209 protein-coding genes and 3 pseudogenes (1 of these 212 only partly in view) are annotated in these 225810 nt (G+C 70.5%); 99 read left to right on the plus strand and 113 right to left on the minus strand.

Annotated elements, in window-relative coordinates; translation table 11 throughout:
- Positions 1–5: 5 nt before the first annotated feature.
- The 4 genes and pseudogenes from IG08_RS0101865 to IG08_RS56630 form a co-directional block, all read right to left on the minus strand.
- A pseudogene (locus IG08_RS0101865) lies at positions 6–452 on the minus strand (DUF4232 domain-containing protein); the annotation flags it as partial.
- Positions 453–827: 375 nt separating this feature from the next.
- Positions 828–1133 carry a DUF6247 family protein gene (locus IG08_RS0101870; protein WP_030595309.1) on the minus strand — a complete coding sequence of 102 codons (306 nt, stop codon included), beginning with the start codon at positions 1131–1133 and terminating at the stop codon, positions 828–830.
- 25 nt (positions 1134–1158) lie between these two features.
- Complete coding sequence (locus IG08_RS0101875; protein WP_030595312.1) at positions 1159–1998, minus strand: DNA-binding protein; 840 nt, start codon at positions 1996–1998, stop codon at positions 1159–1161.
- Between the two features lie 361 nt (positions 1999–2359).
- On the minus strand, positions 2360–2500 hold the full coding sequence (locus tag IG08_RS56630; protein ID WP_234342783.1) for a hypothetical protein: 141 nt from the start codon (positions 2498–2500) through the stop codon (positions 2360–2362).
- Positions 2501–2622: 122 nt separating this feature from the next.
- Between IG08_RS56630 and IG08_RS0101880 the strand changes: the two genes are divergently transcribed.
- Positions 2623–3435 carry a helix-turn-helix domain-containing protein gene (locus IG08_RS0101880; RefSeq protein ID WP_030595316.1) on the plus strand — a complete coding sequence of 271 codons (813 nt, stop codon included), beginning with the start codon at positions 2623–2625 and terminating at the stop codon, positions 3433–3435.
- Positions 3432–3620, plus strand: coding sequence for a DUF397 domain-containing protein (locus IG08_RS0101885; RefSeq protein ID WP_030595319.1), 189 nt, complete (start codon positions 3432–3434; stop codon positions 3618–3620). The genes IG08_RS0101880 and IG08_RS0101885 overlap by 4 nt, the downstream gene beginning before the upstream one ends.
- On the opposite strand, the gene IG08_RS53840 is transcribed toward IG08_RS0101885, so the two are convergent.
- Positions 3608–6982, minus strand: coding sequence for an ATP-binding protein (locus IG08_RS53840; protein WP_063757743.1), 3375 nt, complete (start codon positions 6980–6982; stop codon positions 3608–3610). The two genes, IG08_RS0101885 and IG08_RS53840, sit on opposite strands and share 13 nt — an antisense overlap.
- A gap of 127 nt (positions 6983–7109) precedes the next feature.
- Here IG08_RS53840 and IG08_RS0101895 point away from each other — a divergent pair, with 127 nt between their 5' ends.
- From IG08_RS0101895 to IG08_RS0101910, 4 genes are all read left to right on the plus strand, one after another.
- On the plus strand, positions 7110–7571 hold the full coding sequence (locus IG08_RS0101895) for a hypothetical protein (RefSeq protein ID WP_030595325.1): 462 nt from the start codon (positions 7110–7112) through the stop codon (positions 7569–7571).
- A complete protein-coding gene (locus IG08_RS0101900) occupies positions 7568–7921 on the plus strand; it encodes a hypothetical protein (protein ID WP_030595328.1) in 354 nt (117 codons plus the stop codon). Before IG08_RS0101895 ends, IG08_RS0101900 begins: the two co-directional genes overlap by 4 nt.
- A gap of 72 nt (positions 7922–7993) precedes the next feature.
- Positions 7994–8272, plus strand: coding sequence for a DUF6959 family protein (locus IG08_RS0101905; protein WP_052424445.1), 279 nt, complete (start codon positions 7994–7996; stop codon positions 8270–8272).
- A gap of 473 nt (positions 8273–8745) precedes the next feature.
- Positions 8746–9252 carry a DUF2165 domain-containing protein gene (locus IG08_RS0101910; protein ID WP_030595334.1) on the plus strand — a complete coding sequence of 169 codons (507 nt, stop codon included), beginning with the start codon at positions 8746–8748 and terminating at the stop codon, positions 9250–9252.
- Here IG08_RS0101910 and IG08_RS0101915 read toward each other — a convergent pair.
- The 3 genes from IG08_RS0101915 to IG08_RS0101925 all read right to left on the minus strand — a co-directional run bounded on the left by IG08_RS0101915 (position 9245) and on the right by IG08_RS0101925 (position 13446).
- Positions 9245–9814, minus strand: a complete 570-nt coding sequence (locus tag IG08_RS0101915; protein ID WP_030595336.1) for a L,D-transpeptidase — start codon at positions 9812–9814, stop codon at positions 9245–9247. The genes IG08_RS0101910 and IG08_RS0101915 overlap by 8 nt on opposite strands.
- 83 nt (positions 9815–9897) lie before the next feature.
- Positions 9898–12510, minus strand: coding sequence for a bifunctional FO biosynthesis protein CofGH (locus IG08_RS0101920; protein WP_030595338.1), 2613 nt, complete (start codon positions 12508–12510; stop codon positions 9898–9900).
- A gap of 69 nt (positions 12511–12579) precedes the next feature.
- Entirely contained in the window at positions 12580–13446 is an 867-nt protein-coding gene (locus tag IG08_RS0101925; RefSeq protein ID WP_030595340.1) for an LLM class F420-dependent oxidoreductase, read from the minus strand.
- 28 nt (positions 13447–13474) lie between these two features.
- On the opposite strand from IG08_RS0101925, the gene IG08_RS0101930 reads away from it, so the two are divergent.
- Positions 13475–14989, plus strand: a complete 1515-nt coding sequence (locus IG08_RS0101930; protein WP_030595342.1) for a CehA/McbA family metallohydrolase — start codon at positions 13475–13477, stop codon at positions 14987–14989.
- 86 nt (positions 14990–15075) lie between these two features.
- Here the strand turns inward: IG08_RS0101930 and IG08_RS0101935 are convergent, their stop codons facing one another.
- Together IG08_RS0101935 and IG08_RS0101940 are read right to left on the minus strand one after the other, a co-directional pair.
- Positions 15076–15987, minus strand: a complete 912-nt coding sequence (locus IG08_RS0101935; RefSeq protein ID WP_234342784.1) for a phosphotransferase family protein — start codon at positions 15985–15987, stop codon at positions 15076–15078.
- A gap of 205 nt (positions 15988–16192) precedes the next feature.
- Entirely contained in the window at positions 16193–17416 is a 1224-nt protein-coding gene (locus IG08_RS0101940; RefSeq protein WP_030595348.1) for an RNA-guided endonuclease InsQ/TnpB family protein, read from the minus strand.
- A gap of 55 nt (positions 17417–17471) precedes the next feature.
- Between IG08_RS0101940 and tnpA (IG08_RS0101945) the strand changes: the two genes are divergently transcribed.
- The 4 genes from tnpA (IG08_RS0101945) (at position 17472) to IG08_RS53845 (ending at position 19967) form a co-directional block, all read left to right on the plus strand.
- Positions 17472–17900, plus strand: coding sequence for an IS200/IS605 family transposase (gene tnpA / locus IG08_RS0101945; RefSeq protein WP_078655404.1), 429 nt, complete (start codon positions 17472–17474; stop codon positions 17898–17900).
- A gap of 198 nt (positions 17901–18098) precedes the next feature.
- A complete protein-coding gene (locus IG08_RS0101950) occupies positions 18099–18383 on the plus strand; it encodes a helix-turn-helix domain-containing protein (protein WP_030595354.1) in 285 nt (94 codons plus the stop codon).
- Between the two features lie 10 nt (positions 18384–18393).
- A complete protein-coding gene (locus IG08_RS0101955) occupies positions 18394–18579 on the plus strand; it encodes a DUF397 domain-containing protein (protein WP_030595356.1) in 186 nt (61 codons plus the stop codon).
- A gap of 278 nt (positions 18580–18857) precedes the next feature.
- A complete protein-coding gene (locus tag IG08_RS53845) occupies positions 18858–19967 on the plus strand; it encodes a CapA family protein (RefSeq protein WP_158812170.1) in 1110 nt (369 codons plus the stop codon).
- Between the two features lie 7 nt (positions 19968–19974).
- Here the strand turns inward: IG08_RS53845 and IG08_RS55620 are convergent, their stop codons facing one another.
- On the minus strand, positions 19975–20997 hold the full coding sequence (locus IG08_RS55620) for a hypothetical protein (protein ID WP_043452978.1): 1023 nt from the start codon (positions 20995–20997) through the stop codon (positions 19975–19977).
- Between the two features lies 1 nt (position 20998).
- Positions 20999–21844, minus strand: a complete 846-nt coding sequence (locus IG08_RS0101970) for an endonuclease/exonuclease/phosphatase family protein (RefSeq protein WP_030595366.1) — start codon at positions 21842–21844, stop codon at positions 20999–21001.
- Positions 21845–21954: 110 nt separating this feature from the next.
- On the opposite strand from IG08_RS0101970, the gene IG08_RS0101975 reads away from it, so the two are divergent.
- Entirely contained in the window at positions 21955–22347 is a 393-nt protein-coding gene (locus IG08_RS0101975; protein WP_030595368.1) for a nitroreductase/quinone reductase family protein, read from the plus strand.
- A 100-nt stretch (positions 22348–22447) separates the two neighbouring features.
- Here the strand turns inward: IG08_RS0101975 and IG08_RS0101980 are convergent, their stop codons facing one another.
- The 7 genes from IG08_RS0101980 to IG08_RS0102010 form a co-directional block, all read right to left on the minus strand.
- On the minus strand, positions 22448–22990 hold the full coding sequence (locus tag IG08_RS0101980; protein ID WP_030595371.1) for a DUF3455 domain-containing protein: 543 nt from the start codon (positions 22988–22990) through the stop codon (positions 22448–22450).
- Positions 22991–23123: 133 nt separating this feature from the next.
- Complete coding sequence (locus IG08_RS0101985; RefSeq protein ID WP_030595374.1) at positions 23124–24575, minus strand: aldehyde dehydrogenase family protein; 1452 nt, start codon at positions 24573–24575, stop codon at positions 23124–23126.
- The gene (locus IG08_RS0101990) at positions 24572–26305 is read right to left on the minus strand and encodes an N-acyl-D-amino-acid deacylase family protein (protein ID WP_030595377.1); all 1734 of its coding nucleotides are present in this window, start codon (positions 26303–26305) and stop codon (positions 24572–24574) included. Before IG08_RS0101990 ends, IG08_RS0101985 begins: the two co-directional genes overlap by 4 nt.
- A gap of 96 nt (positions 26306–26401) precedes the next feature.
- Positions 26402–27520: an LLM class flavin-dependent oxidoreductase gene (locus IG08_RS0101995; protein ID WP_078655405.1), complete on the minus strand. Its 1119-nt coding sequence runs from the start codon at positions 27518–27520 to the stop codon at positions 26402–26404.
- Positions 27521–27631: 111 nt separating this feature from the next.
- Positions 27632–28402 (minus strand): SDR family NAD(P)-dependent oxidoreductase, encoded by a 771-nt coding sequence (locus IG08_RS0102000; RefSeq protein ID WP_030595383.1) that lies wholly within the window; start codon positions 28400–28402, stop codon positions 27632–27634.
- A 12-nt stretch (positions 28403–28414) separates the two neighbouring features.
- Positions 28415–29329, minus strand: a complete 915-nt coding sequence (locus IG08_RS0102005) for an LLM class F420-dependent oxidoreductase (protein WP_030595385.1) — start codon at positions 29327–29329, stop codon at positions 28415–28417.
- Positions 29326–30570: an amidohydrolase family protein gene (locus tag IG08_RS0102010; protein WP_030595387.1), complete on the minus strand. Its 1245-nt coding sequence runs from the start codon at positions 30568–30570 to the stop codon at positions 29326–29328. Before IG08_RS0102010 ends, IG08_RS0102005 begins: the two co-directional genes overlap by 4 nt.
- Before the next feature lie 220 nt (positions 30571–30790).
- Here IG08_RS0102010 and afsR point away from each other — a divergent pair, with 220 nt between their 5' ends.
- Positions 30791–33772: an SARP-family global regulator AfsR gene (gene afsR / locus IG08_RS0102015; protein ID WP_030595389.1), complete on the plus strand. Its 2982-nt coding sequence runs from the start codon at positions 30791–30793 to the stop codon at positions 33770–33772.
- Positions 33773–33991: 219 nt separating this feature from the next.
- Positions 33992–34165, plus strand: coding sequence for a hypothetical protein (locus tag IG08_RS60560; protein ID WP_199820797.1), 174 nt, complete (start codon positions 33992–33994; stop codon positions 34163–34165).
- 155 nt (positions 34166–34320) lie between these two features.
- Here IG08_RS60560 and IG08_RS53850 read toward each other — a convergent pair whose 3' ends face one another.
- Positions 34321–34911 (minus strand): ATP-binding protein, encoded by a 591-nt coding sequence (locus tag IG08_RS53850; RefSeq protein ID WP_043452980.1) that lies wholly within the window; start codon positions 34909–34911, stop codon positions 34321–34323.
- A gap of 119 nt (positions 34912–35030) precedes the next feature.
- Between IG08_RS53850 and IG08_RS0102035 the strand changes: the two genes are divergently transcribed.
- The 3 genes from IG08_RS0102035 to IG08_RS0102045 all read left to right on the plus strand — a co-directional run bounded on the left by IG08_RS0102035 (position 35031) and on the right by IG08_RS0102045 (position 37095).
- Positions 35031–35882, plus strand: a complete 852-nt coding sequence (locus IG08_RS0102035; protein ID WP_030595396.1) for a helix-turn-helix domain-containing protein — start codon at positions 35031–35033, stop codon at positions 35880–35882.
- Positions 35863–36066, plus strand: coding sequence for a DUF397 domain-containing protein (locus tag IG08_RS0102040; RefSeq protein WP_030595399.1), 204 nt, complete (start codon positions 35863–35865; stop codon positions 36064–36066). Before IG08_RS0102035 ends, IG08_RS0102040 begins: the two co-directional genes overlap by 20 nt.
- Before the next feature lie 282 nt (positions 36067–36348).
- The gene (locus IG08_RS0102045) at positions 36349–37095 is read left to right on the plus strand and encodes a hypothetical protein (protein WP_234342785.1); all 747 of its coding nucleotides are present in this window, start codon (positions 36349–36351) and stop codon (positions 37093–37095) included.
- Positions 37096–37436: 341 nt separating this feature from the next.
- Here IG08_RS0102045 and IG08_RS0102050 read toward each other — a convergent pair whose 3' ends face one another.
- The 5 genes from IG08_RS0102050 to IG08_RS0102060 form a co-directional block, all read right to left on the minus strand.
- Positions 37437–38342: a hypothetical protein gene (locus IG08_RS0102050; protein WP_158812171.1), complete on the minus strand. Its 906-nt coding sequence runs from the start codon at positions 38340–38342 to the stop codon at positions 37437–37439.
- 11 nt (positions 38343–38353) lie between these two features.
- The gene (locus IG08_RS59900; protein WP_158812172.1) at positions 38354–38623 is read right to left on the minus strand and encodes a hypothetical protein; all 270 of its coding nucleotides are present in this window, start codon (positions 38621–38623) and stop codon (positions 38354–38356) included.
- A gap of 76 nt (positions 38624–38699) precedes the next feature.
- Entirely contained in the window at positions 38700–38927 is a 228-nt protein-coding gene (locus IG08_RS59905) for a hypothetical protein (RefSeq protein ID WP_158812173.1), read from the minus strand.
- Positions 38928–39746: 819 nt separating this feature from the next.
- Positions 39747–40952, minus strand: a complete 1206-nt coding sequence (locus IG08_RS0102055) for a glycosyltransferase (protein ID WP_030595407.1) — start codon at positions 40950–40952, stop codon at positions 39747–39749.
- A gap of 127 nt (positions 40953–41079) precedes the next feature.
- Positions 41080–42693 (minus strand): FadD3 family acyl-CoA ligase, encoded by a 1614-nt coding sequence (locus tag IG08_RS0102060; RefSeq protein ID WP_234342786.1) that lies wholly within the window; start codon positions 42691–42693, stop codon positions 41080–41082.
- 108 nt (positions 42694–42801) lie between these two features.
- Here IG08_RS0102060 and IG08_RS0102065 point away from each other — a divergent pair, with 108 nt between their 5' ends.
- Genes IG08_RS0102065 through IG08_RS0102080 form a run of 4 tightly spaced genes read left to right on the plus strand, consistent with a single transcriptional unit; the run spans position 42802 to position 46177 of the window.
- Positions 42802–43959, plus strand: coding sequence for a lipid-transfer protein (locus IG08_RS0102065; protein ID WP_030595413.1), 1158 nt, complete (start codon positions 42802–42804; stop codon positions 43957–43959).
- A gap of 5 nt (positions 43960–43964) precedes the next feature.
- On the plus strand, positions 43965–44372 hold the full coding sequence (locus tag IG08_RS0102070) for a Zn-ribbon domain-containing OB-fold protein (protein WP_030595415.1): 408 nt from the start codon (positions 43965–43967) through the stop codon (positions 44370–44372).
- Complete coding sequence (locus IG08_RS0102075; protein WP_234342787.1) at positions 44369–45142, plus strand: enoyl-CoA hydratase/isomerase family protein; 774 nt, start codon at positions 44369–44371, stop codon at positions 45140–45142. The genes IG08_RS0102070 and IG08_RS0102075 overlap by 4 nt, the downstream gene beginning before the upstream one ends.
- Positions 45143–45178: 36 nt before the next feature.
- Complete coding sequence (locus tag IG08_RS0102080; protein WP_030595421.1) at positions 45179–46177, plus strand: alpha/beta fold hydrolase; 999 nt, start codon at positions 45179–45181, stop codon at positions 46175–46177.
- 124 nt (positions 46178–46301) lie between these two features.
- Here IG08_RS0102080 and IG08_RS0102085 read toward each other — a convergent pair whose 3' ends face one another.
- Together IG08_RS0102085 and kbpA are read right to left on the minus strand one after the other, a co-directional pair.
- Positions 46302–48653 (minus strand): outer membrane protein assembly factor BamB family protein, encoded by a 2352-nt coding sequence (locus IG08_RS0102085; protein WP_030595424.1) that lies wholly within the window; start codon positions 48651–48653, stop codon positions 46302–46304.
- A 165-nt stretch (positions 48654–48818) separates the two neighbouring features.
- Entirely contained in the window at positions 48819–49553 is a 735-nt protein-coding gene (gene kbpA, locus IG08_RS59910) for an AfsK-binding protein KbpA (RefSeq protein WP_158812174.1), read from the minus strand.
- A 133-nt stretch (positions 49554–49686) separates the two neighbouring features.
- Here kbpA and IG08_RS0102095 point away from each other — a divergent pair, with 133 nt between their 5' ends.
- Positions 49687–50322: a TetR family transcriptional regulator gene (locus tag IG08_RS0102095; RefSeq protein WP_030595430.1), complete on the plus strand. Its 636-nt coding sequence runs from the start codon at positions 49687–49689 to the stop codon at positions 50320–50322.
- A gap of 138 nt (positions 50323–50460) precedes the next feature.
- Here IG08_RS0102095 and IG08_RS0102100 read toward each other — a convergent pair whose 3' ends face one another.
- Together IG08_RS0102100 and IG08_RS0102105 are read right to left on the minus strand one after the other, a co-directional pair.
- Positions 50461–50934, minus strand: a complete 474-nt coding sequence (locus IG08_RS0102100) for a nitroreductase/quinone reductase family protein (RefSeq protein ID WP_030595432.1) — start codon at positions 50932–50934, stop codon at positions 50461–50463.
- Positions 50931–52142, minus strand: coding sequence for an acyl-CoA dehydrogenase family protein (locus IG08_RS0102105; protein ID WP_030595434.1), 1212 nt, complete (start codon positions 52140–52142; stop codon positions 50931–50933). Before IG08_RS0102105 ends, IG08_RS0102100 begins: the two co-directional genes overlap by 4 nt.
- An 89-nt stretch (positions 52143–52231) precedes the next feature.
- Between IG08_RS0102105 and IG08_RS0102110 the strand changes: the two genes are divergently transcribed.
- A complete protein-coding gene (locus IG08_RS0102110; protein ID WP_199820798.1) occupies positions 52232–53419 on the plus strand; it encodes a thiolase C-terminal domain-containing protein in 1188 nt (395 codons plus the stop codon).
- A 48-nt stretch (positions 53420–53467) separates the two neighbouring features.
- Here IG08_RS0102110 and IG08_RS0102115 read toward each other — a convergent pair whose 3' ends face one another.
- The gene (locus IG08_RS0102115) at positions 53468–54805 is read right to left on the minus strand and encodes a DUF11 domain-containing protein (protein ID WP_234342788.1); all 1338 of its coding nucleotides are present in this window, start codon (positions 54803–54805) and stop codon (positions 53468–53470) included.
- A gap of 97 nt (positions 54806–54902) precedes the next feature.
- Between IG08_RS0102115 and IG08_RS0102120 the strand changes: the two genes are divergently transcribed.
- Both IG08_RS0102120 and IG08_RS0102125 read left to right on the plus strand, forming a co-directional pair.
- Positions 54903–55328, plus strand: coding sequence for a pyridoxamine 5'-phosphate oxidase family protein (locus IG08_RS0102120; RefSeq protein WP_030595443.1), 426 nt, complete (start codon positions 54903–54905; stop codon positions 55326–55328).
- Positions 55329–55338: 10 nt separating this feature from the next.
- Positions 55339–56004, plus strand: coding sequence for a pyridoxine/pyridoxamine 5'-phosphate oxidase (locus IG08_RS0102125; protein ID WP_030595445.1), 666 nt, complete (start codon positions 55339–55341; stop codon positions 56002–56004).
- On the opposite strand, the gene IG08_RS0102130 is transcribed toward IG08_RS0102125, so the two are convergent.
- The 4 genes and pseudogenes from IG08_RS0102130 to IG08_RS61100 form a co-directional block, all read right to left on the minus strand.
- A complete protein-coding gene (locus IG08_RS0102130) occupies positions 55983–56861 on the minus strand; it encodes a GNAT family N-acetyltransferase (RefSeq protein ID WP_030595447.1) in 879 nt (292 codons plus the stop codon). The genes IG08_RS0102125 and IG08_RS0102130 overlap by 22 nt on opposite strands.
- 39 nt (positions 56862–56900) lie before the next feature.
- Positions 56901–57497: a GNAT family N-acetyltransferase gene (locus IG08_RS0102135; RefSeq protein WP_030595450.1), complete on the minus strand. Its 597-nt coding sequence runs from the start codon at positions 57495–57497 to the stop codon at positions 56901–56903.
- Between the two features lie 8 nt (positions 57498–57505).
- The gene (locus IG08_RS0102140) at positions 57506–57913 is read right to left on the minus strand and encodes a Zn-ribbon domain-containing OB-fold protein (RefSeq protein ID WP_030595452.1); all 408 of its coding nucleotides are present in this window, start codon (positions 57911–57913) and stop codon (positions 57506–57508) included.
- A 289-nt stretch (positions 57914–58202) separates the two neighbouring features.
- Positions 58203–58383 (minus strand): annotated as a pseudogene (locus IG08_RS61100) (DoxX family protein); the annotation flags it as partial.
- Between the two features lie 219 nt (positions 58384–58602).
- On the opposite strand from IG08_RS61100, the gene IG08_RS0102145 reads away from it, so the two are divergent.
- The 4 genes from IG08_RS0102145 (at position 58603) to IG08_RS0102160 (ending at position 65502) form a co-directional block, all read left to right on the plus strand.
- Complete coding sequence (locus IG08_RS0102145; protein WP_043452985.1) at positions 58603–60201, plus strand: subtype B tannase; 1599 nt, start codon at positions 58603–58605, stop codon at positions 60199–60201.
- Between the two features lie 238 nt (positions 60202–60439).
- Positions 60440–61651, plus strand: coding sequence for a flavin-containing monooxygenase (locus IG08_RS0102150; protein WP_030595456.1), 1212 nt, complete (start codon positions 60440–60442; stop codon positions 61649–61651).
- A 166-nt stretch (positions 61652–61817) separates the two neighbouring features.
- Entirely contained in the window at positions 61818–63821 is a 2004-nt protein-coding gene (locus IG08_RS0102155) for a recombinase family protein (protein ID WP_030595457.1), read from the plus strand.
- 169 nt (positions 63822–63990) lie between these two features.
- Positions 63991–65502 (plus strand): flavin monoamine oxidase family protein, encoded by a 1512-nt coding sequence (locus IG08_RS0102160; protein WP_052424448.1) that lies wholly within the window; start codon positions 63991–63993, stop codon positions 65500–65502.
- Positions 65503–65539: 37 nt separating this feature from the next.
- On the opposite strand, the gene IG08_RS55625 is transcribed toward IG08_RS0102160, so the two are convergent.
- The 4 genes from IG08_RS55625 to IG08_RS0102180 are packed head-to-tail and all read right to left on the minus strand — an operon-like array spanning position 65540 to position 72832.
- A complete protein-coding gene (locus IG08_RS55625; protein WP_052424449.1) occupies positions 65540–69547 on the minus strand; it encodes an SAV_2336 N-terminal domain-related protein in 4008 nt (1335 codons plus the stop codon).
- Complete coding sequence (locus IG08_RS0102170) at positions 69544–70533, minus strand: AAA family ATPase (RefSeq protein WP_030595460.1); 990 nt, start codon at positions 70531–70533, stop codon at positions 69544–69546. Before IG08_RS0102170 ends, IG08_RS55625 begins: the two co-directional genes overlap by 4 nt.
- A 15-nt stretch (positions 70534–70548) precedes the next feature.
- Positions 70549–72480 carry a VMAP-C domain-containing protein gene (locus IG08_RS0102175; protein WP_030595461.1) on the minus strand — a complete coding sequence of 644 codons (1932 nt, stop codon included), beginning with the start codon at positions 72478–72480 and terminating at the stop codon, positions 70549–70551.
- A gap of 34 nt (positions 72481–72514) precedes the next feature.
- A complete protein-coding gene (locus tag IG08_RS0102180) occupies positions 72515–72832 on the minus strand; it encodes a CU044_2847 family protein (RefSeq protein WP_052424450.1) in 318 nt (105 codons plus the stop codon).
- Positions 72833–73049: 217 nt separating this feature from the next.
- Here IG08_RS0102180 and IG08_RS0102185 point away from each other — a divergent pair, with 217 nt between their 5' ends.
- The 3 genes from IG08_RS0102185 to IG08_RS0102195 are packed head-to-tail and all read left to right on the plus strand — an operon-like array spanning position 73050 to position 76739.
- Positions 73050–75275, plus strand: a complete 2226-nt coding sequence (locus IG08_RS0102185) for an acetate--CoA ligase family protein (protein ID WP_030595465.1) — start codon at positions 73050–73052, stop codon at positions 75273–75275.
- Between the two features lie 7 nt (positions 75276–75282).
- Positions 75283–76104 (plus strand): enoyl-CoA hydratase-related protein, encoded by an 822-nt coding sequence (locus IG08_RS0102190; RefSeq protein ID WP_078655430.1) that lies wholly within the window; start codon positions 75283–75285, stop codon positions 76102–76104.
- A gap of 41 nt (positions 76105–76145) precedes the next feature.
- Positions 76146–76739 carry a flavin reductase family protein gene (locus IG08_RS0102195; protein ID WP_234342790.1) on the plus strand — a complete coding sequence of 198 codons (594 nt, stop codon included), beginning with the start codon at positions 76146–76148 and terminating at the stop codon, positions 76737–76739.
- Here IG08_RS0102195 and IG08_RS0102200 read toward each other — a convergent pair.
- A complete protein-coding gene (locus IG08_RS0102200) occupies positions 76736–78040 on the minus strand; it encodes an MFS transporter (protein ID WP_030595471.1) in 1305 nt (434 codons plus the stop codon). The genes IG08_RS0102195 and IG08_RS0102200 overlap by 4 nt on opposite strands.
- A 71-nt stretch (positions 78041–78111) precedes the next feature.
- Here IG08_RS0102200 and IG08_RS0102205 point away from each other — a divergent pair, with 71 nt between their 5' ends.
- Entirely contained in the window at positions 78112–79140 is a 1029-nt protein-coding gene (locus IG08_RS0102205; protein WP_030595476.1) for a GlxA family transcriptional regulator, read from the plus strand.
- Here the strand turns inward: IG08_RS0102205 and IG08_RS0102210 are convergent.
- The 4 genes from IG08_RS0102210 to IG08_RS0102225 form a co-directional block, all read right to left on the minus strand.
- The gene (locus tag IG08_RS0102210; RefSeq protein ID WP_043452990.1) at positions 79039–80310 is read right to left on the minus strand and encodes an MFS transporter; all 1272 of its coding nucleotides are present in this window, start codon (positions 80308–80310) and stop codon (positions 79039–79041) included. The two genes, IG08_RS0102205 and IG08_RS0102210, sit on opposite strands and share 102 nt — an antisense overlap.
- A 76-nt stretch (positions 80311–80386) precedes the next feature.
- On the minus strand, positions 80387–81436 hold the full coding sequence (locus tag IG08_RS0102215; RefSeq protein ID WP_030595481.1) for a Zn-dependent alcohol dehydrogenase: 1050 nt from the start codon (positions 81434–81436) through the stop codon (positions 80387–80389).
- Entirely contained in the window at positions 81436–82584 is a 1149-nt protein-coding gene (locus IG08_RS0102220; protein WP_030595484.1) for an acyl-CoA dehydrogenase family protein, read from the minus strand. The genes IG08_RS0102215 and IG08_RS0102220 overlap by 1 nt, the downstream gene beginning before the upstream one ends.
- A gap of 134 nt (positions 82585–82718) precedes the next feature.
- Complete coding sequence (locus tag IG08_RS0102225) at positions 82719–83624, minus strand: SDR family oxidoreductase (RefSeq protein WP_030595486.1); 906 nt, start codon at positions 83622–83624, stop codon at positions 82719–82721.
- An 83-nt stretch (positions 83625–83707) separates the two neighbouring features.
- Here IG08_RS0102225 and IG08_RS0102230 point away from each other — a divergent pair, with 83 nt between their 5' ends.
- Positions 83708–84634 (plus strand): cyclase family protein, encoded by a 927-nt coding sequence (locus tag IG08_RS0102230; RefSeq protein ID WP_030595488.1) that lies wholly within the window; start codon positions 83708–83710, stop codon positions 84632–84634.
- A 361-nt stretch (positions 84635–84995) separates the two neighbouring features.
- Here the strand turns inward: IG08_RS0102230 and IG08_RS0102235 are convergent, their stop codons facing one another.
- From IG08_RS0102235 to IG08_RS0102245, 3 genes are all read right to left on the minus strand, one after another.
- A complete protein-coding gene (locus tag IG08_RS0102235) occupies positions 84996–85457 on the minus strand; it encodes an ATP-binding protein (RefSeq protein ID WP_030595490.1) in 462 nt (153 codons plus the stop codon).
- A 507-nt stretch (positions 85458–85964) separates the two neighbouring features.
- Positions 85965–86837 (minus strand): acyl-CoA dehydrogenase family protein, encoded by an 873-nt coding sequence (locus IG08_RS0102240; RefSeq protein WP_030595492.1) that lies wholly within the window; start codon positions 86835–86837, stop codon positions 85965–85967.
- Positions 86838–86844: 7 nt separating this feature from the next.
- Positions 86845–87999, minus strand: coding sequence for an acyl-CoA dehydrogenase (locus IG08_RS0102245; RefSeq protein ID WP_030595493.1), 1155 nt, complete (start codon positions 87997–87999; stop codon positions 86845–86847).
- Positions 88000–88146: 147 nt separating this feature from the next.
- Here IG08_RS0102245 and IG08_RS0102250 point away from each other — a divergent pair, with 147 nt between their 5' ends.
- The gene (locus tag IG08_RS0102250; protein WP_030595495.1) at positions 88147–89679 is read left to right on the plus strand and encodes a class I adenylate-forming enzyme family protein; all 1533 of its coding nucleotides are present in this window, start codon (positions 88147–88149) and stop codon (positions 89677–89679) included.
- A 127-nt stretch (positions 89680–89806) separates the two neighbouring features.
- Here IG08_RS0102250 and tnpA (IG08_RS0102255) read toward each other — a convergent pair whose 3' ends face one another.
- A complete protein-coding gene (gene tnpA / locus IG08_RS0102255; RefSeq protein WP_030595497.1) occupies positions 89807–90223 on the minus strand; it encodes an IS200/IS605 family transposase in 417 nt (138 codons plus the stop codon).
- A 25-nt stretch (positions 90224–90248) separates the two neighbouring features.
- Between tnpA (IG08_RS0102255) and IG08_RS0102260 the strand changes: the two genes are divergently transcribed.
- On the plus strand, positions 90249–91472 hold the full coding sequence (locus IG08_RS0102260; RefSeq protein WP_030595499.1) for an RNA-guided endonuclease InsQ/TnpB family protein: 1224 nt from the start codon (positions 90249–90251) through the stop codon (positions 91470–91472).
- A 56-nt stretch (positions 91473–91528) separates the two neighbouring features.
- On the opposite strand, the gene IG08_RS0102265 is transcribed toward IG08_RS0102260, so the two are convergent.
- Positions 91529–92041, minus strand: coding sequence for an EF-hand domain-containing protein (locus IG08_RS0102265; protein ID WP_030595501.1), 513 nt, complete (start codon positions 92039–92041; stop codon positions 91529–91531).
- Positions 92042–92246: 205 nt separating this feature from the next.
- Here IG08_RS0102265 and IG08_RS0102270 point away from each other — a divergent pair, with 205 nt between their 5' ends.
- From IG08_RS0102270 to IG08_RS0102280, 3 genes are read left to right on the plus strand one after another with little or no spacing between them, the layout of a single operon-like run.
- On the plus strand, positions 92247–92576 hold the full coding sequence (locus IG08_RS0102270) for a CU044_2847 family protein (RefSeq protein ID WP_030595503.1): 330 nt from the start codon (positions 92247–92249) through the stop codon (positions 92574–92576).
- Positions 92573–93406, plus strand: coding sequence for a trypsin-like peptidase domain-containing protein (locus tag IG08_RS0102275; protein ID WP_052424452.1), 834 nt, complete (start codon positions 92573–92575; stop codon positions 93404–93406). The genes IG08_RS0102270 and IG08_RS0102275 overlap by 4 nt, the downstream gene beginning before the upstream one ends.
- Positions 93399–96584, plus strand: coding sequence for a hypothetical protein (locus IG08_RS0102280; protein WP_234342791.1), 3186 nt, complete (start codon positions 93399–93401; stop codon positions 96582–96584). The genes IG08_RS0102275 and IG08_RS0102280 overlap by 8 nt, the downstream gene beginning before the upstream one ends.
- A gap of 26 nt (positions 96585–96610) precedes the next feature.
- Here the strand turns inward: IG08_RS0102280 and IG08_RS0102285 are convergent, their stop codons facing one another.
- Positions 96611–96991: an STAS domain-containing protein gene (locus IG08_RS0102285; protein WP_030595511.1), complete on the minus strand. Its 381-nt coding sequence runs from the start codon at positions 96989–96991 to the stop codon at positions 96611–96613.
- Between the two features lie 343 nt (positions 96992–97334).
- On the opposite strand from IG08_RS0102285, the gene IG08_RS0102290 reads away from it, so the two are divergent.
- Both IG08_RS0102290 and IG08_RS0102295 read left to right on the plus strand, forming a co-directional pair.
- Entirely contained in the window at positions 97335–97916 is a 582-nt protein-coding gene (locus IG08_RS0102290; RefSeq protein ID WP_030595515.1) for a sigma-70 family RNA polymerase sigma factor, read from the plus strand.
- Entirely contained in the window at positions 97913–99340 is a 1428-nt protein-coding gene (locus tag IG08_RS0102295) for a maleylpyruvate isomerase N-terminal domain-containing protein (protein ID WP_030595518.1), read from the plus strand. The genes IG08_RS0102290 and IG08_RS0102295 overlap by 4 nt, the downstream gene beginning before the upstream one ends.
- A gap of 165 nt (positions 99341–99505) precedes the next feature.
- On the opposite strand, the gene purU is transcribed toward IG08_RS0102295, so the two are convergent.
- Both purU and IG08_RS0102305 read right to left on the minus strand, forming a co-directional pair.
- Positions 99506–100378, minus strand: coding sequence for a formyltetrahydrofolate deformylase (gene purU, locus IG08_RS0102300; RefSeq protein WP_030595521.1), 873 nt, complete (start codon positions 100376–100378; stop codon positions 99506–99508).
- 47 nt (positions 100379–100425) lie between these two features.
- Positions 100426–100926, minus strand: coding sequence for an SCO4402 family protein (locus IG08_RS0102305; protein ID WP_078655409.1), 501 nt, complete (start codon positions 100924–100926; stop codon positions 100426–100428).
- Positions 100927–101043: 117 nt separating this feature from the next.
- On the opposite strand from IG08_RS0102305, the gene IG08_RS0102310 reads away from it, so the two are divergent.
- Entirely contained in the window at positions 101044–102351 is a 1308-nt protein-coding gene (locus tag IG08_RS0102310; RefSeq protein ID WP_030595526.1) for an ABC transporter substrate-binding protein, read from the plus strand.
- A 32-nt stretch (positions 102352–102383) separates the two neighbouring features.
- Here the strand turns inward: IG08_RS0102310 and IG08_RS61105 are convergent, their stop codons facing one another.
- Both IG08_RS61105 and IG08_RS0102320 read right to left on the minus strand, forming a co-directional pair.
- Complete coding sequence (locus IG08_RS61105; RefSeq protein WP_420823274.1) at positions 102384–104690, minus strand: hypothetical protein; 2307 nt, start codon at positions 104688–104690, stop codon at positions 102384–102386.
- A 148-nt stretch (positions 104691–104838) separates the two neighbouring features.
- A complete protein-coding gene (locus IG08_RS0102320) occupies positions 104839–106224 on the minus strand; it encodes an NsdA family TPR-like regulatory protein (protein ID WP_030595532.1) in 1386 nt (461 codons plus the stop codon).
- 285 nt (positions 106225–106509) lie between these two features.
- On the opposite strand from IG08_RS0102320, the gene IG08_RS0102325 reads away from it, so the two are divergent.
- The 3 genes from IG08_RS0102325 (at position 106510) to IG08_RS0102335 (ending at position 109652) form a co-directional block, all read left to right on the plus strand.
- Positions 106510–107172 carry a bifunctional DNA primase/polymerase gene (locus tag IG08_RS0102325; RefSeq protein ID WP_106980859.1) on the plus strand — a complete coding sequence of 221 codons (663 nt, stop codon included), beginning with the start codon at positions 106510–106512 and terminating at the stop codon, positions 107170–107172.
- Positions 107173–107280: 108 nt separating this feature from the next.
- Positions 107281–108054: an ABC transporter ATP-binding protein gene (locus tag IG08_RS0102330; protein ID WP_030595535.1), complete on the plus strand. Its 774-nt coding sequence runs from the start codon at positions 107281–107283 to the stop codon at positions 108052–108054.
- Entirely contained in the window at positions 108051–109652 is a 1602-nt protein-coding gene (locus tag IG08_RS0102335; protein ID WP_030595538.1) for a hypothetical protein, read from the plus strand. The genes IG08_RS0102330 and IG08_RS0102335 overlap by 4 nt, the downstream gene beginning before the upstream one ends.
- A gap of 7 nt (positions 109653–109659) precedes the next feature.
- On the opposite strand, the gene IG08_RS0102340 is transcribed toward IG08_RS0102335, so the two are convergent.
- Positions 109660–110250 (minus strand): TetR/AcrR family transcriptional regulator, encoded by a 591-nt coding sequence (locus tag IG08_RS0102340; protein ID WP_030595540.1) that lies wholly within the window; start codon positions 110248–110250, stop codon positions 109660–109662.
- A 95-nt stretch (positions 110251–110345) separates the two neighbouring features.
- On the opposite strand from IG08_RS0102340, the gene IG08_RS0102345 reads away from it, so the two are divergent.
- Positions 110346–111848: an MFS transporter gene (locus IG08_RS0102345; protein ID WP_052424454.1), complete on the plus strand. Its 1503-nt coding sequence runs from the start codon at positions 110346–110348 to the stop codon at positions 111846–111848.
- A gap of 512 nt (positions 111849–112360) precedes the next feature.
- Here the strand turns inward: IG08_RS0102345 and IG08_RS0102350 are convergent.
- Both IG08_RS0102350 and IG08_RS0102355 read right to left on the minus strand, forming a co-directional pair.
- Complete coding sequence (locus tag IG08_RS0102350; RefSeq protein ID WP_030595545.1) at positions 112361–113296, minus strand: alpha/beta fold hydrolase; 936 nt, start codon at positions 113294–113296, stop codon at positions 112361–112363.
- Between the two features lie 545 nt (positions 113297–113841).
- On the minus strand, positions 113842–114534 hold the full coding sequence (locus IG08_RS0102355; protein ID WP_030595548.1) for an iron-dependent transcriptional repressor DtxR: 693 nt from the start codon (positions 114532–114534) through the stop codon (positions 113842–113844).
- 304 nt (positions 114535–114838) lie between these two features.
- On the opposite strand from IG08_RS0102355, the gene IG08_RS0102360 reads away from it, so the two are divergent.
- Positions 114839–115594, plus strand: a complete 756-nt coding sequence (locus IG08_RS0102360) for an SIS domain-containing protein (protein WP_030595550.1) — start codon at positions 114839–114841, stop codon at positions 115592–115594.
- Positions 115595–115674: 80 nt separating this feature from the next.
- Here IG08_RS0102360 and IG08_RS0102365 read toward each other — a convergent pair whose 3' ends face one another.
- On the minus strand, positions 115675–117081 hold the full coding sequence (locus tag IG08_RS0102365) for a PAS domain-containing protein (RefSeq protein WP_043452995.1): 1407 nt from the start codon (positions 117079–117081) through the stop codon (positions 115675–115677).
- 131 nt (positions 117082–117212) lie between these two features.
- A complete protein-coding gene (locus IG08_RS0102370) occupies positions 117213–117665 on the minus strand; it encodes a GNAT family N-acetyltransferase (RefSeq protein WP_030595556.1) in 453 nt (150 codons plus the stop codon).
- An 88-nt stretch (positions 117666–117753) separates the two neighbouring features.
- On the opposite strand from IG08_RS0102370, the gene IG08_RS0102375 reads away from it, so the two are divergent.
- Positions 117754–118335 carry a DUF4240 domain-containing protein gene (locus tag IG08_RS0102375; protein WP_030595559.1) on the plus strand — a complete coding sequence of 194 codons (582 nt, stop codon included), beginning with the start codon at positions 117754–117756 and terminating at the stop codon, positions 118333–118335.
- Positions 118336–118844: 509 nt separating this feature from the next.
- Complete coding sequence (gene iscB / locus IG08_RS53865) at positions 118845–120209, plus strand: RNA-guided endonuclease IscB (RefSeq protein WP_261726784.1); 1365 nt, start codon at positions 118845–118847, stop codon at positions 120207–120209.
- 287 nt (positions 120210–120496) lie between these two features.
- Here the strand turns inward: iscB and pdxH are convergent, their stop codons facing one another.
- Positions 120497–121174, minus strand: coding sequence for a pyridoxamine 5'-phosphate oxidase (gene pdxH, locus IG08_RS0102385; RefSeq protein WP_030595565.1), 678 nt, complete (start codon positions 121172–121174; stop codon positions 120497–120499).
- 243 nt (positions 121175–121417) lie between these two features.
- On the opposite strand from pdxH, the gene IG08_RS0102390 reads away from it, so the two are divergent.
- Positions 121418–122518, plus strand: coding sequence for a citrate synthase 2 (locus tag IG08_RS0102390; RefSeq protein ID WP_030595569.1), 1101 nt, complete (start codon positions 121418–121420; stop codon positions 122516–122518).
- A 65-nt stretch (positions 122519–122583) separates the two neighbouring features.
- Here IG08_RS0102390 and IG08_RS0102395 read toward each other — a convergent pair whose 3' ends face one another.
- The 8 genes from IG08_RS0102395 to IG08_RS0102430 all read right to left on the minus strand — a co-directional run bounded on the left by IG08_RS0102395 (position 122584) and on the right by IG08_RS0102430 (position 132637).
- A complete protein-coding gene (locus IG08_RS0102395) occupies positions 122584–123198 on the minus strand; it encodes a TetR/AcrR family transcriptional regulator (protein ID WP_030595572.1) in 615 nt (204 codons plus the stop codon).
- The gene (locus tag IG08_RS0102400; RefSeq protein ID WP_030595574.1) at positions 123186–123920 is read right to left on the minus strand and encodes an enoyl-CoA hydratase family protein; all 735 of its coding nucleotides are present in this window, start codon (positions 123918–123920) and stop codon (positions 123186–123188) included. The genes IG08_RS0102395 and IG08_RS0102400 overlap by 13 nt, the downstream gene beginning before the upstream one ends.
- Positions 123917–125485 (minus strand): 4-coumarate--CoA ligase family protein, encoded by a 1569-nt coding sequence (locus IG08_RS0102405; RefSeq protein WP_030595577.1) that lies wholly within the window; start codon positions 125483–125485, stop codon positions 123917–123919. Before IG08_RS0102405 ends, IG08_RS0102400 begins: the two co-directional genes overlap by 4 nt.
- A 46-nt stretch (positions 125486–125531) precedes the next feature.
- Positions 125532–126662 carry an acyl-CoA dehydrogenase family protein gene (locus tag IG08_RS0102410; protein ID WP_030595580.1) on the minus strand — a complete coding sequence of 377 codons (1131 nt, stop codon included), beginning with the start codon at positions 126660–126662 and terminating at the stop codon, positions 125532–125534.
- Between the two features lie 68 nt (positions 126663–126730).
- Positions 126731–128572 carry an acetyl/propionyl/methylcrotonyl-CoA carboxylase subunit alpha gene (locus IG08_RS0102415; protein ID WP_030595583.1) on the minus strand — a complete coding sequence of 614 codons (1842 nt, stop codon included), beginning with the start codon at positions 128570–128572 and terminating at the stop codon, positions 126731–126733.
- Positions 128573–128580: 8 nt separating this feature from the next.
- Complete coding sequence (locus IG08_RS0102420) at positions 128581–130179, minus strand: acyl-CoA carboxylase subunit beta (RefSeq protein WP_030595586.1); 1599 nt, start codon at positions 130177–130179, stop codon at positions 128581–128583.
- Entirely contained in the window at positions 130176–131846 is a 1671-nt protein-coding gene (locus IG08_RS0102425; protein WP_030595588.1) for an acyclic terpene utilization AtuA family protein, read from the minus strand. The genes IG08_RS0102420 and IG08_RS0102425 overlap by 4 nt, the downstream gene beginning before the upstream one ends.
- The gene (locus tag IG08_RS0102430; protein ID WP_030595590.1) at positions 131843–132637 is read right to left on the minus strand and encodes a TIGR03084 family metal-binding protein; all 795 of its coding nucleotides are present in this window, start codon (positions 132635–132637) and stop codon (positions 131843–131845) included. Before IG08_RS0102430 ends, IG08_RS0102425 begins: the two co-directional genes overlap by 4 nt.
- 106 nt (positions 132638–132743) lie before the next feature.
- Between IG08_RS0102430 and IG08_RS0102435 the strand changes: the two genes are divergently transcribed.
- Positions 132744–133493 carry a class I SAM-dependent DNA methyltransferase gene (locus IG08_RS0102435; RefSeq protein ID WP_030595593.1) on the plus strand — a complete coding sequence of 250 codons (750 nt, stop codon included), beginning with the start codon at positions 132744–132746 and terminating at the stop codon, positions 133491–133493.
- A 55-nt stretch (positions 133494–133548) separates the two neighbouring features.
- On the opposite strand, the gene IG08_RS0102440 is transcribed toward IG08_RS0102435, so the two are convergent.
- From IG08_RS0102440 to IG08_RS0102460, 5 genes are all read right to left on the minus strand, one after another.
- Positions 133549–134496, minus strand: a complete 948-nt coding sequence (locus IG08_RS0102440; protein ID WP_030595596.1) for an EamA family transporter — start codon at positions 134494–134496, stop codon at positions 133549–133551.
- 171 nt (positions 134497–134667) lie between these two features.
- Complete coding sequence (locus IG08_RS0102445; RefSeq protein WP_030595600.1) at positions 134668–135792, minus strand: lipid II:glycine glycyltransferase FemX; 1125 nt, start codon at positions 135790–135792, stop codon at positions 134668–134670.
- Between the two features lie 42 nt (positions 135793–135834).
- Positions 135835–136599 (minus strand): metallophosphoesterase family protein, encoded by a 765-nt coding sequence (locus IG08_RS0102450; RefSeq protein WP_030595604.1) that lies wholly within the window; start codon positions 136597–136599, stop codon positions 135835–135837.
- 91 nt (positions 136600–136690) lie between these two features.
- Positions 136691–137284 carry a hypothetical protein gene (locus IG08_RS0102455; RefSeq protein WP_030595606.1) on the minus strand — a complete coding sequence of 198 codons (594 nt, stop codon included), beginning with the start codon at positions 137282–137284 and terminating at the stop codon, positions 136691–136693.
- Between the two features lie 98 nt (positions 137285–137382).
- Positions 137383–140322, minus strand: a complete 2940-nt coding sequence (locus tag IG08_RS0102460; RefSeq protein ID WP_030595610.1) for an FAD-binding and (Fe-S)-binding domain-containing protein — start codon at positions 140320–140322, stop codon at positions 137383–137385.
- A gap of 424 nt (positions 140323–140746) precedes the next feature.
- Here IG08_RS0102460 and IG08_RS0102465 point away from each other — a divergent pair, with 424 nt between their 5' ends.
- The 7 genes from IG08_RS0102465 (at position 140747) to serC (ending at position 147377) form a co-directional block, all read left to right on the plus strand.
- Positions 140747–142351, plus strand: coding sequence for a sensor histidine kinase (locus IG08_RS0102465; RefSeq protein WP_030595613.1), 1605 nt, complete (start codon positions 140747–140749; stop codon positions 142349–142351).
- Complete coding sequence (locus tag IG08_RS0102470) at positions 142348–142755, plus strand: roadblock/LC7 domain-containing protein (RefSeq protein WP_030595616.1); 408 nt, start codon at positions 142348–142350, stop codon at positions 142753–142755. Before IG08_RS0102465 ends, IG08_RS0102470 begins: the two co-directional genes overlap by 4 nt.
- Entirely contained in the window at positions 142752–143108 is a 357-nt protein-coding gene (locus tag IG08_RS0102475) for a DUF742 domain-containing protein (RefSeq protein ID WP_030595619.1), read from the plus strand. The genes IG08_RS0102470 and IG08_RS0102475 overlap by 4 nt, the downstream gene beginning before the upstream one ends.
- A complete protein-coding gene (locus tag IG08_RS0102480) occupies positions 143089–143715 on the plus strand; it encodes a GTP-binding protein (protein ID WP_030595622.1) in 627 nt (208 codons plus the stop codon). Before IG08_RS0102475 ends, IG08_RS0102480 begins: the two co-directional genes overlap by 20 nt.
- Positions 143712–144932 carry a cytochrome P450 gene (locus IG08_RS0102485; RefSeq protein WP_030595624.1) on the plus strand — a complete coding sequence of 407 codons (1221 nt, stop codon included), beginning with the start codon at positions 143712–143714 and terminating at the stop codon, positions 144930–144932. The genes IG08_RS0102480 and IG08_RS0102485 overlap by 4 nt, the downstream gene beginning before the upstream one ends.
- On the plus strand, positions 144929–146149 hold the full coding sequence (locus IG08_RS0102490) for a cytochrome P450 family protein (RefSeq protein ID WP_030595626.1): 1221 nt from the start codon (positions 144929–144931) through the stop codon (positions 146147–146149). Before IG08_RS0102485 ends, IG08_RS0102490 begins: the two co-directional genes overlap by 4 nt.
- Positions 146150–146258: 109 nt before the next feature.
- The gene (gene serC / locus IG08_RS0102495; RefSeq protein WP_030595628.1) at positions 146259–147377 is read left to right on the plus strand and encodes a phosphoserine transaminase; all 1119 of its coding nucleotides are present in this window, start codon (positions 146259–146261) and stop codon (positions 147375–147377) included.
- A gap of 74 nt (positions 147378–147451) precedes the next feature.
- Here serC and IG08_RS0102500 read toward each other — a convergent pair whose 3' ends face one another.
- Both IG08_RS0102500 and IG08_RS0102505 read right to left on the minus strand, forming a co-directional pair.
- On the minus strand, positions 147452–149047 hold the full coding sequence (locus IG08_RS0102500) for an alpha/beta hydrolase (RefSeq protein ID WP_030595631.1): 1596 nt from the start codon (positions 149045–149047) through the stop codon (positions 147452–147454).
- A gap of 158 nt (positions 149048–149205) precedes the next feature.
- Entirely contained in the window at positions 149206–150144 is a 939-nt protein-coding gene (locus IG08_RS0102505; protein WP_030595633.1) for an NADP-dependent oxidoreductase, read from the minus strand.
- Positions 150145–150238: 94 nt separating this feature from the next.
- Here IG08_RS0102505 and IG08_RS0102510 point away from each other — a divergent pair, with 94 nt between their 5' ends.
- A complete protein-coding gene (locus IG08_RS0102510) occupies positions 150239–150667 on the plus strand; it encodes a winged helix-turn-helix transcriptional regulator (RefSeq protein WP_030595637.1) in 429 nt (142 codons plus the stop codon).
- 200 nt (positions 150668–150867) lie between these two features.
- Entirely contained in the window at positions 150868–151371 is a 504-nt protein-coding gene (locus IG08_RS0102515) for a hypothetical protein (RefSeq protein WP_030595640.1), read from the plus strand.
- A gap of 283 nt (positions 151372–151654) precedes the next feature.
- Here IG08_RS0102515 and IG08_RS59915 read toward each other — a convergent pair whose 3' ends face one another.
- The gene (locus IG08_RS59915) at positions 151655–151813 is read right to left on the minus strand and encodes a hypothetical protein (RefSeq protein WP_158812175.1); all 159 of its coding nucleotides are present in this window, start codon (positions 151811–151813) and stop codon (positions 151655–151657) included.
- 122 nt (positions 151814–151935) lie between these two features.
- Here IG08_RS59915 and IG08_RS0102520 point away from each other — a divergent pair, with 122 nt between their 5' ends.
- Positions 151936–152634, plus strand: a complete 699-nt coding sequence (locus IG08_RS0102520; protein ID WP_030595642.1) for a hypothetical protein — start codon at positions 151936–151938, stop codon at positions 152632–152634.
- 155 nt (positions 152635–152789) lie between these two features.
- Positions 152790–153425 (plus strand): hypothetical protein, encoded by a 636-nt coding sequence (locus IG08_RS0102525; protein ID WP_030595647.1) that lies wholly within the window; start codon positions 152790–152792, stop codon positions 153423–153425.
- Between the two features lie 55 nt (positions 153426–153480).
- Here the strand turns inward: IG08_RS0102525 and IG08_RS0102530 are convergent, their stop codons facing one another.
- From IG08_RS0102530 to IG08_RS0102540, 3 genes are all read right to left on the minus strand, one after another.
- Positions 153481–155016, minus strand: coding sequence for a cellulase family glycosylhydrolase (locus tag IG08_RS0102530; protein ID WP_030595648.1), 1536 nt, complete (start codon positions 155014–155016; stop codon positions 153481–153483).
- 109 nt (positions 155017–155125) lie between these two features.
- Positions 155126–155968, minus strand: a complete 843-nt coding sequence (locus IG08_RS0102535) for an ABC transporter permease (RefSeq protein ID WP_030595651.1) — start codon at positions 155966–155968, stop codon at positions 155126–155128.
- Positions 155965–156957: a daunorubicin resistance protein DrrA family ABC transporter ATP-binding protein gene (locus tag IG08_RS0102540; RefSeq protein WP_030595654.1), complete on the minus strand. Its 993-nt coding sequence runs from the start codon at positions 156955–156957 to the stop codon at positions 155965–155967. Before IG08_RS0102540 ends, IG08_RS0102535 begins: the two co-directional genes overlap by 4 nt.
- Positions 156958–157063: 106 nt before the next feature.
- On the opposite strand from IG08_RS0102540, the gene IG08_RS0102545 reads away from it, so the two are divergent.
- Positions 157064–157876 (plus strand): TetR/AcrR family transcriptional regulator, encoded by an 813-nt coding sequence (locus IG08_RS0102545; RefSeq protein WP_078655411.1) that lies wholly within the window; start codon positions 157064–157066, stop codon positions 157874–157876.
- Positions 157877–157883: 7 nt separating this feature from the next.
- Here the strand turns inward: IG08_RS0102545 and IG08_RS0102550 are convergent, their stop codons facing one another.
- Positions 157884–158867: a hypothetical protein gene (locus IG08_RS0102550; RefSeq protein WP_030595659.1), complete on the minus strand. Its 984-nt coding sequence runs from the start codon at positions 158865–158867 to the stop codon at positions 157884–157886.
- An 89-nt stretch (positions 158868–158956) separates the two neighbouring features.
- Between IG08_RS0102550 and IG08_RS0102555 the strand changes: the two genes are divergently transcribed.
- The 4 genes and pseudogenes from IG08_RS0102555 (at position 158957) to IG08_RS0102565 (ending at position 160896) form a co-directional block, all read left to right on the plus strand.
- On the plus strand, positions 158957–159634 hold the full coding sequence (locus tag IG08_RS0102555; RefSeq protein WP_030595661.1) for a GDSL-type esterase/lipase family protein: 678 nt from the start codon (positions 158957–158959) through the stop codon (positions 159632–159634).
- A gap of 140 nt (positions 159635–159774) precedes the next feature.
- Positions 159775–160005 (plus strand): hypothetical protein, encoded by a 231-nt coding sequence (locus IG08_RS62760; RefSeq protein ID WP_052424456.1) that lies wholly within the window; start codon positions 159775–159777, stop codon positions 160003–160005.
- 7 nt (positions 160006–160012) lie between these two features.
- Positions 160013–160090: pseudogene (locus IG08_RS62765) on the plus strand (Uma2 family endonuclease); the annotation flags it as partial.
- Between the two features lie 104 nt (positions 160091–160194).
- Entirely contained in the window at positions 160195–160896 is a 702-nt protein-coding gene (locus IG08_RS0102565) for a class I SAM-dependent methyltransferase (protein WP_052424457.1), read from the plus strand.
- On the opposite strand, the gene IG08_RS0102570 is transcribed toward IG08_RS0102565, so the two are convergent.
- Positions 160868–161506, minus strand: a complete 639-nt coding sequence (locus tag IG08_RS0102570; protein WP_420823275.1) for a DNA alkylation repair protein — start codon at positions 161504–161506, stop codon at positions 160868–160870. The genes IG08_RS0102565 and IG08_RS0102570 overlap by 29 nt on opposite strands.
- Positions 161507–161738: 232 nt before the next feature.
- Here IG08_RS0102570 and IG08_RS53875 point away from each other — a divergent pair, with 232 nt between their 5' ends.
- Both IG08_RS53875 and IG08_RS0102580 read left to right on the plus strand, forming a co-directional pair.
- On the plus strand, positions 161739–161954 hold the full coding sequence (locus tag IG08_RS53875) for a type II toxin-antitoxin system VapB family antitoxin (RefSeq protein WP_043453002.1): 216 nt from the start codon (positions 161739–161741) through the stop codon (positions 161952–161954).
- Positions 161951–162367 (plus strand): PIN domain nuclease, encoded by a 417-nt coding sequence (locus IG08_RS0102580; RefSeq protein ID WP_030595668.1) that lies wholly within the window; start codon positions 161951–161953, stop codon positions 162365–162367. The genes IG08_RS53875 and IG08_RS0102580 overlap by 4 nt, the downstream gene beginning before the upstream one ends.
- A 24-nt stretch (positions 162368–162391) precedes the next feature.
- Here IG08_RS0102580 and IG08_RS0102585 read toward each other — a convergent pair whose 3' ends face one another.
- Entirely contained in the window at positions 162392–162811 is a 420-nt protein-coding gene (locus IG08_RS0102585; RefSeq protein WP_030595671.1) for a hypothetical protein, read from the minus strand.
- An 83-nt stretch (positions 162812–162894) separates the two neighbouring features.
- Between IG08_RS0102585 and IG08_RS0102590 the strand changes: the two genes are divergently transcribed.
- A complete protein-coding gene (locus tag IG08_RS0102590) occupies positions 162895–163707 on the plus strand; it encodes a helix-turn-helix domain-containing protein (RefSeq protein ID WP_030595674.1) in 813 nt (270 codons plus the stop codon).
- Positions 163704–163886: a DUF397 domain-containing protein gene (locus tag IG08_RS0102595; protein WP_030595678.1), complete on the plus strand. Its 183-nt coding sequence runs from the start codon at positions 163704–163706 to the stop codon at positions 163884–163886. Before IG08_RS0102590 ends, IG08_RS0102595 begins: the two co-directional genes overlap by 4 nt.
- Here IG08_RS0102595 and IG08_RS0102600 read toward each other — a convergent pair.
- Positions 163883–164806, minus strand: coding sequence for a nuclear transport factor 2 family protein (locus tag IG08_RS0102600; RefSeq protein WP_030595680.1), 924 nt, complete (start codon positions 164804–164806; stop codon positions 163883–163885). The two genes, IG08_RS0102595 and IG08_RS0102600, sit on opposite strands and share 4 nt — an antisense overlap.
- 122 nt (positions 164807–164928) lie before the next feature.
- Between IG08_RS0102600 and IG08_RS0102605 the strand changes: the two genes are divergently transcribed.
- On the plus strand, positions 164929–165921 hold the full coding sequence (locus IG08_RS0102605) for an aldo/keto reductase (protein ID WP_030595682.1): 993 nt from the start codon (positions 164929–164931) through the stop codon (positions 165919–165921).
- Positions 165922–166135: 214 nt separating this feature from the next.
- On the opposite strand, the gene thpR is transcribed toward IG08_RS0102605, so the two are convergent.
- Complete coding sequence (gene thpR, locus IG08_RS0102610) at positions 166136–166708, minus strand: RNA 2',3'-cyclic phosphodiesterase (protein ID WP_030595684.1); 573 nt, start codon at positions 166706–166708, stop codon at positions 166136–166138.
- A gap of 113 nt (positions 166709–166821) precedes the next feature.
- Between thpR and IG08_RS0102615 the strand changes: the two genes are divergently transcribed.
- Together IG08_RS0102615 and IG08_RS0102620 are read left to right on the plus strand one after the other, a co-directional pair.
- On the plus strand, positions 166822–167409 hold the full coding sequence (locus tag IG08_RS0102615; RefSeq protein WP_030595687.1) for a Uma2 family endonuclease: 588 nt from the start codon (positions 166822–166824) through the stop codon (positions 167407–167409).
- 26 nt (positions 167410–167435) lie between these two features.
- Positions 167436–167948 (plus strand): GNAT family N-acetyltransferase, encoded by a 513-nt coding sequence (locus IG08_RS0102620; RefSeq protein ID WP_030595690.1) that lies wholly within the window; start codon positions 167436–167438, stop codon positions 167946–167948.
- A 26-nt stretch (positions 167949–167974) separates the two neighbouring features.
- On the opposite strand, the gene IG08_RS0102625 is transcribed toward IG08_RS0102620, so the two are convergent.
- Positions 167975–169249, minus strand: coding sequence for an MFS transporter (locus IG08_RS0102625; RefSeq protein ID WP_030595693.1), 1275 nt, complete (start codon positions 169247–169249; stop codon positions 167975–167977).
- A 107-nt stretch (positions 169250–169356) separates the two neighbouring features.
- Positions 169357–169794, minus strand: a complete 438-nt coding sequence (locus IG08_RS0102630; protein ID WP_030043600.1) for a MarR family winged helix-turn-helix transcriptional regulator — start codon at positions 169792–169794, stop codon at positions 169357–169359.
- Between the two features lie 151 nt (positions 169795–169945).
- Between IG08_RS0102630 and IG08_RS0102635 the strand changes: the two genes are divergently transcribed.
- Positions 169946–170128 carry a ribbon-helix-helix protein, CopG family gene (locus IG08_RS0102635; RefSeq protein WP_010985327.1) on the plus strand — a complete coding sequence of 61 codons (183 nt, stop codon included), beginning with the start codon at positions 169946–169948 and terminating at the stop codon, positions 170126–170128.
- A gap of 12 nt (positions 170129–170140) precedes the next feature.
- On the opposite strand, the gene IG08_RS0102640 is transcribed toward IG08_RS0102635, so the two are convergent.
- Positions 170141–171535 carry an NCS2 family permease gene (locus IG08_RS0102640; protein ID WP_030595699.1) on the minus strand — a complete coding sequence of 465 codons (1395 nt, stop codon included), beginning with the start codon at positions 171533–171535 and terminating at the stop codon, positions 170141–170143.
- A gap of 113 nt (positions 171536–171648) precedes the next feature.
- On the opposite strand from IG08_RS0102640, the gene IG08_RS0102645 reads away from it, so the two are divergent.
- Together IG08_RS0102645 and IG08_RS0102650 are read left to right on the plus strand one after the other, a co-directional pair.
- Positions 171649–171933 carry a DUF2530 domain-containing protein gene (locus IG08_RS0102645; protein ID WP_078655412.1) on the plus strand — a complete coding sequence of 95 codons (285 nt, stop codon included), beginning with the start codon at positions 171649–171651 and terminating at the stop codon, positions 171931–171933.
- Between the two features lie 113 nt (positions 171934–172046).
- A complete protein-coding gene (locus IG08_RS0102650; protein WP_030595702.1) occupies positions 172047–174443 on the plus strand; it encodes a cation-translocating P-type ATPase in 2397 nt (798 codons plus the stop codon).
- A 124-nt stretch (positions 174444–174567) separates the two neighbouring features.
- On the opposite strand, the gene IG08_RS0102655 is transcribed toward IG08_RS0102650, so the two are convergent.
- The 5 genes from IG08_RS0102655 to IG08_RS0102675 all read right to left on the minus strand — a co-directional run bounded on the left by IG08_RS0102655 (position 174568) and on the right by IG08_RS0102675 (position 181658).
- Positions 174568–175404, minus strand: a complete 837-nt coding sequence (locus tag IG08_RS0102655; protein ID WP_030595704.1) for a hypothetical protein — start codon at positions 175402–175404, stop codon at positions 174568–174570.
- Between the two features lie 252 nt (positions 175405–175656).
- Positions 175657–176508: a hypothetical protein gene (locus tag IG08_RS0102660; protein WP_030595705.1), complete on the minus strand. Its 852-nt coding sequence runs from the start codon at positions 176506–176508 to the stop codon at positions 175657–175659.
- Positions 176509–176566: 58 nt separating this feature from the next.
- Complete coding sequence (locus tag IG08_RS0102665) at positions 176567–177346, minus strand: hypothetical protein (RefSeq protein ID WP_030595707.1); 780 nt, start codon at positions 177344–177346, stop codon at positions 176567–176569.
- Between the two features lie 161 nt (positions 177347–177507).
- The gene (locus IG08_RS0102670) at positions 177508–180621 is read right to left on the minus strand and encodes a sacsin N-terminal ATP-binding-like domain-containing protein (protein ID WP_030595710.1); all 3114 of its coding nucleotides are present in this window, start codon (positions 180619–180621) and stop codon (positions 177508–177510) included.
- Between the two features lie 110 nt (positions 180622–180731).
- Positions 180732–181658, minus strand: coding sequence for a DUF3027 domain-containing protein (locus IG08_RS0102675; protein ID WP_030595712.1), 927 nt, complete (start codon positions 181656–181658; stop codon positions 180732–180734).
- Positions 181659–181960: 302 nt separating this feature from the next.
- On the opposite strand from IG08_RS0102675, the gene IG08_RS0102680 reads away from it, so the two are divergent.
- From IG08_RS0102680 to IG08_RS0102695, 4 genes are all read left to right on the plus strand, one after another.
- Positions 181961–183385: an MFS transporter gene (locus IG08_RS0102680; RefSeq protein WP_030595715.1), complete on the plus strand. Its 1425-nt coding sequence runs from the start codon at positions 181961–181963 to the stop codon at positions 183383–183385.
- A gap of 61 nt (positions 183386–183446) precedes the next feature.
- Positions 183447–183941, plus strand: a complete 495-nt coding sequence (locus tag IG08_RS0102685; RefSeq protein ID WP_030595716.1) for a hypothetical protein — start codon at positions 183447–183449, stop codon at positions 183939–183941.
- A 19-nt stretch (positions 183942–183960) separates the two neighbouring features.
- Complete coding sequence (locus IG08_RS0102690) at positions 183961–184626, plus strand: futalosine hydrolase (RefSeq protein ID WP_030595718.1); 666 nt, start codon at positions 183961–183963, stop codon at positions 184624–184626.
- Positions 184613–185500: a 1,4-dihydroxy-6-naphtoate synthase gene (locus tag IG08_RS0102695; protein WP_030595720.1), complete on the plus strand. Its 888-nt coding sequence runs from the start codon at positions 184613–184615 to the stop codon at positions 185498–185500. Before IG08_RS0102690 ends, IG08_RS0102695 begins: the two co-directional genes overlap by 14 nt.
- 91 nt (positions 185501–185591) lie before the next feature.
- Here the strand turns inward: IG08_RS0102695 and IG08_RS0102700 are convergent, their stop codons facing one another.
- Positions 185592–186056, minus strand: coding sequence for a hypothetical protein (locus IG08_RS0102700; RefSeq protein WP_030595723.1), 465 nt, complete (start codon positions 186054–186056; stop codon positions 185592–185594).
- Positions 186057–186074: 18 nt separating this feature from the next.
- On the minus strand, positions 186075–186458 hold the full coding sequence (locus tag IG08_RS62720; protein ID WP_030595725.1) for a cold-shock protein: 384 nt from the start codon (positions 186456–186458) through the stop codon (positions 186075–186077).
- 163 nt (positions 186459–186621) lie between these two features.
- Here IG08_RS62720 and IG08_RS61115 point away from each other — a divergent pair, with 163 nt between their 5' ends.
- The gene (locus IG08_RS61115) at positions 186622–186879 is read left to right on the plus strand and encodes a hypothetical protein (protein ID WP_078655413.1); all 258 of its coding nucleotides are present in this window, start codon (positions 186622–186624) and stop codon (positions 186877–186879) included.
- On the opposite strand, the gene IG08_RS0102710 is transcribed toward IG08_RS61115, so the two are convergent.
- Together IG08_RS0102710 and IG08_RS0102715 are read right to left on the minus strand one after the other, a co-directional pair.
- Positions 186867–187490 carry an HAD family hydrolase gene (locus IG08_RS0102710; protein WP_030595728.1) on the minus strand — a complete coding sequence of 208 codons (624 nt, stop codon included), beginning with the start codon at positions 187488–187490 and terminating at the stop codon, positions 186867–186869. The genes IG08_RS61115 and IG08_RS0102710 overlap by 13 nt on opposite strands.
- Before the next feature lie 52 nt (positions 187491–187542).
- On the minus strand, positions 187543–188520 hold the full coding sequence (locus IG08_RS0102715) for a membrane protein (protein WP_030595731.1): 978 nt from the start codon (positions 188518–188520) through the stop codon (positions 187543–187545).
- A 186-nt stretch (positions 188521–188706) separates the two neighbouring features.
- Between IG08_RS0102715 and IG08_RS0102720 the strand changes: the two genes are divergently transcribed.
- Entirely contained in the window at positions 188707–191226 is a 2520-nt protein-coding gene (locus IG08_RS0102720; protein WP_030595734.1) for a helicase-associated domain-containing protein, read from the plus strand.
- Between the two features lie 253 nt (positions 191227–191479).
- Positions 191480–192379, plus strand: coding sequence for a UTP--glucose-1-phosphate uridylyltransferase (locus IG08_RS0102725; protein WP_030595737.1), 900 nt, complete (start codon positions 191480–191482; stop codon positions 192377–192379).
- A 4-nt stretch (positions 192380–192383) separates the two neighbouring features.
- Here IG08_RS0102725 and IG08_RS0102730 read toward each other — a convergent pair whose 3' ends face one another.
- Positions 192384–192935 (minus strand): hypothetical protein, encoded by a 552-nt coding sequence (locus tag IG08_RS0102730; RefSeq protein WP_234342792.1) that lies wholly within the window; start codon positions 192933–192935, stop codon positions 192384–192386.
- A 142-nt stretch (positions 192936–193077) separates the two neighbouring features.
- Here IG08_RS0102730 and IG08_RS0102735 point away from each other — a divergent pair, with 142 nt between their 5' ends.
- On the plus strand, positions 193078–194721 hold the full coding sequence (locus IG08_RS0102735; protein WP_030595741.1) for a DNA repair helicase XPB: 1644 nt from the start codon (positions 193078–193080) through the stop codon (positions 194719–194721).
- A 30-nt stretch (positions 194722–194751) separates the two neighbouring features.
- Here the strand turns inward: IG08_RS0102735 and IG08_RS0102740 are convergent, their stop codons facing one another.
- Positions 194752–194934, minus strand: coding sequence for a hypothetical protein (locus IG08_RS0102740; protein WP_030595744.1), 183 nt, complete (start codon positions 194932–194934; stop codon positions 194752–194754).
- A gap of 322 nt (positions 194935–195256) precedes the next feature.
- On the opposite strand from IG08_RS0102740, the gene IG08_RS0102745 reads away from it, so the two are divergent.
- Complete coding sequence (locus tag IG08_RS0102745; protein WP_030595746.1) at positions 195257–197308, plus strand: HelD family protein; 2052 nt, start codon at positions 195257–195259, stop codon at positions 197306–197308.
- Positions 197309–197399: 91 nt separating this feature from the next.
- Here the strand turns inward: IG08_RS0102745 and IG08_RS0102750 are convergent, their stop codons facing one another.
- Positions 197400–198092, minus strand: coding sequence for a copper homeostasis protein CutC (locus tag IG08_RS0102750; protein WP_030595749.1), 693 nt, complete (start codon positions 198090–198092; stop codon positions 197400–197402).
- A gap of 87 nt (positions 198093–198179) precedes the next feature.
- A complete protein-coding gene (locus IG08_RS0102755) occupies positions 198180–198842 on the minus strand; it encodes a maleylpyruvate isomerase family mycothiol-dependent enzyme (protein WP_030595752.1) in 663 nt (220 codons plus the stop codon).
- Positions 198843–198885: 43 nt separating this feature from the next.
- Here IG08_RS0102755 and IG08_RS0102760 point away from each other — a divergent pair, with 43 nt between their 5' ends.
- Positions 198886–199527, plus strand: coding sequence for an HD domain-containing protein (locus tag IG08_RS0102760; protein WP_030595754.1), 642 nt, complete (start codon positions 198886–198888; stop codon positions 199525–199527).
- Positions 199528–199553: 26 nt separating this feature from the next.
- A complete protein-coding gene (locus IG08_RS0102765) occupies positions 199554–200687 on the plus strand; it encodes a GNAT family N-acetyltransferase (protein WP_234342793.1) in 1134 nt (377 codons plus the stop codon).
- A gap of 13 nt (positions 200688–200700) precedes the next feature.
- Here the strand turns inward: IG08_RS0102765 and IG08_RS0102770 are convergent, their stop codons facing one another.
- The gene (locus IG08_RS0102770; protein ID WP_052424458.1) at positions 200701–201045 is read right to left on the minus strand and encodes a DUF4031 domain-containing protein; all 345 of its coding nucleotides are present in this window, start codon (positions 201043–201045) and stop codon (positions 200701–200703) included.
- Positions 201042–201437, minus strand: coding sequence for a hypothetical protein (locus IG08_RS0102775; protein ID WP_030595762.1), 396 nt, complete (start codon positions 201435–201437; stop codon positions 201042–201044). The genes IG08_RS0102770 and IG08_RS0102775 overlap by 4 nt, the downstream gene beginning before the upstream one ends.
- A 55-nt stretch (positions 201438–201492) precedes the next feature.
- Between IG08_RS0102775 and IG08_RS0102780 the strand changes: the two genes are divergently transcribed.
- The 4 genes from IG08_RS0102780 (at position 201493) to IG08_RS0102795 (ending at position 210191) form a co-directional block, all read left to right on the plus strand.
- Positions 201493–202428, plus strand: a complete 936-nt coding sequence (locus tag IG08_RS0102780) for a MurR/RpiR family transcriptional regulator (protein ID WP_030595765.1) — start codon at positions 201493–201495, stop codon at positions 202426–202428.
- Between the two features lie 138 nt (positions 202429–202566).
- Positions 202567–203502 carry an N-acetylmuramic acid 6-phosphate etherase gene (gene murQ / locus IG08_RS0102785; RefSeq protein ID WP_030595767.1) on the plus strand — a complete coding sequence of 312 codons (936 nt, stop codon included), beginning with the start codon at positions 202567–202569 and terminating at the stop codon, positions 203500–203502.
- A 327-nt stretch (positions 203503–203829) separates the two neighbouring features.
- On the plus strand, positions 203830–209856 hold the full coding sequence (locus tag IG08_RS0102790) for a DNRLRE domain-containing protein (protein ID WP_338060132.1): 6027 nt from the start codon (positions 203830–203832) through the stop codon (positions 209854–209856).
- 2 nt (positions 209857–209858) lie between these two features.
- Positions 209859–210191: a hypothetical protein gene (locus IG08_RS0102795; protein ID WP_158812176.1), complete on the plus strand. Its 333-nt coding sequence runs from the start codon at positions 209859–209861 to the stop codon at positions 210189–210191.
- An 86-nt stretch (positions 210192–210277) separates the two neighbouring features.
- On the opposite strand, the gene IG08_RS0102800 is transcribed toward IG08_RS0102795, so the two are convergent.
- Positions 210278–210670 carry a hypothetical protein gene (locus IG08_RS0102800; protein WP_030595777.1) on the minus strand — a complete coding sequence of 131 codons (393 nt, stop codon included), beginning with the start codon at positions 210668–210670 and terminating at the stop codon, positions 210278–210280.
- Positions 210671–210781: 111 nt separating this feature from the next.
- Between IG08_RS0102800 and IG08_RS0102805 the strand changes: the two genes are divergently transcribed.
- The 7 genes from IG08_RS0102805 (at position 210782) to IG08_RS0102835 (ending at position 214688) form a co-directional block, all read left to right on the plus strand.
- Positions 210782–211621 (plus strand): helix-turn-helix domain-containing protein, encoded by an 840-nt coding sequence (locus tag IG08_RS0102805; protein WP_030595780.1) that lies wholly within the window; start codon positions 210782–210784, stop codon positions 211619–211621.
- Positions 211605–211865, plus strand: coding sequence for a DUF397 domain-containing protein (locus IG08_RS0102810; protein WP_030595783.1), 261 nt, complete (start codon positions 211605–211607; stop codon positions 211863–211865). The genes IG08_RS0102805 and IG08_RS0102810 overlap by 17 nt, the downstream gene beginning before the upstream one ends.
- Before the next feature lie 25 nt (positions 211866–211890).
- A complete protein-coding gene (locus tag IG08_RS0102815; protein WP_030595786.1) occupies positions 211891–212421 on the plus strand; it encodes a DinB family protein in 531 nt (176 codons plus the stop codon).
- Between the two features lie 270 nt (positions 212422–212691).
- Complete coding sequence (locus IG08_RS0102820) at positions 212692–213513, plus strand: hypothetical protein (RefSeq protein WP_030595787.1); 822 nt, start codon at positions 212692–212694, stop codon at positions 213511–213513.
- A gap of 38 nt (positions 213514–213551) precedes the next feature.
- Positions 213552–213827: a type II toxin-antitoxin system Phd/YefM family antitoxin gene (locus tag IG08_RS0102825; RefSeq protein WP_158812177.1), complete on the plus strand. Its 276-nt coding sequence runs from the start codon at positions 213552–213554 to the stop codon at positions 213825–213827.
- Complete coding sequence (locus IG08_RS0102830; RefSeq protein ID WP_052424460.1) at positions 213824–214075, plus strand: type II toxin-antitoxin system RelE family toxin; 252 nt, start codon at positions 213824–213826, stop codon at positions 214073–214075. The genes IG08_RS0102825 and IG08_RS0102830 overlap by 4 nt, the downstream gene beginning before the upstream one ends.
- A 43-nt stretch (positions 214076–214118) precedes the next feature.
- Positions 214119–214688, plus strand: a complete 570-nt coding sequence (locus tag IG08_RS0102835) for a hypothetical protein (protein ID WP_030595795.1) — start codon at positions 214119–214121, stop codon at positions 214686–214688.
- On the opposite strand, the gene IG08_RS0102840 is transcribed toward IG08_RS0102835, so the two are convergent.
- From IG08_RS0102840 to thrC, 11 genes are all read right to left on the minus strand, one after another.
- On the minus strand, positions 214685–215230 hold the full coding sequence (locus IG08_RS0102840) for a metallophosphoesterase family protein (RefSeq protein WP_338060133.1): 546 nt from the start codon (positions 215228–215230) through the stop codon (positions 214685–214687). The two genes, IG08_RS0102835 and IG08_RS0102840, sit on opposite strands and share 4 nt — an antisense overlap.
- 110 nt (positions 215231–215340) lie before the next feature.
- Entirely contained in the window at positions 215341–216636 is a 1296-nt protein-coding gene (locus IG08_RS0102845; RefSeq protein WP_030595801.1) for an RNA-guided endonuclease InsQ/TnpB family protein, read from the minus strand.
- Positions 216637–216955: 319 nt separating this feature from the next.
- Positions 216956–217588, minus strand: coding sequence for an acyltransferase (locus tag IG08_RS0102850; RefSeq protein ID WP_030595804.1), 633 nt, complete (start codon positions 217586–217588; stop codon positions 216956–216958).
- Between the two features lie 46 nt (positions 217589–217634).
- Complete coding sequence (locus IG08_RS0102855) at positions 217635–218918, minus strand: nucleotide sugar dehydrogenase (RefSeq protein ID WP_030595806.1); 1284 nt, start codon at positions 218916–218918, stop codon at positions 217635–217637.
- A gap of 8 nt (positions 218919–218926) precedes the next feature.
- Positions 218927–219877, minus strand: a complete 951-nt coding sequence (locus IG08_RS0102860) for a Gfo/Idh/MocA family protein (protein WP_030595808.1) — start codon at positions 219875–219877, stop codon at positions 218927–218929.
- The gene (locus tag IG08_RS0102865; RefSeq protein WP_030595811.1) at positions 219874–220983 is read right to left on the minus strand and encodes a DegT/DnrJ/EryC1/StrS family aminotransferase; all 1110 of its coding nucleotides are present in this window, start codon (positions 220981–220983) and stop codon (positions 219874–219876) included. The genes IG08_RS0102860 and IG08_RS0102865 overlap by 4 nt, the downstream gene beginning before the upstream one ends.
- A 188-nt stretch (positions 220984–221171) precedes the next feature.
- Positions 221172–222302, minus strand: a complete 1131-nt coding sequence (locus IG08_RS0102870; protein WP_030595813.1) for an NADH:flavin oxidoreductase — start codon at positions 222300–222302, stop codon at positions 221172–221174.
- Between the two features lie 185 nt (positions 222303–222487).
- Positions 222488–224116 carry a chaperonin GroEL gene (gene groL, locus IG08_RS0102875; protein ID WP_030595816.1) on the minus strand — a complete coding sequence of 543 codons (1629 nt, stop codon included), beginning with the start codon at positions 224114–224116 and terminating at the stop codon, positions 222488–222490.
- A gap of 343 nt (positions 224117–224459) precedes the next feature.
- Positions 224460–224666, minus strand: coding sequence for a cold-shock protein (locus IG08_RS0102880; RefSeq protein ID WP_007493268.1), 207 nt, complete (start codon positions 224664–224666; stop codon positions 224460–224462).
- A 429-nt stretch (positions 224667–225095) separates the two neighbouring features.
- The gene (locus IG08_RS0102885) at positions 225096–225371 is read right to left on the minus strand and encodes a ubiquitin-like small modifier protein 1 (RefSeq protein ID WP_030595819.1); all 276 of its coding nucleotides are present in this window, start codon (positions 225369–225371) and stop codon (positions 225096–225098) included.
- Between the two features lie 88 nt (positions 225372–225459).
- A protein-coding gene (gene thrC / locus IG08_RS0102890) for a threonine synthase (RefSeq protein WP_030595822.1) crosses the window boundary here: on the minus strand, positions 225460–225810 show its 3' portion. 930 nt of this gene lie beyond the right edge of the window; only the last 351 of its 1281 coding nucleotides appear in the window; the start codon falls outside the window, past its right edge — the gene reads right to left on this strand; the stop codon is at positions 225460–225462.

Here is a 225810-nt window from a genome sequence, read left to right on the forward strand (position 1 = left end):
TCCGTTCAGCTGAAGGGAACGGCGTCCGCCGCGTCGGTGTGCCAGTTGGTGACGATCGGGTCCTCGACAGTGATGGTGCCGACCGGCAGGGAAACCGGGTTGGGGTCGTCGTCACCGACGCCGACGATGATGCTGTCCAGTTCCTTGCCGCCGTCTCCGTTGGTGCTCTTCGGGTTCACCCCGGCGTAGGCGGCGGTGCTCCCACTCAGCTTGATCTGCTCGCCGACGGCCTGCTCCGCGGGACCCGCCTGGGTGCCGTCGGATCCGAACGCCACGGTCGGAAGCGCGGCGGGCAGGTAACAGGTGATCCCCGACTTCGCCTTCGCGACGATCAGTATGTAACCGCCGGCCTGGGTCTCGGACCTGGTGCTCCAGGAGATGTCGTTGGCGCCGCAGCTCTGCTCGACCGGCTCCTTCTTGCCGTTGCCGGTGTCGGCGCCGGAGCCGGCCGCCCACGAGGGCTGCGGAGACGAGGAGGGCCTTACGACGGCTACCGGACACGGAAATCCCCTTGATAATCGGTAAGTTGAGGCCGAAGCGGGTTCGGCTTCCCTGTGCTTTCTTGATCATTATGAGGGGGCTGCGAACCGAAAGGTTCCCGGCGTCTTCGTCCAAGGACAACGCTGTCACAGACCGGTGACATGATCACGTCGTTGGAACCCCTGCCGGGTTCGAACCGGCGGCCCACTCGACGCCACGACGGCTACGACAGTCATGACCCAGGGCGGCCGGCTCTGTGGCGATCCGCTCCACCTCTGCCATCGCCCCGGGCGGCAGTCCGCCCGTGACGTACTCGGCACTCGGGTTGTAGTCCCATGCCCAGTCCGTCACAGGCCCGCCTCCGCCTCGGCCGCCTCCCGGATCGCGCGGATCTCGGAGATGGCCTCGACCGGGTCCTGCTCCCCCGCATCGACGATCCGCTCCAGCTCACGCAGTCGGGCGGCGCGCTCCGGGTGCCGTTCAATCGCCACGAAGACGGCCCAGGAGTGCACGAAGGCCCGCAGCGGAGCCAGGCTCTGCGTCTGCTGCGCGTTCGTCGTGGCCTCGAAGAGGTGCTGTGTGAGGGCCGGGATCCGGCTCGGCGCGATACGTGTGACCGCCGCCCGCAACGCTTCCGGGGTGAGTTCGGGCATGGGGATCACTTCCCAGGTGGGCCTTCTACGCCGCCGACCGGGCCGTACGACAGCCTCGGCAGCGGCCTGACCGCGGGGAGCGGAAGGCTCGGTCGCAGTCGTCGCAGTTCTGGAGGGGGTCGGGGCGGGCGGCCTCCGGGCCGGTGCCGAAGGGCTCGAAGGGCGGCGGGAGGAGGGCGGTGAGGCGATGGGCCAGGAAGCCCGCCGGGTGACGTACGCCTTCCGACGGCAGATCCGCCGCGAGCGTTCGCTGTACGGCGTCGGGGGCGACGCCCCGTTCCAGCCAGGCGGCCACGGCAGGCGCGAGGCGGCGTACGTCGCGCTCGGCGAGGTGGAGACGGGGGTCGAGGGTGCGGAGGCCCACCAGGACGTTGCGGGCGGTGCGGTGGGCGGGCAGGCCGGAGGCATCCGGGGTGGGGAGCGGTGCGGTCGTGGTCGGGGCCGGATGTTCCGGCTCCTTGGGGTCCGGGGCCGGTTCGCGGCGGGGCGCGGGAGCCGCGTGGCCCCGCCGCGCCTGGGGCTTGTTGTACGAGGTCGTGCGCGTCACGATCCGTCCCGACGGCAGGCGCTCCTTGGTGCGGGACAGATAGCCGTGCTGCTCCAACTCCCGCAGGGCGGCGGCGATCCGAGTCTCGCCCTCGGGGAACTTGGCCGCGAGGACCTTGATGCCGACGAGGGTTCCGGTCGGGAGCGACTGGATGTGGGTCGCCAGGCCGATGGCCGTGAGGGACAGATCGGGATGCTGGGCCAGATGGTTTCCGACCACGGTGAACTCTTCGTTGTGGCGTTGGTCCACGTGGGCAACTCCAAGGGAGGAACGGCCGGAACGGGAGCGCGTGCGCGCGCTAAAGTGCTGCTCAGTCATCGGGAAGCTCTCTTCTTCCTGGGTGATCAGGCCCTCGTTCGGGATTGCACTCCCGGCGGGGGCCGTTTCATGTGTGCGGTTGGCTGTTGGGATCGACATTGCCCGATCAACTCGCCGCCGCGCCAGCGCGATTGATCGCGATCACCCGACCGAGTGACTCGCGTGATCAGGGGTGCGGTGAGTGACGGGCTGGGTGGGGCGGGTTTGGTTCTTTCCCCGGTTCTTTGTCTTTGGCGTCGGGCGCGGCCGGGTCACTGGTCCGGGCGATCCGGCGCCAGTTCGACCCATACGGTCTTGCAACGGGCCGCCCCGATTCCGCGTACTTCTGTGCCGGGTTCGGCATGCACGGGATCCGGTCACCTCAGGCGCCGGACGGCTCGCCCCAGTCGGCGAGTTGACGTTCCGTGAGCAGCCAAGCAAGGCGGGCGCCCCTGCGCGTTGCGGACAACAGCGCCGTGAAGTGCCGTACTGCGGTGGCGGCTTGGGTGATTTCCTGGTTCACGTCACTCAGCGTGGTCACTTCTGCCCCTACCCTGAACAGCACTGACGTCGGTACGCAGCGCGACAGTCCGGATGCGGTCCGGAGTCGTCCGGCTGGTACCTCGTATGCGGAAGGTGGGCGCCGTGGAGGACGAAGAGGCCGCGGCCGTACTCAAGATGGTCGGCCGCCAGATCAAGGTCTGGCGGGAGGCCGCCGGGATGAAGCAGACGGAACTCGGGGCGGCCATCGGGTACGGCGAGGACATGGTCTCGGCGGTCGAGCGCGGGCGGAGGGTTCCGCAGCCCGACTTCCTCGACAAGACCGATCAGGTGCTCGGGGCGGGCGGGAAGATTTCCGCGATGAAGAAGGACGTGGAGGAGGCGCGGTACCCGAAGAAGGTGCGGGATCTGGCGAAGTTGGAGGAGGAGTCGGTCGAGCTCGGGGCCTATGACAGCCACACCGTCCACGGCCTTCTACAGACGCCGGAGTACACACAGGCCTTGTTCGCGATGCGAGCGCCCTCGTACACCGCGGATGAGATCGACCGGCACGTCGCAGCACGTATGGCACGACAGGCCGTCTTCGAGCGCGTGCCCGCTCCCCTCCTCACCTTCGTCCAGGAAGAGGTCACGCTGCGAAGGCCGATCGGCGGCAGAATGGTGCTGCGACAACAACTCGAACACCTACTGGAGATCAGTAAGTTGAGGCACGTCGCGATCCAGGTGATGCCCACGGACCGTGAGGACCACGCGGGCATGAGTGGCTCGATCCGACTGCTGAAGCTCCGGGACGGCAAGACGCTCGGGCACTCGGAAGCCCAGCTCCACAGCCGCCTGATCAGCGATCCCCGGGAGGTCCAGATCCTGGAAATGCGCTATGGAATGATCCGGGCGCAGGCCCTCTCACCACGGGAGTCGCTGGCCTTCATCGAGAAAGTCCTGGGAGAAGAGACATGACCCCCGCGCTGAAGTGGTTCAAGAGCAGCTACAGCAGCAACGACGGCCCCGACTGCGTCGAGGTCGCGATAGCAGCCCCCGCCGACGCCACCGTCCACATCCGCGACTCCAAGGACAGCGAGGGCGTACAGCTCGCATTCACGAACCGCTCATGGGCCGCGTTCGTCGGGGCCTACTCCGCGTAGCGAGCCTGGACGGCGTCTCGCGCCGCGACGACCCGGGCCAGGCGAGGGCCGAAGAGTGCCGGGTCAGCGTCGCGGCAGCGTGCCAAAAGGGTGAGGAAATGGGCCAGGTCGGCCAGGTCCTCCCAGTCGTGGTCCTGGGTGAGCACTTCGGAGAACAAAGTATCGGCCCTGGCCCAGTCTCCCTGGGCGTAGCCGATCAGCACGTTGATGATGTCCGGCGCGACCTCGGCCAGCGCGAGGCGCCGCACCTCGCGCCACAGCGGCTTGGCGGCACTCAAACCCTCCTTCGTCCCGACCACCAGAGCCAGCATGGGCACTCCCCGCTCGGGACGGTTCGTCTGCAACCAGTCAGCGGCCTGCCGAGCATGTCCCCACCGGCCGGTTATGACGTCAGCGAACCAGCACGCGAACATCGTGGCGCTGTCGCCTTTCGGTTCGGCGATCGCACGCATGCTGTCGAGCAGGCGCACAGCCTCGCCGTATCGCCCTTTCCACAGCAGGACGTCGACAGCTCTGCCACGCGCCCACTCGACCGCATCGCCGCGCTCAAGGCACTGTCGGAGGTCGGCGAACGCCTGGTCGAGCCGCCCGATGGAGATGCACGTACTCGCGCGAGCCACGTACAGACTCGCATTGTTCGGCCGCAAGGAAAGTGCCCTGTCCAGGTCCCGCAAAGCTTCGAGGTATTGACTTCGCCTCAGCCGAGCCCGGCCTCTGACCTCCAGCGTGTCCGCATCGTCCGGACCGAGCTCCAGAGCACGGTCGAGCTCGGCCATCGCCTCGTCGCCCCTGCCCAGCGAGGTCAACGCCTCGGTTCTCAGAGCACGGACCCAGGCGAGATCTGGACTGCGTTCCAGAGCGAGGTCGTAGTCGGCAAGAGCCTCCTCGTATCGGCAGGCGTCCGCGTAGACGATGCCTCGTTGGCCGAGAGCCCAGCCCCCCGGCACAGCGGCCGAGACGGCCCTGTCCAGATCCGCCCACATGCCTTGCGCATCGCCCAGGTCACGTCGCAGGCGAGCACGCTGCACCAAGGCCCACACATACGTTGGGTCGAGCTCGATCGCGCGGTCGAAGGCCGCGCGCGCCTCCTCGGGGCGGTTCAGGCGGACGAGGGCGTACCCGCGGCCGGCGTGTGCTGAGTCGTACTCCGGGTCGAGCTCACAGGCCCTCCCGAGTTCCTCGACTGCCTCCTCGTACCTGCTCACCAGCCGGTAGGCGTCTCCGCGCTCGGAGGCGACCCACGCGTCTTCCGGTGCTATCTCCACCGCCCGGTCAAGGTCCGCGAAGGACTTCGCGAGCCGCCCCAGCCGCCGGTAGACCTCAGCTCTGTGGACGAGAGCCCACAGGTACTCGTCGTCGATCTCCAGCGCTCGGTCGAAGTCGGCGAGCGCACCGTCGTCGTCGCCGAGGGAATGCTTGCTGTACGCCCGGCTCGCCCATGCCACTTCATGTGTGGGATCCAGTGCCAGCACACGATCGAAGGCCTCGGCGGCCTCCTCATGCCGGCCCAATGTCCGGAGGACCTCTCCCCGGTCGAAGATGATCCGCACGTTGTCGGGGTGCAGCTCGTCCGCACGGTCGAAGTCGACCAAAGCCGCCACAGCGTCACCCGCTCTTCTGCGGGTGACGCCACGGCCGTGATATGCCTCCGCCGACTCCGGATTCAACACGAGCGCCCGGTCGTACTCGACGAGGGCCCGGTCATGCTCCCCCTTCGACCGCAGCTCCTGCCCCCGCACACAGTGCGCCTCGGCCCGCCCGAACGCATCGAGGCCTGCCCGGTCAAGCAGCAGCCCCAGAACGAGCAGAGATCCCTCCGACTCGGCCGAGAGGGCTACGAGAAGGTCGTGGCCCCATCCATGCAATCCTGCCGCGTCCGCCTGCTCTCCCGCGTCCAAGAGCACCTGCGCGCAGCCGCGTGCCGCAACCTCGCCCGCGCGGCAGGCGTCGACTACGTCCCTGAGCACCTGCCCCAGCACGGTCTGAGGCCGGGCGCTCAGCAAGTGGTACGACTCCTCGAGCCTCAGCTCGCGCCATGACTCGTCGAACCACAACTTGTCCGGTTCCAGCCCTTCTTCCGCCTCGGCACGCCACCCCCCATACACCTCCGCGAGCCTCGCATGCCGCTCCGTCCACTGCCGCGGCGACCGCGTCCGCTCAAGCCTGAGCATGGCCGTGCGAACGACGTCGTGGTAGTGGACGCGACCCGCCCGCTCGCTCACGAACGGCAGCCCTCGCAACCACTCGTACGACCCTCCGGTCTCTCCATCCACGGCCGCTCGGAACCCGTCCTTGTCCAGCCACCTCGGCAGAGCGCACGCGATTGCGACCTCCCGCCGCACCGGATCGCGCTCCGACTTGAGGAAGCGCTCCACGGCGGTGGCGGTTGGATCGTCGATCGCGCCCGAGTTCTCGGCGAGGGTCGACACGAGCACCGGAAGGCCCCCGGACAGCCGCAACACTTCCCGTACGACGTCCTCGTCCACCACCCTTTTCGCCGCGAGCAGTTGGCGCACCTCGGACTCCGTGAACGGCTCCAGGGGAAACTCGGCAACGAACCCGGCGTAGTCCGCCCATCGTGCGGGGTCGGGGCCGTGCTGGCCAGCCAGGGTGACGACCACGTTTGCGGGCAGCGCACCGTACCGGTCCGTGGTGATCAGGTCGAGCAGCCAGGGATCGAGGAAGGGCGCCGTGCGCTCGTACGTGTCGAAAAAGAGCACGACCCAGGGCACGTCGGCGGCCACCCGGTCCAGCTCCGCAACGAAGACCGGTGTCAGGACCTTCAGCGGCTCCAGAACCAGCTGCCCGTCGTCGTGATTCCGGAAGCGCGCACTGAGCGCCGCCCTCAACCGGTCTGTACCGTGGGCCACTTGAGCCGGGTCGATGGCCCCGGCGAAGGCCCCCACGACTGGAACCATGCCCAGGCCGATCAGCCCGGCCTGCGACACGGCCATGCTGCCCGGCGAGGGCGATGCGGGCAGGCCGGGGTCCGGCCCGACCTCCAGTGCCGCCGAAGCCGTCTCCGCCTCGTGGCGGCGCTGGCGGTAGGTGGCAAGGAGCTTGTCCAGGGCCTTCAACTCCGCGCCCTGCCTGGCGCACTGCGCGCTGATCGCCGCCATCGCCTCGGGCACGCTGTTCACGGTCTCGTCCGTGCAGGCAGTGAGCGCCTTGCGCTGCGCGGCCACGGCCTGAAGCTCGCGGATCAAGGAGGACTTACCGACTCCCGCCGCGCCGTGGATGTGGAAGACAAAGCTGTGCCGCTCATCCTCAGGCGAGGCGTCGAAGTTGGCGCGAAAAAGGTCGAGTTCGCTGCGACGGCCGACAAACCCAGCACGCTTGCGACGTCCGATCAGCTCCTGCATCGAAGGCCGTGTCGACCCCATCCGCACCACCCCCGTAGCTCGCTCGCCTGAAGTCTGGCAGAGGCATGGGCTCCCGGACAGCCCTCACCGATTGACTTCGGAATACGTTCCGAAGTACCGTCGGATCATGTCCACTCCCACGGTCGCCTTCTCCGAGCTCTCGAAGAATTCGAAGCGTGTCGCCGAGACGCTCGACCGGACTCAGCGTGTGCACATCACGCGTCGGGACGGCGAGGATCTCTACCTGACGACAGCCCGCCACGACCAGCAGCGCGAAGAGACGGCGGACATCACGGCCCGCCTTCTCGCCGCCCTGGTCCGTAGCGATGCAGGCGAGCGGGCCATACTGCGCGCGCTGCCCTCGGTCTTCCCATGGGGCCGTCACCTGTCGGGGGACGAGCTAAAGCAGTTCGTGGCCGAGCTCATCGACGCCACCTACGACGCGGCCCAGCTGGACGTCCACGCCAATCTCCACCGAGTCGTCGTCGAATGGCGCGCGACGGCACGTGTCCTCGCCGACCCCGAGCTCACCGCACAACTCACCCGCCGACTGCCGGACGAGGACCACGGCGAGGTGACCGCTCCATGAGCCCGAAGCGCGGCGACGACGTCGCCCCTCCGCCGGTGGGTGGGGAATGGCGCCTGCGGTTCGCGACCAACGAGGCGGCGAAGGGATGGGGCGAGCTGGGCGCGGAGGCCCCGGGGAACACCCGGCGCTGCTTCGAGGCACTGCGCAACGACCCTCTGTCCCGAGCGGATCCCGACCGTCAGCACCGGTTACGGGGTCGTCTGGCCACGGGCAATCTCGGCGGGCAGGAGTATCCCCAGTGGGAGTACGAGGTGACGGCAGGCGGTCGCGCGCGTTACCTCGTCGACGAAGCGCGCCGCACCGTCCATCTCGTGTACGCGTCCACCCGCCACCCCAAGGACACCGAGTAGCCCCTCGAGGCGTCTGACCGGGCCACTCGACACCAGCAGTCCCCACGTCACCTTCTATCCACAGGGTTAGGGATGAGCGAACAGGAAACCTCAGCCGCGCTACTGGCGGTTTCGGGCAACTACGCGGTGGTCCAACTGCCGAACCGCCGGTATCCGGCGCTGGCCGTTCAGGGAGACTCCCTGAAGGTCCTTCAGGAGACCATCGAGGAACTGGCCGGAAACCTGGATTCGGGAGACCTGGAAGAGGCGGGATTCGCCTTCAGGGAGATCCAGTCAACGGTCTCGGCGATGCTGTCGGTGTATGAATCGGCTTTGAGCGAGGCAGGAGTCAAGCTCCCCTACGTGCGCTGAGACGGGATCCGCTTGTCACGGATGCCTCGCCGGATTTCTTCCGGCGAGGCATCCGCGGTTCTTGACGACGGTGGCGTGGAAGGGGGTATGTCGGAGAGCAGCGTCGCAATCGAGTGCCGGAACCGGAGTGCTCAACTCCCAGATTCCACAAAGTGGGCTCGGATGGAACGGAACGTGCGAGGTGCTCCAACTCCCGTACCAGGAAGGACTTTCCGACGCCCGCGTTGCCGTGCACATGGAAGCGGAAGCGGTGGCGCGCATCCCCCGGCGGGATGTCGAAGTTCCCCAGGAACGCGGCCTGTTCGACGCGCCGGCCCACGAATCCGGCCCTTCTGCGCTGCTCGACCAGCTCCTGCAGCGACGGTCGCGCCTGTGCCATCCGTACCGTCCGTCCCCTAGTCCCGGTCCGTGCGCTCCCCATTCTGGCTCAATGCCTATGGAACACACCGGGCCGTGCGGGGAAGATGACCTTCATGCCAACTACACCCCCACGAAGCGCCCTCCACCTCACGGCCACCCTCCTCACCGCGAGCGTCGCGCTCTACATCGCGCTCGTCGCCTTCGGGAACATCACCGACTTCGGGACGAACCAGCAGTTCGTGCAGCACGTTCTCGCGATGGATACGACGTTCAAGGACGACGATCTGATGTGGAGAGCCATCACCAGCAAGGGACTTCAGGACGCGGCGTACGTCGCGATCATCGTCTGGGAGACCCTTGCCGCGCTCGTGCTCATATACGGCACCTGGCTCTGGTTCCGGCGTGACGATCTCCGCGCGCGCCGCTTCTCCACCTACGGCCTGCTCATGCTGATGCTGCTCTTCGGTGCCGGGTTCATCGCGATCGGCGGGGAGTGGTTCTCGATGTGGCAGTCGGACACCTGGAACGGGCTCGACGCGGCGCTGCGGGTGTTCCTGCTGAGCGGGGTCGTGCTGCTGGTGGTCAACCTGCCCAACACCACTGACCGCTCGGCTACTTGACCACCACCACCGACGTCTCCACCGTCCCGAACGTCCACAGCGCCTCCCCGTCCGCCTTCCGCATCCGGATGCCGCTCGTCTGGGCGCCGGCCGCGACGGCGGGCGGCGAGGAGCCGTCCACCGCGTTGGAGAAGGCGATCGAGAGGCCGGACTTAGCGGCGAAGTACACGACGTGCTCGATCTGCACGCCGTCGGAGCCGGTGGTGGCGTCGTTGCGCACGGAGACCGTGTAGGTGCCGGGGTCCGGGCTCACGGTCCCCGGCCACACCGCGAAGGTGCTGCGGGAGGCGTCGCTCGCGTCCACGAGCCACACCCGCTTCTGGCCGAGCGAGTAGACGATACGGCGGCCGGTGCCGGAGCCGTCCGGGACCGCGGCCGCCGACTCGGACGCCCGGGGCGAGGGAGACACGCTCGCGGACGCGCTCGGCTGAGCGACCGGGGCTTCGGGATGCGCGCCCCGGTCCGCCTTCACGGTCAGGAAGGCGACGACCACGATCGCGCCCGCCGTCAGGCCGGACACCCAGACCCACGAGGGAAGCAGCCGTCGGGCAGGCACGGGCACGCATCTCCTCAGGTACAGGGACCCCTCCAGAGGGGGTCCGATCATCGTACTGTGACGGCCCCCGTCTCTCGGTCCAGCGTCTCTCAGTCCAGCACCGGCAGCAGCTCCGGCAGATGCCCGTCCGAGACGGCCGCCGCGCGCTGCCGCTCCTCCGGGACCTCGCCGTACAGCGTCGTGCGCGGCTTCGACGGCCTCCCCGCCGCCTCCGCCACCGCGATCAGGTCCTTCACCGACTTGTACGAGCCGTACGACGAGCCCGCCATCCGGGAGATCGTCTCCTCCATGAGCGTGCCGCCGAGGTCGTTCGCACCCGAGCGGAGCATCTCCGCCGCGCCCTCGGTGCCGAGCTTCACCCAGCTGGTCTGGATGTTCGGGATGTGCGGGTGGAGGAGCAGACGCGCCATCGCCGTCACCGCCCTGTTGTCCCGCATCGACGGGCCGGGGCGCGCGATGCCCGCCAGGTACACCGGCGCGTTCGTGTGGATGAACGGGAGCGTGACGAACTCCGTGATGCCGCCCGTCTGTTGCTGGATACGGGCCAGGGTCCGCAGGTGGCCCAGCCAGTGGCGCGGCTGGTCGACATGGCCGTACATCATCGTGGACGTCGACGGGATGCCGACCTCGTGCGCCGTCGTGATCACCTCGATCCACGTCGCCGTCGGCAGCTTGCCCTTGGTGAGGACCCAGCGGACCTCGTCGTCCAGGATCTCGGCCGCCGTGCCGGGGATGGAGTCCAGCCCGGCCTCCTTCGCGGCCGTCAGCCACTCGCGGATCGAAAGACCCGTCCTGGTCGCGCCGTTCACGACCTCCATCGGCGAGAAGGCGTGCACATGCATCCCGGGGACCCGCTCCTTCACCGCCTTCGCGATGTCGAAGTACGCCGTCCCCGGCAGGTCGGGATGGATCCCGCCCTGCATGCAGACCTCCACCGCGCCCACGTCCCAGGCCTGTTGGGCACGGTCGGCGACCTGATCCAGGGAGAGCGTGTAGGCGTCGGCGTCCGTCCTCCTCTGCGCGAAGGCGCAGAAGCGGCAGCCGGTGTAGCAGACGTTGGTGAAGTTGATGTTCCGGGTGACGATGTAGGTGACGTCGTCGCCGACGACCGACTTGCGGACGTCGTCCGCGATGCGCGTCAGCGCGTCCAGCGCGGGGCCGTCTGCGTGCAGCAGGGCGAGGGCTTCGCCGTCGGTGAGCTTCGTCGGGTCGTCGGCCGCCGTCGCCAGCGCCTGGCGTACGTCCGTGTCGATGCGCTCCGGTGCCATGCCGGGGGCGGCCGCCTCGCGCAGGGCGCCCCAGTCGCCGTACACCTCGTCGAAGTCGTCGCGGCGGTCGGACGTACGGCCGTCGGTGTCGATGGTGCGGTGCAGGTCGGTGCGGCCGGACGCCTCGAAGACCTCCTCCGGCTCCTGCCACGGGTGACCTTCCACCACGGCGTCCGGCCGCGCGAGACCCGTCTCCGGGTCCGCGAGCGCCCGTACGTGCGGACGCAGCCGCGGGTCCAGCCAGGGCTCGCCGCGCTGGACGAACTCGGGGTACACGCAGAGGCGTTCGCGCAGTTCGAAGCCGACGGCTGCCGAGCGCTCGGCCAGTTCCTCGATCTGCGGCCAGGGGCGTTCCGGGTTGACGTGGTCGATCGTCAGCGGCGAGACCCCGCCCCAGTCGTCGATGCCGGCGCCGATGAGCCGCTCGTACTCGGAGTCGACGAGGTTGGGAGGGGCCTGGAGACAGGCCGACGGGCCCATGATGTGCCGGGCCACCGCCACGGTCGCCACCAGCTCGTCGAGTTCCGCGTCCGGCATGCCGCGCATCGCCGTGTCCGGCTTGGCGCGGAAGTTCTGGATGATCAGTTCCTGGATGCCGTGGTAGGACCGGGAGACCTTCCGGAGGGCGAACAGCGACTCCGCGCGCTCCTCGTACGTCTCGCCGATCCCGATGAGAATCCCTGACGTGAAGGGGACCGACGAACGACCGGCGTCCTCCAGAACCCGCAGGCGTACGGCGGGTTCCTTGTCCGGGGAGCCGTAGTGCGGGCCGCCGGGCTCGGACCAGAGGCGGGTCGCGGTCGTCTCCAGCATCATGCCCATGGACGGGGCCACCGGCTTGAGCCGCTGGAAGTCCGTCCACGTCATCACGCCCGGGTTGAGGTGGGGCAGCAGCCCCGTCTCCTCCAGGATGCGGATGGAGATGGCCCGGACGTACGCGATCGTGTCGTCGTAGCCGTGCGCGTCGAGCCATTCCCGCGCCCCCGGCCACCTGTCCTCCGGCTTGTCGCCGAGGGTGATCAGGGCTTCCTTGCAGCCGAGGGCGGCGCCCTTGCGGGCCACGTCGAGCACCTCGTCCGGGGACATGAACATGCCGTGGCCGGCCCGGCGGAGCTTGCCGGGCACGGTGACGAACGTGCAGTAGTGGCACTTGTCCCGGCACAGCCGGGTGAGGGGGATGAAGACGCTCTTCGAGTACGTGATGACGCCGGGGCGTCCCGCCGCCTCCAGGCCCGCGTCCCGCACCCGGGCGGCGGACGCGGTGAGGTCCTCGAGGGCCTCACCGCGTGCCTGCAGCAGCACCGCGGCCTCGGAGACATCGAGGGCGACGCCGTCCCGGGCGCGTTTGAGGGCGCGACGCATGGAGTTCTCGGTTGGACCGGTGCCGCCGGGGCGGTCGGTGGGGCCGGTTCCGGAGGTCGCGGAAGTCGTCATCCCTCGAGCATACGAGCGAGGTGATCAGGGCAGACAGGCACCGCCCGATTCGTCCCCGACGGCCGGTCGTTACACGGTGTCACGAGCCCAGGAGACATAAGGGGCATAGTCGTCCAGCAGCTTGAACACCTCCGCCTCCCCCACCGGCGGCAGCTGCACGACGACCTCCTCGATGCCCAGTTCCGCGTAGTGCGCGAGCTTGCCGGGGGTGGGGAAGACGGCGTACGGGACGACCTGGAGGGCGGCCGGGTCGCGGCCCGCGTCGGCCCAGGCGGCGCGCAGCACCGGCAGCGACTCGGACAGGCCGCGCCCGCCGATCGGCAGCCACCCGTCGGCGTACTCGCAGATGTTCGCGAACAGCTTCGGCCCGGCCGTCCCGCCGACGAGCGTGCGCGGGCCGACCACGGGGCCGCGCGGCTTCTGCGCGGGTTTGGGGTACGCGTGGCTCGCCTTGACGCTCCCGAACTCCCCCGCGTACGCGGTCGGTCCCTCCGACCACAGCGCCCGCATGAGGGCCATCCGGTCCCGGACCAGCTCGCGCCGGGTGCGCCACTCGACGCCGTGGTCCTCGGCCTCCTCGACGTTCCACCCGAATCCCAGCCCGAGGGTGAAGCGCCCGCCGCTCAGGTGGTCCAGCGTCGCGACCTGCTTGGCGAGGTCGATCGGGTCGTGCTGGGCGACGAGTGTGATGCCGGTGCCGAGGCCGAGCCGCTCGGTGACGGCGGCGGCCTGGCCGAGCGCCACGAAGGGGTCGAGCGTACGGCCGTACTCGGGCGGCAGCTCGCCACCGGCGGGGTAGGGCGTGGCCCGCTCCACCGGGATGTGCGTGTGCTCGGGCAGATAGAGACCGGCGAACCCCCGCTGCTCCAGCTCACGGGCGAGCCGGGTCGGGGTGATCGTCTCGTCGGTGAGGAAGATCGTCACGGAGATACGCATGGTTCATCTGTACCGGGCGGAGGCCGACATGTCCATACCGACTGGTCGGCATCTCAGGTCGACGCCCTTCCCGGGAGCCGCCGTCGCGCTTACGTTGGGAAGCGTGAGCTTCGCTTCAGCGGCCGGGGTGGCCGACGGCGACCAGGAGACGAGGACGATCCGGGGAACGCTGCCCACCGGCTCCCCCGACTTCGTGTACGTCCCCGTCGAAGTCCCGTCCGGCGTACGGGAGATCAAGGTCGCGTACACCTACGACCGCCCGACCGTCCCCTCCGGCACGGCGGGCAACGCGCTCGACATCGGCATCTTCGACGAGCGGGGGACGGAGCTGGGCGGCCGCGGCTTCCGGGGCTGGTCGGGCGGGGCGCGCACGGAGTTCTTCCTCCGGGGCGACGACGCGACGCCGGGGTACATCGCCGGGCGGGTGCGGGCGGGCACGTGGCATGTGGCGCTGGGTCCCTACACGGTGGCGCCGCAAGGGCTGACGTACGAGATCACGATCACGCTGACGTACGGCGCGCAGGGTGCGGTGGTGGAGCCGGTGCACCCGCCTTCGCGTGCTGCCGGCCGGGGCCGGGCCTGGTACCGGGGCGACTGCCACCTGCACTCCTGGTACTCCGACGGCCGCCGCACCCCCGCGGAGATCGGGGCGCTGGCGCGGGCGGCGGGCCTGGACTTCATCAACACCTCGGAGCACAACACGCATGCGGCGCACGGGCATTGGGCCGACGTCGCCGGTGACGACCTGCTGGTGATGCTCGGCGAGGAGGTCACGACGAGGAACGGCCACGTGGTGGCCCTGGGCACGGAGCCCGGCACGTTCGTCGACTGGCGCTACCGGGCCCGCGACAACCGCTTCAGCCGTTTCGCCCGCCAGATCCGCAGGTCGGGAGGCCTGGTCGTCCCCGCCCACCCGCACGCCACCTGCATCGGATGCAACTGGAAGTTCGGCTTCGCCGAGGCGGACGCGGTGGAGGTCTGGAACGGCCCCTACACGCCGGACGACGAGGTGGCGCTGGCGGACTGGGACGGGATGCTGGTGGCGTCGGTGCGGGACCGTGGCGGGCGGGGCTGGCTCCCGGCGATGGGGAACAGCGACGCACACCGGGCTCCGGACGTGGTGGGCCTGCCGCAGACGGTGGTGCTGGCGGATGACCTGACCCGGGAGGCGATTCAGGCGGGGATCCGGGCGGGGCGGTCGTATGTGGCCGAGTCCGGGAGTGTGTCGCTGGCGTTCGGGGCGTCGGGCGGGCGGGGTGAACACGCGGGAATCGGGGAGCGGTTGGAGGTGGACCGGTCCGTGCCGGTGACGGTGCGGCTGGAGGTGGCGGGGGCGCCTCGGTGCGTGGTGCGGTTCGTGACGGACCAGGGGGTGCTGTTCACGAGCGGGGTGCTGCCGGTGGCGGGGTCGGGCGTCGTCGAGTGGCAGACGACCGCGTCCTACGCGGCGTACGTACGGGCGGAGTTGCGGCACGAGACGGCGATGGGGCCGTTGCCGGGGGCGTTGGCGGCGTTCACGAATCCAGTGTTTCTGGGGGCGTAGGTCCAGTCAGTCGATGCCGTCGGAAGGGGGACGTGTTGAGGGGGCCCGGCGCTCGTCGCCGTGCCCGCGCCCCGGACCGCCTCGGCTCAGCCCAGTGTGTCCATCAGGGCGGTGACATAGGCATCCAGCCGCTCCTCCACGGCTCGCGTGGTCAGCTCTGTCCTCCCTGCCTCCCGCCATGGCCGCGCGACCAACCGCACTTCTTCTGAGAACGCCAGCCCGTCCCGCACCTGCCAGTACAGCCGCTCGCTCGCGGCCGCGGCCAGCACCCCGCCGGCCTCCTCATACGCCTCAGCGAACCGCAGACCCCACGCCGGGCCGTGCAGCAGCGCGAGATTGGTGGAGCAGTGCGCCACATCGAGATCCGCCGGGCCCCAGGAGGTCGCTGCCCAGTCGACGACGCCGGTGATCCGGGCACCTGCCGACCGTGGGTGCGGCACGTCGAACAGCACGTTGCCGGGGTGGAAGTCCCGGTGCAGGAACCGCCCTTCATAGGGCGGCGCGGGCTTGCGGATCATGTCGATCGCCGCGGCCCATGCCGCCGCGTCGGCGCCCTTCGGAGTCACGACGGTGTCGGCGGTCGTCAACGTCACATACTTCCGGGGCCCCTCGGCGGGTCGCAACGCGTGGATCGCCACGAGTTGACGGGCCAGCAGAGGGATGCGCGCCGCCACTCCCTCATCGTCGAGGACCGTCCGGCCCGCCAGATGTGTCATGAGGAGCGATGGATACTCGCAATGCGCGGCGGTCGGATCGACCGCGACCAGTCCAGGAGCCGTCACGCCGGTCCCCACGAGCAGGGTCAGGGCGTTTGTCTCCCGGTCCAGCAGGTCCTCGGCGTGCTCCACGAAGAACGGGTCGACGAAGGTCCGCAGCACCAGGTCGCGGATGCCTCCGTCCCGCGTGCCGATCGTCAGCCGTCGCATTTCGGCAGTGACGCCGCCGTGCAGCGCCTCGGTTCTGACGATCCGTTCGCCCGCCTCCAGATGCCGGCTCACCCAAGCCAGTGTCAACGGTCGGACAGCCCCCGCCTCATCGTGATTGGTCACCGTGCCACCCCATCATCCGGACGACAGCCCGCGCAAAGGCTTTCGTCGGTGCACGTGGATCGTGCGGAAGGTGCAGGGTTTGACATCCTCCGCCCCGTGAACGGGGCGGAATCCCATCCGTGTCGCAGTGCGGCCGGGTGGGTGGTTGACGCTTCTAAGACTGGGTAACCCCGAGGTCTCCGCGTCCTGACACCGCATGTCCTGCGGCGTGTTCGATGTTGCGGGCGGCGTTGGTGTCCGCGTTCTCCTCGTGTCCGCAGCCGTCTGCCTTGCAGACGAAGCGGGACTGGCTCTCACGGCTGCCTGAGGTGATGAACCCGCAGGCAGAGCAGCGCCGGGAGGTGTTCGGGGCGGGAACCTTGACCAGGATGCCGCCCCGGTCGGCCAGCTTGTATTCGAGGAAGGTGACGGTTCGTCCCCATGCCTCGCCGCTGATCGACCGGTTCAGTCCGGCTTTCTGCCGGACGTTTGTACCGGGGGCTTCCACGGTCCCCTTGGCGGACTTGACCATGTTGCGGATGGCTAGGTCTTCCACCCCGATCACACCGAAGGTGTCGGCAAGCTCGGTGGTGGTCTTGTGCTGCCAGTCGACCGCTCGGCGCGTGGCTCTTGCGCGGAGCTGGGCGATCTGTTCGTACGTGCGGCGCAGGCGGTTGCTGGTGCGTTCGCCGGGCTTGCGGTGGGCGCGCTGGCGTTCCCGCTGCTGTTCCAGCCGCTTGAGCCGCTTGGCCTCACCAGGGGTGAGCCACGACTCGTGTTCGCGGAAGGATCCGTCCGAGAGGGCGAGAGGCTTGGCTATGCCCCGGTCGATGCCGACGATCGGTCCCTCGTGGGGCTTCGGCTCGTCCGTCTCGGCCTGGACGCGGAAGACGATGTGCCAGCCGCCTGCTTCCTTCACCAGCCGCGCCCCGGTGACCCGGTTGTTCTCGCCGGCGCGCTTGCCGTACGGGAGATCCTTGGTCCAGCGGAAGCGGACCAGGCCGACCATGGGCACCCAGCACTGGCCCCAGTGGCGGGACAGACGCGTGATCCGCAGGTCACGGCCCTGGGGGATATCCACGGCCCGGCGGGCGGTGCGCTTCTTGAAGGTCGGCGCTTCGGCGCGGCCTTCCCAGCAGTTCACCCAGGCCCGGTGATACGTCTTGAGTACCTGCTGAGCAGCCTGCGCGGGCACGGCCCCCAGCCAGGGGATGTCTTTGCGGGCCTGCCGGACCGCCTCGTCCATGCGGGCGAGGGACCGCTGGCACTTCGGTGTCATCTCCCACAGCTCGTGCAGGAGATTCCACATCGCACGGGCTCCGTGGCCCTGATCATCGACCTGGGCGAGCTGGTCGGGGGTGAGGTAAAGCCGGGCCTTGTGACCACGCTGACGCTTCAACTTCCCTCCCCGCTCCGCTCGTTGGCCGGTTCACCGACCATACTAGCATTGGTGCATGTCACCGCGATGGGAAGCAGCACCCGATATCAGACGCTCAGCACACGTCGTCTACCACCTGCACGTTCACTTGGTGTTCGTCACCAAATACCGGCGCGGCGTCTTCACGCCCGAGATGCTGGAACGCTGCGAAGAGATCATGCGAGACGTGTGCACGGACTTCGAGGCAGAACTGAAGGAGTTCAACGGCGAGCGCGACCACGTACACCTTCTGGTGCACTACCCGCCGAAGGTCGCCCTCTCCAAGCTGGTCAACAGCCTCAAAGGAGTCAGCTCCCGCAGGCTCCGCTTCGAGTACACCGGCGAGGTGAACCGGGCGATCATGCACGGCCGGTTCTGGTCTCGCTCGTATTTCGCCGGGAGCTGCGGCGGGGCACCGCTGACCGTCGTACGCCAGTACATCGAGAACCAGCGGCGCCCCGTCTGACCTGGCCGAGATCAACACTGCGCACCCGTGCCCCCAGTGCGGGTCAGAGCAGTCTTGAGATGGCCTACACCCCCCGCCTGTAGGCGGGGGCACTGGCCAAGATCACCGGTAGTTCCAGGACGGGGATACGGTGGCCACCGGAAGTCCCCGGTCGCTGAGGGGAGTTGGCCGGGTACCTGGTGTCTCAGAGGAGTTCACGTGCCTGCCAGACCCCCTCTGACGGCCCGCCGTCTCCGGCTCGCCGTGGAGCTGCGCAAGATGCGCGAGCGCGCGGGAATGACGGCGATCGAGGCCGCCTGCGCGCTCGGTACGAGTCAAGGGCAGCTCAGCAACGTGGAGTCGGGTCGGTTCGGGGTGAGCCCTGAGCGCGTCAGGGCGCTGGCCAGCATGTACTCGTGCCCGGACCGGGCGTTCGTCGAAGCCACCGCCCTCAGTCCCGAGAAGTCCCGGGATCTGATCCATCACATCGCCCAGAACCTGTGAAGGAGCCGACATGTACCCGCACGGCTGGCAGAAGTCGTCCTACTGCGGGCAGGGCGAATCCTGCGTCCACATATCCGCCACCGCCAAGGCGGTCCACCTCACCGAGAGCGCCGATCCCACCCAAGCCGTCCTCACCACCGACCCCGTCGCCTTCGGCGCCCTTCTCAACGCGCTGAAGTCGTCCGCAGGACAGTGAGCCGGTCCCGGCGGGAGGCGCTGGCGCTTGGCGCCGGGGTCTCGGCGGGTGCTGTGCTGGCCGGATGTGGCGGGGAGGGGCGTAAAGCCGCTCCCACACCGAGCCGCAGCCGAAGCCAAAGCCCCAGCCGTACGCCCGCTCGTCTCCCCCTCGCCCTCGTCGTCCACCCCACCCGAGCCCCCGGCCTCTCCGCCGACCCCCAACTCCTCGCGGACGTAAGGGCGGGCAGGCCCCTGACCTGGGAGCGGCTCGGCGGTACCGGTGGAGCCGCCCGAGTCGTGCAAGGCGACAGAGACGCCGTGGAAGCGGTACGGCGCGACCCCGACGCCGTCGCCGTCGTACGGGCCGATGCCCTCACCCCCGGCGTCGCCGCGCTCCCCGTCGACGGACGGGACCCTGTGGCCGACCCCCGGCGGTATCCCGTCACCGTCGCCGCAGACACCGAACCCGGACCGGTCGTCACCACCCACTGGGCCGGCGACATCATGCTCGGTCGGCGGGTCGGGGACGAGATCGTCCGGGCCGGTGACCCCGCGCTCCCCTTCAGCCGGACCGCTCACCGACTCGGCGCCGCCGATCTCACCGTCGGGAATCTTGAGTGCACCCTCTCCCGGGCCGGGCCGCCCACCCAGGGCGGGGACTCCTTCGGCGCTGACCCGGCCGTGCTGGCGGGGCTGAAGAAGGCCGGGTTCGACGTGCTCACGCTGGCCAACAACCACCTCGGTGACTTCGGGGTCGAGGCGCTCCAAAACACTGTGCGCATCGCCCAGGACGCGGGGTTCGTCACCACCGGCGCCGGTGCGGATCTGGCCGAGGCGCGGCGCCCGGCGATCGTCCGAGTCCACGGCATCCGTTTCGGGATCCTCGCCTTCAACGCCATCGGGGAGACGCCCGCAGCCCGACCAACGACACCTGGGGTCGTCCAGGTGCGGATGCCGCCCCGGACCGGGCCCCTCGTCCCCTCCGACCTCGCCGCCGTCGAAGCTTCCGTCCGTGCGCTCCGCTCCCGCGTCGACGTCGTGGTCGTATGCCCGCACTGGGGGCAGCAGTACACGCACGAGCCCGTACCCGCTCAACGCACCGTCGCCCGGCGGCTCGTCGACGCCGGGGCGGACGCGGTGATCGCGTCGCATCCGCACTGGGTGCAGGGCATCGAGCACTATCGGGGCTCGCTCGTCGCGCACTCGCTCGGGAACTTCGTCTTCGACATGGAGTTCTCGCCGGAGGTCCGGCAAGGGATCGTGCTGGAGCTCGTGTTCTGGGGCGCGAGGGCGATGGCGGCACGGCCGTTGCCGGTGCGGATCGGGGAACGGTATGTGCCCTACTTCCTCGCCGCCGGCAGCCGAGAAGCACGGGAGATCATCGGCGACATGTACGCGGTCGCGTAGGGACCTCTCACCTGTCGCTGTCGAACGCGATGTGCAGGTGGTCCCGGTGCACCCGGTCCGAGAAGAAGCCCCCGCCGGACAGCAGCCTCGGGCCGCCCACGTTGTACGCGCCGGCCCGCGCCGCCGCCCGCATGAAGCCGTCGATCAGGGTGTCGGGGGTGGCCGGGTCGATCACGGCTCGGCCGTTCACCGCCCATACGTCGAAGGCCCGCATCCTCGTGTGGTCGCTGAGCCGGTTCGTGCCGAAGACGTTGCGCGGGTGGCCGGTGTGGACGACGCTCACGTCGATCTCGTACCGCTCCGCGAGGGTGAGCAGGGCGCGCAGGGGCTTGGGGTGCAGGTGGCCGGCGCGGATGTCGGCTTCGGCGGCGGGCGGGAGGTGGATGCGGTTCCCCTCCCCCACCACCCGCTCGATCAGGTCGCCCGGGCGGGCCAGCGCCCGGGCCGGGCGGGACGGGTGGAGGTCCGTGACCTGCCAGCCCTCCGCCGGCGAACGGGTCATGCGTACGTCGACCGTGGCGCCACCCGTATCCACCGCCCCGTCCGCCGCCCTCGCCCACTGCCGCAGCGGCACGAGGACGCTGGCGCGTGCGCCGACCAGCCCCCCGTACTGCGCGGCGATCACCCGGGCCGTCGCCTCGGGCCCGGCGTCGAGCAGGGGCCGGGCCTGCCGGACGAGGCGCGCGGCGCCGTCCGTCGGCACGCCCCGCACCTCGACGGACCGTTCCAGCGCGGGATCCGGACCCCGTCGGCCGCGCGGCCAGGTACCCAGCGCCTCCAGGAGTCGTACGGCTGACTGTTTGGCCTGCGGCTCGACCTCGGTGCGGGCCAGGGGCCACGGGGAGGCGGAGGGCAGCGGGGGTGTCGGAGACAACTGGGACGGTCGAGACGGTTCACACGTCGGTGTCGGTGATGGGATCTCGGCGCTCGTGTCCGTGGCCTCCGGCTCCCTCTCCCCGTCCGGCGTGCACCCGGCGAGTCCGAGCCCGACGGCGGCCAACAGCAGCGTCCGCCTTGCTGGTTCGGTCACCTCACCAGGGTTCCCCGACGGCCGGGCGGGCTGTCAAGGCGTCGGCGAGGTCGGCGACGACCGCCGCATGGTCCGACGGCCATACGCCGTCCACCGGACCGTCGCCCGCACGGCGTACGGCGCGGACATGGCCGAGGCCGCCGGGGCCGGGCGGGCCGATGTGGATGTAGTCGATCCGGACGGGAGGGCTCACGTGGACGTACGGGTTCGCCGGGTCCCAGGTGGCGGAGGGGGCCGTCGGGTCGGCGTACTCCCAGGCGTCGAGGAAGACCTGGCCGGGTGCGGCGGGGGCCGTCTTGTAGCCGCCGAAGAGCCGGATCTCGTCGGAGTCCGGCCAGGCGTTGAAGTCCCCTGTCACTATCGGGGGGAACTCGGTCCCGTCCCGGTGCTCGGCCACGAACTCCGCCAGCGCGGTGACCTGTTGGCGGCGGAGGGCCGAGGCGTCGGTGGCCGAGGTGAGGTGGGTGGTGAAGAAGGGGACCTCGTACGACGGCGTGGCCAGACGGGCGTAGAGCGCGAGGCGGCCGTCGTCCAGTTCCTCGGGGGCCGGGAGGCGCAGGACGTCCTGCGCGACGACCGGCCAGCGGCTCAGTACCGCGTTGCCCACCTCCACACCCGGGTCGCCGATACGGCGTTGCCAGCGGTCGGACGCCTCAGACGCCGCCCAGGTCCACTGCAGGCCGAGTTCGCCCGCGAGCCACTCGGCGAGGTTCTCGGCGTCGGTCGACCACACCTCCTGCAGCCCGACCACATCCGGGCGCAGCTCCCGCAGTACGGCCAGGATCGCCTTCTGCCGTTCCGCCCAGGAGCCGAATCGCCACCACAGGTTCCAGGTCACCACGCGCATCGCCCCGCCGCCCCTTCGTCCGTCCGGCACCGGCACTGCGACCATTGAAGTCCGCAGTCACCGGCGCCGGGACAGGAACCGGACGACAAGAGACAGGAGTCTCACACGCCATGTCCAGTAACGCCGAGCGCAAATACCGGGCCGTCGCGGCCATTCAGCGCCGCCTCAACCCCGTCATGCGCCGCCTGCCCCTCCAGACCCTCCTGGAGACCACCGGCCGCACGTCGAAGGTGCCGAGGCGAACTCCCGTGGGCGGAAAGCGAGTCGGTGACTCCTTCTGGCTGGTCTCCGAGTTCGGCGAGCGGTCCCAGTACGTCCGCAACATCAAGGCCGACTCCAGGGTCCGGGTGCGCATCCGTGGGCGCTGGCACACCGGTACGGCCCATCTCATGCCGGAGGACGACACCGCCGTACGACTGCGCGGTCTGCCCCTGATGAACAGTGCCGCGGTGCGGACGATAGGGGTCGGGCAGCTGACGGTGCGGGTGGACCTGGACGGCTGAGCGTCGACCGTCCGCCCCTTCTGTTCGGCCTGACGGGCGGCGCGGCGGCGGCTCCCGCCGACTCGGGGCCACCGCCGTGCCGTTCAGTGGGCGGCGAGCGTCACTTCGCCGACTTGTAGAAGGTGTAGGTCGCGGTGTACGGGACGCTGACCTGGTCCGTGCCGGTGCAGGCGGTCGCGGGGGCGACGCCGCCGGTCGTGTTCAGACGCTGTATGTAGGAGACGTCCGCGAAGACGCCGGTGCCCCGGGTGGCGGTGGACTGGAGCAGGAGCTCGGGGATGGTGCCGGTCTTGGGGGAGCTGGCGATGGCCGAGGCGTTCACCGCGCTGCCGTCCACCGTGGACACCCAGACGGGGCCACGGGAGTGGAGGGCGACGGTGCGGCCTCTCTTGTCCGACAGGGTGGCGGCCGGCTCCAGGAGCTTCCAGGCACCGTCGGTGCAGGTGTAGGTCTGCACACCCCGGGCGGCGAGGACTCCGGTCAGTTTGTTGCCGTCGGGCACCTCGAGTGCGGCGGGGACCTTCACGGCGGCGGGTGCCGGGTCCGAGGCGGCGGCGTGACCGGCCGTCGTGCTCAGGAAGGTGCCGGCGGTCGCGGCGGCAAGGGCCGCGGTGGTCAGGGCGAGACGCTTGGCGATCTTCAAGTTCGTTCTCCGGTAAGGTTTTTGACTGTCAGTCAGGGCAACGACATCGATGTCGCCGCCCTCCGCACCGGGACTCTACGGGGCAGTCCGAGGGTTCCAGGGCCGGTTGGCCGAACAGGTGACCCGAAGGCCCTCACCCCGGCCAGACGATCGACTGCACCTCGCTGTAGGCGTGCAGCGCGTACGACCCGCAGTCCCGGCCGACGCCGCTCTTCCGGAAGCCCCCGAACGGCGCCTCCATGTTGCGGCCGACGGTGTTCACACCGACTCCTCCGGCCCGCAGGCGCCGCGCCACCCGGAAGGCGCGGGCCACGTCCACCGACCAGACGTAGTCGATCAGGCCGTAGTCGCTGTCGTTGGCGAGGGCGATGCCCTCCTCCTCGTCGTCGAAGGGCGTCACGGTCACGACCGGCCCGAAGATCTCCTCGCGGACCACCCGCATGTCGGGGCTGCACCCCGCGAGGAGGGTCGGCCCGATGTAGAAACCCCGGTCGGGCATGGGCCGTTCGGCACCCGCGACCACCACCGCGCCTTCCTTGCGGCCCAGTTCGACGTACGACTCCACCCGCTCCCGGTGCGCCGCGGAGATCACCGGCCCGACCACCGTGTCCGGCTCCCGCGGATCCCCCACCTTCAACCGCCCGGCATACCCGGCCAGTTGCTCCACCAGCCGCTCGTACAGGCCCCGCTGCACCAGCACCCGCGTGGGCGCCGTGCAGATCTGCCCGCTGTAGAAGGAGAAGGTGGTCCCGATCCCGGCCACCGCGGACGCCAGGTCCGCGTCGTCGAGGACGACCGCCGCCCCCTTCCCGCCCAGCTCCATCAGCTGCCGCTTCATGCCCCGCCCGCACACCTCGGCGATGCGCTGCCCGACGGCCGTGGAACCGGTGAAGCTGACCATGTCGACGTCGGGCGAGTCCACGACGGCCTCGCCGACCTCCACCGACCGCCCGGAGACGACGTTCACCACCCCGCGCGGCACCCCGGCCGCCTCCAGCGCCTCCGCCATCCGGTAGACGGAGAGGGGGTCCTGCGGGGCGGGCTTCACGACCACCGTGTTGCCCATGGCGAGAGCGGGGGCGATCTTCCCGGCCGGGTTGGCCCACGGGTTGTTGTACGAGGTGATGCAGGTGACGACCCCGACGGGCTGCCGCACGGCCAGCGCGCCCATCACCGCGGCCCTCCCCATCGGCCCGGCCTCGTTGACCTGCGGCGGGATCGCCCACTCGGCGGGCTCCACCCGCGCGTACCGCCGGAACCGGGCGGCGGCCACACCGACCTGCATCCCGCGCGCGGTGCCGGTCGTGGCGCCGGTCTCGGCCTGGGCGAGCTCGGCGTACGGCACAAGGCGGGAGCGGATGATGTCCGCGGCCCGGCCCAGCACGGCCGCCCGTTCCTCCGGCGCCGTACGCGACCACGGACCGAAGGCCTCGCGGGCCGCGGCACAGGCCGCGTGCGCCTGATCCCGCGAGGCCTCCGGCGCCCACCCGACGACTTCCTCGGTGGCCGGGTCGGAAACCTCGTAGTGCCCGCCGTCCGGCTCCACCCACGAGCCACCCACGAACAGCCGCTGTCCATCCGTCACTTGGTGGCCACCGTCCGGGTGTCCGTCCCCGACCGCAGCACCCTGCCCGGTACGGCCCCGCTCACCACGTCGTCCCGGATCGCCTCGACCCCGTTGACCCACACGGCCCGGATCCCGATCGCCTTGGAGTCCAGCCGTGGACTGTCACCCGGCAGGTCGTGCACCAGGGTGGCCGTGCCCGCGGCGATCCGCTCCGGGTCGAAGAGCACCAGATCCGCATGGAAGCCCTCCTGCACCCGACCCCGCTCGCGCAGCCCGAACAGCTGCGCCGGGTCGTCGGTCAGCATCTTCACCGCCTGCTCCAGACTCGCCAGCTTCCGCCCGCGCAGACAGTCACCGATGAACCGGGTCGTGTACGGCGCCCCGCACATCCGGTCCAGATGCGCCCCCGCGTCCGACCCGCCGAGGAGCACGTCCTCGTGCTGCCAGGTCTCGGCGCGCAGCGCCCAGGACGCCGGGTCGTTGTCGGTGGGCATGGGCCACAGCACCGTACGGAGTTCGTCGGCCGCGCAGATCTCGACCAGGCACGCGAACGGCTCCTGCCCGCGCTCGGCCGCGATGTCCGCCACGACCCGCCCGCTCAGCCCACGGTTCGCCTCGCTGTACGTGTCCCCGATGACGTACCGCCCGAAGTTCGTCAGCCGCCGGAAGACGCCCACCTCCTTGGACTGGGAGCGCCGCACCATCTCGGCCTGGACGGACGGGTCGCGCAGTCGCTCGATCCGCTCCGGGACCGGCAGCCCGAGGATCGGCCCCCACCCCGGGATCAGGTTCAGGGCGCAGAAGGTGCCCAGGGACATGTTCATCGGGGTCAGGATCGGCATGGTGAGCGCGACGATCCGGCCGCCGGCCTTCCGGGCCTGCTCGCTGGCGAACAGCTGCCTCGGCACCCGCTCGGGGACGGACGCGTCGACCGTCAGGACGTTCCAGTTCAGGGGCCGCCCCGCCGCCGCGCTCATCTCCACGAACAGCTCGATCTCGGCGTCGCTGAACTGGTCGAGACACCCGGCGACGATCGCCTCGATCTGCGTCCCCTCGTGCTCACCGACGGCTCGCGAGAGGGCCAGCAGCTCGGCGGGCAGGGCATGCCGGGAGGCGACCGGTTCCCCGTCCCCGTCGGAGTGGGTGGTGGACTGAGTGGTGGAGAAACCCCAGGCACCGGCGTCCATGGCGTCGTGGAACAGCCGCAGCATTTCCTGGAGTTGCTCGTCACTCGGCTGCCCACCGACCGCCTCCGGCCCCATCACGTACCGCCGCAGCGCGCAATGCCCCACCATGAAGCCCGCATTGACGGCGATCCGCCCTTCCAGGGCGTTCAGATACTCCCCGAAGGAGTGCCAGCTCCAGGGCGCCCCCTCCTCCAGCGCGACCAGCGACATGCCCTCGACCTTGGACATCATCCGGCGCGTGTAGTCGGCATCGGCCGGCCGCCGCGGGTTGAGCGGCGCGAGGGTGAACCCACAGTTCCCGGCCGCGACCGTGGTGACACCGTGGTTGAGGGAGGGGGTCGCGTACGGGTCCCAGAACAGCTGCGCGTCGTAGTGGGTGTGCGGATCGACGAACCCCGGGGCGAGGACGAGGCCGGTGGCGTCCTCGGTGGTGCGCGATTCGTCGGTGATGCTTTGCTTGATCGCAGCGGTACGGCCGTCTCGTATCCCCACATCGGCCGTGTACGCGGGGGCGCCGGTCCCGTCGACGACGGTTGCGCCTTTGATGACGTGATCAAACATGGACCCTGCCTCCTTGAACTCCGGGTCGGTGTAGATACCTAGGGGTGCGGGGAACTGCGCGACCGGCCACAACGAACCCGCAGCCGCCGTCCGCCCTCAGCCAGCCCTCCGGAACCGCGTAGTCCGATGAACCGGATCCGTATCGATCTTCGGAATCACGTGCTCGCCAATGAGGCGAATGGTCTGGAGGGTCTCCTCCTTGGGCACGCCGACGGGCAACCCGAAGCTGAGCTGATCCGCCCCCGCCTGCTCCCACCGCTTGCACTGCTGGAACACCTCGTCCGGATCCCCACAGATCAACAACTCCTCCTCGATGAGGAGTTCGACGAACTCGGCGTTGTACTCGGGAAGCGTCTCCGGCCACACCGGAAACCCCTCGGGACGAGGAAACGTGTCGTGGTACCGGAACACCAGCGAGGGCAGATAGTGCAGCCCCCCGTTCACGGCAATGGAGATCGCCTCGGCGTGAGTCGGCGCACAGACGGCCGTCGTCGTCACCATCACGTTGTCGTTGACGAAGTCCCCGATCGGCTCGGCGTCCACAACAGCCGTCTTGTACTGCTCCAGCACCCACTCCATGTCGGAGACCTTCTGCACGCTGAAGCCGAGAACCCCCAGCCCCTTCTTCGCGGCCATGGCGTACGACGGCGGCGACCCGGCGGCGTACCACATCGCGGGGTGCGACTTCCCGTACGGCTTGGGGAGGACCTTCCGCGGCGGCAGCTGCCAGTGCTTGCCCTGGAAGCCGACGTACTCGTCCTGGAGCCACATCTTGGGGAACTCGGCGATGGTCTCTTCCCAGATCTCCTTGGTGAAGTTCATGTCGGTGATGCCGGGAAGGAACCCGAGGATCTCGTGCGACCCGGCACCCCGCCCGCTGCCGAACTCGAAGCGGTTCTCGGTGAGATGGTCGAGCATGGCGACCTTCTCGGCGACCTTCACCGGGTGGTTGACCTGGGCAAGGGGGTTGAAGATCCCCGACCCCAGATGAATCCGCTCGGTGGCGTGCGCCAAGTACCCCAGGAACACATCGTTGGCGGAGAGGTGCGAGTACTCCTCCAGGAAGTGGTGCTCGGACGCCCAGGCGTACTTGAAGCCGGACCTGTCCGCCTGGATGACGTACTCGGTCTCCTCCATCAGCGCCTTGTGTTCGGCGAGCGGGTCGGTCTCGGCGCGCTTGCCCACGTATCCCTGTACAAAGAGCCCGAATTCCAAGGAGGTTCACCGTCCCCTGTTGTTTCTGACGATCCGTCAGATTGGCGATCTGCCGCCGACTGTGGCACCGGGCGCCTGCACCGTCAATAGCTGACAACCAGTCAGCTGAGGTCACCCGATCGAAACCCCGGCCAGCCACCCTCCGTCGATCACGAACGGCTGCCCGGTGATGTAGGAGGAGTCGTCGCAGGTCAGGAACAGCGCGAGCGCCGCCACCTCCTCCGGCCGCCCGATCCGCCCGAGCGGCACGACCTTGCGATAGAACCGGTCGAGCCCCCGGGAGGCCTCCTCGCTGTCCATCGCCGGGTCCAGGACGGCCGGGTTGGACATCGCGGTGTCGATGGCCCCCGGGCACATCGCGTTGACCCGGATACCGCGCGGCGCCAGCTCCAGCGCGGCGACCCGGGTGAGCCCGAGGATCGCGTGCTTGGTGGCGGCGTAGGCACCCACGCCCGCCATCCCCGTCACCCCGGTGTAGGAGGCGGTGTTCACGATCGTCCCGCCATCGGACATCCGGGGCGCCACGGCCTTGATACCGAGGAAGCAGCCGACCTGATTGACGTTGACGATCTTCATGAACTCGTCGAGGGGCGTGTCGAGAAGGGCGTTGAAGCGCAGGATCCCGGCGTTGTTGACGAGCCCGTCGACACGGCCGTGGGCGTCGATCACCGACTGCACAGCGGCCCGCCAGTCGTCCTCCCGGCTCACGTCGAGATGGACGTACAGCGCACCGATCTCCTGAGCCAGCCCCCGCCCCTGATCGTCGAGCACATCCGCCACGACGACCTCGGCGCCCTCCTCCCGGAACAGCCGGGCCTCCTGCTCCCCCTGCCCGCGCGCCGCGCCGGTGACGAGGACGACGCGTCCGTCCAGCTTGCCCATGCGGCGGTCTCCTTAGAGGTGGGGGCCTATCCGGTCACCGAACGCGGCCATCTGGTCGGTGAGTTCGGCACGGCTGCGACTGCGGAAGCGCACCTGGATCTGGTGGACGCCCATCGCGCGGTAGGCGCGCAGGGACTCGGCGAGCGCGTCGGGCGGGCCGGTGAGCGTACGGCGGCCGACGTCCCAGTCGGGCGTGCCGACGTAGAGCGGCTCGGCGATGGCGCCGATGGCGAACGGCCCCTGAATGGAGGCCTTTTCTCTGATGTCCCGGATCCGCTCGATCTGCGCGGGCAGCCGGTCCCGCGGATCGCCCTGCGGCAGCCAGCCGTCGCCCTTGAGCGCGGCCCGGCGTACGGCAGGGGGCGACGAGCCGCCGACCCAGAGCGGGACCTGGGTCTGTGCGGGGCGGGGCCGCTGGCCGAGGCCCTCGAAGTCGTAGAGCTTGCCGTGGTGTTCGGGGAACTCCTCGGGGCCGAGGGCCGCTTTGAGGGCGTCGATGGACTCGTCGAGTACGGCCCCGCGCTGCCGGAAGTCGACCCCGAGCGCCTCGAACTCCTCCTGTACGTGCCCCGCGCCGACGCCGAGGACCAGCCGCCCCCCGCTGAGGTGATCGAGGGTGGCGTACTGCTTGGCGGAGAGGAGGGGATGCCGTAGCCCCACGACGGCCACATGACTGAGCAGCCGCACCCGCTCGGTCACGCCCGCCAGGAAGGCGAGGGTGGCGACGGGGTCGTACCAGACCGTGCTCATCGCGGGCGCGAGGCGGCGTGGGATGGCGACGTGGTCGCAGGTGGCGACGTAGTCGAAGCCCGCGCGTTCGGCGGCGCGGGCGATCTCGACGAGGTCGTCGGGACCGGCGCCGGCCTCCCAGGGTTCGGCGTAGATCGTGGACTGGGACTGGACGGGGAGCTGGATGCCGTACTTCATGCGCCGGTCCACAGTCCCTCGGAGGTGAGGCCCAGCAGCTCGATGGCATTGCCTCGTACGATCCGCTCGACCACGTCCGCGTCCAGGTGCCCCATCTGCGCCTCACCGACCTCCCTGGACTTCGGCCAGGTGGAGTCGGAGTGGGGGTAGTCGGTCTCGTAGAGGACGTTCCCGATCCCGATGTCGTCGAGGTTGCGGAGGCCGAAGGCGTCGTCGAAGAAGCAGCCGTAGACATGCTCGGTGAAGAGTTCGGACGGCGGGCGGTGGACCTTGTCGGCGACGCCGCCCCAGCCGCGGTTCTCCTCCCACACCACGTCGGCGCGTTCGAGGATGTAGGGGATCCAGCCGATCTGCCCCTCGGCGTACATGATCCTGAGGTTCGGGAAGCGCTCGAACTTGCCGCTCATCAGCCAGTCCACCATCGAGAAACAGCAGTTGGCGAAGGTGATGGTGGAGCCGACGGCGGGCGGGGCGTCGGCGGAGGTGGACGGCATGCGGCTCGACGAGCCGATGTGCATCGCGATGACCGTGCCGGTCTCGTCGCACGCGGCGAGGAAGGGGTCCCACTCGTCGGTGTGGACGGAGGGCAGGCCGAGGTGCGGGGGTATCTCGGAGAAGGCGACGGCACGGACGCCGCGGGCGGCGTTGCGCCGCACCTCCGCCGCCGCCAACTCGGCGTCCCAGAGGGGGATGAGGGTGAGGGGGATGAGGCGTCCCTGGGCCGCCGGGCCGCACCACTCCTCCACCGTCCAGTCGTTGTAGGCCTGGATGCAGAGGAGCCCGAGCTCGTGGTCCTTGGCCTCGGTGAAGGTCTGGCCGCAGAAGCGGGGGAAGGTCGGGAAACAGACGGCGGACTGGACGTGGTTGACGTCCATGTCGGCGAGGCGCTGCGGGACGTCGTACGACCCCGGGCGCATCTGCTCGTAGGTGATGACCTCCAGCTTGATCTCGTCCCTGCTGTAGCCGACAGCGGTGTCGAGGCGGGTGAGGGGCCGCTTCAGGCCCTCGTACACCCACCAGTCGCCGAGGGGGCCGTCGTCGCTGCCGGGGGTGCCCATGACGGGCCGGAAACGGCCGCCGAGGAAGGTCATCTCCTTCAGTGGCGCGCGGACTATGCGGGGGCCGGTGTCGAGGTACTTCTTCGGGAGGCGGTTCTGCCAGACGTCGGCGGGCTCAACGGTGTGGTCGTCGACGGAGATGATCTTCGGAAATGCCGCGTTGGTCTCCAAGTTGGTCTCCATGGCGCCCACGGTAGCGCCGATCTGACGACCCGTCAGCTATGCGGGCGGAGGCCGGCCCTGGTCGTTCCTGTGCGGTTGTGTGCGAGGCCAGGTGTGGGGCTTGCGTGAGGGCCTTGTGATATCCCGCGCGTCTACCTGTGATCACGCTCTCCACAGCTGACGCATCTGCCATGAACAAGGCAAACTGGCGGTGTTGTAAACAGGCCCTAGGGGGACGGCGATGGACGGTGTACCGCGAGTGCCAGAGGTGCCGCGCGTGCCGGAGCAGAGGCGTCCCGGCTCGTCGACCGATACGGCGGAGCCGGCGGCGGCCCTGCGCTTCAGCGTGCTCGGACCGGTGCGCGCCTGGCGCGACGAGGAGTCACTGAACACCGGTTCTCCCCAGCAACGCGCCCTGCTCGCCGCCCTGCTGCTGCGCGAGGGCCGCACCGCGACCGCCGCCGAGCTGATCTCCGCCCTGTGGGGCGAGGAGCCCCCGGACCAGGCCCTGGCCGCGGTGCGCACATACGCCTCCCGGCTCCGGAAGGTCCTGGACCCCGGCGTCCTGGTCAGCGAGTCCGGCGGCTACGCCATCCGCGGCCTGCGCGAGGGCGCCCTGGACCTGGCGACGGCCCAGGACCTGGCGACGGAGGCGGAGAAGGCGAAGAACGCCGGGGATCTGTGCCACGCGCGTGACGTCCTCGGGCGCGCCCTGGCCCTGTGGGACGGCGAGGTGCTGGCGGGGGTGCCGGGCCCGTACGCGGAGGCCCAGCGGGTCCGCCTCGAGGAGTGGCGGCTCCAACTCCTGGAGACCCGCCTGGACATGGACCTGGAGCAGGGCTGCCACGCGGAGGCCGTGTCGGAGCTGACGGCGCTGACGGCGGCGCACCCCCTGCGGGAGCGGTTGCGCGAGCTGCTGATGCTGGCGCTGTACCGCAGCGGCCGGCAGGCGGAGGCGCTGGCGGTGTACACGGACACGCGGCGCCTGCTGGCGGACGAACTGGGCGTGGACCCGCGGCCGGGCCTGCGGGAGCTCCAGCAGCGCATCCTGCAGGCGGACCCGGGCCTGGCGGAACCGTCGGCCCCGCGCGCCGAGCCTGCCGCGGCCCCGGTCCGCCCGGCACAACTCCCGGCCACGGTCCCGGACTTCACCGGCCGCGCGGCCTTCGTCTCGGAGCTCGGCGAGGTCCTGGCCTCGGCGGAGGGCCGCGTGATGGCGGTCTCGGCGCTGGCGGGGATCGGCGGCGTGGGGAAGACGACCCTCGCGGTCCATGTGGCCCACCAGGCCCGATCGGCCTTCCCCGACGGGCAGTTGTACGTCGACCTCCAGGGTGCGGGGTCGAGGGCGGCGGAACCGGAGACGGTGCTGGGGGCGTTCCTGCGCGCCCTCGGCACGGCGGACTCGGCGATCCCCGACTCGCTGGAGGAGCGGGCGGCGCTGTACCGGTCGGTGCTGGACGGCCGTCGGGTGTTGGTGTTGCTGGACAACGCGCGGGACGCGGCCCAGGTACGTCCGCTGCTGCCGGGGACCGAGGGCTGCGCGGCGCTGGTGACGTCACGCGTCCGCATGGTGGATCTCGCCGGGGCCCATCTGGTCGACCTGGACGTGATGTCCCCCGAGGAGGCACTCCAGCTCTTCACGAAGATCGTGGGTGAGGAGCGGGTCGGCTCGGAGCGGAAGGCCGCGCTGGACGTCGTCGCGGCCTGCGGCTTCCTGCCGCTGGCGATCCGCATCGCCGCGTCCCGGCTCGCGGCCCGCCGTACGTGGACGGTGTCGGTGCTCGCGGCCAAGCTGGCCGATGAACGGCGTCGCCTGGACGAGCTGCAGGCCGGTGACCTCGCCGTCAAGGCCACCTTCGAGCTGGGATACGGCGCCCTGGAGCCGGCCCAGGCCCGCGCGTTCCGGCTGCTGGGCCTGGCGGACGGCCCGGACATCTCGCTGGCGGCTGCGGCGGCCGTACTGGACCTGCCCGTCGAGGACACCGAGGACCTGCTGGAGTCCCTGGTGGACACGTCGTTGCTGGAGTCGGCGGCGCCCGGCCGGTACCGGTACCACGATCTGGTGCGGCTGTACGCGCGGTCCTGCGCGGAGCGGGACGAGTGGCCGCCGAGCGATCGGGGGGCGGCGCTCTCCCGGTTGCTGGACTTCTACCTGGCCACGGTCGCGGGGGTCTATCTGATCGAGCGGCCCGGGGACCGGCTGGTGGATCCTCTGGCCACGCCGGGATATCCGGGGCTGAGGTTCTCGGACCGGCACGCGGCGCAGGACTGGCTGTACGCCGAGGCGGTCTCCCTGCTGGCCTGCGTGCGGCAGTCCGCTCAGCCCGACACACTCCGGCGCGCCGTCGACGTGCTGTGGGCGGCGGTCGACCTGGCCGAGTCGGGCACGAACTCCAAGGAGTACGAGGCGGTCGCCGCCCGCCTGCAGGAGGTCGCACACGAGGAGAAGGACCCGCGCGCGGAGGCCCGGGCCCTGATCACCCTGGCGTACGCCCACAGCGTCACGGGCCGCTTCGACCTCGCCGACGAGGAAGCCGGCCAGGCCCGCGAACTGACCACCGCCTCCGACGATCCGCTGGCCAGCTGCTGGTCGTCGAACGTCGGTGGCGCGGTCGCGATGTACCAGGGCCGGTACGAGGACAGCGAACAGCACTTCATCCGTGCCATCGAGAACTTCCGTGCCGTGGGGGACCGCCCGGGAGAGGCGAGCGCCCTGTGCAACCTGTCGCGCACCCACCTCGCCACCGACCGCACCCGCAGCGCGGTGGCCATGGCCCAGCAGGGCACGGCGATGTACGACGACATGGGGCACGCGCTGAAGGGGGCCAACGGCCGCTACGCGCTCGGCCTCGCCCTCACCCGGAGCGGGAAGCTGGCCGAGGCGACCGAATGCCTCCAGCAGGCACTCCGGGTGTTCCAGGACAGCCGGCAGCGCCTCTGGGAGGGGATGACCGTCTTCCGCCTCGCCGAGCTCGACCTCACGGCCGGGCGTCCGGCGCAGGCGGCGGCCAACGCCGAGATGGCGCTGACGCTGCTGCGGGGCATCGGCGGGGACTGGCGGCACGGCAACGTCCTGACGGTGCTCGGACGCGCCCTCAACTCGATCGGCCAGCTCGGCCGGGCCCAGGTGTGCTGGCGGGAGGCCCTCGACATCTTCGAGGGCCTCAAAGCGCCGGAAGCGGACGAGGTCAGGGGCCTGCTCAACCCGGCGGCGGTCGCCTGAACCCGCTCGTCGGGCCCGCCGGGGGGCGGCGTTCATCGTTCGTTTATCGCGGCCCGGCACTCTCGTTTCGTGTCGGGCCGTCGCGTCGGGGGGCAGACGGAACGGCACCTGGCCGGCCCTTAAAGTGAACCGGCCTCAAGATCTGTCCGGCAGTCCTCGGGGGAGTTGCCGGGCAGATCTTGGTCATCCATCGCACAACACTTCAGGGGAGAGCGCGAGATGAGCGACGAGACCAGCACCGACAACATCCACGTCACGGACGAGCCGACCACCGAGGCCGACGCCTCCACGGACAACATCCACGTCACGGACGAGCCGACCACGGCGACCGCCAAGGCCACCGGCACGGATGTCGGCACGGACAACATCCACGTCACGGACGAGGACGCCTGACCCTTCTCGCACGGGGATCGGCCGCGGTGGCGCGGAGGGGGAGCCACCGCGGCCGAGGTATGTCCGGAGTCAGAGTGCGACGACCCGGACTGCCTCTCCGCACAACTTCGTCATGTCGTCTTCGTCGGACGTGTAGAGCACGGCGTGCCCACCCCTCACTCCGCCTCCGCCAGCTCGCACCACACCGTTTTGCCCGCCACCCCCTGCTCCACGCCCCATCGCACGGCGACCGCGTCGAGCAGGGCGAGTCCGCGACCGGCCTCGTCGTCGCCCGTGGCGTGCAGGAGGACGGGGAGAGCCCGGGCATCGGGGTCGGTGACCTCGACGCGGATCCGGCCGCCGTCCACGCGGGCCACCCGCACCCGCACCGGCACCCCCTCCCCCACGTGCCGGATCACGTTGGCGACGAGCTCGGTGACGCACAGCTGGACGTCGGCACAGGGCTCGCCCAGATGCCGGCGTACGGCGCGACGCAGGCCCGGGACCGCTTCGGGGGCGGCGAGAAGGTCGAGGTCCAGAACCCCGCGCCCCCGCAGGACGGCCAGCAGTCTGCGCGCCGTCGCGGTGTTGCAGTTGCCGAGTGCGACCAGTCCCGCCGGAGGCCGGTACGTACCGGCGAAGCCCGGCAGGTCCACGCGGAGGGACGGCAGCGTGATGCCGTGTGCGGCGAGGGCGTCGCGGAGTTCCTCGACGCAGAGGGTTGTGTCGTAGACACCGTGGGGCTGGGTGGGGGGATGTGGAGGCACGGTTCCGGGGGCCTTCCTGTGCGTTCTGTGATGAATCAGTCACACAGTGGCGTGAAGCCGCGTACCGTAAAAGGGCTTTCGACTACGCAAGCGCAACTGGCAAACGGCGGTGATGAGTTGTGCCCCCACGTAAGGATCCCGACGCGTCCGCGAACGTCCCCTCCTTCTACGGCGCCGAGTTGCGCTACCAGAGGGAGCTGGCGGGGCTGACGCTGGAGCAACTGGCGGAGGGCAGCTTTCACGGCGTCCCGTTCCTGAGCCAGATCGAGCGCGGTGAGCGGCGGATGCCGCTGGATCTGGCCCGGCATGTGGACCAAGTACTGCGCACCGACGGGTTTTTCAAGCGGCGTTGTGAAGACGCCCGCAAGGCACGGCAGTCGGGGCACGCGGAGTACTTCGCCGATGTGGCGGAGATGGAGCAGCACGCGGAGACCATCGAGGACTGGGCCCCGATGATCCTGCCCGGCCTGCTGCAGACGGCGCCCTACGCTCGGGTGATCGTGCGAGCGGCCATGCCCCGGGCCTCGGACGAGGAGGTCGAGAAGCTGGTGGCCGCCCGGATCGGACGCGCCAAGCTCTTCACCTCGAAAAACCCGCCCAAGTTCTGGGCGATCATCCACGAGTCCCTGATCCGCCGCGCCGCTCTTCCCCCCGAGGAGATGGCGGAACTGCTGGAGCACATCGCGGGGCTGGTCCGGACCACGCACTCCATTCTGCAGATCGTCCCGGAAACATCCACCACGCACCCGTTCATGATGGGCATGACCAGGATCATGACCTTCGCGGACGCCCCTCCCGTCGTGTACACCGAGAGCCTGCACAGCGGCCAACTCATCGACTATCCGGCGCTCGTGAAGCAGTACCGGGAGTCGTACGATCTGCTCAGGGCCGCCGCACTGTCGCCTGAGGCGTCCCTGTCGATGATCGAGACTGCGGCAGAGGACTATCGAAATGGCAAGCCACGAGATTGACTTCGGCACCGCAAGGTGGCGCAAGAGCAGCTACAGCAACGGCACCGGCGGCGAATGCGTCGAGGTGGCCGCCGGCCACCCCGGCATCACGCCCGTCCGCGACTCGAAGAAGGCCCAGAACGGCCCCGTACTCCTCTTCCACTCCCCCGCCTGGACCACCTTCCTCGCTTCTCTGAAGCGCTGAGGGGGCCCCGGGACGGGGTTGTCCACAGGCCGCCAGGAGCGCCGGGAATTCTGCGATCTTGGCGGTGTGGAAGAGCGGAAGGCATTGTGGGAACTGGCCGAAGGGGGCGTGCTGCTCACTTCCCGCGCCCTCGAATCCGGTTGGCCCGGGCGGAGTCTCACCCGGGCCCTCAGGGCGGAGGGCTGGAGCCCACTCCAGAAGGGTGCCTGGGCCGCACCGGGACAGGGGCCGGGCCTCCTCACTCGGCTCAGGGCGGTTCAGCTGCTCAACCCTCGGCTCGTCGTGAGCCACCGTTCCGCCGCCGCTCTCTGGCGGATCGAGATGCTCGGCCGGGCTGACGGAGCGCCGCTGGAGTTCACCGACTCCTCGCTCAGCTTCCGCGGCACGGCCAAGGACGTACGCGTACACCGCCTCCCGCTGGCCCCGGAGGACGTGGCGAGTCGGAAAGGCCTGCGGTTCACGGGAGCCGCGCGGACCGTCGCCGATCTGCTGCGCACAGGGCCGAGGGACGACGCCCTCGTCTCCCTGGAGTCGGCGCTCACCTACCGCCGGGTGGGCAGGGCCCGACGGGCTCCGCTTGTCGACGTCGGCAGGATCACCGCGGCGCTCGCGCTCCCTCTACATGGGTCGGCAAGAGCGCGCCCTTGGCTCCCGCTGTGTGACCCGCACTCCGGATCGCCGGCCGAGACCATCGCCCGCCTGCGCATGCTCGACGCCGGGCTCCGGCCCGAAAGCCAGGTCGAGCTCATCACCCGGGACGGGCGCCAGGTCTTCCTCGACTTTCTCTTCCGGGCCGAGGGCCTGGCCGTCGAGATCGAGGGCTACGCCTACCACGGCACCCGCGAGGCCCACCGCCGAGACGTCGCCCGCTTCAACCGGGTCCTGCAGTGCCCGGAAGTACGCCATCTGCTGCGCGTCACGGCCGAGGATGTCTTCCATCGCCCCGATGAGATGATCCGGCAGATCCGCGCCGGACTCACGGCCACCGGAGCTGGGGCGCCGACTGTCGGCGTCGGGCAACGGCACTGAAGAAGCCGCGTACTTCTGTTCCGTCCCTCCCCGTCGGAGGGGGCTGCACGTCCTCGGCGATTTCACGTGACCGTTGGGCCACTCGCTTCTTGGCCAGTGTCGCGCTTCCGCGAGGGAGGAGCGAGCGAGCGGCCCGGAAAGACGCGGGGCCCAGGCAGGTTTACCTTGAGGTGGATTGCCTCGCGGACCGGCGCTGACGGGCGCGCTCGCGCCTCGCCAGCACGCCGGGCAGGATCAGTGTGCTGTCCAGGATGGGGACCACACGGAAAACGATGATCGATAGCCCGGGTCACCCGCACCGAGGCGTGGGGCGACGCACACTGCTCATTGGGCTACGGGATTCAGTCCTCCCACCCTTCGCCGGACTGGCGGGCGAACACCTTGCCATCCGGCTTGAGCCTGTAGTCCAAGTCGTAGTACCAGACATCGGTGACGTTGCCGAATTCCTCGATGACGAACGGCTTTCCCTTGTTGTTGATCTCCTGCGTGCCGTTCTTACCCGCCGTCACGAACTTCGCGGTGATCTTCCACTCGCATAGCCGACCCTTTCGTGCCGTGCTCGCCTTGACTTTGAGGGGAGAAGCAGCGTCAGAGAAGGACAGGCTCTCGTTGCGCACAGAGGCATACAGTTTCGGCGGCGCGGAAGGATCCTCGCTTTGGATCCACGCCTTGGGCGGGTGTTCGTCAAGGTTGAAGCTGATATCCCCCACACTGATGCCGCCGGCCATGGCCAAAGTGATGAAGGTGACCGCCTTCGATGCCCGGCAGCTGGAGACCTCGGCCTCGAAGTCCGTGACGGTGACCTTGTCGCCCGTCGTTCCAGTGAGTTGCATCGCGAAGTTCGTTTCCCCCTGCAGGGCAGGGCGGGCGCCGATGCCGTGCAGGAACTCGCGGAACTGCTTGTCCGTCCGCTTACCGTCGGGGGTGTAAAGGCCCTTGCCGAGCTCTTGAAGGGTCGTGACCTCGTCCGCTGTGAGCTTGCGATCCAGCGCCCAACTGAACTCTTCCTTGTCCTGAACCCGATAGCTGTACTCCATGTCCACGCTGAAGACGTCCTCGTTCTTGGCCATCTTGTCTTCGGCGCTCGGCTTCTCGCTTTCTCCGCAATTGACGTTATGGCTCTCGAAGATGACACATCTGCTGTCTTGCACCTTGTTGGATGTCGATGGCTCCTCGCCTTGGCAAGCCGCCGTGACCAGAACAGCAGACAGCGCCAGCGCGGTGCACTGTGCCGTGGTACGCCTCATCAGTACCCCGCCTACTTCTCAGTGCAGGTGTAGTTGTTCGCTCCGCCAACAACAATGCATTCACTGTCGGTGATGGTCGTGTCGCCTTCCTTGGGCGAATTGTCGTTGAGCACGAGAGGGATGAGTGCAATGCCCGCGGCTACAACAACTCCAGCTGCTCCGACAATCGCGGCTTTGACCGTGTTGCTCTGCCGGGTGTACCAGTTGCCGCCGCCGGGAACGGGAGGCTGCGAAGGCGGCTGTCCGGGCGGCGCGGGAGGCGGTGTCGGCGCGTTGCTCATGGGGCCCCCGTTGCGACGATTGTGTGGCATGTCGTGGCGACATCCTGGCCAATTGGGTAGGACCCGTCAAACCCGACTAAAGATCGGCATATGCCCTGCCGATGAGGGCCCGCAGGGTCAGGACGACTTCGGCTCCAGGGACGGTCCACCGGCTGCCGGTGATGTCGAGTCGGTCGGCCACCAGATGACGTGCCGCCCCTTCGACGATGCCGCTGACGATCGGCCATCCGGCCGCGACACCATCGCCGCCACCAAGACCACGTCCCAGGACACGACGATCCGCCCCTCCGACCACGAACAGCAACGGCGCACGGCATCACCAGCTCACTGCAGAAGAGCCACACCCAAACGCACCCCCACCTCACCAGCACGCCGGGCAGGCTCAGCGGCGAACCGCCGGTGGGGTGCGAGGTGCATACCGGCGAGGTGGCGGCACGCCGGGCGGGCGGGCAAGCGTGGCGGCGAGCCGCCGGTGTGTGGGACGCACAGGCGAAGTCACGCGTGCCGGGGCGGCGAAGCGGCTTGCGGCCCTGGATTCCGGCCGAAAAGCCGGAAGGGGAGCAGTAGAGCCAAGAGCCAGTCACAAGGGCCAGGGGATGCGGCTGGGCCCAGCCCAAATGCTGCCCAAACGCTCCAATTACCAGGTGAGAATCCTTGGAGCGTCGGTCGACCGGTTGGGCGAGGCGCGCTCCGCAATAGGCGGTGGGCGGTCTCCTGCCACCCACCCACCGCTCACCGTTCGCTCGCCGCCAAGCCCACCCGGCGTGCCGCCACCCCGCCTACGCGCCCCCCAGCTGTTCGCCGCCAAGCCCACCCGGCGTGCCGGCGAGGCGCGAGCGCGCACCGCGAACCCCGGGCGGCAACGCAGCCGACGGTGACCGCAAACCTGCCCAGCCACCCGTCTTTCCGGGCCGCTCGCTCGCTTCTCCCTCGTGCTGGAGCGAGCCGAGTCAAGGGTTGGCCGCAGGCCGCTCGGCGTAGCCGACGCGGAACGCAGTGGAGCGCCCTTTACTCGGCTCGCGGAAGCACGACACTGGCCAAGAAGCGAGCGGTCCAACGGGGACTCCGCAAGCCTGCGCTCACACCACGCCCCCCGACCCCGATCAGCAGAAACAAGAACGGCTCACGCGTCCAGCAGCATCCTCGCCGCCACCGTCGCCCCGTCGGTGCGCATCGTGCCGGCCAGCGTCTTCGCCCGTACGCGGGTCTCGGGTGTCAGGGCCGTGGTGAGCGCGGCGGACAGGGAGTCCGCGGTCGGCGTCGGGCCCTCGTGCGCCGCGCCGATCCCCAGCTCGGCCACCCGCCTCGCCCAGTACGGCTGGTCGGCGATCCGGGGGACCACCACCTGGGGCGCGCCGGCCAGGGCCGCCGCAGTCGTCGTACCCGCGCCGCCGTGGTGCACGACGGCGGCCACCCGGGGGAACAGTGCCTGCTGGTTGACCTCGCCCACGACGAAGCAGTCGTCGGCGTCGTCGACCGGGGCCAGGCCGGCCCAGCCGCGGGCGAGGAGTACGCGGCGGCCGAGCGCGCGGCTCGCTTCCGTGGCCGCTCGGGCGATGTCCTGCGGGGCGTACGCGGCCATGCTGCCGAAGCCCACGTACACCGGGGGTGCGCCCGCGTCCAGGAACGCCTCCAGCTCCTCCGGGAGCGGACGGTCGTCGGGCAGGATCCACGCGCCGGTCTGCACGACGTCGAGGTCCGTCCTGCCCTGGGCCGGCCACAGCGTCGGGTCCGCCGCCAGCCACGGCCGGCCGGTGAGGACGTGGTCGCGGACGTTGTCCACCGGCGGCAGGCCGATCGCCGCCCGATTGCTGTTGAGCGCCTCGCCGTACAACGCGTTCACCCGCTGGGCGTCCTGCTCCCACAGCACCCGGTTGTCGGTCTCGCCCTCCGGTGACGGCGTGCCCGGCCGCTGCCCCGGAGGGAAGTGCCGCGACGGCAGCCCCAGGGTGTGGAAGCACGCGAGCACGTAACGGATGCCCAGTTTCTCGGCCACGTCCCGGGCGCCGGCCGGCATCAGGCCGGTCGCCAGCAGCGCGTCGCAGCCCTCGGCCGCCGCGGTGAACGTCTTGAACCGTGCCGCGACCAGCTCGGGAGCGAGCCGGAACGCGTCCTCGCGCGTCGGTGGCTTCGGGCCGGCGACCAGCGAGCGCACCGACGGGCCGAGCGGCACCAGCTCCACGCCGACCCGCGCCAGCAACTCCGCGAACTCCTCGTCCGGCGGCGCGCACACCCGTGCCTGCGCGCCCAGTTCGCGTAACGCCACCGCCAGTCCCGCCAGCGGTTCGACATCTCCGCGCGATCCCCATGTCGTCAGCAACACACGCATTTCGCGACTCCCGTTTCCGCAGGTCCTGCCCTTCGGCCGCTGATTCTGCGGGACAAACGGGGTCTTGCCGCAAGCCCCCCGGTGGGGTATAGCTTGAAAATGCAGGGAGTGGGATCTCCCAGAACTCTCAGACGCCTCCGCGCGCTGCTCCCCGCAACTCCCCCTTGACCACCTTCCCGCTAGCGTTCCGAGGCAGCTCCCCCACGAACTCCACCGTCCTCGGCACCTTGTAGTTCGCCATCTCGCGGCGCGCCCACGCGATGAGGTCGTCCCCCGTCACCACCGCCCCCGCCCGCCGCACGACGTACGCCTTCCCGACCTCACCCAGCCGCGGATCCGGTACGCCGATCACCGCGACGTCCGTGACATCGGGGTGCAGGCCGAGCAGTTGCTCGATCTCCGCCGGGTAGGCGTTGAAGCCGCCGACGATGAACATGTCCTTGAGGCGGTCCGTGATGCGCAGGTTGCCGGATGCGTCGAGGACTCCCACGTCTCCCGTCCGCAACCAGCCATCGCTCCCCAGCACTTCCGCCGTCGCCGCCTCGTCCTCGTAGTAGCCCCGCATGACGTTGAAGCCGCGGACCAGGACCTCGCCGGGCTGCCCCACCGGCGCGTCCACCCGCACCTCCGTCCCGGGTATCGCACGCCCCGACGTCGACGCGATCACCGACGGCTCGTCCCCCCGGCGGCACATCGTCACGATGCCGCTCGCCTCCGAGAGGCCGTAGGCCGTCAGGACCGTGCCCACGCCCAGTTCGCCCCGTAGCCGCTCCACCAGCCGCAACGGCACCACCGCCGCGCCCGTCACCACCAGCCGGAGGGCGGAGAGGTCGTGCGCGTCACGGGCAGGGTGGTCCAGGAGCGACTGGTGCAGCGTCGGCGGCCCCGGCAGCACCGACACCCTCTCCGCCGCGATGTTCGCCAGCACCGTGTCGATGTTGAACACCGGCTGCGGGATCATCGTCGCGCCCCGCATCAGACAGGCCACCACCCCCGCCTTGTAGCCGAAGGTGTGGAAGAAGGGGTTCACGATCAGGTAGCGGTCGCCCTGCCGCAGGCCCGCCAGGTCGCACCACACCTCGTACGCCCGCAGCGTCTGCTCGTGCGTGATCACCGCTCCCTTCGGGCGGCCCGTCGTACCCGACGTGAAGACGATGTCCGAGGGCCAGTCGGGGGCCACGGCGGACGCCCTCGCCCGCACCTCGCCCTCCCCCACCCCGTCCCCGCTCGCCAGGAAGTCCTTCCAGGTACGGAAGTCGGCGGGGGCGTCGTCCGACAGCACCACCACTTCCCTCAGCTCCGGCAGCCCCGGCAGCGGTCCGCCGCCCGGCCCCTCCCCCGCCGCCCTCCGCAACGACGCCACATACGACGTCCCCAGGAACGTCCCCGTCACGAACAGCAGCCGCGCCCCGCTCCTGCGCAGCACATACGCCGCCTCCGCCCCCTTGAACCGCGTGTTCAGCGGGACGAGAACCGCGCCCACCGACACCGCACCCAGCGACGAGACCATCCAGTCAAGGGAGTTCGGGGCCCAGATGCCGACCCGGTCGCCCGGCCGCACGCCGTTCGCGACGCAGGCCGCCGCCGCGCGTTCGACGCGGGCGCCGAGTTCGCCGTACGAGATCCGAGTGCGGCCCTCCACCACCGCCTCGGTGTCCGCGTACCGTTCGGCCGCCCGGCGGACCAGCCCGGGGATGGTGCCCCACTCGCCCCACCCGCTCGACTCCACGTCTGTGCGCACGGCAAACGCCTCCTCGCCCCGGAGCATCCTGGAGCTGACTATCCGTCAGATTAGCTGTACCCTGACGCCCTGTCAGCAGCCCCATCACCGTGCGGAGGTGCGTGCAGCATGACCGGAGTCGGCGGGCTCAAGGACGCCACCGCGATCGTCGGGATCGGCCAGACACCCTTCGCCAAGCACCTTCCCGAGGACGAGAGAACCCTCGCCTGCAAGGCCGTTCTCGCCGCCCTCGACGACGCCGGCATCGCCCCCGGGGAGGTCGACGCCCTCGCCTCCTACACCATGGAGGAGACGGATGAGGTCGAGCTCGCGAAGGCCGTCGGGTTCGGGGACCTCACCTTCTTCAGCAAGGTCGGTTACGGCGGCGGGGGTTCGTGCGCCACCGTCGCCCACCTCGCCGCCGCGATCGCCACGGGCCAGGCCACCGTCGGCGTCGCCTGGCGGTCACGGAAGCGGGGCTCCGGGCCCCGCCCCTGGACCAACACCGCCGTCCAACTCCCCACCCCCGCCCAGTGGACCCGGCCCTTCGGCCTCCTCCGGCCGGCGGATGAGATAGCCGTGCTCGCCCGCCGCTACATGTACGAGTACGGCGCCACCCGCGACCACCTCTTCAACGTCGCCCTCGCCTGCCGCAACCGGGCCAACCAGAACCCCGCCGCGATCATGTACGACCGCCCCCTCACCCGCGAGATGTACATGACCTCCCGCTGGATCAGCGAACCCCTCTGCCTCTTCGACAACTGCCTGGAGACGGACGGGGCGTTGGCCTGCGTCGTCGTCAGCAGGGAGCGGGCCCGGGACTGCCGGCACACCCCCGCCTACCTCCACTCCGCCGCCCAGGGCCTGCCCGCCCAGCACCACGGCATGGTCAACTACTGGAACGACGACCCCCTCACCGGACCCGCCTGGACCGCCGCCCGACACCTGTGGAAACACGCCGACTTCACGCCCCAGGACGTCGACGTCGCCCAGATCTACGACGCGTTCACCCCCCTCGTCCCCCTCTCCTTGGAGGGCTACGGCTTCTGCGGACGCGGGGAGGGCGGCGCCTTCACCGAACAAGGCGCCCTCGAGATCGGCGGACGGCTGCCCCTCAACACCGGCGGCGGGGGGCTCAGCGAGGCGTACGTCCACGGCTTCAACCTCATCAACGAAGGCGTGAAGCAGCTGCGCGGGACCAGCACGGCACAGGTGCCCGGCGCCGCCACCTGCCTCGTCACCGCCGGCGAAGGCGTCCCCACCTCCGCCCTCCTCCTCAGGAGCTAGCCGACATGCTCACCCCTGTCACCGACCCCGACGGCGCCCCCTTCTGGCAGTACGCCGCCCAGGGCGAACTCCGCGTCCAGGCCTGCGCCGACTGCGGCGAACTCCGCTTCCCGCCCCGGCCCTGCTGTCCGCACTGCCGGTCCTTCGACACCGAGTGGCACCTCACGGACGGCCGTGGACGGGTCTGGTCCTACGCCGTCCCCCACCCGCCGCTCCTCCCGGACTACGCCGCGCAGGCGCCGTACAACGTCGTGGTCGTCGAGTTGGAGGAGGCACCCCGGATCCGCCTGGTCGGCAATCTGGTCAGCGAGGCCGGGGCCGCGCTCAACTCCCTCGATCCGCACCGGGTCCGGATCGGCGCCCGGGTGCACGCGGTGTTCTCCGACGGGCTCGTGCAGTGGATGCTGTCGTGACCGGCCTGCGGGTCACGGCCGACAAGGACACCGGCGTCGCGGTCATCACCCTCGACCGGCCGCGGAGGCTCAACGCCGTCGATCTCGCGATGCGGGACGAACTCATCGACGCATGGCGGGAGTTGCGCTTCGACGACTCCGTACGGGCCGTCGTGCTGACCGGCGCCGGCGAGCGGGCCTTCTGCACCGGGCTCGACCGGGACGCCGTGGTCCCGCAGCCCGACTCCCCCTACATGGCGGACGATCCGCTCCTCCACATCGGACCCAAGTCCAACGACCTCTGGAAGCCCGTCATCGCCGCCGTGAACGGCATGGCCTGCGGCGGGGCCTTCTACCTCCTCGGCGAGAGCGACTTCCTCGTCGCCGACCCGGCCGCCACCTTCTTCGACCCGCACACCACGTACGGGATGGTCAGCGCGTACGAGTCGGTGCTCATGGCACAGCTGATGCCGCACGGGGAGGCCGCGCGGATGGCGTTGACGGGAACCGCCGAGCGGATCTCCGCGGAGCGCGCCCACGCCGTCGGGCTCGTCACCGAACTCACCGAGCCGGGCGGGGCGTTGGCGGCCGCGACCGCCGCCGCGACGGTCATCGCCGGGTATCCGACGGAGGGGGTGCAGGGGACCGTGCGCGCACTCTGGGCCGCCAAGGAGGCCGCCCTGAAACAGGGGTTCGCGCAGGCGCCGCATCTCGTCGCCCTGGGGAATCTGCCGCTCGACCGGCAGGCCGAACTGTTCCGTGCCCGGCAGCCCGAATTCAGGTTGCGTTAGCAATTTACGTGCCTTGTACAGGCGTATGCTCACCTCATGGTTGAGCATCGCATGGTCGACGTGAACGGCATCCGGCTGCACATAGCGGAGGAGGGCGAGGGGCCGCTCGTCGTGCTGCTGCACGGCTTCCCGGAGTCCTGGCACTCCTGGCGGCACCAGTTCGGCCCGTTGGCGGCGGCCGGGTTCCGGGTGGTCGCGCCGGACCAGCGCGGATACGGGGCCAGCGATCATCCGGAGGACGTGGAGTCGTACTCCATCCTTCATCTCGTCGGAGACGTGGTCGGGCTGATCCACGCGCTGGGCGAGGAGCAGGCGTTCGTCGTCGGGCACGACTGGGGGGCGCCGGTGGCGTGGCACACCGCGCTGCTGCGGCCGGACGTGGTGCGCGGGGTGGCGGGGCTGAGCGTGCCGCCGCCGTTCCGTGGGGAGCGGCCGCCGCTGGAGGTCATGCAGGAGCGGTTCGACGGGCACTTCTACTGGAACCACTTCAACCGGCCCGGGGTCGCCGACGCCGAGTTCGGCAAGGACCCCCGCGCCGCGCTGCGCCGGCTGCTGTACGGCGCCTCGGGCGACGGCGCGGGCGCCGGGCGTTACGAGCAGGCGCTGGTGACGGACCTGGAGAAGGGCTGGCTCGCGGACATGCCCGAGCCCGAGGCGCTCGCCGACTGGCTCACCGAGGAGGACCTCGACGAGCTGGCCGGGAGCTACGCCCAGGGCTTCACCGGCGCCCTCAACTGGTACCGCAACCTCGACCGCAACTGGGAGCTGACCGCCCCCTGGCACGGTGCGGTCGTCAGCCCGCCCGCCCTGTACGTGTACGGCGACCGCGACCTGGTCCCGGCCTTCCCGGGCACCCCCGAACTGATCGCCAAGCTCCCCGAGTTGATGCCCAACCTGGTCCGAGACCCGATCCAGCTGAAGGGCTGCGGCCACTGGACCCAGCAGGAACGCCCGAACGAGGTGAACGAGGCGCTGGTCAGCTTCCTGACGGAGCTGCGAGACGGTCCTGTGGCGGGCACCACCCACCCGGCGTAGCGTCAGCCCTGAGACGGCCGCCGTCCAGCACCCCTTCCGTGCACACGAACGACGGCCGTCACCCCCACAGGGGCGCGGGGAACTGCGCGACCAGCCCCCACGGCGCCGCACCCGGCAACGAGGCTCAACTCGTCCGAGCCGTCCCCGTCCCCTTCTCCGCGTCCAGCGCGTACACGCACCGATCCTTGCTGCACGCGTACACAACACCGTCCCGCACGACCGGCGACCCGGTGATCTCACCACCGGTGGCCAGCTTCCACCGCAGACGGCCGTCGTCGGCCTTCAGGGTGTACAGCAGATGATCGGTGGAGCCGAAGTGAATGCGGCCCTCGGCCACCGCGGGCGCGCCCACGATGTCGCCGCCGGCCTGGAAGCGCCACTTCGGCGTGCCGGTGACGGCGTCCAAGGTGTACAGCCCCTTACCGCTGCCCACGTGCACATGCCCCGCGGCCGCCAGCACCGGGTCCACGGACGAGCGCGCCTCCGTCGCGATGCGCCAGCGATCGCGACCATCCGCGGCGTCGAGGGCGTACACCGTGCCGAGGTAGTCGGCCAAGTACACGCCACCGCCGGTCACGGCAGCCCCCGGCACGAAGGTCGGTGGGCTCAGGAAGACCGCCGGTGCCTCGAAGTGCCAGCGCACGTGGCCGCTCGCGACGTCCATGGCCAGGACCCGCGTCCCGGCCGACACGTACACGTAGCCGTCCTGGGCCGGGGCCACCCGCACGGGCACCCCGCCGCAGGACGCGGCGTCGCCGATCGGGTACGACCAGCGCTCGTCACCCGTACGGGCGTCCAGGGCCCGCAGCCGGGCGTCGTGCCAGAGGTACACCGTGCCCTCGTGCAGCGCCGGGCCCGCCTCCGGGGACTCGAAGTCGGTCTGGCAGCCGGCGAGCTCCCACAGCTTCTGGCCGCTCGCGGCCTCCCAGGCCTGGACGCCGCCGCCGCGCGTCCCGGTGATGACGATCCCCCGGTCGGCCTTGAGGGAGTACACCCAGGCGTCCGTGGACAGCCGCCACAGGTCACCGCCCTCACGGGCGTCGAGGGCGAACAGGGTGGGGCCGTCGGAGGCGTGGATACGGCCGTCCGCGACCGCCATCGACCAGGCCACGTCCCGCGTCTTGAAGCGACGCCGGCCGGTGGCCACGTCGAGGGCGTGGACCTCGAAGGAGGTGACGTAGACGAGGTCGCCGGCGACCGAGGGGGTGCCCCAGACGTCGTTCGACATGCGGAACCGCCAGGGGCGCCAGCCGCCCGCCGGCTCCGGGGGCGCGACCTGATTCGTCTGTACGGCAGGGCCTACGGCAGGGTCTGTGCCGTTGACACCGGGGCGCGGCCGGGACCAGGAGGCGACCAGGCCGGCCTCCGGTGGGGGCGCCTTGACGGCGGCGGCGCGGGCGTCGGCGACGCGTGGGCCGGGGCCGATGGGCACCTGGGCGCCGGCGAGGCGTACGGGGCCCGTGTCGGGGCCGCCGACGGGGACGGACGCGGGAATCACCGGGTCGCGGGAGGGCGGGGGCGGCACCGGGGCGCCCCGTCCGCCGCTGCGGCCGGCGGTGGGCGCCGGTTTCCCCGGCGGGCGGCCGCCGCGCCGGGTCTCGATCAGGCCCACCGCGCGCTCGGGCAGCCACGCGGACGCCGTACCGCTGTCGTCGGAGCCGGAGCCGAAGAGGTGGGGCGCCAGCTGGGCCTGGAGGTCGGCCGGGTTGGGGCGGGCCGTGGCCTCCATCTGCATGCAGGACTCGATCAGCGGGCGCAGTTCGTCCGGGAGGCCTTCGAGGTCCGGGCCCTCGCGGAGCAGCATGAAGACCGTCTCGACCGGGTTGGCGCCGTGGAAGGGCGGGTGTCCGGTGGCGGCGAAGACGAGCATCGAGCCGAGCGAGAAGACGTCACTCGCGCCCGTGACGCTGCGGGAGTCCTTGGCCTGCTCCGGGGACATGTAGGCGGGCGTGCCCACCGCCACGTTCGTCATGGTCAAACGCGTGTTCGATACGCCGGACGCGATACCGAAGTCGATGACCCGGGGGCCGTCCTCGACCACCAGCACGTTGGAGGGCTTGAGGTCCCGGTGGACCAGCCCCGCCCCGTGGATGGACTGCAGCGCCTCGGCCACACCCGCCGCCAGCCAGCGCACCGCCTGGGCCGGCATCGGCCCGCACTCGTTCACTATCTCTTCGAGGGAGGGCGCGGGGACGTACGCGGTGGCCAGCCACGGCACCGCGGCGCGTGCGTCGGCGTCGACCACGGCCGCCGTGTAGAAGCCGGACACCGCGCGGGCCGCCTCGACCTCGCGCGAGAAGCGGACACGGAACAGCTGGTCCTCGGCGAGTTCCGTACGGACCGTCTTGATCGCCACGCGTCGGCCGGACGCCGAGCGCGCGAGATAGACCAGCCCCATGCCGCCGGCACCGAGCCGTCCCAGCACCTCGAACGGCCCGATCCTGCGCGGATCGTGCTGCGTCAGCTGATCCACCACTCTGCCTGCCACCTCCCCGTACGGGCCCCGCCATCCACATATGTACGTGACCCCGTGCAGCGTCTCACCACCGCACCGCCATGGCGGCACGCACCCCGATTCTTCCTGGCCGAGCCACAGGTTGCGAACCCGGTGAGAAATGGGGTGTCTCACACCAAAAAGGACCTATCGCCCTTCCGGCCGCTCCAGCACCGCGAACGACGCCCCCTGATTGTCGGTGACGACGGCCACCTTCCCGTAAGACGTCTCGAAGGGTGGCGCCTGCACCCGCCCACCGAGACGGTTCACCGCTCCGAGTACGGCCTCGCAGTCCTCGACCCCGAAGTGGACGAGGAAGTGGGGCGGCATCTCGGCCGGAAAGACGTCGGAGACCGGTGCGCGGCCGAAGTCGGGGTGGGCGTCCGGTCCGAAGAGGGCGTCGTGGAAGAGCCCGCCGTAGAAGGCGTTGACGGTCTCGGTGTCCCGGGCGTACAGCTCGGCCCAGGCGAAGCTGCCCGGCTCGTGCCGCATGCCGAAGCCCGCGTGGGTGCCGGGCTCCCAGAGGCCGAAGACGGCGCCGTCGGGGTCGGTGACCAGCGCGGCGGTGCCGAGGGCGCCCACCGGCATGGGCGCGGTGACGACCTGCCCGCCGGCGGCCCAGACGCGGTCGGCCAGCCCCTCGATGTCGGGGGTCGCGAAGTACACCGTCCATACGGTGGGCATACGGCCGTCCGCCTTACGGGCGAGCGCGGCGACGGGCTCGTCGCGCTTCACCGCCCATACGGAGCCACCGTGCGCCTCCTCGAAGGTCCACCCGAAGAGCTCACCGTAGAACCGCTTGCCCGCCTCCACGTCAGGAAGCTGCGCGTCCACCCAGCACGGAACGCCCTCTGCGTACGTGGATGCCCTGTTTTCGGCCATGCCGCCAAAGTAACGGCGTCTCGCACACCGCGCAGACCAGCGCACCAGCCTCTCAGGGCCCGTGCACCCCATTTGCAGTCGGCCGAATCGCGCTCCGATCACCCCTCGGTAAGCTGACGGCATGACAGGACAAGTGCGTACCGTCGACGGCCGCGTGGCCGGCCGGCGTGGGCAGGCGACCCGGCAGAAGCTGCTCGACTGCCTCAGCGAGATGCTCAGCTCCTCCCCTTATCGGGACGTCAAAGTCATCGATGTCGCCCGGAAGGCGGGCACTTCGCCCGCGACCTTCTACCAGTACTTCCCGGACGTCGAGGGCGCCGTCCTGGAGATCGCCGAGCAAATGGCCACCGAGGGCGCCGGGTTGACCGAGCTGCTCGACGGCCGGTCATGGGTCGGCAAGGCAGGTTGGCAGACCGCGCAGGAACTCGTGGACGGATTCCTGGAGTTCTGGCGCAAGAACGACGCGATCCTCAGGGTCGTCGACCTCGGTGCCGCCGAGGGCGACAAGCGGTTCTACAAACTCCGCATGAAGATCCTGAACTCCGTCAACAACTCCCTCTCGGACGCGGTCGCCGAACTGCAGTCCAAGGGCAAGGTCGACAAGGACGTGAACCCGGCGGCGGTCGCCGGTTCGCTGGTCGCGATGCTCGCGGCCGTCGCCTCGCACCAGAAGGGCTTCCAGACGTGGGGCGTCAAGCAGGCTGAACTCAAGCCGAACCTGGCGCTGTTGGTCCACCTGGGCGTGACCGGCAGGAAGCCGACCAAGTAGGCCACTTCTCTTCTTTTATCGGCCCCAAGTCCTGTCTGGCAGGCGGTAGTCCACTCCGGTGGACTACCGCCTGCGGCGCTGTGGCCCTCGCGGCCATGACCTTCGCGGCCATGACCTTCGTGACTATGGCCTTCGTGACTACGGCCTTCGTACGATCCGGAAGAGCCGTATCTCCCGCTCCACCCGCGCCTGATACGTGGCGTACGGCGGCCAGAAGGCCAGCGCCGTCTTCCATACGGCCGCCCGTTCCTCCCCCGTGAGCAGCCGGGCCGTGACGGGGATGTCCTCGCCCTTCCAGCTGACCGAGGCGTCGGCGTGGGCGAGGAGGTTGGCGGTCCAGGCGGGGTGGCCGGGGCGGCCGAAGTTGGACCCGACGAGGATCCAGGTGCGGCCGTGTTCCTCCGGCATGCAGGCGAGCGGGGTACGGCGCGGCAGGCCGCTCCTCGCGCCGGTCGCGGTGAGGATCAGCCCCGGCAGCATCTGGGCGCTGAGCAGGACCCTTCCGCGCGTCAGCCGGTGCACGGCACGGTCGAGCGCGGGGATGACGTGGGGGGCGACCTTGGCGAAGCCCTTCGTCGACGACACCTTCTGGACCACTCGCTCACCGATCACACCGATACCTCCGCATCCTCGAACAGGTGCGCCGCGTCGGCGGCGTGCGCCCGCAGCCGGTGGACCGGGCCGAAGAGCAGTTCGTCGCCGGCGGCGCGCTTGAAGTAGAGGTGGACCTCGTGCTCCCAGGTGAAGCCGATTCCGCCGTGGAGCTGGATGCCCTCGGCGGCGGCAGTGCGCAGGGCTTCCAGGGCTTGCGCGAGGGCGAGGCCGCCGACGCGCTCCTCGTGCGCGGCCGCCGCCCAGGCCGCGTAGTACGCCGCCGAGCGCGCCGCCTGCACCTGGACGTACACATCGGCCAGCCGGTGCTTCACCGACTGGAAGGACCCGATCGCCCGCCCGAACTGCTCGCGCTGCCGGACGTGTTCGACGGTCCGTGCCAGGGCCTGGTCGGCGGCTCCGACGGCTTCGCAGGCGAGGACAGCGGCGGCGGTGTCACCGGTGCGGGCGAGTGCGAGGAGGACGTCGGTCTTTCCATCGCCGAGCAACTCGGCCTCGACGTCCCGGAGTTGGATGCGGGCCTGGGGGCGGGTGGCGTCGAGGGCGGTCTGCCGTGTCCGGACGAGCCCGGGGGCGTCCCCGGCGACGAGGAAGAGCAGGGTGCGCGAGCGGGCGAACCCGCCGATGTGAGCGGCGACGAGAAGGAGGCCGGCGATGTGGCCGTCGAGGACCTGGTCGACCTGGCCGTAAAGCCGCCAGCTCCGCTCCGGCGCAGCTGCGGGCAGTCGTGCCGCCGGGGCGGCAGGCCGCGCCTGAACGCCACCCGCACGCCCTCCCCCGGCCCAGTCACCCGTGTTGTCGCCGGTCAGCCCGAGAGCCGTGCCCGGCGGTACGGCGAGGCCGGCGGTCAAGGCGCCGGAGGCGATGCGGGGCAGCAGATCGGCCCGCTGGGCCTCCGTCCCGAGGGCGAGCAGGAGCGGGGCCGTGAGGACGGCCGTGGCGAGGAGAGGCGAGGGGGCGAGGACGCGGCCCGTCTCCTCGCAGGCCAGGGCGAGTTCGGTGGGCGAGCAGCCGACTCCGCCGTATGCCTCGGGGAGGGCGAGGCCGGGCAGGCCGAGGTGTTCGGCGAGGGCAGTCCACAGGGCGGGGTCGTGTCCGGCGGGGCTGTCGACCGCGGCCCGCACCTCCCCCGGCCCGCACCGCCTGCGCAGCAACTCACGGAGGGTGCGGCGGATCTCGCCCTGCTCGGGGGTGAAGTCGACGTCCATGGCCCTTCCCTCCCAATCTGACGGTCCGTCATATTAGGAGTCCCCGCACGATAAGCACAGAGGTAGACACAGAGGGAGGCCGCTTTCTCATGACTCCGGTCAGCCTGACTCCGGTCGGCCGCAGGGTCGCCGTGGTGGGCGCAGCCCTGTCCGACTGCGGCCGCGTGGACGACACGACCCCCTACGCGCTGCACGCCCAGGCCGCCCGCCGCGCCCTCGCCGACGCCGGCCTGGACCGCTCACTGGTCGACGGCCTCGCCTCGGCCGGCACGGGCACCCTCGCCCCCGCCGAGGTCGCCGAGTACCTGGGCCTGCGCCCCACCTGGGTCGACTCGACCTCCGTGGGCGGCTCCACCTGGGAGGTCATGGCGGCCCACGCGGCCGACGCGATCGCCGCCGGGCACGCGAACGCGGTCCTGCTGGTGTACGGCTCCACGGCCCGCGCGGACATCAAGGCGGGCCGGCGGACCGGCGACCTCTCCTTCGGCGCGCGCGGACCGCTCCAGTTCGAGGTCCCCTACGGCCACACGCTCATCGCCAAGTACGCCATGGCGGCCCGCCGCCACATGATCGAACACGGCACGACCATCGAGCAGTTGGCGGAAGTGGCGGTCCAGGCACGGGCGAACGCCTCGCTGAATCCCGAGGCGATGTTCCGGGACCCGATCACGGTCGACGAGGTCCTCTCCGGCCCGATGATCGCCGACCCCTTCACCAAGCTGCACTGCTGCCTGCGCTCCGACGGCGGGGCGGCGGTGCTGCTCGCGGCCGAGGAGTACGTACGGGACTGCCGTACGCCGCCGGTGTGGATCCTCGGTACCGGGGAGCACGTCTCGCACGTGAGCATGTCCGAGTGGGCCGACTTCACGGTGTCTCCGGCGGCGGTGAGCGGGCGGCTGGCGTTCGAGCGGGCGGGGGTGCGGCCCGAGGAGATCGAACTCGCCGAGATCTACGACGCGTTCACCTACATGACGCTGGTGACGCTGGAGGACCTGGGCTTCTGCGGGAAGGGCGAGGGCGGGGCCTTCGTGGAGAAGGGGCGGCTGAAGGTCGAGGGCGGAGATCTGCCCGTGAACACGGACGGGGGCGGGCTGTCGGCCCAACACCCGGGGATGCGGGGGCTGTTCCTGCTGGTGGAGGCGGTGCGGCAGCTGCGCGGGGAGGCGGGGGCGCGGCAGGTGCGGCGGCGGGACGGATCGGCGCCGGGACTCGCGGTGGCCTCCGGCACGGGGGGCTGGTTCTGCTCGTCGGGGACGGTGATCCTGGGGCGGGGGTGAACCGGCGACCGGGCGGGGCGGGCGATCGCCTCGGTCGCCTGAGCCCCGCTAGGGGCTGACCTTGATGACGGCCTCGTCGTTGGACGCGTCCGGGTCCTGGCGGCCGATGTCCCACGGACTGGTCCTGTCCTTTTCCTGGAGGTCCAGGGTGCCCTCCCCCGGGTCGCCGAGGTGGGCGGTGAACTCGAAGGACTGGGTGTCGCCCGGGTCCAGGCCACGTACGTCGCAGGTGTAGGTGTAGCCGTTGTTGTCGCAGTACGGCTCGTAGACGCCGTCGTCGTACTCCGACATGGGCTGCTTCACGATGGTCAGGCCGAGGGGCGGGTCGAACACCAGCTCGGCCGGGGTGCCGTCGGCGGGGCCGTTGTTGCGGACCTTGATCTGGAAGGTGCGCTCGGTGCCGGGGTCGCCGTGCAGGTCGACGTCGGAGACCTCGTAGTCGGCGTGGGTGTCGACGACGAGGTAGGTGCTGCCGCCGCCCCCGACGAAGGCGCCCTTCGTGTACGCGGGGTCCTTGGTGGCCTCGGCCTCCAGGGTCGGGCCGTCACCGAGGTCACCGCCCTTCGGGACGGTGGCGTAGTGCCCCGGGCCCGCGTCCAGCGCCCAGACGTCCCGGCCGTAGGAGGGGTACATCACCGTCTTGCGGACGCGCAGGTTCAGGGCGGGCCGGAGGACGACGGTCTCCCCCGGGTCGATCCGCAGCTTCGGGAACTCGCACACCGCGATGTGGTTGCGATTCTGCGGCGGGTAACGGCAGTTGTCGTACCACTCGGCGAAGTCCATGTTGTTGGCGCCGAGTTCCAGCCCCAGCCCCTTGACCGGCACCTCACCCGTGTTCCGCACGACGACCGGGGAGACCAGCTCGGAGCCGGGGCGGATGTTCTTCATGGACTCGGGTGCCACCGCCTCGACGACCGGCTCGCCCACGACGAACTTCGTCCGCGCGGTGAGCTTCTTGCCGTCCTTCGTGGTGTACGTGTAGCGGACGAGGGCCGTGTCACCGGCTTTGGCGCCCTTGGCGGCGACCGTCTTGGCCCGGGGGCTGTCCGACCAGTTGCTGTAGTCGCCGTCGACCTCGCAGGTGAGGTGCGCGGAATCGCCTGTGCAGGCCCCGTACTTCTTCAGCCGGACGGTGTCCTGCGCCTCGCGCGGCACGTCCACGGTGAGCTTGCGGACTCCGAGTTCGTCGCCGTCGTCCTTGGCCACGAGGGCGAAGGGCATCTTGTCCTTGAGGCCGACCTTGTCGCCGTGGGGGCGCAGGTAGTAGACCTCGGGGACGGAGAGGGAGGGGGAGGGGGAGCCCATGTCGCCGGCGGTGCAGGCGGTGAGGGGCGCGAGGAGTACGACGGCGGCGCCAACTGCCGTACTGGATATGCGTTTTGCCATCACCCCTCCATCCGACGGAATGCCCCGGCCCGTCGAACGGTTCTGCTTGGTCAGAAGTTCCGCAGGAGCGACACCCGAGCCGCCGGAGGAGTTCGTCATGGCCCTGACCCGCGAAGAGCGCGAAGAGTTCCTGGCCGAGCCGCATGTCGCCGCGCTGGCCGTCGAGGCGGGAGGAGGACGCGCCCCGCTGACCGTGCCGATCTGGTACCAGTACGCACCCGGCGACGACCTGTGGATCCTCACCGGGCTCGACTCCCGCAAGCACCGGCTGATCAGCGCGGCCGGCCGGTTCTCCCTGCTGGTCGACCGGGTCGAGCCGACCCTTCGGTACGTGTCGGTCGAGGGGCCGGTCGTCGACACGACCCCCTTCACCGTGGAGCAGCTCCGCGAGATCGCCGCGCGCTACGTCCCCGCCGAGAAGCTGGACAGCTACGTCGACTGGGCACTGAAGAACCACGGGGAGCAGGTGATCATCCGGATGCGGCCCGAGCGGTGGGTGACGGCCGATCTCGGTTCGCTGTAACAATCGGGGCATGGGAACGGATCTTCACGAGCTGCTCAGGTCCCTGCGGGTGTGGGACCCGGAGGTCACCGCGCTGCCGGCCTTCGACACGGACACCGCGCCCGCGACCCCGCTGGACCTCTTCACCACCTGGTTCGCGGAGGCGGTGGCCGCCGGGCAGACCGAGCCGCACACCATGTCCCTCGCGACGGCGGACGAGGCGGGCATGCCGGACGTACGGACCGTGATGCTGCACGGTGCCGACGCGGACGGCTGGGCCTTCGCGAGCCACTCCCACAGCCGCAAGGGCGGGCACCTGGCCGCCCGGCCGTATGCCGCGCTCGGCTTCTACTGGCCGGTGCTGGGCCGCCAGGTGCGGGTCCGGGGGCCGGTCACCGCGGCGCCCTCGGAGGAGGGGCAGGCGGACCTGCACGCCCGCTCCACGGGAGCGCTGGCCGCCGCGCTCACCGGCCGGCAGAGCCAAGTCCTGGGCTCACTCGGGGAGTTGGCGCAGGCCTCCGAGGCGGCCTGGGAGCAGGCTCAGCGTGAGCCCGGCGCGCCGGTCCCGTCCTGGACGCTGTACCGGCTCCGGCCGGACGAGGTGGAGTTCTTCCAGGGGGACGAGCGGCGGCGGCATGTGCGGCTGAACTACCGCCGCACCGAGGGGGGGTGGGCTCAAGAGCTGCTCTGGCCCTGAAACCCGTACACCGCGAAGTCCGTCGCCGGCCGGTACCCGATCCGCTGGTACAGGCCGTTGCTGGTCGGGTTGGCCAGGTCGGTGAAGAGGAGCACCTCCTCGGCGCCCCGCTGCCGTGCGGTCCGGCTGGCCTCCGCGGTGGCGGCGCCGGCGTAGCCCCGGCCGCGCAGACGGGCCGGGGTGTAGACGGGCGCCACCCGGATCTGGCCCGCGACCAGCGGGGTCAGTCCGGCCATGGAGACGGGGGTGCCGTCGGGGGTCTCCCAGAGCAGGATCCCGCCGTACGCGATCCGCGCGTCGGCCCAGGAGTCGGCGCGCGCGACACCGTCGGACTCACCGATGTCCTCGGTGAACTCGCGGAACCAGCGCGCCAGCAGCTCCCGGTCCCGCTCCCCCGCGACCCGCGCCCGCCCCTGAGGCACCGGCTCCGGCACGGTCAGCTCGCCGAGTCGGTACAGCCGCTGGCGCTGATGGAGCGCGGCCGTGGCGCCGGTGTGCCGCTGCCAGGCCTCGGCGAAGGCGGTGACGGACTCGCTGTCCCCCGCGGCCCCGGGAACCGGGCGGCCGAGCCCGGCCAGGTGTACGGCGAGGGCATCGGCCTCCTCGGCGGTGAGGGGCGTGAGGCTCAGCCGGTAGGGCGGGGTCCGGAAGTAGGCCGCACGCACCTTTCCGTCCTGTTCCAGCAGGCCGAAGAAGGGTGCCTCGTCGCTGCCGTACGCCTGCGGTCCACGGGTGCGCAGTGCCTCGGTCACGGTCAGCACGACGGTGTGCGGCGCGGGGCGCGAGTGCAGGAAGTCCTCGGCGCGGGCGAGGAAGGCGTCGAGATCGTCGGTGGTGTGCCAGTCGTCGGGGCGCATGGCTCATGATCCCGCGGGTCGACGTTCGACGCCGCTGAATTACGGGCACTCAGGATCCGTCGCCAGTCGCCCGTGCAGGTGCTCGTCCCGGAACGCGTCGTGCCGGCCCGCCTCGAACATCGCGCCCCTCAGCGTCCCCTCGAGGCGGAAGCCGCACCGCTCGGCGATGCGACAGGAGGCCTCGTGGCCGAGGGCATGGCCCAGTTCGAGGCGGTGCAGGCCCCGGTCGGTGAGGGCCCAGTGCGCGGCGAGGCGCAGGGCGCGGGTGGCGACGCCGTGGCCGCGGGCCTCGGGGAGGACCCAGTAGCCGACGCGGGCGGTGCGGAAGACATGGCTGATCTCGTTGATGCCGATGTGGCCGAGGGTCGTACCGCTCGACTCGTCCGTGACGCGGTACGGCGCACTCGTGCCGTCCGCCGTCCGCTCGGCCCTGCGGCGCAGCACGTCGCGGGCGCCGTCGAGGTCGGTGACCAGGACGAGCGGGGTGTTCCAGCGCCGGAACTCCGGGTCGGTCGACGCGCGCAGGTAGTCCGCGACGTCGGCGTCGGAGTCCGCGTTCCAGGAGGTCAGGCGTATGCCGGAACCGTGCAGGTCGGGAAGGGAGTGGGTGCTCTGCTGATCGTCGACGTGGGCCATCGGGCCATTCAAGCCGTTGTCCCGTTTCCGCGCGGCCGGAATATCGGCGTCCCGTTCCGGAAGGCGATCTCCAGTTCCATCCCGGCCCGCAGCTCCTCGTGCGGGCAGTCCACGATCTCCGTCATCATCCGCGGGCCCTCGGCGAGATCGACGACGGCGGCGACGTACGGGGTGCGCCCGGAGAAGGGCGGCAGGTCGTTGCGGTGGACGACGGACCAGGTGTAGAGCGCGGCCCGGCCGCTCGCCGGTTCCCAGGCGCCGTCCTCGCTCCAGCAGTGCGGGCAGAACTCGCGCGGGTAGTGGTGGACCCGTGCGCATGCCCCGCAGCGCCGGAGCAGGAGCCGGCCCTGGGCCGCCGCGTCCCAGTAGGTGCGGGTGAAGGCGTCCGCCTCGGGAAGGTCGTAGCGCGCACTCATCGAAAGAACCCCAGCGCGCTGTCCTGCGACCACGTCTCGTCTGGCACGACATCCCGAGCAGGGCCATCATCGAGTTCTGCCCCTGCTCGGCCATGTCGTGGATCATCAGCACGAGTTGAAGCTCTCTCCCGGATGAATCCGGAAGATTCCCTCCTAGGTCGCCCTGGCGGGTTTGACGGGTCATGCCCGTCCGGCGACGATCCTCCCGACCGCCGGGGCAAGTACGAGACTCGCCCTGATTGCTGAGGACTTGGTTGTCGTCCCCTGCGTTGCAGTGATCGTACCAACTGAGTTCCAGCTCGTACGGCGTTCCAGCGATGCTTCGCCGCCACGCCCGCGGCCCAGCCGATCCCGCCGCCCTCGAACCACGTCTTCTTGTCCTTGTGCCGCCAGCTCTCCAGCCACCACAGGCCGAGGCCCATGCGCAGCACGGCCAGCCATTCGGCGCCGCTGAGCCAGATGGAGTCCATGGATCTGACGGTACGTCAGGTAAGCCCTCGCCGGGAACCCCGCGTGATTTCCGTGGGAGAAACCTGTGCGCCCGCCATGAAGCTATGTGTCCACAATGAATCGACCAGAATTGTTGGCAATTTTGTTGGCGGCTGACTACGTTCGCTTGCGCAAGGGAGATCGAGCGACCGAGAGGCACCGTGGTGAAGCACAGGGCAGTCAAGCGCAGGACCGTCGTCATGGGGATCGGTGCGACGGCAGGCGTCGCCGCCGTCGGCGGCATCGCGCTCAGCGCGCAGGCCTCCGACACGAGCAGCGACTCGTCCGCCTCGGACACTCTGGCCTTCGACCCCGACGGCTACACGAAGCTGACGAAGACGATCACCGACACGGACGACGTCGAGCACTCGGTGACGTACCACTTCTGGAAGGCGATCACCTACGTCGCCAACCCCGTGGACGCCACCTACCAGTCGCTCATCGTCAGCGCCCCGGTCGAGATCGACGGCAAGACGGTCGACCCGACGAACGCGCCGATCCTGCTCGCCAACTCCGTCGGCGGGTACATGCCCTCCTCCGTGGCGGACGCCACCGAGGTCGGCGGCGGCGGTTCGGCCATGGGCGGTGGCGGCGGCGCGCCCAGCGGTGCGCCCACCGGCTCGGCCGCACCCAGCGCCTCGGCCTCCACCTCCAACGCGAACGGCAACACCAACGCCACCGGCGGCGCCACCTCCAGCAACCAGCTCCTGGCGCTGGCCGCCGGGTACGTCGTCATCGAGCCCGGCGCCCGCGGCCGTACGCTCAAGAACTCCGACGGCGAGTACTACGGCACCGCCCCGGCCGCGATCGTCGACCTCAAGGCGGCGGTGCGGTACATCAGGTCCAACAAGGGCCGCATCCCCGGCAACGTCGAGCGGATCGTCTCCGCGGGCACCAGCGCGGGCGGCGCCCTGTCCGCCCTGCTGGGCGCCTCCGGCGACAGCAAGATCTACGACGAGTTCCTCAAGGAGCTCGGCGCGGCCGACGCCTCCGACGCGATCTTCGCGACCGGCGCCTGGTGCCCGATCACCGACCTGGAGCACGCCGACGGCGCCTACGAGTGGAACTGGGGCACCAACGACCTCAGCACCGGCAAGCAGGTCGACCAGACGGTCTCCAAGGCGCTGCAGGCGCAGTTCGCCGAGTACCAGGCCGCCCTGAAGCTGCGCGGCCTGAACGGCTTCGGCACGCTGACCGCCCGCAACTACGACGAGTACCTGGTCAAGCAGTACCTGGAGCCGTCCGCGACCAAGTACCTCGCCGACCTGTCGGACTCCGACCGCACGACGTACCTCGCCGCCAACACCTTCATCACCTGGTCCGGCGGCAAGGCCTCCTTCACCTGGGCCGACTTCCTCACCCACGTGGGCGCCCGCAAGAAGGACACCCCCGCCTTCGACGCCTTCGACCTGTCGGCCGGCGAGAACAACCTGTTCGGCGCGGGCACGACCCTGGCCCGCCACTTCACGGCGTACGGCGCGAAGAACGACACCACGGGCCTCAGCAGCAAGCGGGTCGCGAGCGACATCCCCGCGAAGCTCGACCTGATGAACCCGATGTACCACCTGGAGCGGAAGAACCCGGGCCGCTCCAAGCACTGGTGGATCCGCCTCGGCACCGAGGACTCCGACACCTCGCTGACGGTCGCCGCCAACCTCGCCGCCGCCGCGAACGGCCTGGGCGACGACGTCAACCACCTCTACTACTGGGACCAGGGCCACGGCGCGAACACCGACCCGGGCGACTTCATCACCTGGATCGCCAAGGTGACGGGCCACAGGTCGGGCCTCAAGAAGTAGCCCCGCGGGAGTAGCCCGCACCCAAGAACGCGGTACCCGGTTTCCCGTCATGGTTTCCGGACACCGCCCAGCCACGGCGCCGAGCCCCTCCGCCTTTTGCGGGCTCGGCGCCGTGGTGCGTCTGCGACACCTCTACGACACGAATCCCACCCACTCCTCCTACAGGCGTGATCGATCCGAAACCAATTCCGGTCTTGACCGAGACCCATCAACGCAGGCCGTGATTACGCTCGCGCACATGGACGACTCCGCACCCGCCGACTCCGCAACCTCGGACACTCCCGCAGACAGCCCCGACCGTCCCGTGTACGTCATCGGCGGCGGCCCGGGCGGCCTCGCCGTCGCGTACGCGCTGCGCGCCCAGGGCATCCGCGCGGTCGTCCTGGAGAAGTCCGACCGCGTCGGCGCGTCCTGGCGGCGCCACTACGACCGGCTGCACCTGCACACCACCCGGCGCCTGTCGGCCCTGCCCGGACTGCCGATGCCGCGCCGCTTCGGGCGCTGGGTGTCCCGCGACGACGTGGTGCGCTACCTGGAGAAGTACGCCGAGTTCCACGAGCTGGAGATCGTCACCGGCGTCGAGGTCTCCCGCGTCGACCGCTCCCCCGACGGCACCGGCTGGCTGCTGCACGCCACCGGCGGCCGCGAGCTGACCGGCGCCGCGGTCGTCGTCGCCACCGGCTACAACCACACGCCGTACGTCCCCGACTGGCCGGGGCGCGAGGGCTTCAAGGGCGAGCTCGTGCACGCCGGCGACTACCGCAACCCCGAGCCCTACGCCGGCCGCGACGTCCTCGTCGTCGGCGTCGGCAACACCGGCGCCGAGATCGCCGTCGACCTGGTGGAGGGCGGCGCCTCGCGCGTACGCCTCTCCGTCCGCACCGCCCCGCACATCGTGCGCCGCTCCACCGCCGGCTGGGCCGCGCAGTACACGGGCGTGCTCGTACGACGGCTGCCGGTCGGGGTCGTCGACCGGCTCGCCCGGCCCATGGCGAAGCTCAGCGTGCCCGACCTGTCGGAGCACGGCCTGCCCCGCCCCGACACCGGCCTCTACAGCCGGGTCAAGGAGGGCGCGATCCCCGTCCAGGACGTCGGCCTCATCGACGCCGTCCGTGGCGGACGGGTCGAAGTCGTGGCCGCCGTCGAGGGCTTCGAGGACGACAAGGTGGTCCTCGCCGACGGCAACCGCGTCGGCCCGGACGCCGTGATCGCGGCCACCGGTTACGTCCGCTCTCTGGAGAGCCTCGTCGGCCACCTGGACGTCCTGGGCGCCCACGGCAGGCCGGTCGTCAACGGCGGTTACTGCCCTGACAACGCCCCAGGCCTCTTTTTCAGCGGCTACGTCACTCCCATCAGCGGCACCTTCCGCGAACTGTCGATCGACGCGGCGAAGATCGCCAAGGCCATCGCCAGGGACACCGGCCGACAGGTCACGCGGCTCCCCTCCTGACGACGGTCTCTGGACCTCCCTCTGCCGACGCCGCCTCTCTGGGCCGTGACCGAGATCCCGTTCGGTCCACTCGCTGTCAGTGACGTCCCATAAGCTCTGCGCCACATGGGTGACCCCGGCGGTACGCCACATACCCCGGGGTCTGGCCAGTCACGAAGGGACTGACATGACCGAGCTTATGCGCGACCCCAACCCCGCCACGACGGGGACGGAGATCATCGCCCTGGCCTACAAACGGGCCTCTACAGAGGAACAGCTCAAGGGCTACGGGCTCGACGTCCAGGACGATGAACTGCGCACCTGGGAGGCCGAAGACACCAAGCGCACCATCCTGGAGGTCTTCTCCGACGAGGGTGTCAGCGGCAGTCTGGATCGCCGCCCAGCCATGCTCCGCCTGGAGGAGCGGGCCCTGGAAGGCAGAGCAAACCGCATCGTGGTCCCGAACGTGGACCGCGTAGGCCGTACGGCCCGCGCTGCCTTCAACTGGGCCTGGCGCATGCAGGACATCGGCATCCACTTCATCTCCGTCGAGGAGCGCATCGACACCAGCACCGAGCTGGGCTGGACCATGTTCCAGCAGTACGTGTTCTTCTCCGAGACGGAGTGGAACCGCATCCGCCGGCGGACACTGGACGGCCGGAACAAGAAGATCGAGTACGGCGGATGGCCCGGTGGCCCAGCGCCGTACGGCTACCGGATCGAAGGCAAGGGCCGGAAGGGTTCCTTCCTCGTCGTCTGCGAGGGCGAGGCCCGCGTCATCCTCAAGGCCGTGGCTCTGCTCGTCGACGACAAGAAGAGCTACGAGGACGTTGCAGAAGAGCTGAACCGGCTGGAGATGTACACCCGCAGCGGCAAGCCGTGGACGGCCACCAACCTCTACCAGCGCATGCACTCGGAGACCTTCGATGGCTACACCACATACCGCAAGGCCAACCGCGGCCGCCGCAAGAAGGCCACCAGGCTCCACGAGGACGGCACGCCAGTTCACGGCGAGCCCGTACGTATCGCCGTATCGCAGATCCTCACGTCCGACCGGGCCGAGGAGCTGAAGGCGGTACTCAAGAAGCGGTCCATCAACAAGCCCCGTAAACCCGCAGCGATCTACCCCCTCAGCGGCCACATCGCCAGCGACTGCGGACAGGTCTACATCGGAGGAGGGCGGACGGGCCAGCGTGCCTATCGCTGCCAGGGCAACAACTCCGGCAAGTCGGGCTGCGGTTGCACGAACCTGGATGCGACCGAGATCGAGAACGCTGTCTGGTCCAAGGTGACCGAACTCCTCGCAGACGAGGGCCGCCTGAGGGCTCTCGCGGACCGTGAGATCGTCTCCCTCCCCGGCGACCGGGACAAGTACCTGGAGCGCCAGGAGCGCCTGGCCGCAAGGATCGAGAAGCAAGAGAAGCTGATCGAGGACTCCGTACCCGAGTACATCAAGGCGGGCATGGAACCGGCCGTGGCCGCGGCCGCGGTCAGGAAGCTGCTGGAGGAACTCGAGAGCTGGAAGAAGCAGCTCGGAGAGGTACAGCACTGGTTGTCCGAGTACGAGCAGACACGGGCCAGGGCGAACGCCATCGTCTCACTCGCCCACTCCTCCCAAGAGCGGCTGGCGAACCTGGATGCGGCCGACAAGGCCGGAATCTTCGACATGTTCCGCATCGCCGTTCTCCCCGAGAAGGGCCGCTTCGTCAAGCGGCCCGGGGCCCCCTGCACGGTCACTGCCTGGCACCACGAAACCGGCACGCTCGTGCCGCCGGAAGTCAGCGAGACACAGTGGAAGACAGCACGGGAAGTCATCGCTCAGTACCACGGACCCCGGCACTTCTCGATGACCGAACTGGACCTACGGCAGGCCCTGAACGGGATGCTGCACCGTCTCCGCCATGGGGCGGCATGGACCGAGATCGAATTCTGGGGTCACTCAGAGGCTATCCGCCAACGGCAGGGAGTCTGGTTCCGCAGCGGCGCATGGCAGGCCCTCATGGAATACCTGACCACCGACGAGCGGGGGACGGTGGCATACCGGCACCCGACGATTCCGCTTCTGCATGTGGTGAGTGAGATCCGTTCAGGTGTCGGCACCTTCCGCGAGGTGGCGATCGACGCGGAGAAGATCGCGAAGGCCGTGGTCGGGGTCGGCGCGGACCGGCTGTCCCGGCTCCCGCTGGCGTAGAAAACCTCAACTCTCTTATGTACGCCTCCTGTTACGCATGTGTCAGATGTGACAGGAGCGTTGTCGTGCGCCGTCGTACGGGGCCAGAATGTGAATCCTGCTCATCTTTTCGGCTCACCTTTCTGGTCACCTTTCTGGCTCCACCGAACCTCTCGCTCTACGACGGAGGATGCACGTGGCACGCGAAAGACAGCTCCCCCAGCCCTCTCGGCTCTCCCGGCGCTCCCTGATCGGCGGTGCCGCCGCGGCGGCCGGCGCGGTCACCCTCACCGGCACCGCGGCCTCTCCCGCCGCCGCGGCCACCCGCGAGGTGGACGTGGCGATCGTCGGCGGTGGCCTCGCCGGCCTCACCGCGGCCCGCGACCTGGTGGCAGGCGGCAAGACGGTGGCCGTCCTGGAGGCCCGCGACCGCGTCGGCGGCCGGGTGGTCAACCTCTCCCTCGCGAACGGCGGTGTCACCGAGGGCGGCGGCGAGTTCATCGGCCCCACCCAGGACCGCATCAAGGCCCTCGCCGACTCCCTCGGCGTCGCGACCTTCGCCACCTACAACACCGGCAACAACCTCCTCTACAAGGACGGCACGAAGACCCCGTACGCCACCGACGGCCTCCTCGGTTCGGTCCCGCCCATCGACGCGGCCGGCCTCGCCAACGCGGCGATCGTGCAGGCCACGCTCGACGACCTGGCGAAGCAGGTGCCGGTCGCCGCGCCCTGGACCGCGGCGAAGGCCGACGAGTGGGACCGGCAGACCTTCGAGACCTGGCTGCGCGCCAACGCCGTCATCCCGTCGGCCAAGTTCCTCTTCGACGTGGCCTGTACGTCGATCTTCTCGGCCGAGCCCCGCGAACTCTCCTTCCTGTTCGTGCTCTTCTACATCGCCGCCGCCGGCAACGAGTCCAACGTCGGCACCCTGGAACGCCTCACCGAGACCGCGAACGGCGCGCAGGAACTCCGTTTCGTGGGCGGCTCCCAGCTGGTGCCGATCAAGCTGGCGGCGACGCTGGGCGACCGGGTGGTGCTCAACGCGCCCGTGCGCACGATCGCCAAGTCCGGCAGCAAGTACGTCGTGACGGCGGACGGCATCACCGTCACCGCGAAGAAGGTCGTCGTCGCCGTACCTCCGCCGATCGCGGCCCGCATCACGTACTCGCCGCTCCTCCCCGCCTCCCGCGACCAGCTCACCCAACGCCTCCCGATGGCCTCGGTCGGCAAGGCGATCGCGATCTACGACACCCCCTTCTGGCGTGCCGACGGCCTCAACGGCCAGGTCGTCAGCGACACCGGCGTGGTCAGCTCCACCTTCGACAACTCCCCGCCCGACGCCTCCTACGGCGCGCTGATGGGCTTCATCGAGGCCGACGAGGCCCGGGCCTACGACGCGGCGAGCGAGGCGGAGGTCAAGGCGGCCGTACTGAAGGACTACGTGACGTACTTCGGCGCGAAGGCCGGCTCGCCGACCTCGTTCGTCCTGCAGCGGTGGAACAACGAGGCGTACACGCGGGGTGGGCCGGTCTCCATCGCGGCGCCCGGTGTGCTGACGCAGTACGGGCCTGCTCTGCGCACGCCTGTTGGCGGTATTCACTGGGCGGGGACTGAGACTTCCGTCCACTGGATGGGGTTCATGGACGGGGCTGTGCGGTCGGGGGAGCGGGTGGCCTCGGAGGTGTTGGCGGTGCTGTGACGTGGCCTGAGGCCCGGGTTCCGGTGGGACCTGGGCCTCAGCCAGAGGTCGTCCAGCCCGGGGGCAGTGTCGCGGGCGGCCCCGGAACGTCTTCAGGACGGAATTCGACGGGAGCGGGAGCGGCAGGCAGGACGCGGTGGTGGCGCCTGACCATGTGCATCTCCATCTGGTCGAGGAGACGGCGGACGACGCGGGCATCGCCGGAGCCGGACGGGTCGACGAGGCGGGCGGCGTCCAGCCAGGCGGCGGCGCGGGCCGGGACACCGGGAGCGAGGGTGTAGTTCCGCTTGGCGGCCGTACGTCGGAGGATCTCCACCAGGTCCGCGGTGTCGTAGGGCGGGAAGCGGACGTGGGTGCCGAAGCGGGAGGACAGCCCGGGGTTGGCGGCCACGAAGGCGTCCATCTGCTGCGGATCACCGGCGACGATCACGCACAGGCGGTCCCGCTGGTTCTCCATCTCGCGCATCAGGGTGTCGATCGCCTCGGCCCCGAAGCCGCCGTCGCCTCCCATGGGCTCACCCAGGCTGTGGGCCTCGTCGATGTACAACACGCCGTCCAGAGCGGCCTGCACGGCCTGCCTCACCAGCGGCGCGGTCTGGCCGGCGTGGGGAGCCACCAGGTTGGCAGGGGTCACCTCCACGCAGTGCCCCCTACGGAGAATTCCGCGATTGTTGAGCAGCCTCCCGACGAATCGGGCCAGCGGGCTCTTGCCCGTTCCGGGCAGCCCCGTGAACAGCAGATGCGGTGGGGGACCCTCGTTCAGGGCCCGGTCCTCGCGCAGACGTCCTTCCAGATCCTCCAGGACCGCCCGGAACCGGCCCAGCCCTGTGTAGTCGTCGACTTCGGCGAGCAGCACGGACGGGGCGGGCGTGGGGCGGGGCAGATAAGCACGGTAGTACTCCGGGATGTCGTCGACGGTTACCAGCGCACCGACGTCCCCTCCCACCCGGCTCGCCCACCGGCTGACAACGGCATCGGCGAGGGCGCGCATGTCATGGGCGTTGGCGAAGTCCTCGTTCCTCGTCCGGTGCATTTCCGCGACGATCTGCCGCAGCCGGTCCACGGCCTCCTCGGCAAGCCGCAGCCGATAATCCTCGATACACCCTTCCAGGATCGTCATCAGGGTGTCCGGGTCGAGATCGGGGAAGTCGATGAAGTCCTGCACCGGGAACCTGCTCACGAGCCCGGAGTTGGCCTCCAGGAACTCCCGCCTCTTCTTCGGAGATCCGGCGATGATCACGACCAGCCGCCCCCGGTCGTCCTCCATTCGTTCGAGCAGCGTGTGGATCGCCTCGCCGCCACCCCCCCCAAGCTGGTCGGCGAGTTCGTATGCGTCGTCGATGAACAGAACCCCGTCCAGGGCACTGTCGACCAGGCGGTTGGTCAACGCGGCGGTCTGGCCGGCGTATTCGCCCACGACATCGCTCATCCGCGCTTCGACGAGGTGCCCGCGGCTGAGCAGGCCCAGGTCACGGCAGGTCTCGCCGACCATCCGTGCCGCGGTGGTCTTCCCGGTGCCGGGGTTGCCGGTGAACACCAGGGCCCTGAGTTCCTCGGCCACCTCGGTATCGGTCCGCAAGTGCTCCAGGAACCGCTTGACCCCTTCGAGCCCCGGCATGGAGTCCAGCCGATCCGAGAGACCACGCCGCTCGGCTGTCTCGCGCGGCGCAGCCAGACCCCCCAGTTCGTCCAGAAACTGACGGGCCGTAGGACGACGGCCCGGGTCCACGTCAAGGCACCGCGCGATCAGCGTACGGAGGCCGCCCAACTCGTCCAGCAATCCCGACAGGTCGCGTTGATGGGGCGCGAAGACACCGCCACGCGTGGCCTCACGCAGAAGAATCGCCCCCAGCCCGTACATGTCGAACGAGGGATCCAACGCCTCGTCCTGCGCATACCCCTCGGGCGGAAAATACCCGGTCGCGCGTTCCCGGTACTGCGGATAGGCATGGGGCCGCCCGTCGAACTGGGCGTAGACCCAGCTGATGAGCACCACCGTGTCGGGCACGACGAGCACAGCGTGAGGCGAGAGGTTGCCGTGGACGACACCAGCCGTATGCGCCCGGTCGAGAGCTTCGGCAAGTCTGCGGGCCAGCTGGGACAGGGAGTGGAAATCGTCGGCGGGCCCGTTGCTCGACCAGGGAACGTCGACCAGGTTGTGCGCCGCACGGCTCGAGATCGAGGTGACGTAGCCCATCGCCAGCCAGGTCGGTGAGACCTCCCCGTCGACGGCGAGAAGCGGCGGCGCGTACTGGCCGGCCATACGGCGCAGCGCCTCCGCCTCCACCCGCAGCAGCTCCTGGACCACCTCGGGTTCCAGGTCTGTGCCGTTCGGCCGTGTCTTCACCACGGCCCGGTTGCCGTCGGCATCGACGCCGAGGTGCACGTCGGAGAAGTCCGCGATGGTGATGAGCCCCGTCAGCCGGTACGGATCAGGCGCACCGTGAACGTCGGCGGCGGCCGACGACGTAACCCGCCCGATGGGCGCCGCCAGCCCCGCCCGCACAAGCGCCTCCTCCCGCAGCCGCGCCCAAGGAATCCCGTCGGCAGCCAGCCCCTCGCCGCCACCGGAGTCGGGAAGCAGCCCCGAAACCCGCCCGCCCACACCACCCCCACGTTCCACGAAGCCGGACACCTCGCGGAGGATCTGGTCCACCTCGTGCGCCCGCAGCGACTCCAGCAGAACCGCCCGCACCCCGGGCAGGAAGTCGTGCGGGACGTCCGCCGGCGCGGTGGAGCCGTCACCCATCACCGGGGTGATGAGGCCGCTGAACATGACCTCGGCCAGCACGGTGGGCGGAGTCCCCGGCAGCATGGCCGCCTGCACGACCCGCATGATGGCCACGGTCAGCGGCACGGCGGACAGACAGGCCAGCAGCCTGAACGCCTCCGGTGTGGCGGTGGCGTGGAAGTCCTGGAGGCGCCGGGTCGGCGACCTGTCGTCGGCGACGGCCCGCGGCGGCCCGGGGTCGGCGGCGAGGAGCGTGACGGCGGCATCGGCGACCGGTGTTCCTACTCCGCCCAGCAACTCGGCCCAGGGCCTGAGCCACTCCGGGCTCAGCTCCAGCACGGGGACGGGGATGCTGCCCTCGGGCAGTTCACGCTTGCCGCGCCGGCGTCCGCTGTACACCAGATCCGTGTTGGCGGCCGAGAGAGGCGCACGACGCAGTCGGGCTGGGACGGCCGGAAGCGCGGTACGGCGCCAAAGGCGTTCCGGCAGCGCCTGGAGCACGACGAGAGGACCGGCCGCCGCCCACTGCCGCATCGCCTCCCGGACGGAGGGGTCCTGCCAGCCGGGCGCCACCCCGTCGGTGAGGACGAGCACCAGCCGACGGCCTGACGGGTCGTGGATCTCGGACGCGCTCCGTATCCGGTCCGGGCTCGGGGCAGGATGCGCGCTCAACCCCGCCGACCCGTCAGCCCGACTGTGCAGATAGCGCAGCCGTACGTCGCGGAAGGCCCCCAACTGGATGAGCAGACGGTGCACTTCACGGACCAGGGGCGTCCAGAGCAGCAGGCCGGTCGGGTGACCGTCGACCACCAGGACGGCGTCGAGCCAGCGTTCGGCCGCCGGTCGCAGGACGGGCAGCAGGGCACCCTTGCGGTGCGGGACGGACCGCTGGGCCATGGATTCGAGGGTGGCTTCCTCGTCGAACTCGCCGGCCTGCCGCGAAGGAACCCGGCGCTTGAGCGGCCGTAGGGCGCGCAGCAGCTCCAGTTGGCGGGGCAGGAGCGGATCGGCGGCCAGCCGTACGGGGCTGGCGGACAGCGGGGAGGAGCCCGAACTCCGGGTCGCCGCCGGGGCGTAGACGGGGACCGTCGGCGGAGCATCCGGCGGTGGCGCCTGCTCGCCCGGGAGCACCGGGATGGTGTCACCTGTCCTCTCGGCCGGTACCTGCGGGGACTCGGCCTCCCGTACGTCTTCGGCAGCCGGGGTGGGGGCGGCGGGAAGTCGGGTCGCGAGCCAGAGGATCTCGGCGATCTCCCTCGGCGTGGGGTCCAGCCCGAGCCCTGAGAGGACGGACCGGAACGGCTCCACGCTCATCGGCGGTCCTGGTTGAGATATTGCAGGACGAGCTCGGCGATGTGGCCACGGTCGGCGGGTGCCTCGCCGGCCGCGTGCCGGGCCAGATAGACGGCCTGCAGAAGCTGGTCGGTGGCCAACTCCCCCTTGCTGCGCCGCTCCAGGAAGAGGTCGATGAGCTTCTCCGCGTGTGGAGCCGTCTCGCCCAGGTGGGCATGGACGATGGCCCGCAGCCGGTCGGGGCTGGGCGCCGGAAGGTGCAGGCGCACACAGCGGCGCAGGAAGGCGGGCGGGAAGTCACGCTCACCGTTGCTGGTGAGCACCACGAACGGGAAGGCCCTGCAGCGCACTCGACCGGCGGTGACCGCCACCCGGTCGCCGTCGTCCGCGGGGCGCACCTCCGCGTCGGCGAGTGTGTCGGCGACCCGCGACAGCTCGGGGATCTCGAAGATGCCCTCCTCGAACACGTCCAGCAGGTCGTTGGGGAGATCGATGTCGCTCTTGTCGATCTCGTCCACGAGCAGGACGCGGGGCAGGGAGTAGGGCGCCATGGCGGTGCCGAGCGGCCCCAGCCTGAAGTACCGGCCGACGTCGACGGGGGTGGCCGGGGACGCGCTGTCGACTTCCTCGAGGCGGCCGATGGCGTCGTAGCGGTAGAGGCCGTCCTTGAGGGTGCTGCGGCTGGTGATCGGCCACCGCAGGACCGAGCCGAGCCGCAGTTCGTGGGCCACCGCGTAGGCCAGGCTGGACTTCCCCACTCCGGGATCGCCGGTGACGAGCAGCGGACGCCGCAGGTACAGGGCGGTGTTGACCATCTCCACCGCGTGCCGGTCGGCCTGGTAGGCGGCGGCCCGCAGGGGCCAGCGGGCGGAGAGGCCGTAGTCGTGGTCCCGGTCGAAAGGGGTCGGCTCGTCCGTGTAGAAGACCCGCCAGGGCGGCGGCTCGGGCAGATCCGCGATGCCGTCGTGGGGGTCGCCGGTACCGCGGTAGATCAGCCAGTCACTCATCGGGCGTTCCTCTTCCTACACGTAACGCAACGGGGCATCCGGGAGCCGCCGCTCGGGGTCGTCCCACAGCAGTACAAGGTCCTTGGCGTGGTGTCCGCCCGCCGGTGCGGCCGCGGCCTTTCCCCGGAGCTGCCGCACGCGTTCAGGCCACTGCGAAGGCGCGGCGACCGCCACATCGGTGCGCAGGCCGGAGAAGAACGCCTCGGCGGGGCAGGACCCGGCGTCCTCGCTGTCGGAGCAACCGCGCGGGATCCGGTGCGGGCATCCGGAATACGCGGAAGCGGAGCAGTGGTGCGCTTCGGACCGACGCCACAGGATCACCGGGACCCCCGACGCGAGCGCGACCTCCAGCACGGCCCCGGACGAGGGGTTGCGCAGGGAGCCGGCGAGCACCAGCGCGGCCAGCGACGGCTCGGACTCGATCCACCCTTCGAGCATCTCCTGGTCCGCCTCGTCGTCGCAGGCGAGCGCCATCGCCGGTCCGCCCGATGTGACCTGGGCCGTGAACCGCTGCCAACGGCTCCGCCAGTACTGGTGGAGTTCGTCGTCGTCGAACCGCTCCAGGTCGCGCAACACCACCGGATGTTTGCGGCCCAGGCTGGACCAGGCCTTGCCGGCCCAGGGCTTCCACTCGTCGAAGTCCTGCTCCATGAGCTCCTGGGGAACGATCAGCTCCACCATCACGGGGTCGCCGCCGGAGCCGCCCAGCATGGTCAGTTGCTTCGGAAGCAGGCTCCGCGCCTGTGCCAGCGCCTCCTCCAGGGGAAGCGCCTCCGACTCGTCGTCCGCGGGCGAGATGGCGTCCGGGCCCTCGTAGCGCCACATCGCCACGTGGTAGCGGCTCGGGTCGACCGTGGACGGTCTGAGGCGGATCATCACGGACCGCGGGACGCCGATGGGGGTCCCCCCGCTCGAGCGAAGTCGAGAGTGGGGGAGGGTGTGCGGGGCCTTGAGCTGCTGGGCCAGGTCGTGGCGGTCCAGTCCCAGTGAGGCGCCCCACATCTCGATCCAGTAGCGGAGCCGCTCGGCCGGGGGGCCGGACAACTCGCGGGCGACAGCGGCGGCGTACAGGAGGGTGCGGCGCTCTGCCACCATGAGTGCCTGCAACTCGCTGATGACATCGCGGTGTTCGTGCAGGGGAAGCCGAGGCGGGCTCGCGTAGGGCCCGGCAGCCTCGCGGAAGGCCGGCAGAAGGCTCTCCGGCGCAGGCGCGGGAGCGGCGGCCAGCAGGCCGAACAGGGTGCGTTGCGTGCGCGGCGGGAGCGTCGCGCGCTCGCGGGGCGCGTCCTGGTGCGCCGGGACGTCGGGCCATCGCGGATCCACCGCGTGAAAGGTGTCATGGGCCCGCACCAGTGCCCGGTACGCGGTCGGGTCGAGGCAGCGCAACGCCCCCACGGGCGTGGCCAGACCGCCCATGTCCGTGCTGTCCATCCGCGTGGCCTTCACCACCGCGCAGACCCCGCCGGCGCTCGGGTCCAGCACCGGGCCGCCCGACATGCCCGGGGTGACCTCGTCCTGCTTCAGCCGGAGCATCAGTCCGCCGTCGAAGAACTGGTCGCCCTGACAGGTGAAGGTGGAGGTGACGACCTCCGGTTCATAGCGGTACTTGTCGGAGTGCCCGGCGGAGGTCAGCTGCTGCCCGCCCAGGGGAATCCGGTCGTGCAGCCAGGCACAGGGGTGGTCCCCGGGCGGATCCTGGAGTTCCACGATCGCCAGATCGGGATACGGCCACAAGCCCTCGGCGGTGGGAGCGGGCGAGGCGGCCAGTACGGTGCCTCGGAGTTGCCTCCCGTGCCAGAACAGCTCTACGGGGCTGCCCGTGACCCCTGCGACGTGGGCGCAGGTGACGACGTACCCGGGCGCGGCCAGGAATCCGCTTCCCGCTGTCCTGCCCCGGACCTGGACGAGGCAGTCCTGTGCGGATCTGATCAGCTGTGCCGACGGCATGGACCGGTCCCCGGTTCGAGTCGAGAGCGCCTCGTCACTGCTGCGCCCCGCCCTCCGCCGACCCGTTGCTCCACGAAAGGGTCACCTTGACGGCCGCGGTGCCGCTCGTCCCGGCCAGCGCGGCGACCAGTCCCTCTTTCCCCAGGGACAGTTCGACTCCGAACTCCACGCTCACCTCGTCGGGCGCCGCCTGCGCCACGGCGTCGCGGACGTTGGCGGCCACCGATCGCAAGGTCGTCTCGAACCCGCGCAGCGCCCGGGCCCCGCCGTCGAAGAGGCCGGAGTCCTGCGGCCCGCCGGGAGATTCGATCTGTGCCCAGATCGCCTGTCCGTCCGGTAGCTGCACTTCCATCAATTGCCGCATATCCCCCGCCCAGCCCTGTACCGGTGTAGCCGGCTTCCACGATAGAGGCGTCGCGCGCCGGACCGCAGGGCAATCACAGGTCCCCTACACACGTCCGGCGAGTCGGTCGAATTAAGGCCTCACCACCCGTTCCTGACATCCAGTCAGTTCTGTAATCTGACAGGGCGTCAGTTATTTGTGCTGTCACACAGGAGCGGGCGGACCGATGCTTGGATCAACCCACGGCACCCTCACCACCGACTCCCGCCGGGCCCGGGTCATCGCTTGCGGTGAGCAACCCGGGCCCGCCGTCCACGGCCGGCCCGCGGAGGTCGACGATCTCGACGTCAGCGGCCGGGCGTTGTATGCAGGCGTCCCCGATCTGGACCGCTTCTTCCGGCCCGAGTCGGTCGCCGTGATCGGCGCCTCGGACGCCGAGGGCCGGCCGAACACCGGTGTCACAAGGCAGTTGATCGCCTGGGCCGAGCGGGTCGGGGCGCGCCTGTTCCCGGTGCACCCGAGCCGACCGTCCGTCTTCGGCATCCCCTGCTCCCCCTCCGTCGCCGACCTGCCCGAGCAGGTCGATCTCGCCGTACTGCTGGTCGCCGATCCCCTTCCGGTGATCGAGGAACTGGCCGAGGCCAAGGTGAAGTTCGCGGTCGTCTTCGCCTCCGGGTTCGCGGAGACCGGCGACGAGGGCGTGATCGCCCAGGCCCGGCTCACCGCCGCCGTCCGGGAGTCCGGGATGCGGCTGCTGGGCCCCAACACCAACCTCAACGCCTTCGAACGGTTCCGGGACGACCTCGACGGTCCCGCGATCGCCCTCATCACCCAGTCCGGTCACCAGGGGCGGCCCGTCTTCGCCCTCCAGGAACTCGGCATCCGCCTCTCCCACTGGGCGCCCACCGGCAACGAGGCCGACCTGGAGACCGCGGACTTCCTCTCCTACTTCGCCGAGCAGCCCGAGGTCGGCGCCATCGCCTGCTATGTCGAGGGGCTGAAGAACGGCCGCTCCTTCCTGCTCGCCGCCGACCGGGCCGCCCGCCGCGGGGTGCCGGTCGTCGCCGTCAAGGTGGGCCGCACCGAGACCGGCGCCCGCACCGCCGCCTCGCACACCGGCAAGCTGACCGGCGCGGACGCGGTGGTGGACGCGGCGATGCGGCAGTACGGCGTGATCCGCGTCGACGGTCTCGACGAACTCCAGGACACTGCAGCCCTGTTGGCCCGGGCCAGGCCACCCCTCGCCGAGGGCGTCGTCGTCTACTCCATATCCGGCGGCACGGGCGCTCACTTCGCCGACCTGGCGACGGAGGCGGGGCTGCCGCTGCCGGTGCTGTCGGACGCCAAGCAGGCCGAGCTGCACCAGTGGATACCGGAGTACCTGAGCGTGGCCAACCCCGTCGACAACGGCGGCCACCCGGTCGGCGACTGGCGCGGGCGGAAGATCATCGACGCGATCCTCGACGACCCCGGGGTGGGCGTGCTGATCTGCCCGGTCACCGGGCCCTTCCCGCCACTCAGCGACCGGCTCGTGCAGGACCTGGTGGACGCGGCGGAGCGGACGGACAAGCTGGTGTGCGTGGTGTGGGGCTCGCCGGTCGGCACCGAGCCGGCCTACCGCGAGGTGCTGCTCGGCTCCTCCCGCGTGGCCACCTTCCGTACGGTCGGGAACTGCATCACCGCGGTCCGCGCCTACCTCGACCACCACCGCTTCGTGAGCAGCTACCGCTCCCCCTTCGACGAGGCCCCGCGCACCCCCTCGCCCTCCTTCCGCAAGGTGCAGGCACTGATGCGCCCGGGCCAGCAGCTGAGCGAGCACGCGGCGAAACAGCTGCTGCGGGCGTACGGAATCCGGGTGCCGCGCGAGCAGTTGGTGACCAGCGCGGCGGCGGCCGTACGCGCTGCGGGCCTGGTGGGCTACCCGGTGGTGATGAAGGCGTCCGGCGCGCAGATCGCGCACAAGACCGAGCTCGGCCTGGTGAAGATCGGGCTGACCTCGGCCAGCCAGGTCCGGGACGCCTACCGGGAGTTGACCGACATCGCCCGCTACGAGGACGTCTCGCTGGACGGCGTGCTGGTGTGCCAGATGGTCGAGCGGGGCGTCGAGATGGTCGTCGGCGCCGCGCACGACGAGCTGTTCGGGCCGACCGTGACGGTCGGGCTCGGCGGTGTCCTCGTCGAGGTGCTGCGGGACACCGCCGTACGCGTGCCGCCCTTCGGGGAAGAGCAGGCGCGGGACATGTGCGCCGAACTGCGCGGGCGGGCCCTCCTCGACGGGGTCCGGGGGCGCCCCCCGGCGGACCTGGACGCGCTCGTCGAAGTCGTCCTGCGGGTGCAGCGCATGGCGCTGGAGCTCGGGGACGACCTCGCGGAGCTCGACATCAACCCGCTGATGGTGCTGCCTCGGGGGCAGGGCGCGGTGGCGCTGGACGCGTTGGTGGTGTGTCGCTGAGATGAACATGCCCGATTCCCCCCAAGAGCCCGGAAATTCCCTTGCGTCATTGATACGGCACGCCACTGACAATCACGTCTGCCGCATCACCCTCAACCGGCCCGAGGCCCTCAACGCCATCAACCCTGACCAGCGGGAACACATCATCCAGCTGCTCGGCGACGCCTCCGGCGACCCGGACGTACGGGCCGTGGTGATCACGGGGACGGGCCGTGGTTTCTGCGCGGGCGCGGACCTTCGAAAGGCCCCCGCGGTCAGGGATCCTGTCGCCGGTGACGTCGCCCGCACGATCCGGCTCGGCGCCCAGCGCCTGATCGCCGCCGTCCTCGACTGCGAGAAGCCGGTGATCGCCGCGGTCAACGGCACGGCGGCCGGTCTCGGCGCGCACCTGGCCCTGGCCTGCGACCTCGTCCTGGCGGCCGAATCCGCCCGGTTCATCGAGGTGTTCGTACGGCGCGGACTCGTGCCGGACGGCGGCGGCGCCTATCTGCTGCCCCGTCTGATCGGGCCGCAGCGGGCGAAGGAGCTGATGTTCTTCGGTGACGCGCTCACCGCCGCGGACGCCGAGCGACTGGGCCTGGTCAACCGGGTCGTACCCGATGGGGAATTGGACAAGACGGCCCGGGAGTGGGCCGCACGCCTCGCCACCGGCCCCACCCGCACCCTCGCCCTCACCAAACAGCTCGTCAACGCCTCCTTGGACGCCGATCGCACGACCGCCTTCGCCGCGGAGGCCGCCGCGCAGGAGATCAACATGACGACGCAGGACGCCCAGGAGGGCGTGACCAGCTTTGTGGAGCGGCGGAACCCGAAGTACAGGGGCCGCTGACCTTCCAATCTGACGAACCGTCAGCTTCAATGGTTGACGTGATGGGACAAGCAGGCATGGCCGAGGCCGCCGTCCGCTACCTCCGGTCGGTCGGCGCGGCGCCCGTGGAGCCGTTGCCGCGCCCCGAGCTGCGCTGCGTCGGCGAGGACGAGCGCGCGCCGGTCGGGCAGGCCGAGTTCCGGAGGGTGCTGGGGAACTTCGCGACGGGCGTGGCCGTGGTCACCGCACCCGCCGCCGACGGCGAGGACGGCCCCGCCGGCTTCGCCTGCCAGTCCTTCTCCTCCCTGTCCCTCGACCCGCCCCTCGTCTCCTTCATGGTCGGCCGTACGTCGACGACCTGGCCCCGCATCGCCCACGCCGGCGTCTTCTGCGTCAACGTCCTGGCGGCCCACCAGGGGGAGCTGTGCCGTGGCTTCGCGGTCAGCGGCGCGGACAAGTTCGCGAACGTGCCGTACGACGCGGCGCCCGTGTCCGGCTCCCCCCGCCTCGCGGGCACGCTCGCGTGGATCGACTGCACGATCCACGCGGTGCACACGGGCGGGGACCATCTGATCGTGGTGGGGCGGGTGGACGCGCTGGGGGCGACCGAGGAGGACGAGCAGCCGCTGCTGTTCCACAAGGGGCGGTTCGTCTAGGCGAGCGCGGGTCCCGGATCGGGCCGCCGTCGGATCACCAGCGCCATCAGCGCCGCCACCGCGCACAGCGCGCCCGCCGCGTACCAGACCATGTCGTACGTCCCGAACACGTCCCGCACCACACCCCCGAGGAAGGCCACGAGCGCCGCGCCGACCTGGTGGGAGGCCAGCACCCAGCCGAAGACGATCGCGCTGTCCTCGCCGTACTGCTCCCGGCACAGGGCGACGGTGGGCGGGACCGTGGCGACCCAGTCGAGGCCGTAGAAGACGATGAAGAAGAGCATCGGCGGGTGGACGCTCGGGGCCAGCAGCACGGGCAGGAAGAGGAGCGAGATGCCGCGCAGCGCGTAGTACGCCGCGAGCAGCCGGCGCGGATCGAAGCGGTCGGTGAACCAGCCGGAGGCGATCGTGCCGACCACGTCGAAGACACCGATGACGGCGAGCAGCGAGGCCGCCGCCGTGACGGGCATGTGCGCGTCGTGGGCGGCGGGCACGAAGTGGGTCTGGATCAGGCCGTTGGTGGAGGCGCCGCAGATCGCGAAGGTCCCGGCGAGCAGCCAGAAGGGGCCGGTGCGGGCGGCCTTGAAGAGGACCGTCACGGCGCGACGGGCGGCGCCCGGCACGGGCTCGGGCTTGGGCACGAACTCCTTCGCGCCGTACGGCTTCAGGCCCACGTCGGCCGGGTGGTCTCGCAGCAGCAGCCAGACGAAGGGGACGACCGCGAGGGCCGCCAGCGCCACCGTCACGGCCGCCGGACGCCAGTCGTGGGTCTCGACCATCCAGGACAGCACGGGCAGGAAGATCAGCTGGCCGGAGGCGGAGGCGGCGGTCAGGATGCCGGTGACCAGACCGCGCCGCTCGGTGAACCAGCGGTTGGTGACCGTCGCCGCGAAGGCCAGCGCCATCGAGCCGGAGCCCAGTCCGACCAGCAGACCCCAGCACAGCAGCAGTTGCCAGGCCGCCGTCATCCACACCGTCAGGCCCGAGCCGATCGCGATCACGGTGAGCGCGATCGCGACCACCCGCCGGATGCCGAAGCGGTCCATCAGCGCCGCGGCAAAGGGCGCGGTGAGCCCGTACAGCGCGAGGTTGACCGAGACGGCCGCCCCGATCGTGCCGCGCGACCAGCCGAACTCCGTGTGCAGGGGGTCGATGAGCAGCCCGGGCAGCGAACGGAAGGCGGCCGCGCCGATGATCGTCACGAAGGTGACGGCGGCGACGAACCAGGCACGGTGGATGCGAGTACGGCGCTCGGGGCGGGGCGCCTGGTCGGTGGCGGTGGCGTCGGTTGTCTGCGTCACGTCAACGAGCTTCGGGCCTACGATCACCGAGAACCACTGGCCCGGAGGACAGCATTAGCTAGGATCGGGCCATGGCCACCGAGCGAACCTTCCGTCCGCACCGCGTAGTCGTCCTCGCCCTGGACGGGCTGCTCCCCTTCGAACTGGGCATCCCGCACCGCATCTTCGGCCGCCCCAAGGACACCGAGAAGCGACACCTGTACGAGGTCGTGACCTGCTCGATCCGGCCGCCGGGTCCGGTCGAGACCGACGCGGACTTCGCCATCCAGGTCGAGCACGGCCCGGAGACGCTGGCCACCGCCGACACTGTGGTCGTCCCGGCGTTCTACGAGTCCGGACCGGTCCACGAAAAGGGCGTGCTCACCGCCGAACTGGCCGCCGCGCTAGCCCACATCCGCCCCGGCACCCGCCTCGCCTCGATCTGCAACGGCGTGTCCGTCCTGGCCGCCGCCGGCTTCCTCGACGGCCGCCCCGCCACCACGCACTGGGCCGACGCCGAGCGCCTCCAGCAGCTCTTCCCGAAGATCAGGGTCGACCCGGACGTCCTGTTCATCGACGACGGGGACGTGCTGACCTCCGCGGGCGTCGCGGCCGGGATCGACCTGTGCCTGCACATCGTGCGCCGCGACCACGGCACGGCGGTCGCCAACGAGGTGGCCCGCCGCACCGTCGTACCGCCCCATCGCGACGGCGGTCAGGCGCAGTACATCCACCGGCCGGTGCCCGACCCGCAGCAGGCGACCACGACCTCGGCCCGCGCCTGGGCGCTGGGCCGTCTGCACGAGCCGATCCAGCTGCGCGACATGGCCGAGCAGGAGGCCATGTCCGTACGGACGTTCACGCGCCGCTTCCGCGAGGAGGTCGGTGTCAGCCCCGGCCAGTGGCTCACCCAGCAGCGGGTGGAACGGGCCCGGCACCTGCTGGAGTCCACCGACCTGTCCGTCGACCAGGTCGCCCGGGACGCCGGCTTCGGCACGGCCCAGTCGATGCGCCAGCACCTACAGACGGCACTCGGGGTCACGCCCACCGCGTATCGCCGCACCTTCCGGTCCGGGAACGGCGGAACCGGGGGCTACGACGAGGTCGGCGCCCCGCGCTGAACGCCCCGCGCGCCGGACCTCGCCCCACCAGCCGACCGCCGTCAGCACCAGGGTGAGGCCGACTCCGGCCAGGATGGCGTTGGACGGCGCCGTCACCTTGAGCAGACCGCCGGCGAGGGAGCCCGTGACCGCGTAGCCCACACCGGCGGCCGCGTACATGACGGAGTAGCCCGCGGCGAGGGCACTCGGCGGGAGGACCTCGCGCAGGGACAGGTTGCGGGTGATGAGCGCGCCCGACTGGACCAGGCCGCCCACGGCCAGCGCGGCCGCGATACCGGCCGTGTTCGGTATCAGCGCGGCGAGCGTCACGAAGACCGACAGGACACACATCAGCACGACACTGCGGGTGCGCAGCCGTCCCGGCCAGCTGCGCAGGCCGTAGAGGAACGCGCCGAGCCCCGCGCCCACCGCCAGCCCTGCCAGCAGCGGCCCGGACCAGCCGACGGCGATGCCGCGCTGTTCGAGGAGGGCGGGCAGGACGAGTTCGGCGAGGCCCAGCAGGCCGAGACTGGCCGCGCCCGTGACGTACACCGGCCAGGCGTCGGTCAGGAGCCGGAAGACCGACCCGCCCGCCCGCTCCCCGCCCAACGCGTCGTCCGTCGCCCAGCCGGCCGGCAGCAGCCACAGGCCCCCGACCGACGACGCCATCAGGGCGGCCGCCAGCAGCAGCGGGACATACGGTGCGACGCCGAGCGCCAGGCCGGCGACGGCGACCGGCGAGACGGCCCATATGCCCGAGTTCAGCATGGACTCGGTGGACAGCGCCTGCGCCACGGCCCGCTCGGGCACGAGCTCGGTGAGCAGCGAGCGCAGACCTCCGGTGGCCGCGGCCGGAGCGGCCCCGGCCAGGAACGCGAGCGCGGCGAGCACCACCGCGTGCGCGTCGGGAAACGCCCCGAGGCCCGCGAACCCGGCGGCTCCTACCGTGAGCCCTCCGGCCAGCTGGGGGCGGGCATGCTCGGGACGCAGCCGCATCCCGAGGACGGGAGCCCCGACGATCTCGCCGATCACATAGGCCGCCGCGATCGCCGCCCCCAACGCGTATCCACCCGGTCGCTCGCGCACCAGGAAGACCAGGGCCAGCGGGGCCATGGCCACGGGCATGCGGGCGCCGACGGAGGTGCAGGCCCAGACGAGGACCTGCTTGGAGGCGACGTCGCGGTAGGTCATGCGCTCGACGTTAGGGGGTGGCACTGACAACCCGACAACGGATTTCCCAGCCTGTGGATAACCGCCGGGCCGCCGCTCAGAACGTCAGCACGCCCCGCGCCACCCGTCCCGCCTCCGCATCCCCCACCGCCTTCTCGAAGTCCTCCACCGGGTACGTCTCGGTCACCAACTCGTCGAGGAACAACCGCCCTTGCCGGTAGAGCTCCGCGTACAGCGGGATGTCCCGCTGCGGCCGCGAGGACCCGTACCGGCAGCCGAGGATCGCCTTGTCCAGGAACATCGAGGAGACGAGGAAGGACGCCTCGGCGGTCGCCGACGGCACCCCGAGGAGGACCGCCTGGCCGTGCCGGTCCAGCAAATCGACGGCGGCCCGGATCAGTTCGACCCGCCCGACGCACTCGAAGGCGTGGTCCACCCCCGTGGGCAGCAGGTCCCGCACCCCTTCCGCGGAGGTCAGGAAGTCGGTCGCACCGAACTGTCGGGCCATCGCCTCCTTCGCCGGATTGGCATCGACCGCCACGATCCGCAGCGCCCCCGCGATCCGGGCGCCCTGGATGACGTTGAGCCCGATCCCGCCGGTGCCGATCACCAGCACACTGTCCCCACGGTCCACCCGGGCCCTGTTGAGCACGGCCCCCACCCCGGTCAGCACCCCGCACCCGATGAGCGCGGCGGAGGGCATGGGAATGTCCTTCGGGATCCGCACCGCCTGAACGGCCTTCACCACCGTCCGCTCCGCGAAGGCGGAGTTGGAGGCGAACTGGAACACGGGCCGCCCTCCGCGCACGAAGGGCCGGCCCGGCCGCCCGATCGCCTTCCGGCACATCGTCGGCCGCCCCCGGTCGCACTCCGCGCACGTACCGCAGTTGGCGAGCGTGGACAGGGCCACATGGTCACCGGGCGCGACATGGGTGACACCCGCGCCGACGGCCTCCACCACCCCGGCCCCCTCATGCCCCAACACCACGGGAACCGGAAAGGGGATGGTCCCGTCCACCACGGACAGGTCGCTGTGGCACAACCCGGCCGCCGAGATCGCGACCTGGACCTCACCGGGCCCCGGATCCCGCACCTCCAGATCATCGACGACCTGGACCTGCGTCCCGTCGAACAGCACGCCGCGCATCAGACGACCCCCTTGGGCTCCCTCGGCAGGCCGAGCACACGCTCGGCGATGATCGTGCGCTGGATCTGGTCCGAGCCGCCGTAGATCGTGTCGGCCCGGGAGAACAGGAACAGGTGTTGCAGTACGTCGAGTTCATACGGCGCCGAGGCCGCCCAGTCCGCCGGCCCTACGGCCGCCGCCGCGCCCCGCACCTCCATCGCCAGCTCCCCGAGCCGCTGATGCCAGCCGCCCCACAGCAGCTTGGCCACACTGGACGCCCCGGGACCGGCCGAACCCCCCAGCGTCCGCAGGGCGTTCCATCGCATGACCCTCAGCTCGGCCCACTGCCGCACAAGCCGGTCCCGTACGACGGGATCGCGCACCGCCCCGCTCTCCACGGCCGCCCGCACGACCCTCCCGAGCTCCTCCGCGAACCCGATCTGCTGGGCGAGCGTCGAGACGCCCCGCTCGAACCCGAGCAGACTCATCGCGACCTTCCACCCGCCGCCCTCGCTCCCGACGACGTGCTCCACACGCGCGCGTGCCCCGTCGAAGAACACCTCGTTGAACTCGCTCGTCCCCGTCATCTGCCGTATGGGCCGCACCTCGATACGCCCCGGCTGATCCATGGGAACGAGCAGAAAACTCAGCCCGTGATGGCGTCTGGACCCTTCTTCCGTCCTGGCCAGCACAAAGCACCAGTCCGCCTCATGGGCCAGCGAGGTCCAGATCTTCTGCCCCGTGATCCGGTAGTAAGCCCCTTCGCACACGGCCACCGTACGAATCCCTGCCAGATCCGACCCGGCACCGGGCTCGCTGTATCCCTGACACCAAAGTTCCTCCCCGGCGGCAATGGGCGGCAGAAAACGGTCCTTCTGCTCGGGAGTCCCGTGGGCGATGAGGGTAGGGGCAAGCAGGTTCTCCCCGATGTGCCCGGACCGCGGAGGCGCGGACGACCGGGCGTATTCCTCGGCCCAGGCAACCTGCTGGGTAAGGGAGGCGGTCCGATTCCCGTATCCCTCCTCCGACCATCCAAGCCCGATCCAGCCGCCTTTCCCGAGGGTGCGTTCCCAGGTACGCCGGTCCTGGTCGACGTCGACATGCGCATCAAGCCACGCCTTCACTTCCGCCCGAAACGCCTCGTCCTCGACGCTGAACCCAAACTCCACGGACCTCTCCTCCCAACACCGGACGAGTCCAACCCCCCAGGGGCGCGGGGCTGTGTCGATATGCGGCTCCGCCGCGTGGGCGCGACCAGCCACAACGCACCCGCAGCCGCCGAACAACCGCACCCCCCGAGCTATTACGCGTTAGGCCGATCCCCATCCCGCGCGGCCCGCTCCATCTCCCCCACCTGCGAAAGCATCGGCATCGGATCCACCCCCACAGACCCCGGCAGAAACTCCGCAATCGTTTCCGGCGTCCAACCGCCGGAGGCATACACGGCCCGCAACTCCCGAGGCTGAGCCCACACCGCGATCTTCGGCCCGGCAATCGTGTAAACCTGCCCGGTAATCCCCTGAGCCCGCTCGGACAGCAGGTAAACGACGAGCGCGGCCACGTCCTCCGGTTCACCGATCTCCGCCAGCGACACAGGAACATTCGCCGACATGCGCGTACGAGCAACCGGCGCCACCGCATTAGCGGTCACCCCGTACTTGTTCAGCCCCAGCGCAGCACTCCGCACCAGCGAGATGATCCCGCCCTTGGCCGCGCTGTAGTTGGCCTGCGAAACCGACCCCTGATGATTCCCGCTGGTGAACCCGATCAAGGTCCCCGCCCGTTGCTTCCGCATCACCGCGGACGCCGCCCGGAAAACGGTGAACGTGCCCTTGAGGTGGGTGGCGACCACCGCGTCCCACTCCTCCTCGGACATGTTGAACAGCATCCGCTCACGCAGGATCCCGGCCACGCACACGACCCCGTCGACACGGCCGTACGACGACACCGCCGCGTCCACGACCCGCTGTCCGCCCGCCATGGTGGAGATGTCGTCGGCGACGGCGACCGCCTCGCCACCGGCCGCCTCGATCTCCTTCACCACGGAGGAGGCGACCTCGCTCGCGGGGGAGGCACCGTCCATCGAGACGCCGTAGTCGTTGACGACGACCCGCGCCCCCTCGGCCGCCGCGCCCAACGCGACCGCCCGCCCGATCCCCCGCCCGGCACCGGTCACGGCGACGACCTTGCCTGCCAAGAAGTTCCCCATGCCGGCCCCTTCCCGCGGTTTCTGACGGACCGTTAGATTTTATGACCCGTCAGATGGACGGGCACAAGCCCCGGGGAGGACGGATGTCGCTACCGGCCGAGTTCCACGACATCGCCAAGCGCGTGAACAACTGGGGTCGTTGGGGCGCCGACGACGAGATCGGCACCCTGAACCTGATCACCGACGAGGTGGTACGGGAGGCCGCGAAGGAGATCCGCACCGGCCGTCGCGTCCCCCTCGCCCTCCCGCTGCGGCAGGACGGCGTCCAGACCGGCCTGATGCCGGGGCGGGTCAACCCGCTGCACACCATGGTCCAGATCAACCAGGAGATCTTCGGCCCGGGAACAGTCGCGTGCAGCGACGACGCCGTGACCATGGGGCTGCAGGCCGCCACCCACTGGGACGCACTCACCCATGTCTCGCACTCGGGCAAGCTGTACAACGGCCGCCCGGCGGACTCCATCACCCCGCACGCCGGCGCCGAGTTCAGCGGCATCGACAAGGCGCGGCACATCGTCTCGCGCGGGGTGCTGCTCGACGTGGCACGCGCGCGTGCCGTGGACCGGCTCGACGGCGGCCACGCCGTCACCCCGGAGGACCTGGAGGCCGCCGAGGAACTCGCGGGCACGCGCGTGCGCGCCGGCGACATCGTGCTCGTCAGGACGGGGCAGATCCAGGTCTATCTCGCCGGGAACAAGGAGGCGTACGGCTATCCGTCGCCGGGGCTGTCGATCCGCACGCCGGAGTGGTTCCACGCGCGCGATGTCGCGGCCGTGGCGAACGACACCCTCACGTTCGAGATCTTTCCGCCCGAGATCGAGGACCTGTGGCTGCCCGTGCATGCGCTCGACCTCGTGGAGATGGGGATGCTGCAAGGCCAGAACTGGAATCTCGAAAAGTTGTCCACAGCCTGTGGAGAAACCGGCCGCTACGCATTCCTGCTGTCGGCGATGCCCGAGCCGTTCGTGGGCGGAACCGGAACGCCCGTGGCGCCGGTGGCCGTTCTCTAGGTCGGCCGGCGGCGCGCCCTGCCCGCCCCGAGCACGGCACCGCGCGCCGCCAACCGACTCCGGCGCACCCGCCCCGACCCCTCTCAGCCCTGAGAGCCGACCGCCGAATCACGACCCACACTCGTCAAGGGCTCCCGTCACCGGAGCCCTCGTCGTCCCCTCACGGCGAATCGCTGACCACAAGCGTGATCAAACGGACAAGAGACGTCAACACCCGTTCGGGGATTTATTACTTATGTGCCATTTGCTACGGGCGCGCACAGAGGCATCCCCCGGCGCACCACATCATCACGAACAGGGATGACAGCGGTTTCTGCACCCATGCACCAGGGCTGACGGACCTTCCGATCCCGCGCGCCGGTCACACCGCCTCGAACGCCAGCCCCTCGTACGCCACGGCGCCGACCCTGTAGGTCTCCGCGCCCTCCCGGGACTGCGCACAGCGGTCCAGTTCGCACCAGATGCTCTTGCCCGCCCCCTCGGGGCTCCAGCCCCAGCGGTCCGCGAGGCCGTCGACGAGGGCGAGGCCCCGGCCGCCAGTCTCGTCGCCGTCCGCGCACCGCGGCACCGGGGCCCGGCCGCTGCGGTCGGCGACCTCGAGGCGGACGGTGGCGGACTCCTCCTCCGCGTCCGGCAGGGACAGCCGCAGGACGGCCGGACAGCCGGTGTGCACCACGGCGTTGGTGACCAGTTCGGACACGAGCAGGATCAGGATCTCGGCGAGCGGCTCGTCGGCCCCTATCCCGGAACCGGCGAGCCGCGAGCGGGCCCACCTCCGGGCTCGCCCCACCTCTGCGGGGTCGGGCCGGATCTCCAGCTGCACTTGAAGCACCTGCACCGCTCACACCATCCGAACCGGCGGGCACGTGGCCTCGCGCCTCACGAGGGCCACGATCGTAGCCATTTTTTGCATGGCCAGAACAATGGCCAAAGCCGGAGTCACAGAACGTGAATCCCTTACGAGACAGCATGGTTGACGTACAGTCACGCCAACAAGCGCTTCGGGCATATTCCAGCGCGAAGGAGTACCCGTGCGGCATACTGTGCGACGCTCGCTGTGGGAAGTCGAACAGGCGGGGGCATCAGGCCTTTCCGCCTCGCGAGCTGCGGCGCGCACCGCCGGATCCGGAGCCGCCCCGAAGGCAACACCGGCATGGCTCGTGCTCGGAACCACTCGCATCCCACAGAAGGTACCGGAGTGGGCCCCCGACTCCAGGACGTGACGGGTCACGCATAGGACACAACCCGATATCAACGCTCCGTAATTCCGGTATGCCACAATCCGCGACATCCGTGAAGACGGATTCCGCGACGTCCCAGCCCAGCGCCCTCAGGCCACCAGATCGGCCGCGAGCAGCTCCTCACTCTCCGTGCTGCCACCGCCACGCTGCGCCCGCACCCACGCCCGCTTCAGATGCAGATGCACCTCGGACTCCCAGGTGAACCCCATGCCGCCGTGCACCTGGAGGCAGTCGCGGGCGCCGCGCTCGGCGGCCTCGTCGGCCAGCAGCCGGGCCGCGGCGATGTCCACCGGGTCGGCGGTGACGGCGGCCGCGTAGACCGCGGCCCGGGCCACCTCGGCCCGCACCAGCATCTGCGCGCACAGGTGCTTGACCGCCTGGAAGGCCCCGATCGGCTGCCCGAACTGCTCACGCGTCCGGGCGTGTTGCACGGCCAGCTCGCACGCGCGCGTGGCCGTGCCGAGCTGTTCGGCGGCGGTGAGGAGAGAGGCGACGGGGTCCGCGGGGGCCGGCGCCGCCACCCGGTGCAGCGGCGTCAGCGGATCCACCGACCGCAGCGGTACGGCCCCGGCGGCGGCCCCCGCCTCTCCGTGGACGACGTCCGCCTCCGCCAGCCACTCCACGAGCCGCCCGTCCACGGCCGTCACGACCGCCTCCCCGCCGGCCGCTCCCGGGACCACTCCCGCCGCGAGATGCGTGGCCACCAAGGGTCCCGGCAGCAGGGCCCGTCCGGCCTCCTCGAAGGCCAACACCGCTTCGGGCAGCCCGAGTCCGACCCCGCCGTCCGCCTCCGGCAGCCGCAACGCGAAGAACCCGACATCGCCGAGCTCCCGCCACAGCGCCCGGTCCAGTCCGGGCGCGTCGACCGCCGCCCGCAGCGCCGCACCGCCGAAGCGACGCGTCAGAAGCCCTCGTAAGACGTCCCGCAACGCCCGCTGGTCCGCCGTCAGTTGGAAGCGCATCGGGAGGTCACCGCCCCTTCGGAAGGCCGAGGATCCGCTCGGCCACGATGTTCCGCTGGATCTGCGAAGTGCCGGCGGCGATGGTGTACGACAGCGAGGACAGCCGGTCGAGCACCCACGGACGGTCCAGGTCGAGGGACTCCGGGCCGAGGACGTCGGCCGCGGCGTCGTAGAGCTCCTGCCGCGCATGCGAGTAGCTCAGTTTGAAAACCGAACCCCCTACGCCGGGTACGCCGCCGCCCGTCTCCGCCTCGCTGACGTTCCACTGCGTCAACCGCCACAGCGCACGGAACTCGGCGTTCAGCCGGCCCAGTCGTCGCCGGAGCGCCGGGTCGTCCCAGCGGCCGTTCCTCCGTGCCGTACGGGCGAGTTCACCGAGCACGCGCCGGCACGCCACCACCTCGCCCACGAAGGCCGTGCCGCGCTCGAAGGACAGCGTCACCATGGTCACGCGCCAGCCGTCGTTCTCGTCGCCCACCCGGTTGGCCACGGGCACCCGCACATCGTCGAGGAACACCTCGGCGAACTCGGCGGACCCGGCGAGGGTCCTGAGCGGCCGTACGGTGACGCCTGGCGCGTCCATGGGCAGGGCGAGCCAGGTGATGCCCCGGTGCTTCTGAGCAGAGGGATCCGTCCGCACCAACAGCTCGCACCAGTCGGCGACTTCGGCATGGGAGGTCCAGATCTTGGACCCACTCACCACGTACGCGTCGCCGTCCCTACGCGCGCGCGTGCGCAGTGCCGCGAGGTCGCTTCCGGCGTCCGGTTCGCTGAAGCCCTGGCACCAGACCTCCTCGCCGCGCAGGATCGGCGGCAGCCAGCGGGCCCGCTGCTCGGCGCTCCCCTCGGCCGCGATCGTCGGCCCGGCGTGCAGCAGGCCGACGAACCCCGCCCCCACATAGGGAGCGCCCGCGTTCTCGGTCTCCTCCAGGTAGATCAAGTGCTGGGTGGGCGTGGCCCCTTGGCCGCCCGCGTCGACGGGCCAGTGCAGGCCGGCGTACCCGGCGTCGTGGAGCATGCGCTGCCAGCCGAGGTCGTAGGACCTGCGGGCGGGCCAGTCGTCCGGGGACGGTTTCGGTGGCAGCGTGGGGAGCACCTTGGCCAGCCACTCCCGCAGCCGCGCGCGGAACTCCTCCTCTTCCGGCGTGTACGCGAGATCCATGGCCCACACCCGTATCTTCCGTATCTGATGATCCGTCAGATGCCGTTCTGTGGCGAGGCTAGCCCCACACCCCTGGACCGACAAGGCATCCCGCCCTACGCTCTGCCACGATCTGACTGACCGTCAGCTAAGTGGCAGGGGGCCGTCATGAACGACACCGCGCACGCCCTGAGTTCCTCCCGCACCCTCTGGGAACTGGTCGCCCGCCGTGCCGACCTCACCCCCGACCGCCCGGTCCTCCTCCAGGACGACCGCACCCTGACCTTCGGAGAACTACGCGCGCGTGCCGAGCGCGTGGCGGCCGGCCTGCACAGCATGGGCGTACGCCCCGGCACGGTCGTGGCCTGGCAGCTGCCCACCCGGATCGAGACGGCCCTGCTGTCCTTCGCCCTGGCCCGCCTGGGCGCCGTACAGACGCCGATCATTCCCTTCTACCGGGACCGCGAGGTCGGCTTCGCGCTCCGGGAGTCGAAGGCGGAGTTCTTCGCGATACCCGGCGAATGGCGCGGCTTCGACCACACGGAGATGGCGCGACGACTCGGCGCGAAGGGGGTCTTCGAGGCGTACGACGCGCTGCCCGAGGGCGATCCGGCCGTGCTTCCCGCCCCGCCCGCCGAGGGCACCTCGGTGCGCTGGATCTACTGGACCTCGGGCACCACCTCCGACCCCAAGGGCGTGCTGCACACGGACCGTTCGCTGATCGCGGGGGGCTCGTGCCTCGCGCACGCGCTGCGTCTGTCCGCCGACGACGTGGGCTCGATGGCGTTCCCGTACGCCCACATCGCCGGGCCCGACTACACGGTGATGCTGCTGCTGTACGGCTTCCCCGCGGTGATGTTCGAGCAGTTCGCGCTGCCGGACGCGCTGGAGGGGTACCGCAAGCACGGGGTGACGGTGGCGGGCGGGTCGACGGCCTTCTATTCGATGTTCCTGACGGAACAGCGCAAGCAGCCGGACTCCCCCGTGATCCCTTCCCTGCGGCTGCTCGCGGGCGGCGGGGCGCCCAAGCCGCCGGAGATCTACCACTCCGTCGTACGGGAGATGGGGGTGCAGCTCACTCACGGGTACGGCATGACCGAGGTGCCGATGATCACCATGGGTTCGCCGGACGACACCACGGAGAACCTGGCGACGACCGAAGGACGGCCGCCGGAGGGGATGGAGATACGGATCGTCGACGGGGAGGTGCGGTTGCGCGGGGAGGCCGTGTGCCAGGGGTATCTGGACGCGGCGCAGACCGCCGAGGCCTTCGACGGGGACGGGTTCCTGCGGACCGGTGACCTGGGGCAGCTGACCGGGAGCGGGCATCTGGTGCTCACCGGGCGGCTCAAGGACGTGATCATCCGCAAGGGCGAGAACATCTCGGCGAAGGAGATCGAGGACCTGCTGGCCGCGCATCCGGCGATCGGGGACGTGGCCGTGATCGGACTGCCGGACGCCGAGCGCGGGGAGCGGGTGTGCGCGGTGGTGGAACAGCCGCCGGGGGCCGAGAAGTTGACCTTGGACGCGATGACCTCGTATCTGCGCGCGGAAGGGCTGTCGACGCACAAGCTGCCGGAGCAGCTGGAGGTGGTGGACGCCCTTCCGCGGAACGAGACGCTGCGGAAGGTCCTCAAGTACAAGTTGCGCGAACGCTACCGGGATTCAATCGCAGTGCATCGGCCTTCAGGCCGATGGTGAGGCGAATCTGATGGTGGCGGCGCGGAGCGTCGCGGTTTCCTGTCCGGCGGAGCCGGACACTGCGTGGTCACCATGCACGGCGCGGAGCGCGGTGCGTGGTCGGGTCCCGGTGTAGCCGGGGTGGTGCTCATGTCGGCCGGTTCTGTTGCTCGATGTACTGCCTGACCGCGGAGAGCGGGGCGCCGCCCACAGTCCCGGCGAAGTAGGACCCCGACCACAGCTTGTTGGCCCGCCAGTAGTGGCGTACCAGATCGGGGAACTCCTGGCGCAAACGGCGGGAGGAGACGCCCTTGAGGGAGTTGACCAGCTTGGTGACGGCGACCTTGGGCGGGAAGTTCACGAGCAGATGCACGTGGTTGTCCGCGCCGTTGAACTCGACCAGCTCGCACTCGAAGTCCGCGCACACCGCCCGCATAATCTCCTCCATCCGCACCAGATGAACATCGCTGAACACCTCGTGCCAGAACTTGGTCACGAAGACCAAATGAACATGCATCACGAAAGTACAGTGCCGACCAGTTCTGATCTTCTGAATCTCAGCCATAACCCAAGTATGTATCGTGGCCGTCATGCAGCTCCGGTACAGCTTCCGCCTGTACCCGAACCCTGTGCAGCGCACCGCGTTAGCCCAGGCGTTCGGGTGTGCCCGCGTCGTGTTCAACGACGCGGTGCGCGCCCGTGAGGACGCAAGGGCGAAGGGCAAGCCGTTTCCGGAGGCCGGGGAGCTGTCGAAGAAGCTGATCACCGAGGCCAAGCGGAGCAAGGACCGGTCCTGGCTGGGCGAAGTCTCCGCCGTAGTCCTCCAGCAGTCCCTGCGCGACGCCGAGGCTGCCTACAAGAACTTTTTCGCCGCACTCAAGGGCACCCGCAAGGGGCCGAAACTGGGCCCGCCCCGCTTCAAGTCCCGCAAGGACAACCGGCAGTCGGTCCGGTTCACCGCCAACGCCCGCTGGAAGATCACCCCGAAGGGCCGGCTCGCCCTGCCGAAGATCGGCGAGGTGAGGGTGAAATGGTCCCGCTCGCTGCCCGCTGCGCCCTCCTCGGTCACGGTGATCAAGGATGCGGCCGGCCGGTACTTCGCCTCCTTCGTCATCGCCACCGACCCCGCCACCGACCTCACCACAGTGCCCGACACCGAGCAGAGGGTTGGTATCGACCTGGGCCTGACCCACTTCGCGGTCCTGTCCGACGGCACGAAGATCGGCTCCCCGCGGTTCCTACGCCGCGCGGAGAAAAAACTGAAGAAGGCCCAGCGGGAGCTGTCCCGCAAACAGAAGGGATCGAAGAACCGGGAGAAGGCCCGCCTGAAAGTCGCCCGCGCCCACGTGAGCGTGGCCGATGCCCGCCGCGAGTTCCACCACCAGCTCTCCACCAAGCTGATCCGCGAGAACCAAGCGATCGGCGTGGAGAACCTGGCGGTCAACGGGCTCGCGCGCACCCGGCTGGCCAAATCCGTGCACGACGCCGGATGGTCCTCCTTCGTGAACATGCTGGAGTACAAGGCGGCACGTTACGGCCGCACTCTCGTGAAGATCGGCCGATTCGAGCCGACCTCCCAGACCTGCTCCGCCTGCGGCCACCGGGACGGCCCTAAACCTCTCCACATCCGCACCTGGACCTGCCCCGCCTGCCAGACGGTCCACGACCGGGACACCAATGCCGCGATCAACGTGAAAACGGCCGCCGGACTGGCGGTTACAGCCTGTGGAGTGCAGGTAAGACCGGAACTTGTTCCGGCCCAGCGCAGAGAAACAGGAAGCCACGGATTCCCGCTCGAACCCTGTGCCACGTAGCGGCACAGCAACGAACGGGAAGGCCAGAATCCTCGGGGTTCACCCCGAGGAGCAAGTCAATCGGGGACGGTGAAGTAGCGGGCGAAGGCCGGCACGATCTCGGCTTCTCCCACCTTGCCGTCGCCGTCGGCGTCGAGTGCGGCGGCAGCGGCCTGCGCGATGTCCTCGCCCACGCCCAGAATCCTGAGGACACGCGCGGTGTCGGCGACGGTGGCCGCTCCGTCGCCGTCCTGGTCGGCGACGTCAAGGGCCGCGTGCAGGAAGGGGCGGGCGATCTCGGCGAACCGGTCGGGGGTGTCCCGCAGACGCTTGACCGCGCCGTTCACGAACTCGTCCCGGGTGATCCGCTGGTCGCCGTCCCGGTCCGCTATCCCGGCCATGCCCTGCCAGAACGCCTCCGCGCCCAGGTATAGCGCCTGTCCCTTGTCGGACCGGGCCGGCGTGCCGAACTCCGCGAGCAGGGCTTTGGCCGCCACGTTGAAGTCCTCGCGGTCGATGTAGCCGTTGCCGTCCTGGTCGAAGGTGGCGAACCGGGCGGCGATCCTGCGCTCGTACTCGCTGCTGACCATCTCTTTCGGGCCGCCTCACGTCATCTCGGGGTGCGTCTGGCACGGAGCGTACGACGCGGGGGCCTCTCCGGGCGCGGGAAAGCGGCGCTTGTGCCAAGACCGGGGGAATTTTGGGACAACGGTGTGGTCTAGTGACAGCCCCCTCCTTCAGGCGGCCCTTCGGGTCTACGCTGCCATGCAACGGGGACGACTCAGGGGGGCGGGCATGCCCGATCAGGACGCTCCCGCGCTCGTGCGCATCGAGACTGTGGAGACCGATGCGCGCGGTACGCACCAGATCAGCAGCAGAACGCGGCGTTCGGCCCCGCTGGCCGAGCGTTCCGAAGAAGTGCAGGAAGCCATCCGGCAGGCGACGGTCCTCGCCCAGGAGTCCCTGGCCCAGGTGCCCGAGCGGCACGGCTGGGCGGTCAGCAGTGTGGCGGTCACCTTCGGCCTGACACTCTCGGCCGAGGCCGGGGTCATCCTGTCGAAGGCGTCAGCGGAGGCATCCCTCGAGGTGACGCTCACAGTAGAACGGACCGACGGTGCGCCATGAGCAGGGGCGCGTACGACGAGTTCTGGGTGCGGATCTGCCAGGGCGGACCGCCTCTGGGCGCCGGGCTCCTGGTGACGCGGAGCTTCGTCCTCACCGCCCTGCACGTGCTGGGGGACATGGCGTCCGATGACGTACGCCTGGATCTTTACCTGCCGGACGGCCGGCGGCTACCAGGTCGGCTGTGCGACAAGGTCGAGGAGGCGGATCTCGCGCTGATCGCGGTCCTCGACGCCCACACGTACGACCTGCCGGCCGCGCCGCACACCAACCGTCCCCGGCCTGCTGTCGCCTGGCACGGCACCTACCGGCCGCCGGACACCAAGTCCTCGCTGAGCGGGGAGGTCACGCACGCGCCGATCACTCATCCCAGCGACCGGCACGGCACGTTCACGGGGCTACAACTGACCGTCACCCAGTTGCTGCACGAGTTCGCGGGCTACTCGGGCAGCCCGGTGCACGAGGGCCGCTACGGGGCCGACCCCAGTGAGCGGCCCGTCGTGGGCATCCTCATGGAGCAGGAGCTCAGTCGGGCGGACGGCAGCCATGATACGAACGTGGTGTACGCGGCATCCGTGCTGGACGCCGTTGAGCGTTTCCCGTATTTCGACGTCGGCCATCTGAGCGACGTGGTGGCGGGGAAACCGATGGTGCCGCCGCGCCCCCCGGACGAGCCCCGCCGGGCCCCCGAAGGCGCCGATGTCAAGGGCTACTTGAAGCGGATCAAGCAGTTGCTGGAGGACGATCTCATCACGCCGCGCGAGGCCGCGAAGCGCCGAGAGCGGGCCATGCGCACACTGGACGAGATGTTGGGCGGGCCTTCGGGTGACTGAGCACACCGGGCCAGCGTGGGAGCAGCGGATCGACTCCGCCGAGCGGGCCGTGCGCGGTGAGCCCGGCTCGCTGGACGCGCTGCGCGCCCTCCTCACCGGCTTGCCCGACGACCCTGAACTCCTCAACACCCCTGAGGACGCAAAGGACTTCGCGTATCTCGTCGCACTGGCGCGCGAGCTGGCCGAGGATGTCGACACGACACTGGAGGTGGCCGAAGCCTGGATCGAGTCGGAGCGCGTCCCCCTGCCCTATCGGTGCGTGGTGCACAACCGGCTCGCCGCCGCCCTCATCGACGCTGGAGGCGCCCACCTCGACATGGCGCTGACCGCGCTCGAATCGGCGCTGGACTCGGCAGGCACCGCTATCGAGAGGGCGCACACGTACGCGCGCCTCGCCCTGTGCGCCGCCGAACAGGGCAAGTGGCCCGTTGCGGAGTCCCACGCCCGGAAAGGGCGGGACCTGAGCCGCTCGGTACCGGAATCCGGACCGCGCCTCGACCTGCTCCTGCGCACGACGTCCGTCCTCTTCCTGGCGGCGCGCCGGGCCGGGGACGACGACCGCGTCCGGCGTCTCGCACGCGACCTCGAAGAGCTGGGCTTGCAGCAGATCGACCGCTACGGAAGCGCTCATCCCCGGGCTCTGGAGGCCCTGGTCGCCATGGCCTCGGCCAAGCACGAAACCGCCGTGCTGGACGGCGACTTGACGAGCATGGAGCGGCTCACCGACGTGCTCGCGGTGGCGGCCCAGCGGTCGTCGACCACGCTGGGGATGCGGCATCCGCAGGCCAAGGCAGTACGTACCGCGCTCACTCGCGCCCACGAGACGACCAGTCGGACGCGCGCCGACCTGAGCACCACCGCGACCGAGCCCGGCGTCCACGACCGCCTCGTCCTGGAACTACTCGTGCACGGCATCGACGACGCCAGCCCCGCGCGAATGCTGAACGACCCGCACGTCGTCCAGGTCGGCGGCGACGACATCGCGGGCCTGCACCGCAGGGCCGCCGACGTGGACGCGGAGCAGCGGCCGGAGGACTACCGGGACCGCCCGGTGTGCGAGGCGTACCGCTGGCCGCGCCTCTCGCCGGGCAACCCGGGCCGCTTGCTGTGGTTCCTCCTGCTGCCCTTCATGGTCGTGAACCTCGCCCACTGGATGCGCCCGCCTGCCCGCGGCCACCAGCGCCTGGTCCGCCTGCACGGGCTGCTGGTCCGGCTCACGGCGCTCAGCCTGACAGTGGCAATGGTGGTGGGAGCCTGCATGCTCTCCATGGATTTGGTCGCCTGGCAGTGCGCGGGCAGCCCCGCCTGCGCCGACGGGCAGCGGTTCTGGCTGGGTTTCATGGCGGTGGACTCCAGCAGTGGGGGAAGCAGGCCCGGTCTTCGGCTCGCCATCGGTGCGTTGCCACCGTGCCTGCTCATCGCCGTCCTGTGGCGGATCTCCCGGAACAGCGCGAACCCGTTCGAGTCCGCGATGCCGCTTCCCCGGACCCATACGTCGGAACCGGACGACGAGGCGTACGAGCCGACCCAGTCGGCCCTCACCCGGCCCGGGTTCTGGTACGGGCGGCGCCTGCTGGCCCGGTTGCATGCGATGCACACGGCGGCCGGGCTGCTCGTCGTCGCCGCGCTGCTGGTCGCCGCACCGGCGCGGTTCGACAGAGAGCCCGGCGGATCGGCCGCCCTGTGCACGGTGGGCTTGATCCTCAGCGTCCTGACCGCCACAGGCTTCCTGATCACGGTGGCGGCGGTCTGCCGCAGGGGCCGCAGCGAGAGACGGCTCCGTAGGGACCTCGACCGGGACGTCGTGCGGGCCCTGCCCGCCATCTCGGTCGCGCTGGTCGTGCTGGGCCTCTACTACACGGCGTGGCCCCGGCCCGGCTGGCGGTCAACGGGACGCCTGCCGCTCAGTGAGACCGTCTACTCCCTGGGACCGGTGGTTCAGGGCTTGATCGTGGTGGCACTGGCCCTGGTCGGCCGACAGCTGCATCGCAGCATGCCAGGGACCCGTATCCTGTTGCGCGGTCTCGCGCCCGCGGCCGCCGTGATGTTGGCGTGCGCTCTGTACAGCATGGCGATCGCGGGTGCCGTCCAGGGACTCGCGGACTGGCTTGGACGGTACCGAGAGGTCGGCGGGGTGGACAGCCCGATCACTGGCCCACCCCCGCTGGTCACCTGGCAGATGTCCGCCATCCCCGTACTACTGCTACTGGTGGCGTATCAGGCGCAATTCGTCGGCCTCCAACTCCAGCGGCGGAGAAGGAAGTTACGCACCGTCGTAACGTCCGAATACCCGGACGAACACCCGGACCTCCGGCGTGTGGAGCGCATCGTGGCAGCCCGTGCGCGCGCCCAGGTCACCGACCTCCTCCCGGTACTGATGGGCAGCGCAGCCATGGCCGTCCTTCTGCTGAACCTGGGCACGCTGATCGGCGCTGCCACCACGGGCGGCTCCCCCGGCCAGGCCACAGCGTCGGCGGCGGCCCCGGCATGGCAACTTGTCGATACCGTGCAGAACTTCGGGTCCTGGCTGATCGCCGCCTCCGCTCTGTTCTTCCTCAATTCCAGCCGCAAGGCCTCTCGTGACACGCCTTCGCGCGGACTGATCGGAATCGTCTGGGAGTTGGGCACATTCCTGCCCCGGGCCGCCCACCCCTTCTCTCGGCTCTGCTCCTCAGAGCGGACCGTCCCCGATCTCGCCTGGCGAATGGCGTCCTGGCTGGCGGAGCCCGGCAGACGGATCCTGGTGTCGGCGCACTCGCAGGGCAGCATGCTCGCGGTCGCCGCGATCTGGCAGCTCGACCGCGCGGCGCGCCAGCGCGTTCACCTGCTCACCTACGGCTCACCGTTGGAGCGGCTGTACGGACGTCTGTTTCCGGCGTACTTCGGACCTGGCCAGCTGAGGGCCTTCCACGCCGACGTGGCGGGCTGGCGGAATCTGTGGCGAGCCACCGATCCCATCGGGGGCCCTGTGCGCGTCGACCAGGGCGTCGGCACCGAAGTGGACCGCGAGGTCAGAGATCCGCTCAGCCTCGGCCGCAGCCGGGAGCATCCCCTGCCCACCCCGGTCCGGGCGCACAGCGGCTATCAGGACGACCCGGACTTCGAGGAGGAGCGCATCCGGCTGCTGGAGCAGGGGGACGGGCGTCACGAACATCCCGGACCGGGTTCGAGCGGATGAAACGCCGCGATGCCTCGCTCGACAGGTCACGCCGACAGCGGCCCCGCCTCGTCCTCCGTTGCCGAGTCCAGGTCGGGATGGACGTCGAACAGCCGCCGCACCCCCAACGCCCCCAGCACCCGGTTGACGTGGGAGCCGTCGACCGCACCCTGCGCCGGAAGTATCAGACGCAGATGGCCATGGCAGGAGCGCATCAGCCGGCGGGAGGCGATGAGGACACCGACGCCGCTGGAGTCGCAGAAGAAGACCTCGGAGAGGTCGAGGACGAGGCTGTGGCCGCCTTCGGCCACCACGTCGTGCACCCGCTGGCGCAACACCGGCGAGGTCACCAGGTCCAGCTCGCCCGACACATGGAGCACAGCCCAATCGCCCTGCTCGCCGCCGGTCACATTGAACGCCACCACCATGCCCTTCGCTCGCCGGAAAGCAAACGGAAGCCGTCCTTTCGCTTCCTTGCAGCGCGGCTGCCCAGCGGCCGTTCCCTGAAACACGGCCCAAGAAACGGCAATCGATCGAAAGAGGCTTGTTTTAGTCGTCTTCGATCCTGTTCGATCAGGCCTGATCAGCAAATGAGCGGGTAGGGGAAGGTCCACTACCACCTGCGGCCCTTTCGGGGGCGCACATTGACACAAAGGGGCGTGCGCTGTCGGAGGTGCCGACTACATTCGAGGAGAAGGTGGGCGCAGGCTTGACCAGGCCGCGGAGGGCCCGCGAAAGCGCGAAAGGCACAGACAGGGGTGAGGGGGCCGCATGGCGAAGAAGGACGCACCGCCCCGCTGGGACCGCAAGATGCAGCAGCGGCTCGCACGCGGTGAGGCGGCCGCCCTCGGCGAGCTCTACGACCGCTTCGCTTCACTCGTGCACGGCCTGGCCCACCGCGTGCTCGGAGACGAGCGCGCCGCCGACGGCATCACCCGCGAGGTCTTCGCCCATGTCTGGGAGCACCCGGACGCCTACGACCCCAAGCAGGGCCCGCTGCGCTCCTGGGTCGCGACCCTGACGCACCGCCTCGCCGTGCAGCGGCTGCGCGCCACCGAGACCGCCGCGCTCACCCAGGGCGGCCAGGGCTCCACCGAGGACCTGGAGCGCAAGGTGCGCACCGCCTCGGTCGCCGCCCGCGCCGACTACATCGTCCAGTCCATGCCCGTACCGCTGCGCGCCGCCCTGGAGCTGGCCTACTTCCAGCGCCGCGACTACCGCCAGACCGCCGCCGACCTCGGCGTCACCGAGGACGAGGCCCGCCGCCGGCTCCGCCTGGGCCTGCAACTCCTGTCCACCGCCCACCAGGCCGCGGCACCCGGCGCCCCGCCCGGATACGGGGGTGCGGTGTGAACGACCCGAACCGCTTCGAGGCGTACGACGAACACGAGGACGGCGGGCACGGCGGCTCCGGCGACGCCGACCGGGAGGGCGAGCGCGGCCGGGACGGGCAGCAGTCGCCGTACGGCGGCGCCCCGGGCGCGGGCGCGCACGGATCCGGTGGCTCGGACGGCCCGGGCGGTCCCACGAACGGCAACGGCGGCCCGCACGATCAAGGTGCGGACCAGCCGCCCCGCATACCCCTGCCCCGCGCCTCCGTCGAGGACAACGGACGGCCGCTGCCCACTCTGGAGGGCCTGGGCGAGCCTCCCCCGCCGGCCCCGCTGGTCCTGGAGCACAACGTCCTGAAGGCGCTCCTGGGGGCATGGGCGCTGGCCGCCTGCTCCGCGGAGGAGACGGTGGCCGTGGAGGACCACCTCGGCGACTGCGGCTCCTGCGCCGACGAGGCCCTGCGGCTGCGTGAGGCGGTCGGCCTGCTGCAGCGCCCGGAGAGCCTCGACCTCGATCCCGGCCTGCGCACCCGCGTCCTGGAGGGCTGCCTCGACCGGCGCCCGCCGCGCATCCCGATGCCCGAGTGGGCCGCCCCGTACGACGCGGAGACGGCCCGCCTCGACGCCCTGCTGCAGGACTTCGGCGACGCCGAGTGGCACGCCCCGGTGCGGCTGCGCTGGTTCCAGGCCGACGAGGCGACGAGCCGCCGTACGACGGTCGCCGGGGTCATCGCCCACCTGCTGACGGTCGACGGCCTCGTCGCGGTCGCCCTGGGCCTCGACGACCCGCTGGGCGAGGTGTCCGCCGAGGCGCCCACGCCCGCCGCCCGCACCGAGGCGTACTGGCGCGCCTCGCACTACCCGCCCACCCGCTCCGTGCGGGCCCCCTGGCGGGAGCAGAGCCACGACCTCGTCCGCACGGTGTCCTTCACCGGCGGCGGCGCCGGCAAGCTGTCCGTCCCGTACGGCGACTTCGAACTCCCGCTGCACGACGCGATGCTGGACCGCGCGTTCGAGTGCTGGGTGCACGCGGAGGACATCGCCGAGGCGGTCGACTACCCGTACGTACCGCCCGCGCCCCGCCACCTGAACCGCATGATCGACCTCGCGGCCCGCATGCTCCCCGCTGTGCTGGCTGGGCGGCGACAGGAGGGGTTGGCCTCGCCCGCGCGTGGACGCCACCTCGTCCCGGCCGGCGAGCCGGGGCGCAGCCTGCGGCTGGAGATCGAGGGCCTGGGCGGGGGCGAGTGGCTGATCCCCCTCGACTCCCCCGGCGCGGTGGGCTCCGCCGAGCAGGAGGTGGCCCATGTCGCGCTGGACGGCGTGGAGTTCTGTCGCCTGGCGGCCGGCCACGTGTCTCCTGCGGAAGCGGCAGCGGGTCAGGTCGGTGACCGCGAGGCGATCAGGGACGTACTGTTCGCGGCGGCGAGCTTGAGCCGGATGTAAGGGTGAGATGCGGGTTCGCGGGCGGCTGCGGGTGAGTGGGGGCTGGTCGCGCAGTTCCCCGCGCCCCTGAAACGTAGGCCCAGCGAGCTCTTTTAGGGGCGCGGGGAACTGCGCGAGCAACCACGAACCACCCGCAGCCGCCCGCGACCCAGAACCCCCGAGCTCCTAGGCGAACACGACCGTCCGCCGACCGTTCAGCAGAATCCGGCGCTCGGCGTGCCACTTCACGGCCCGCGCCAGCGCCTGGCACTCCACGTCCCGCCCGATCGCGACCAGTTGGTCCGGCGTGACGTCATGCGCCACCCGCTCGACCTCCTGCTCGATGATCGGCCCTTCGTCGAGGTCAGCGGTCACGTAATGCGCCGTGGCCCCGATCAGCTTCACACCCCGGGCGTGAGCCTGGTGATACGGCTTCGCACCCTTGAAGCTCGGCAGGAACGAGTGGTGGATGTTGATGATCCGCCCGCTGAGCGCCTTGCACAGGTCGTCCGACAACACCTGCATGTAGCGGGCGAGCACGACGAGCTCGACGTTCTCCGAGCGCACCAGCTCCAGGACGCGCGCCTCCGCCTCCGCCTTGTTGTCCTTCGTCACCGGGATGTGGTGGAAGGGGATGTCGTACGACCCCACGAGCTCGGCGAAGTCCGTGTGGTTGGACACCACGGCCGCGATCTCCACGGGCAGTGCGCCGATCCGGGCGCGGAAGAGGAGATCGTTCAGGCAGTGCCCGAACTTGCTGACCATCAGGACGATCCGCATCCTGTCCTCGGCCCGGTTGATCTGCCAGTCCATGTGGAAGGCGTCACCGATCGCCGCGAAGCTGGCCCGCAGCTTGTCCACGGTCACCGGCGCCTCCGCCGAGAAGTGGACGCGCATGAAGAACAGACCCGTGTCGTGGTCGCCGAACTGCTGGCTGTCCTCGATGTTGCAACCGGTCATGAAGAGATAGCTCGACACGGCGTGCACGATGCCCTGCTTGTCGGGGCAGGAGAGCGTGAGGACGTACTGATCGGCCGGGGCTGTGGACTGCGCGTTCATGCAGCACAGGGTCCCATACCCGGTAAAGGTGCCGAACCGCCGTCTCGCTAGGCAGACCGCGTCATGATCTGCAGCACCTCGAGCGTGCGCGGCGGCGTGTCGGGCTCCTCGCCGTCGGCCGTCGCCATCCGCACGTGCGCGTCCCGTGCCGCCCGCACCGCCTCCGGCCACGCGTGGTTGTCGAGGTAGGCGGAGACCTGAGCGTCCGGACCGACCTGGTGCATGATCCGCAGCACGCGCAGTACGGCGGTGTCGACGAGGGCCGCCTCCTGGGAGTCCCGGAAGATCGTGCCGACGTACTTCTCGGCGGACCAGTTGTCCAGCCAGGTGTCCTCGACGAGGCGGTACACGGCGTCGGTGACGTCCCCGTACCCCTCGACACCGGCGAGCCAGACGTTCTGCTGGAAGGCGGGGTCGGAGAGCATGTGCAGCGCAGAGCGCACATTGCTGCGCCAGCGCCACCACGGCATGTCGTTTGATGGCATGCCGCCCATGGTGGATGAGCGACGGCCGCGACGGGAAGAGTTCTCCGAACCTTGCACGGTCATCGATCGTACGTTCTTCGTCTCACGGGCCGCACCACCCCCTCCTATTCACCTTCACGTCACCTGTGGTTGACCGAGAGTCACTCCAGGGTTGGCGACGCGGAGGAAACGTGTGTGCCCATGACTGGCAGGCGAAGCACCCGCAGCACCTTCCTCCCCAGGCTCCACCGGCCCGCCAGGGCCGCCGCCCGCTCGGCGGGGGCCGTGGTGGCGTGTGCGTCGCTCGCCGTCGCGTGCGGGGTCATCCCCGGTGCCACGGGGGGCTCCGGGGATGACCCGATCAAGGTCATGACCTGGGCCCCTTCGGACACCAACGCGACCAACAAGCCCGGCATGCCCGCCTTCGCGCAGGCCTACGCCCGCTGGATCAACGCCAACGGCGGCATCAACGGCCGCAAGCTCACCGTCCTGACCTGCAACGACCGCAACGAGAGCATCGCCGCGGCGAAGTGCGCCCGGCGCGCGGTCAAGGAGGACGTGGTCGCGGTCATCGGCTCCTACAGCCAGTACAGCAACTCCTTCTTCCCGCCGCTGGAGAGCGCCGGTATCCCGTACATAGGCGGCTACGGCGTCACCAACGCCGAGTTCACCAGTCCGCTCTCCTACCCCGTCAACGGCGGCCAGCCCACGCTGCTGGCCGGCCTCGGCAAGGAACTCGCCGCGAGCTGCGGCCCCACCACGCTCATCCGGCCCGACACCATCGCGGGCGACGAACTGCCCGTCCTGCTCGACTCCGGCCTGACCTCGGGCGGGCACCAGTCCGCGAGCGACCTGCGGGCCGCGGAAGACGCCACCGAGTACTCGGTGCAGTCGGCCCAGGCTCTGGGGGACGCGACCGCCGACCCGGCGAAGAAGGGGTGCGTGATACCCGCCCTCGGCGACCGCACCGACACCTTCATGGACTCCTTCCGGCGCGTCCGCGAGGAGTTCCCGGCGGTGCGCACCGCCATGGCGATGGGCAGCGTCGACCAGACGGTGATCGACGCGTCCGGCGGGCGGTCCGGGCCGTACGAGGGGTCGTACATCACCGGCTGGTACCCGGTGGAGACCGACAAGCGCTGGGACCCGATGAAGAGGGTCATCAGCGAGAAGGCCTTCGGCGACAACCGCATCGATGCGGCGGACGCCGGGGTGCAGACCACGTGGATCGCGTACACCGTGTTCAAGGCGGTCGTGGAGTCGCTCGGCGACGGCGAGGTGGCCTCGAACACCGTGCGGCGCGCCCTGAACGACGGGCTCGAGATCAAGACGGGCGGTCTGACGCCGACGCTCCGCTGGGACTTCCAGGCCGACCTCGCCAGCGTCGGCTTCCCGCGCCTGGTGAACGCCGACGTGACCCTTCAGGTCGTACGGCAGGGCCGGCTCGTGGCGGCGCGCAAGGGCTTCACGGACGTGACGAAGACACTGCAGACGGCCGAGGTGAACTGAGGCGGGGGCCGATCGAGTCGGCCCCCCCTTTCTCACAGCTGGGTCGACTGGCGCTCGGTCAGGCCGTACTTCTTGGCGATCGTGTTCCACAGCGGGGCGGCCTTGGCCTTCTGCGTGCTGGCGGTGCCGCTCGCCCGGTTGCCGGCCGCGGTCTGGCCGGTGACGCGGGCCTGGCCCTTCTTGCAGCCCTTCTTCCCGGCCGCCTGGTCGGCCCACGCCGCGTAGTGGTTGTCGGCGGACGCGGACGCCTGCCAGGCCTTGGTGAGGGCCGTGGTCAGCGCGGCGTGGTTCGGCAGCTGGTCGACCGTGAGGCCCTCCAGCCGCGTCACCAGGTCGGTGCGCTGCTGGGCCGCGCCGCGCAGATTCTTGGCGGCCTGGGCGAGGTTGTCGCAGGACTTCACGTCGGCCACCGCGCTGATCACCGTGGACCGGCTGGTGCCGCTGTCGGCGAGCAGCTTGTCGAGCTCGACGGCCTGCGCCTCGGCCGGGTCGGCGGACGGCGACGCGGAAGCATCGGTCGCGGGCGCCGTGGCGGACACGGTCTGGTTCTTGGCGTCGCCCTTGTCGTCCCCGCCGCCGGCGAGCAGTGCGCCCGCGCCGATGCCGAGGACGGCGATACCGATGCCGACGGCGGCGATGACGGGCACCTTCGATCCGCTACGACCGCCCCGGCCGCCCCTTCCGCCGTCGTACCCACCGTCGTCGTACCCGCCGCCGCCCGGGCCCTGCGGGATGTACCCGGGCTGCGGGGCGGCGTAGGCGGTCTGGGGCTGCGCGAAGCGCGGCATCTGCTGCGTGGAGTCGGCCGCGCCCTCGGCGCCGCCCGGCCCGCTGCGGAAGAGGTTGTCGAACTCGGCGGGCGGCTGCCGGTCCCCGCCGTACGGCGGAGCCTGCCCCGGCACGGGCGCGATGAACTGCGTGGCCTCGGCGTCGGGGCCGGTGGTGGGCGGCATCGGCCCGGCCTGCGGCACCTGCCCGAGGAACTGCGTCGCCTCGGCGGGCACCTCGGGCGGCAGCGCCCCGGGGCCGACCGGCGGGATGTACTGGGTGGCGCCCTCCTCGGCGGGCGGCATGGGCGCGGCGGAGGCACCGTGCCCGGCGTGCGGGAGCAGCGCGCCGGAGCTGCTGTGCCCCGCGGGCGGCTGGGGGGCGTTCGGAGCGCCGGGTCCGGCGGGCGGCAGGGGCGCTCCGTGTCCTACGGCGGGAAGAGCGGCACCCGGGGCGCCGTATCCCTCGGAGGGCTGGGAGGTCCCGGCGGAGGGGTCGCCGTATCCACCGACGGGTGACTGCGGGGCACCGGCAGCCGGATAGCCATACCCACCCGCAGGCGGCGCACCATGGCCGGCAGGCGGCTGCGGGGCACCGGCGGCCGGGTATCCGTATCCGGCCGCAGGCGGCGCACCACCCTGCGACACGGCGGGCGGCGCACCGTGGCCGACAGGCGGCTGCGGGGCACCGGCGGCCGGGTATCCGTATCCGGCCGCAGGCGGCGCACCACCCTGCGACACGGCGGGCGGAGCGCCAGGACCGGCGGGCGGCTGCGAGGCGCCGCCGGCCGGGTAGCCATACCCACCCGCAGGCGGCGCACCGTGGCCGACAAGCGGCTGCGAGGCACCGGCAGCGGGATATCCGTATCCGGCCGCAGGCGGCGCACCACCCTGCGACACGGCAGGCGGAGCGCCAGGACCGGCAGGCGGCTGCGAGGCGCCGGCGGTCGGGTAGCCGTACTCGCCCGTCAGCGGCTGGGGCGTACCCGGGGCAGCGGAGCCGTACGGGTCGGCCGGTGCGGGGGGAGCCGTCGGGGCGGGTCGGCCCACGGGCGGCAGGTAGTAGGAGGTGGGCTGGTCGGTGTCGTAGCCCGTGGGCTGCGGCGGGGCGGCCGGCCCGGGAGTGCCGTAGCCGTCGGCGCCGTAGGGCGGCGTCTGTATGTCCTGGGGCGGCTGGGGCGGTGTGCCCCAGGTCTGGGCGGGCGGTGTCGACCAGTCCTGTCCCGGCGGCGGGGCCGGGGCCTGGTGCTGCTCGGGGCCCCACGGGGTGCCCCAGGCCTGACCGCCGGCGGGCGCCGCGCCCGGACCGGACGGCGGCTGACCTCCCCCAGAGCCGAAAGCCTGGGAGGTACCCCCAGGCGCACCTGGGGCCGTAGCGGGCCGGCCCGCCTGCTGACCGCCGTACGCGCCCTGCTGACCGCCGTACGCGCCCTGTTGGTCGGCGTATCCGCCTTGCGGACCGCCGTATCCGCCCGTCATTCCCGGCAGCAGGGGTTCCCCACCGTCGGAGGGCAGCACGATGCCTTCGCGCGCTTCGCGCGTGGGCTCCTCGCCCTGTCCACTCTGCGTCACCGGGACTCCTACTAATGGGGGACCTTCGGAATCGTCGGCTCACGCTACCGGGTCCCCGGAGCCCGGTGCCACGCAGCACAGAACGTGACCTACGTCCCTGTGACCGCGGTAACAGAACCGGGCTCTCAAGCGCTCTGTACGCCTCCTTTCACGCCGCCGCCTGCAGATCCAGCCGCGCCCCGAACTCCCTTACCACGGGCTCGTCCCGGAACGGCTCCAGTCGCTGCTGGAAGTCCTCGAGGTACTCGGCACCCCGGTTGGAGCGGACGGACTCCAGCAACTCCACCGCCTTCAGGCCGGTGTTGCAGGCCTGCTCCACCTCCCGCTGCTGCACCTGAGCGGTCGCGAGCAGGACGTAGCCGATCGCCCGCCGGCGCGCCTTCGTCTCGGGGAGCCCGTCCAGCGACTCCCGCGCGCACCGCGCCGCCGCCTCGGCCTGCCCGAGGTCCCGGTGGCAGTGCGCCAACTCGTCGGCGAGATAGGCCTCGTCGAAGTGCGCGATCCACGCCGGGTCGTCCCCGGCGGCCGGGTCCGCCGCCTCCAGCGCGTTCACCGCCCGCCCGGACGCCGACTGGGCCGCCCGCGCATCGCCCATGAGCGCGTGCCCGCGGGCCTCCGCCGCGTAGAACATCGCCTCCGCGCGCGGTGTCACCCGCCCCCGCGCCCCCTCCTGCGCCGCGCGCGCCAACTGCGCGATCTCGCGCGGATTCCCGAGCTGCGCGGCGAGGTGGCTCATGGACGCGGCGAGCACATAGCCGCCGTAGCCGCGGTCGCCCGCCGCCTGCGCGAGGCGCAGCGCCTGGATGTAGTACCGCTGGGCCAGACCTGGTTGCCCGGTGTCGATGGCCATGTACCCGGCGAGTTCCGTCAACCGCGCGACCGCGGCGAAGAGTTCACGCCCCACGGCCTCCCGGTACGACCCGGCCAGCAGCCCGGAGACGACGCTGTTGAGGTAGTGCACGACGACCGGACGCACATGCCCGCTGCCGTACTGGTGATCAAGGTCTACGAGCGCCTGTGTCATCGCGCGCACGGCCGCCACGTCGGACTGCCCCACCCGCGGCCCCGCCGAACGCGCCACCTGCGAGTCGGGCGAGGAGATCAGCCAGTCGCGGCTGGGTTCCACGAGCGCGGACGCGGCGACGGAGGAGCCGGACAGGAAGTCCCTGCGGCCCACGTCACTGCGCCACAGCTCGCAGACCTGCTCGATGGCCCCCAGCACCGTCGGCGAGAACTGGAGACCGACGCCGGACGCGAGGTTCTTGCCGTTGGCCATGCCGATCTCGTCGATCGTGACCGTACGGCCGAGTTTGCGGCCGAGCGCCTCCGCGATGATCGCCGGGGCGCGTCCGCGCGGCTGTTGTCCGCGCAGCCAGCGGGCCACGGACGTCTTGTCGTAGCGCAGGTCGAGGCCGTGCTCGGCGCCGCACATGTTGACCCGGCGGGCGAGCCCCGCGTTGGAGCAACCCGCTTCCTGGATGAGCGCCTGCAGCCGTTCGTTCGGCTGCCGCGCGACGAGAGGCCTTGCGGCCATGGCGTACCCCCTGTGGCTGCGGTGCCTGCCCACGCACCGAGTTGACGTGTCTTCCACCGAAAAGTTCCGGCCGTGAAGATCAATGCCCCGCGGACGTACCGAAAATGCGAAGCATGCGAGGATTGCCGGGGTAAGGGTGGAAGCCCGACCCCTCGAGTGGTTACCCAGGTCCCGGCGTCGATCCTCCTGCGCGCCCCCACACATGCATCCATGCGCCCCAGATGCGGAATCGATGCTCCTCCCCCGCGCGCGCTACCCCCGTAACCCGAGGTGGGCGCGGGAGTTGTGTTGGGCGTGGAAGAGACGATCGCGGGCACCGAAGCCGCTCAGATTCCGAAGCAGCGCGGGGAATCGCTGCTGGAGACAGCCGTACGCTACGCCGAGGAGCGCCACTGGGACGTCTTCCCCGGCACCTGGCTGGAAGCCGTCGACGGGGTGCAGCGCTGCTCGTGCGGCGACGCGGCGTGCGCCGCACCCGGCGCGCATCCGGCGCGCGAGGACTGGGCGACGCAGGCCACGGGCAGTGCGACCGTCGCGCGCCGGATGTGGCAGAAGCAGCCCACGGCCTCGATCCTGCTGCCGACGGGGCGTACGTTCGACGCGGTGTGCGTTCCGGAGACCGCCGGGTTCCTCGCGCTGGCCCGGATGGAGCGCATGGAGTTGACGCTCGGTCCCGTGACGTTGACGCCGGATCGCCGGATGCAGTTCTTCGTGTTGCCGGGGGCGTCGGTGAAGCTTCCGGAGCTGGTGCGCAAGCTGGGGTGGGCGCCGGCGTCTCTCGACCTGGTCGCGCTGGGCGAGGGGGCGTATGTGGCTGCGCCGCCCACGCGGTTCGGGTCTTCTGGGGCTGTGCAGTGGGCTTGTCGGCCCACGCCCGCGAACCGGTGGCTGCCGGATGCGGAGGAGTTGATCTCGCCGCTCGCCTATGCGTGTGGGCGGGATCGGTAGTTCGGCGGCTGCGGGTTCGTCGTGGCTGGTCGCGCCCACGCGGCGGAGCCGCATATCGGATATAGTCCCGCGCCCCTTGGGTACGTCACCTGACCGTAGGGTTCATGCATGACGTCGGCCGTACGCGTACAAGGGCTCTGGAAGCGGTTCGGGCAGCAAGTCGCCGTTGCCGGGATTGATCTCGAGCTGCCCGCCGGGAAGTTCATCGGGCTCGTCGGGCCCAATGGGGCCGGGAAGACCACCACCCTCTCCATGGTCACCGGGCTGCTGCGGCCCGATCAGGGGTCCGTGGAGGTCGTCGGGCACGACGTGTGGCGGGACCCCGTGGCGGTGAAGGCGCGGATCGGGGTGCTGCCGGAGGGGCTGCGGCTGTTCGAGCGGTTGTCGGGGCGTGAACTGCTCGGCTACAGCGGGCGGTTGCGGGGGCTGCCCGGGGCCGAGGTCGACAAGCGGGCCGCCCAGCTGCTCGACGTGCTCGACCTGGCGGGTGCCCAGCACAAGCTGGTCGTCGACTACTCGACCGGGATGCGGAAGAAGATCGGGCTGGCGGCCGCCCTCCTCCACAATCCCGAAGTCCTGTTCCTGGACGAGCCGTTCGAGGGCGTCGATCCGGTGTCCGCGCAGACCATCCGCGGGGTGTTGGAGCGGTACACCGCCTCCGGCGCGACCGTCGTCTTCTCCTCGCACGTCATGGAGCTCGTCGAGTCCCTGTGCGACTGGGTGGCCGTCATGGCCGCGGGCCGCATCCGCGCCCACGGGCCCCTCGCAGAGGTGCGCGGCGCCGCGCCCTCGCTGCAGCAGGCGTTCCTCGAACTGGTCGGCGCGTACGGCCGGGACGCCGGCTCCGACCTCGACTGGCTCGGCGGCGGAGCGACGCGGTGAGCGCCGGCGTCACGGGTGTCACCTCCGTCATCGTGCGGCTGAAGCTGTCGCTGTTGCGCAACGGGCTGCGGCAGTCCACCGGGCGGGCGGTCGCGTACATCGCCTCGGCCGTCGCCGTCCTGCTCGTCTCCGTGCTGCAGCTGATCGGGCTGATCGCGCTGCGGGGCCATGCGCACGCCGCGTCCGTGGTCGTCCTGCTGGTGGCCGTGCTGGCGGTCGGCTGGGCGGTGATGCCGCTGTTCTTCCCCGGCGGCGACGAGACCCTCGACCCGACCCGCCTGGTGATGCTGCCGCTGCGGCCCCGGCCGCTGGTACGGGCGCTGCTGGTGTCCTCGCTGGTCGGGATCGGGCCGGTGTTCACGCTGTGCATGCTGACCGGGTCGGTGATCTCGGTCGCGCACGGCGGAACGGCGTACGGCTTCGGCGTCGTCGGGATCGTCCTCGCGCTGCTGGTCTGCATGGCCCTCGCGCGGACCGTCGCCACCGCCAACATCCGGCTGCTGACCAGCCGCAAGGGCCGGGACCTGGCGGTGCTGAGCGGGCTGGTCGTCGCGATCGGGGCGCAGGTCGTGAACTTCGGTGCGCAGCGGCTGGGTTCCGGCGGGCTCGCGCAGCTCGACGGGCCGGCCGAGGTGCTGAAGTGGGTGCCGCCCGGTTCGGCGATCGCGGCGGCGGACTCGGCGAGCGAGGGGTCGTACGGGATCGCCGTCCTCCAACTCGCCTTGTCCGTGGCGGCTTTGGTGGTCCTGATCGCCGTATGGTCGCGGCATCTGACCCGGCTGATGACCGCGCCCGACGGCTCGACCCTCCAGGCGGCCTCCGAGCCCGCCGCCCGCCGCCGGACCTCGACCGGGCTCGCCCGGCTGCTGCCCGCCGGGCGCACCGGCACCGTCATGGAACGCAGCCTGCGCTATGTGTGGCGCGACCCCAAGACCAAGGCGGCGTGGGTGACCTCGCTGGCCATCGGCCTGATCGTGCCGGTGTTCAACGCGCTGCAGGGCACCGGGTCCATCTACTTCGCGTGCTTCGCCGCGGGGATGCTCGGCGTGCAGATGTACAACCAGTTCGGGCAGGACACGTCCGCGTTCTGGATGGTCGCGATGACGATCTCCTCGACCCGGGACGCGTACGTCGAGCTACGCGCGCGTGCGCTCGCGCTGCTGGTGATCACGCTGCCGTACGCCACGCTCGTCACCGTCCTGACGACGGCGCTGATCGACGACTGGCCGAAGCTGCCCGAGGTGCTCGGGGTGTCCTTCGCGCTGCTCGGGGCGATGCTGGCGACCGGGGCGTGGACGTCGGCCCGGTTCCCGTACTCCATCCCGCAGGAGGGCTACAAGAACGTCGCCCCCGGGCAGTCCGGGCTCGCCTTCGTCTCGATCCTCGGCGGCATGGTCGCGGGCGCCCTGCTGTGCGCTCCCGTCATCGCGCTGACGATCTGGGTGAACGTCAGCGCGGGCGGTGACGATTGGAGCTGGCTGCTGCTGCCGGTGGGCGCGGCCTACGGGGCGGCGATCACGGTGGCGGGGCTGCGGTTGGCGGCGCCGCGGACGGCTCGGCGACTGCCGGAGATCCTGCTGGCGGTCAGCAAGGGGTGAACCCCCGTCAGGGGCGCGGGTGCTGCGGCGGCGTGCGGACGGGCAGGCCGCGCAGGAGGGTGTCGAGGTAGAGGTCGAAGCGGGGCGCCGACGTGCCCAGGCCGAGGTCCGCGGGGGTCGCGCCCAGCCACTGGGTGACGCCCAGGCCGAAGACGTACCAGCTCTGCTCGGCCTCCTCGGCCCCGGCGCCGGCGAGGACGAAGGCCGCGGTCACGCGTTCCCGTAGCCGTCCGAAGGACTCCGGGTTGTGGCGGTGGGGGCGGGCCACGTGGGCGGCGTAGCCCGGTACGGCCAGGAACTCGTCGTGCATCGACCAGGCGAGGCGGGCCAGCCAGGAGCGCCAGGTGGCGGGCGTCGGTTCGTCGGCCGGCAGGATGCGCTCGACCATCACCTCGCTGATCAGGTCGAGGAGTTGGTCGCGGTCGGCGACCCAGCGGTAGAGCGCGGAGTGCGAGACCCCGAGCCGGCCGGCGAGCTCCCGCATGGTGAGGGTGGCCAGGTCGCCCTCCAGGGCACGGGCCACGATGAGGTCCCGGCTCAGTCGGGCGGGGCGGCCGGGGCCGGGGTTCTTCGCGGTCCCCGAGGTCTTTCCAGTCATCGCTCAGGAGCCTAGCCGCCTTAATTAGTGACCACTGGTCACTAACCCTGTTAGGGTCACCTTACTTCACCCCTGCTTCAAGGAGGCGGACGCTGATGCGGGTGCTCCTGGCGGCCTGTGCGGCCTTCCTGGCCAAGCGGCTACGACGTTCCGGCGCGGGCCCTGTCCCGGTCCTCCCGGTACTCCTGGCGGCCGCCCTCGCCGTCGCCCTCGCGCAGACCGTGGTCGTCCCGGCGCTGCCGCTCTTCCAGCGCCGGTTCCACGTCTCGCAGCCGGACGCGGCCTGGCTGCTCACCGCGTTCATGCTCGCCTCGGCCGTGGTCACCCCGGTCGCCGGGCGGCTCGGCGACCTGCTCGGCCACCGGCGGGTGATGGCGGCCTGTCTCGCCTGCCTCGTCGCCGGCAGCGTGCTCGCCGCGTACGCCGACCACGCCTCCTGGTACGCCGGGACCCTCGCCGGACGGGCCCTGCAGGGCTGCGCGGGCGGGGTGTTCCCGTCGGCCTTCGGGCTGGCCAGGCAGGAGACCCCTCCCGAGCGGCTGAGCGGGGTGATCTCCGCGCTCAGCGCGATGTTCGGGGTGGGCGGCGCACTCGGCATCGCCGTCGCGGGGCCGCTGGTGGACGCGGCGGGGACGGTGTGGCTGTTCGTGACGCTCGCGGGGCTCGCGGGGGTAGCCCTGGTGGGGGCGCTCGGGATGGGGAGCGTGACCGGGGTTCGCCCGGAGACCGCCTCCCCGGCACGCCCGAGGACCGGTCTCGACCTCACCGGCGCCCTGCTGCTGGCGGCCGCCCTCGTCGCCGTGCTGCTCGGCATCACCCAGGGGCGAGTCTGGGGCTGGGCGTCCGCCCCCACGCTCGGGCTGGTCGGGGGCGGCCTGCTGCTCGGCGGCTGCTTCCTGGCGGTGGAGCTGCGTTCGGCGGCGCCGCTCGTCGACCCGCGGCTGCTGCGGGGGCGGGCCCGGGCCGGCACGCATGCGGCGACCCTGGTGATCAGTGTGGCCATGTTCTCCGCGGCCACCCTGATCCCGCAGTTCGCACAGACCCCGGGGAGCAGCGGGTACGGCTTCGGCGCCTCCCCCACCGTTACGGGGCTGCTGCTGGTGCCGATGGCGCTGTGCATGGTGCTCGCCGCCCCGCTGTCGGCGTGGGTATCCGCCCGCCGGGACAGCCGTACGGCCTTCCGGATCGGCGCGGCACTCGCGGCCGCGACGCTCGCCGCGCTCGGGGCGGCGCACGGGAGCCTCGCGGTGTTCGCCGTGACGGGAGCGCTGCTCGGGCTGGCGTACGGCTTCGCGTTCGCCTCGCTCGGCGGGCTGGTGATCGGCGCGGTGCGGGCCGACCAGACCGGTGCCGCCACCGGGATCAACACCATCCTGCGGACGGTGGGCGGCGCGGTCGGCTCCCAGCTCGCGGCGGTGGTGGTGACCACCTCCGCCGCACCCGGCACGGGCGGCCTGCCCGCCGAGTCCGGCTACACCACGGCCTTCCTGGCCTCGGCGGTCACCGCGGTGGGCGCGCTGGCGGTGTCCTACGTACTTCCGGGGCCGGGCGGTGAGCGTGGGCCGGTACGGAGGCGGGCGGCGGATGTCAGCTCCTGAGGTGCCGTCTGGGGGGCGGGTTCGGGGGCTGGGCCCCGGGGGGCGAGGCGCGAGGGGCCCGGGGGGCCGGGGGCCCGGGTCCGGCGAGGTCCGGGTCCGGCGAGGTCCGGGTCCGGCGAGCCCGGGTCCGGGAGTGCGGCGAGCGTGAGCCGGTACGGAGGCGGGCGGCGGACGTCAGCTCCTGAGGAGCCGCCCGGGGGCCCGAGTTCGGGGGCTGGACCCCGGGGGGGCGGGTCCCGGGGGGCGGGTCCGGCGAGGTCCGGGCCCGGGAAGTCCGGGTCCGGCGAGGTCCGGGTCCGGCGAGGTCCGGGTCCGGCGAGGTCCGGGTCCGGGGGTGCGGCGAGCGTGAGCCGACGCGGAGACGGGCGGCGGACGTCAGCTCCTGAGGTGCCGTCCGGGGGCCCGGGGAAGCGGGCCCGGGGAGCTCGGGTCCCCCCCGGGGGCGGGTCCCGGAGGGCCGGGTCCCGGAGGGCCGGGTCCCCGGGGGCCCTGGAAGTCCGGGTCCGGGGAGGTCAGTCCCTGTCCGGTCCGTCCAGCCCGTCCAGGAAGGGCTCGATCGCGCCCCGCCACGCCTCCGGCTGGTCGTAGTGCACGAGGTGGCCGGCGTCGGCCACCTCCGCGTACTCGCCGCGGGGCAGGACGCGGACCATCTCCTGGGCCTCGGCGCGGCCCAGCTCGCCGTCGAGGCCGCGGACGACCAGGGCGGGGCACTGGACCTGGGCGAGCTCCTCCCAGTGCGCGTCGTACACCCAGGTCTCGCGGGACTGGAGCATCTGCTCCGGGTCGAAGACGGGGCGCCAGCCGTCGGGGGACTCGGCCATCACCTCGGCATAGAACTCGCCGCGGGCCGGGTTCGGGCGCTCCACCCAGGGGTCGTCCTCGCCGAACCACTTGCGTACGTCGGCGAGCGTGGCGAAGGGGACGGGCCAGGCCTTGAACCACTCCGCCCACTCGCGCTGCGAGGCCGCGCCGAGCGCGGAGGCCCGCATGTCGCAGATGATCACTCCGTGGACCAGGTCGGGGCGTTTGGCGGCGAGCTGCCAGGCGGTCAGGGCACCCATGGCGTGGCCGATGAGGACGGCCCGGGCGAGACCGAGCTGTTCGAGGGCGGCCTCGACGTCCTCGACGTATGCCTCGCGGGTGAAGGAGGCCCGTGGGGGCTTGTCGCTCCGGCCGTGGCCGCGCTGGTCGAGCGCGACGGCGCGGTGGCGCTCGGAGAGCCAGCGGGCGGTGGACGCCCAGTGCGAGGCGCGGCCCATGAGGCCGTGCAGTAACAGCACCCCGGATGATCGTTTCTCCGGTGCGGCTTGCGATGCGCCTGCCGGTGCGTGTTGCGGTACGGCCGATTCCGGTGCGTCCCTCGTCGGGTCGGTCTTGGGAGGGTCACCGAACTCCCAGGCGGTAAGACGCACCCCGCCCGCTCCGGTCACGTCGATGCGCCGCGCCATTGGCACCCCCCTAGCTCCGCGCCCTGTCGGCCCTGCCTGCCCTGTCTGCCGTTCCTGTGTCGTACACCCCTGCAGCGCACACACCGCGCGCCCCGTCACCCACAGACTATCGAATGTGTATTCGAGAATGGCGTTCCTGGCGGCAACACCCCTCGTTCGAGTGACCTCGCTCAAGGAATGATCGCCGCCGCCGAGGGGAGATCTTCAGCGGGAGGCGGACCGCTCGGGGAAAACGGTCCGAAGGGGATGACCCTGGGAGCTCGGGGCTCCGGGTCAGCACAGGGGAGGACAGGCCCCGGCGCCGTAAGGCGCCGGGGCCATCCATACGTCTACGGCACATCCGCCCGCCCCCTCAGGTCATATGCCTCACGCGACAGCCTCGCACGGGAAGCGTCCGAGCGCTGCGATTCCGCACACTGAATCTTGGAATCGAAGCGAACTCCGAAGCGGACCCCGAAGGGAACTCGGGGACATCACAACTGCCCCACAGGTACCGGGAGTTGACGACCTCGGTGCGTCGCTCGATGCGTCGATCAGCGCGTCGCTCAGCGCTTGGCGACGAACACGTGGGACGCGACGTCCGACTCCAGCTCGGCCGCCTCGCCGCCGCTGCCCACCAGCACACCGCCCGCCGACTCCGTCACGCTCACCACCGAGCCGGGCTGCACGCCCGCCCGGCGCAGCGTGTACATCAGCTGCGCGTCCGTCTGGATCGGTTCGCCGATCCGGCGCACGACGACCGTCTTGCCGTCGATCCCCGGGTCGAGGTCGGCCAGCGACACCATGCCCTCGTCCAGGAACGGGTCCGCGCCGTCCTTCTCGCCGAGCTCCTCCAGTCCCGGGATCGGGTTGCCGTACGGCGACTCGGTGGGGTGGCGCAGCAGCTCCAGGACCCGGCGCTCGACGGCCTCGCTCATCACGTGCTCCCAGCGACACGCCTCGGCGTGGACCTGCTCCCACTCCAGGCCGATCACATCGACGAGCAGGCACTCCGCGAGGCGGTGCTTGCGCATCACGCGAGTGGCCAGCCGACGGCCCTCGTCGGTCAGCTCGAGGTGTCGGTCGCTGGCGACGGACACCAGTCCGTCGCGCTCCATCCGCGCCACGGTCTGGCTGACGGTCGGCCCGCTCTGGTCGAGCCGCTCGGCGATCCGGGCGCGCATGGGGACCACACCTTCCTCCTCCAGCTCGAGGATGGTGCGGAGATACATCTCCGTGGTGTCGATCAGTCCGGACATACGTGCCCCTTGATGAGATCTGCCGGAAGCACGACAGCTTCCCGGCGCGTGCGCTGGCCCTGGCATCAATTCTGCCGGATACCACTGACAAGCGTGCCGCGCCGTTGAAACCAAGGGGTTACACGGGGGTTCCCGACGCACCCCGGATACCGCCGGATGTCCGCGAGCGACGGCCTCACGGCCGTATTGACATCCCAGTGGTCCAGACCGCACGGTGATCCGCGACACAGGTACCGCTGCGGACATCCGCTGAGAACATCCGCTGCGGACATCAGACACCACTGACGCTCCGAAGGGACCCCGCATGAGCGACGGCAAGCTGTCCGGCCGGTTCTTCGACGCCGCGATCGGCCTGCTGCAACGGGTCCGGGACGAGGAGGCCGAGTCCGTCGCGGCCGCCGGCACGCTCCTCGCCGACACCGTCGCCTCCGGGGGCCGCCTCTTCGCCTTCGGCGCCGGCCACTCCTCCCTCGCCGCGCAGGACATCGTCTACCGCGCGGGCGGCCTAGCCCTGATGAACCTGCTGGCCGTCCCCGGTGTCGTCGGCGTCGACGTCATGCCGGCCACCCTCGGCTCGGCCCTCGAACGCGTCGACGGCCTCGCGAGCGCCGTCCTGGACTGCTCGCCGCTCCGCGCGGGCGACGCCCTCGTGATCATCTCCCTCTCGGGCCGCAACGCGCTCCCCGTGGAGATGGCCCTGCACGCCCGCACCCTGGGGGTACGGGTGATCGGCGTGACGTCGGTGGCGTACGCCACGGAGACGAAGTCCCGGCACTCCTCCGGCACGTACCTCAAGGACCACTGCGACATCGTCCTCGACTCGAAGATCGCGATCGGCGACGCGGAACTCACCCTCGACACGGTCCCGGCCCCGTTCGCCCCGGCCTCCACGGTCGTGACAGCGGCGTTGCTGCAGGCGGTGATGGCCACGGCGGCCGGCAACCTGGCCGACCGGGGCATCGAGCCACCGCTGCTGCGGTCGGGGAACGTGGACGGCGGGCACGAGTGGAACGGGCGGGTGTTCGAGGAGTACGGGGACCGGATCTTTTACCGGCAGTAGGGACTCATCGGGGGGCAGGCAGTCGTGTCACCGGGCTGCGGGCTGCGGGCTGCGGGCTGCGGGCTGCGGGCAGTTCGTGCCTACCCCCGCCCCACCACTCCACCCAGATCCAGTGCCGAGGCGATCCGCACCGCCACATCCTCCGCGTACACCGCGTCGGACCGCTCGAACTGACTCCGTCCACCGCCCCGCAGGAACGTCACGACCCCCAACGTCCGCCCCCGGCTCCGCAGCACCGCACACAGCGAGTGCACGGTGTCCAAGGGCCACTGCCGGGCCCGCGCCCACTCCCGCGCCTGCTCGGCCGGCACCGCCCCCACACTCGCCCGCACCGACCCGGTCCGGTCCACGCACTGCAGCGCCGGATGCCCCTCGCCGTACCGCACCGGCAGCCCGGCCGCCCCCGTGAGCAGGCTCGGCCCCGGCGACCCGGAGGGTGTCGTGGCGACACGTACCAGCCGTACCGGCCCCTCCGCCTCCCCGTCGGCCACCGCGCCGCCCGACACCCGGTCGATCAGCGCGTGGTCGGCGAAGCCGGCGAGCGCGAAGTCCAGGTGGACGACCGCCGCCTCGGCCGGGTCCTCGCACTCGGCGGCGGCCCGCGCCGCCCGGTGCAGCTGGTTGGTCCGGAACCGCAGCAGCGCCGCCTCCTGCTCGCTCTGCTTGGCCTCGGTCACGTCCTGGAAGAGCCAGCCGACGCCCAGCGGAACGGGCTCCTCCGCGAGCGGCGAGGCCAGCCGTACGAACCCGCAGCGCCAGCAGCGCCGCTTGTCGCCGTCCGGTGTCCGCACGCCCACCCAGATCTCGGCGGGCGCGGGCGGCGCACCCTCGGCCAGCACATGAGTGAGCGCGCTCTCCAGCTCCTCCACGCCCTGGGCGAGCAGTTCCCCGAGCGGCCGCCCCAGCACGGACGTACGCCCGATACCGAGGGACCGGGCCGCATGAGCGTTCACGACGGCAGGCCGCAAATCCGCGTCGACAAGCACGACACCCCAGGAGGCATCCTCGAACAGCGCCTCACTCAGCGCGATGGACCGCTCCAGATCGATCTGCGCGTGCACCTCGCTGAACGCGCAGTACACCCCGGCCGGCTTCCCGTCGGGCCCGCGCACGGCGGCGGACTGGGTCCGTACGAGAACCCGCCCCCCGTCCTTGGTCAACAAGGCGAACTCATGCACCTGCCGCCCGGGGGCCTGCATGGCGGACAGCAGCCGCCCCTCGACCTCCTCGGCGTCCGCACGCCGTACGGCCCACCCGGCGAACCCCTGCCGCCCCACGGCCTCGGCCGCGGTCCAGCCCAGAATCCGCTCGGCCTCACGGTTCCAGTGCGTGACGACGCCGTCGGCATCGAAGGCGCACAGGGCCGCGTCCATCCCGTCGAGGAGCGCGGCGAGCAGATCGGAGCCGCCGGGGCCCTCCGGACCGTCCCGACCGGGCTCGTCCGGCCCCAGCTCGTCGGTGGTCCCACTACGCCGGGAAGCACTCACCTGGACCCCCTGCAGGCTGCGTCTCTCTTGCAATCATCTAACTGGAACGTGACGCAGCACACACCGGGTTCCCGCAAGATTGAGGGAATCGTTGTACGGCGGAAGCGCGACGTCAGCGGTTTCACCTGCGCTCAGGCCAGCCTGAGGTCGACCCAGAGGTCGGTCTCGCCGTCGAGCACATACCGTTCGACCTCAACAAATCCCCGCGCCTCGGCAAACCGCACCCCGTCCTCATTGACGGCGAGCACACACGTCTCGATCACCCGAGCCCCGAGCACACGCGCGTGGCCGAGCGCCTTCTCATACAGCGCCGCCCCAAACCCCCGCCGCCGGAACTCGGGCAGCACACGCGCGATGACGGTCGCCACGGCCTCCTCGCCCTCCGGCGGCCGCACGGTCGAGCACCCGACGAGCACGTCCCCGAGATAGGCGTTCTCGAGCCGATACCGCCGACCGCGCTCCCGTACGTCATCGAGCCCCATGGCGGCAGGCGGCACGATCACGTTGTGCACGTGCCGCCACTGCTCGAGCATGGCGTCACCCACGACGGGCTCGATCCGCCACCCCGCCTTCATCTCCGTCATGCGCGGAACGCTAAATGATCAGTGAGTGCACGTCCATGGTGCGACCTTCCCAAGCCGTTGTCAGACCCCGCTGGCACAGTCCAGGGCCATGGACACCGACGAGTTCTGGAACCTCATCGAGACAGCCCGCTCGAACACGACAGCCGACCACCGCTTCCACCAGGCCATGGTCGCCCTGCTGGTGTACCGCTCCCCGCCGGACATCCTCGAGTACGAGGCACGCTTCGACGCCCTCCACGACGCGCTCTACCGCTGGGACGTCTGGGCGGCCGCCTACCTCATCGGCGGCGGCTGCTCCGACGACAGCTTCATGGACTTCCGTGCGGGTCTGATTACTCAAGGGCGTACGTGGTACGAGCGGGCGGCGGCCGCACCCGACAGGCTCGGCGACCACCCCGAGGTCATCGCCGCCGCCTCCGCCTTCGAGGACCGTGCGCTCTTCTACGAGGAGGTCAACTACTGCGCCGCCGAGGCATACGAGCACCACACCGGCGACCCGGACGCCTTCTACGAGGCATGGAAGCAGTACGAGGCCGACCACCCGGATCCCGGGCCCGAGACCGACATGGGCGAGGACTTCGACTTCGACGATGCGGGCGAGATGCAGGGAAGGCTGCCGCGGCTGGCTGCGCTTTTCCTGGCTGATGGCTCTGCTGACGGATGCCTTTAACAGCAAGATCGGCTACGCGTTCGAGGATTTGAGGGTTCTTCGCACGAATGAGCGTCATCTATCGATTCGGCCGCCGCACACCACAGTGATCACTACCGTCCCCTGCATACGCACGAGAGGAGGTCACTCGCTCCACCAGCCGCGAGCCGGAGCCTGCCCCTCAAGAGGTGTCAGGCCGAGTGACCAGCCCAAGTCATCACGGTCCGAAGGATCAAGGAGGTGCACCGATGACTACGTTTCCTGTAGGCGAGCAGACCCACCAGGCTGTGCTTCCTCAGCAGCCTGCTCTGGAATCCGTGGGAGCAGACACCCCTGGGAGCAGGGACGAAACGGCTCACGGACACTCCGCCACCGCGCGGGGCACCGGCAGGGAACATGGGCGAGGGGAGACCGACGGGCACGGCACCAGAACCCGTCGGCGTCACGCCAAGAACGCTGCCACGGCAGCGGAGGCGACAGAGAACGGGAGCGGTGACGCTCCCCCGCGCAGTCCGTCGTACGCCGGTGGAATCGGCGCAGGCAGAGTCTTCGTCCTCTCCAAGGACGGGCAACCCCTCATGCCCTGCCATCCCGCTCGCGCCCGCGAACTCCTGAGCAAGGGCAGGGCCGTTGTCGCCCGACAGGTGCCTTTCACCATCCGGTTGAAGGACCGCACCCTTGCCGAGTCAGAGGTCGACGGCGTGCAGTTACGCATCGACCCCGGCTCCAAAGGCACGGGCCTCGCCCTCACCGACGAGAAGAAGGAAGCCGACGGGGAAGGCGCCGTCGTCACCGTCAGACGTGGGCTCGTCGCGGTCGAACTCCAGCATCGCGGCGACCAGATCCACCTGTGCATGCAGCAGCGTGCCGGTTACCGACATCGACGGCGATCAGCCAACCGCCGCTATCGCGCGCCCCGTTCAAACAACCGGCCTCGCCGCGCAGGATGGCTACCGCCCTCCCTGCGCCATCGCGTCGACACCACGTTCTCCCAGGCGGCACGCCTCTGCCGCTATGCACCCGTCACCGAGATCCACGTCGAACGGGTTGCCTTCGACACCCACGCCATGAGCGCAGGCAAGCCCCTCACCGGAGCCGAGTACCAGCAAGGGCCACTCGCCGGAACCGATGCCCGCGCCTACCTCCACGCCAAATGGAACAGCGCCTGCGCCTACTGTGACGCCTCCGGTGTCCCCCTGAACATCGAACACCTCAGGCCCCGCAGCCGAGGAGGATCAAGCCGTATCTCCAACCTCGTCCTCGCCTGTGTCCCGTGCAACGAGGCCAAGGGCAGCAAGCCCGTCGAGGTCTTCCTCGCCCACTGGCCCGAACGCCTCGCGAAGATCCTTCAGCAGGTCAAAGCGCCACTCCATGACGCCGCCGCGATGAACGCGACCCGGTGGCAGCTCACCGAGGCACTGGGCGAGCTCGGCAGACCCGTACACGCGTGGTCGGGCGGGCGTACCAAGTGGAACCGCAGCGCCATGGGGCTGGAGAAGACCCACACCTTGGACGCACTGTCCGTCGGATGCCTGGATCACGAGAACGGCGACGCAGTCGTGCGGTTTCCCGGACAGGTGCTCGTCGCCAAGGCCACGGGACGCGGTTCGTATGCCCGCACTACTCCGGACCGGTTCGGCTTCCCCCGGCTGCGCCGGGCTCGTACCAAACAGCACTTCGGGTACGTCACCGGGGATCTCGTACGAGCCAACATGCCGACCGGCAGGTGGGCGGGCACATGGACTGGACGCATCTCAGTCCGGGCCAACGGGCAGCACAGCCTCACCACACCGGCAGGCCGATTCAATGTCCGTCATCGGAATATGCGACTCCTGCAGCGGGGCGACGGATACGCATACTCCTTCCGGTCAGAACCGGGTTCGTCAACATCCTGAAAAACCGGTTGAGCGACGGCTGGCCGGTTCCTAGGGTGTGTTCCACGAGGAAAGGAGGTGGTTCGGAGCATGTATGAACACCGGACGTCGGAGGTGGCTGCGGGCTAGCGGCCCGTCACCCACCGAGTGCGGTGCCGGACCAGCGTGTGCGAGATACACGCAGCCGGCCAATCCAACGCAGTCACCCGACCCGCGAGCTCGCCGGTAACGTCCGGCCGGCTCCCCCGCCGTCAGGCGGAGGAACCCGAGCTCGCGGGTCGTCTGCGTTCGCTGGACCGGTGCCGAGGTCAGGGGCTGAGCCGCTCCACCCGCCAACTCCCGTCCGCCTCCGCCACATACCGCAGCCGGTCGTGCAGCCGGTTCTCCCGCCCCTGCCAGAACTCCACCGCCTGCGGTGCCACCCGGAAGCCGCCCCAGTTCGGCGGTACCGGGACCTGCTCGCCCTCCGGATAGCGGGCCGCCAGTTCGGCGTACGAGCCCTCCAGATCGGCCCGCGTGGCGATCACCGAGGACTGGGCGCTGGCCCACGCACCGAGCTGGGAGCCGTGCGGGCGGGTGCGGAAGTAGGCGGCCGTCTCGTCGCGGCCGGTGCGGCGGGCGACGCCCGTGACGATGACCTGGCGGGCCATCGGATGCCAGGGGAAGAGGAGGGAGACGTACGGGTTCTCCGCGAGGTCGAGGGCCTTGCGGGAGTCGTAGTTGGTGAAGAAGACAAAGCCCTGCTCGTCGAACTGCTTCAGCAGTACGGTGCGGGAACCGGGTCGGCCCTCGGCGTCCGCGGTCGAGACGACCATGGCGTTCGGCTCGAAGAGATGGGCCTCCGTCGCGGCCTGCTTGAACCAGCGCGCGAACTGCTCCACAGGGGTGGCGGTCAGGTCGCTCTCGGCGAGGCCCTCGGCCCGGTACTGCTTGCGCATGGAGGCGGGGTCGGGGGAGACGGCGTCTGCGTCGGTCACGTCGGTCATCTTGCCGTATCGGAAACTGTTCGGAAGCGGAGGCCGGAGCGCCTGGGGGTGGCACTCAGTGCCACCAAGCACTCCCCAAAGGTGGCACTCGGGGATATGGTGCAGGTGCCGCTGCGGTGGGGTGACCACTCACCGCACGGGGCATCACTGGGCCAACCGACCGGCACGGAGCCGTCCCCCTCCGAGGGTCGCCCCCAGTCACCCCCGAAATGACCTGTCGCACACATCACGAGGAGCCGCCTGATGTCCGACTTCGTACCCGGACTCGAAGGAGTCGTCGCGTTCGAGACGGAGATCGCCGAACCGGACAAGGAGGGCGGCGCCCTGCGATATCGGGGCGTCGACATCGAGGACCTGGTCGGCCACGTCTCGTTCGGCAACGTCTGGGGCCTGCTCGTCGACGGCGCCTTCAACCCCGGTCTGCCGCCCGCCGAGCCCTTCCCGCTCCCGGTCCACTCCGGCGACATCCGCGTCGACGTCCAGTCCGCACTCGCCATGCTCGCGCCCGTGTGGGGCCTCAAGCCCCTCCTCGACATCGATGCCGAAACGGCCCGCGACGACCTCGCCCGCGCCGCCGTCATGGCGCTCTCCTACGTCGCCCAGTCGGCCCGCGGCCAGGGCCAGCCCATGGTCCCGCAGCGCGAGATCGACAAGGCCCAGTCCGTCGTCGAGCGGTTCATGATCCGCTGGCGCGGCGAGCCCGACCCCAAGCATGTGGCGGCGGTGGACGCCTACTGGACCTCGGCCGCCGAACACGGCATGAACGCCTCCACCTTCACGGCCCGCGTCATCGCGTCCACGGGAGCCGATGTGGCCGCCGCGCTCTCGGGCGCCGTAGGAGCCATGTCCGGCCCGCTGCACGGCGGCGCCCCCTCCCGGGTCCTCGGCATGATCGAGGAGATCGAGCGGACGGGCGACGCGGAGGCGTACGTCAAGCAGGCCCTGGACAAGGGTGAGCGCCTGATGGGCTTCGGCCACCGCGTCTACCGCGCCGAGGACCCGCGCGCGCGGGTCCTCCGTCGCACCGCCCGCGAACTCGGCGCCCCCCGCTACGAGATCGCCGAAGCCCTGGAGAAAGCGGCCCTGGCGGAGCTCCACGCCCGCCGCCCCGACCGCGTCCTCGCCACGAACGTCGAGTTCTGGGCCGCCATCGTCCTCGACTTCGCCGAGGTCCCGGCCCACATGTTCACCTCGATGTTCACCTGCGCCCGCACGGCCGGCTGGTCGGCCCACATCCTGGAACAGAAGCGCACGGGCCGCCTCGTACGGCCGTCCGCGCGCTATGTCGGGCCCGGCACGCGGAACCCGCGCGAGATCGAGGGGTTCGACGACATCGCGTGCTGAGTGACGCCGAGTGGCGGTGCCCTATGGGGAGCCGCCACACGTGCGTGTCCACGCCATAGGGGTGGTCAGCTCAGCGCGTCGTCCAGCAGAACCGCCCACTGGGACACCACGCGTTCGCGGCGGGCGCCGTCGTCCGTGAGTAGGTTCGCCAGCCCCAGCCCCCGGGCCATGTCCAGCAGGCCCTGGACCGTCTCCCGTACGCCCGGACGCGACTCGTCCGCGTCCAGCAGTTCCACCGCGATCCGGTGGGTCTCGCGGCCGACGCGGGCTTCCAGTTCGGTCACCTGCGGGCGGAGTTGCTCCTCGTTGGAGGCGGCGACCCAGAGATGGAGGGCGGCGCGGAACAGAGGGCCTGTGTAGAGGTCGACGAGGGCCGAGACCACTGCGCGGCGGTCGCCTGCGGCGCCCTGCGGGAACAGGGCGCGCAGGGCCGTGGACCGCTCCTCCGCCACGTACTCGACCGCCGCCGTGAAGAGGTCCTCGCGGGTCGGGAAGTGGTGCTGCGCGGCGCCTCGGGAGACGCCGGCGCGTTCGGCGACGACGGAGACCGTGGAGCCGGCCCAGCCGTGTTCGGCGAGGCAGGACACGGCGGCCTCCAGGAGGCGCTGCCGGGTGGCCCGGCTGCGGTCCTGTTTGGGAGTACGTTCCACACGGTCGCCGACCGTGCTCACAGCGCCCATGCGGGATCCCGTCGTTCTAGGAAGGCCGTCATCCCCTCGCGGGCCTGCGCGGAGGAGAACAGCCGGGCCGAGAGCGCGGTCAGGTCGGCCGCGTCCCGGTCGAAGGTCTCCAGCACCCTAGCCGTGAGCAGCTGTTTCGTCTCGGCCAGGGCCTGGGGGGCCGCTCGGCGCAGGCCGTCCAGGATGGGTTCCAGTACGGCGTCCACGTCGTCGCCGGACGCCGTGAGGAGGCCGATGCGGGCCGCCTCGCCCGCGGAGAAGCGCTCACCGGTGAGGTAGTAGCGGGCGAGAGCACGCGGATCCGTGCGGGGCAGCAACGGCAGTGAGATGACCGCCGGGGCCACCCCGATCCGTACCTCAGTGAAGGCGAGGGTGGACTCCGTCGAGGCCGCCGCGATGTCGCAGGCCGCCAGCAGGCCCAGGCCGCCCGCGCGTACGTGGCCGGTGACGCGGGCGACGACCGGTTTGGGCAGCTCCACGATCTGGCGGAGCAGCCGCACCAGCGCGTCCGGGGGCGGTGGGTCGCGCAGGTCGGCGCCCGCGCTGAAGGTGTTGCCGGTGTGGGTGAGGACGATCGCGCGTACGTCGCCGTCCTTGCCGCAATCCAGGAGAGCATCCGCGAGTTCGCTCACCAGCGCCGCCGAGAGGGCGTTGCGGTTGCCCGGTGAGTCGAGGCTGAGCTGCTCGACGCCACGCGCGCGCGTACGGCCGATCAGTGTCACGTGCGCTCCCGGAGCTGTCGGCGCAGGATCTTGCCGGAGGCGGCCCTGGGGACCCCGTCGATGAAGGTGACCTGGCGGACGCGCTTGTAGGGGGCGACGCGTTCGGCGACGTACATCATGACCTCTCCTTCGGAGAGGTCGGTCGCGGTCGACTGGCGGACCACGTACGCGTGCGGGACCTCGTTGTTGTCGTCGTTGTAGACGCCGATGACGGCCGCGTCCGCGATGCCCGGGTGGGTGAGGAGCAGCGCCTCCAGCTCGGCGGGGGCCACCTGGAAGCCCTTGTACTTGATGAGCTCCTTGACGCGGTCGACGACGAACAGCCAGCCGTCGGCGTCGACATGGCCCACGTCCCCCGTGTGCAGCCAGCCCTCCTCGTCGATCATCGCGGCGGTGGCGTCGGGGTGGCCGAGGTAGCCCTTCATGATCTGGGGGCCGCGGATGAGGATCTCGCCGGGCTCGCCGATGAGGAGGTCCTTGTCGGGGTCGTCGAGGGAGACGATGCGCATCTCGGTGCCGGCGATGAGCTTGCCGACGGTTCCGGGGGGCGCCTCGTGCATGGCGTTCAGGGGGACGACGTGGGTGCCGGGCGAGAGTTCCGTCATGCCGTAGGCCTGGCCCACGGGCGGCAGGTTCAGGCGCTGGGAGCAGGCGGCCGAGAGCTTGGCGTCCAGGGGGGCGGCGGCGCTGACGATGTACTTCAGGGACGACAGGTCGTACTGCTCGACCAGCGGGTGCTTGGCGAGGGCGAGGACGATCGGCGGGGCGACGTACAGGCCGGTGATGCGGTGGTTCTGGATGGCCGCCAGGAAGGTCTCCAGGTCGAAGCGGGGCAGGACGACGACCGTGGCGCCCCGGCGCAGGGGGGCGTTCATGAGGGCCGTCAGGCCGTAGATGTGGAAGAAGGGCAGCACGGCGAGGATGCGGTCGCCGGGGCCGGCGTCGATGGCGGGCTGGAGCTGCGCCAGGTTGGTGGCGATCTGGCGGTGCGTGAGCATGACGCCCTTGGGGATGCCCGTCGTGCCGGACGAGTACGGCAGCGCGGCCACGTCCTCCGCCGGGTCGATGTCGACCTGCGGTTCGGGGGCCGTCGAGGCCAGCATGTCGATGAGCGAGCGGTGTCCGGGGGCGCTGTCGCAGACGAAGATCTCCTCGACGCCGCCCGCGAGTTCGGCGGCCCGGCGTGCCGTCTCCAGCAGGGGCGAGACGGTGATGATCCAGCGGGCGGCCGAGTCGGTGAGCTGCTTGGCGAACTCCTCCGGCGTGGCCAGCGGGTGCACGGTGGTGACGGAGGCACCCGCGCGCGTGGCGGCGTAGAACGCGGTCGGGAAGGCGACGGTGTTCGGGCTGTGCAGGGCGAGGACGTCGCCCTTGTGCACGCCCGCCTCGGCGAGTGCGGCGGCGATGCGCCGGTGGAACCGGTCGAGTTGGTCGTAGGTGAGGGTGGTGCCGTCCGTGCCGTCGATGAGCGCGGGCGCGTCACCGAACTCGGCGGCCCGGCCCAGCACCGCTTCGTGGATGGGGAGTTCGACGGGCGGGACGTCTGCGTACTCGCTGCGGAACATGGTTCCTCCTCGTGCGAATGGCACAACCCATTCAGCACAGTGCCGTTCAGTACGACTTGGGCAGACCCAGGGTCTGGTGGGAGACGTAGTTGAGAATCATCTCCCGGCTCACCGGAGCAATACGAGCCACGCGGGCGGCTGTTATCAACGAGGCGAGACCGAATTCCCGGGTGAGGCCGTTTCCGCCGAGGGTGTGCACGGCCTGGTCGACCGCCCGCACGCAGGCCTCCCCCGCCGCGTACTTCGCCATGTTGGCGGCTTCACCTGCGCCTACGTCGTCTCCCTCGTCGTACAGGTAGGCCGCCTTCTGCATCATCAGGCGGGCCAGTTCGAGGTCGATGTGCGCCTGGGCCAAGGGGTGCGCGATGGCCTGGTGGGCGCCGATGGGGGTGTTCCACACGGTGCGGTCGCGGGCGTAAGTGATCGCTTGCGCGAGGGCGTAGCGGCCCATACCGATCGCGAAGGCGGCCGTCATGATGCGTTCGGGGTTGAGGCCGGCGAAGAGTTGCAGGAGGCCTGCGTCCTCGTCTCCCACCAGGGCTTCGGCGGGGAGTCTGATGTCGTCCAGGGTCAGCTCGAACTGTTTCTCCACGGCTTGGAGTTCCATGTCGATCTGGTGGCGTCGGAAGCCTTCGGCGTCCCTCGGGACGATGAACAGGCAGGGCTTGAGACGACCGGTGCGGGAGTCTTCTGTTCGGCCGACTATGAGGGTGGCGTCGGCTATGTCCACGCCCGAGATGAAGACCTTGCGGCCTGTGAGCAGCCAGTCCGATCCGTCGCGGCGGGCCGTGGTGGTGATGCGGTGGCTGTTGGAGCCGGCGTCCGGTTCGGTGATGCCGAAGGCCATCGTGCGGGTGCCGTCCGCCAAGGCGGGGAGCCACTCCTGTTTCTGGGCGTCTGTGCCGAAGCGGGCGATGACTGTGCCACAGATGGCGGGAGACACGACCATCATCAGGAGGGGGCAGCCTGCGGCACCCAACTCTTCGAGGACTATGGAGAGTTCCGCTATTCCGCCGCCTCCGCCGCCGTATTCCTCCGGGAGGTTGACGCCTAGGTAGCCGAGTTTGGCTGCCTCCGACCAGAGTGTTTCTCGGTCGTAGGTGCGGCCGTGGCGTTTGCCCAGGGCGGCTACGGCTGAGCGGAGGGCCTTGTGGTCTTCGGTTTCGGTCGTGGTCATGTGACTCCCTCGTCGTGGCCGGTCGCGCCCGCGCGGCGATAGCCGCGAATTGATGCAGCCCCGCGCCCCTAGGTGGGCTCGACCACCGCCAGCAGTTCGTCCACCGTTACCTGCTTGCCAGGTACTACGCGAAGGGCCCTCAGGGTTCCCGTGAGCGGTGCCGTGATCTTGTGTTCCATCTTCATCGCCTCCAGCCACAGGAGGGGCTGTCCGGCCTCTACGGCGGCTCCCTCGGCCAAGCCCTCCGCAACCCGCACCACCGTCCCCGGCATGGGGGCCAGCAGCGAGCCCGGGGCATGCTGAGCCGTCGGGTCGGGGAAGCGGGGTAGGGCCTTGAGCGCGGTGGTGTTCACGTACAGCTCGTCGCCGTATCGCGACACCTCGAACTTCCGCTGCACGCCCTCCACTTCGAGTACGACGAGCCCCGCGTCCGCGTGTACGACGCGCACCCCGTCCGCCGTGAGGCCCTGGCGGGTGTGCCGGTACCGGACCTCGTGCTCCTCGCCCGCCATCGCATAGCGCTTCGTCTGTGGTTGGGACGGGACGTTGCGCCAGCCGCCGAAGCGGGAGCGGTTATGGGCGTCGGCGAGGGCGGCGGCCAGGGGGGCGTGCGGGTCACCCATCCCACAGCGGGTGAGTTCGGGCAGGTGGCGGTCGTAGAAGCCCGTGTCCATGCGGGCGGTGGTGAACTCCTTGTGGCGCAGGGAGTTCACCAGCAGGTCCCTGTTGGTGGTCGGGCCGTGGATCTGTGCCCGTTCCAGGGCGGAGGCCAGCTTGCGGATGGCCTCCGCGCGCGTGGGGGCGTGGGCGATGGCCTTGGCGAGCATCGGGTCGTAGTGGACGCCTATGGGGTCGCCGTCCCCGTAACCCGTGTCCAGGCGGACGTCCGGGACGGTGAGGCGGTGGAGGGTGCCGGTCTGCGGGGTCCAGTCGTGGGCGGGGTCCTCGGCGTAGAGGCGGGCCTCGACGGCGTGGCCACGCGCGCGCGGGGGGTCGTTCGGGAGGGTGTGGCCCTCGGCGATCCGGATCTGTTCCGCCACCAGGTCGAGGTCGTACACGGCCTCCGTGACCGGGTGTTCCACCTGGAGGCGGGTGTTCATCTCCAGGAAGTGGGCCTTGCCGTCGGCCACCAGGAACTCGACGGTGCCGGCGCCCACGTAGTCGACGGCGCGTGCGGCGCGCACGGCCAGCGCGCACACCTCTTCCGCGAGCCCCTCGGAGAGGCCGGGTGCCGGGGCCTCCTCGATCACCTTCTGGTGGCGGCGCTGGAGGGAGCAGTCGCGGGTGCCGAGCGCCCAGACCGTGCCGTGGGCGTCGGCGAGGATCTGCACCTCGACGTGGCGACCGTCCTCGACGTAGGGCTCGACGAACACCTCACCGTCGCCGAAGGCGCTCGCGGCCTCGGCGCGTGCGCCCTCCAGCGCGGCACTCAAATCCTCCAGACGACGCACGACGCGCATCCCGCGCCCTCCGCCGCCCGCGGCCGCCTTCACCAGCACCGGCAGGTCGGCCGCCCCGACCTCACGCAACGGCGCGAGCCCCATGAGCTCCTTCGCGCGCGTCTTGGACGCCATCGCCTCGATCGCCTCCGGGGGCGGCCCGATCCAGACCAGGCCCGCGTCCAGGACGGCGCGTGCGAAGTCGGCGTTCTCGGAGAGGAAGCCGTAGCCGGGGTGCACGGCGTCGGCGCCGGACGCGACGGCCGCCTTCACGATCAGGTCGGCACGCAGATACGTCTCGGCGGGCGCTGCCCCCGGCAGCCGTACCGTCGCGTCGGCCACGCGCGCGTGGAGGGCGTTCGCGTCGGCGTCCGAGTGCACGGCGACCGTCCGGATTCCCAACTCACGGCACGTGCGGAAGATCCGGCAGGCGATCTCGCCCCGGTTGGCGACAAGCACAGTCCCTATCAAGTGATTCCTCACATCCGGAAGACGCCGAAGCCGCCGCGCGCACCCTCGTACGGCGCCGTGTGGATGGCCGACAGGCACAGACCCAGCACCGTGCGGGTGTCGCGCGGGTCGATGACGCCGTCGTCGTACAGCCGCCCGGACAGGAACATCGGCAGCGACTCGGACTCGATCTGCTGCTCCACCATGGCGCGCAGCGCCGCGTCCGCCTCCTCGTCGTACGGCTGCCCCTTCGCGGCCGCCGACTGGCGGGCGACGATGGAGAGCACGCCGGCGAGCTGCTGCGGGCCCATGACGGCCGACTTGGCGCTGGGCCAGGCGAAGAGGAAGCGGGGGTCGTAGGCCCGGCCGCACATGCCGTAGTGGCCCGCCCCGTACGACGCCCCCATGAGCACGGAGAGATGGGGCACCCGGCTGTTGCTCACCGCGTTGATCATCATCGCGCCGTGTTTGATGATGCCGCCCTGCTCGTACTCCTTGCCGACCATGTAGCCGGTGGTGTTGTGCAGGAACAGGAGCGGGATGTCGCGCTGGTTGGCGAGCTGGATGAACTGGGCCGCCTTCTGGGACTCCTCGCTGAACAGGACCCCTTGGGCGTTCGCCAGCACACCCACCGGATAGCCGTGGAGCGTCGCCCAGCCCGTCGTCAGGCTCGTCCCGTACAGCGGCTTGAACTCGTCGAAGTCGGAGGCGTCGACGATGCGGGCGATGACCTCTCGGGGGTCGAAGGGCGTCCTCAGGTCGCCCGGGACAACGCCCAGGAGCTCATCGGTGGAGTACTTGGGCGGCTCGGCCGGGCCCGGATCGCCGTACGCCTTGCGGTGGTTGAGGCGGGCCACGACCCGCCGTGCCTGCCGCACGGCGTCCTGCTCGTCCACGGCGAAGTAGTCGGCGAGACCCGACACGCGCGCGTGCATCTCGGCGCCGCCGAGCGACTCGTCGTCGCTCTCCTCACCGGTGGCCATCTTCACCAGGGGCGGGCCGCCGAGGAACACCTTCGCGCGCTCCTTGACCATGATCACGTGGTCGGACATGCCGGGGATGTAGGCACCCCCGGCGGTCGAGTTCCCGAAGACGACGGCGATGGTGGGGATGCCGGCGGCGGAAAGCCGGGTGAGGTCGCGGAAGATGGCGCCCCCGGGGATGAAGATCTCCTTCTGGGACGGCAGATCGGCGCCTCCCGACTCCACCAGGCTGATGCACGGGAGCCGGTTGGCGAGCGCGATGTCGTTCGCGCGCAGGGCCTTCTTCAGCGACCACGGGTTGCTGGCGCCGCCCCGCACGGTGGGGTCGTTCGCGGTGATCAGGCACTCCACGCCCTCGACGACACCGATGCCGGTGACCAGGGAGGCCCCGACGGCGTAGTCGCTGCCCCAGGCGGCCAGCAGGGACAGTTCCAGGAAGGGGGTGTCGGGGTCGAGGAGCAGCTCGATGCGCTCACGGGCGAGCAACTTGCCGCGTTTCCGGTGCCGTTGGACGTACTTCTCGCCGCCGCCCGCGAGGGCCTTGGCGTGTTCGGCGGTCAGCTCGTCCAGCTTGGCGAGCATGGCCTCGCGGTGGGCGCGGTAGTCGGGACTGTTGGTGTCCAGCGTCGAGGACAGGACGGTCACAGCAGGGCCTCCGGGATGTCCAGGTGGCGGGAGCGCAGCCATTCGCCGAGCGCCTTGGCCTGCGGGTCGAAACGGTGCTGGGCGGCGACGCCCTCGCCGAGGATTCCCTCGACGACGAAGTTGAGGGCGCGGAGTCGGGGCAGGGTGTGCCGGGTGACGGGCAGGTCGGCCGTCTCCGGCAGGAGTTCACGCAGCCGGTCGACGGTCAGGGTGTGCGCGAGCCACCGCCACGCCTCCTCCGTCCGGGCCCAGACCCCCACGTTGGCGTTCCCGCCCTTGTCGCCGCTGCGGGCGCCGACGACGAGGCCGAGGGGGGCGCGCCGGGTGGGTGCGGAAGGCAGGGGCTCGGGCAGGGGCGGCTCCGGCACCTCGTCGAGTACGACGGTCTCGTGGGCGGGCGGCACAGGGATCCGTCGCCCGTCGTGGAGGACCGCCACATGGTCGACGGCACCATGGGGGACGTACACATCCTCGAAGACCCCATACGGCGAGCCCTTTCCAGGTGGCGCGAGCACATGGAAGCCGGGGTAGCCGGCCAGTGCCAGCTCCACGGCGGCCCCGCTGAGCGCCCGCCCGACCACCGCCTCGTCCGGGTCCCGTACGACGAGCCGCAGCAGGGCGCTCGCGGTCTCCTCGGTGTCGGCGTCGGGGCGGTCGGTGCGGGCGAGGTCCCAGCGCACGCCGGTGACCTTGCCGAGGGCCGCCTCCATCTGCTCCCGCACCAGCGCGGCCTTGGCCTCGATGTCGAGGCCGGTCAGGACGAAGGCGACCTCGTTGCGGAAGCCGCCGAGGCGGTTGAGGCCGACCTTGAGGGTCGGGGGCGGGGGCTCGCCGTGTACGCCCTCGACGCGGACCCGGTCGGGGCCGTCCTGGGTGAGCCGGATCGTGTCGAGGCGTGCGGTGACGTCGGGTCCGGCGTACCGGGCGCCGGTCGTCTCGTAGAGGAGCTGGGCGGTGACCGTGCCGACGTCGACGAAGCCGCCGGTGCCGGGGTGTTTGGTGATGACGGCGGTGCCGTCCTCGTGGAGTTCGGCGAGCGGGAAGCCCGGTCGGCGGACATCCCCTTCCTGGAAGAACGCGTAGTTGCCGCCGGTCGCCTGCGTCCCGCACTCCAGGACGTGCCCGGCGACGACGGCCCCCGCGAGCCGGTCGTACTCCCCGGGCCCGCAGCCGAAGTGGGCGGCGGCGGGCCCGGTGACCAGGGCCGCGTCCGTCACCCGGCCGGTGACCACGATGTCGGCACCCTCGCGCAGACAGGCCGCGATACCGAAGCCGCCGAGGTAGGCGTGGGCGGCGAGGCTGCCGGGGTACTCAAGGGCGAGGTCGTCGCCCTCGACGTGGGCGACGCGGACGGTGAGGCCGAGACGGTCGGCCAACTCCCGTATCCGGGAGGCGAGTCCGGCCGGGTTGAGGCCGCCCGCGTTGGTGACGATCCTGACCCCGCGCTCCTGCGCGATCCCCAGGCACTCCTCCAACTGCCGCAGGAAGGTGCGGGCGTACCCGGCACCGGGGTCCTTCAGCCGGTCGCGGCCCAGGATGAGCATGGTCAGTTCGGCGAGGTAGTCCCCGGTGAGGACGTCCAGTTCGCCGCCGGTGAGCATCTCGCGCAGGGCGTCGAAGCGGTCGCCGTAGAACCCGGAGGCGTTGCCGATACGCAGAGCCCTCACCGGGCGTCCCCCTTCGGCGGGCGTCCGTCGCCCGGCGGGCCCGCGAAGGCCTGGGCGATGTCCAGCCAGCGGTCGGCGTACTCCCCTACGGCGGTCAGGGCAAGGTCGGCGCGGTGGGCGCGCTGGGTGACCAGGAGGCAGAGGTCGAGCGCGGGGCCGGTGACGCGGTCGTCGGCGTCCTCGGGGCCGTAGACCCACAACTCACCCGATGGGGCGGCGAGTTCGACGCGGAACTCCTCGAACGGCGAGGTCAGTCCGTGCACGCCGAAGGCGAAGTCGCGGGTGCGGACGCCGAGGCGGACGATGTGCCGGAGCCGGTCGGTCGGTTCACGTACCAGGCCCAGCGCGTCCGCCACGTCCAGGCCGTGAGCCCAGGTCTCCATGAGGCGGGCGGTGGCCATGGAGGCAGCCGACATGGGCGGGCCGTACCAGGGGAAACGGGCGCCGTCGGGCGCGGTACGCAGGGCGTCCGCGAGGGCCTCACGGCCGGCCCGCCAGTCCGCGAGCAGCTGCGCGGGCGCCTTGGCGGCGCCCTCTTCCGCGCCGTTGTCCACGAAGTCGCCGGGTGCGGTCAGCGCGTTCTCGACCTCGCGGGCGAAGGCGTCCTGGTCGGTCACGGCCAGGAGGGAGGAGTGGTCGGTCCAGGCGAGGTGGGCGATCTGGTGGGCGAGGGTCCAGCGGGGTGCGGGGGTGGGCAGCTTCCACTGCTCCGGCGCCAACTCGGCCACGAGGAGGTCGAGTTCGTCGCTTTCGGCACGCAGGTCGTCGAACACGGGCGTCGGGTCGGCCATGGGGCGAGCATGGCAGCGGGCCAAGAAACAAGCAAGCGTGCTTGCATTAATCGGGTCCGGGAAAATTCGCGTGCCCCGCCCGCCTCCCCCGCAGTACGGTCGCCCGATGCCTGACGAAGACGGTTACTTCGGAGAGTCCGTCGCGGCGACGTACGACGAGTCGTCGGCGGAGATGTTCGAGTCGGACGCGGTCGATCCGGCCGTCGACCTCTTGGCCGGACTGGCGGAGCTGGCCGGTACCGGCCGAGCCCTGGAGCTGGGCATCGGCACCGGGCGTCTCGCGCTCCCGCTGTCGCGGCGCGGGGTCGAGGTGCACGGCATCGACCTGTCCCGGGCGATGGTGGAGCGGCTGCGCGCCAAGCCCGGCGGCGACGCGATCGGCGTGACGATCGGGGACTTCGCGACGACCACGGTGGACGGCACCTTCTCCGTCGCCTACCTGGTCTTCAACACGATCATGAATCTGACGACGCAGGACGCCCAGGTGGACTGCTTCGCCAACGCCGCGGCCCATCTCGAGCCCGGCGGCCGCTTCGTCGTCGAGGTCATGGTCCCCGACCTGCGCCGGCTTCCACCCGGGCAGAACGCCGTGCCGTTCCATGTGGGCGAGACACGGATCGGCTTCGACACGTACGACCTCGCCACCCAGTCGATGAGCTCGCACCACGTCAGGGTCGAGGACGGACGCGGCTCGTTCCGGTCCATCCCGTTCCGGTACGTGTGGCCGGCAGAGCTGGACCTGATGGCCCGGCTGGCGGGGATGCGACTGCGGGAGCGGTGGGAGGGATGGACGCGGGGGCCGTTCACGGGCGAGAGCCGTTCGCACGTCTCCGTCTGGGAGAAGACAACCGGCTGAGGGGGTTTTCCACGGGCCCGGGACGCCGACTCACCTCACCGTGCCCCGGCACCCCTCAGGAAGCCGCCTCCGGCACCGCCGCCTTCCCCCGCCCCACCTGCGTCCGCACCGCCCCCATGCTCGCCGCGATGACCAGGGCGATCGCGAGGGCCTGCAGCACGGACAGGGCCTGGTGCAGGATCAGGAAGCCCGCCGCGGCGGCGACGGCCGGTTCGAGGCTCATGAGGATGGCGAAGGTGGAGGCGGGCAGGCGGCGCAGGGCGAGGAGCTCGAGGGTGTAGGGCAGGACGGAGGAGAGGACGGCGACCGCCGAACCCAGGGCGATCGTGGCGGGGTTCAAGAGCTTCGTGCCCGACTCCGCGATGCCCAGCGGCAGGAACACCAGCGCCGCCACCCCCATCGCCAGCGCCAGTCCGTCGGCCTGCGGGAAGCGTCGGCCCGTACGTGCGCTGAAGACGATGTACGCCGCCCACATGGCGCCCGCCCCCACAGCGAAGGCCACACCTATGGGGTCGAGGCTGTCGAAGCCTCCGCCGCCGAGGAGGAAGACGCCGGCGAGGGCGAGTCCGGCCCACACCGCGTTGACCGCCCGGCGGGACGCCAGAACCGAGAGGGCCAGCGGGCCGAGCACCTCCAGGGTGACGGCGGGGCCGAGGGGGATGCGGTCCAGGGCCTGGTAGAAGAGGCCGTTCATCGCGGCCATGACGAGGCCGAAGACGACGACCGTGCCCCAGTCGGTGCGCGAGTGGCCGCGCAGCCGGGGGCGGCAGATCAGCAGCAGCACGAGCGCGGCCGCCAGCAGGCGCAGGGTGACCACGCCGAGCGCGCCCGCCCTCGGCATCAGCGTCACCGCCAGCGCGCCGCCGAACTGCACGGAGACACCACCGGCGAGGACCAGGCCGACGGGGCCCAGGGAACCCCGGCGGCGCGGTGCGCCCACCGGGGTACGGGGGGCGACCGGGGTCGACGAGGTCGGGGCAGCGGCGCTGGGGGTCGTCGTCACGGGGCTTCCAGGGATCGGCTCGGGCTTCAGGGGCGTTCGTCCATCGTGATGCACTACTCGGTCCAGAGTAATGGACTTCGACAGGTGTGTGAACCCGATATACAGCTGTCCCGCATGCAGCTGTCCCGGCGACTCGGAATCCACGGACGGGTGCCTCGGCGCCGACCCGGTTCAGCGGCGGGACATGTACAGATCCAGCGCCTTGTGCAGCAGCCGGTTGAGCGGGAAGTCCCACTCCCCCAGGTACTCCACGGCCTCGCCGCCCGCGCCGACCTTGAACCGCAGCAGGCCGAGGAGGTGGTTGGACTCCTCCAGGGTGTCGGTGATGCCGCGGAAGTCGTAGACCGCGGCGCCGAGTTCGTGGGCGTCGGCCATCATGCGCCACTGCATGGCGTTGTTGGGCTGGACCTCGCGCTTGCGGCCGGTGGAGGCGCCGTAGGAGTACCAGACGTGGTCGCCGACGGTCAGCATGGTGGCCGCGGCGAGGACGTCGCCCTCGTGGTGGGCGAGGTAGAGGCGCATCCGGTCGGGGTGTTCGGCGGTGAGCGCGCTCCACATGCGCTGGAAGTAGGACAGGGGCCGGGGCAGGAAGCGGTCGCGCTCGGCGGTCTCGGCGTAGAGCTCGTAGAAGGCGGGCAGGTCGTCGAGCCCACCCCGTACGACCTCCACCCCGGCCTTCTCCGCCTTCTTGATGTTGCGCCGCCACTGCTGGTTGAGGCCGCGGTGGATGTCCTCCAACGACCGCCCGGCGAACGGCACTTGGAAGACGTACCGGGGCTGCCCGGCCGCGAACCCGTCCTCGCCGCCGGGTTCGGTCCGCTGCCAGCCCGCCCTCCGCAGCCGGTCGGCGACGTCGAGGGCCCGCGGTTCGCACGACGTCGCCTCCGCGTCCCGCAGCCGCAGGGCCGCCGGGTCGGCGATCGCCGCCTTCACCGCGTCCGCGTCCCAACGGCGCACGACGACGGGCGGGCCCATCTTCACGGAGAACGCACCCTGCTTCTTGAGGTGAGCGAGCATCGGCTCCAGCCAGCGCTCGCCGAGATCGGCCGCGTACCAGTCGATCAGCGGGCCCTCGGGCAGGTAGGCGAGGTACTTCTTCACCCTCGGCAGCGGCCGGAACAGCACCAGCCCCGCCCCCACGAGCCTGTTCTCCTCGTCGAACCACCCCAGACTCTCCGCCCGCCAGTCCGGCTTCACCTCACCCCAGGACGGGACCTGCATGTGACTGGCGGAGGGCCGGGCCGCGACGAAGGCGAGGTGCTCGGCGCGGGAGATGGGCTGGAGGCGGAGGGGCATGCGGGGGCTCCTTCGGGTGGCTGATCTCGTCAGCCTAGGAGGTCAGCCACGGCCGTCCCGTGGTCCGAACAGCTCCAGCACCTCCGTGTCCGTGGCACGGGCGTGGAGAAAGTAGCCGGCCCACTCCGCGATGCCCGGGTACGCGCACTCCGCGACCAGCCGTTCCACAGCCGCCGGGATGTCGTACGCCGTCACCCGCAGGTCGGTGCCCGGGCCCAGCAGGCACCAATGGGCGCCCGTGCGGCCGTACGGCATCCCGACGCTGCCGGGGTTCACGACCAGGCGGCCGTGCGCGAGGCGGACGTACGGCATGTGGGTGTGGCCGCAGACCACCGTGCGGACCGTGTCGGGGATCTCCGCGAAGACCTCCGCCCAGCGGTCGAGGCGGGAGTCGACCAGGACGACCTCCTCGTCGTCGCGGGGTGTGGCGTGGCAGAAGAGGACGTCGCCGAGGCCGCGGATCGAGAGGGTGAGCGTGGCGGGGAGGCCGGCGAGGAACTCGACCTGTTCGTCGGTGAGTCGGCCGGCGGCGTAGGGGCCGATCGGGTCGGGGATCTCGTCCCGTTCGCCCCTGCGGTACTCGACCAGTTCCCGGTCGGCGTTGCCGCCGACCCACAGCACGCGCTCCCCCTGCTTCCGCAACAGGTCGAGCACCTCGGCCGGTTGGGGTCCTGCGGTGATGTCCCCGGTCAGCACGATGCGGTCGGCGGCGGCCACCTCCGGCTCGGCGAGCACCGCTTCCAGGGCGGGAAGCACGCCGTGGATGTCGGAGAGGACGGCGACGCGGTTCAGGGTGGCATCGGTCATGGTCCCGAGCCTGGGGACGGGCGGGGCGGTGTGCGGCCGGTTTCGCCCGGCGCGCAACGCCGCCCCGCCCTCGATGCTCAGCCCCCGACGCTCAGCCCGTGCTGTCGGACGCGAAACGGACCGGGATGTACTGGTCGTACAGCCGGTTGTCCGTGGCCGTGAAGTCGGCCCGGGTGACGATCGCGCACTTCACGGTCACGTCGCAGACGACCCCGTCCGCTATCTCGGGCCGGAGGTTGAGCGTCGTACGGAACGAACCGCCCTCCTCGTAGGGGATGGTGACCCCGGGCGTGCCCGTGCCGGTGTCGGTGATGCGGCGCCCCGAGCCGTCCGTCGACTCCCGGCCGCCGAGACAGGGGCCGGGCTTCTCGGTGTACGTCGAGGGGTCGCCGACCTTGACGCTGTCGGGGATCACGCAGAAGGCCAGGAAGATGCCCTGCGCCCGGTTGTAGCCGGTGCCGCCGACGTACGCCGTGCCGCCGTCCGCGGGCAGGACGGTGGGCGTGGCACCCAGTCGCAGCTCGAACGTCTCGCCGGCGTCCGTGGTGACGGTGCGGTGGGCATGGCCGGACAGCGGGGACTGCGGGGAAGCGCTCGCGGTGCCGGACAGGGGCAGCAGGGCGACGAGTCCGGCGGCCGTGGCCGCGAGCGCGCCGCGCAGGAGATTCTTGGTGGGGGGTTTCATGGGACGGAGTCCGTCCTTTCGCTTATGCGTTCTCTGTGAACTCCTTGATCACATGCCTAAAACATGACTGATCAGTAGGCAACGTCGGTCAGATCCCTTCACGGTTCGCCCACCTCATCGCCACGCAGACCCTCCGCCAGCACCTCCGCCAGATGCCGCCCCCGCACCCCGGCCAGCTGTTCCAGCTGCGTCCGGCAGGAGAAGCCGTCCGCCAGGACCACCGACCCATCGGCGGCTTTCCGCACCGCCGGCAGCAGTTGTTCCTCCGCGCAGGTCTGCGAGACCCCGAAGTGGCCTTTTTCGAAGCCGAAGTTGCCGGCGAGGCCGCAGCAACCGCCGGTCAGGTCGCCGGTGAGGCCCGCGGCCTCGCGGAGACGGCGGTCGGGGGCGTCGCCGAGGACCGCGTGCTGGTGGCAGTGGGTCTGGCCGACCGCCGGGCGGTCCACGCGGGGCGGGGTCCAGTCGGGGGCCAGGCTCTCCAGGGCCTCCGCGAAGGTGAGGACGCTCGCCGCGAGGCGGGCGGCGCGGGGGTCGTCGGGGAGGAGTTCGGGCAGGTCGGAGCGGAGGGCGGCCGCGCAGCTCGGTTCCAGGACGACGACCGGTGTCCGTTCCTCGGCGGTCAGTTCGGGCAGCAGATGCGGCTCCAGCAGGTCGAGTGTGCGGCGGAGCACCGCGCGGGCGCGGTCCAACTGGCCCGTGGAGATGTACGTCAGCCCGCAGCACACGCGGGCCCGGCGCGGCGACCACGCGTGCACGCCGATGCCCGCCAGGTCACCCTCCGCCGTCCGACTCACCTCCGGGACCACCGTCGGCGGCAGCAGCACTCCCACCCCGGCCGCCTCCAGGACGCGTACGGCGGCCCGGCCCACGGACGGCGACAGGTGCTCGGTGAAGGTGTCCGGCCACAGCAGGACGGCGTTGCGCGGGCCCTCGGGCCGGACACCCGCCTTCCACTCGACCGCCATCCGCCGCACCTGCGCCCGGAACCTGCGCCGCCACCACCGGCTGAACGTCTCCGTCGCCACCCGCGGGATCTCCCGCTCGGCCGCGATCCCGCCGAGCCGTTTCGCGACCCACGCCAACGGTCGTACGGCGGCCAGGGCGTTGACCAGCGGTGCCGTGCGGGTGAGCGCCACCGCACGCAGCCACACCGGCAGCCACCCCATCGTGTAGTGGGCGGCCGGGCGGCGCCGCCCGGCGTAGTGGTGGTGCAGGAACTCCGCCTTGTAGGTGGCCATGTCGACCTCGACCGGGCAGTCGGAGCGGCACCCCTTGCAGGACAGGCACAGGTCGAGCGCGTCCCGGACCTCCGTCGACCGCCAGCCGTCGGTGACGACCTCGCCCGCGAGCATCTCGTGCAGCAGCCGGGCACGCCCGCGCGTGGAGTGCTCCTCCTCGCCGGTCGCCCGGAAGGACGGGCACATGACGGCAGACTCCGACACGGACGTCGTACGGCACTTCGCGACGCCGACGCAGCGGCGGACGGCCGCCGAGAAGTCGCCGCCGTCGGACGGGTAGCCGAAGACCACGTCCACCGGTTTCCGGGGCAGGACGGAGAAGCGGAGGTTGGAGTCCAGGGGCGCCGGGCGCACCAGCATCCCCGGGTTGAGCAGGTCGTCCGGGTCCCAGACGCCCTTGGCCCGCTCGAACAGGCCCACCATCTCCTCGCCGTACATCTTCGGCAGCAGTTCGGCCCGCGCCTGCCCGTCGCCGTGCTCCCCGGACAGCGAGCCGCCGTGGGCCACGACGAGTTCGGCGAGCTCCTCCGAGAAGCGCCGGAAGCGGGCGACCCCCGGCTCCGTCATCAGGTCGAAGTCGATGCGGACGTGGATGCAACCGTCGCCGAAGTGTCCGTACGGCGTGCCGCGCAGCCCGTGTTCGCCGAGCAGCCCCCTGAAGTCCCGCAGATACGCGCCCAGTCGGGCCGGCGGCACCGCGCAGTCCTCCCAGCCGGGCCAGGCCTCCGAGCCGTCCGGCATCCGGGTCGCCGTACCGCTCGCGTCCTCCCGGATCCGCCACAGGGCCCGCTGCCGGGCCGGGTCGGTCACGACCAGCGCGTCGACGACGTCGGCGGCCCGCACGATCGCCTCCGCACGCGCGCGTGCCTCCGCCTCCGTGTCCCCGCCGGTCTCCACGAACAGCCAGGCGCCGCCCCGGGGCAGCTCGACCGCCGAGGTCACCAGGTCGGCCGCCATGCCCTCCACCGTCAGGGGGCTGAACGGCAACAACCCGGCCGCGGCCTCGGCGGCCGGGCCCTCGGACGCGTACCCCAGCACGGCGAGCGCACGCGCGCGTGGCGCCTCGACGAGCCCTACGACAGCCTCCGTCAGCACACCCAGCGTGCCCTCCGAACCGCAGAAGGACCGGGCGACGTCGGCACCCTTCTCGGGCAGCAGCGCGTCCAGGGCGTATCCGGAGATACGGCGGGGCAGCTCGGGGAAGCCGGTGCGGAGCCGGGCCAAGTCCCCCTCCACCAGCGCCCGCAGCCCCTCCGGCGCCCCGGCCCACTCCTGTCCGAGCCGCAGCCGCTCCCCGCGCGCGGTCATGACGTCCAGCTCCCGCACGCTGTCCGCGGTCGTCCCCCACGCCACCGAGTGCGAGCCGCACGAGTTGTTGCCGATCATCCCACCGAGCGTGCAGCGGCTGTGGGTGGAGGGGTCGGGCCCGAAGCGCAGCCCGTGCGGGGCGGCCGCGTCCTGGAGGCGGTCGAGGACGAGGCCGGGCTGGACCACGGCCGTACGGGTCTCGGGGTCGATGGACAGCAGGCGGTTCATGTGACGCGTGAAGTCCAGCACCACGCCCGTGCCGGTGGCCTGCCCGGCGATCGAGGTACCCCCGCCGCGTGGCACGACGGGCACCCCGCGCTCCCGGCACACGGCAAGGACCGCCGCCACGTCGTCGGCGTCTCGCGGCGCCACGACGCCCAGCGGGACCCGCCGGTAGTTGGACGCGTCCATGGTGACCAGCGCCCGGGAGGTGACGTCGAAGCCGACCTCACCCCGGACGACCGCACGCAGTGCCGACTCGAGATCCGTCATGCGTCCAGGATGCATCCGACCACTGACAGTCACGGTCTCCCTGTCCAGGGCCTCTCCACATCACCCTCTGCACGCCATCCGCCGAGTTCCCTCCCGGAACCTGTGAACGCGTACGGAACCTTCCCAATCCGATCACTAACTCCCCTATAGTGACCGCCAGTTGAGAGCCTGTGTCACATCCCCAGTCGGATCAGCGCACGTCGTCTGGTGCGTGCGATCGCAAGGCGCCGGAGCGCCCTCGTGGCGGAGCCACGTGGGCGTTTCGGCAACGCGGCGAGCGTGCGTGCCAGGCGGCGGGCGCCCGGCTGGGGATGTGACACAGGCTCTGAGCACCAGGTGTCGCTTCTCGCCCAGGAAAACGGCCAAGGACGACAGCGGACCTTCGATCAAGGACGACCGAGGACCCCTACCGAGGACCCGATTCATGACCGCCCCCAGCCTTCCCGGCGAACGACTTCCCGGCGAACGACCCACCTTCCGCACCCTCGCTCCCGCCCCGCTGCTCACCGCCGTCCTGGCCGCCTGCGCGGTCGGCGGCGCGGTCGCCCTGGCACCCGGCCCGGTACGCGTCCCGCTCGCGTGCGGCGCCGCGGTCGGCGCCCTGCTGCTCACCGCGGCCGTCGCCGTGGCCGCGCACGCCGTCCAGACCGCCCGGATCACCCGCCGTCGGCTGGAGGCCGTCACCCTCGACGCCGGCCGGTTGTCGCAGGACCAGGCCCGGCAGAGCGCGGAGTTCGACCAGGAGCGCGTGCGCCTGACCGAGGAACTGACCCACGAGCAGGCCCGGCTGACCGCGGAACTCACCAGGGAACGCGCCGGGCTCACCGCCTCCTTCACCGAGGAGCGCACCCGCCTCACGGAGGAGAACGCCGAGGAACGCGCCCGCCTCACCGCCGAGAACGCCCGCCTGACCGAGCGGGCCCGCCGGGCCGACCAGGACCGCGCCGCCGCCGTCTCGGCGACCGCCAACGCGGCGGGCCGTATGCAGGCCCTGGCCACCGGCATGCTCGCCGACCTGCGCGCCATGGAGGAACGGCACGCCGACGAGGACGTCCTCGCCGACCTCCTCCACCTCGACCACCGCACCGCGCAGGCGGGCCGGCTCGCCGACTCCGTCGCCGTCCTCACGGGCGCCCGCTCCGGCCGCCGCTGGGCCCGCCCCATCGCCATGGAGTCGATCCTGCGCGGCGCGATGGGCCGTATCAGCGGCTACCAACGCGTGCGCGTGCACTCCGCCAGCGAGGCCGCCGTCGCCGGACACGCCGCCGAGGGCGTGATGCACGCGCTCGCCGAACTCCTCGACAACGCGGCCACCTTCTCGCCGCCGACCGCCGAGGTGCACGTGTACGTCGAGGAGGTGCCCGCCGGCATCATCGTGTCCGTCGAGGACAGCGGCCTGGTCATGGGCGAGGTCCAGCTGCGCCGCGCCGAACGCGCCGTGTCCGGCGACACCGACGAGCTCGGCGGCCTCACCGGCACCCGGCTCGGCCTCGCGGTCGTCGGCCGGCTGGCCCGCAAGTACGGCCTCAAGGTGTCCTACCGGCCGTCCGCGCGCGGCGGCACCGGCGTCCTGGTGCTCGTCCCGCAGGACATCCTCGTGCCGCACCCGTACGCCGAGCGCCCCCAGGACGCGCTCACACTCCCGGAGCCCCCGGCACCGGCCGCCGAGCAGCCGCAGGTGTCGTACGACACCCACCAGGCCGCCACCGACGAGGACCCGGATCCGGTCCCCTCGCACGAGGCCGCTGACCGCAGCGCCGACACCCTCCCCGACGGCCTGCCCAAGCGCCGCCGGGGCCGCGCCCTCGCCGAGGCCGAGCGCGAACGCACGCGCGCGCGTGCCGCCGACTCGGCCGCCCCCGAGCCGCGCCCCGCCCCCGCGGAGGACGACGCCCTGGTCCGCGCCACCCGCTTCAACAGCTTCCGCCAGGCCGTACGCGGCTCGGCCCCGGACGACCGGGCGACTCCCGAACCCACCGTCCCCGCCCCGCACGCCCACTCGCACCAGGAAGGCGACCCCACGTCATGACCGGCACGACCACCGCCGACGAAAAGCTCACCTGGCTCATCGAGGGCCTCCTGGAACGCACCCCGGGCGCGCGGCACGCGCTCGTGCTGTCCCGGGACGGCCTGAAGCTGTGCCGGACGCCGGAGCTCACCGTCGACCAGGCCGACCAGCTCGCCGCTATCGCCGCCGGAATCCAGTCGCTGTCGCACGGCGCCTCGGTGGAGTTCGGGGACGGCAGCGGGGGCGTGCGCTCCGCGATGGCCGAGTTCTACGGAGGGGTGCTGTTCATCGTCGAAGCGGGCGAGGGCGCGCACCTGGCCGTGGTGACCGCCGAGGACACGGACGCCGGGCTGGTCGGGCACAACATGAGCGAGCTCGTGGAGCAGCTCGGCGAGCACCTGCGCGCGGAACCCCGTACGTCATGAGCCGCCCCGGCAGGGACGACTCGCCCGACCGCCTCTACACCCTCACCGGAGGCCGCGCCCACGCCGCACCGGACAGCCCCTTCGACCTGGTGACCCTCGTGGTCGCCGAGTGCGATCCGGGGCCCGGGCTGCAGTCGGAGCACGCGACGATCCTCCGGCTGACACAACTGCCCACGGCGGTCGTGGAGTTGGCCGCCGAGCTGAAGCTGCCGGTGGGCATCACCAAGATCCTGCTCTCCGACCTCCTCGCGGCGGGCCGCGTCAGCGCCCGGCACCCCCGGAGAACAGCCGCTTCTGGCGTTCCCGATCCCGACGTCCTGGAACAGGTGCTCGTTGGACTCCGCAACCTCTGAGACGCGTACGCCCCTCGGCGCATCGGCCGACAACGGTCTCAAGATCGTCATCGTCGGCGGCTTCGGCGTCGGCAAGACCACCCTGGTCCGCTCGGTGAGCGAGATCCGTCCCCTCAACACCGAGGAGACGATGACCCGGGCCGGCGAGGCCGTCGACGACATCAGCGAGGTGCGCGACAAGAAGGCGACCACGGTGGCCTTCGACTTCGGCCGCATCACGCTCGACGCCCGCAACGTGCTGTACCTGTTCGGCGCGCCGGGTCAGGAACGCTTCTGGTTCCTGTGGGACCGCCTCTTCTCCGGGACGCTGGGCGCGGTCGTCCTCGTCGACACCCGCCGGATCGACGACTCCTGGTACGCCATCGACCGCCTCGAACACCACGGCACCCCGTTCATCGTGGCCTGCAACGACTTCGGCGGCCCGACCTACGCCCCGCGGCAGATCCGCGAGGCGCTCGACCTCGACCCGCACGTCCCGCTGCTCGACTGCGACGCCCGCTCCCGCGCGTCCGGCAAGCAGGTCCTGATCACGCTGGTCGAACACGTCAAGAAGCAGTACGCCGGCTCCGCCCAAGTCTCGCCCGTCCCAGAGGAGTTGACCCTGTGACCGCCCCCGTCCCGCTCAGCGGACCCAGGTTCCAGACCGAACCGGCGCAGCTGTACCGGGAGATGCGGCGCGATCACGGTGCCGTGACCCCGGTCGTGCTCGACGGCGACATACCGGCCTGGCTGGTGCTCGGCTACCGCGAACTGCACCAGGTCACCGGCGATCCGGTGCTGTTCAGCCGGGACTCCGACCTGTGGAGCCAGTGGGACCGCATCCCCGACGACTGGCCGCTGCTGCCGATGATCGGCCGCAAGCAGCCGTCGATCCTCTACACGGTCGGCGAACGCCACCGCGAGCGCGCCGCGATGATCAGCAACGCGCTGGAGGCCGTCGACCCCTCCGAACTACGCGGGTACGCCGAGAAGTTCGCCGACGAGCTGATCGACGCGATCTGCGCCAAGGGCGAGACCGACATCTTCGCCGACTACGCCATGCTGCTGCCCGTGCGCGTCCTGGCCCGTCTGTACGGCTTCTCCGACGAGCAGGGCCCGGGCCTGGTGACCGCGCTCAACGACATGATCGACGGACGGGAGCGGGCGATCGCGGGCCAGACGCATCTGGCCACGTCCATGTTCCGGCTGCTGGCCGACCGGAAGGCGGAGCCCGCCGACGACGTCGTGTCGCGGATGCTCGCGGACGAGAGCGGCTTCAGCGACGAGGAGATCGCCCAGGACCTGATGGTGATGATGGCGGCGGGCCACCAGCCCACCGCCGACTGGATCGGCAACTCGCTGCGCCTGATGCTCACCGACGACCGGTTCGCGGCCTCCCTGTTCGGCGGCCGCAACAGCGTCGCCGACGCCATGAACGAGGTTCTGTGGGAGGACACCCCCACGCAGAACGTGGCCGGTCGCTGGGCCTCCCGCGACACCCAGCTCGGCGGCCGCCGCATCCGGGCCGGCGACCTGCTGCTGCTCGGCCTGCAGGGCGCCAACTCCGACCCCCAGGTCCGCACCGACGGCTCCGCGCTCACCGGCGGCAACAGCGCGCACTTCTCCTTCGGCCACGGCGAGCACCGCTGCCCGTTCCCCGCGCAGGAGGTCGCCGAGGTCATCGCGCGGACGGGGATCGAGGTCGTACTGGACCGCCTCCCGGACATCGACCTGGCCGTCCCGGCCGAGTCCCTGACGCGTCGGCCCTCGCCCTGGCTGCGAGGACTGACCGAACTGCCCGTGCGGTTCTCCCCGACCCCTGCCCTTGGAGGCGCCTCGCTATGACCACCGGCATAGAAGAGACCCGTATCGCGCTCGACCCCTTCGTCACCGACCTGGACGGCGAGAGCGCCAGACTCCGCGCCGCCGGCCCGCTGGCCGCCGTGGAACTCCCCGGTGGCGTTCCCGTATGGGCGGTCACGCACCACGCCGAGGCGAAACAGTTGCTGACGGACCCCCGGCTGGTGAAGGACATCGACGTCTGGGGTGCCTGGCGGCGCGGCGAGATCCCCCCGGACTGGCCGCTGATCGGGCTCGCCAACCCCGGCCGCTCGATGCTCACCGTGGACGGCGCCGACCACCGCCGGATGCGCACGCTGGTCGCCCAGGCGCTGACTCCGCGCCGGGTGGAGCAGATGCGGGACCGGATCACCAAACTGACGGAAGGCCTCCTGGACAACCTCGAGGGCGACGTCGTAGACCTCAAGGCGGCCTTCGCCTACCCCCTCCCCATGTACGTCATCGCGGACCTCATGGGCATCGACGAGGCGAAGCTCCCCCGCCTCAAGGAGCTCTTCGAGAAGTTCTTCTCGACGCAGACCCCGCCCGCGGAGGTCATCGCCACCCTCACGGAACTCGCGGGGATCATGGCGGAGACGGTCGCCGCCAAGCGCGCGGAACCCGGCGACGACCTCACCTCCGCCCTGATCGTGGCCTCCGAGGACGGCGACCACCTCACCGACGAGGAGATCGTCTCCACGTTGCAGCTGATGGTCGCGGCGGGCCACGAGACCACGATCTCGCTCATCGTCAACGCGGTGGTCAACCTCTCCGCCCACCCCGACCAGCGCGCCCTGGTCCTGGCCGGCGAGGCGGACTGGTCGGCGGTGGTCGAGGAGACCCTCCGCCACTCCACCCCCACCTCGCACGTCCTGATCCGCTTCGCGACGGAGGACGTCCAGGTCGGCGACAAGGTGCTCCCCGCGGGCGACGCGCTGATCGTGTCGTACGCCGCGCTCGGCCGCGACGAGCAGGCGCACGGCCCGACGGCGGGCGACTTCGACATCACCCGCACGTCCGAGAACCGGCACATCTCCTTCGGCCACGGCCCGCACGTCTGCCCCGGCGCGGCCCTGTCCCGACTGGAGGCGGGCGTGGCGCTCCCGGCCCTGTACGAGCGCTTCCCGGACCTCGACCTGGCGGTCCCGGCGGGCGAACTGCGCAACAAGCCGGTGGTGACGCAGAACGACCTGTTCGAGCTGCCGGTGCGGCTGACCTCGTAGATCTCGACGAGTCGACGGCCGGGCCGGAACCTCGGCCCGGCCCGCCCCGCCCGTCTCATCCGACGGACTACGTTTCGCCCAGGTTTCCCGGAACGACTACGCTCCCTCCGTGGCTGATATCGAGATCCCCGCTGACATCAAGCCCGCCGACGGTCGTTTCGGCGCTGGCCCCTCCAAGGTGCGGACGGAGGCGCTGGACGCGCTGGCCGCCACCGGTACGTCCCTCCTGGGCACCTCCCACCGCCAGGCCCCGGTCAAGAACCTGGTCGGCAAGGTGCGCGAGGGCATCAGTGAGCTGTTCTCCCTCCCCGAGGGCTACGAGGTCGTCCTCGGCAACGGCGGCTCGACCGCGTTCTGGGACGTCGCGACGCACGGCCTGATCGAGAACAAGTCGCAGCACCTCACCTTCGGCGAGTTCTCCTCGAAGTTCGCGAAGGCCGCCAAGCTGGCCCCGTGGCTCGCCGAGCCCACCGTCATCTCGTCCGACCCCGGCACGCACCCGGAGCCGCAGGCCGAGGCGGGCGTCGACGTGTACGCCTACACCCACAACGAGACGTCCACCGGTGTCGCCGCCCCGATCAAGCGGGTGCAGGGTGCCGACGAGGGCGCGCTGGTCCTCGTGGACGCGACGAGTGGCGCCGGCGGTCTCCCGGTCGACATCGCCGAGACCGACGTCTACTACTTCGCCCCGCAGAAGTCCTTCGCCTCCGACGGCGGCCTGTGGATCGGCGTGTTCTCCCCGGCCGCGCTCGAGCGCGCCGAGCGGATCCACGCGTCCGGCCGCCACGTCCCGGAGTTCTTCTCGCTGCCCACGGCGATCGACAACTCCCGCAAGAACCAGACGTACAACACCCCGGCGCTGGCCACCCTGTTCCTCCTCAACGAGCAGCTGGAGTGGATCAACGGCCAGGGCGGTCTCGCCTGGTCCGCGGGCCGTACCAAGGACTCCTCGACGCGCCTGTACACCTGGGCGGAGGAGAGCAAGTACGCCACTCCGTTCGTCGCGGACGCCACCAAGCGCTCCCAGGTCATCGGCACGATCGACTTCGCCGACGAGATCGACGCCGCCGCGATCGCCAAGGTGCTGCGCGCCAACGGCATCGTCGACACCGAGCCCTACCGCAAGCTCGGCCGCAACCAGCTCCGCGTCGCCATGTTCCCGGCGATCGACCCGGCGGACGTCGAGGCGCTGACGAAGTGCATCGACTACGTGATCGAGAAGCTCTGATCACTTCTTCGACACGACGGTGAAGGGCGCCCGGTGAGCCACCGGGCGCCCTTCTCATGTCCCGCCCGGGTGCGTCAGCCGCGGAAGCCGAGCAGCCCGTGCAGGGTGTCGCCGGCCGGCGCGGTGGCCGACTCAGCCGTTGCCGCCATGGCGGACTTCGCCGTGGCGGTCGGCACCGGATCGGCGGTCTTCTTGCAGACGGCGTCGGCCACGCCGCTGCCGCGCGGCACCGTGCCGTCGGTCAGGTACTTCGCCAGGTACTTGTCCAGGCAGGTGTTCCCGCTCAGCGTGATGCCGTGGTTCCCGCCGCCCTGCTCGACCACGAGGCTGGAGCGCTTGAGCAGGCGGTGGACGGTGACGCCGCCCTGATAGGGGGTGGCCGCGTCGTTCGTCGCCTGGAAGAGCAGCGCCGGAGGCAGCTTGGTGTTGGCGACGTTCACCGGCTTCAGCGACTTCGTCGGCCAGAACGCGCACGGCGCGTTGTACCAGGCGTTGCTCCAGGCCATGAACGGGGCCTTCTCGTGCACGGCCCAGTTGTCCTTCTGCCACTGGCTCCAATCGCGCGGCCAGGAGGCGTCACGGCACTGTACGGACGCGTAGATGCTGTAGCCGTTGTCCCCGGAGGAGTCGACGGCGGCGAAGTTCTCGTACGCCTCGACCAGCGGGTCGGCGTTCTTGTCGTTGACGTACGCCGCGAACGCCTCGGCCAGATAGGGCCAGTAGCCGTTGTAGTAGCCGCCCGGGATGAAGGTGTCCTCCAGCTCGGCGGCGCCCACCTTGCCGCCCGCCGGCTTCTTGGCGAGCTCGGCCTGCATCGCGTACCACTTGGCCTCGATCGCGGCCGGGTCGGTGCCGAGCTTGTACGTCGAGTCGTACTTGGCGATCCACGCCATGAGCGCCTTGTGACGGTCGTCGAAGGCGTAGTCCTGGCCGAGGTTGTCGTCGTACCAGACGCCGGTCGGGTCGACGATCGAGTCCAGGACCAGACGGCGCACATGGGTCGGGAAGAGCTTGGCGTAGACCGCGCCCAGGTAGGTGCCGTACGAGTAGCCGAAGTAGTTGATCTTCTTGGCGCCGAGGGCCTTGCGGATCGAGTCCATGTCCTTCACGGCGCTGACCGTGTTGATGTACGGCAGGACGTCCGCGTACTTGCTGCCGCAGGCCGCGGCGAAGGACTTGGCGCGCTTGAGGTTGGCCTTCTCGATCGCCGGGGTGCTGGGAACGCTGGCGGGGCGCACCGGGTTGAACTGGCCCGGCTTGCAGTCGAGGGCGGGCTTGCTCTGGCCCACTCCGCGCGGGTCGAAGCCGATGACGTCGTACTGCGCCGCGACCGCCTTGGGCAGCGAGGAGGCGACGAATCCGGCGAGCGTCAGACCACTGCCGCCGGGGCCACCGGGGTTGACCAGCAGCGGGCCCTGGAACTTCGTCGCGGTGTGCGGGACCCGGGACAGCGCGAGGGTGATCTTCCGCCCCTGCGGCTTGGCGTAGTCGAGCGGCACCTTCACCGACGCGCACTGGAGCGTCGGGTAGTCGTCCGTGCCGCACTTCTTCCAGGTGACCTTCGCCGCCTGGGCAGTGCTCGCGGACGTGCTCGCGTCGGCCGGGAGAGCCGTGACCGTCCCGGCCAGGACGACGGTCACGCCGCACAGTACGGCTGCGCTCTTTCTCATGAAGTTCCTTCAGAGGGTGGGGGGTTGGAGAGGATCGAATGTGCGCGATCCTGGCCGAATCCTTACCGAAGAAGCACGAACATGAGAACCGATTCGGGTGAAGCTTTGAAACTCCTTTGATCCGGGGGCACTTGGTGAACACCGGCACCCCGCTCCGGTCACGGCACCAGAACGAGCTTCCCGGTCGTCCGCTTCTCCTCGATCGCGCGGTGGGCCGCGGCGGCCTCGGCCAGCGGGTAGGTGCGTTCGACGGTGACCCGGAGCCGGCCCGCCTCGATGCGGTCGGTGATCGGCTCCAGGGCCTGTCCGGAGGGCTCGGCCGTGACCCAGACGTAGCGCAGACCGCGGGCGGCGGCCTCGCCCTCGTCGGTGCCCGGGTCGATCGACGCGCCGACGAGCAGGCCGCCCGGCCGGAGCACGTCGAGGGAGCACGGCCCGTAGGCACCGCCGACCAGGTCCAGGACGGCGTCCACCGGGGCCACGGCGGTACGGAAGTCGGTGGTCGTGTAGTCGATCAGTTCGTCGGCGCCGAGATCACGCAGATGGTCGTGCTTGGCCGGGCGCGCGGTGCCGATGACGTGGGCGCCGAGTTCCTTGGCGAGCTGGACCGCGACATGGCCGACGCCGCCCGCCGCCGCGTGGATCAGCACCCGGTCGCCGGGCCGGACCCGGGCCAGTACGGCCACCGCCTGCCAGGCGGTGATCCCGACCAGGGGCACGGCCCCGGCGTGCGCCAGGTCGAGGTTCTTGGGCTTCGGCGCCAACGCGGCGGCCGGTGCGGCGGTGTACTCGGCGTACGCGCCGCGCGGGGAGACCGGCAGCATGCCGTACACCTCGTCGCCCGGCGCGAACCGCGTCACGCCTTCGCCGACCCGCTCGACGACGCCGGCCACGTCGTTGCCCGGCGTCCAGGGCAGGGCGACCAGGTCCGGCACCCGACCGGCCCGGAGAACCGCGTCACCCGGGTTGATCCCGGCACCGCCGACCCGCAACAGCACCTCCCCGGAGCCGGGTTCGGGCACATCGGCCTCGGTGTAGGTGAGTACCTCCGGGCCGCCGAACGCGGACTGGACGATGGCGTGCATACGGGCGGACATCGGGGCTCCTCGTCGGACGGTCTCGGTGCGTCCCATCGTCGGCCCGCTCAATGTCCGTGCGGAAGACGGCACTTGTCTGATATCGAGGTTCCTCATGGATACCGGCTTCGACCTGAGGAAACACGGCGGCGTGGATGTCTTCCTGCGCGACTGCCCCACCCGCGCCGTGCTGGAGCTGATCGCGAGCAAGTGGACCATGCTGGTGCTGGTGGCGCTGGAGGACGGCCGCCCCATGCGGTTCGGCGAACTGCGCCGGCGGCTGGACGGCGTGACGCCGAAGGTGCTGACCCAGACCCTGCGCGCCCTGGCGCGCGAGGGCCTGCTGACCCGCAGCGTGTACCCGACCGTGCCGCCGCGCGTGGAGTACCGCCTGACCGGGCTGGGCCGGGAGGTGGGCGCCCTGTTGCAGCACATCACCGACTGGTCCCAGGCGAACATCACCGCCATCCAGGCCGCGCGCGAGGACTTCGACGAACGCGCCGCCCGCCTGGAGCAGGACCTGATCGACCCCGTACGCCCGTGAGCGCGCCCGGTGATCGCCGGGCGCCCCTTCTCGTTCCCCGCAAGGAAAAGGAAACCCCTCTCCGGGTAAAGGTTGAGGAAATCCCCCTTGAGCAAAGTTTACTTTTGCGCACACGCATCCTCTGGTAGCGTCCTTTACGCATTGACCAAGCAGCTTTGACCAAGCAATTTCATAACGTACGGGGGAATGACTTCGTGAACATGCGAAGCAAGGGTATTTCCGCTGCCATCGCCTTCGCCATGACCGGCGCATTGTGCGGAATTGGCGCGAACACGGCGTATGCAGCTTCAGCGGAAAGCGAGAGGGCTGCCACAGCCGAACCGGCGGCAACGGAATTGCCGCTCAGTGCCGGAGCCGATGAAATCTGCGCAGTCATAGGGATCGGCAGTGGCTCGGCAGGCCTCGTCAAGGCACTGGCCAAGGGTGCGTCATGGGTGGGAATCGGCGCCAGCGTCGGGTGCTACCTGTACGCGAAGGCCAAGGAAGCCACGCCTGCGGAGAAGCGAGCGGCCATGATCAAGTCGTACAAGAGCTACCAGGCGAAGAGTGATCTCAAGAAGCTCGAGGCGCTCGGTTACGATTGCCACAAAAAGGACGGCGGCGGTGGCGGCGGAACTGATTTCACCCCCGCCAACGCGAAGGTAGGGTACCGGGATATCAAAATGAAGGGCGTGACGTACAAGTGCTCCGCCATCGGGGACTGACCGGCCGCCGCGACCTGAGTTATGGAGAGCGGCTCCTGCTCTCCGTGGCGCTGGTCGTAGTGAGCCTGCTCTGGATCACACAGGACATGGCCCTTTGGGCGACGGCGTTGTGTGGCGCCGGTGCATGTGCAGGAGCTCTCGGAGTGCTCTACTTCGGATCGCGCTACATTCGCTCACGCGGGGATTCACAATAAGCTGAGCTTTCTGGCAGCAAATTAGACGACGATGAGGGCGCCCGGCGAACGCCGGGCGCCCTTTTCTCATGTCGTCAAGCACGCGCGCTTCAGCCGAGGGCAAGCCTGCCCGGGTCGGCGATGCCGTGCTGCCGCGCTGGGCGAGAGGGGCGAGGGCGCGGCCGGTAGCGCAGCCGGTCCGACAGGCCCAGGCCGCTGTCGAGGACGTTGCCGACGGGCCGACGATGCCGCAGATGCGACTCAGGCAATTGATTGCCCCCACAAAACGGGTGTCCGATCAACTCCTCGGCAGCGAATCTCGGTGTCAGACGCCGGGTGCACGCTGCCGGCGACTTGGCCGAATGACGCCGAAGGCACAAAGGAGACAAGGGTGACGATCAACGGTGGCGCGCGTCGCGGTGGGGGTTCCGTGGCCGCACGGAAGAAGAGCCTGACACGGAGCAAGTGGGTGGGGCTGCTGACGCTGGGACTGGCCCCGCTGGTGGTGATGGCCTCCCCCGGCGTCGCCTCGGCGGCCAACAATGTGTGCTTGCAGAACTCGGACGGTTCCCAGACCGACATCGCCGGCAACTCGTCGACTCCCGACAAGACGCGGTCAGTGACCACGCAGTCGGCGTCCAACACCTGGCAGGACTGGACCTGGCGGGGCCCCACGTTCAGGTGCCCCACGAACGTTCCCAGCTGCTCCTACGCCTGGCAGCAGTCGAAGACGACGAGCTGGAAGGTCTCGCTCGGCCTCAGCATCAAGGTCCCGATCCCCTACGTCGGCAAGCTGTTCGACGAGCTCACCCCCTCGTACGACCGCGGCGGCTCCACCACCACCTCGTACACCTTCACGACCAACCTGAAGCCGGGGCAGTACGCCCAGCCGATCCAGGTCGTGGAGCGTCGCTGGACGAAGGGCACCTACGTCGGCATCTACCACTCCACCGGGCAGTCCTGCCTGCCGAGCCCGAGCAACCCGAACGGCAAGGCCTGGCGGTACAACTGGTCCCCCAACGAGCGTTTCGGCAGCTGGACGACCAACCTGCGCGTCAACGACTACGGGACGTACAACGTCTACTCGTGACCCGGCCCGGTCGTGACCGCGTTCGGTCGTGACCGGTCCTCCGAGGCGCCCCGCCGCTGAGCCCCCCCTCCGGTCGGCGGGGCGCCTCTTTCGGCTCGAACACTTCCCGACTCGAACGCTTCCCGAATTGATCCCGACCAACAGGACCTGATCCCATGATGGTGCGCCGTCTCCTCCGTGCCGCCGCCGGTTCGGCCACGGTGCTCGCATTCGGTCTGCTGACCGCCTGCAGCGCCACCACCCACTCCACGCCCTCGGCTGCCGACGGAACCACCGCCCCTACCGCCGGCGCGAGCCCTGCCGGTTCGATGAAGACGCTGCCACCGTCCCGCCTGTGCACCACCGCCCTGACCACGGGCGCCGCCCAGCAGCTCATCGCCGACCCTCGGCTCCAGACCCGGCTCAGCCCGAACAAGGGTGACGCCCCGGACGGCTGCAGTTACGCCGCCGCCGACGGACAGTCGACGCTGGCCCTCACCCCGGCCTCCCGCGCCTACAAGGCCGAACTGTCCGCCGCCCACGCCCTCAGCGCGGACCCTGCCTCGGCCGGGATGCGCGACGTGCGGGTCGACCCGGTGAGCGACCTGGGCCGCCAGGCCTTCCGGGAGACCAGCTACCAGATACAGGCGCGACAGCACATCACCTTCGTCGTGTGGAACTCGGGAACCCGGACCTGGGTCCTGACCTTCGCCACCACGGCGGACACCTCGGCAACACCGGCCACCGTGTCGGACGACAAGGTGGTCCAGGTGGCCCGCTCCATCACGGCGAAACTGCCTGCTGGCCAGTGAGCCGCCCGTATACGGCGGACGGGGCGCCCGGCGACCGCCGGACGCCCCACTCGGCTCATGCCGCCGTACAACTCACACTCGGCACCCCACCACCCCCGGGCGCTCCCCCGAACCCGAAGCTCGCCGAACCGCCCACCGGGACCGCCCCGTTGTGCGAGGCGTTCGCCGCCGTCACGGTCGATCCGCTCTGGGTGTACGACGCGTTCCACATGCTGGTGACCTGCTGGGAGCCGGGCCAGGTCCAGGTCACCTTCCAGGAGTTGATCGCGGTCGTACCCGAGTTGCTCACCTTCACCTCGGCGTTGAAGCCGCTGCCCCAGTCGCTGCTGACGGTGTAGGCGGCGGTGCAGGCGGCCGTGCCCCCTCCGGGATCACCGGGGTCCGTGGGGTCGCTCCCGCCCGCCGGAAACCCCGGCGCCTTGATACTCGCCAGGTACCCGTCCTTCACCGTGTCCACGGTCTGCCAGTCGTCCTTCAGGATCCCGCCCGTGTCACCGGAGTTGGGGTTCCAGGACCAGAAGGTCCAGTGGAAGGAGTCGGAGCCGTACGTCGACGTCGGCCGGAGGTAACTCACCAGCGCGGCCAGCCACTTCTGGTCCACCGTCGACGCGAGCGTCGTACCGAACTCGCCCACCCACACGGGAGCGATGTTCTGCTTGAAGATGTAGCCCCAGTACTTGTCCCAGATCCCCGGCATGTTGTCGGGGAAGGACGGGTCGCTGAACCAGCTCTGCTGGGCCACGCTGGTCGCGTAGTCGTGGGCGGAGTACACCACCCGGTTGGCCACGTCGAGCTGCACCGGGTACTGCGCGACGCCCATCAGGTTGCCGCCCCACCACCCGGAGACGCCGTTGAAGGTCTGCACGCCCTCGACGAAGATCAGCAGGTCGGGGTTGACGGAGAGCACCGCGTTCCCGGCGCGCTGGGCGGCCAGCCGCCAGTCCGTCGCCGTGTCGCCGCAGCCCCAGCAGGCGGGATCGTGGGGCTCGTTGTGCAGGTCGATGCCTACGACGGTGTCCTGGCCGGCGTAACGCGTCGCCAGCGCCTTCAGGTTGGCGATCCACGTCGATTCCGGGACCGCCGACGTGTACCAGAGCGCCGACTGGCCCCCGGCGTCCGGGCGGTGCCGGTCGAGGATGACCTTGAGGCCGTCCTGACCGGCGTACGCGACGAGCTTGTCCAGTATCCCCAGTGAGCCGAGCCCTTGCAGGTCGGCGTTCTTGCCGCTGCTGAAGTCGATGCTGTTGGGGACGGTGGAGCTCTTGAAGATGTCGTCGCTGTAGGGGATGCGGATCGTGTTGTAGCCCAGCGACTTCATCTGGTCGATCATGGACTTGTAGTCGCGGGACCAGAGGCCGTGGGGGACGTAGTTGGCGGTCTCGAAGCCGAACCAGTTGATCCCGGCGATCCGGACCGGCTGCCCTGCCTCGTCCAGGATCTGGCGGCCGCTGGTGTGCCAGTAACCGGCGCCGGCCTCGGCGGCCCGCACCGTGCCGGACTCGGCCGCGTGGGCCGTCTGCGCACCGGCCCCCAGCGGTAACAGGAGCGCGGCTGCCACCGCACACAGCGCTCTTCGCAAGCTGCGGAACATGTCGCTGCTTCCTCTCGGGAGGCGCGGGCCCGGAACGAGTGGGAGCGCTCCCACAGCCCTGCGCCTCCTATGGAAGCCACCACCCATGAACACGTCAAGGCATCCGACGTCACCGGCTCAGCTTCTGGAACCTCCGCACCGCGAGCGGCAGGAACATCAGCGTCAACGCCGCCGGCCACACCCCGGCGAGCAGCAGCGCGTGCTGTTCGGGCCACGAGGTGCCCGTCCCCGTCGGAGCGCCGAACAGGGCGCGGGTGGCCGAGGCCGTGGAGGACAGCGGGTTCCACAGGGCGACCTGGCCGAGCCAGTGCGGCATCTGCTGCGGGGAGACGTAGATGCTGGAGATCATCGTCAGCGGGAAGACGATGGCGAACAGCCCGCCCGCCTGCTCGGGGCTCGGCAGCATCAGCCCGAGCCAGACGCCGACCCAGATCAGCGCGAACCGCAGCGCCAGGAGCAGGGCGACGGCCTTCACGAAGGGGATCCCGCCGTCCGGGCGCCAGCCCATGCCGTACGCGGTGCCCATCATGATCCCCAGTTCGGCGCAGGAGACGATCATGTCGGTCGCGCCACGCCCGGCCACCACGGCGGACGGCGCCATCGGCATGGAGCGGAACCGGTCGATGACACCCTTCTTGGAGTCGTGCACGAAGATCGTCGCCGTGGAGATGAACCCCATCGTGACGGTCATCACGAACATCCCCGGCATCAGGAACGTCTTGTAGTCGCCGCCGCCGGGCACCTGCATGGCCTTGCCGAAGACGTAGCCGTACAGCAGCACCGACAGGATCGGGAAGGCCAACTGCCAGAGGATGCTGACGGGTTGGCGCCGGTAGTGGGTCAGTCCGCGCCGGACGACGTTCCAGCAGTCGGCGACCGTCCAGAACAGCCGGCCGTGCCGCGGACGCCTCCGGTAGGTGCGCCCGGTCCCGTCCGCCGCCTGTGCGCTCATGCCGCCGCTCCCTTGGTGTCCTGGGCCTGGTCCGGGGTCGGCTCTTCTTCCGTACGGCGGCCCGTCAGCCGTAGGAACACGTCGTCCAGGCTCGGCCTACGCAGCCCTATGTCCTCGACGGGGATGCCGAACTCGTGGAGGAACCGGGCCACTTCGGTCAGGGACCCCACCCGGTCGGCCACCGGCGCGTGGACGCGCAGTTCGGCCATGTCGGCCTCCGGTTGGCCGTGCGCGACCCGGGCGACCGCCTGCAACGCGTAGGGGACGTGGTCGCGTTCGCGCAGCACGACCTCGATACGGTCGCCGCCCACCCGGTTCTTCAGCCCGTCGGGAGTGTCGTCGACGATGGCCCGCCCCTGGTCGATGACGGTGATCCGGGAGGCCAGCTTGTCGGCCTCCTCCAGATACTGCGTGGTGAGCAGCACGGTGGTGCCGTCGGCCACCAACTGCCGTACCGCCTGCCAGACTTCGCCCCGGCCGCGCGGGTCGAGCCCGGTGGTCGGCTCGTCCAGGAAGAGCACGGCCGGGGCGAGGATCATCGACGCGGCCAGGTCGAGGCGGCGCCGCATGCCGCCGCTGTAGCCGCCGGCGCCCTTGTCGGCGGCCGCCTCCAGGTCGAACTGGCGCAGGAGTTGGGCGGCACGCAGCCGCGCCCGCTTCCGACCCAGATGGAACAGCCGGCCGAACATCTCCAGGTTCTGCCGGCCGGTGAGGATCTCGTCCACCGCCGCGTACTGCCCGGTGAGCCCGATCCGGGTGCGCACCTCGCGCGGCTGCCGGGCCACATCGAGTCCGGCCACCGTGGCGCGGCCCGCGTCGAGGCGCAGGAGCGTGGAGAGGATGCGTACGGCGGTGGTCTTGCCGGCGCCGTTCGGCCCGAGCAGCCCGTGCACGGCGCCGGGGCGGACGGCCAGGTCGAACCCGTCCAGGGCGCGCTTCTCGCCGTACCGCTTCTCCAGGCCCTCGGCCAGCACCACATGACCGTCCATCTCGCCCTCCCGTGGTCGCCCCTTCTCACCCTGAAACTGGGTACACCGTACCCGATTGTGCGTACGATGTACCCAGTTCAGTGTCGGACGATCTAAGCTGGACCGCATGACGAGCGGCACGGTCGGCAGGAACGGCAAGGACAGCAAGGACGACCACGGCAGAAGCAGTCCGCAGACCAGCGGCAGCGGTGATATCGCCCGCACCCTCGACCTGTTGTGGAGCACCGGCCCTCGCCCCAGCCGCGGCCCCAAACCGGCCCTGACCGTCGAACGGATCGTGGACACGGCCGTCCGGATCGCGGACGAGGAGGGCGTGGACGCGGTCTCGATGCGCCGTATCGCCACCGAGCTCGGCACCGGCACGATGTCGCTGTACCGGTACGTGCCCGGCAAGGCCGAGCTGCTCGACCTGATGCTGGACCGGGTCCGGCACCCCGCGGACCAGGAGCCCAGCCCTGGTGGCAGCGAGGGCTGGCGCACCGCCCTGGAGACCATGGCCCGCGACACCCTCGCCCTCTACCGCCGCCACCCCTGGCTGGTCCGCGTCAACCAGTCCCGCCCGATCCTCGGCCCGAGCGCCCTCGCCGCCCTGGAGAAGGTGCTCGGCCGGATCAAGCCCATGGGACTGACCGACCCGGAGCTGGTCTCGGCGGTCATCATGCTCGACGGATACGTCGTCGGGGCCGCCCGCACCCAGGTCCACCAGGAAGAGGCCGAACGCACCTCGGGCCTCAGCAACGCCGAGTTCTACGCCGCCCAGGTCCCGACCCTGGCCAAGGCCATGGCCACCGGCCACTACCCGGTCCTCGCGTCCCTCGCCCCGGAGACCTTCGACGCCGACTTCGACCACTTCGACTTCGGCCTCCAACGCATCCTGGACGGGCTGGAGGTGCTGGTCGCGCGGCGGCGGGGGGAGTGAGGTCTGTTCAGTTACGGCGGGACAGTCGCCGGAATCCGAAGATGACCGCGGCGACGGCCGCCACCGCCAGCGCGCCGACCTTGAGGTTGCCGCCGGAGCCGCCGCCGTCCTCGCCGGCCTCCGCGGAACTTCCGCTGCCGGACGGGGACTTGGACCCGGTGTCCCCGGGCGCGTCCTCCGGCTTCACGGGACTGTCGGACCCCTCGGCGCCGAACATGAGCGTCGTACCGTCGTCGGTGTAGGTGACGGACTCGCCCTGCCCCAGGAACGGAACGCTCACCCGCTGCAGCCGCTTGAGTTTCCCGCCGTTCCAGTCGTACGCGATCGCCCCGAAGTAGCTGCGCACGACGAGCTGTTGACCGTCGGGGGACAGCGCGGCGTCGGTGGCCTCCAGGTCGGCGACGGGGGCGATGGGCTTGAAGACGTTGGTCCCGGAGGCGGAGAGCTCGGCCGGGCCCTCGTACAGGTGCCCGCCCTTCTCGTTCTTGTCGACGATGTAGACGCGGCCGGTCTTGGGGTGCACGACCAGGGACTCGGCGTTCCGCGCTCCGTCCGAGTACTTCACGACGTACTGCGTGGCGCGGATCGTCTGGTCGGTGAGGTTCTTGGGCTCGGGGAGCTGGTAGATCCACACATAGGGCCAGGTGCCACCGAGGTTGTCGCCGATGTCACCGACGTAGATCTGGTTGTCGGGCCCGATGGAGATCGCCTCGACGTCTCGCGGCGTGCCGACGCCGGTGAGGGTGACGGTGGCCACAGTTTTGCCGGTGGAGCTGTCGACGGCGTAGAGGTACGCGCCGTCGTCGCTGTCGTTGTGCGTCCAGTAGATGCCGGGGTGCAGGTGCGAGGCGGCGAGGCCGCTGGACTCGGTGATGCGGGGGTCGGTGATGGTGAACGCCTTGTCCCCGTCCCCGTCTTCGGCCGCCGCGGGGGCCACGCCCGTGAGGGCGACGAGGGTGATGGCCGCGACCACACCGAGATACGCACGCATGTCCCCAAGCTTGCCATCCCGGTGAAGGGATCTGAGGCCGTGGCCCGCTTCACACCCCGCCGGGGTCGGCGATCAGCCATGATGAGCGGATGCTTAGGTTCATGCCGGTCGGCGATTCCCAGACGATCGGAAGCGCGGGGGAACACACGTGGCGTTACCGGATGTGGCGGCACCTGCGTGACACATACGGCGGCCCGTTCGCCATCGTCGGCCCGCGCGAGACGCTGTACGACAAGGCGACCGACTCCCCCACCTCGTACGAGTACGCCGACCCGGACTTCCCCAGCGCCCACCTGGCCGGCTGGGGCGAGGGCTGGCAGCACATGGTCCCGCTGATCGGCGAGGCGGTGCGCGCTCACCGGGCCGACGTTCTGCTGGTGTCGCTCGGCCTGATCGATCTGGGCTTCTACACGAACGCCGAGCAGACGGCGGAGAACGCCCGGGCCTTCATCGCCGAGGCGCGGGCGGTCAGGCCGCGGGTGCGGGTCGTGGTCCTCCCGGTGATCCCGAACGTCCGGGCGGAGTCTGACGCCCCGTTCGCGGCGCAGGTCACCCTCTTCAACGAACTCCTGGCGAAGGCGGTCGCCGACCTGGACGAGCCCCGCTCCCCGCTGCTGCTGGCGTCGCCGCCGCCGTCGTACGACATCAACCACGACACGTACGACGGCACCCACCCCAACGCAAGCGGCGAGCACAAGATCGCGGCGGCTTTCGCGGACGCGATGTACCAGGCGTGGGATCTGGGCGAGCCCTACGAGGCGGACTGACTGGACGTCCCTCCGCGTGCCCCGGCCACCGTGCGTGTCGTTGTTCGCCTCGATGAACGTCTTTAAAGGCCGAGGTCGTAGAAGGGTCCATCCTCATCTGGCCGCTGCAGAAGACGCACTGGCGGATCACGAGGAGCATCGTGGCGCAGCTGGGCAGCAGGTACCCCGTCCAGCGGTCGGACGTGCGCATCGACTACCCGGGCCACCTCAACGGTCTCGCCTCCGACGTGACACTTCTGGCCGAGGGCGCCGAGAAAATGCCCGGTGGGCTCTGGCACTACCAGGACGTCAGATTCGTCGCCGAGGTCATCTCGAAAGGCATGGCCCCACAACGACTACGGCCCCAAGAAGACCGCCTACGCCCTGGCTGAAGTCCCCGTGTATCTCATCGCAGACCCCTACCAGGCAAAGTGCCACGTCTACACCCAGCCCAAGGATGGTGACTACGCCACGGTGACGAGCGTCTCCTTCGGCACCGACATCGACCTGACCAGCACCGTCGGGGACCTCACCCTCAAGACCGACGAGTTCCCCGCGGCTGAGCCGAGGGAGCGTCCGCCATGTCCGAGCCCGGCAGCCAGGTTGCCTACTGGGATGCCGCCGCGGCCACGAAGACGTTCACGCACCCGCTCCATCCGCCCTGGCTCGACGGGATCAGCGGGCATGCCACGATTCTCGACTACGGATGCGGCTACGGCCGTGTCATGGCGGAGCTCCAACAGCACGGCTTCGACAACCTCACGGGCGTCGACATCTCGCCGGGAATGATCGAACGAGCCCGCCGCCTGCACCCCACCCTGCGCTTCGCCACCCTGGACACGCCACCACTCTCGCCCTGCCCGGACGCCGCCTTCGACGCGGTCCTGCTCTTCGGCGTGCTGACGTGCGTACCCGGCGACGAGGCGCAGCACCGTTTGATCACCGAGCTGAACCGCGTCCTCAAGCCCGGCGGGATCCTCTACCTCAGCGACCTGCTGCTCCAGGACGACGAACGCAACCGCAGCCGCTACGACCGCCACGCCAACGACCATGGCAGTCACGGCAGTTACGGCGTCTTCGAAACCGGCGACGGCGCGATCTGCTGCCATCACCCGCGCGAGTGGCTCGCCACCCTGCTCACCGGATTCGAGACCGTCGCCACCCGGACCATCACGGTGCCCACCATGAACGGGCACGAGTCGACGGGGATCCAGATCCTCGCCCGCAAGCCCGCTGTCACCGCTGTCACCGCTGTCACCGCTGTCGGCGCACCATCTCGGTGATCCAGATGGGCGCGAACGGGGACGTGCAGCCCGGGGGCGTCGGGTATTCCTTGAGTACCTCCAGGCGCTCACCGATGTCGAGGGCGCGGGTGCGGTGCTCGGCGTGCTCGATCCCGATCTGGGCCAGGCAGTGGTTCATCGCCCACTGCAGGCGATCCGGGGCATCCTTCATCTCCGCCTCGATGACGTCGAGCAGTCCGGCGAGGTCGAGACCCTCGGGCTTCTTCGCCACGCGTTCGGTGGTCAGCGCCCAGCCGGCACTCGCGACCACGGGATCAGGATCGGCGGACCAGAGCAGGCGCAGTTCCTCGGCGTGCGGGTTCTTCTTCACCACGTAGTTCACGAGCCAGTCGTGCACCTTGGGTGTGCGCGCCTCGCGCAGCATGACGTCCAACTCGTCACGCTCGAACGCCTTCGGGCGGCAGATCAGGAGCGCCAGCAATCGCGCCGCGGTGTCATCCGTCTCCCAGAGCCGGCACGCGAGTTCCTGCTGCGTCTTCAGCCGCTTCGCGAGCGCGCGCAGCTTGCCGAGGTTCACACCGTGATCGTCACCGTGCCTCTCGTTCACCGCGCGGGCCTTCGGGTCCTCGAGCCCGGCCAGCTCGGCCATCACCTCGGCGACCGTCGTCCCGGTCGGCGTCGTCTCGGCCACCTCGGCCTCCTGTCCGTCACACGCGAAATTCAGCCTATGACGGAAGCCGGCCTATGGGTCGCCCGCCGTGGACGGGCAGCCTTCTCGCAAAGCGGCGCCCGCACCACCTGCCCCCCTTCGCGGAGATATCAAGTCTGAGTAGATTTGATATCTTGGGCATGGAGCACCTGCCCGCCCCAGGGAGGCCCGCATGGCACGAACAGTCATCGACATCGACGACGAGAAGCTGGCCGAAGCCGCCGAGATCTTCGGAACCACCACGAAAGTCGCCACGGTCAACGCGGCCCTTGAGGACGCCATCAAACGCCGCAAGCGGGCATCCTTCCTGAGCTGGCTGGCGGAAGGCGGACTGCCGGACCTGACCGGGCCCGTCGAAAAGCCGACCGACGCACAGGGCGCGGCGTGACCGATCGCTACCTGATCGACAAGTCGGCGTTGGCGCGTTATCCGAAACCCACGGTCCGCGCCGTCATCGACCCCCTGCAGAACGCTGGGCTTCTCGCCGTGTGCGGTGCGATCGAACTCGAAGTTCTGCACAGCGCGCGATCGAAGGCAGACGCCGAACGGATCCGCGACGAGATGCGCGGCTTCGACTGGTTGCCGACCACCGACGAGGCCTGGGACCGCGCGCTGGAGGTCCAGACGCTCCTCATCAACAGGGGTAACTGGAAGGCGCTCTCGGTCTCCGACTTGATCATCGCAGCAACAGCCGAGCGCCACGGCGCCGTCGTGCTGCACTACGACGGCGACTACGACATGATCGCCTCGGTCACGAGCCAGCCGACGGCCTGGGTCGCCCCACCGGGCACGGCCGACTGACCAGGCACCGGCCGGGCCACCCCATCAACACGCGCCCCCGGCAACCCGCCCCACCACCTCCCCCAACAGCTCCCCGTCCACGAACGGCACCTTCTCCGACGGCACCGACCTCCACCCCAGCGGCCAGGTCACCCCCGTCAGCGCGGGCACGCCCACATACGCCAAGCTCCGGTCACCCCGAGTCAGGGCCCGCACCCCGGCGGGCCACCGGAATCCCGACGCGGTTTGCGGGGGCAACAGGAAGTACATGTTCCGCTCCCCCGTGGCCTCCTGGACGATCGGCCCCGCGTCGAAGTCCGTGGCCGACATCAACTCCGAGGCGACGCGCTCAGCCCGATCACCTCTGATGCGTACGGCGTCGAAGTGGATGCCGGCGTGCCGCAGGGCGTGTCCGGTGGCGGGGATCCAGGTCGGGATCCAGGGGGCGGCGATTCTCTCGTTCATGCCGCAAATGTTGCTGGTCGCTTACATACTGTGACCAGGGTTACGCAACGTCGGTGCGGGGCTGTGCAGTTGGGGAGGTCGGTGTGCACGGCAGTGAACGCGGGTCGGGGAACCTGAAGATGTTCGGCTCGTTGCTGCGCTTCTTCCGCGAGCGGGCGGGGATGACCCAGGAGGGGCTCGGCGGGTACGTCAAGTACTCCAAGTCCCAGGTGGCGATGGTGGAGCGGGGCGAACGGCCGCCCAAGGGAAGCTTCGTCGAAATCGCCGACGAGGTGCTGAGTGCACAAGGTGCACTTCTTAGCGCGGCGAAGGAGCTGAAGCTCAGCCGTTTCCCGTCATGGTTCGAGAACTACGCCGCGTTGGAAGCGGAAGCCGTCGCCATCTACATGTACGCCAACCACGTCATCCCCGGCCTGCTCCAGACCGAGGCGTACGGGCGGGCGACCTTCGACGTCCACTGCCCGCCCTTGGAGGACGAGGAGATCGAGGCCCGGCTGGCTGCCCGACTGGACCGACAGCAGGTCCTGAATCGCAAGCCCGCGCCCATCGTCGGCTTCGTGCTGGAAGAGCACGTTCTCAAGCGCCCTCTCGGTGGCAACCAAGCCCTCAAGGAGCAGCTGCGCCACATCCTCGACATCGGGACACGACGCAACGTCGAGATCCAGGTGATGCCGACGGACCAGGAGGTCCACGCGGGGCTGGACGGCCCGATGATCCTGCTGGAGACGAGCGAGCACCAGCAGATCGCCTACGTCGAGGGCCCGAGCAACGGCTACTTCATCAGCGAACAACCGGACTTGGGCAACATGTTCGCGCGATATGGCATTCTGCGGGCGCAGGCTCTCACCCCCGCGGAGTCGGCGAAACTGATCGACGAGGTGGCAGGCGGACTATGAGCACGGACCTGAACTGGTTCAAGAGCAGCTACAGCAGCGGCCAGGGCGGCGAGTGCCTGGAGATAGCACTCACCCCCACCACCATCCACATCCGCGACTCCAAGCACCCCGAGGCCACGACCCCCACCCTCACCGTCACCCCCACCACCTGGTCGACCTTCCTCGCGACCCTCTCCTAGAACATCCCGTTCCCGTTGGCGGAGCTCTCCGGTACGTCCTGCAGCACATCCCAGTGCTCGACGATCTTCCCGCCCCGCACCCGGAACAGATCGACGACTGCCTGCCCCCGCTCCCCCGGCGCATTGACGTAGTGGCTGTGGACCGCCACCAGGTCACCCTCGGCGATCACCCGCTTCCGTGAGACCGCCAGCTGCGGGAACGCCTCGAAGTACCCCCCGAGCCCCGCCTTCACGCCCGCCACCCCATCGGCAATACCAGGGTTGTGCTGGTGGTACTCGGACCCCCAGTACCGGTCGATCGCGGACAGGTCCTTCTTCACGAGCAGTTGGTCGAAGGCGGCGGTCACCAGCTTCTTGTTGTAGGCGGTGAGAAAGCCCGGCCCCGGCTGCGAGGTCTGCGGCCAACTCACGGTCGAGAACATGTCGTTGCCGTTGGCCGAACTCTCCGGCACGTTCTGCCCCGTGTCCCAGTGCTCGGCGATCTTCCCGCCCTGGAACCGGAAGATGTCGAAGACGGCGGAGCCGCGCGTGCCCGGCGTCAGCACCACGTTGGAGTGCACCAGCACGAGGTCGCCGTCGGAGATCACCCGCTTGATGTCGTACACCGCATCCGGGAACTGCGCGTGCACAGACGTCGCCAGCCCCTTCAGGGTCTCCGCCCCGTCCGCGGCGAACGGGTTGTGCTGGATGTAGTCCGACCGTACGTAGCGGTCGACGACGGCGGTGTCGCCCTGCTCGAAGACGCCCTTGAGGACACGGGCGGCGACCGCCTTCTGGTAGCCGAGGCGAGCGGAGTCGTCGGCATAACCGGCGGATGCCGCGTGCGGCGCCGCGACGGCGGGTATCGCGGCCGCGCCCAGCAACGCGACGGAGGCCATGACGGCGACAACTGCCCTGCGGGCAGGCGTGGTGGGGGGCATGGGACTCTCTTCCTAAGAACATTGAAAGTTCAAGCTCACACTTCCCACAGGAAAGCACTAACTGTCGGTTAGCGTCAAGATCCCTTGCTTCGAGCGCACTCCAGGACGTTGGCTTGGTAGTCATGAAGTACACGCAGCTCGGACGCACCGGACTCAAGGTCAGCCGACTCGTCCTCGGCACCATGAACTTCGGCCCGCAGACCGACGAAGCCGACTCCCACGCGATCATGGACTCGGCGCTCGGCGCGGGCATCAACTTCGTCGACACGGCCAACGTGTACGGCTGGGGCGAGAACAAGGGCCGTACCGAAGAGATCATCGGCAACTGGTTCGCCAAGGGAGGCGAGCGCCGCGACAAGGTCGTGCTCGCCACCAAGGTGTACGGGAACATGGCCGGCGACGGCCCCTCCTGGCCCAACCACGACAAGCTCTCCGCGCTCAACATCCGGCGCGCGGTCGACGCCAGCCTGAAGCGGCTGCAGACCGACTACATCGACGTCTACCAGTTCCACCACGTCGACCGCGCCACTCCCTTCGAGGAGATCTGGCAGGCGATCGACGTCCTCATCCAGCAGGGCAAGATCCTGTACGTCGGGTCCTCCAACTTCCCCGGTTACAAGATCGCCCAGGCCAACGAGATCGCGGCGAAGCGCGGCGGCACCATCGGCCTCGTCAGCGAGCAGTGCCTCTACAACCTCGCCGAGCGCCGCGCCGAGATGGAGGTCATCCCGGCCGCGCAGGAGTACGGGCTCGGGGTCATCCCCTGGTCGCCGCTGCAGGGCGGACTGCTCGGCGGGGTCATCAAGAAGCAGGTCGAGGGCGGCCGCCGCGCCTCCGGCCGGGCCGCCGACACGCTCGCCGACCCCACCTCACGCGCCCAGATCCAGGCGTACGAGGACCTGCTCGACAAGCACGGCCTCGAGCCTGGCGACACCGCACTGGCCTGGCTGCTCACCCGCCCCGGCGTGACCGGCCCGATCGTGGGCCCGCGTACGGCAGAGCAGCTCGACTCGGCGATCCGGGCGGTCGACCTGGACCTGAGCGAGGAACTCCTGACCTCGCTGGACGAGATCTTCCCGGGCCCAGGCCCCTCTCCTGAGGCATTTGCCTGGTAGTAACGCCCTTAGGGGCGGCGGGGCTGCATTCGATATGCGGCTCCGCCGCGTGGGCGCGACCAGCCACAGACGGCCCGCACTCGGCAACGAACGCGCAGTTCCCCAGCCGGCCCTCTACCCGCCGAGCGCCGCAGCCAACGCAACGACGACGAACATCAGCACAAGCACACCGGCCATGATCCGGTTCCGGGTTTTCGGGTCCACATACCCGAGCCTAACCGGCCCCGCCCAGCGCCCAGCGAGCGACCACCTCATACCGCGGCTGCTCCCCCGGCACCCCCGACCTCGGCAGGTTGCTGCGCACCAGCGCCAGCTCGTCCACCGTCCAGGTGCGGCTGGTGAACCCGTCCAGGGCCCGGACATACGGCTGTACGTCCACGTCCTCCCGGCTGCGCGCCACCGTCAGGTGGGCCTTGTACCGCCGGTGCTCCCCCATCGCCACCCCCGCCTTCCGCGCCGCCGCCTCCGCACGGTCGGCCAGCAGCCGCAGCGCCGGCAGATCGCCGGAGGCCCCCGCCCACAGCGCCCGCCCATGCCCGAACTGCCCACCGCCACGCACCGCCAGCTCAAAAGCAGCGGCACGGCGCGCCGCCCGCTCCAGCCGCACCGACAGATCCGCTACGACGTCCTCCTCCACCTCACCGTAGAACGCGAGGGTGAAGTGCCACCCGGGGCGCCCCGTCCAGCGCAGCCCGTCCGCGCCGGGCAGCTTCCTCAACTCGGCGACCTCCAGGGCAAGTTCCCCGGCCACATCCTCAGGCGGCAGCACGGCGGCGAAGAGTCTCATGAGGCCAGTCTGCCGCCGTGCCCTTGTGTACCTGAGCGTGACCCGGTCACCGTGCGTATCGTTGTACTGCGCGGCTGTGCTCGAACGAGTCTCGGCCGGGGAGGAGCGCCACGATGACCGTCCTTGAAGACAGGATCGAGATGGCCGAGAGCAGCGGCGAACCCACGCTCGACGCGATGTTCGAGTGGCTGGAGAAGATGCCCGTCCCCGAGGGAACCAAGGTCGAGATCGTCGGGGGGAACATCTTCATGTCACCGCAGCGCCGCACGCACTGGCAGATCATCTTCGACGTCCTCGACCAGCTGCGCGCCCGGTATCCGAGGCAGCGCCTGATGTCCGATGTCCGCATCGACTTCCCCGGGCGTCTCAACGGGTTCGCGTGCGACGTGGCGGCCCTCGCGGAGGGCTTCGAGGCGGGCGACAAGGGACGGCTGCGGTATCAGGACATCGAGTTCGTCGCCGAGGTGATCTCCAAGGACACCGGCCGCAACGACTACGAGCCCAAGAAGGCGGTGTACGCCGCCGCCGAGGTGCCGGTGTACCTGATCGTGGACCCGTACACGGGCCAGTGGCACCTGCACACCCTGCCGAAGGACGGCGAGTACCGGGGAACGCTCAGCCTCGACTTCGGTGACGAGATCGACCTGACCGGAACGGTCGTCGACCTGGTCATCAAGACCGAGGAGTTCCCCCGCGACTGACGCGGAGATTCGCCTAGGGTCCCCCCATGGCAATCATCGACATCAGGGAAGGCGGGCCCGACGACATCCCCGCGATACTCAACATGCTCGACAGCAGTGTGGAGTGGCTGGTCGCGCAGGGGCGGACCGGGCAGTGGGGCAGCACCCCCTGGTCGGCCAGTCCGAGGGCCGTGGAGGTGGTGACCAAGTACGTCACCCAGGGCGCCCCCTACATCGCCGAGTTCGACGGCGTCCCGGCGGGGACCCTGACCCTCACCGACGGGCCCGGGCCGGGCCTGGCGCCCGTGGACGAACCCGAGCGGTACATCCACGTCCTCGCCTCCGAGCGACGCTTCAAGGGCCATGGCGTCGGCTCCGCGCTGCTCGCGCACGCCGTCGAGGAGACCCGGCGGGCGGGCGTCTCGCTGCTGCGGGTGGACTGCTACGCCGGTGACGACGGCAAGCTCGTCCGCTACTACGAGAGCCACGGTTTCGTCCGTACGGAGGCCTTCACGGGGATCGACGAGTGGCCGGGACAGATCCTGGCCCGGAGGGTGTGACCCTCCGGGCCAGGCATGAGGTCAGGTCAGGCCGCCGTAGCCAACTGCTCCTGCGCCTCCCGCGGCACGAACCGCACCCGCGGGTGGCCGCGGTTCCAGCCGACCGACAGCCGCAGGTTGCCGACGCGGGCCAGGACCAGGCCGATGGTCACGGCCGCGACAGCCGAGATGGCGCCGCCTGCCGCGATGCCCGCCCGGACGCCGTAGGCATCCGTGATCCAGCCGGCGATCGGCGCGCCCACCGGCGCGCCGCCCATGAACACCATCATGTAGAGGGCCATCACGCGGCCCCGCATGGCCGGGTCGGTGCTCATCTGGACGCTGCTGTTCGCGGTGACGTTGACCGTCATGCCGAACATGCCGATCGGGACCATGAGCAGGGCGAACAGCCACAGGGAAGGAGCGATCGACGCCACGATCTCCATCGTGCCGAAGGCCACCGCCCCCGCGACCAGCACCCGCATCCGGGCCGTGCCGCGCCGGGCCGCGAGCAGGGCGCCCGCCAGGGAGCCGACCGCCATCAGCGTGTTGAAGAGGCTGTAGGAACCCGCGCCCGCGTGGAAGACGTCGTCGGCGAAGGCCGAGAGGTAGACGGGGAAGTTGAAGCCGAAGGTGCTGACGAACCCGACCAGGACGATCGTCCAGATCAGCTCGGGGCGCCCGGCCACGTATTGCAGGCCCTCCCGCAGCTGGCCCTTGCCGCGCGGGGTCCGCTCGACGGCGTGCAGTTCACGCGAGCGCATCATCAGCAGGCCGACGAGGGGCGCGACGAAGGACAAGCCGTTGAAGAGGAACGCCCAGCCGGTGCCGACACCGGTGATCATCACGCCGGCCACGGCGGGACCGACCAGCCGGGCCGACTGGAAGTTCGCGGAGTTCATGCTGACCGCGTTCTGCAGCTGGTCCGGGCCGACCATCTCGGAGACGAAGGTCTGGCGGGCCGGGTTGTCGACGACGGTCGCGAGGCCCACGGCGAAGGCGGCGACGTAGACGTGCCAGACCTGGACGTGGCCGGAGAGGGTGAGGACGGCGAGCGCGATGCCGGTGACGGCCATCGAGGACTGCGTGAACAGCAGCGTGCGGCGCTTGGGCAGACGGTCGACGAGGACGCCGCCGTAGAGGCCGAAGAGAAGCATCGGCAGGAACTGCAGGGCCGTCGTGACGCCGACGGCGGTGGCGGAGCCGGTGAGGCTGAGCACCAGCCAGTCCTGGGCGATGCGCTGCATCCAGGTGCCGATGTTGGAGACGACCTGGCCCATGAAGAACAGGCGGTAGTTCCTGACCTTCAGGGAGCTGAACATGGACGAGCGTTTGGGACGGGGAGGGGACAGGGAATCGTGGGTGGTCGGTGCGGGGGCGGAGTCTGCTCCGGGTCCCGAACTCAAAAGGGTCGCCTCCTCTTTGTGGCCTAAAGGTGTGCGAGCTTCTCCAGCACAGGGGCGGCGGCGCGCAGTTTCGCCCACTCGTCCTCGTCGAGGCCGTCGACCAGGGTGGCCAGGAAGGCGTTCCGCTTGGCGCGGCTCTCCGCGAGCATGGCCTCGGCCTGCTCGGTCTTCGTGACGACCTTCTGGCGCCGGTCCTCGGGATGCGGCTCCAGGCGGACCAGGCCCTTGGCCTCCAGCAGCGCCACGATGCGGGTCATCGAGGGCGGCTGGACGTGCTCCTTGCGGGCGAGCTCGCCCGGGGTGGCCTTGCCGCAGAGGGACAGGGTGCCGAGCACCGACATCTCGGTGGGGCTCAGCGACTCGTCGACCCGCTGGTGCTTGAGCCGACGGGACAGCCGCATCACGGCGGAGCGAAGGGAGTTCACGGCGGCAGCGTCGTCGCCATGGGTAAGGTCCGGCATCTCCTTAGGGTAACTCATTACTCTCGCTAAACAAGCTGGTACGCACGGCGATTCCCGTGACACAGGCCACTGAAACCAGATCGTCACTCGTACGAGTGAGTCGGCAGCAGAAAGTGAACGCCGTCCCCCCATCCCCCGGACCCTCGTGTTCATGGGGACAAGCGTGCTCAGCCTGCGGATAGACGGGGAGCTGCTCGAGCGGCTCCGACACCATGCGGCGAAAAGGGGAATGAGCGTCCAGGACTATGTGGTCCGAACGCTCATCCGGGACGACTTCGACGAGCGGTTCCAGGCCGCCGTCGACGAGACGGAGAAGTTCTACGGGGTCACGTGAGGCCCCTCTGGATCACGTGAGGCCGAGGGCCGGCATCAGGTAGTAGAAGCCGAACACCGCCGCGACGACGTACATCGCCACCGGGATCTCCCGGCCGCGTCCGGCCGCCAGGCGCAGGATCACGAAGGTGATGAAGCCCATGCCGATGCCGTTGGTGATCGAGTAGGTGAACGGCATCATCACCATCGTGATGAAGGCCGGGATGGCGATGGTGTGGTCGGCCCAGTCGATCTCCTTGACCGAGCCGGCCAGGATCAGGAAGCCGACCGCGAGCAGGGCCGGGGTGGCCGCCTGGGACGGGACCATCGTGGCGACCGGCGTGAGGAACAGCGCGACGGCGAAGAGGCCGCCCGTGACGACGTTCGCGAAGCCGGTGCGGGCGCCCTCGCCGACGCCGGCCGTGGACTCCACGAAGGCGGTGGTGGCCGAGGAGGAGCTGGCGCCGCCGGCCGCGACCGCGAGGCCGTCGACGAAGAGGACCTTGTTGATGCCGGGCATCTGACCCTGGGCGTCGGTCAGCTTGGCCTCGTCGCTGACGCCCATGATCGTGCCCATCGCGTCGAAGAAGCACGACAGCAGCACGGTGAAGACGAAGAGGACGCCGGTCAGCACGCCGACCTTCTCGAAGCCGCCGAAGAGGCTGACCTTGCCGAGCAGACCGAAGTCGGGGGTGGCGACGGGGTTGCCGGGCCACTTGGGGGTGGTCAGACCCCAGCTGGGGATCGTCGCGACCGCGTTGATGATCACCGCGAGGACCGTCATCGTGACGATCGAGATCAGGATCGCGCCGGAGACCTTGCGGACGATGAGCGCGAGGGTGAGCAGGGCGCCGAGGATGAAGACGAGGACCGGCCAGCCGTTGAGGTGACCGTCGGCGCCGAGCTGGAGCGGGACGGTGGTCTGCGCGGCGTCCGGGATGCGGCTGATGAAGCCGGAGTCGACGAGGCCGATCAGCATGATGAACAGGCCGATACCGATGCTGATCGCCTTGCGGAGGCCAAAGGGGACGGCGTTCATGACGCGCTCGCGCAGACCGGTGGCGACGAGCAGCATCACGATGAAGCCGGCCAGCACCACCATGCCCATGGCGTCCGGCCAGGACATCCGCGGGGCGAGCTGGAGGGCGACAACCGAGTTCACACCCAGACCGGCGGCGAGGGCGATCGGCACGTTGCCGACGACACCCATCAGGAGCGTGGTGAACGCGGCTGTCACGGCCGTGGCCGTGACCAGCTGGCCGTTGTCCAGCTGGTGTCCGTACATGTCCTTCGCGCTGCCCAGGATGATCGGGTTCAGCACGATGATGTAGGCCATCGCGAAGAAGGTGGCGAAACCGCCGCGGACCTCGCGGGCGAGAGTACTGCCCCGCTCCGAGATCTTGAAGTAGCGGTCGAGAGCGATGGGCATTGGATGTTCCTACGATCAGAAGTGGACAGACACAAACCGTTTCAGTATGAACGTATGGGTCCGTGGATCGCCATCTCCGCGCGTAGATGTGATCGCCTCGTAAGCTGTCCTCCATGGCCGTGTTTTCATCGGGATCACCCAAGCACGAGGCGCCGGAGCCCCTGGAGGGCCCCGTGGTCGCCACCGTCGTCGGCGGCACGATCCTGTGGTTCGTCCTCTTCCTGGTCCAGCTTCCCTTCTACGGCTGGTTCGACGACCACGGCCACACGTGGTGGGTCTGGACCTGCCTGGCCGGGGCCGGGCTGGGGCTGATCGGCATCTGGTACGTCCGGAAGAGGGACGCGGCCATCAAGAGGGCGGCGGCGCAGGAGGCCGGCGAGACGCCTGCTGCGGAGTAAGGGGAACCCCCTACAACCACGGCACCACTCGACCCGGCCGGGCCTCCTCCCCAGGTCGGAACTTCCGCCCACTCGGCGGGTGAAGCCGCAAAACCGCACGTACCGTCGAATGCATGACGCACATCGACGCGGGCGCCGAACTCGATCCTGTGCACCCCGCCCCGGTGCGGCTCCCGGCCACGACCGGGCTGACCGCCGCCGAGGTCGCGGAGCGGGTCGCGCTCGGACAGGTCAACGACGTGCCGGTGCGCAGCAGCCGGTCCACCGTCGAGATCATCCGCGCGAACGTGTTCACCCGGTTCAACGCGATCATCGGTGTGCTCTGGCTGGTCATGCTGTTCGTGGCGCCCTTCCAGGACAGCCTGTTCGGGTACGTGATCATCGCCAACACCGGCATCGGCATCATCCAGGAGTGGCGGGCGAAGAAGACCCTCGACTCCCTCGCGGTGATCGGCGAGTCCCGGCCGACCGTGCGCCGGGACGGCGTCGCCACCGGGATCAGCACGTCCGGGATCGTGCTGGACGACCTGATCGAGATCGGGCCCGGCGACAAGGTCGTCGTGGACGGAGTGTGCGTCGAGGCCGACGGGCTGGAGATCGACGAGTCGCTGCTCACGGGTGAGGCCGACCCCGTCGTGAAGCGGCCGGGGGACGAGGTCATGTCGGGCAGCTTCGTCGTCGCCGGCGGGGGCGCCTTCAAGGCCACCAAGGTGGGCCGCGAGGCCTACGCCGCCCAACTGGCCGAGGAGGCCTCCCGCTTCACGCTCGTCCACTCCGAGCTGCGCTCCGGCATCTCCACGATCCTCAAGTACGTGACGTGGATGATGGTCCCGACCGCGATCGGCCTGGTCATCAGCCAGCTGGTCGTGAAGGACAACGACCTCAAGGACTCCATCGCGCGGACGGTGGGCGGGATCGTGCCCATGGTCCCCGAAGGGCTCGTGCTCCTCACCTCCGTCGCCTTCGCGATCGGCGTCATCCGGCTTGGCCGAAAACAGTGCCTGGTTCAGGAACTTCCGGCCATCGAGGGTCTCGCCCGCGTCGACACCGTCTGCCTCGACAAGACGGGCACCCTCACCGAGGGCGGCATGGACGTCACCGAACTCAGGCCGCTGCAGGGCGCCGACGAGTCGTACGTCCGCAAAGTGCTCGGCGCCCTCGGCGAGTCCGACCCGCGTCCGAACGCCTCCCTCCAGGCGATCATCGACGTCTACCCGGACGTCGAGGACTGGCGCTGCACCGAGTCGCTCCCCTTCTCCTCCGCCCGCAAGTACAGCGGCGCCTCCTTCAGCGAGGGGAACGGCGAGTCCAGTACGTGGCTGCTCGGAGCCCCCGACGTCCTGCTGGCCGACGACGATCCCGCCCTCGCCGAGACCGGTCGGCTGAACGAGCAGGGGCTGCGGGTGCTGCTGCTCGTGCGGGCCGCCGGGGACCTCGACGATCCCGAGGTCGCCAAGGGAGCCCGGCCCACCGCCCTCGTCGTACTGGAACAGCGGCTGCGGCCGGACGCGGGCGACACCCTGCGCTACTTCGCCGAGCAGGACGTCCACGCCAAGGTCATCTCCGGGGACAACGCGGTGTCGGTGGGGGCCGTCGCCGCCAAGCTCGGGCTCAACGGCAGCGTGGTGGACGCACGCCGGCTCCCCGCGGACCAGGACGGGATGGCGCGGTCCCTCGACGAGGGCACGGTGTTCGGGCGGGTCACCCCGCAGCAGAAGCGGGACATGGTGGGCGCGCTGCAGTCCGGCGGGCACACGGTCGCGATGACCGGCGACGGTGTGAACGACGTGCTGGCGTTGAAGGACGCCGACATCGGGGTGTCGATGGGGTCCGGGTCCGAGGCGACCCGTGCGGTCGCGCAGATCGTGCTGCTCAACAACAGCTTCGCGACGCTGCCGTCCGTCGTCGCCGAGGGGCGACGGGTCATCGGGAACATCACCCGGGTCGCGACCCTGTTCCTGGTGAAGACCGTGTACTCGGTGCTGCTGGCGATCCTGGTGGTGTGCTGGCAGGTGGAATACCCGTTCCTGCCACGGCACTTGACTTTGCTGTCGACGCTGACCATCGGCGTCCCGGCCTTCTTCCTCGCCCTCGCGCCCAACAAGGAACGGGCCAGGCCCCATTTCGTGCGGCGGGTCATGCGGTACTCGATCCCCGGTGGGGTGGTGGCCGCGGTGGCGACCTTCGCCACGTATCTGATCGCCCGTCACCACTACACCGGAGACGGGGCGTTGGACGCCGAGACCAGCGCCGCCACGTTGACGCTGTTCCTGATCTCGATGTGGGTGCTGGCGATCATCGCCCGGCCGTACACCTGGTGGCGTCTCGCCCTGGTCGCGACGATGGGCGCCGGGTTCCTGGTGGTGCTGATCGTGCCGTGGCTGCAGGACTTCTTCGCGCTGAAGCTGGTCGGGGTGACGATGCCGTGGATCGCGGTGGGCATTTCGGTGGTGGCGGCGGCCACCCTGGAGTTGTTGTGGAAATGGGTCGACCGCCGCGTTCCCGCTTAGCGCTGGGCTTCAGTCACGACGCGTCCTGATGAGTGTCGCCTGCAGGTGCGTCGTGGCTGGTCGCGCCCACGCGGCGGAGCCGCAAATTGATACAGCCCCGCGCCCCTGAAAACAGGGCGTTCGTCTACTGCACGTCGACGTAGTCACCCGTCGCAGTGGCCGTGCTGGTCGTCGGGCTGCCCGCGAAGGCGAAGCGGTAGTAGCCGTCGGCCGACGCGGTCGTCGTGGTCTTCAGGGTGCCTGTCGAGGTCGAGTAGATGCCCTTCAGGGTGGTGTAGGTGGTGGTCCCCTTCTTGCGGAACTGCAGCTTCACCGGCTGGCTGGCGTAGCCCGCGTACGTGTTGGTGTCCCAGTTGGCGCGGGACAGCTTGCCGGTGACCGTGATGGTCTTGCCCTTCGTCACCGGCTCCGGCGAGGCGTTGACCGTCAGCTTTGCCAGGCGCAGCACCTTGGTGGTGGCCAGGCCGCCCTGGTCCTTGTAGCCGACCTTGCTGAGGTCGATGCTGCTGCCGCTCGGGTCCTGGCCGTTGAAGGCGGTGGCGTCGGCGCCGGCCTTCCAGGTGCCGGCGTCCGCGCTGGTGGGGTCGTCGTCGGTCGGGTAGATGTCGATCGTGCCGGTGCAGGTGGCGGTCGTGGCGTCCACGGCGGTGCAGGTGGCGAAGTCGTCGCCGAACAGCTGGGGGGTGCTGTCGTCGCCGAAGGTGCCGCGGTAGAGGAACGGCTCGGTGTAGAAGTCGTCCGCGGTGATGTCCACGCCGGAGCCGTGGGTCAGCGTGTAGCTGACCTTGGTGCTGACCTCCGCGCTGGCCCCGACCTTGATCGACGTGGCGACCTTGAAGTTGGAGAAGCTGACGTCCAGCGTGTACGGGGTGCCGGAGTCGGCGGCCTGCGCGGCCGGCACGGCGAGAGCGGAGAGGGCCAGGGCGCCGGAGACGGCGGCCACGGTGGCACGTATGCGCATGTGCGTTTCCCCAGGGGGAGAAGTGATCTAGGAGTCTGTTGACTCACGGGATCTGATCCCTGACGGGCGCGGCTGGTTGTAGCGCCGGACGCTGATTTGGAGTGCGGGATACCAACTCCTTGCGAACCGCCCCGAATGCCAACAGCGGGCGATGGAAACGGAAAGAGCCGGCCCCGGATGCTCCCGGGACCGGCCCTCGCGCGCCGTGCGTCGTTACGTCACGTCGTCACTTCACGTCGTTACTTCACGTCGTTAATTCACGTCGACGAAGTCACCCGCGGCGTTGACCGCCGGGGTGGTCGAGGTGCCCGCGAAGGCGAAGCGGTAGTAGCCGTCGGCCGACGCGGTCGTCGTCGTCTTCAGCTCACCCTTCGTGTTGGTGTTGATGCCCTTCACGTTGGTGTAGGTGCTGGCGCTCTTCTTGCGGAACTGCAGCACCACCTTCTGGGTCGAGTAACCGGTGTAGGTGCCGGTCTCCCAGTTGGCGCGGGACAGCTTGCCCGTGACCGTGATGGTCTTGCCCTTCTTCACCGGCTCCGGCGAGGCGTTGACCGTCAGCTTCGAGGCGCGCTGGACCTTGGTGGTCGAGTAGAAGTCGTCCCAGAAGATGCTCTCGTCACCCGCGAGGGCACCGGCCGTCACGTGCCAGGTACCGGCCAGGGCGTTCGCGTACAGGTCGCTGCCCGGGTAGACCGTGACGGTCAGCTTGCAGTTCGAGGTCGTGGCGTCCACGGCGGTGCAGGTCGCGGCGCCCTCGTTCGGCGGGATCCAGCCGTCGACGTTGTCGAGGTCCTTGCCGTGCCACAGGTCGATGTAGGCGTCCAGGATGCCCGTGGAGTGGCTGGCGGTCAGCGACACGTTGTAGGTCTTGACGGTCGTGGTGCCGATGACGAGGTTCTTGCCGGAGTTGACCTTGACGTTGGAGACGACCGGCAGTTCCTCCGCGGCCGCGGTGACGCCGGACGCCGCCTTGGCCGGGGAGGTGCCGAAGCGCTCCGCCGCGCTCGGCTTGTCGAAGCTCGTGTCGGCCTGCGCGGCCGGCACGGCGAGGGCGGAAAGGGCCAGGGCGCCGGAGACGGCGGCCACGGTGGCACGAATACGCATGCGTTCCTCTGTATTCCTCGGTGGGAAGGGGGAAAAGAAAGAGAGAAGAGGGAGAGGCTTACTTCACGTCGATGAAGTCACCCGTGGCGTTGACCGCCGGGGTGGTCGCGCTGCCCGCGAAGCTGTAGCGGTAGTAGCCGTCGGCGGACGCGGTCGTCGTGGTCTTCAGCTCACCCGTCGAGTTCGACTTGATGGTCTTGACCGTGGTGTAGGTGCTGGAGCTCTTCTTGCGGAACTGCAGCTTCACCGACTGGCTCGCGTAACCGGAGTATTTGTTGGCGTCCCAGTTGGCGCGGGTCAGCTTGCCCGTGACCGTGATGGTCTTGCCCTTCTTCACCGGCTCCGGCGCGGCGTTGGCCGTCAGCTTCGAGGCGCGCTGGAGCTTGAAGGTCTTGGCGTTGTCCTTCTGGACGTGGTCGGCGTCCTTGCCGGAGGCGATCGTCCAGACCTTCCAGGTGCCGGCGACCGCGTTGATCGCGTTGCTGCCCGGAATGAGGTCGTACGTCGCCTTGCAGGTCGACGTGGTGGCGTCGACGACCGTGCACTTGGAGTAGTAGTCGCTGGTGTTGGCCAGGGCGGCACTGTCGGCCGAGTCGAAGTCCGCGCCGTGCCACAGGATGGCCATGGCCGAGTCGACGCCCGAGTCGTCCTTGACGGTGAAGCTGACGGTGATGGTCTTCGTCGCGGTCGACCCGACGACGACCGGCTTGCCCCCGTTCACCACGATGTTCGAGATCGTGGTGTCCCCGTCGATCGTGTCGGCCTGCGCGGCCGGCACGGCGAGGGCGGAGAGGGCGAGGGCGCCGATGACGGCAGCCCCGGTGGTGCGCATACGCATGCTGCGATCCCCGTGGTGACAGGGGCCCCGACGCCGGTCGTCCACGCGGCTCGTGGTCACGTACGGGGCCCAAGTGATCAGTGAGTCTGGTGACTCACGTGATCAGATCGACGATGGAGGGGAATGGTTGTACGACCGGTGTGAAATTCGTGAGGGAAATTTCAGTCGAACCAGCGGTCCCGTGCCAGCTCCGCCGTCCGCGACGGATCCTCGAGGAGCGCCGCGACCTCGAAGCGCCGCGGCCACTGCCCGGCCGCCCAGGCCAGTCCGGCGGCCACGCCCTCCACGGTGGCCGCGTGCAGCACCCCGTCGCCGGTCAGCCGCCAGTCCAGCTCCACCCCGTCGACGAAGAGCTCCTCGTGCTCGACGTACGTCGCCGGCGTGCGCGCCCCGAGCAGCACCCGCACCGACTCCGGTACGTCGTGCTCGGTGCCCTCGGAGTCCACGGAGCCCGTGACGGACTCGCTGAGACGGCGGACCTGGAACAGCTCCGCCAGCTCGGCGGCCCGCGCCGGCCGTACCGGCAGCAGCGGGACGCCCCCGGTGAAGGGCAGCAGGTCGGGTGAGTCGACGACCACGGCGTCGGCCGCGTCCACGACCTCGACCCGCCCGTCGACCACCGCGCGCAGCTCGTCCGGCAGGGTCACCTGCTCGGGGTCCAGATCGGCCAATGCTCCGTAGAGGGCATGCAGTTGGGCACTCGTCACCTCCCGCTCCGGGTCGGCGAGCCGGTCGAGCAGCTCGGCGGCCCCGCCCGGCTCGTCGAGGAGCGAGGCCACCGACGTCCGTACGCCCAGCGCCCGCAGCACCTGCTCGTCCTCGAACCCGGTCGCGTCCGCCTCGTCGTACATGCCGCGGAGCAGCGGATCCCCGCCGGCCGCCAGCAGACCGGCCGGGCGGCGGCCGTCGAGCACCGGGTTCCCGCGCAACCACCAGGCGCTGTAAGGCCGTACGACCTCATGCGTGCCGTCCGGCAGCAGGATCCGCACCTGCTGCGTCAGCGCGTCCCTGAGGGGCGGCTGAGCGAGCAGCGCGAGGGCCTGCGGCCACTTCTCCTCGTCCACCAGGTCCAGATCGCGTACGGCGACCAGCTCGGTGGCGACCGGCGGCACCGGGGTGTCCGGGAAGCGGTCGAGGATGTCCTCGCACCACACGTCCACGGCGTCCAGCAGACCGGCGTCGTCGGGCTCCGCGAAGTCGCCGTCCCGCGGCTCCAGTTCGTCCGGGTCGAGGACGACGTCGGTCGCGCGGACCAGGGCGAAGGTGGCGAGCACACCGCAGGCGGCCAGCGGCTGTTCGCCCCACTTGTCGGCCAACTCGGCGTCCACGGTGGCGAGTTCGTCCTCGCGGATGACCTGGGCGAAGGGGCTGCCGGGGAGGACGAGTTCGCCGGCGGGGGCCAACTCCCCCTCGTCGTCCGGGAGGGCGAGGGCGCCGAGCCAGGGCTCGTCGCCGGGTTCGAGGCCCGCGTCCCGCACCAGCGCGAGGACGGTGTCGGCCAGTTCCTCGGCGTCGGGTGCCTCCTGCTCCCAGTCCAGCCCGCCCTCGTCGTCGAGGGAGGCCGCCACGGCCGCCCTGACCTGGGGCGTGGTGAGCACGGCCCGCGGGGTCGCGGGCAGCGCGCCGAGCTTCTCCAGGAGCGGATGGGCGGCGTCCGGGTGGGCGACCTTGAGGCCGAGCCGGGCGAGGATCCCGGGGTCGATACTGGCGGCCTCCGGGGCGGGCAGCAGTACCTGCCGGGGCCCGATGGTCGTCCGCCCGTCGGCGAGCGGGACGGGGAGACCGGAGAGCCGGTCGGGGTCGACGCCGGCGAGGCTGTCGTACAGCCGCAGCCACCAGTCCGGCTCCTTCTCCAGCCCGGCCAGCCGGTCCACGGCGTCGGTCAGCGGGACCCGGGCGACGCCCAACGTGCGCAGTTCCGCGCGGCGTTCGAGACCGGCGGGCAGCAGCGTGGGCAGGACCTCGGCGAGGACGCGCACGGTGTCGCCGCCCGCGCCCTCCACGACCTCGGCGTCGCGGGGCCGCAGAGCGTCCGGGAGATCGTCGGTGGGCTCCAGGGCGGGCGGCAGGAAGGAGGTGCGGGGCAGCCGCTCGAGGATCGCCTGCCGCAGCGCGCCGTCCAGCTCGCCCTTGCCCAGCGGGCCGGGCACGAGGCCGATGATGCCCTCGGTCACCGGGCGCCAGGCGGCGAGGAGTTCGGTGTACGCGTCGGCCGCGCGCTGCACCAGGAAGTCGGTGAGGGGGCCGGGGGCCGCGTGCCGCCGGGTGGTGTCCAGCGGGAAGGACGCGATGAGCAGGGCGGGGACGCCGAGGGGCTCGTCGCTGGGGGTCGGCGCGTGGACGACGGGGCTGGTGCGGGGGCGGGCCGGGGTGCCGTCGGCGTCGGCGGGCACGGCCCAGGTGACCGACCAGTGGGGGCGCAGGCGCTCCTCGACGGGGCGGTCGGTGAGGAGGTCGGGGGTGAGGGGGCCGTGCGCGGAGACGGTACGCCAGCGGGTCGTGCCGTCCCGCGAGTCCTCCACGACCGTGAAGGGGCCGTCGGTGCCGCGGCGGAGGGTGCGGACGATGTCGGTCTCCACGACCACTTCCTCCAGGCCCGGGAGGGCGAGGAGGAGGGCGTCGTCGACGGCGTTCAGGAGGCGCTCGGCGAGGTCGGTGGCGGCCGTGTCGCGCAGGGGCAGGATGACGACCGTGTCGTACGGGTCGGGGGCGGTGCCCTCGGCGGCGAAGGGGAGGCGCAGGAGCGGGACGTGGCCGTCCCGCCGACGGACCTCGTCGCCGAGGCCCGGGCTGTGGCGGGCGGTGTCGGCGGCCAGTTCGCGGGCCTCGGCGAGGGACCAGCGGACACCGCCGTGCCGGCCCACGACCGCGGGCTCGTCGGTCACGGCGATCACCGCGGCGAAGCCGACGCCGAAACGGCCGACCGCGCTGTCGTGCGTGGCGTCCCGCTTGGCGGAGGCACGGAGCGTGGAGAGGGACTCGACACCGGTCGCGTCCAGGGGGGCGCCGGTGTTGGCGGCGAACAGGACGCCGTCGCGGAGGGTGAGGCGGAGCCGGCCGGGGACGCCTGCCCTGGCCGCGGCGTCGGCGGCGTTCTGAGCGAGCTCGACGACCAGCCGGTCCCGGTAACCGCCGAGGACGAGGTCCTCCTCGGAGTTGGCGTCCTCGCGGAATCGGGCGGGGCTGGTGGCCCAGGCGTCCAGCACACCCCGCCTGAGACGGGCGGTCCCGAACGGGTCGGCACCCTCGGCTGCGGGCCGCACGAACTTGCTCACGTTGGCTCTCCTCATCGGCGTGACGATGAAGGTACCGCGAGGAGGAGGGACCGTAACTCGGGGAGTGGCCCTGCCTTACGAGGGCCACTCCCGGGCCGACCGGATGAGTGCTACGAGTGCCCCAACTCCGCCGCGGCCTCGTCGGAGGCCTCCGGGACCGACCCGGAATCCGGTGCCGGCCGCAGCGGGAAGGGATCGACCCGGGTCTCGTCGATCACCGGCGGGGCCGGACGGGGCGGTTTCGGCATGACCGCGGCCTCGGAGTGGCCGCCGCAGCCGTACGACAGGGACACCACACGCCCGTCGGCCGGGGCGAACTCGTTCGCGCACAGCCCGAAGGCCTGGCCCAGGGAGCCGCCGAGCGCGACGAGGAAGCCACAGCTGACGCAGGTCGCGGGGGCCGCTTGTGCCATCGGGGTCTGGGAGCCGTACGACTCCTCCCAGCGGTCGGCGGCGACATGGAGGCCGTAGCGGGACAGGACCCGCGACCGGCGCATGCCGAGTTCCTCGGCCACCGCGGCGATCGAACCCCGGAGGGGGACCACGGGCAGCGTCGACGGCGGGCCCGCCGTGACCTCCGCGTCCTCCGCCTCGACCAGCTCGGCCATCTCCTCGGAGACGGGCGCGTTCGGCGGCGGCTCGTCCTCGCCGGAGTAGCCGGGCTCCAGACGGAGGTCCTCGGCGTCGGTGGGGAGCAGATCGCCCGGGCCCATGTCGCCGGGGCGGAGGCGTTCGCTCCACGGCACCCACTCGGGGGCCAGCAGAGCGTCGGACCCCGGCAGCAGGACCACTTCGTCCAGGGTCACCAGCTTCGCGCGGGAGGCACGGGCCACCGTCACCGCCCAGCGCCAGCCCCGGTACCCGAGCTCCTTGCACTCGAAGAAGTGCGTGACGACGCGGTCGCCCTCGGAGACGAGGCCCGCGTGTTCGCCGACCACGCCGGGCGCGGCGGCCTCCTCGGCGGCGGTACGGGCGAGGTCGACGGCCTCGGCGCACAGGCGGTCGGTGGTGCGGCTTCGCGTTGTCGCTGCGCTCACAGGTATCGCTTCTCTCCTACGCCGTCTCTCTGGTGCGCCGGCCTGCGGCGAAAGGGGCGGACGGAGCGGACCGGAGGACCGCGTCGACGTCCGCGCCCGATCGCGCTCGGGCGCACCTACACTCATCCATTCTGCGGGATGAAAGAGAGGCGCGCGGCCGAGAACGTTCGCCACGGCGCGCTACGCACGCTACCTGCTCACCGCCGCTCGGCCTACACCGACGTGATGGTTCGCCGCCTTCATACGCGTTCATAGGCGCGGTAACCGCACTACACACAGCTTTCTCGGGGCACTATGACGGGGTGGCAGCCGCGAGGACGCCCCAGGGCGCCACCGGGATCGGTGGGGCCAAGGGCAGCAGCCGAGGTGGCGGTTCGGGCCGTTTCATGGGGTCCGTCCGCTCGGTCGGCCGCGCCCTGCACTTCCCGGTGACCGGTCCGGCCCGCGGTATCCGCAAGGCGACGCACGCGCACGGAGCGGGCGAGTCCGGCCTCGGCAAGCTGATCGAACTGCACGGTGTGAACGGCGCCGGCGATGTGATGATCACGATTGCGCTCGCCTCCACCGTGTTCTTCTCGGTACCGACCGACGAGGCCCGCGGCCGCGTCGCGCTCTACCTCGCCATCACCATGGCCCCCTTCACCGTCCTCGCCCCGGTGATCGGCCCGCTCCTGGACCGCCTCCCGCACGGCCGCCGGGCCGCCATGGCGGGCGCCATGCTCGCCCGGGCGCTGCTCGCGCTGATCATCGCCGGGGCCGTCTCCACCGGCAGTCTGGAGCTGTATCCGGCCGCACTGGGCGTCCTGGTCGCGTCGAAGGCGTACGGCGTCGTCAGAAGCGCCGTCGTGCCCCGTCTGCTCCCACCCCGCTTCTCCCTGGTCAAGGCGAACTCTCGGGTCACCCTCGGCGGGCTCGCCGCGACCGCGATCGCGGCGCCCATCGGCGCCGGGCTGCAGGCGATCGGACCGCGCTGGCCGCTCTACGGCGCCTTCGTGATCTTCATCGCCGGCATGTTCCTGTCCTTCTCCCTGCCGTCGAAGGTCGACTCGGCCAAGGGCGAGGACGTGGCGCTCCTCGCGGCGGACGAGGAGCATCTGCACGGGCCGCACCTCAAGCCGGTCAAGCGGCCTGGGCTGCGCACGGTCGGCATCGCGGTCACGCACGCCCTCGGCGCCAACGCCTCACTGCGCTGGCTCTCCGGCTTCCTGACCTTCTTCCTCGCCTTCCTGCTGCGGGAGCATCCGCTGACCGGCGAGAGCGCGGCGGTGTCGCTGGGCCTTGTGGTCGTGTCGGCGGGTGTGGGCAACGCGCTCGGCACGACGGTCGGTGCATGGCTCAGAGCGCGGGCGCCGGAGATCATCATCGTCACGGTCGTGGCGTTCGTGCTGGGCGCGGCGATCACGGCCGCGATCTTCTTCGGTGCCTTCCTGGTGGCCTGTCTGGCGGCGATCGCCGGCTTCTCGCAGGCCCTCGCCAAGCTGTCCCTGGACGCGCTGATCCAGCGGGACGTGCCCGAGCGGGTCCGCACCTCGGCCTTCGCCCGCTCCGAGACGATGCTGCAGATGGCCTGGGTGTTCGGCGGCGCGGTCGGCATCGTGATGCCCCTCAACGGCTATCTCGGCTTCTCGGTCGCCGCCGCGGTCATCGCCACCGGCTGGCTGGCCACCCTCAAGGGCCTGCTGAGCTCGGCCCGTCAAGGAGGCTCCCCGAAGGCCCGAGTGGCCTAACCCACGGGCACGCCGCACCCCGCATAGAAGGACGACTGGACGTGCCCGATAGCCTTCGCCCATGACCACGCTGCAATCCGTTGTGCGACGCCGCCGCGCCGTCGCTGTCGCCGGTGCCGTTTCCGCCGGACTGCTCGTCCTGTCCGCCTGCGACAAGCCGACGCCGCGCGTCACCGTCACGGTCGGCAGGGACTCGGTGAGCACCGAGGCCGCCTGCTACGACGACGGCAACGACATCGGCCGCGCCAAGGCCACCAAGTGCGCCCTGAAGAAGGGCGACAACACCATCAAGGTGCCGCAGAGCGAGACCCTGCGCATCGGTGTCGACCCCGAGGTCGCGGACACCGGCTGGGCCCTGTGGATCAACGGCACCCAGGTCACGAGCGTGTACAAGAAGACGTACTACTCCTTCCAGGGCGTCGACCTCTTCGCCGACCAGCAGGGTCAGGCCGCCCCGAAGACGCTGTACATCAGCGTCGTCGAGCAGAACAAGGCGGCCGAGAGCGACGAGTTCAAGGGCGTCTGGAACTTCAAGCTGGAGAACGCGGACGCCTGATCCGCGCTCACCTCCCGTCATGCGCATCCTCGTAGCCACCGCGGTCCCGGTCGAACGGGACGCGGTGGCTCGCGCGTTCGAAGGGGAGCCGGGGGTCGTCGTCATCGCGGCCGGCGTGGGCCCCGCCCTCGCCGCGGCCTCCACCGCGACGGCCCTCACCACCGCCGCCCTGTCAGGTGCCCCCTACGGCCTCGTCGTCTCCGCCGGGATCGCCGGCGGCTTCCAGCCGCACGCGCCCGTCGGCTCGCTCGTCGTAGCCGACGAGATCACCGCGGCCGACCTCGGGGCCGAGACGGCGGACGGGTTCCTTCCGGTGACCGAGCTGGGCTTCGGGACCGTCACCCACCGTCCGCCCGAAGCACTCGTACGAGAGGTCGCGACCGCGACGGGAGCGCGCGCCGGAGCCGTCCTGACCGTGTCGACCGTGACCGGTACGGCCGCCCGTGCCACCGCGCTCCGGGAACGCCACCCGACCGCCCTCGCCGAGGCCATGGAGGGCTTCGGAGTCGCCGAGGCGGCCGCCGCGCACGGTGTCCCCGTGCTGGAGCTGCGCGCGGTCTCCAACCCCGTCGGCCCGCGCGACCGGACCGCCTGGCGCATCGGCGACGCGCTCGCGGCCCTCACGGAGGCGTTCGGGAAGCTCTCGCCCGCATTGGAGAGTTGGAACCAGCATGACGACGCCTGAGCCCCTGCAGATCGCGTACTCCCCCTGCCCGAACGACACCTTCACCTTCGACGCCCTCGCCCACGGCCGGGTCCCGGGCGCCCCCGCGCTCGACGTGACCTTCGCGGACATCGACATCACCAACGGCATGGCCGAGCGCGGTGAGTTCGACGTCCTGAAGGTGTCGTACGCCGTGCTGCCGTACGTCCTCGACGAGTACGCGCTGCTGCCGTGCGGGGGTGCGCTGGGGCGCGGCTGTGGGCCGCTCGTCCTTACTCTCCCCCACTCTCGGCTTCGCTCGAGCGGGGGGACCCCCATGCCGGGTCTCGACCTCGCCGGGCGGACGGTCGCCGTGCCCAGCGAGAGGTCGACCGCGTATCTGCTGTTCCGGCTGTGGGCCGCTGACGTCGTGCCCGGTGGGGTCGGCGAGATCGTGGTCATGCCGTTCCACGAGATCATGCCCGCCGTGCGGGACGGGAAGGTCGACGCGGGGCTCGTCATCCACGAGGCGCGGTTCACGTATCAGAACTACGGGCTGCACAAGCTCGCGGACATGGGTGAGCACTGGGAGGAGACGACGGGGCTGCCCATTCCGCTGGGCGCGATCATCGCGAAGCGGTCGCTGGGGGCGGAGACGTTGCGCTTGCTCGCCTCGTCCATTCGTACGTCCGTGCGGGCGGCGTGGGACGATCCCTCGGTCTCACGGCCGTACGTCATGGAGCATGCTCAGGAGATGGATCCGTCCGTCGCCGACCAGCACATCGGGCTGTACGTCAATGAATTCACCGCGGACCTGGGGGAGGACGGGTATGCGGCGATCCGGGGGTTGTTGACGCGGGCTGCGGCGGAGGGGCTGGTGCCGGCCCTGGGGCCCGGGGCGCTGGCGTTTCCCTGACGCCCACTGGGGTGCCGCGCTGTGTCGTCTGGCGGGTGCGGCGCCTTCGTGGCCGGTCGCGCAGTTCCCCGCGCCCCTAGGGCGCTGCCCCTCAGGGCGCTTTGCCGTCGCCGTCGGTCAAATGGTCTGCCGTCGGCCACTGGGCCAAGGCCATCATTCCCAGGACCTTGCGGATCAGGAAGCCGGCCAGGGGGAGTTCTACGCACACCGCCAGCGCCGCCGACAGCCAGACGTCCGGGGTGCCGAGGGCCAGTGACACGTCGAACCACGCGTCGCAGACCAGTAGCGCCCCCGTCGCGACGGCCGCCACGACGACGCCCCGGTGCCGGCGCCAGCCGAGGAAGGCGGTGGCCGCCATCGCGAGCACGAGCAGGACGTCGAATCCGACCCAGGTCACGCGCCACTGACGGGCCGTGTACCCGCTCGGCAGGGTGAACGCCAGCAGGATCGTCCACGGGACGAGACCGACGGCGCAGACGGTGAGCAGTTCGAGGGTGTGCCGCCGCTGCCGCCGTACCCGCTCCAGAAGCTCGGCGTCGGTTCGTATGTCGTTCAAGTCGGCTGTTCCGAGGGGTCAGACGTCGAGCTGGTCGGCGACCGCGCGCAGCAGGCCCGCGATCTTGCTACCGGCGGCCTTGTCGGGGTAGCGGCCCCGCTCCAACATCGGGGTGATGTTCTCGAGGAGGGTCGTCAGGTCCTGGACGATGGACGCCAGTTCGTCCGGCTTCTTGCGCTGTGCCGCCGCGACCGAAGGGGCGGGTTCGAGGAGGGTCACCGAGAGCGCCTGGTCACCGCGCTGACCGGCGACGACGCCGAACTCGACGCGCTGGCCCGGCTTGAGCGTCTCGACTCCGGCGGGGAGGACCGAGGAATGGACGAAGACGTCGCCGCCGTCGTCACGGGAGAGAAAGCCGAAGCCCTTCTCACTGTTGAACCACTTGACCTTGCCGGTAGGCACGTCTGTCCTCGTCCTCGTACTCGTCGGAAAACTGCTTCTGAAACGGCTCTTGATAGCACTTGGGCGGGTCGTCGGGACCCGCCGGTACCAAGGCTAATGGTCTTCAGGCCGGTGACAAGACGTCGCCCGGTTGTTCCTTCGGGCAGGGAACTACCCTGGTCCGGTGCGTGACAAAACCCAAACGAATTCCACCGTTCCCGGTGACCGACTGATCCGTGCCGGCGCCATCGTCTTCTTCGTCGGTACGGCGGCCACACTCGTCACTGTGGCCCCGTTCCTTCTTGGTACGACGCCTTTTCCGACGTACATGTTCGGATTGAGCATGCTCATGGGTGTCGGATTCCTGATCGCGGGTGCGGGAGTACTGCAGTCGGTCGCGGCCGGAAGGCGTCGGGCGCGGGCCGGAAGTCAGCCCTCGTAGGCCGAAAGCCATCCCGGGAACTCGGTGAGGTCGGTGAGGACGACGTCGGCGCCGGCCGTGGCAAGTTCCCGCGCGTCACACGGCCCGGTGGCCACCGCGACCGAGAGCGCACCGGCCTTGCGCGCCCCGCGGACGTCCCCGACGTGGTCCCCGACGTAGACGCTCGCGCCGTGCTCGCGCAGAGCCTCCGCCTTCTGCTCGGCCCACAGGTTGCCGACCACGGCGTCGGGTTCCATGCCGAGGTGCTCCATGTGCAGCTTGGCGTTGGGCTCCCACTTGGCGGTGACGACGACGGCCCGTCCACCCGCCGCCTGCACGGCCGTGATCGCCTCCCGGGCGCCGGGCATCGCGAGGGTGCCGGTGATGGCGTACGCGGGGTAGATCTCGCGGTAGAGGTCCGCCGTGGCCGCGACCCGGTCCGCCGTGAACCAGTGGGCGATCTCCTCCTCCAGCGGCGGCCCGAGCCGGGTGACGACCAGGTCGGCGTCGACGTACGTCCCCGTCCGCTCGGACAGTTCCAGCCAGCAGGCGTGGATGCCCGGCCGGGAGTCGATGAGGGTCATGTCGAGGTCGAAGCCGACGGTCGGGGCGGAGATGTCTGTAGAGGCCATATGAGCCATTGTGCCCAGGCGCCGTGGCAGCCAGGCGTCGAGCGGGTGTGACCTACCTCCGCCGCTGCGACCGCCACACCAGGAACAGCGCCGACGCCACCGCCGCGCCCCGCACCACCCACGGCCAGGTGTCGGCGACCGCGTCGTTCATGTGCCCCTGGGCGATGGGCTCGCCCCAGCGGCCCTCGTTCCTGCCCCACAGCCAGACGAGCCCCCCGGTGAGCGCCAGTGCGGGCAGGAACATGACCGCCCACTTCGTCTCCGCGTCGGTCAGCCGCCGCGAGGCGTAGGCGATGACCCAGCCGACCAGCAGGACGAACAGGTTGCCGAGCACGGCACCGGCGATCAGGAGGCCCGCGGCGAGCAGGAGGAGGGGGTTGGTCCAGGTTCCGGTGCGAGCGGGGAGGAGACGGCGGCGGAAGCGGGTCCTGGTCTCCGGGACGGCCTCTTCGACCTCCTCGGCCTTCTCAGCCTTCTCGACGGCGGGCTGTGCCTCCTCCTTCGGTGGCGGAGGCTTCAGCAGCTCCGGGATCTCCACGCCGCCGACGAACCCGGGCACGCTGTCGCCGACCCCGAAGGGGCTGCTGTCCACCCGCCACCAGTCCGGCTGCGAGGCGCTGTCCCCGAGCTCGTCCACGCCCGCGAGGTGCGGCGAGGCGTTCCCCTCGGCGGGAGGCGCGGGGGCGGCCGGGCGCGGCCGCGGGACGACCTTGCGCAGCCCCTTCGGCCGCCGCTCGCCGTCCTCCCCTTCACGGTCCCGCTGTACGGGCACGGAGGCGGGCGGTGGCTGCGGAGTGCCGCTGCCGTCCCCGGCGGCGGCGACCACGTCGTCGGGGCTGCCGAGCCGGGAGATGATCCGGCGGACGGCGGCGGGACTGTCCACCGGCGCCTTGGCACGCCGCCGGTCGATCTCGTTGCGCAGCTCCGAGACGAGCCGCATCCGGGTGGACGACGGCAACTGCCGCTGGTGCGCGACGTCGCCGACACGGCTCAGATACTCGTAGACGACCTGGTCGCTCTCGATACCCACGAAGTCCCCTCCGGGGTTGGCGCGTTGGAAACCCCGATCAGCATTATCCAGCCCGTCCGGCGTTTGAGGACGAGGCCCGTCGGGCCGAAGCGGGGGTCTGGGGGCGCGGCCCCCAGGGACGCGCACCCCCACGCAGCCGCACGTACGCAGCTCAACCGCCGGAGGTAACCCGCTACCGTGGGCAGGATGAGCGACCAGGCCACCCCGCCCCGTTCCCTCGCGGAGGCTCTCCGCGTGCGGGACGACGCCTCGCTGGCCGCGCTCCTGCGCGCCCGCCCCGATCTCATCACCCCCGTCCCGACCGACCTGACGCAACTGGCGACCCGCGCCGGCACGCGTGCGTCGGTGGTGCGGGCGCTGGAGCGGCTGGACCGTTTCGCGCTGCAGACGGCCGAGGCGCTGGCCGTGGCAGCGGATCCGGCGCCGTACGACGAGTTGCTGGGGCTGCTGACCGGCGACGAGGGCGACCAGGCGGTCGCGGTGGCGCTGCCCCGCGCCCTCAGGATCCTGCGGGAGCAGGCCCTGGTGTGGGGCGCCGACGATCGGCTGCGTCTGGTCCGTACGGCCCGTGAGCTGCTCGCGCCCTCGCCGCAGCATCCGTCGCCGACCGGGCTCGGGCCGACCGTTCAGGAGGCCACCTCGGGCATGTCGCCGGGCCGGATCCAGGAGATCGTCACGGCCGCCGGGCTGGCCTCGACGCACGACTCGGTGTCGGCCGTGGCCGCACTGACCTCGCTCTTCACGCACCGCAAGCGGATGGCAAAGCTGCTCGCCGGGCTCCCCGAGGAGTCGCGGGAGGTCCTGTCCCGCCTGGTCTGGGGGCCGCCGTACGGCCAGGTCACCGCCGACCCCGCAGCCCACCTGCGGCGCCTGCTGGACCTCGGGCTGCTGCTGCCGACGGCGCCCGGGACGGTCGTACTGCCCCGCGAAGTGGCCCTGCACCTGCGCGCCGGCCGCGCGCACCGCACGACCGAGCCGCTGCCGCCCGCCATGGAGGCCGTCTCCGTGCACCGTCCACAGGTTGTGGACGGAACGGCGGCCGGGCAGGCGTACACCGCGCTGGCGACCGTCGAGGAGCTGCTCAAGGACTGGGACGAGGGCGGGCCGGCCGTGCTGCGGGCGGGCGGGCTCAGCGTCCGGGACCTGAAGCGGACCGCGGTGGCGTTGGACGTGGCCGAGCCGGTCGCCGCCTTCTGGGTCGAGCTGGCGTACGCGGCCGGGCTGATCGCCTCCGACGGCGAGGCCGACGAGCGGTATGCCGCGACCCCGGCCCACGACGAGTGGCTGGAGCAGCCCCCGGCACAGCGGTGGGCGCGGCTCGCGGAGGCGTGGCTGACGGCGACGCGGACGTCGGGGCTGATCGGCGGGCGGGACACGAAGGACCGTACGTTGTCGGCGCTGGGCCCGGGACTCGACCGCAGCGCCGCGCCGGAGGTACGGCACCGGGTGCTGACCCTCCTCACCGGGCTCCCGGAGGGCGCCGCCCCGGCCGCCGACTCGGTCCTCGCCCGGCTGCGCTGGGAACGCCCGCTGCGCGGCCCGCAGCGCGACGACGACCTGCGCACCCGGCTCGCGGAGTGGACGCTGAGCGAGGCGGAGATGCTGGGCGTCACCGGCCGGGGCGCCCTGTCGGGACACGGGCGGGCGCTGCTGGGGGCGCCTGTCGTCGAGAAGGCTCGGGCCGAGGAGCCGGAGGGCCCCGGCGACAAGCTGCCCGTCCACCACCACGTGACGCCCGTCCTGGAACCCCTCTCGCCCGCCGAACAGGCCACCGCCTCCGCGGCCGCCGTCCGGCTCCTCGCACCCCAGCTCCCCGAACCCCTGGACCACGTCCTGCTCCAGGCCGACCTGACGGCGGTCGCCCCCGGCCCGCTGCAGCGGCCGCTGGCCGATGTGCTGGGGGTGCTCGCGGACGTGGAGTCGAAGGGCGGGGCGACCGTCTACCGCTTCACGCCCGGCTCGGTACGGCGCGCCCTGGACGCCGGCCAGTCCGCGTCCGACCTGCACGCCTTCCTCGCCGCGCACTCCCGTACACCGGTTCCGCAGCCACTGACGTATCTGATCGACGACGTGGCCCGCAGACACGGCCACCTCCGGGTGGGCGCGGCCTCGGCGTACGTCCGCTGCGACGACGACGCGATGCTCAACGAGATCCTGGCCGACAAGCGCGCGGCGGGCCTGCGCCTGCGCCGGCTGGGCCCCACGGTGCTGGCCACCCAGGCCGACCCGGCGACCCTGCTGGACGGTCTGCGCGCGATGGGTTTCGCCCCGGCCGCCGAGTCCGCCGAGGGCGACGTCCTGATCGCCCGGGCCCACGCCCACCGCACCCCGCCCCGCACGGCCCCCGAGCCGGTCCCGGACGGCCCCCCGGTCCCGGACACGACCCTCCTGACGGCCGCGATCCGCGCCATCCGGGCGGGCGACCTGGCCTCCACGACCCCGCGCAAGCAGCCCCCTCCGGCCGGCGGCGCGCTCCCCCGCACCAGCTCCGCCGAGACCCTCGCCACCATGCAGGCCGCCGTCCTCACCGGCGAGGCCCTCTGGATCGGCTACGTCAACGCCGAGGGCTCCGCCAGCCAGCGCGTCATCGCCCCGATCCGCGTCGAGGGCGGCTTCGTGACGGCGTACGACCACACGGCGGACGAGGTCCGGACGTATCCGCTGCACCGGGTGACGGGGGTGGCAGAGTTGGCGGAGGACGCGTAGGCGCTCCGCTGGGGGTGCGGCGCTGTGTCGTTGTTCGGCTGCGGGCCGGTGGGGGCTGATCGCGCAGTTCCCCGCGCCCCTGAGGGGCGCGTTGCCGCACCGGAGTTCGCCGGACCCGCTCAGGGCTCGAACCCGCCGCTCGCGATGGCGAGTACCGGGCGCTTCCGGCGCGGGCTCGTGGGAAGCGTTTCCTGGACGGGACCTTGTCCTCGGTGTTTTCGGTGTTTTCGGTGGCTTCGGCGAAGGGGATTTCATGGCAACGACCATCCGCAGGGCAGTCATCCCCGCTGCGGGGCTGGGATCCCGTCTCCTCCCCCTGACGAAGGCGACGCCGAAGGAGATGCTGCCGGTCGGCGACAAGCCGGTCATCGAGCACACCGTCCGGGAACTGGTGGCGTCCGGCATCACCGACATCACCATCGTCGTCTCCGGCGGCAAGGGGCTGATCCAGGACCACTTCCGGCCCAACCCGGCCCTCGTCGCCCAGCTGCGGGCGGACGGGAAGACGGCCTACGCGGACGCCGTGGAGGAGGTCGGCGAGCTCTCCCGGCTCGGGCACATCACCTACCTCGACCAGCACGGCCCGTACGGCAACGGCACCCCCGTCCTCAACGCCGCGCGCAACGTCGGTGCCGAGCCGATCCTGGTGCTGTGGCCGGACGACGTCTTCGTCGCCGAGGTCCCGCGTGCCCAGCAGCTGATCAGGGCCTACGAGGCGACCAGCTGCCCGGTCCTCGCCCTGCTGCCGATGGACCCGGCCGACTCGCAGCGCTACGGCGTGCCCGTGGTCAAGGAGGACCTGGGCGACGGACTGCTGCGGATCACCGGCCTGGTCGAGAAGCCGCAGCCACAGGACGCGCCCTCGGCCTACGCGGCCATCGGCGGCTATGTCATCACCCCCGGCATCATCGACGAACTGCGCAGCCAGACCGAGCGCTGGTACGAGCACCGGACCGGCGAGATCTATCTGACGGACGCCATCAACGCCTACGCGAGCAGCCGGGCCGTCTACGGCCAGGTCATCCAGGGCCGCTGGTACGACACCGGAAACCCGCTGGCCTACCTCACGGCCCAGTTCGCCGCCGCTCTCGCCGACCCGGAGTACGGTCCGCACCTGCGCCGGCTGGCGGAGCTCACCGAGGACCGGCCCTGATCCCTCAGCAGTCCCCGACGGCAGCGTCCGCGGGCAGGCCGAAGTAGGTGCGAGCCTCGGTCTCCAGGGCGTCGGACGACATCGTGTCCTCGGCCGCGTACTCGGCGACGAGACCGAAGTGGGCCTTCGTCCACTCCGCGTACCCCGCGCCGTCGGGCGGCTCCTCCCGCGACACGACCCGGTAGCCGCCGTCCGCCTCCCGCTCCAGCCGCACCACCTGCGGGTACCGCGAGCCGCCGCACTCCACCAGGGTCCGGTCGTGCACTCCGTACTCGACACACAGCGTGTTGACGCCCGCCCGCACGAGGCCGTCGCGCGCGTCCAGTTCGAGCGCCTCCACCCGGCAGAACCAGCGCGCCCTGAGCTCGGGCACCGTCTCGCCGTACCCGCTCCCCTTCGACTCCGCCGCGAGCCGCGCCTCGATCACCGGCCGGACCTCGCCCCACAGCCGCGTGTCCACACCGGCCGCCGGCCACATCACCCACGCGCCCGTGGCCACCAGGACGACCACGGCCCCCGCGCCGGTCGCCCAGCCACGGACCGACAGAACCGCCATACCGTGACTCCCCTCACCCCAGAGCGCCCACCGCGCTGCTCCCCCGGTCAGACGGCCGAAGGGGGCACAGGGTTGCCCTGCCGGTTTCGGCACGTCGTACGGCACACTGGACGTTTGGCCGGTGCGGAAGGGAAGTGCGTACGTGAACGGACCGCTGATCGTCCAGTCGGACAAGACCCTGCTCCTGGAGGTCGACCACGAGCAGGCCGACGAGTGCCGTCGGGCCATCGCGCCGTTCGCCGAGCTGGAGCGGGCACCGGAGCACATCCACACCTACCGGGTGACGCCGCTGGGCCTGTGGAACGCGCGGGCGGCCGGGCACGACGCCGAGCAGGTGGTGGACGCGCTGGTGCAGTACAGCCGGTATCCGGTGCCGCACGCGCTGCTCGTCGACGTCGCCGAGACCATGGACCGGTACGGACGGCTGACCCTCAGCAAGCACCCCGCGCACGGGCTCGTCCTCACGACCACCGACCGGCCCGTGCTGGAGGAGATCCTGCGGTCGAAGCGGATCATCCCGCTCGTCGGTGCTCGGCTCGACCCCGACACCGTCGCCGTCCACCCCTCCGAGCGCGGGCAGATCAAGCAGACGCTGCTGAAGCTGGGCTGGCCCGCCGAGGACCTCGCGGGGTACGTCGACGGCGAGGCGCACCCGATCGAGCTGGACGAGGACGGATGGGCGCTCAGGCCCTACCAGAAGCAGGCGGTGGAGAACTTCTGGCACGGCGGGTCGGGCGTGGTCGTCCTTCCCTGTGGTGCCGGCAAGACCCTCGTCGGCGCCGGGGCCATGGCCCAGGCGAAGTCCACGACCCTCATCCTCGTCACCAACACCGTCTCCGCCCGGCAGTGGAAGCACGAGCTGGTGAAGCGGACCTCGCTGACCGAGGACGAGATCGGCGAGTACAGCGGGACCCGGAAGGAGATCCGGCCCGTCACCATCGCCACCTACCAGGTGCTCACCACCCGGCGGAAGGGTGTCTATCCGCACCTGGAGCTGTTCGACTCCCGGGACTGGGGGCTCATCCTCTACGACGAGGTGCACCTGCTGCCGGCTCCTGTCTTCAAGTTCACTGCGGATCTGCAGGCACGGCGGCGGCTCGGCCTGACCGCGACCCTGGTCCGGGAGGACGGGCGCGAGTCGGACGTCTTCTCGCTCATCGGGCCCAAGCGGTTCGACGCGCCGTGGAAGGAGATCGAGGCGCAGGGGTACATCGCGCCCGCCGACTGCGTGGAGGTCCGGGTCAATCTCACGGACTCCGAGCGGCTCGCCTACGCGACCGCCGAGCAGGAGGAGAAGTACCGCTTCTGTGCGACGACCGCCACGAAGCGGAAGGTCACGGAGGCTCTGGTGCAGCGGTTCGCCGGGCAGCAGATCCTCGTCATCGGCCAGTACATCGACCAACTCGACGAGCTGGGCGAGCACCTGAACGCCCCCGTCATCAAGGGCGAGACCTCCAACGCCCAGCGCGAGAAGCTCTTCGAAGCCTTCCGGCAGGGTGAGATCAGTGTGCTGGTCGTGTCCAAGGTCGCGAACTTCTCCATCGACCTGCCGGAGGCGACGGTCGCGATCCAGGTCTCCGGCACCTTCGGGTCGCGGCAGGAGGAGGCTCAGCGGCTGGGTCGGGTGCTCCGGCCCAAGGCCGACGGGCACCAGGCCCACTTCTACTCGGTGGTCGCCCGCGACACCATCGACCAGGACTTCGCCGCCCACCGGCAGCGGTTCCTGGCGGAACAGGGATACGCCTACCGGATCGTGGACGCGGACGAGCTGCTCGCGGACAGCTGACGGGTCGGACAGCTGACGGCCGGCAACCGGCTACTTGCGGCGGACGCCGGCTTCCTCGCCGTACTCGCCGAGTATGACGACGTCGAAGGCGGCGCCCGCGAAGACGCGGATCGCGCGGAGGGCGCTGCCGAGGCGGTGGGTGCCGTGGGCACCGGAGAGGGAGGTCGCGCCGGACGGGCGACCGGGGGCTGGGGTGAAGGTCGCTGCACTCATGTCTCCATGGTGGCCTTCGAGGCATAAGGAGGGCATCGGTCCCAGGTCCCCACTTCCTGTGCTACCTGGGTACACCCTGTGGGTGGAGCCTCCCCCACCGGACGGAGGGTCGGTCCCCTAGGGGACCGGGACATCGGCACCCGACATCGGCAGGGGACCGGGCCATCGTCAGGGCCCCGGGAAAATGGTTGGCGGCCACACCTCCCCCTCCCCTAAAATCTCCGCTCTTGCCCGCCTCCCTCACGGAGTGCCGCCGCCCGGACGGAAACCGGTCGGCATCCCGCAGCCGCCCAGCACGCAGGTCCCTTCCGGAGGCACCCCCTTGTCCACGCCGTCCACGCTCGTCGACGACGATCCCCTCGCCCGCGAACGCTCCCACCTCGCCCACTCCCGCTCCGCGCTCCGCGCCATGCGCGAGGACGTCGAGTCCCTCGACATCAGCGACGTCGCCGCGAACTGGGTCAACGCCCAGATCCTGGAGCGCCAGATCGGCGAGCGCATCAAGGCGCTGGCCGACCTCAGCCACACCCCGCTGTTCTTCGGCCGGCTCGACTACCTGCACGCACCCAGCGCCGACCAGGCCGAGGGCGCGGAGGGCGAGCGCTTCTACATCGGGCGCCGGCACGTGCACGACCACGACGGCGACCCGATGGTGATCGACTGGCGTGCGCCGGTCTCGCAGCCGTTCTACCGGGCGTCCAAGAAGGACCCGCTGGACATCGGGCTGCGCCGCCGCTTCGGCTACACGGGCGGCGACCTCACGGCGTACGAGGACGAGCACCTCTCCGACCCGGGCGAGGCGGCCGCCACCAGCAAGCTGCTCCAGCAGGAGATCGAGCGCCCGCGCGTCGGCCCGATGCGCGACATCGTGGCCACCATCCAGCCCGAGCAGGACGAGATCGTACGGTCCGGGCTCGGCGGAACCGTCTGCGTGCAGGGAGGCCCGGGCACCGGAAAGACCGCCGTCGGCCTCCACCGGGTCGCGTATCTCCTCTACGCCCACCGGGAGCGGCTCGCCCGCACCGGCACCCTCGTCATCGGACCCAACAAGTCCTTCCTGCACTACATCGAGCAGGTACTCCCCGCCCTGGGCGAGTTGGCCGTCAAGCAGGCCACGGTGGACGACCTGGTGACAGGGACCGTCGAGGTGCGCGGCGCCGACGACGCGCCGGCCGCGATCATCAAGGGCGACGCGCGGATGGCGGAGGTGCTGAAGAAGGCCGTCTACTCGCACGTGACCATGCCCACCGAGCCGATCATGGTCGTGCGCGGCTCCCGCCGCTGGCGCGTCCCCGCGTACGAACTCGAGGACCTGGTCCGCGAGTTGCTGGACCGTGGCATCCGCTACGGCGCCGCCCGCGACGCCCTCCCGCAGCGCATCGCGCACGCCGTGCTCGTCCAGATGGAGCGCTCGGGCGAGGCCCCGGACGACCGGGTGCAGGACGCGGTGGCCCGCAACGCGGCGGTGAAGGCTGCCGTCAAGCAGGTCTGGCCGCCGGTCGACCCGGCGAAACTCGTCCTGCGGCTGCTCACGGACGCGGACTTCCTCGCCGTACACGCGGACGGGGTCCTCGACGAGGACGAGCAGAAGACGATCCTGTGGGCGAAGGCCGTGCGGTCGGTGAAGTCCGCCAAGTGGTCCGCCGCCGACGCGGTGTTGATCGACGAGGCGACCGACATCGTCGAGCGCACGCACTCCCTCGGGCACGTGGTGCTGGACGAGGCGCAGGACCTGTCACCGATGCAGTACCGGGCGGTGGGCCGCCGCTGCACCACCGGTTCGGCGACCGTCCTCGGCGACCTCGCGCAGGGCACCACGCCCTGGGCGACCCGGAGTTGGGACGAGGCGCTGGCCCACCTCGGCAAGTCGGACGGGGTCATCGAGGAGCTGACGGCCGGTTTCCGCGTCCCGACGGACGTCATCACATACGCCTCCCGCCTGCTCCCGCACATCGCGCCGGGCCTGACGCCGGTCGCGTCGGTGCGGGAGAATCCGGGGTTCTTCGACCTCCGTGAGATCGCCGGTGCGGCGGAAGTGGTCGCCGCCTGCGAGGAGTTGCTGCGCAACGAAGGCTCGACCGGGCTGATCGCCGCGGACGCGCGTGTTCCGGTGCTGGCGGAGGCGCTGGCTGCGGCGGGGATCGGATACCTGGCCCCCGGCGAGGAGACCACGGTCGAGACCCGTCTCACCCTTGTCCCCGCCTCCCTCGCCAAGGGGCTGGAGTACGACTACGTCGTGCTTGACGAGCCGCAGGCGGTGGTCGACGGGGAGCCTGATGAGCGGACGGGGCTGCGGCGGTTGTATGTGGCGCTGACGCGAGCCGTGTCGGGGCTGATCGTTACGCATGTGGCGCCGTTGCCTTCGCAGCTGTAAGCGTTGTCGGGTGCGGGTGTGTGGGGGCTGGTCGCGCCCACGCGGCGGTAGCCGCAAATTGACACAGCCCCGCGCCCCTAGGGTGATTCGCTCACTCCCCGTCCAAGACGCGACGCCACTCCCCTACCGCCTCCGCCGACACCGGGTGCTCCCAGCCCTCCGGCCTCGCCGCCCCACCGATGTGAAACGCGTCGATCCCAGCAGCCCGCAGCCGCGGAACGTGGTCCAGCCGTAGACCGCCACCCACCAGGATCTGCTGCTCGTACCCGGGCTCCCCGCCCCTCGCCGCCTCGGCCAGCAGGGTGGGGAGCCCCTCGTCCACTCCCGTCGCGGAACCGGCGGTGAGGTACGTGTCCAGCCCCGGCAGATCCGCCAGCTGCTTGCGCAGGGCGTCCCTGTCCGCCGCGTGGTCGATGGCGCGGTGGAAGGTCCAGCGGCAGCCGTCCAGCTCGCCCACCAGCCGCTCCACGGCACCCAGGTCGACCCCGCCCTCGGCATCCAGGAAGCCCAGCACGAACTCCTCGGCCCCAGCGGCCCGCATCTCCCGGGCCACCCCCGCCAACCGCTCGACATCCCCCGCCGCGAACCCGTCCTCCAGCCGCAGCATCACCCGCAGCGAGATGTCCACGGCGGCCCGGATCCCGGCGAAGGTCTCGACGGCCGGCGTCAGCCCGTCCGCCGCCATGTCGGTCACCAGCTCCAGACGATCCGCGCCTCCGGCCCGGGCCGCGACCGCGTCCTCGACGTCGAGGGCGATCACCTCCAGGACTGCACGCTTGCTCATGGGACCCCATTCATTGGCGACAAGATGGCGGCTACAGGTCTAGTCCAATTTAAGGGTACGCCGAGGACTCCATGCCCGCGAGCAAGATCAGAAGATGTTCAGCTCCTTCACCTCGGCCCCCGCCAGCTCGAACCCCCGCCCCTCCACCGGACGCCCCGCGTACAGCCGTACGAGAGTCGCCGCGTCCCCGATGTAGCGGGCCGGGGTCCGGTCGCCGCTCACGTCGCCCAGCCGCAGCGGATCGTCGACGTCGTCGAGGTCGGCGTGCAGAGGGAGGTGGCCCTTCTCCCGGGTGAACCGGGCCAGCAGCACCAGCGCATCCGGCAGCCCCGCCCCCGCGTACGCCCCGGGCTCCCCGAGCACGTCCCGTACGTCCCCCGCGTGCACCCACTCCCCCAGCGCGAGCGCGTCCAGGCTCCCGCCCGCCGCCGCGATCACCGGGCCCGCCTCGGTCATCCCCCGCTCCAGCTCGTCCACCACCTGCGCGTTGGACCACTCCGCCCGCTCGGCGATGTCCCGGTCGTTCGACTCGGGTGAGAACGCCCCCTTCTCGAACCGGCCCTCCACTGCCCGCATCAGCGCGGACGAACAGTGCGCCAGCACATCCCGCACACTCCACCCCGGACACGCGGTGGTCGGCAGGGCGAAGTCGGTGTCGGGCCGGGCCCGCAGCAGCGGGATCAGGGCGTCACGCTCGGTGATCAGCAGTCGGCCGGGCAGCTCGGAATCACGTACGTCAGCAGAAGTCATGGGATCCAAGCTTCCAAACCAGAGCGCGCGGGACAATGAGGCCATGGCCGATCCCGACGCCCTGCGCGACCGTTTCACCCGCACCCTGGAAGCAGTACGGCCCCCCGGTGGCCCCGACCCGTCGCCGTACGCCGACAATCTCCTCGCCCGCTGGCAGGAGCCCCAGCGCCGGTACCACACGCCCGCGCACCTCACGGCGGTCCTCGACCACATCGACGTACTGGAGAAGTACGCGGCGGACCCGGACGTCGTACGCCTGGCCGCCTGGTTCCACGACGCGGTCTACCTCCCGGACCGTTCGGAGAACGAGGAACGGTCCGCGCACCTGGCCGAGCGCGCCCTTCGCGAGGCGGGGGTCGCGGAGGCGAGGACCGCCGAGGTCGCCCGGCTGGTGCGGCTCACCGTCACCCACGACCCGGCCGACGACGACCGCGACGGCCAGGTCCTGTGCGACGCGGACCTCGCGATCCTCGCCGCCCCGCCCTCCGCGTACGCCGCCTACACCGCCGCCGTCCGCGAGGAGTACCACTTCGTGCCGAACGACGCCTTCCGCACGGGCCGTTCCGCGATCCTGCGCCAACTCCTCGATCTGCCACGGCTGTTCAGGACGCCGTACGGGGAGGTGGAGTGGGAGGCAACCGCCCGTTACAACCTCCGGTCGGAGCTGGAAATGCTGTCGCTGTGAGGGGCTCGGGAACTTACCCTGCCCGCATGCGAAACACGGGTGGCGAACACGTGGACGAGGCCGTGGCGAGCGCGGTGGCGCTGCTGCGGACGGTGGCGGACCGGGACTGGGACGGGGTGCGGGCCGGGCGGCTGGAGTGGAGCTGCCGGCGCACCGCCGCGCACATCGCGAGCGATCTCATCGCGTACGCGGGGCAGTTGGCGGGGCGGGCGCAGGACGCGTACGTCCCCTTCGAGATCACCCTCGACGGCACCGAGGACGGTCTGGACCCCGCCGACAACGACGGCATCCTCCAAGTGATCGAAGCCACCGGCACGTTGCTCGCCGCCGCCGTCCGCACCACCCCCCGCGAGGTCCGCGCCTTCCACCCGTACCCCTTCCGCAGCGCGAACCGCGAGGGCTTCGCCGCGATGGGCATCGCCGAGGTCCTGCTGCACACGTACGACATCGCCGAGGGCCTGGACCTGGCCTACGAACCCCCCGCCCACCTCCCCGAGTACGTCCTGACCCGGATCTTCCCGCACGTCCAGCCGGGCTCCGACCACTGGCGCACCCTCCTGTGGGCCACCGGCCGCGGCGAACTGCCCGGTCGCGCCCCGCTCGCCGAGTGGCGCTGGAACAACAACCTCGTGCTCCCGACCGAACGGCTCACCCTCCAGGGCGTCACGCCCGCGGCCGCCGCCGACCTGAGCGCGGGCGGCGACGGCGGGTTCGAGTGGGTCGAGGGCGGCCCGTTCGAGGGCACGCGGCAGGCCGCCGGGATGGTGGTCAAGGCCTATGAAGGAGGCGTGCACCGGCCGGAGTTCGGCCTCTTCGCCCTCGTACGGCGGGACGACGGCCTCGCGGTCGGCGGCATGGGCTTCCACGGCGTCCCCGACGGCGACGGCGCGGCGGAGGTCGGCTACGACCTCGCCGAGACCGCCCGCGGCAACGGCTTCGCCACCGAGGCCCTGCGCGCACTGTCCGAGTGGGCGCAGGCCCGGGACGACGTACGGACCCTGTTCGCCACCATCGACCACGACAACGCCGCCTCGCAGCGCGTGATCGCGCGGGCCGGGTTCGTACGGGCGACCGTGGAGGAGGAGCGAACGGCCCGCGACGAGCACGACCTGGACCAGGGGCTGCGGCTGTACGTGCTGCGCGGCCGTCAAGAGGCCTGAGCGGGACGCGCCCTCAGGAGCGCGGGGCTGTATCGATGTGCGGCTCCGGCGCGTGGGCGCGACCCCCACCGGCCCGCGGGTCGGTCACCGCGCTGCCGGCGGAGCGTTTCCGCCGCCGCAACCCCGCCCCGTGCAGCAGCCGCACCACCTCGCGGCTGCTGACCTCCACCGCGCCGGCGCGCACCACGTCCGCGTACCGGTGGGAGGGGATGTCGTAGTGGTCGCGCTCGAAGGCCCGCCGGGGCACGCCCATCTCCTCGGCGAACGCGTGCAGTTCGTCGTAGGAGAGGTCGCTGACCAGGTGGGACCACAGACGGCCGTGGCCCGGCCAGGTCGGCGGGTCTATGTACACGGTCACGAGGAGGACGCCCCGCCCGCCGCCGAGCCCAGCGAGCCCACCGCCGAGACCTTCACGCCCGCCTTGTGGCACACCCAGTGCGGGTCGGCGCCGAGCTCCGGCTCGACCTCGAGGGCGTGCGGGTCGCCGGAGCCGCAGACCGGGCACAGCGGCCAGCGGCCGTACCGCTCCAGCAGGGCGTCCTGGACGTCCTGCGCGACCAGCCCCGCCACGAATTCCACGCCGTCCGGCCACTGCTCCACCCACCAGCGCCGCTGTACGACGGAGTCCTCGACCAGGGACACCACATCCGCCGCGGCCACCTCGCCCGCGGCCAGATCGGCGAGCACGAGGGCGCGTGCCGCGTGCAACGCCTGCTCCAGGGGGCTGACCGATTGGCCGGAGGGGTCCATGCACCCATTGTGCGCACTCTTGACCACAACACCGTGCCGAAAATATCTTTCATAGGTGACCCAGGACGTGAAGGAAATTTTCGGTACCGGAGGAGACGGGCCCGGAGGAAGCGGATACTTTCCCCCTGCCCCCGCCGCCCTCGCCGCCAAGGTGCGCACCCTGGCCCCGTCGATGACCCGCTCCATGCAGCGGGTCGCCGAGGCCGTCGCGAACGACCCGGCGGGCTGCGCCGCCCTCACGGTCACCGGTCTCGCCGAGCTCACCGGCACCAGCGAGGCGACGGTCGTACGGACCGCCCGCATCCTCGGTTACCCCGGCTACCGCGACCTGCGCCTCGCCCTCGCCGGCCTCGCGGCCCAGCAGCAGTCCGGGCGGGCGCCCGCGATCACCACCGACATCGCGGTCGACGACCCCCTCTCCGACGTCGTCGCGAAACTCGCCTACGACGAACAGCAGACCCTCGCCGACACCGCGGCCGGCCTCGACACCGTGCAGCTCGCCGCCGCCGTCACCGCGCTGGCCACCGCCCGCCGCACCGATGTGTACGGCGTCGGGGCGAGCGGACTGGTCGCCCAGGATCTGACCCAGAAGCTCCTGCGCATAGGGCTGATAGCCCACGCGCACAGCGACCCGCACCTCGCCGTCACCAACGCCGTGCAGCTGCGGGGCGGTGACGTGGCCATCGCGATCACCCACTCCGGGTCGACCGGGGACGTCATCGAGCCGCTGCGGGTGGCCTTCGAGCACGGGGCGACGACGGTGGCGATCACCGGGCGGCCGGACGGGCCGGTCACCCAGTACGCCGACCATGTGCTGACGACCTCGACGGCGCGGGAGAGTGAGCTCAGGCCGGCGGCCATGTCGTCTCGGACGAGTCAGCTGCTGGTGGTGGACTGTCTGTTCGTGGGGGTGGCTCAGAGGACTTATGAGACGGCGGCGCCTGCGCTTTCCGCGTCCTACGAGGCGCTTGCGCATCGGCATCGCCGATAGGCCGTAGCTTCGAAGGGTCGTGGAGATCTGCGGGTCCGTTGTGGCTGGTCGCGGCCACGCGGCGGAGCCGCATGTCGACACAGCCCCGCGCCCCTGGGTATGTGACCTGACCGCACACTTGAAAGAGCCGCCCCCCTCATGACCTCCACCTCCAACCCCCGTGATCTCCGTGCCGAGTTGGAATCACTGACCACGGAAGCCTTCCGCCCCGAACTCGCCGATATCGATCAGCGGCCCACGCTCGACATCGCCCGGCTCATGAACGGCGAGGACGCCGCCGTCCCGGCCGCCGTGGCCGAGCGGCTTCCGCAGATCGCCGCCGCCATCGACGCCATCGCCGACCGCATGGCACGCGGCGGACGCCTGATCTACGCCGGTGCCGGTACCGCCGGACGGCTCGGAGTACTGGACGCGTCCGAGTGCCCGCCCACCTTCAACACCGATCCCGCGCAGGTCGTCGGGCTGATCGCGGGCGGCCCTGAGGCCATGGTGACGTCGATCGAGGGGGCGGAGGACTCGGCGGAGCTGGCGCGGGCGGACCTGGACGCACTGGAGCTCCGGGCGACCGACACGGTGGTCGGCATCTCCGCCTCCGGCCGCACGCCGTATGCGATCGGCGCGGTCGAACACGCCCGTTCCCGCGGCGCGTTGACGATCGGCCTGTCCTGCAACGCGCACAGCGCGCTCGCGGCCGCCGCGGACCACGGCATCGAGGTCGTCGTGGGCCCCGAGCTGCTGACCGGCTCCACCCGCCTCAAGGCCGGCACCGCCCAGAAGCTCGTCCTCAACATGCTGTCGACGATCACGATGATCCGCCTGGGCAAGACGTACGGGAACCTGATGGTCGACGTACGCGCCTCGAACGAGAAGCTGCGCGCCCGTTCCCGCCGGATCGTCGCGCTGGCCACGGGCGCGGAGGACGACGAGATCGAGCGGGCCCTCGCGGCCACGGACGGCGAGGTGAAGAACGCGATCCTCACGATCCTGGCGGGCGTGGACGGCCCGGTGGCCGCCCGCCTCCTGGAGGAGTCCGACGGCCATCTGCGTGCCGCGCTGGCGGCGGCGGGCGCCTGAACAGCTCTTCCGGGGCCGTCACAAGGCAATAACAATCTTTCCGACAGCAATTCCACAGGTTATAGGGGTCATTTGGGAGCCCCATCGCCATGCGTCTCTGTTTGTCCGGCAGCTGAAGCGGCATCAACTCACGGGAAACACAGGTGCTTACCCTGCCCTTGGTCACCACATGACCAGATCTTTCTGGCTTCTTCACAGGTTTCTGACATTTGATCGCGCCGCTCGGGACGCGTTGGGCGTCCCGACGCGATTTCAGGAGTGGTGATGAGACTCAAGGGGAGAAGAGTCTTCGCTGGCTCAGGGGGCCGGGGGAGATCCTCGCGCGCTTTGCTGAGGCGTACGGCACTGGCGACAGCCATCGTGCTGGCGGCGGAGACGGCCTTGGCGTCGCTGGAGACGGGGGCGGCGTTCGCCACCGGCTCGGGCACGACCGAGGTCACGGCGGCAGCGGAGACGAAGTCGGCGTCGTCGGCGGATTCGGTGGCGGCGGCGCTGCTGATGGCACGCCTGCAGGGCCGGAAGATCGAGGTGCTGTCGGAGCGGACGGCGGACTCGACGACGTACGCGCTGCCCAGCGGGGAGTTGCAGACGTCGGCGTACGCGGGACCGATCCGGGTGAAGCAGAACGGGGTGTGGAGGGACATCGACACCTCCCTGTCCGACACGGGATCCGAGCTCACGCCGGCCGCGACGGTCGCCGACATCGCCGTCTCCGACGGCGGCGACAAGCAGCTGGCCTCGGTGACCAAGGGTTCGGAGTCCTTCGGCCTGGGCTGGGAGGACAAGCTGCCGACCCCCGAGGTGAAGGACGGCACCGCCTCCTACGACCTGGGCGGCGGGCAGACTCTGTCGGTGACCGCGCTGGCACAGGGCTTCTCGCAGTATGTGACGCTCGCTCAGCAGCCCGACGGCAAGGCCGTCTACCGCATACCGCTGAACCTGGACGGGCTGAAGCTGTCCCAGGCCGACTCCGGGCACCTGCTGCTGAAGAACAGCGACGGCAAACTGGTGGCCGAGGCCTCGGCGCCGATGATGTGGGACGCGACCAAGGACAAGGCCTCCGGCGAGTCCGCCCATCAGGAGCAGGTCGCGACCGAGATCGAGACCGCCGCCGACGGTTCGCAGACCCTCGTCCTCACCCCGGCCCCCGACTTCCTGGCCACCGCGACCTACCCGGTGACAGTCGACCCGACGACCACCCTCGCGGTCACCACGGACACCTGGATCCAGACCCCGGACTACCCGGACTCCCAGCTCAGTTCGCAGGAACTGAAGTCGGGCACCTACGACTCCGGTACGGACAAGGCCCGTTCGTATCTGAAGTTCGATGTGTCGAAGTTCGTCGGCAAGCACATCACCGACACCAACTTCGCCCTGTACAACTACTACTCCTCGACCTGTTCCAGCACCGGATCGGGCACCACGGTCCGCCGGATCACCTCCGCCTGGTCCTCGTCAACGCTGACCTGGGCCACCCGGCCCTCGTCCGCCGGCACCGGCGCCGTCGTCAACCTCGTGCCGCACGGCTACTCCTCGGCCTGCCCGGCGGCCTGGTCCAACTGGGACATCGACACCATCGTCCAGGCGTGGGCCGACGGCACCACCAACTACGGCCTCATGGTCTACGGCACCGACGAGACGGACTCGCTGACCTGGCGCCGCTGGCGCTCGGCGAACTACACCACCTCCGGCTACGCGCCGAAGCTGACGGTGACCTACAACTCCTATCCGTCCACGCCGAGTTCGCTCGCGATCTCGCCGTCGCAGGTCAACGCCTACAACGGCACCCGGTACGTGACCTCACTGACCCCGACCCTGTCGGCGAAGGTGACCGACCCGGACGGCTCCAGCACCAAGGGCCAGTTCGAGGTCACCCCCGACCCGGCGTACGCGGACACCACGTACTCCTACACCGGCACATCCGCCTCGGTGTCCTCCGGCTCGACGGCCAAGCTGACCATCCCCTCGGCCTCCGCTTTCCCGGCGGGCACGCACCTGCGCTACCGCGTGCGCGCCTACGACGGCACCGACTACGGCGCCTGGACCGGCTACACCACGTTCCTGATGAACACCGGCCTCCCCGTCGCCCCGACCGTCTCCTGTGACACGTACACGGAGAACGGCTGGACGGCCAAGGCCGACGACGCCGTGTCCTGCACCATCGACACCTCCTCCACGGACGGCGCCGGCTACCACTGGGGCCTGGACAACTCCGCGGTGCCGAACAAGAAGCTGGACACCACCAACGGCACCGGCGGTGACTCGGCCACCGTCTCCATCGACCCGGCGAACGGCTGGCACACGCTGTACGCCCGCACGGTCGACTCCGGGGGAAACCTCTCCACCGCCATCACCGCCTACAGCTTCGGCGTCGGCGCGGACGGCGCCGCGATCCTCTCCCCGTCCGACGGCGACACCACCGCCCGCCGCCTCGCCCTCTCCGCCACCGGTCTGACCTCCTACACCGGCGTCACCTGGCAGTACCGCCGCGGCGAGACCGACACCTGGCACACCGTCCCGGTCGGCGACGTCACCGCCTCCGGCGACGCGGTCTCCGCCTGGCCGGTCGGCGTCACCGACGGCACCGCGACCAAGCTGGTCTGGAACACCGTCAACTCGCTGTCCGAGGACGGTGTGATCGAACTGCGCGCCGCCTTCACCGACGGCACCACCACCGGCCACTCCCAGACCGTCGGGGTCACCCTCGACCGCGACGCCGGCACCGCCCCCACGGCCGCGGTCGGCCCCGGCACGGTGAACCAGCTCACCGGCGACTACACGCTCTCGGCCTCCGACGCCTCGGCGTTCCAGGCGAGCGTGGAGCGCACGTACTCCTCCCGCGCCAACGACACCGACGCCGAGGGCCAGGCCGAGATCTTCGGTCCCGGCTGGACGTCCTCGGTCACCGCCGCGGCGAGCGACCACACACAGATCCGCAAGACCTCCGGCACCTCCGTCGAGCTGCTGAGCGCCGACGGCAGCGCGATCGCGTTCACCGCGACGTCGAGCGGCGACTGGCAGCCGGAGACGGGTGCCGAGTCACTGACGTTGACGGGCTCACTGACCGGCACGAAGTTCACGCTGACCGACACGGACGCCAACACCACCGTGTTCGAGAAGGCGGCCACCGCGGCGACGACCTGGACCCTGTCCTCCTCCGCCACCGCGGTCGACGACACCAAGGTCACCACCGTCTCGGAGACCGTCACGTCCGGCAGCGAGACGCTGGCCCGCCCGAAGTACGTCATCTCGCCGACCGGTGCGGTCACCGCGGCCACCTGCCAGACCGAGCCCACCACCAAGGGCTGCCGCGTCCTGGAGTACGTCTACGCCTCCTCCACGACGGCCACCGGCTCGGCGCTCGGCGACTACGCGGGCCAGGTCAAGGCGATCAAGCTGTGGGCCACCACTCCGGGTGCCGCCACCGCCACCGCCGAGACCCTCGCCTCCTACGCGTACGGCTCCTCCGGCAAGCTCCGCCAGGTCTGGGACCCGCGGATCAGCCCCGCACTGAAGGCGGAGTACACCTACGACTCCGACGGCCGGGTGGAGACGCTCACCGAGCCGGGTGAGCTGCCCTGGACCTTCACGTACGGCAAGGCCGGCTCCGCCCTGACCGCGGGCGCGGGCATGCTGCTGAAGGCCACCCGCGCGGCTCTGGCGGAGGGTTCGGACAGCACCACGTCCGGCACGGCGGTCACCACGGTCGTCTACGACGTCCCGCTCTCCGGCACCACCGCCCCGAACCAGATGGACACCGACACGGTCGCCACCTGGGCGCAGGACGAGGCACCCACCGACGCCACCGCCGTCTTCCCGGCGGACAGCGTCCCGGCCTCCTCCACCGGCAGCGACCTGACGTCGTCCTCGTACGACCGGGCCACGGTCACCTACATCAGCGCCGGCGGCGAGGAGACCAACACCGCCAAGCCCGGCGGCTCGATCACCACAACCGAGTACGACGAGTACGGCAACACGGTCGCCGACCTCACCGCGGCCAACCGTGAGCTGGCGCTCGGCGGCTCCGCCGACGAACTGGCCGGACTCGGCCTGACCGACCTGTCCACCGCCGACCGCGCCCGGCAGCTGGCCACGGTCTCGGAGTACTCGGCGGACGGCGAACGCCTCACCGACGAGTACGGCCCCCTGCACGCCGTCACCCTCACCGAGGAGCTCACCGGCACCACCACCGAGTCCACACTCGCCGCGGGCACGGCGATCCCGGCCCGCACCCACAGGGCATACACCTACGACGAGAACAAGCCCGCCGACGCGACGGTCTCCAACCTGGTCACCTCGACCGTCACCGGCGCGTCCATCGCGGGCTACGCCACCGACGCCGACACCACCACGGTCACCACCACCTACGACTGGTCCACCGGCCAGGAGAAAACGACCGACGGCGGTGCGACCACGGCACTCGTGACGACGTACGACGACGCGGGCCACGTGGCCACCACCCGCACCGCGGGCTCGTCCGGCTCGGACGCGGGCACGCTGGCGTACACGTACTACGACGCGGACGCCACCGGCACCTGCGCCTCGGTCGCGTGGGACGGCCTGCTCTGCAGGACCGCGCCCGCGGCGGCGATCACCGGGGGCGGGTCCAACCCCACCGAAGCGGTCACCACCGTCTTCACCTACGACCGCTGGGGCCAGGCCGCCACCAAGGCCGAGACCGCCAACAGCGTGACCCGCACCACCACCGACACGGTGGACACGGCCGGCCGCCCGACCAGGACTGCGGTCACCGGCGGCACGGGCACGGACACCCCCACCACCACGTACACCTACGACGAGGCCAACGGGCAGATCGCCTCCCAGGCGTCCAACGGCCAGACCATCACGCTCGGCTATGACGACCTGGGCCGCCAGACCTCCTACGCCGACGGCGCCGGCAATACCAGCACCACCGCGTACGACGTCCTGGACCGTCCGGTGAAGGCCACCGACTCGTCCCCGTCCACGGTGACCTACGTCTACGGCACGGCCGGCCACCTGAAGACCCTGACCGACTCGGTCGCGGGCACCTTCACCGGCACCTACGACGCCGACGGCACCCTCACCACCGAGACCCTGCCCGGCGACTACACCCTCACCCTCACCACCGACCCGACCGGCCAGCAGACCGGCCGCGAGTACACCACCTCCGACGGCACCGCCGTCGTCTCCGACACCGCCGGATACACGGTCACCGGGCACCGGTCCGGCCACACCCAGACCGACGGCTCGACGACCGAGACGGCCTACACCTACGACAGTGCCGGCCGCCTCACCCAGGCCGCCGACACCACCGCCGGCGGCTGCGCCACCCGCGCCTACACCTTCGACGCCAACAGCAACCGCACGGCGCTCACAGCCGGTTCGGACGACTGCGACACCAGCACCACGGACGACGCGACCACGGTCACCACGTCGTACACCTACGACTCGGCCGACCGCCTGGTGAACTCCGGCTACGTCTACGACGCCTTCGGCCGCACCACCACCAGCGGCGACACGAGCCTGGCGTACTACACCAACGACCTGGTCGCCTCCGAAACCCTCGGCACCAGCCGCAACACCTGGACCCTGGACGCCGCCGGACGCCTGGCTGTCCAGTCCGCCCAGACCCAGGCCACCGACGGCACCTGGAGCACCGGCAGCAGCACGACGAGCCACTACGGCTGCGGCTGCGACAGCCCGACCTGGACCGCGACCGGCAGCACCGTCAGCCGCAACGTCAAGGACCTCACCGGCGACCTCGCGGCCACCACCGGCGCCGGCGGCAACGCCGTCCTGCAACTCGCCAACCTGCACGGCGACATCGCCGTCCAGCTTCCGCTGGACACCACCGTCGCGGCCACCGTCCAGCACTACGACGAGTACGGCAACGTCCTCGACGACACGGCGGCCACCCGCTACGGCTGGACCGGCGCCAAGCAGCGCTCCGGCGACACGCTCAGCGGCTACACGCTGATGGGGGTCCGGCTGTACGACCCGTCCACGGGGCGGTTCCTCCAGGTCGACCCGGTCGCCGCGGGCTCGCCGAACCACTACGGCTACCCTGTCGACCCGGTCATGATGTACGACCTCGCCGGTACGAGCTGGTGGAGCAGTTGGTACTGGAAGCGGCGGTGCATCATGCTCGTCGGGATGTTGATCCTCAGCGTCATTCCCTACACGGCGTGGGCCAAGGTCCTGGTGGTCGCGTACCGGATCTCGAAGAGCCTGAAGCGCTCGAAGCGAATCATCCGCATCGTCCGGCGGGTGCTCCGCGGCGAAGGGCTCAACGCCAACTCGGTGGTCCAGGGGATTTTCACCCTGTACTTCGGGTGGAACGACATCAAGACCGCTTGCCGTAAGGCGTGGTGACCATGTTGGACTTCGCCCTGTTCGCTGTCGTGGTGGTCGAGTTGCTCGGCATTGCCGGGCTTGCCTTCGCCAACAAGAAGATGGTCACCGACCTTCCCTTCCGGTACGTCCTGCTGGGCGTACTGGCGGTGAGCTGGGGGATGGAACACTCCGCGGAGTCCCGTACGCCGTTTCTGGAGGGCGTACTCGCGGGGGTGGTGATCCCGGTGCTCCTTGTCCGTGCTGTCGAGTACTGCTTCGAGCAGCGGGAGGAGAGCCGCTTGCGCAGCGCCGTCCTCAAGGGAGCGTGGGTCTTCGTGCCACTGCACGCGGTGTGCACCGGGATGTTCGGGTGAGACGAGCCCGGGCGTGATCGCTGCCGTCGTTCCCCTCGTGCGTCCGAAAAGGACGCACGAGGGGTGAGGATCTTCATGCGCCCCACTCAACAGGGCAACCGTCCCTCCTGGTTGACCTTCCGCACCCTCGCCCGCAACACCTCCTCCGGCGGCGCGGGCTCGACCGACTCCGGCGGACAGTCCCACTCCCGGCCGCCGCCGAGGGGCCGTAGCTGCACTCTGCCGCCCAGGTGGCCCATGACCTCGCCGAGGCGCCCGTCCCTCTGGTCGGCGACATGCGTCCCGACGGCCGGCCTCTCCCCTCGCAGCACGGACGCGAGCCGCTCGGCGGTACGGGTGTTGCAGCGCCCGAGGTCGACGAGAGCGAACGGCTCCGCGCTCGCGGCGGTGACGGGGTCGACGCACAGGGAGGGCAGGGCGATTCCGGCGCCTGTGAGTGCCTCGCGCAGGACTTCGACTACTTCTTCGGTCGACCGCACGCTCCGTACCTCCACGTTGAGTTGGTGATTCGCAACACAGCGTGGCCGTCACATCCCTAGCCTGGCTATACGGGACATCCCAACACCTCCGATGTGGAACCGGGAGCTGCCATGGCAGGACCGAAGGACCTCGACCCGTCGTCGTCACCGCGCGCGCTGCTGGGGGCGGAACTCCGGCACGCCAGAGAGCAGGCCGGGCTGAGCCAGGACGAGTTGGGGGCGCGGCTTTTCGTGAGCGGCTCGTTCATCGGGCAGTTGGAGGCGGCGACACGGCGGTTGCAGCCGGAGTACGCCCGGTTGTTGGACGAGGCGTTGGGCACGGGGGACTTCTTTCAGAGGAACTGTGGGGCGACGGCCAAGTCCCGCTATCCCGAGCGCTTCGCCGAGGCGGCGGAGGCGGAGGCGCTGGCCACGGCGATCCGCCAGTACGCGCCGACGCTGATCCCCGGTCTGCTCCAGACGCCCGCGTACGCACGGGCCGTGAACCGCGCGTACGCCCCGACTGCACCGGAGGAGACCATCGAGGAGTGGGTGGAGGGCCGGATGGCGCGGACCCGTCTACTCGACGACCCAACAAAGCCGTTGTTGTGGGCGGTGCTTGACGAGGCGGCACTGCGCCGGGAGACCGGCGGCCGGGCGGTGATGGCGGAGGCCCTGCACCACGTCGCGGATCTGGCACGCCGGAGCCGGGTCATCGTGCAGGTGCTGCCGTTCAGCGCGGGAGCGCACACGGCGATGGAGGGCTCCCTGAAGCTGATGGACTTCGAGGACGCCCCTCCGTTGATCTACTTCGAGGGACCTAGCACCGGACGGCTGGAGGACGACCCGGCCACCGTCGCCCAGCTGAGGCTCACCTTCGAACTCCTCGCGGCCTCCGCACTCTCGCCGGAGAAGTCCCTGGCCCTGATCGAGGCGTTGGCGCAGGATTACGCCCATGAGGAACTTCCCTGACTACGACCTGAGCACGGCCGTCTGGCACAAGTCGAGCTACAGCGGCGGCGGTGGCGGCGACTGCCTCGAAGTCGCCCGCTGGCGCAAGTCCACGCACAGCGGCGGCAGCGGCGGCGACTGCCTCGAAGTAGCCGACGGCCACCCCACCCTCGTCCCCGTCCGCGACTCCAAGAACCCCCACGGCCCGAAGCTCGTGTTCCGGGCGGAGTCCTGGTCCGCGTTCATCAAGGCGGTCAGGATCTGACCTATATCGTTCCTACCGTGGCCCCATGACCGAGACCACGCAGGACATCACCACCGAGCGCGCCGACCTCCTGGAAGCGCTGGCCCACCACCGGCACTTCCTGCGCTTCACCACACGTGACCTCACCGACGAGCAGGCGGGACAGCGGACCACCGCCAGCGAGTTGTGCCTGGGCGGACTGATCAAGCACGTCACGTCGGCGGAGCGGAACTGGGCGGACTTCATCCTCAACGGCCCGTCGCCGTCGGACGACTTCAGCAACATGACCGAGGCCGACTTCGCCCGGCGGGCCGACGAGTTCCGGATGCTGCCGGGCGAGACGCTCGCCGGTGTCCTGGCCGCGTACGACGAGACGGCCCGCCGGACCGACGAGATCGTCACGTCCCTGCCCGACCTGAACGCCGCCCACCCGCTGCCCGAGGCCCCCTGGAACAAGCCCGGGGCCAGCTGGTCGGCCCGCAGGGTGCTGCTGCACATCGTCGCCGAGACCGCCCAGCACGCCGGCCACGCCGACATCATCCGCGAGTCCTTGGACGGCGCGAAGAGCATGGGCTGACCGTTCCCGAAGCTCAAGTCCCCAGCTCCGAGCCCTCTTTGCTTGGAATGGGTGTGGGTCTCAACCCGCCCTCCCACCCCGCGTGTTGACTTGACGCGTTCGGCTTGCCACGCAGAGTCACGATCGTCTACCGTCCCGGATAACGAACAGCCCCCGTCAGGTGCTAGCAACACCTGCGGGGGCTTAACCGCCGAGATCGGAAAAGGCGATCCCGTGGCTGCCGCCAATCTTAGTCCTGCCTTCCTGCCCGCGCACGCACTCCCGCACCCCATGGCCAACCCGGGCTACGGCAAACGCACCGCCCCCGGCCAACACCCCCGCACCGCGCACGACTTCGCCCACCTCCCACCCCGCGAAGCCGCCATCGCCGCGTACGTCGACCGCCTCTCCGACGGCGCCGACATCTCCGTGAAAACGCTGGCCAAGGTGCTGCCGTACGGCCAATGCGCCCTCCGTACCGCCCTCAACAACCTCCAGCGGGCAGGGCACTTGCGCCGGGGCCGCGAACATCTGACCACCGAGTCGTCCGGCTCCCGATGGATCACCCGATCGTGGTGGTCGCGTACCGCACGCGACAACGACTGGTGGACGTCCTTCACCCGAGGCGACGTACCGGAGGAATCACGGTCGGCCCCGCCGACCCGCTCCCGCGCGTACATCCTCCTCGCCGCCCTCGGCCGCGAGACCCCCGCGCTCTCCCTCTCCGCCGCCGACTGCGCGGCCCTCGCGCCCCTGGTCACCGAGTGGTACTCCCGGGGCGCCACCGACACGGCCGTACGCAACGCCCTGACCGTCGGCCTCCCCATCCCGGTCCACCACCCGGCGGCCTTCCTCCGCAAACGCCTGACCGACAAGCTCCCACCGGAGCCCGCACCCCCACCCCGCCCGCTGCGCGTCCTGGAGTGCGCGAAGTGCGGGATGCCGGGACGTCCGGAGGCCCTGCCGGACGGCATCTGCGGCGCATGCCGAGGCGAGCGCGCTCCGGACCACCTCAACGCACCCCTCCCCGCCCCCACCGTCCAGGCCCGCGCGGATGCCATCCGGGCCGCGATGTCCCAGCGGCGCCCAGAAAGGACAGCTGCAACCCGATGAACTCAGCGCACACACTCGCGGGTGTGTACAGTTTTTCCATGGAGACGTATCCACTCGTGGAAGCCCGCAACCAGCTCGGCCAACTGGTCGGCCGAGTCCGGCACGGTCAGGAGCACATCCTGATCACCGAGTACGGCAAGCCGGCGGCCGCGCTCATCCCGATAAGCGAGCTGGAAGAGCTGCAGCGGCTGCGTGACGAGGCGGACATCGCCGAAGCGCGGGCTCGTGAGTCGACGCCGTCCGGCCCGTCGCTGTCCCACGACGAGTTCATGGCTCAGCTGGAGGCCGAGGACCTGCGAGAGGCCGCTTCGTGACGTACACGTTGGCCTGGGAGCACCACGCCATGAACGAGTTCCGCCGACTCCGAACCACGGACCCCGTGGGCGCCAAGGCGACTGCCGCGGCGGTACGCGCGCTCGCCGACGACCCCCACCCGGAGGCGGCTCGTGCTCTGGGTACCTCCGGTTACTACAGGTTGCACATCGGCAGTTGGCGTGTGCTCTACCGTCCAGACGGCGAAACCGTCACCATCCACGTGCTGAAAGTCGGCCGCAGCAACTGATGCGGAACACGCAAGGCCACCGCAAGAAGCGGAGCCCCACCCCATGAACCACGCCCAGCTCACCGCCCTGGGCCGTGCCCTCCGTCTCCTCGGCGAGCACGGCGATTCCCTGACCGGCGACTCGCCCGACGCCAAGCTGCACGAAGTGAAGGCGGACATCAAGCGGGCCCTGGAGCTGCTGGACGACAGCGTCTCCGCGGCCAAGCCCAGCACCCGGTGCCCCGAGCACCCCAACGGGCCCGTCGACGAGAACGCCCACGACCTGTGCCTGCTGTGCGAGACCCGGCGCCGGGCCGCCCGGCGTGCCGAGTTCAACGGTCCCGCCGTGAGCCACCGGTCCACCGAGCCCACGCCCTCCCGCTACGGCGTCCGCGAGGACCGGCCCCAGCCCCAGCAGCGCTGGCTCCCCGAGCTGTGGAACGGGCAGGAGTGGCAGCTCTGCGGCACCCCGCGGCGTGATCGCCACGAGGCCGAGCTGTATATCGCCGCCGCGCGCCGCGGGCCCCGCCCCGCCATGGCCTACCGGCTCGTGCACGAGTTCACCGACTACGAGGTGCTGCGGGTGTGGGGCACTCCGGTGAAGGTCGACATCGAGCCCCTCGGGAACCTCTAGCGCTCCCTTTCGATGAACGCCCGCGTCTGATCGGCGTCCAGCTCGTACACCGTCTCGTGCGCCCGCGGTTCCCGCGCGTGGAACGTGTGGAACATCGGGCTCGTCGGCCCGTCCAGCACCACCATCGACGCCCCCGCCCCGCGCACCGCCCGCTCCGTCCCGGGCGCCGTCGTCAGGTCGACGCGGTTGACCACGCCCGGCGTGACCCACACCGGCACCGACTCCAGCATCCCGAAGAGCTGGAGGTGGAAGTGACCCGTGAGGATCACCCGTACGTCACTCCCCCGGATCGCCTCCGCCAGCTCGCCCGGGTTGCGCAACCCGAAGAACGGCTGGCTCGCCGACACATCGAGGCTGACCGGCGGATGGTGGAAGGCCAGGACCGTGCCACGCGGCGCAGGCGCCTCCAACGCACCCCGCAACCAGTCCAGTTGAACCTCGCCGATACGGCCGTACACCTTCCCCGGCACCAGCGAGTCCAGCGTCACGAACCGCCACCCGGCGACCGTGCTCACCGCCGCCCGTTCCTGGGAGTCCAGCACGGCTTCCGGCTCCGGATGCCCGCTCCCCAGCACCTTCCCGAACGCCGTCCGCTCGTCATGGTTGCCGGTCGTTTGAAGCTCTCTCCCCTGTGAACGGGGGAGATTCCTGCCTACCTTGCGGTGGCTGGTTTGACGCCGTGACCAGCGCGCCTGACGACTGCCCTCCCGGCAGCCGGGTCGAGCGCGTGGCCCGTCCGGTATCGGTGAAGCACGGTGCGGGCGGCGTTGTGGTCGGCGTTGCCTTCCCAGCCGCACGCGGGGTTGTTGCACACGAACTCGGCCTGGTTCCTCCGGCTGCCCGGCGTCACTGTGTGACACCGCGAGCACTCCTGGGACGTGTCGGGGGCGGGCACCTCGGCCAGGGCGCCGCCCCGCTGGGCGAGCTTGTAAGCCAGGAGTTCCACGGTGCGCCCCCAGGCCTCGCCGAGGATGGAGCGGTTCAGGCCCGCCTTCTGCGCGACGTTCTTGCCTGGCTGCTCGACGGTGCCCTTCGCGGATTTGACCATGTTCGTGATGGGGAGTGCTTCGACCACTACCGTGCCGTACCTCTCGGCGATACCGGTGGTGGTTTTGTGCTGCCAGTCGTCGCGTCGGCGCTTGGCTGTCGCGCGGATGCGGGCGATCTGGTCGTACGTCTTGTGCAGGCGGCGACTGGTGCGCTCGCCCTTCTTCCGGTGCTCCTTGCGGCGGGCGGCGCGCTGCTCGAAGGACAGCAGCCGGGCCTCTTCCTTCTTGGACAGCCAGGGTTCGTGTTCGGCGGTTTCACCGTCGGACAGGGCCAGCGGGATGGTGATCCCGGCGTCGATGCCGACCTCGGGGCCGGGATGCGGCGCGGGGGCCTGTTCCAGGGTGGCCACGCGGAAGGCGATGTGCCAGCCCAGGGCGTCCTTGACCAGTCGGGCCCCGGTGACCCTGCGGTGCTTGCCCACGTGCTTACCGACGGGAAGGTCCTTGGTCCAGCGGAACCGGACCTTCCCGAGTTTGGGGATGTTGACCATGCCCCACCTGCGGTGCACCCGCACTACGTGCAGGTCGCGGCCCTGCGGAATGTCGATGCTCATCCGGGTGCGGAAGCGAGCCTTGAATTCTGGCGCCTGTGCCCGTCCTTCCCAGCAGTTCCGCCAGGCCTGGAAATAGGTCTTCAGGACCGCCTGCGCGGCCTGCGCGGGCAGCACTCCGAGCCAGTCGAGCTCGGCCCGCCCTTGCCGGATCACCGTGTCGGCCGCCGCCAGGGTCCGCTTCGCCTTCGGCAGCATCAGCCACCAGTCGTGCAGCAGGTTCCAGGCAGTACGGGCCGCATGCGCCTGGGCATCCAGTACAGCCGCCTGGGCAGGGTCGAGTGCCAGCCGGGCACGATGCCCGAACTGCCGCTTGACCAGGCCATCTTCGGGCCCCCGCTGCTCCATGGCCGGGGACCGTAGCATGCGATGATCCGACTACGGAAAACAGGTCATTTCAGCACTGGAAGCAACCACTTCCCGCCCGGATACCGTTCGCATTTGATCAGAGAGCACGCCTTGTCTGTCACCCCTGGGTGCGTAGATGAAGGATCCTCATCTCTCAAACCCTGAGGGATCGCAGAAGATTAGCTTGTGGGCTCAGAGACTTGACGTCCCAGGTCAGCGCCCGGCGCGCCCGCATGTTGTTCTTCTGCGAGCCCTAACGGGCTCATGCGCAGTCGACAGTACGACGCCGTGAACTTGGGGCCATTACCCACCGCACACCTCATGCGATCCCATCACGCCACTCCACGAGATGGACTCCGCTCTCTGAACTCTCGACGACCCGCTCCGCGTAACGAGTGCCGGTCTGCGGGCACTCCCATACGCCCGGTGCACCCTCCCGTTCGACCAATCGCACCCCGGCCCTGCCCACCCAGCCGATACGGCGGGCAGGCACTCCTGCGACCATGGCAAAGTCAGGTACGTCGTTGGCGACCACGGCGCCTGCGGCAACCAACGCCCAGCGTCCGACGCGCACGGGAGCGATGCAAACGGAGCGCGCTCCCAGCGAGGCCCCCTCAGCGACCTTGACTCCAACAGCCTCCCAGTCGCCACTGTGCTTCAACTTGCCGTCGGGGTCGACCGAACGGGGATGCCGGTCGTTGGTGAGGACGACAGCAGGGCCGACGAAGACGCCATCAGCGAGTTCAGCGGGTTCATACACGAGGGCGTAGTTCTGCAGTTTGACGTTGTCGCCGATCCGCACGCCCGCACCGACGTAAGCTCCGCGGCCGACGACGCAGCTCTTGCCCAGGCGGGCATTCTCGCGGATCTGTGCGAGCTCCCACACGGTGGTCCCGTCACCGAGTTCGGCCGTCTCATCGACCTGGGCCGTGGGCTTGACGCTGTAGTTCAATCTCTTGCCTTCGCGGTCTGGGTGCAGTTCAGGTCCCGAGGTGTACTCAGCCGCCGATGACGATGCGGCGCACGCCTGCCCAACGGGCCGGGTCGGTGGTGCGCCGACCGTCGACCAGGACTCTGACGCCCGGAAAGTCAGCGGCAGACAGCTCACGGTACGCAGCGTGATCGGCCTGGAGAATGGCAGCGGTCACGACCTCGCCCCGGTGCGGCACGAGACCATGGGCTGCCAACTCCTCGGCGCTGTACATGGGGTCGGAGACATACGGGATCGCACCACGGGCCGTGAGCTCCTCGACAGTGGGAAAGACACCGGAGACGGCGATCTCCCGCACATCTCCACGGTAGGCCGCGCCAAGCACGAGGACGCCGGCACCCGCCAAATCACCGTAGGCGGCCGCGAGCAGGTCAACGGCGTACGACGGCATCGCCACGTTGGCCTCACGGGCCGCCCGAACCACGGTCGCCGACGGATCGTTCCACAAGTACATGCGCGGGTAGACCGGGATGCAATGGCCGCCGACAGCGATACCGGGTTGGTGTATGTGGCTGTACGGCTGGGTGTTGCAGGCGTCGATGACCGTCTTGATGTCGATGCCAACCTGATCGGCGAAGCGGGCGAACTGGTTGGCCAGGCCGATGTTGACGTCGCGGTAGGTCGTTTCGGCGAGCTTGGCCAGCTCGGCAGCCTCAGCTGAACCGAGGTCCCAAACCCCGTTGGGCCGGTCGAGGTCCGGCCGCTCGTCGAAATCCAGGACGGCCTCGTAGAACTCGACGCCGCGCCGAGCGGAGACCTTGTCGATGCCACCGACGAGCTTCGGATATCGGCGCAGGTCGGCGAAGAGCCGCCCCGTGAGGACTCGCTCAGGGCTGAAGACCACGTGGAAGTCCTGGCCAGCGGTAAGACCAGAGCCCTGTTCCAGCATCGGCGCTAAGCGGGCACGGGTCGTTCCTACAGGAAGCGTGGTCTCGTACGAGACCAATACCCCTGGGCGCAGACCAGTAGCGATCGCACGCGTGGCGAAGTCCATTCGACCGAAATCCGGAACACCGTCCGCGTCCACCAGCAACGGCACCACGACCACTACAGCCTCGGACTCGGCAACCGCCGCGGCGGTGTCGGTTGTGGCGGTCAACATGCCGGCGACCACTGCGGCTTGGAGCTTGGCATCCAGGCCCCTCTCGCCCGGGAAGGGCGCCATACCCGCATTGACCAGCTCAACGACCTTCTTGTCCAGGTCGACGCCGGTCACCCGATGGCCCTTGGCGGTGAACTGTACGGCGAGCGGGAGACCGATCTTCCCGAGTGCGACGACACAGATATCCATGGCGGCTCTCACTTGTCCCGCAGGGTCACGGTGATGCCACGCTGCGCCGACTCGATCACGGCAGCGGAAACGCGCACCGTACGGAGTCCGTGATGCAGAGGCACGATCTCGGCGGGCTTGCCCCGCACCGCATCTCGGAAGTGTTCATGTTCGACGACCAGCGGTTCCCGCTTGGGAACGGGGCAACGAACCATGTTTTCTTCGCCGTTGGCGAAGTACGTCAAGCCGGTGCTGAGGGTGTCGACCACGAAGCAGCCGTGTTCGCCGGTGACGACCGTCGTACGCTCCTTGAGCGGACTGAGCCAGTTGACCAGGTGGTTGACCACGGTGGAATCGGCCAGCTGCCCGGTGACCGCCACCATGTCCTCATGCGAGCGCCCGTTCTTGGAGACCGTGTGCGCTGTTACGGACGCATACTCCTGACTCGTGAGCCAGGAGGTGAGGTCTATGTCGTGGGAGGCCAGATCCTCCACCACACCGACGTCCGCGATGCGGTGCGGGTAAGGGCCCTGGCGTCGGGTGACGACCTGGTAGACATCACCGAGCTCACCCGTCTCCAGCCGAGTGCGCAGACTCAACAGCGCTGGGTTGAACCGCTCGATGTGCCCGACCCCCGCAACCAGACCGCGAGACCGGAAGGCCTCGACCAGTCGTCGCGCGGCCTGGACAGTGTGAGCCAGCGGCTTCTCGATGAGCGCGCAGATGCCCGCCTCGGCGAGCTTGAGACCGACCTCCGCATGGAGAGCGGTCGGGCAAGCGACGACAACGTAGTCGGCACCCAGAGCTATTAACTCCTCGACCGTGGAGAACACGGGAGCCCCGTAGGCCGCCTCGGCGTCGCTCATCGGCTCGACCACTCCTACCAGGTCGACACCGCCCAGATTCGCCAGGACGCGGGCGTGGTTGCGGCCCATGGCTCCCAGGCCGACCAGACCGGCGCGCAGGGGTAGCGAAGTCACTGTCCGCCTGCCACAGCGTTCACAGAGGCTGCGACGTAGTCCAACTCGCCCTGAGACAGGCTTGGGTGGACTGGCAACGACAGGACCTCGGCAGCTGCCCGTTCGGTCTCCGGCAGGCCCCAGGAACGATTCGTCTGATCTCGCTCCCGGTACGGTTTCAGTTTGTGGATCGGGGTCGGGTAGTACACACCGCTTCCCACGTTGCGCTCGGCCAGCGCCTCCTGCACAGCGTTTCTGTCCCCAGGGACACGAATCGTGTACTGGTGGTAGACGTGCCGCACGTTCTCTGCGGCAGGCGGCACCCCTACGCCGATCAGAGCGGTGTCGAGGAACGCTGCGTTCGCACAGCGCTGTTCGGTCCATCCCGGCAACTTCTTCAGCTGTTCGCGGCCGATGGCGGCGGCCACGTCGGTCATGCGCATGTTGCCGCCGACGATCTCGTTGGCGTACCGCTCGATCATTCCCTGGTTGCGTAACAGCCGGAGATGTCGCGCCAGTTCGGCATCAGGGGTGGTGACCATGCCGCCTTCCAAGGCATGCATGTTCTTGGTGGGATAGAAGCTGAAACAGCCCGCCGAACCGAAGGATCCAACCGGCTGCCCATTCAGCGCGGCACCATGTGCCTGGGCGGCGTCCTCGACGAGAGCGAGGCCATGCCGCCCGGCGATACCCGTCAACTGATCCATCGCGGCTGGATGCCCGTACAGGTGGACGGGCATGATCGCGGCGGTGCGCGGTGTGATCGCGGCTTCCACCACGTCCGGGTCGATGCAGAAGCTGCCGGCCTCGATGTCGACGAAGACGGGCTCGGCGCCGACCAGCCGTACGGCGTTGGCCGATGCGGCGAAGGAGAACGACGGTAAGACGACCTCGTCTCCGCGGCCTATGCCCAACGCCAAGAGCGTCAGCTGCAACGCGGAGGTGCCCGAGTTCACCGCCACACAGTGGAGACCCGATACCAACTTCGAGAACTCCTCCTCGAAGGCGGCCACTTCACGTCCCTGCACAACATGACCGCTGCGCAGCACGCGCACCGCGGCTTCGACCTCTTCCTCGCCGATGACCGGACGCGCAGCGGGTATGAACTCCTGCCCAACGCCTCGCATGGAGCTCCCCCCATTCACGGCAGCCACTGACTCTCAACCGGCTACGACCTCTTTCGGATACCCGCCCGGTTGAGCCGAGCATGACAGGTCATCCTGGCTGGACTCGCATTAGATCACTGTCTGACTCAGGCAGTCATGCTGCTGCGGGCGGCACCCGTCGACACAGACGCCGCCCGCCGCACATACGCTCAGCTAAGTGTCGCCAGCGCCGAAGCCTCGTACGGCGCCAGCTCCTCGAAGCGGCCGTCCAGTACCTTCGCCGCCCACTGCGGGTCCTGCAGCAGCGCGCGGCCCACGGCCACCAGGTCGAACTCCTCGCGCTCCAGGCTGTCGAGGAGGTCGTCGATGCCCTTGACCGGGGAGCCCTCGCCGGCGAAACCGCGGAGGAAGTCGCCGTCGAGGCCGACCGAGCCGACGGTGATCGTCGTCTTGCCCGTGAGCTTCTTCGTCCAGCCCGCGAGGTTGAGGTCGGAACCGTCGAACTCGGGGAGCCAGTAGCGGCGGGTGGAGGCGTGGAAGGCGTCGACGCCGGCCGCGGACAGGGGCGCGAGGACGGCCTCCAGCTCCTGCGGGGTCTCGGCGAGACGGGCGCGGTACGCCTCCTGCTTCCACTGCGAGTAGCGGAAGATGATCGGGAAGTCCGGGGAGACCGTCTCGCGGACCGCCGCCACGATCTCCGCCGCGAACTTCGTGCGGGCGACCGGGTCGCCGCCGTAGGAGTCCGTACGGCGGTTGGTGCCCTCCCACAGGAACTGGTCGAGCAGGTAGCCGTGGGCGCCGTGGAGTTCGACCCCGTCGAAGCCGATGCGCTCGGCGGCGGCCGCGGCCTCGGCGAACGCGCCGATGACGTCATCCAGGTCGCGCTGGGTCATCGCCTTGCCGGTGGGCTCGTCGGCGCCGATGCGCAGGCCGGAGGGGCCCACGGCGGGGGCGTCGGCGTAGGGCGGCTGGCCCTGCTCGCGGACCATGCCGATGTGCCACAGCTGCGGGACGATCGTGCCGCCCGCCGCGTGCACCTCCTCGGCCACCTTCGCCCAGCCCGCCAGCTGCTCCTCGCCGTGGAAGCGCGGGATGCTGTCGCTCTGCCCCGCCGAGTCGTGGCCGACGTACGTGCCCTCGGTGACGATCAGGCCGACGCCCGCGGCCGCACGGCGGGAGTAGTACGACGCCACGTCCGCGCCGGGGACGCCGCCCGGCGAGAAGGCGCGGGTCATGGGCGCCATCGCGATGCGGTTCGGGACGGTCAGGCCGTTGATGGTGGTCGGCCGGGAGAGGATCCGGGCCGCCCGGGAGGTGGGCTCGGCGGAGATGGCGGTCACGTGGGGGTACTCCTCGGTATGTGCATACGCATAGACACTACCCAGGTGCCAACCGCCCCGTCCGTCACTCCATTTCCGGGCGCCCTGTGATCCCGGACACGCCAGCCGGACACGCCAGAGGGCGGCACCCCGGTCGGAACCGGAAGTGCCGCCCTCGGCAAGGACGTTGATCAACCAGAGGTCGATCAGAAGTCCATGTCACCGCCCGGCATGCCGCCACCGGCGCCGGCGCCGGCACCGGCCTTCTCCGGCTTGTCGGCGATGACGGCCTCGGTGGTGAGGAACAGCGCGGCGATGGAGGCGGCGTTCTGCAGCGCAGAGCGGGTCACCTTCGCCGGGTCGGGGATACCCGCCGCGAGCATGTCGACGTACTCGCCGGTCGCGGCGTTCAGGCCCTCGCCCACGGGGAGGTTGCGGACCTTCTCCACCACGACGCCGCCCTCGAGGCCGGCGTTGACGGCGATCTGCTTCAGCGGGGCCTCGAGCGCCAGCTTGACGGCGGCGGCACCGGTGGCCTCGTCGCCCTCGAGCTCGAGCTTGTCGAGCGCCACGGAGGCCTGCAGCAGGGCCACGCCGCCACCGGCGACGATGCCCTCCTCGACGGCCGCCTTGGCGTTGCGCACGGCGTCCTCGATGCGGTGCTTGCGCTCCTTGAGCTCCACCTCGGTGGCGGCACCGGCCTTGATGACCGCGACACCGCCGGCGAGCTTCGCCAGGCGCTCCTGCAGCTTCTCGCGGTCGTAGTCCGAGTCGCTGTTCTCGATCTCGGCGCGGATCTGGTTCACCCGGCCGTTGACCTGCTCCGAGTCACCGGCACCGTCGACGATGGTGGTCTCGTCCTTGGTGATGACGACCTTGCGGGCGCGGCCCAGGAGGTCCAGGGTCGCGTTCTCCAGCTTGAGGCCGACCTCCTCGGAGATGACCTCGCCGCCCGTGAGGATGGCGATGTCGCCGAGCATGGCCTTGCGGCGGTCACCGAAGCCCGGGGCCTTGACGGCGACGGACTTGAAGGTGCCGCGGATCTTGTTGACGACCAGGGTCGACAGGGCCTCGCCCTCGACGTCCTCGGCGATGATCAGCAGCGGCTTGCCCGACTGCATGACCTTCTCGAGGAGCGGGAGCAGGTCCTTGACCGAGGAGATCTTGGAGTTGGCGATGAGGATGTACGGGTCCTCGAGCGCCGCCTCCATGCGCTCCATGTCGGTCGCGAAGTACGCCGAGATGTAGCCCTTGTCGAAGCGCATACCCTCGGTGAGCTCAAGCTCCAGACCGAAGGTCTGGGACTCCTCGACGGTGATGACGCCTTCCTTGCCGACCTTGTCCATGGCCTCGGCGATCAGGTCGCCGATCTGGGTGTCGGCGGCGGAGATGGAGGCGGTCGAGGCGATCTGCTCCTTGGTCTCGACCTCCTTCGCCTGCTCCAGGATGGCAGAGGAGACGGCCTCGACGGCCTTCTCGATACCGCGCTTGAGGGCCATCGGGTTGGCACCGGCGGCTACGTTGCGCAGGCCTTCCTTGACCAGGGCCTGGGCGAGGACGGTGGCGGTGGTCGTACCGTCGCCGGCGACGTCGTCCGTCTTCTTGGCGACTTCCTTGACCAGCTCGGCGCCGATCTTCTCGTACGGGTCCTCGAGCTCGATCTCCTTGGCGATGGAGACACCATCGTTGGTGATCGTGGGGGCGCCCCACTTCTTCTCGAGGACGACGTTGCGGCCCTTGGGGCCGAGCGTCACCTTGACGGCGTCCGCGAGCTGGTTCATGCCGCGCTCGAGGCCGCGCCGCGCCTCCTCGTCGAACGCGATGATCTTGGCCATGTGAAGTGGTCCCTCCAGGACTGGGGGTGATTCCTTCGGACCGCGCCCGCGCCCGCGACGGACGGCTCGCACACCTCGTGGTTCCTTGCCCCACCCGGCCTGCGGGCCTCACCGACCCGGTCCTTCGTTGTCACTCTCACCTTCAGAGTGCTAACGCCAATGATTAGCACTCGCCCCCTGCGAGTGCAAGCGCCTCCCGGGGATCGGGCAGCCGCCGCAGGGGTTCCGCGGGGGTCCTGGGGAGTCCCGGACATGCCGAAGGGCCCGTACCCATGACTCCCCATGGGGTACGAGCCCTCCGAAGAAGAACGAAGAACGACGCTGTTGTTACCCGGCGCGTGCTTCAGCCTGTCGCAAGACGGACCATGTCCGCCTGCGGCCCCTTCTGACCCTGCGAGATCTCGAAATCGACCCGCTGGCCCTCTTCAAGGGTGCGGTAACCGTCCATCTGGATCGCGCTGTAGTGGACGAATACATCCGCACCACCGTCGACCGCGATGAAGCCGTACCCCTTCTCCGCGTTGAACCACTTGACGGTGCCCTGAGCCATGCCTAACTCCCCTATTACTGGCCCTTGCACAGATCCACACTTCGCGGATCCGGGTCAGACCTCACCCCCCAACGTTGGGGGCGTGCGCCGGAACGCGTCGACCGCGGCCGAATGTATCTGTCCAACTGCCGTCTGCAACAGGTCAATCGGACGAGAATTCTGGGCAAGACCAGTCAGGAATGTACGGAGACTTCGCCCGAATTCAGGGCAAGTCGGGCCTCACAAAAGGAGCATAAGACGCGAAAGACTCGCACACTTTGGCTACTTCTCGTCGCATGCGGAGCCAGTTCTCATATGCGTCTGGCATGGAGAAAGCAGCTGGTTCCCCAACTGTACCGCGCTCAACCATACAGAATTGCCCCCTCCGCTTCTCTCACGGAGGGGGCAATTGCTTGAACTCTTGGTAACCGGAATTACCGAGGGTAACAATCAGCCGCCGGCGACGGCCGGGATGATCGAGACGCCCGCACCGTCCGGGGTCGCCGTCTCCAGCCCCTGCTCGAACCGGACGTCGTCGTCATTCACGTACACATTGACGAACCGCCGCAGCTTGCCCTGGTCGTCGAGGACCCGGGCGGCGATCCCGTTGTGGTTCTTCTCGAGATCGGCGATGACCTCGGCGAGAGTCGCACCTTCGGCGGCGACCTCGGCCTTCCCGCCGGTGTAGGTACGCAGGATGGTGGGGATGCGGACGTTGACGCTCACGATGAAACCTCCGGTCGGGTAAACGCCCCTCAGGGGCGCGGGGAACTGCGCGACCAGCCCCCGCGGCCCGCAGACGAACAACTACCTCTTATGCAAGTCCGGCCTCACGGAACGACTCCAGGTTGGGGCGAATCGTCGCACTGAGCCCCGTACCCGCCACCGCGTCCAGCGTCTTGAGACCGTCACCGGTGTTGAGGACGACCGTGGTCAGGGTCGGGTCCAGCAGACCATTCTCGATCAGCTTCTTCGCGACACCCACGGTCACCCCACCAGCAGTCTCCGCGAAGATGCCTTCCGTACGCGCCAGCAACTTGATCGCATCGACGACCTGCTCGTCGTTCACGTCCTCCACCGCACCACCCGTACGACGGGCGATGTCGAGGACGTAGGGACCATCCGCCGGGTTACCGATCGCCAGCGACTTCGCGATCGTGTTCGG

Source organism: Streptomyces fulvoviolaceus (assembly GCF_000718165.1).
GTDB classification, from domain to species: domain Bacteria; phylum Actinomycetota; class Actinomycetes; order Streptomycetales; family Streptomycetaceae; genus Streptomyces; species Streptomyces fulvoviolaceus.

Excerpts from the sequence above, each read along its gene's own strand:
- IG08_RS0102405 (WP_030595577.1), bottom strand. The coding sequence starts at position 125,485 with ATGTTCCGCAGCGAGTACGCAGACGTCCCGCCCGTCGAACTCCCCATC.
- IG08_RS0102410 (WP_030595580.1), bottom strand. The coding sequence starts at position 126,662 with ATGACCACGACCGAAACCGAAGACCACAAGGCCCTCCGCTCAGCCGTA.
- IG08_RS53875 (WP_043453002.1), top strand. The coding sequence starts at position 161,739 with ATGGCACGAACAGTCATCGACATCGACGACGAGAAGCTGGCCGAAGCC.
- IG08_RS0101885 (WP_030595319.1), top strand. The coding sequence starts at position 3,432 with ATGACCCCCGCGCTGAAGTGGTTCAAGAGCAGCTACAGCAGCAACGAC.
- IG08_RS0102615 (WP_030595687.1), top strand. The coding sequence starts at position 166,822 with ATGACCGTCCTTGAAGACAGGATCGAGATGGCCGAGAGCAGCGGCGAA.
- IG08_RS0102585 (WP_030595671.1), bottom strand. The coding sequence starts at position 162,811 with ATGAACGAGAGAATCGCCGCCCCCTGGATCCCGACCTGGATCCCCGCC.
- IG08_RS0102845 (WP_030595801.1), bottom strand. The coding sequence starts at position 216,636 with ATGGAGCAGCGGGGGCCCGAAGATGGCCTGGTCAAGCGGCAGTTCGGG.
- IG08_RS0102760 (WP_030595754.1), top strand. The coding sequence starts at position 198,886 with ATGGCCGATCCCGACGCCCTGCGCGACCGTTTCACCCGCACCCTGGAA.
- IG08_RS0102490 (WP_030595626.1), top strand. The coding sequence starts at position 144,929 with ATGACCACCGGCATAGAAGAGACCCGTATCGCGCTCGACCCCTTCGTC.
- IG08_RS0102080 (WP_030595421.1), top strand. The coding sequence starts at position 45,179 with ATGGTTGAGCATCGCATGGTCGACGTGAACGGCATCCGGCTGCACATA.
- IG08_RS0102600 (WP_030595680.1), bottom strand. The coding sequence starts at position 164,806 with ATGCCCCCCACCACGCCTGCCCGCAGGGCAGTTGTCGCCGTCATGGCC.
- IG08_RS0102645 (WP_078655412.1), top strand. The coding sequence starts at position 171,649 with ATGGCCGTGTTTTCATCGGGATCACCCAAGCACGAGGCGCCGGAGCCC.
- IG08_RS0102815 (WP_030595786.1), top strand. The coding sequence starts at position 211,891 with ATGACCGAGACCACGCAGGACATCACCACCGAGCGCGCCGACCTCCTG.
- IG08_RS0102775 (WP_030595762.1), bottom strand. The coding sequence starts at position 201,437 with ATGGACCCCTCCGGCCAATCGGTCAGCCCCCTGGAGCAGGCGTTGCAC.
- IG08_RS0102340 (WP_030595540.1), bottom strand. The coding sequence starts at position 110,250 with ATGACTGGAAAGACCTCGGGGACCGCGAAGAACCCCGGCCCCGGCCGC.
- IG08_RS0102040 (WP_030595399.1), top strand. The coding sequence starts at position 35,863 with ATGGCAAGCCACGAGATTGACTTCGGCACCGCAAGGTGGCGCAAGAGC.
- IG08_RS0102285 (WP_030595511.1), bottom strand. The coding sequence starts at position 96,991 with ATGGTGGTGGCGTTCAATGTGACCGGCGGCGAGCAGGGCGATTGGGCT.
- IG08_RS60560 (WP_199820797.1), top strand. The coding sequence starts at position 33,992 with ATGAGCGACGAGACCAGCACCGACAACATCCACGTCACGGACGAGCCG.
- pdxH (WP_030595565.1), bottom strand. The coding sequence starts at position 121,174 with ATGACCGACGTGACCGACGCAGACGCCGTCTCCCCCGACCCCGCCTCC.
- IG08_RS0102695 (WP_030595720.1), top strand. The coding sequence starts at position 184,613 with ATGACGACGCCTGAGCCCCTGCAGATCGCGTACTCCCCCTGCCCGAAC.
- IG08_RS0102570 (WP_420823275.1), bottom strand. The coding sequence starts at position 161,506 with ATGGCCGAGCTGGCCGGGCTCGAGGACCCGAAGGCCCGCGCGGTGAAC.
- IG08_RS0102000 (WP_030595383.1), bottom strand. The coding sequence starts at position 28,402 with ATGGGCAAGCTGGACGGACGCGTCGTCCTCGTCACCGGCGCGGCGCGC.
- IG08_RS0102820 (WP_030595787.1), top strand. The coding sequence starts at position 212,692 with ATGGCCAACCCGGGCTACGGCAAACGCACCGCCCCCGGCCAACACCCC.
- IG08_RS0102810 (WP_030595783.1), top strand. The coding sequence starts at position 211,605 with ATGAGGAACTTCCCTGACTACGACCTGAGCACGGCCGTCTGGCACAAG.
- IG08_RS0102435 (WP_030595593.1), top strand. The coding sequence starts at position 132,744 with ATGCCTGACGAAGACGGTTACTTCGGAGAGTCCGTCGCGGCGACGTAC.
- IG08_RS0102120 (WP_030595443.1), top strand. The coding sequence starts at position 54,903 with ATGGCCCTGACCCGCGAAGAGCGCGAAGAGTTCCTGGCCGAGCCGCAT.
- groL (WP_030595816.1), bottom strand. The coding sequence starts at position 224,116 with ATGGCCAAGATCATCGCGTTCGACGAGGAGGCGCGGCGCGGCCTCGAG.
- IG08_RS0102605 (WP_030595682.1), top strand. The coding sequence starts at position 164,929 with ATGAAGTACACGCAGCTCGGACGCACCGGACTCAAGGTCAGCCGACTC.
- IG08_RS0102625 (WP_030595693.1), bottom strand. The coding sequence starts at position 169,249 with ATGTTCAGCTCCCTGAAGGTCAGGAACTACCGCCTGTTCTTCATGGGC.
- IG08_RS0101970 (WP_030595366.1), bottom strand. The coding sequence starts at position 21,844 with ATGCGCGTGGTGACCTGGAACCTGTGGTGGCGATTCGGCTCCTGGGCG.
- IG08_RS0102290 (WP_030595515.1), top strand. The coding sequence starts at position 97,335 with ATGGCGAAGAAGGACGCACCGCCCCGCTGGGACCGCAAGATGCAGCAG.
- IG08_RS0102190 (WP_078655430.1), top strand. The coding sequence starts at position 75,283 with ATGCCCGATTCCCCCCAAGAGCCCGGAAATTCCCTTGCGTCATTGATA.
- IG08_RS0101870 (WP_030595309.1), bottom strand. The coding sequence starts at position 1,133 with ATGCCCGAACTCACCCCGGAAGCGTTGCGGGCGGCGGTCACACGTATC.
- IG08_RS0102150 (WP_030595456.1), top strand. The coding sequence starts at position 60,440 with ATGGACGACTCCGCACCCGCCGACTCCGCAACCTCGGACACTCCCGCA.
- IG08_RS0102105 (WP_030595434.1), bottom strand. The coding sequence starts at position 52,142 with ATGGACGTCGACTTCACCCCCGAGCAGGGCGAGATCCGCCGCACCCTC.
- IG08_RS0101990 (WP_030595377.1), bottom strand. The coding sequence starts at position 26,305 with ATGTTTGATCACGTCATCAAAGGCGCAACCGTCGTCGACGGGACCGGC.
- IG08_RS0102345 (WP_052424454.1), top strand. The coding sequence starts at position 110,346 with ATGCGGGTGCTCCTGGCGGCCTGTGCGGCCTTCCTGGCCAAGCGGCTA.
- IG08_RS0102275 (WP_052424452.1), top strand. The coding sequence starts at position 92,573 with ATGAGCAGGGGCGCGTACGACGAGTTCTGGGTGCGGATCTGCCAGGGC.
- IG08_RS0102455 (WP_030595606.1), bottom strand. The coding sequence starts at position 137,284 with ATGAAACCCCCCACCAAGAATCTCCTGCGCGGCGCGCTCGCGGCCACG.
- IG08_RS0102320 (WP_030595532.1), bottom strand. The coding sequence starts at position 106,224 with ATGGCCGCAAGGCCTCTCGTCGCGCGGCAGCCGAACGAACGGCTGCAG.
- IG08_RS0102070 (WP_030595415.1), top strand. The coding sequence starts at position 43,965 with ATGCTCACCCCTGTCACCGACCCCGACGGCGCCCCCTTCTGGCAGTAC.
- IG08_RS0102505 (WP_030595633.1), bottom strand. The coding sequence starts at position 150,144 with ATGTCCGCCCGTATGCACGCCATCGTCCAGTCCGCGTTCGGCGGCCCG.
- IG08_RS0102175 (WP_030595461.1), bottom strand. The coding sequence starts at position 72,480 with ATGCCGTCGGCACAGCTGATCAGATCCGCACAGGACTGCCTCGTCCAG.
- IG08_RS0102270 (WP_030595503.1), top strand. The coding sequence starts at position 92,247 with ATGCCCGATCAGGACGCTCCCGCGCTCGTGCGCATCGAGACTGTGGAG.
- IG08_RS0102650 (WP_030595702.1), top strand. The coding sequence starts at position 172,047 with ATGACGCACATCGACGCGGGCGCCGAACTCGATCCTGTGCACCCCGCC.
- purU (WP_030595521.1), bottom strand. The coding sequence starts at position 100,378 with ATGAACGCGCAGTCCACAGCCCCGGCCGATCAGTACGTCCTCACGCTC.
- IG08_RS0102110 (WP_199820798.1), top strand. The coding sequence starts at position 52,232 with ATGACTCCGGTCAGCCTGACTCCGGTCGGCCGCAGGGTCGCCGTGGTG.
- IG08_RS0102145 (WP_043452985.1), top strand. The coding sequence starts at position 58,603 with ATGGGGATCGGTGCGACGGCAGGCGTCGCCGCCGTCGGCGGCATCGCG.
- IG08_RS0102540 (WP_030595654.1), bottom strand. The coding sequence starts at position 156,957 with ATGGACGGTCATGTGGTGCTGGCCGAGGGCCTGGAGAAGCGGTACGGC.
- IG08_RS0102210 (WP_043452990.1), bottom strand. The coding sequence starts at position 80,310 with ATGACCTACCGCGACGTCGCCTCCAAGCAGGTCCTCGTCTGGGCCTGC.
- IG08_RS0102225 (WP_030595486.1), bottom strand. The coding sequence starts at position 83,624 with ATGGGGAACTTCTTGGCAGGCAAGGTCGTCGCCGTGACCGGTGCCGGG.
- IG08_RS0102390 (WP_030595569.1), top strand. The coding sequence starts at position 121,418 with ATGTCCGACTTCGTACCCGGACTCGAAGGAGTCGTCGCGTTCGAGACG.
- IG08_RS0102055 (WP_030595407.1), bottom strand. The coding sequence starts at position 40,952 with ATGCGTGTGTTGCTGACGACATGGGGATCGCGCGGAGATGTCGAACCG.
- IG08_RS0102130 (WP_030595447.1), bottom strand. The coding sequence starts at position 56,861 with ATGCGCCCCGACGACTGGCACACCACCGACGATCTCGACGCCTTCCTC.
- afsR (WP_030595389.1), top strand. The coding sequence starts at position 30,791 with ATGGACGGTGTACCGCGAGTGCCAGAGGTGCCGCGCGTGCCGGAGCAG.
- IG08_RS0102265 (WP_030595501.1), bottom strand. The coding sequence starts at position 92,041 with ATGGTCAGCAGCGAGTACGAGCGCAGGATCGCCGCCCGGTTCGCCACC.
- IG08_RS0102620 (WP_030595690.1), top strand. The coding sequence starts at position 167,436 with ATGGCAATCATCGACATCAGGGAAGGCGGGCCCGACGACATCCCCGCG.
- IG08_RS0102500 (WP_030595631.1), bottom strand. The coding sequence starts at position 149,047 with ATGAGAAAGAGCGCAGCCGTACTGTGCGGCGTGACCGTCGTCCTGGCC.
- IG08_RS0102640 (WP_030595699.1), bottom strand. The coding sequence starts at position 171,535 with ATGCCCATCGCTCTCGACCGCTACTTCAAGATCTCGGAGCGGGGCAGT.
- IG08_RS0102530 (WP_030595648.1), bottom strand. The coding sequence starts at position 155,016 with ATGTTCCGCAGCTTGCGAAGAGCGCTGTGTGCGGTGGCAGCCGCGCTC.
- IG08_RS0102185 (WP_030595465.1), top strand. The coding sequence starts at position 73,050 with ATGCTTGGATCAACCCACGGCACCCTCACCACCGACTCCCGCCGGGCC.
- tnpA (WP_030595497.1), bottom strand. The coding sequence starts at position 90,223 with ATGGCTGAGATTCAGAAGATCAGAACTGGTCGGCACTGTACTTTCGTG.
- IG08_RS0102260 (WP_030595499.1), top strand. The coding sequence starts at position 90,249 with ATGCAGCTCCGGTACAGCTTCCGCCTGTACCCGAACCCTGTGCAGCGC.
- IG08_RS0102880 (WP_007493268.1), bottom strand. The coding sequence starts at position 224,666 with ATGGCTCAGGGCACCGTCAAGTGGTTCAACGCGGAGAAGGGGTACGGC.
- IG08_RS0102725 (WP_030595737.1), top strand. The coding sequence starts at position 191,480 with ATGGCAACGACCATCCGCAGGGCAGTCATCCCCGCTGCGGGGCTGGGA.
- IG08_RS0101875 (WP_030595312.1), bottom strand. The coding sequence starts at position 1,998 with ATGACTGAGCAGCACTTTAGCGCGCGCACGCGCTCCCGTTCCGGCCGT.
- IG08_RS0102310 (WP_030595526.1), top strand. The coding sequence starts at position 101,044 with ATGACTGGCAGGCGAAGCACCCGCAGCACCTTCCTCCCCAGGCTCCAC.
- IG08_RS0102305 (WP_078655409.1), bottom strand. The coding sequence starts at position 100,926 with ATGACCGTGCAAGGTTCGGAGAACTCTTCCCGTCGCGGCCGTCGCTCA.
- IG08_RS0102195 (WP_234342790.1), top strand. The coding sequence starts at position 76,146 with ATGGGACAAGCAGGCATGGCCGAGGCCGCCGTCCGCTACCTCCGGTCG.
- IG08_RS0102545 (WP_078655411.1), top strand. The coding sequence starts at position 157,064 with ATGACGAGCGGCACGGTCGGCAGGAACGGCAAGGACAGCAAGGACGAC.
- IG08_RS0102710 (WP_030595728.1), bottom strand. The coding sequence starts at position 187,490 with ATGGCCTCTACAGACATCTCCGCCCCGACCGTCGGCTTCGACCTCGAC.
- IG08_RS0101975 (WP_030595368.1), top strand. The coding sequence starts at position 21,955 with ATGTCCAGTAACGCCGAGCGCAAATACCGGGCCGTCGCGGCCATTCAG.
- IG08_RS0102555 (WP_030595661.1), top strand. The coding sequence starts at position 158,957 with ATGCTTAGGTTCATGCCGGTCGGCGATTCCCAGACGATCGGAAGCGCG.
- IG08_RS0102445 (WP_030595600.1), bottom strand. The coding sequence starts at position 135,792 with ATGCCCCTCCGCCTCCAGCCCATCTCCCGCGCCGAGCACCTCGCCTTC.
- IG08_RS0102205 (WP_030595476.1), top strand. The coding sequence starts at position 78,112 with ATGGCCACCGAGCGAACCTTCCGTCCGCACCGCGTAGTCGTCCTCGCC.
- IG08_RS0101910 (WP_030595334.1), top strand. The coding sequence starts at position 8,746 with ATGCCAACTACACCCCCACGAAGCGCCCTCCACCTCACGGCCACCCTC.
- IG08_RS0102230 (WP_030595488.1), top strand. The coding sequence starts at position 83,708 with ATGTCGCTACCGGCCGAGTTCCACGACATCGCCAAGCGCGTGAACAAC.
- IG08_RS0102550 (WP_030595659.1), bottom strand. The coding sequence starts at position 158,867 with ATGCGTGCGTATCTCGGTGTGGTCGCGGCCATCACCCTCGTCGCCCTC.
- IG08_RS0102350 (WP_030595545.1), bottom strand. The coding sequence starts at position 113,296 with ATGGCGCGGCGCATCGACGTGACCGGAGCGGGCGGGGTGCGTCTTACC.
- IG08_RS0102330 (WP_030595535.1), top strand. The coding sequence starts at position 107,281 with ATGACGTCGGCCGTACGCGTACAAGGGCTCTGGAAGCGGTTCGGGCAG.
- IG08_RS0102010 (WP_030595387.1), bottom strand. The coding sequence starts at position 30,570 with ATGGAGACCAACTTGGAGACCAACGCGGCATTTCCGAAGATCATCTCC.
- IG08_RS0102115 (WP_234342788.1), bottom strand. The coding sequence starts at position 54,805 with ATGGCAAAACGCATATCCAGTACGGCAGTTGGCGCCGCCGTCGTACTC.
- IG08_RS0102690 (WP_030595718.1), top strand. The coding sequence starts at position 183,961 with ATGCGCATCCTCGTAGCCACCGCGGTCCCGGTCGAACGGGACGCGGTG.
- IG08_RS0102160 (WP_052424448.1), top strand. The coding sequence starts at position 63,991 with ATGCACGTGGCACGCGAAAGACAGCTCCCCCAGCCCTCTCGGCTCTCC.
- kbpA (WP_158812174.1), bottom strand. The coding sequence starts at position 49,553 with ATGGCCGAAAACAGGGCATCCACGTACGCAGAGGGCGTTCCGTGCTGG.
- IG08_RS0102825 (WP_158812177.1), top strand. The coding sequence starts at position 213,552 with ATGGAGACGTATCCACTCGTGGAAGCCCGCAACCAGCTCGGCCAACTG.
- IG08_RS0102855 (WP_030595806.1), bottom strand. The coding sequence starts at position 218,918 with ATGGATATCTGTGTCGTCGCACTCGGGAAGATCGGTCTCCCGCTCGCC.
- IG08_RS0102565 (WP_052424457.1), top strand. The coding sequence starts at position 160,195 with ATGTCCGAGCCCGGCAGCCAGGTTGCCTACTGGGATGCCGCCGCGGCC.
- IG08_RS0102595 (WP_030595678.1), top strand. The coding sequence starts at position 163,704 with ATGAGCACGGACCTGAACTGGTTCAAGAGCAGCTACAGCAGCGGCCAG.
- IG08_RS0102215 (WP_030595481.1), bottom strand. The coding sequence starts at position 81,436 with ATGCGCGGCGTGCTGTTCGACGGGACGCAGGTCCAGGTCGTCGATGAT.
- thpR (WP_030595684.1), bottom strand. The coding sequence starts at position 166,708 with ATGAGACTCTTCGCCGCCGTGCTGCCGCCTGAGGATGTGGCCGGGGAA.
- IG08_RS0102155 (WP_030595457.1), top strand. The coding sequence starts at position 61,818 with ATGACCGAGCTTATGCGCGACCCCAACCCCGCCACGACGGGGACGGAG.
- tnpA (WP_078655404.1), top strand. The coding sequence starts at position 17,472 with ATGTCACCGCGATGGGAAGCAGCACCCGATATCAGACGCTCAGCACAC.
- IG08_RS0102065 (WP_030595413.1), top strand. The coding sequence starts at position 42,802 with ATGACCGGAGTCGGCGGGCTCAAGGACGCCACCGCGATCGTCGGGATC.
- IG08_RS0102805 (WP_030595780.1), top strand. The coding sequence starts at position 210,782 with ATGGCAGGACCGAAGGACCTCGACCCGTCGTCGTCACCGCGCGCGCTG.
- IG08_RS0102135 (WP_030595450.1), bottom strand. The coding sequence starts at position 57,497 with ATGGCCCACGTCGACGATCAGCAGAGCACCCACTCCCTTCCCGACCTG.
- IG08_RS0102660 (WP_030595705.1), bottom strand. The coding sequence starts at position 176,508 with ATGCGTATTCGTGCCACCGTGGCCGCCGTCTCCGGCGCCCTGGCCCTT.
- IG08_RS0102665 (WP_030595707.1), bottom strand. The coding sequence starts at position 177,346 with ATGCGTATGCGCACCACCGGGGCTGCCGTCATCGGCGCCCTCGCCCTC.
- IG08_RS0102375 (WP_030595559.1), top strand. The coding sequence starts at position 117,754 with ATGGACACCGACGAGTTCTGGAACCTCATCGAGACAGCCCGCTCGAAC.
- IG08_RS0102755 (WP_030595752.1), bottom strand. The coding sequence starts at position 198,842 with ATGACTTCTGCTGACGTACGTGATTCCGAGCTGCCCGGCCGACTGCTG.
- IG08_RS0102450 (WP_030595604.1), bottom strand. The coding sequence starts at position 136,599 with ATGACCGATGCCACCCTGAACCGCGTCGCCGTCCTCTCCGACATCCAC.
- IG08_RS0101900 (WP_030595328.1), top strand. The coding sequence starts at position 7,568 with ATGAGCCCGAAGCGCGGCGACGACGTCGCCCCTCCGCCGGTGGGTGGG.
- IG08_RS0102470 (WP_030595616.1), top strand. The coding sequence starts at position 142,348 with ATGACCGGCACGACCACCGCCGACGAAAAGCTCACCTGGCTCATCGAG.
- IG08_RS53840 (WP_063757743.1), bottom strand. The coding sequence starts at position 6,982 with ATGCAGGAGCTGATCGGACGTCGCAAGCGTGCTGGGTTTGTCGGCCGT.
- IG08_RS0102525 (WP_030595647.1), top strand. The coding sequence starts at position 152,790 with ATGATGGTGCGCCGTCTCCTCCGTGCCGCCGCCGGTTCGGCCACGGTG.
- IG08_RS0102050 (WP_158812171.1), bottom strand. The coding sequence starts at position 38,342 with ATGAGGCGTACCACGGCACAGTGCACCGCGCTGGCGCTGTCTGCTGTT.
- IG08_RS0102180 (WP_052424450.1), bottom strand. The coding sequence starts at position 72,832 with ATGGAAGTGCAGCTACCGGACGGACAGGCGATCTGGGCACAGATCGAA.
- IG08_RS0102730 (WP_234342792.1), bottom strand. The coding sequence starts at position 192,935 with ATGGCGGTTCTGTCGGTCCGTGGCTGGGCGACCGGCGCGGGGGCCGTG.
- IG08_RS0102370 (WP_030595556.1), bottom strand. The coding sequence starts at position 117,665 with ATGACGGAGATGAAGGCGGGGTGGCGGATCGAGCCCGTCGTGGGTGAC.
- IG08_RS0102740 (WP_030595744.1), bottom strand. The coding sequence starts at position 194,934 with ATGAGTGCAGCGACCTTCACCCCAGCCCCCGGTCGCCCGTCCGGCGCG.
- IG08_RS0102795 (WP_158812176.1), top strand. The coding sequence starts at position 209,859 with ATGTTGGACTTCGCCCTGTTCGCTGTCGTGGTGGTCGAGTTGCTCGGC.
- IG08_RS0102630 (WP_030043600.1), bottom strand. The coding sequence starts at position 169,794 with ATGCCGGACCTTACCCATGGCGACGACGCTGCCGCCGTGAACTCCCTT.
- IG08_RS0102460 (WP_030595610.1), bottom strand. The coding sequence starts at position 140,322 with ATGACGGATCTCGAGTCGGCACTGCGTGCGGTCGTCCGGGGTGAGGTC.
- IG08_RS0102245 (WP_030595493.1), bottom strand. The coding sequence starts at position 87,999 with ATGGATCTCGCGTACACGCCGGAAGAGGAGGAGTTCCGCGCGCGGCTG.
- IG08_RS0102685 (WP_030595716.1), top strand. The coding sequence starts at position 183,447 with ATGACCACGCTGCAATCCGTTGTGCGACGCCGCCGCGCCGTCGCTGTC.
- IG08_RS0102535 (WP_030595651.1), bottom strand. The coding sequence starts at position 155,968 with ATGAGCGCACAGGCGGCGGACGGGACCGGGCGCACCTACCGGAGGCGT.
- IG08_RS0102005 (WP_030595385.1), bottom strand. The coding sequence starts at position 29,329 with ATGAAGTACGGCATCCAGCTCCCCGTCCAGTCCCAGTCCACGATCTAC.
- IG08_RS0102635 (WP_010985327.1), top strand. The coding sequence starts at position 169,946 with ATGGGGACAAGCGTGCTCAGCCTGCGGATAGACGGGGAGCTGCTCGAG.
- IG08_RS0101905 (WP_052424445.1), top strand. The coding sequence starts at position 7,994 with ATGAGCGAACAGGAAACCTCAGCCGCGCTACTGGCGGTTTCGGGCAAC.
- IG08_RS0102140 (WP_030595452.1), bottom strand. The coding sequence starts at position 57,913 with ATGAGTGCGCGCTACGACCTTCCCGAGGCGGACGCCTTCACCCGCACC.
- IG08_RS0102475 (WP_030595619.1), top strand. The coding sequence starts at position 142,752 with ATGAGCCGCCCCGGCAGGGACGACTCGCCCGACCGCCTCTACACCCTC.
- IG08_RS0102250 (WP_030595495.1), top strand. The coding sequence starts at position 88,147 with ATGAACGACACCGCGCACGCCCTGAGTTCCTCCCGCACCCTCTGGGAA.
- IG08_RS0102395 (WP_030595572.1), bottom strand. The coding sequence starts at position 123,198 with ATGGGCGCTGTGAGCACGGTCGGCGACCGTGTGGAACGTACTCCCAAA.
- IG08_RS0102465 (WP_030595613.1), top strand. The coding sequence starts at position 140,747 with ATGACCGCCCCCAGCCTTCCCGGCGAACGACTTCCCGGCGAACGACCC.
- IG08_RS0102125 (WP_030595445.1), top strand. The coding sequence starts at position 55,339 with ATGGGAACGGATCTTCACGAGCTGCTCAGGTCCCTGCGGGTGTGGGAC.
- IG08_RS0101925 (WP_030595340.1), bottom strand. The coding sequence starts at position 13,446 with ATGCGTATCTCCGTGACGATCTTCCTCACCGACGAGACGATCACCCCG.
- IG08_RS0102430 (WP_030595590.1), bottom strand. The coding sequence starts at position 132,637 with ATGGCCGACCCGACGCCCGTGTTCGACGACCTGCGTGCCGAAAGCGAC.
- IG08_RS0102750 (WP_030595749.1), bottom strand. The coding sequence starts at position 198,092 with ATGAGCAAGCGTGCAGTCCTGGAGGTGATCGCCCTCGACGTCGAGGAC.
- IG08_RS0102240 (WP_030595492.1), bottom strand. The coding sequence starts at position 86,837 with ATGCGCTTCCAACTGACGGCGGACCAGCGGGCGTTGCGGGACGTCTTA.
- IG08_RS0101895 (WP_030595325.1), top strand. The coding sequence starts at position 7,110 with ATGTCCACTCCCACGGTCGCCTTCTCCGAGCTCTCGAAGAATTCGAAG.
- IG08_RS0102355 (WP_030595548.1), bottom strand. The coding sequence starts at position 114,534 with ATGTCCGGACTGATCGACACCACGGAGATGTATCTCCGCACCATCCTC.
- IG08_RS0102655 (WP_030595704.1), bottom strand. The coding sequence starts at position 175,404 with ATGCGCATACGTGCCACCGTGGCCGCCGTCTCCGGCGCCCTGGCCCTC.
- IG08_RS0102360 (WP_030595550.1), top strand. The coding sequence starts at position 114,839 with ATGAGCGACGGCAAGCTGTCCGGCCGGTTCTTCGACGCCGCGATCGGC.
- IG08_RS0101930 (WP_030595342.1), top strand. The coding sequence starts at position 13,475 with ATGTCCATACCGACTGGTCGGCATCTCAGGTCGACGCCCTTCCCGGGA.
- IG08_RS0102720 (WP_030595734.1), top strand. The coding sequence starts at position 188,707 with ATGAGCGACCAGGCCACCCCGCCCCGTTCCCTCGCGGAGGCTCTCCGC.
- IG08_RS0102515 (WP_030595640.1), top strand. The coding sequence starts at position 150,868 with ATGCGAAGCAAGGGTATTTCCGCTGCCATCGCCTTCGCCATGACCGGC.
- IG08_RS0102170 (WP_030595460.1), bottom strand. The coding sequence starts at position 70,533 with ATGAGTGACTGGCTGATCTACCGCGGTACCGGCGACCCCCACGACGGC.
- IG08_RS0102835 (WP_030595795.1), top strand. The coding sequence starts at position 214,119 with ATGAACCACGCCCAGCTCACCGCCCTGGGCCGTGCCCTCCGTCTCCTC.
- IG08_RS0102510 (WP_030595637.1), top strand. The coding sequence starts at position 150,239 with ATGGATACCGGCTTCGACCTGAGGAAACACGGCGGCGTGGATGTCTTC.
- IG08_RS59900 (WP_158812172.1), bottom strand. The coding sequence starts at position 38,623 with ATGAGCAACGCGCCGACACCGCCTCCCGCGCCGCCCGGACAGCCGCCT.
- IG08_RS55625 (WP_052424449.1), bottom strand. The coding sequence starts at position 69,547 with ATGAGCGTGGAGCCGTTCCGGTCCGTCCTCTCAGGGCTCGGGCTGGAC.
- murQ (WP_030595767.1), top strand. The coding sequence starts at position 202,567 with ATGACCTCCACCTCCAACCCCCGTGATCTCCGTGCCGAGTTGGAATCA.
- IG08_RS0102865 (WP_030595811.1), bottom strand. The coding sequence starts at position 220,983 with ATGCGAGGCGTTGGGCAGGAGTTCATACCCGCTGCGCGTCCGGTCATC.
- IG08_RS0101955 (WP_030595356.1), top strand. The coding sequence starts at position 18,394 with ATGTACCCGCACGGCTGGCAGAAGTCGTCCTACTGCGGGCAGGGCGAA.
- IG08_RS0102765 (WP_234342793.1), top strand. The coding sequence starts at position 199,554 with ATGCGAAACACGGGTGGCGAACACGTGGACGAGGCCGTGGCGAGCGCG.
- IG08_RS0101920 (WP_030595338.1), bottom strand. The coding sequence starts at position 12,510 with ATGACGACTTCCGCGACCTCCGGAACCGGCCCCACCGACCGCCCCGGC.